This window comes from Sphingomonas aracearum (assembly GCF_003345355.1).
GTDB classification, from domain to species: domain Bacteria; phylum Pseudomonadota; class Alphaproteobacteria; order Sphingomonadales; family Sphingomonadaceae; genus Sphingomonas; species Sphingomonas aracearum.
In genome coordinates this window covers 1,000,388-1,225,797 of the sequence record NZ_QQNB01000001.1, presented here as the reverse complement: position 1 = coordinate 1,225,797, position 225,410 = coordinate 1,000,388, and the positions used below count along the sequence as shown (strand labels likewise).

Below are 225,410 nucleotides of genomic sequence, written 5' to 3'. Positions count from 1 at the left end.
GTGAGCCACAGCCGCTCGGCCAGCAGCAGCCCGACCGCGGCGAGAACCACCAGCGTCAGCACGGTGGAGCTGCCGAGGGCGGTGATGTCGAGCATGGCCCAGTGCAGCCATTCCGGGCCGATCGGATGGGCGCCCGGTCCCGGCAGGCGCAGCGCGGCGAGGACGCGGCGGTCGAAGCTGAACGCGGATTGCCCCGCCAGCGCGCCGATCCCGAGCACCAGGCCCAGTCCAGCCGCCGCGACGCCGGCGGCAAGCAGCGGGCCTGGCGCACGCGAGGAGGCGGGTTCGGCGGCGGGCAGTTCGGGATGCATGACCGATCCTACCGCGCGCCCGGCCCGCGGCAAGGCCTTCGCGTGGCGGTCGGCCGCAGTCCGGCGGATCCGTCAGGAAGAGAGTGGTGAGCCCGCCGGGGCTCGAACCCGGGACCTACAGATTAAAAGTCCGTTGCTCTACCAACTGAGCTACGGGCTCGCCCAAGCGCCGCCGATTAGGCGCGTGCCGGACGCCGGTCAACCGCGCGGAGCCGATGCGCCAGCTGGCGCACGGTCCGGCCGGTCAGCGGATCGCGCCAGTGCGGGGCGATGTGCAGCAGCGGCTCCAGCACGAAACCACGCTCGCGAAAGGCCGGATGCGGCACGCACAGGCCCGGTGCGGCAAAGGCTCCCCCGGACCAGAACACGATATCCAGATCGATCACCCGTGCGCCCCACCGCCGTCCGGCACGCCGGCCGAAATCGCGCTCGATCCGCTTCAGCCGGGCGAGCAAAGCGGGGGGCTCCTCGTCCGTGTCGATCAGCGCCGCGGTGTTGACGAAGCGGCGCGTCGACGGGCCGAGCGGCGCCGACGGCAGCAGGGGAGCGACGGCCACGGGCCGGAGCGCGGCAAGGGCGGCCCGCACCTCCGCCTGCGGGCCGCCATGCCGCCCGCGGCGGTTGCTGCCGATCGCGACTGCGTACAGGGCCATGCGGCTAGACGGTCACTCGCGCCAATCGCGGCGAAAGCGCCTGCAGCAGCAGAAACGCCAGCAGGTATGCCCCGCCCGCCACCGCGAAGATCAGCGAATAGCTGCCGGTCGTCTCCAGCACCTGGCCGACGAACTTGGCCATCAGCATGCCGCCGATCGCGCCCACCGTGCCGCCGATGCCGATCACGGAGCCGACCGCCCCGCGCGGGAACAGGTCGGACGGGATCGTGTAGAGATTGGCGGAGAACGCCTGGTGCGCCGCCGTCGCCAGTCCCACCACCGCCACCGCCAGCCACAGGCTGGAGATATATTGCGCGGTCACGATCGGCATCGCCAGCAGCGCGCAGGCGAACAGCACCGTCTTGCGCGCGGCGTTCGCCGACCAGCCGCGCTTCATCAGCCGCGACGAGGCCCAGCCGCCGGCGATGCTGCCGACGTCCGAGATCACGTAGATGGCGACGAGCGGCGGCCCGAAATTCTTGAGATCGAGGCCATAGGTCTTGCCCAGGAAGTCGGGCGTCCAGAACAGGAACAGCCACCAGACCGGATCGATGAGGAAGCGGCTGAAGGCATAGCCCCAGGTTTCCTTGCAGCGCATGATCCGTCCCAGGCCGACCTTGCCGACGGGATCGGCGGGATCGCTCTCGATATAGGCGAGTTCCGCGGCGGAAACCTTGGTCGATTCGCGCGGGCGCCGGTACAGCGCGATCCAGGCGACCAGCCAGACGAGGCTCGCCGCGCCGGTGACGACGAACGTCATGCGCCAGCCATAGGCGATGGTCAGCGCCGGGACGACCAGAGGGGTGATGATCGCGCCGACATTCGAGCCGGCGTTGAACACGCCGGTGGCGAACGCGCGCTCCCTGGCGGGAAACCACTCGGTCACCGACTTGATGCCGCTGGGGAAATTGCCGCTTTCGCCGATGCCCAGGATGAAGCGGGCGACCGAGAACTGGAACGCGCTGTTCACGAATCCGCACAAGGTATGGCCGAGGGTCCATACGACGAACGCGATCGAATAGCCGATCCGGGCGCCCACCGCGTCCACCAGCCGGCCGAAGGTGAGATAACCCAGCGCATAGGCGCACTGGAACCAGAAGACGATGTCGGCATAGGTCGTTTCCGACCAGCCGAGCTCCTTGGAGATCGTGGGCTTCAGCACCCCGATCATCTGCCGGTCGACATAGTTGATCGCGGTGGCCGCGAACAGCAGCGAGCAGATCATCCACCGGTATCGCCCCACCGCGGATACCGCGGGCGCGGCCACCGGTTCGGCGGCGATCGCGTCTTTCAGATCCTGCGTGGCCATGCGCTTGCCTCTTCCTTGTGTCTGGCCTCTTGCCGGGCCCTTGTGGTGCGATTGTTATTCGGCGGTGAAGACCTGCGGCCAGTTTCCGTCCGCCGCCGCCTGTGCCGATGCCTCCACCGCCGCCAGCAAGGGTGCGTCCTCGAGCAGGGCAGGGGGCAGGCCGATCCCCGCTTCCGCCAGTCGGCGCACGATCTCGCGCGGCGAGCCCTGCGCGAGGCGCGCCAACGCCTCGCCGTGCGGATCGGCGATGGCGGTGCCTGTCCGCGTGCGCTGCGCCAGGAACGCCACCCAGCAGCCGAGCGCCGCCGCCGCCCGCGCGGGCATCCGCCCGGCCGCACGGTTCGCGGCCAGCGTGTCGCCCAGGCGATAGGGCAGCTTCTGCGAGCCGTCGATCGCGATCTGGTCGAGCCGGTGGACGATCACCGGATTGCGGAAGCGCTGCAGCACCGCCGCGCGATAGGCATCGAGGTCCAGCCCGGCGACCGGCGGTAGCATCGGCTGCACTTCCTCGCGCAGCATCGCTTCCACAAAGGCGGCAAGCGCGGGATCGCCCATCGCCTCGGCGACGCTGGCATGGCCGCGCAGCAGCCCGGCATAGGCCAGGGTGGAATGCGCGCCGTTGAGGATGCGCAGCTTGGCCTTCTCATATCCCGCGACATCGGCGGTGAGGGTCGCCCCGGCCGAGGCGAGATCGGGGCCGAGCGGCACGCCCACATCCTCGATCACCCATTGCGTGAAGGCCTCACGCTGCACGGCGGCACGATCCTCCAGCCCGAGTTCGGCGGCAACCGCCGCGTACAGCGCATCGTCGGCGGCCGGCGTGATGGAATCGACCATGGTGCAGGGCACGCGCACCTCGCCGTGGATCCAGTCGGCCAGATCGGTGTCGCGCGCGCGGGCGAACGCGACCAAAGCGGCGTGCAGCTTGCGGCCGTTGCTGGCGAGATTGTCGCACGGCATCGGCACGAACGGCGCGAGCCTCGCCCCGCGCCGGGCGGCGAGCCCTGCGACCAGCCAGCCGATCAGGCTGCGTGGCACGTCCGTTCCGGCGAGGTCGTGGGCGATGTCGGGATGCGCCAGGTCCAGCGTGCCGTCCGGGGCCAGGCAATAGCCCTTCTCGGTCACGGTGGAGGTGACCAGCCGCACCGCCGGGTCGGCCAGCAACGCCTGCACCGCCGGCGCCTCATCGGGTGCCAGGAAGCGCCGGTGCGCGCCGATCACGCGCATCGACGATTCCGTGTCGCGCACCGCCAGCGTGTAGAGCCCGTCCTGCCCGGCGAGCGCCGCCACCGTGCCACGGCTGCGCAGGGAGACGGCGGCGATGCCCCAGCGCGGATCGTGCGCGAGCAGCGTGTCGACATAGGCGGCCTGATGCGCGCGGTGGAATGCGCCGGGGCCGAAATGCACGATGCCGATCTGCGGCTCCGGTCGCTGGCGGGGCGCGGGGATCGCCTCCGGCACCTGGCCCAGGGTGGCGCGCGACAATCGGTTCACAGCGTCACTCCGCGCTTCCAGATGGCGATCTCGCGCTCGTCGTTGCGCTCGGCCGCGGTTTCCTCGCCGCTGGCGATGGCAGCGATGCGGGCGAGCAGCGCCTCGGCGGTGGCGTCGAGCCCGTCCTCCAGCGCGCGGCCGGCATCGAAGTCGATCCAGCCGGGCTTGCGTGCCGCCAGGTCGCTGTTGGAAGCGATCTTCACCGTGGGCACGGGAAAGCCGAGCGGCGTGCCGCGGCCGGTGGTGAACAGGATCGCGGTCGCCCCCGCCGCGGCCAGCGCGGTGGAGGAAACCGCGTCGTTGCCCGGCGCCTCCAGCAGGGTGAGGCCGGGCCGGCTCACCTGCCCGCCGTAACCGATCACGTCGGTGACGGTCGCCTGTCCGCCCTTCTGCACCGCGCCGAGCGACTTTTCCTCCAGCGTGGTGATGCCGCCCGCGACATTGCCGGGCGAGGGGTTCTCCGACACCGGCTGGCCGTGGTCCAGGAAGTAGCGCTTGAAGCCGTTGACCAGCCCGACCACGCGCGCGAAAACCTGCTCGTCGGCGGCGCGGTTCATCAGGATCTGCTCGGCGCCGAACACTTCGGGGATCTCGGTGAGCAGCACGCTTCCGCCGGCGCCGGCGACGCGGTCGCTCATGCGGCCGACCAGCGGGTTCGCGGTGAGGCCGGAAAGGCCATCCGAGCCGCCGCATTTCACGCCCAGCACCAGCCGGTCGAGCCCGACCTCCTCCCGCCTTGCCTGCGACGCGATCCCGACCAGCTCGGCAACCAGCCTTTCCCCCTCCGCCTGCTCGTCGCCGGCGAGCTGGGTGACGAGCGTGCGCACGAACGGACGCCGCGCTTCCGGCAGCGCGGCGAGGATCCCGGAAAGCTGGTTCTCCTCGCAGCCGAGCCCGACGATCAGCACGCCGCCGGCGTTCGGATGATCGGCCAGCGCCGTCAGGATCGCGCGGGTGCCGCCCAGGTCGTCGCCGAGCTGCGAGCAGCCATGGGGATGGGTGAAGGCGTGCACGCCGTCGATCCGGCCGGCATGGCTGGCGGCAGCCGCCGCGGCGATGCGCTGCGCGGTGCGCGCGACGCAGCCCACCGTCGGCAGCACCCAGATCTCGTTGCGCGTGCCTACCCGCCCGTCCGGCCGGACATAGCCGCGAAAGGTGGTTGCGCCTGTCGAGGGAGGAGCAAGGGGCGCGGACGGTCGGAAGGCATAGTCCAGCGTGCCCGCCAGGGCGGTGCCCAGATTGGCGGAATGGACGTGTTCCCCTTCGCCGATCGCGCGCTGTGCCCGTCCGATCGGGAAGCCGAACTTCACGACCTCCTGCCCCGCCTCGATCCGGCCCAGGGCGATCTTGTGACCGCGCGGCACGGCCTCGCGCGCGACCACGGACGCGTCGCCAGCCTCCACCGGCTCGCCCGCGGCGCAATCCTGCAGCAGTGTCGCGACATTGTCGCCCGCGCTCACGCGTACCGCCCGCGCCACCATCTCTCTCCCGTGGGTAACCGGTTTCCTTATGAACTGCGGGCGCGCACAGGGCAAGCTTTGCGGTTGCCGCCCGCCGGGCTACAGCATCGGCATGGAGCGCAGCGGCGGACAGGCGACGATCAACGACGTGGCGCGGCTCGCCGGCGTTTCCAAGAAAACCGTCAGCCGGGTCATCAACCGGTCCGCGCTGCTCGGCGAGGAGACGCGCCGCCGCGTCGAACAGGTGATCGCCGAGCTTGGTTATGTTCCCAACCCGCAGGCGCGCGCGCTGGCCCTGCGCCGCAACTTCCTGATCGCGCTGGTGCACGACAATCCCAACGCGCAAACCGTGATGAACGTGCAGCAAGGCCTGCTGGAAGGCGTCGCCGGCTCCGAATTCGAGCTGGTGGTGCGGCCGGTGCGCCGCGGATCGCCGACGATGCTGGACGACCTGCGCGCCTTTATCGAGCGGCAGCGGCCGTTCGGCGTGCTGCTGATGCCGCCGGTGGGCGATCTCCCGCCGGTGGTGGACCTCTGCCGGGCGCTGGGATGCCGCCATGTGCGGATGAGCGCGGTGGCCGGCGACCCGGCGAGCACCGTCGCCTCCAACGATCGGGAGGCCGTGCGCCACGCCGTGTCCTACCTGGTCGAGCAGGGGCATCGCCGCATCGGCCATGTCGCGGGGCCGGACGGCTTCCTCTCCGCAGCCGAGCGCCGGGCGGGGTTCGAGGAGGCCGTCGCCGCGGCGGAACTGGCGCTCCCGCGCTCGTGGATCGCGCAGGGCAGTTATACCTTCGAATCCGGGCAGGAAGCCGGCGAGAGGCTGCTCGACCTGTCGCCGCGTCCCACCGCGATCTTCTGCGCCAATGACGAAATGGCCGCCGGCCTCGTTCATGCCGCCCGCGCGCGCGGACTGGACGTGCCGCGCGACCTGTCGGTGATCGGCTTCGACGACACGCCGATCGCCGCGCATCTGTGGCCGCCGCTCACCACCGTGCGCTGGCCGAGCATCTCCATGGCGCGGACCGCCGCGCTGAAGCTGATCGGCGGGGAGCAGGAGGTGGAGGAGCCGAGCCGCTTTCTTTCCACGCTGATCCGCCGGGCCTCGGTTGCGCCGCCACCCGCCGATTGAGGCTGTGCGGGCGGTTGCAAGTAATGCTGACACCGGTTACCAGTTGGTCGATCGCCAATCGGCGGCCTTGATGAAGGGAGGATGGAATGGCCCGTCCGTTGACGCTGGATCCCGATCGCCTGTTTCCGGCGGACGAGCATAGCCGCTCGATCGCGCGCGACCTGTACCGCGAGATCGCCGACCTGCCGATCGTCAGCCCCCATGGCCACACCGATCCGGCCTGGTTCGCGACGGATGCGAACTGGACCAACGCCACCGAGCTCCTGCTGGCGCCGGACCATTACCTCTATCGCATGCTCTACAGCCAGGGTGTGAGCCTGGATGCGCTGCGCGTGCCGCACAAGGGGGGCGTGCCGGCGACCGACCCGCGGGCGGCCTGGGCGTTGTTCGCCGCCAACTATCACCTGTTCCGCGGCACGCCGTCGCGCCTGTGGCTCGACCACGCCTTTGCCGAAGTATTCGGGATGGCGGTTCGCCTGGAGGCGGACACGGCCGACCTTTATTACGATACGATCGCGGAGAAGCTGGCGAGCGACGCCTTCCGCCCGCGCGCGCTGTTCGACCGCTTCCGCATCGACTTCCTCGCCACCACCGAGGGCGCGCAGGACGATCTGGCGCACCATGCCGCGATCCGTCGCTCCGGCTGGGGCGGGCGCGTCGTCACCACCTATCGCCCGGACGGCGTGATCGACGTGGAGCACGAGCAGTTCGCCGGCGCGCTGGCGGCTTTCGGGGAGCTGACCGGCGAGGACGTGCACGGCTGGCAGGGCTATCTTGCCGCGCATCGCAACCGCCGCGCGTTCTTCCGCTCGATGGGTGCAACGGCGACCGACCACGGCCATCCGACGGCGGCCACCGCCAACCTTTCACCCGCGGAGTGCGAGGCGCTGTTCGGTCGCATCGTAGGCGGAAGCTGGACGCCCGCGGATGCCGAGCTGTTCCGCGCGCAGATGCTCACCGAAATGGCGAAGATGAGCCGCGACGACGGCATGGTGATGCAGATCCATCCCGGTTCCGTGCGCAACCACAATGCCGGCCTGTTCGCCAGCCACGGGCGCGACAAGGGCGCCGACATTCCCGGCCGCACCGACTATGTTCACGCGCTCAGGCCGATGCTCGACGTGGTCGGCACCGAGACGGACCTGGCGATCATCCTCTTCACGCTGGACGAATCGACCTATGCCCGCGAGCTGGCCCCGCTGGCCGGCCATTACCCCTGCCTGAAGCTGGGGCCGTCCTGGTGGTTCCATGACTCACCCGAAGGCATGCGCCGCTTTCGCGAGATGACGACGGAAACCGCCGGCTTCTACAACACGGTGGGCTTCAACGACGACACCCGCGCCTTTCTGTCGATCCCCGCGCGGCACGATGTCGCGCGGCGCGTCGACTGCGCCTTTCTCGCCCGCCTGGTCGCCGAGGGGCGACTGGAGGATTGGGAAGCCGCCGAGCTGGCCACGGATCTCACCTCCACCCTCGTCCGGCGCGCCTACCGGGTTGACCAATCGGCCCCGGCAGCGCAGGCAACCTGATATCTGAAACGGAGTTTCACATGTTCGAACGCACCTACTACGCGACCCATCCCGACATGATGGAGTGCGTCTCCAACGACGAGCTGCGCGACCGCTACCTGATCCAGGACCTGTTCCGCGATGGCGAGTGCGTGCTGAACTACACGCATGCCGAGCGCTTCGTGATCGGCGGCGTCGCGGTGGCCGGCGGTGCGGTGAAGCTGCCCGACCAGACCGAGCCGGCGTCCGCCGCCGGGCACCCCTTCCTGGAGCGCCGCGAGCTGGCCGTCGTCAATGTCGGCAAGGTGGAAGGCACCGTCACCGTCGACGGCGAGACCTTCACGCTGGGCAACAAGGACTGCCTGTACGTGACGATGGGCGCCAGGGACGTGGCATTCGCCGGCGAGGGCGCGCGTTTCTACCTGGCGTCCTGCCCGGCGCACAAGGCGTTCGCGACCAAGCTGATCTCCACCAAGGACGCGACCGCGCTGGAGCGCGGCAGCCTGGCCGAATCGAACGAGCGCACGATCTTCCAGATGGTGATCCCGGGCATCTGCGACTCCGCGCAGCTGGTGATGGGGCTGACGGTGCTGAAGGAAGGCTCGGTGTGGAACACCATGCCGCCGCACATCCACGAGCGCCGCAGCGAGGTCTATTTCTACTTCGAGCTCGACAATCTCGACACCGACCGTGTGATGCACTTCATGGGCGAGGGCGAGGCCACCCGCCACATCGTGATGCAGAACGAGGAAGCGGTGATCTCCCCGCCCTGGTCGATCCACATGGGCGCGGGCACGAAGTCCTATGCCTTCATCTGGGCGATGGCCGGCGAGAACCAGGATTATACCGACATGCACGTGCTGGATATCTGCCAGCTGGCGTAAGGCCGAACTGCTCCCCTCCCTGCAAAGGGAGGGGCTGGGGGTGGGTGGAGTGCTCGCGCTGCGGAAGCCGCGGGTTCGATCGCCGCCGTACCGCCCGGACAGGACCCACCCCCGACCCCTCCCTTCCAGGGAGGGGAGTTAGCGAGTGAAGCATGACCACCCCCTTCGATCTCACCGGGCGCCGCGCCCTCGTCACCGGCGCGAACACCGGCATCGGCCAGGCGATCGCCGTCGCCCTTGCCGGGGCAGGCGCCGACGTCGCGGTGGCGGGCCGCTCCGAGCCCGCCGAAACCAGGACGCTGGTCGAAGCGACCGGCCGCAAGTTCGTGTCGATCAAGGCCGATCTGTCGAGCACCGCGCCGGTCGAGGAGGTGGTTGCCACCACCGTGGCCGAGCTGGGCGGCATCGACATCCTGGTCAACAATGCCGGCATCATCCGCCGCGCGGACTCGGTGGAGTTCTCCGAGGCGGACTGGGATGCGGTGATGGACACCAACCTGAAGACCCTGTTCTTCCTGACCCAGGCGGCGGCGAAGCACATGCTGGCGCAGGGGCGCGGCAAGGTGGTGAACATCGCCTCCCTGTTGTCCTTCCAAGGCGGCATCCGTGTGCCGAGCTACACCGCCGCGAAGCACGGCGTGTCGGGCATCACCAAGATCCTGGCCAACGAATGGGCGGCCAAGGGCGTCAACGTGAACGCCATCGCGCCGGGCTATATCGAAACCAACAACACCGAGGCGCTGCGCGCGGACGCAGACCGCAGCAAGGCGATTCTCGATCGCATCCCCGCGGGCCGGTGGGGCGATCCGAAGGACATCGCCGGCACCGCGGTGTTCCTGGCGTCCCCGGCGGCGGATTACATCCATGGCGTGACGCTGCCGGTGGATGGCGGCTGGCTGGCGCGCTGACGAAGAAAGTTCCTCCCCATCTTGGATGGGGAAGGGACCAGCCATAGGCTGGTGGAGGGGCGTTGCCACGGCCGTCCCGCTTGCGGCATTGCCCCTCCACCCCCGCGCCGAGGCGCGGCGGTCCCCCTCCCCGGCATCGCCGCGGAGGATCAAGAAGGGGAAACACGATGCCCAAGTTCCTGGCGTTCGGCGAAATCATGCTGCGGCTCTCGCCGCCGGGGCGCGAGCTGCTCCTGCAGACGCCCAAGCTGGACGTGTGGGTTGCCGGGGCAGAGGCGAACGTCGCGACACAGCTCGCACGGCTGGGCCACGCCGTGGGTTTCGCCACGCGCGTGCCGGACAATGACCTGGGCCGCGCGGCGGTCACCACCTTGCGCGGGCATGGCGTGGACACGTCGGCGATCCAGCTCGCCGGCGAGCGGATGGGGCTCTATTTCGTCACCTCCGGCGCCGGGATGCGCGCAACGGAAGTGATCTACGACCGCGCCCACTCCGCCTTCGCCGAGGCTCCGGTGGAGGCATGGGACTGGGACACGCTGCTGAGCGGTGTCGACCGGCTCCACCTGTCGGGCATCACGCCGGCGCTCGGCCCGGTGCCCGCTCGCAGCGCCCTGGCGGCGGTGGAGGCGGCGTCCGCGCGCGGGATCGCGGTTTCGTTCGACGGCAACTGGCGCGGCAAGCTGTGGGAACGCTGGGACAGCGATCCGCGCGGCATCCTGTCGGGCATCGTCGCCCATGCCGACCTGATGTTCGGCAACCACCAGGATGTCGCCCTGCTGCTCGGCCGCACCTTTTCCAGCGACGGCGAGGAACGGCGGCGCGAAGCGGCGGAGGCGGCGTTCGCGGCCTTTCCGAAGCTTCAGGTCATGGCCTCCACCGCGCGCCATGTGGAGCATGTCGACCTGCACCGCCTGTCCGCCCGCGTCGAGACGCGCGAAGCGGTCGCGCAGACGGCGGAGGTGGAGATCGCCGGCATTGTCGACCGGATCGGCGGCGGCGACGCCTTTGCCGCGGGCGTGCTGCATGCGCTGCGTTCGGGCGGCGGCATCGAGGATGCGGCGCGCACCGGCCTGGCGGTGACGGTGCTCAAGCACTCGCTGCCGGGCGATGCGGCGCTGTTCCGGCAGGCGGACATCGATGCCTATCTGGCCGGCGGGCTGGACGTGCGGCGCTGAGGCCGTTGTCGAGGCGCACCGGTATCGTAGACGAGAAGGCGGGAGCCGCGGTTGCGGACGCCGCGATTGCGGCCCTGGGCTCCCGCCTTCGCGGGAGCACGAGCGGGCGCTGTTGTTCGCCGTGGAGGCGCGGACTCAGTCCAGAAACGTCGAGCTCAGGAACAGCAGCAGCTTGACGTCGATCGCCATGCCCTCGGCGCGGCGCGCCTCGATATAGGCGGGGATCTCGGCCAGCAGCACGTGGTGGACGGTGATGCCCTCGCCCTCCACCCCGCCGCCATCGCCGGTCCGGGTGAGGCCATGGGCGCGGACCAGCGTGAAGCCCTCGCTGACCATCCCGGGCGAGGCGTGAAAGAAGCCGAGCTGCTCGATCCGCTCCGCGCGGTAGCCGGTTTCCTCCTCCAGTTCGCGCGCCGCGGAGGCTTCGACGCTTTCGCCCTCCGTCTCGTCGCCGACCAGCCCCGCCGGCAGCTCCAGCGTACGCCGGCCCAGCGGCACGCGGAACTGGTCGATCAGGATCAGCTGGCCCTGGTGGATGGCGATGATCGCCGCCGCCTGGATGCCGCGCGTGCGGCCGGCATATTCCCAGGTGCCCTGCTTCAGGACCTTGAGATACTTGCCTTCCCACACGGGTTCGGGCGTGTCGGTCATAATTCTATCAGCCTGTCCGGAAGTTCGTTGCGGTCGTCGTCGGCGCGCGGGAAATGCTCGGCCAGGACCAGCCCGATCTGGCGTACCGCCTCGGCCATGCCGGCACCCGGCCGGCCCTGCTTCACCTCGGCGACCAGCGCCGCCATCGCTGCGCCCCAGATTTCCGGCGCGACCTTGGAGTGGATGCTCTCGTCCGCGATCAGCTCGGCGCGATGCTCGTCCAGGCTGAGGTAGAGGAGCACGCCCGTGCCGCCCACCGTGCGCTTTTCCGCAGCGGTGCGGAACAGGTCCAGCGCGCGGGCGCGAACGCGGCGCGCCTTGGTGGCGCGCGGGGTGAGCGCAAGGCGCAAGGGCAGGGCGTTGAGCAGCAGGCGCACCAGGAGCCAGGCCAGCGCGGACAGCACCAGCGCGACGGTGAACAGCGCGCGCAGGTCATAGCCCTCCGCCCATTCGTCGTGGAGCGGCGCCAGCGCGGCCTCCGCAATGCCCGGCCACACCGACAGCAAGGCGAGCACGAAGAGGCTGGCGAGCAGGCCGTAATGCGCGGCAACGTCGTGGTATCTGTCGGACCGTCGCGCGACCACGGTGACGATCTCGCCCGCGGTGGTCAGTTCCGCTTCCGCCACCGCGGCGGTGACGCGGGCATGGTCCTCGGCCGACAGGCGCATCACCAGTCCCCCGAGGCGCCGCCGCCTCCAAACGAGCCGCCACCGCCGCCGGTGAAACCGCCGCCGCCCCAGCCGCCGTCGCTGCCGCCGCCCCAGCCGCCACCGCCGCCACTGCCCCAGCCACCGCCGTGCGAGGCGTTGCGGCCGATCTCGTTGGCGACGGACCAGAGGATCACCTGGCTCAAGCCGCTGCCGCCATCGCCGCGATAGCGCCGCCCGCCGCCGCTGCCGCGCCGCGCAAGGCCGAGCACGAGGAACAGGAAGACCATGCCGAAGAACACCAGGCCGAGCGGGATGCCGCCACCGCTCGCGCCCTGGCGGGATCGCTGGTGCGTCTTGTTGAACTCGGCGACCGCCGCGTCGGTGCGGGCCTTGGCCTCGTCCGGCGAGGCGCGCAGCTGCTGGATCAGCGCGTCCGTGCCGGCAGTGAGCGCGCCGGGAACGTCGTTGTTTTGTTTCAGCCGGGGCAGCATCTGCTGGCGGATGACCACGCTGGTCAGCGCGTCGGTGAGGATCGGTTCGAGCCCGTAGCCGACCTCGATCCGCGGCCCGCGCTGGCCGGCCGGGTTGTTGGGCGCGACGAACAGGATCGCGCCGTTGTTCACGTCCTTCAGGCCTACGCCCCAGGCGCGGCCGAGCTTGTAGCCATATTCGTCCAGCGGATAGCCTTGCGTGTCCCGGATGGTGGCGACCACGAGCTGGCGGTTGGTGTCCTTCTGCAAGGCTTCGAGCTTGGCAGTGAGGTCCGCCCTGGTGGCCTCCGGCAGCACGCCGGCGTCGTCCACGACCAGGCCGGTGAACTTGGGAAAGGTCTGCGCCGCGGCCGGGCCGGCGAGGAGAAACAGGGCGGCAAGCGCGCTGAGGAAAGCGGCCAGCCACTCGCGCACCGTCCCCGGCAGAAACCTGTGCGGAACCGTGGATGCCGGAACGGGTCCGGCATGACGGGTGGAGCGAACGGCGGTCTTCCGGTCCTCCGCCGACTGCGACCGGACCCCAGCTTTCGCCGGGGAGGGGAGCGTCATCGGGTCAGCCCCCGAAATCCACCTTGGGCGCGGTGTCGGCGCCGGGCGTCGTCGCCTGGAACGGCACCATCGGCTTGGCGCCATAGAAGATCTTGGCGCCGATCGCGTTGGGGAAGGTGCGGATCTGCGTGTTATAGGCCTGCACGGCGCTGTTGTAATCGTTGCGGGCGATCGTGATGCGGTTCTCGGTGCCTTCCAGCTGGCTCATCAGCGTAGTGTAGTTGCCCTGGCTCTTCAGCTCCGGATAGGCTTCCTGCAGCCGCTGGAGCGACAGGGTGACCGCGTTCTGCGCGCGCTGGAACTCGGCGACCTTCGCCGGATCGGTGAGCTGCTCGCCCGTCACCTGGATGCGGTTCGCGCCGGCCCGCGCCTGGGTCACCTCGACCAGGATCGACTTCTCCTGTGCGCCCGCCGCCTTCACCGTGGAGACGAGATTGGGGATGAGGTCCGCGCGGCGCTGATACTGGTTCTGGACGTCGGCCCAGCGCGCCTTGGCATTTTCCTCGGCCGTGGGGATGCTGTTGATGCCGCAGCCGGTCAGGGTGGCGGCAAGCGCAACGACAACGACGGGGCGGAACGACGACATGTGCTCGGGTCTCCGAATGGCCTGTGTCATCCATATAGGACGGTTGCGGGCCCTAGCGAAGAGGCAATCGTGAGGATAACCTGGATCAGCAACAGGAGGACACGAAAGCGATGCTGAAGGAGTTCAAGGCGTTCATCATGCGCGGCAACGTGCTGGACCTGGCCGTGGCCGTGATCATCGGCGCGGCGTTCGGCAAGATCGTGACCTCGCTGACCGACGACGTGCTGATGCCGATCATCGGCAAGATCTTCGGCGGGCTCGATTTTTCCAGCTATTTCGTGGCGCTGGGGCCGGTGCCGGCGAACTATGGCGGCTCGCTGACCGATTATGCCGCGCTGAAGAAGGCGGGCGTGCCGCTGCTTGGCTACGGCGCGTTCGTCACGCAGCTGGTCAACTTCCTGATCGTCGCCTTCATCATCTTCATGATCCTGCGCGCGGTGAACAAGGCCGCGGCCTTGATCGAGCGCGAGGCGGCGCGGCTGCGGCGCGAGGAGGAAGCGGCGGTGCCGCCGGCGCCAGAACCGGTGGAGATCGCCCTGCTGCGTGAGATCCGCGACGAGCTGAAGGCCCGTCCTCGGGCCTGAAGGTCAGGCGACCGCCAGTTCCTCGGCGGTGGCGTCCGCCAGGCTGGTGCCGTCGAGGATGCGTGCGGTTTCGTCGCGCACGCGCATCATCGCGTGGCGGATCGCGCAATCCGCCTCGCTCTTGCAATCGCCGCACGGGCGATAGGCGGTGCGGCTGACGCAGGGAACGAGCGCGAGCGGCCCCTCGATCACGCGGATGATCTCGCCCAGCGAGATGAGGTGCGTCGGCCGGGCCAGGCGATAGCCACCCGATTTGCCGCGGGTGGAGTTCAGGAACCCGGCCTCGCGCAGGTCGGCGAGGATCAGCTCCAGGAACTTGCGGGGCACGTTGGCTTCCTGCGCGATGCGGTTCATCGGCACCGGCGCCGTGGCGGCGGGCTGCTCGGCAAGGAAAAGCATGGCGCGAAGCGCGTACCGGGAACGCTGGGTCAACATGATCGGGCCGCCCTGGACTTGATTTGTGGCAAGCGAAAGGCCGTTCGGCGATTTCGCTGCGGGGTCTTCCCGACAAAGGCGAGAGCGCCTATATCGGTTCCGCCGGTTCGCCGGCTATGACGATAAACCATGGCGTAGAATAGATGCAGCGGACCCGGGGGCGGTACCCGGCGGCTCCACCATCCGAGCTGAGGCGCTCGGCGCCACGCTTCACGCGTGGGGACGATGCCTCAGCTTCCATGATGGGGCCGAACTAGGATCGACGTGTATTGAAAGGCGCCGTCTTTCGTTCGGAATGGGACCACCGTGACGGCCCATCACACAAGTGCCAACGATAACGAAGCACTCGCGATTGCGGCGTAACTGAGGGCCTCACGGCCTAAGGTTACTCCAAGATAGCGCGGTTCGGACCCCACCGGGCAACAGAAGGGGATTCCAGCGGCACGGGGAGCGCCGGGCAACAGAAGCTCCCCACCTCTTCTCTCCTTCCTGGGAACGCGAGGCGGAACCTTGCACGTCGGCAACGGGGAGGCGCGTGCGGGCTTGCGGCCGGCGCCCATCGCCGCCGGGGTCCAGAGGAGCTGGCGCTCTCACACGACGGGAAATACCCCAGCCCTTGGCAACGGTGCTTCGGCAGCGTACCCGTTCTTCCAAACAGATGGAGGATGCCCCGGATGGCCGACACGATCATCGCCAAGCAGCTGCGTACCGAAGTGACGGAGGACGGCAGCTTGCGGCTGTCGCTGGCGGAGCAGGAGCTGTCGCCTCCCACTGGCGACGGCATCGTGGTGGAGATCGCCGCGACCCCGATCAATCCGTCCGACCTCGGCCTGCTGCTGGGTCCGGTCGATCCGGCCGACGCGCGGCAGGAGGGCGATGCGCTGGTTTTCCCGATCCCGCCGCAGCGGATGGGCGCGCTTGCCGCGCGGACCGGCCAGTCCATGCCAGTGGGCAATGAGGGCGCGGGCGTCGTGGTGCAGGCCGGGCCGGAGGCGCAGGCGCTGCTCGGCAAGACCGTCGCGCTGGCCGGGGGCTCGATGTACGCCACCCACCGCGCGGCGCGCGCGCGCGAGGCCATGGTGCTGCCGGACGGTGTTTCCGCCGAACAGGGCGCGTCGGCCACGGTGAACCCGATGACCGCGCTCGGCATGGTCGAGGTGATGCGGGCGGAAGGCCACAAGGCGCTGGTGCATACCGCCGCGGCCTCCAACCTCGGGCAGATGCTCAACCGCATCTGCCTGGCCGACGGCGTGCCGCTGGTGAACATCGTGCGTTCGGCCGAGCAGGTGCGCCTGCTCAAGGACCAGGGCGCCGCCCATGTGCTGGACAGCACCGCGGAAGGCTTCGGCCGCGCGCTGGTGGAGGCGCTGGCGGCAACCGGCGCGACGCTGGCGTTCGATGCGGTGGGCGGCGGGCCGCTCGCCGGGCGCATCCTCGGCGCCATGGAGCAGGCGGCGAGCGCCGGACAGGCGTTCAGCCGTTATGGCTCCACCGCGCACAAGCAGGTCTATATCTATGGCCGGCTCGACCTCCGGCCCACCGAACTGGCCGCCAATGCCGGCTTCGCCTGGAGCGTGAGCGGCTTCCTGCTGACCCCGTTCCTCGCCGCCGACCCGGCGCGGGCGCAGCGCATGCGCGAGCGGGTGATGGCGGAGCTGACCACCACCTTCGCCAGCGGCTATACCGAGACGATCGGGCTCACCGATGCGCTGCGCCCCGAGGTGCTGCAACGCTATGCGCGGCGGGCCACGGGCGAGAAGTTCCTGATCGATCCGCGGCGATAAGGGCGCTCGGTTCCCCCGCGAAGGCCGGGGTCCAGTTGCGGAAGCCGAAGTGACGGGCGCGCCGTTCCTTCCAGCGGCGTTCGCCGACCGGGACCCGGCCCTGGCGGGGGAGCAGACAGCGTTGTGGTTCCCTGAACCGCCGCTGCCTTACCCCGTCGGCCCGTCATTATCCTCCTGCCGGGCCGGCTCCGCATCCCTGTCGCGCTTGATGAAGCTGATCTTGCCCTGCGGCTCCAGGATCGCCCAGGCGACATCGCGCATCGAGCCGATGCCCGCGAGCCGCATTTCCGACTCCACCTCGCTGCGCGTCATGCGGTCGCGGCGGAGATTGTCTTCGAGCAAGCGGCCATCGCGGATGATGACGCGGGGGCTGCCCTGCAATCCCTTCTGCAGGCGCGGGAAGAGGTAGGCGAGCCAGCCGAGCGCGACGCTCCAGAAAGCAAAGGTGCAGATCGCCAGCATCGCGCCGGTGACGCTGAAATCGTTGTGCGTGATGCCCTGCTGGATGAGGTCGCCGATCACCACCAGGCTGACCACCTCGAACGGCGTCATCTGCCCCAGCTCGCGCTTGCCGAGCAGCCGCAGCACCACGAACACGACCGCGAACATCGCCGTGGCGCGCAGCACGATGTCCATCAGGGCAGGACCTTCATCGTGACCGGCAGCGAGACGAGCTCCGCCTTGTCGTCCAGCACGGCGATCGTGCCCGAGGTGCCGCCGAACAGGGGCGGGTTGATCTGGCCGTCGATCTTCACGTCCAGGCTCTCGCCGGCTTTCAGCGGGCCATAGTCGAAGGCGAAGCGGCCGTTCTCGAACTTCTCCTCGCTGGCTTGCGGCACCTGCGAGTTGACGGTGATGTCGCGCCACAGCGACGGCGGCAGTGCAAGCACCAGCCTGGCGATGTCGCGCCTCGCCGTCACCGTGACCCGCGTTTCGAAGAACACGCCGTTGCGCAAGGTGCGGGGCGTGGCGACGGTGAGCGTTGCCGCAGCCGCTTGCGCGGTGCGCACCGGAGAGCGCCCGCCGCCGAAGGTGCCGAGCAGGGCCGCCAGCAGCAATCCCCCGAACACCAGCAGCGAGACGATGCTGGCATGGCGGCGCAGCACCGGGTCGCGCGCGGCATGATCGTCGCCGATTCCGTCGGGAAAGCCGGGCGCGTCCGCCAAGCCTCAGCCCCGCAGGTCGGCCAGCGCCGCCGGCTCGTGGATCGGGCAGCCGTTGAAGCGGCCGCGATAGTCGGCAGACATCCTGTAGGGATCGCGCCGCGCCCGGTTCACGCCGCCGAGCGGCTGGTGCGCCAGGAGCCCATGCCAGGGCATGAAGCTGAGCTTGTCCTCGAGCAGGTCGCTCGCCGGATCCTCCCAGGCGATCTGCGGAGGAACGGTGAGCGTGGCCACGGTGCGGAAGGGGCTTTCCTTCTCGTCCCAGATCACCGCGGCATCCTCCACCGGCATCCTCTCGAGATCGGTGCACAATTGCACGCGCAGCTCCCAGGTGCCGCCTTGCTCGACCATCAGCTCGTTCACGGCTGTGCGGATCGCATCGGGGCGGCCCGAGGCATTGATCGTCTCGTTTGCATAGTCCTTGATGCCGGACACGGGCACCAGCTGGAACTTGGCGAGGTAATCGCCGTAGCGGTAGGGCGTCTGGCTGTAATAGGTCGCGCCCAGCGGATGGACGGGCTTCGCGCCGCCCAGCGTGGTCAAGGTCGACGACGAGCCGCCCACCGCCTCCAGCGCCGCCTCCGCGCCGCGCAGAAAGGCGGACAGCACCTTCTTGGCGCCTTCCGCCTTGTCGGTGGTGCTGGCGAGCAGCTTGAGGTTGCCGAGGAACTGCCTGGGCGTGGAAGCGGCAAAGGCCGGCCCGTTGACCAGGATCAGGTCCTGCGTGGTATCGCCTTCCGAACCCGGCAGGCGCTCGCCCTCCACGCCCAGGATCTTCAGCGCGATGCCGCGGGGCAGCGAGATCGAATCGTCCAGGATGTCGCCGGCATTGGTGGACAGGCGGAGGATCGCCTCGAACTCGCCGGCACGCGCGAACAGGCCCTGCGCCAGCTCCGGCGGCAGACCGTCGTGCACCCGGAACGTGCCCGAGGCGAGGCCGTGCCCCTTTGCGTGCACCGAGCGGACGGCATGGCCGTAATCCCGGGAGGTGATGTCCAGGATCTTCCTGAACTGCTCCTCCAGTTGGCGGATCGTCTCCGCCTCGTCCGCCTCCGGCTGTTCGACGGATGGCGAGAAACGAACCGGATGGGACATAAGCTCTCCTGGTTGATCTGCGTCAGTGCCCAGCGTGAACCATTCGGCGGCTTGCCCGTTCCGTGACTGCCGGGAAGAACGTTCAGATCGAAGGGGATGGCACGTGGCCAAGCAGGAAGCGGACAACCCGCAGATCAAGCCCTATTGGGGCCCGGCGGGCGGCTGGGGTTCGGTGAACTCGCTGGCCGACATCCTGCCGCGCGAGCGGGTCAATCCCGAGGTCGCGCGCGAGCTGGTCCGCCAGAACAAGCCCGACGGCTTCATGTGCGTGTCCTGCGCGTGGGCCAAGCCCAAGGACCATCATCCGTTCGAGTTCTGCGAGGAAGGCGGCAAGGCCACTGCGTGGGAGCTGACGACCCTGCGCACCACGCCCGAGTTCTTCCAAAAGCACACGCTGGCCGAGCTGCGCGAGTGGAAGGACTACGATCTCGAACAGCAGGGCCGGCTGACGCATCCGCTGCGCTACGATGCGGCGACCGACAAATATGTCGCCTGTTCGTGGGACGAGGCGTTCGATGCGATCGCCGCCGAGCTGAAGCCGCTCGATCCCAAGTCCGTCGTCTTCTACGCTTCCGGCCGGGCCAGCCTGGAGGCGAGCTACATGTATGCCCTGATGGCGCGGATGTACGGCTCGCAGAACCTGCCCGACAGCTCCAACATGTGCCATGAGTCGACGTCGGTCGGGCTCAAGGAAGCGATCGGCGTGCCGGTGGGCACCACGCAGCTCGTCGACTTCGAGCTGTGCGACGCGATCTTCTTCTTCGGCCAGAATGTCGGCTCCAACTCGCCCCGCATGCTGCACGACCTGCGCGACTGCCGGAAGCGCGGGGTGGAGATCATCACCTTCAACCCGCTGAAGGAACGCGGGCTCGAGCGCTTCACCGATCCGCAGAACCCGATCGAGATGGCGACGCTGGGCGAAACGCGCATCTCCACCCAGTATCACCAGGTGAAGGCGGGCGGCGACATCGCCGCGATGATGGGGATCGCCAAGTTCGTGATCCAATGGGATGACGAGGCGGCGGCGCGCGGCGACAAGCGCGTGCTCGACACCGGCTTCCTGGACCAGCACACGCAGGGGGCCGAGGAGTTCATCGAGGCGGTGCGCCGGACGGAATGGGCGGATATCGAGCGCGAGTCCGGCCTCAAGAAGAAGGCGATCGAGGCGGCCGCCACCGTCTATGCGCGATCGGACGCGGTGCTCGGCATCTACGGCATGGGCCTGACCCAGCATGTGAAGGGCGTGGAGAACGTCCGCATGCTGGTGAACCTGCTGCTCCTTCGCGGCAATATCGGCAAGCCGGGCGCGGGGCCGACGCCGGTGCGCGGCCATTCCAACGTGCAGGGCCAGCGCACCGTCGGCATCACCGAGAAGACGGAACTGGCGCCGATCGACAAGTATCGCGAGCTCTACCATTTCGAGCCGCCGGCGGAGAAGGGCCTCAACACGGTGGAGGCCTGCCACGGCGTGATCGACGGATCGGTGAAGGCATTCATCGGGCTGGGGGGCAACTTCCTGCGCGCGGTGCCGGAAACGGCGGCGATGGAAGAGGCCTGGCCGCGGCTGGAGCTGTCGGTGCAGATCGCCACCAAGCTCAACCGCAATCACCTGTTCCCCGGCCGCGTGACGTACCTGCTGCCGTGCCTCGGCCGCATCGAGGAGGACCGGCAGGCGAGCGGCCCGCAGGCGGTGTCGATGGAGGATTCGACCAGCTGCATCCACGGCTCGCGCGGCAAGGCGGCGCCGGCGAGCCCGCACCTCTTGTCCGAGCCGGCGATCGTCGGCGCGCTGGCCAGGCGGCTGCTGCCGGCCAACCCGCATGTCGACTGGGATGCCTGGGTCGCCGACTATTCCCTGGTCCGCGATGCGATCGAGCGGACCTATCCGGAATATTTCAAGGACTTCAACCAGCGGCTGTTCCAGCCGGGCGGCTTCTGGAAGGGCAACAAGGCCGCCGGGCGCGTCTGGGAGACGAAGAGCAAGAAGGCCGAGTTCCTGGTGCCGAGCGACTTGTCCGCGGCCGGCTTCGAGGATGCGCCCGGCCGCTTCCGGTTGATGACGCTGCGCTCGAACGACCAGTTCAACACCACCATCTACGGCTATCACGACCGTTTCCGCGGGGTGAAGGGCACGCGCGACGTGCTGTTCATGCACAAGGCGGACATGGCCGAGCAGGGGCTCGCCGAAGGCCAGATCGTGGCCCTGGAAGGCGACGCGCAGGACGGCAAGCTGCGCCGGCGGGAAGGGCTGATCGTCACCCCCTACGACATCCCGCGCGGATGTCTCGGCGCCTATTACCCCGAATGCAACGTGCTGATCGCCGTGGACCACCATGCCGAGGAAAGCTTCGTGCCGGCCGCCAAGAGCGTGCCGGTGCGGATCGTGGCATAGCGACCCATCCTCGTCGTCGTGCCGGACTTGTTCCGGTAACCACGGTCCGACAGGAGCAGTGCATGGCAGAGCATGCGGACGGGTGGACCCCGGAACAGGTCCGGGGTGACGCAGGGAGTGCCGGTACGTTTGCCGCTCCCTTTGATCGGGTTGCGGCGGATGGGGTCACGGGTGCCGTGACCCGTCCGCTCGCCATCGAAGCGCCCGTGGCGCTGGAGTTCAACGGCATCGGCTATGCCGTATTGATGGCGACGCCGACCGACCTCGGCGATCTCGCCTATGGCTTCGCGCTGTCCGAACGGCTGATCGATGACGCGGGCGACATCGCGGAGGTGGACGCGCACCGCACCGCACGCGGCACGGTGCTGCGGGTGACGCTGCGTCCCGGCCTTGCCGCGCGGGTGGCCGATCGGGTGCGACATCGCGTGTCCGACTCCTCCTGCGGCCTGTGCGGGATCGAGAATCTGGAACAGGCGCTGCGCCCGCTGCCGCGGATCGCGGCACCCTGGCAGGGCGACCGGGCGGCGGTGTTCCACGCGCTGGAGCGGTTCCGCGAGCACCAGCCGCTCCATCGCACAACCGGCGCGGTGCACGGCGCGGCCCTGTGCGACGCCGAGGGCGGCATCCGCCTGGTGCGGGAGGATGTCGGCCGCCACAACGCCTTCGACAAGCTGATCGGCGCCATGCTGCGCTTGGACACGGCCTGGGAGGGCGGGTTCGCCTTGCTCAGCTCGCGCTGTTCCTACGAACTGGTCGAGAAAGCGGTGCTGGCCGGGTGCCCCATGCTGGCGACGATTTCCGCTCCCACCAGCCTGGCCGTGGAGCGCGCGGCGGCGGCGGGGCTGCCGCTGACGGTGCTGGCGCGGCCCGATGCCGTGCTGGCCACGCGGTGAGCGCGGACGCTCCCGCCGCCCCGATCCTGGGCGCGATCCTGGCCGGGGGCGAGGCGCGTCGTTTCGGTGGGGACAAGGCCGCGGCGATGTTGGAAGGCAGGCCGCTGATCGAGCATGTCGCGGACGCGCTGGCGCCGCATGTGGCAAAGGTGGTGGTGGTCGGCCGCCCCTGGCCGGGGCTCCCGGCGATCGACGATCCGCCGGGTGTGCGCCAGGGGCCGCTGGGCGGACTGCTGGCCGCGCTGCGCCACGCGCGGGACCATGGGTACCGCGCCGTGCTGAGCGCGCCGTGCGATACCCCGCGCCTTTCCCCGCACTTGCTGGCGCAGGTGGCGGGCACGTCCTGCGCCTGGGTGCGCCCGCTGCCGGTGCTGGGCCTGTGGCCGGCGGCGCTGGCCGATCGGCTGGGCGAGCATCTGCGGGTCGACACCCGGCTGTCGATGCGCGGCTGGGCAACCGCAATCGGCGCGGCGGCGATCGACTGGGAGGAGGGGATCGCCAACGTGAACCGGCCGGCCGATCTCCACCTGTTGCAACCGGCAACCGGGCAAGTGCACGAAGGAAGCCCGCCCAAGGAAATATGCAGGTGAACGGGAGGCAAGACGTGCTACTCGGCCCGACCATGATCGGCGATGCCTTCCGCTCCCGGCTGCGGCGTGCCTGCGCTGCGACGGTTCCGCTCCTGCTGTCCGGTTGCGTCGGCACCGGCGTGCTCAACCCGCACGGGCCGATCGCCGGCCAGAACCGGACCATCCTGTTCAACTCGCTGGCGATCATGCTGGCGATCGTCGTGCCCACGATCCTCGCCACCCTGGTCTTCGCCTGGTGGTATCGCGCCGGCAACGACAAGGCGACCTACCGGCCGGAGTTCACGTTTTCCGGCCGTATCGAGCTGCTCGTCTGGTCAATCCCGATCCTCACCATCCTGTTCCTGGGCGGCGTGATCTGGGTGGGCAGCCACCAGCTGGACCCTGCCCGCCCGATCGAATCGAACCAGAAGGCGCTGGAGGTGGAGGTCGTCTCCACCGACTGGAAATGGCTGTTCATCTATCCCGAACAGGGCATCGCCACGGTGAACCGGCTGGTGGTGCCGGTCGGCCGGCCGGTGCATTTCCGTCTGACCTCGTCCAGCGTCATGAACGTGTTCTTCGTGCCGCAGCTCGTCAGCCAGATCTACACCATGAACGGGATGGCGACCCAGCTGAACATGCGCGCGGACACGCCCGGCCGCTATTACAGCACGTCCGCCCATTATAGCGGCGACGGCTTTTCCGACATGAACTTCGCCACCGATGCGGTGCCCGCGGCACAGTTCGAGGGCTGGGTGGCGCAGGCCCGGGCGCGCGGGCGCCTGCTGGACAGGCCCGCCTACGAGAAGTTCGCGCAGCAGAGCCAGAAGGTGCCGCCGGGCTTCTGGGGCCAGGTGCAGCCGGGCCTGTTCGACGCGGTGGTGCGTCAGGAAATCAAGCCTGCGGCCGGCCCGCAGGAAGGGCGTGGCGGGCCCAGGGTCTCGCCCGGAGACGAGAGCTGATGTTCGGCAAGCTGAGCCTTGATGCCATTCCCTTCAGCCAGCCGATCCCGCTGGTCGCGGCGGCCGTCATCGGCGTGCTGCTGCTGGGCGTGCTGGCCTGGATCACCAAAAAGGGGCACTGGCCGTATCTGTGGCACGAGTGGATCACCAGCGTGGACCACAAGCGCATCGGCGTGATGTACATCCTGCTGGCGCTGGTGATGCTGATCCGCGGCTTTTCCGACGCGATCCTGATGCGCACGCAGCAGGCGATGGCGGTCAACGCGCCCGGCTACCTCCCCCCCGAACATTACGACCAGATCTTCTCGGCGCACGGCGCGATCATGATCTTCTTCGGCGCGATGCCGTTCGTCATCGGCCTGATGAACTTCGTGGTGCCGTTGCAGCTGGGCGTGCGCGACGTGGCGTTTCCCACGCTCAACTCGACCAGTTTCTGGCTGACGGCGAGCGGCGCGCTGCTGGTCAACGTGTCGCTGGTGATCGGCGAGTTCGCGCGCACTGGTTGGCTGCCCTATGCACCCTTGTCGGAGAAGGTCTATTCGCCCGGCGTCGGCGTCGATTACTATCTGTGGGCGATCCAGATTTCCGGCATCGGCACGCTGATGAGCGGGATCAACCTGGTGACGACCATCCTCAAGGTGCGGGCGCCGGGCATGAGCTATCTGCGCATGCCGATGTTCTGCTGGACGTCGCTGGCGTCCAACCTGCTGATCGTGGCCGCCTTCCCGATCCTGACCGCGACGCTCGCGATGCTGACGCTCGACCGGTACATGGGCTTTCATTTCTTCACCAACGACGCGGGCGGCAACCCCATGCTGTTCGTGAACCTGATCTGGGCCTGGGGCCACCCGGAGGTGTACATCCTGGTGCTGCCGGCGTTCGGCGTGTTCAGCGAGGTGATCTCCACCTTCTCCTCCAAGCCGCTGTTCGGCTACCGCTCGATGGTGGCCGCGACCCTGTTCATCACGCTGGTGAGCTTCACCGTGTGGCTGCACCACTTCTTCACCATGGGAGCGGGCGCCAACGTCAACGCCGCATTCGGCATCGCCACCTCGATCATCGCGGTGGGCACCGGGGTGAAGGTCTATAACTGGCTGTTCACCATGTACGGCGGAAAGGTCCGCTTCACCACGCCGATGCTGTGGTCGATCGCGTTCATGGTGACGTTCGTGGTCGGCGGCATGACGGGCGTGCTGCTCGCGGTGCCGCCGGCCGACTTCATGCTGCACAATTCGCTGTTCCTTGTGGCGCACTTTCACAACGTGATCATCGGCGGCGTGCTGTTCGGCGCCTTTGCCGGCATGACCTTCTGGTTCCCCAAGGCATTCGGCTTCCGCCTGCACGAGGGCTGGGGCCATGTCGCCTTCTGGCTGAGCCTGGCCGGCTTCCTGATCGTGTTCACGCCGATGTACTGGCTGGGCCTGGAGGGCATGACCCGGCGCCTGCAGCACGTGAACGTCGCCGGCTGGGCGCCCTTCCTGTGGATCATGCTGTTCGGTGTCGGCATCATGGGGCTGGGCGTGCTGGCGCAGATCATGCAGCTGCTGGTCTCGATCCGCGACCGCGACCAGCTGCGCGACGAGACCGGCGACCCCTGGGACGGTCGCAGCCTGGAATGGGCGACCACCTCTCCGCCACCAAGCTTCAACTTCGCCGTGCTGCCCGACGTGCGCGGCGAGGAAGCCTATTGGACGATCAAGCAACGCGCGATCGAGGCGCAGGGCCTGGTCGAGGAGCCCGAATACGAGCCGATCGAGATGCCGCGCAACTCCGCCACCGGCGTGGTCACCGCCTTTTTCGCCAGCTTCACCGGCTTTGCGCTGATCTGGGAGATCTGGTGGCTGGTCGGCGTCGGCCTGCTGGCGGCTTATGGCACGTTCGTCTGGTTCGCCTGGCGCAAGGAGGACGAGTACGAGATCCCGGTGGAGGAAGTCGCCGCCTATGACCGGGAGCGCCGCAAGGTGCGCGCGGCCTGGCTGCTCCGCGAGCAGGGCGCACGCGCAGGGGAGCAGCCGGCATGAGCGGCGCGGCGGCACAGCATCGCGGTGGCGGGCAGGGCGGGCAGGGGAAAGGCGGCGATCCCTATCGCCTCGGCCATGGTGGCGGACACGGCCATGGCGAGGCGACCGGGCGCGGCGATGGCGGCCCCGCCTCCAAGCGGATCACCACCGGCTACGGCTTCTGGATCTTCCTCCTTTCCGACATCATCATGTTCTCCGGCTTCTTCGCCGCCTATGCGGTGCTGCGCGGGGAAACGGCGGGCGGGCCGGGTGGCGCGGAGCTGTTCGAGCTGCCGCGCGTGGCGATCGAGACGGGGCTGCTGCTCCTGTCCAGCTTCACCTGCGGCCTGGGCGCGGTGGCGACGGAGCGGCGCAACCTGGCCTGGACGCAGATCTGGTTGCTGGTCACGGGCCTGCTCGGCTTCATCTTCCTGGTGCTGGAGGTGCAGGAGTTCGCGCAGATGATCGGCGAAGGCGCCGGTCCGGCGCGCAGCGCGTTCCTGTCCGCCTTTTTCGCGCTCGTCGGCTGCCATGGCCTGCATGTGGGCGTCGGCATCCTGTGGTGCGGCACCATGATGGCGCAGCTGTGGAGCCGCGGCTTTCTGCCGGCGATCCAGCGCAGGCTGATGTGCTTCAACCTGTTCTGGCACGCGCTGGACATCATCTGGGTGGCATTGTTCACGATCGTGTATCTGATGGGAGCGGGCCGGTGAGCGAAGGCAAGCTGGAGCGGGGCGAACGGGGCGAGCGGCACGATTCGGCCCCCGGCGACGAGGCCGCAAGCGGACAGGAGTTCGGCGGCGGCGTCACCGGCTATGTGGTCGGACTGCTACTGGCGCTCGCGCTGACCGCCGGCAGTTTCTACATGGTGAGCACGGACCTGGTCTGGGGACCGGCGATCCCGGCGGCGCTGATCGTGCTGGCGGTGGCGCAGATGGGCATCCACCTGGTCTTCTTTCTCCACATCACCACCGGGCCGGACAACACCAACAACGTGCTCGCGCTCGCGTTCGGCGTGCTGATCGTGCTGCTGGTGGTGTTCGGATCGATGTGGATCATGGATCACCTGTCGCACCAGCTGATGCCGATGGGCGAGATGATGAAGCGCATGCGCTAAGGCCGGTCGGCCCGCGGGTGCAGACCCGCGGGCGATCAGCGGAAATTGTCGGCGTAGGCCTGCAGCTTCAGCTTGCGCTCCGGCGCCTCATGCACGGTGAAGGCCAGGCCCTCGCGCTCGGCATAGGCGATCGCGGCTTCCCTGGTCGGGAAGGACAGGCGGATCTGCTCGCGCACATCCTCCGATCCGGCCCAGCCGGTCAGCGGATCGGCATGCTTGGCGTGCTCCGGGGCGAACTCCAGCTGCCACCGATTGGTGTTGGCGCGGCCGGACTGCGTGGAATTCTTCGGGCGCTGATAGATGCGGGCGGTAGGCATGGTGACTCCTGAACTCGCCAGGTCCTTATCGCGATCCCTTGGCGCGCGCATCCGCATTTTTCGTCCGCAGCGTGGGCGCGGCCGCGGCGGGATCGTCGGGCCAGGGGTGGCGGGGGTAGCGCCCGCGCATCTCCTTGGCGACGGCGGCCCAGCTGCCCGCCCAGAAGCCGGGCAGGTCGCGCGTGGTCTGGATCGGGCGGCCGGCGGGCGAGGTGAGGCTGAGCACCAGCGGCACGCCGGCCACGCGCGGATGCTCGGCCAGGCCGAACAGCGCCTGGGGGCGCAATTCCACCGTGGGGCCGGCCTCCGCGGCATAGTCGATCGCGTGGCTGCTGCCGGCGGGCGCGGTGAAGCGTTCGGGCGCGAGACTGTCGACGAGGCGCGCGCCTTCCCAGCCGAGCAGGTCCCGCAACGCCGCCGTGAGCGCGCCGGGGTCGATCGCATCGAGACGGCGCTTGCCCGCCGCAAGGGGCGGCAGCCAGTCGTCCAGTCGCTCCAGCAGCATCGCATCGGCGAGCGGCGGGACGCGTGCATCGATCGCCGCGGCATAGGCGGCGCGGCGACGCAGAACAAAGGCGCCCTCGCTCCACGGCAGGAGCGCGGGGCCATGCGCCCGAACGCCCTCCAGCAGCGCGGCCGACAGGAGTTCCGGCGCGGCGTTCGGGTCGGGGCCGCCGGACAGCCGGAGCGCGCCCAGCCGGCGCTCGCGCTGCGGCTGCACGGCGCCGGTCGCCGGATCGAAGATCGCGGTGGTGCGCACCTCGATCTGTTCCGCGAACAGCGCCTCGATCGTCGCCACGTCGATCGGCGCGGCCGATAGGATGCGCGCGCCGGCGGCCGATCCTTGCGTTTCGCCCACCGCCAGCCATTCGTGCCGGGCCAGCGAGGAGGCGGGATCGAGCCGAAAGCCACGACCGCCGACCGACGCCCAGTTCTCGCCCGATGCATCGCGCCGGCGCGCCACCCGGTCCGGAAAGGCCAGCGCCAGGCACAGGCCGGCGGCATCCTCGCGCCGTGTCTCGGCGGCGGACAGCACCAGTTTCGCCCAGCGCTCGGCCAGGCGGCGCGCGTTGTCCGCCTTCTGCCCCCGCTCGCCCCGCCAGCGCCGCAGGCGCGTTTCGAGGTCGGGATCGGTGCCGCCCACGCCGCGCTCGCCGATCAGCACGGCAACCTCGGCGGCGGTGCGCGCCAGGCCCCGCTCGGACGCGCGCAACAGCATGTGGGCGAGGCGCGGCGGCAGCGGGAGGCGGGCGATCGCCTCGCCATGCCGCGTCGGCCGGCCATCGGGGGCCAGCGCCTCCAGCCGCCCGAGCCGATCCCGCGCCTCGGCGATCGCGGCGGCGGGCGGGGGATCGAGCCAGCGCAGCGTGCGCGGGTCGGCGACGCCCCACAGCGCGCAATCGAGCACCAATGCCGACAGGTCGGCCTCCAGGATCTCCGGCGGGTCATAGCGGGGCAGGCCGGCGGTGGCGGCTTCCTCCCACAGGCGATAGGCGATCCCCGGCGCCTGACGGCCTGCGCGGCCGGCGCGTTGCGTCACCGCCGCCTGGCTGGCGCGTTCGGTGACGAGGCGGGTCATGCCGGCGGCGCGATCGTAGCGCGGGCGGCGGGCGAGGCCGGAATCGACCACCACGCGGATGCCGTCCAGCGTGAGGCTGGTTTCGGCAATGGAGGTGGCGAGCACGAGCTTGCGACGGCCCTCGCGGTCGGCGGCGATCGCGGCGCGCTGCGCGGCGGGGTCGAGGCTGCCGTGCAGGCGGTGGAGCACCACCTCCGGCGGGAGCCCGGCCAGCCGCTCGGCCGTGCGCTCGATCTCGGCGACACCGGGCAGGAAGGCGAGCACGCCGCCGTCCGTCTCGGCCAGCGCGCGGCGGATTGCGGCGGCCATCTCGTCCTCCATCCGCGCTTCCGCCCGGCGGCCGAGATGGCGCAGCTCCAGCGGGAAGCTGCGCCCGGCGCTTTCCACCACGGGCGCGCCGTCCATCAGCGCGGCGAAACGCTCGCCGTCCAGCGTCGCGGACATGGCGACGATCCGCAGGTCGGGGCGGAAGCCCGCCTGTGCGTCCAGCGCCAGGGCCAGGCCGAAATCGCTGTCGAGGCTGCGTTCGTGCACCTCGTCGAACAGCACGGCGGAAACGCCCTCCAGCTGCGGATCGGACTGGATACGCGACACGAAGATGCCTTCGGTCACCACCGTGACCCGCGTCGCGGCGGAGCGGCGCGTGTCCATGCGGGTGGCGTACCCGAACGTGCCGCCCGGCTTCTCGCCCGCCAGCGTCGCCATCCGCTCGGCCGCGGCACGCGCGGCAAGACGGCGCGGGGAGAGGAGCAGGATCTCGCCCATGCACCACGGCTCGGCGAGAAGGGCCGGCGCCACGGCGGTGGTCTTGCCCGCGCCCGGTGGCGCGACCAGCACCGCGTTGCTCCCTGTGCGCAGGTGCGCGAGGAGGACCGGCAGGACGGCATGGATAGGCAGATCGGCAGGCATGGGCGCACCGTCCTAGTATCACACGCGGGAGCGATGCTAGGTGCGGAGCCGATTTCCCGTCACGAGACCGCCCGCCCATGCCTCCCCACGTTCACGGCCATGCCCACGTTCACGGCCATGCGCACGATCATGGTTCCGGGCACTCGCATGGTCATGCGCACGGTCATGGTCATGGCCATCATCACGGCCTGGCCGACCACAACCGGGCGTTTGCAATCGGCATCACGCTGAACCTGCTGTTCGTCGCGGTGGAGGCCGGATTCGGGTTTTTCGCGCATTCGGTGGCGCTGCTGGCCGATGCAGGGCACAATCTGTCGGATGTGCTCGGCCTGGTGATCGCCTGGGGGGCGGCGGCGCTGGCGCGGGTGGGGCCGTCACGGCGCTTCACCTACGGTTTGAAGGGCTCGACCATCCTGGCGGCCCTGCTGAACGCGCTGCTGTTGCTGGTGGCCCTGGGCGCGATCTTGCTGGAGGCGGTGCAGCGGTTCGGCGATCCGGCGCCGGTCGCCGGCGGCACGGTGTCCGCCGTCGCCGCGGTGGGGATTGCGGTGAACGGCGTCACCGCGTGGCTGTTCGCGCGCGGCGCGCAAGGCGACATCAACATCCGCGGCGCGTTCCTGCACATGGCGGCGGACGCCTTGGTGTCGCTGGGCGTGGTGGTGGCAGGGCTCGCGATCTTGTGGACCGGCGCGGGCTGGATCGATCCCGTGGTGTCGATCGTGATCGCGGCCTTGATCTTCTGGCAGACCTGGGGGCTGCTGCGCGAGTCGGTGGAGATGTCGCTGGGCGCGGTGCCGCGGCGGATCGACATCGATGCGGTGGAGGTCGCCCTGGCCGGCCTGAGCGGGGTGGCGGGCGTGCACCACCTGCATATCTGGCCCATGTCCACCACCGACACGGTGCTCACCGCGCATCTGGTGATCCCGGCCGGCCACCCCGGCGATGCCTTTCTGGACGCGGCACAGGCGATGCTGCACGACCGCTTCGGCATCGGCCATGCCACCTTCCAGGTGGAGATCGCGCCGGGCCATTAGGCCCGGGCAGACCTAGTAAGCGCGGCCGATCGCGAACTCGACGGCTTCGATCATCGCGTCCTTGGCCTTGCCGCCCGCGAACAGGCCCAGCGCGTCGATCGCGCGCTGGCCGTAATGGCGGGCGCGGGCGAGCGTGTCCTCCACCGCCCGGGCGCCGCGGATCAGCGACACGGCCTGCGCGAAATCGGCGTCGGACGTGCGGTGGCCGTGGATCGCGGCCTGCCAGAAGCGGCGATCCTCCTCCGATCCGCGGGCAAAGGCGAGGATGACCGGCAGCGTCATCTTGCCCTCGCGGAAGTCGTCGCCGGCGTCCTTGCCCATCGTGTCGGCGTCCGAGACATAGTCGATCGCGTCGTCGACGAGCTGGAAGGCGATGCCGAGATTGCGGCCATAGGCGTCCAGCGCCGCCTCCTCCGCCTCGGGCCGCTCGGCCACCACCGCGGCGATGCGGCAGGCGGCGGCGAACAAGGCGGCGGTCTTCGCGCCGATGATGTCGAGGTAGCGCTGTTCGCCGATGTCCAGGCGGCGCGCGGCGGTGAGCTGGTTCACCTCGCCCTCCGCGATGATCGCGGAGGCCGAGGACAGGATCTTCAGCACCTTCAAGCTGCCGTCCTCCACCATCAGCTCGAAAGAGCGCGAGAACAGGAAGTCGCCGACCAGCACGCTCGCCGGATTGCCCCAGATGAGGTTGGCGGTGCGCTTGCCGCGGCGCAGGTCCGACCCGTCCACCACATCGTCGTGGAGCAGAGTTGCGGTGTGGATGAACTCCACCGCGGCGGCGAGGCGGTGGTGGCGGTTTCCGGGATAGCCGAGCAGCTTGGCGCTCGCGAGCGTCAGCATCGGGCGCATCCGCTTGCCGCCGCCCGCGATCAGGTGACCGGCCAGCTCCGGGATCAGCGGAATCTCGCTCTGCATGCGATCCAGAATCACCGCGTTCACGAGGTTCATGTCCTGCGCCACGAGCTGCACCATCGGCTCGAGCGAGGGTTGCGGTCGATTGTCGAGGCGGTGGATGGTGGCGCTCATGTCGCGCAAGGCTGTGGCGGGCCATGGCCGTAAAGGCAACCCCGCGGGGTTGCACCGGCGCCGCGCCGTCCGCAAAAGGCCGGGCGACCCGACACCAGCCAAAGGCGCCGCGCCCGATGACCGACGACACGCTTGCCCGTTATCGCCAGAGCATCGACAATATCGATGCCGCCCTGGTCTTCCTGCTGGCCGAACGGTTCAAGGTCACCCAGGCGGTGGGCCGCTACAAGGCGGAGGCGCAGCTGCCCCCGGCCGACCCGGCGCGCGAAGAACGGCAGATCGCGCGGCTGCGCGAGCTGGCGGCCCAGGCGGACCTCGACCCCGATTTCTCCGAAGCGTTCCTGCGCTTCATCATCGACGAGGTGATCCGCCACCACGAACGGGCGCGGTGATCCTCAGGTCCGCTTGGGCGTGCGCGTGGCGGGCCCGTTCAATCGATCGAGGTTGATCGGCTGCGCGAACTGAAGGCCGGCGCGCCCATCCTTGGCCCAGCGCAGCCTGGCGTCGAACAGCTGGTTCTCCACCACCTCGATCTGCACGTTGATCTCGCGCACATCCTCGTTCCCGTCGAACTCGATGCCGTCGATCATCGCGCCCGTGCTGGAGATGTTGCGGATGCGCACCTCGCCGCGCATGTCCGCCAGCTCAAGGCGGGCGGTGCGCAGCATGGTGACGCGCGGCGCACGGCTGTTCTTGAAACCGATCGGCTGCGCGCGGCCTCCGCTGCTCGCCAGTTGCGCGGCGACTTCGCCGGTGCTCGCCGGGCGGCCATAGACATAGCCCTGGATGTGGCTGCACCCCAGGCTGCGGATCAGCGCGATCTCGTCCTGGATCTCGACGCCCTCCGCGGTGGTTTCCATGCCCAGGGTGTCGGCCAGCGTGACGATCGCCTTGATGATCGCGGCGTTGCGCGTGTCCGGCATGGTGGCGCCGCGCACAAAGCTCTGGTCGATCTTGATCTTGTCGAACGGCGCCTTCTTCAGATAGCCGAGCGACGAATAGCCGGTGCCGAAATCGTCCAGCGCGAGGCGCACGCCCAGCCCCTTCAGGCTCTGGAACATGCGGTCGGAGGCATTGTTCTCCTGCAGGAAGATGCCTTCGGTCAGCTCGATCTCCAGCCGCTGCGGCGCGATGCCGGAGCGGGAAAGGGCGGAGGCGATCACCGTGGGCAAAGCGGGGTTGGCGAACTGGATCGGCGATACGTTCACCGCCACCCGCACCTCGCGCGGCCACGAGGCGGCGTCGGCGCAGGCGGTGCGCATCACCCACTCGCCGATCGATTCGATCAGTCCGCATTCCTCGGCGACGGGGATGAACTCGGCCGGGGAGATCGGCCCGCGCACCGGATGGGTCCAGCGCACCAGCGCTTCATAGCCGACGATGCACTCGTCGCGGGTGGAGACGACCGGCTGGTAGGCGACGTGGAGCTGGCCTTGTGCGAGCGCGACACGCAGGTCGTCCTCCATCTGGCGGCGGCTCTTGGCCCCGTGCAGCAGTTCCTCGCGATAGAAGCGGTGGATGCCGCGGCCGTCCGCCTTGGCCGCATAGAGCGCAAGGTCGGCCGAGCGGATCAGGCTTTCCGACTCGCCGCCATCGTCCGGCGAGAGCGCGATGCCGATGGAACACCCGATCGACAGCGACGATCCGGAGATGAAATAAGGCTGGGACAGCGAAGCGATGATCGTGCGCGCCAGCTCGGCAAGGCAATCGCGGTTGGCGCCATCGGGCAGCACGACCTCGAACTCGTCGCCGCCCAGCCGGCCAACGAGGCCGGCCTCGCCCACGGCGCGCTGCAGGCGCTGTGCGACCTGCTGGAGCAGCACGTCGCCGGTCTGGTGCCCCATGGTATCGTTGACCTGCTTGAACCGGTCGAGGTCGAGAAGGAACAGGGCGGTGGGGCGGGCGGCGGCGTTCGGGCTGGACAGGATCTGGTCCAGCGACAGGCGCATCCGCTGGCGGTTGGCAAGCCCGGTCAGGCCGTCGAACAGGGCCAGCCGCGTGATCTCCGCATCGGAGCGCCGCCGCTCGGTCAGGTCGCTGCCGAAGCCCATGAACCCGCCGAAACGGCCCAGCGCGTCGATCTGCGGCCGGCCGGAGATCGACCACCAGCGCTCCGCATCGCCCGCCGCCGCCCGCACCGAGTAGTTGGCGAAGGACGTGCGCGAGGTCAGGTGAAAGCCGAGCGTGCGTTCCGTGTCCGGCGAATCGCTGTCCAGCTGGAACACGGACGTGAGCGGGTTGCCGACCGCCTCCAGCCCCGCTTCCTCCAGCACCTTGGCGACCTTTGGCGACAGATAGCAGAGCCGCCCCTCGCGATCGGTCTGCCAGAACCAGCCCGGGCCGTTGTTCTCGAACTCGCGCACCAGCCGGAGCGCGCGCGCTGCTTCCTCGTCGACGACTTCTGGCTGGGGTTTGGCGAAGCGCGAAAGGATCGGCATAACCGTTGCGTCTAGTCAACGAAGGTTGCCAAATCGTCTTCGCCCCGCCCCTCGCCACCGCTCCACAACCACCGGCTGCGCCGGCCGATTGGATCGATTATGGAACAATCACCCGGTCCCTGCACCCGCTGCGCGCTTTTGCATCCGGCCTTGCCGCGCTAGCCATCATCTCCGCGCGGCGGGGGCTTGCGCAAAAGGGGGAGAACATATGTCCATGGATGCGAACGAGCGCGTCGGCGCCACGCGGCGCGCCTCCATTCTCATGAGGATGGAGGCCTTTTACCTGCACGCGCTGCGCCTGTCGCTGCTGCTCCTGGCAACGGTGATGCTCGCCGCGGTGGCGTGGTTCGGCATCGCCGGGCTGTACCGGCTGACCCGCGACGCGGCATCGGTGCAGCCGGCCGCGGTGATGGTGACGGCGGAGGAAGTGGCGGATCTGCCTGCGGCCGCCGCTCCGCAGGCAAAGCCCCGTTCCGATCCGGCGGCGGAGGCTCGCGTCTACTACAAGGGCTTCGTTGATCGCTATCATGCGCTCTACACCCGCCGCTTCGCGCCGTTCAGGCAAAGCGACGATCCGGCGCTGACCCGGGCCGCCTTCGACGAGCGGTTCGTGGGAACGGACCAGCGAATGGCCCAGATCGGCGAGGGCCTGCTGGACTTCGCGGAGGACAAAAGCGAACTGGAGCAGCTTCTGTCCACCATGACGCAGGTGGCGGACCTGCCGCGCACCGCGGAACGCCTGCGCGCCTACAAGGCGGCGAGCAAGCGGCTGGTGAAGCGAACGGTTCGCGGCACCCGAACCGAGCGCTATTGCAGCTATTACGGTTACTACATCAACGCGTGCATCGATTATTCCACCCGTGAGGTTCCCTATTCCAGGCAGGTGACGGAGATGGTGTTGCCCAAGGGCGTAACCGCTCCGCCCCAGCTGTTCGGCGCCTATCAGAACCGCGCACTGGAACTCACCCAGTCGCGTCGACGCGAGGCCGCAGAGAAGGCGGAAGCGCAAAAGGCCGAAATCCTGGCCGACAATGCGCGGGGATCGGCCAATATCTGGCTGGCCATCCAGATCGTCGGCGGGTTCCTGGCGCTCATGTTCCTGTTCCTGCTGATCGCCATCGAGCGGCACCAGCGGGTGCTGGCCACACGCGCCGCCGGACCGGAAGCGTCCGACGTCTGACGCGCTGGCCGGGCACCCGGGCGCTTGTAACCCCGGCGCGGCTATGGGATCGGACGCAACATGAAGATGTTGCGTTGGCTGGGCGCCGGGCTGCTGTTTCTCGCCGTGCTGCTGTGCCTGGCAGTTACGATCGTGCCCGCGTTTCTCGACCGGGTCTACTATCGCGGACCCGCCTCGGCGCATTTCGATGCGGCGCGCTTCTTCAACCCGGATGGGGATGCGGACACGTTCCGCATGCCGGGCAATCGCAGCCGCTCGGGCTTTCTCGTCCGCTATCTCACCGGCAACGACGATCGCCCGCGCTGGCCCGCTCAGGTGGCGGTGACCCCCGCCAGGCCGCCGGCACGGGTTGCCGGGGATCGCATGGTGGCGACCTGGATCGGCCACGCGACCGTGCTCGTGCAGACGCGAGGGCTCAACATCCTGACCGATCCGGTGTGGAGCGAGCATGCCGGACCGTTCGGCATCGGGCCGGGTCGGGTGGCGCCGCCGGGCGTCCGCTTCGAGGACCTGCCGAAGATCGACGTCGTGCTCGTCAGCCACGACCATTACGACCACATGGACCTTTCCACGCTGAAGCAACTGTGGGCGCGGGATCGCCCGCGGATCGTCACCAGCCTGGGCAACGACACGATCCTGCGCTCGGCCGGCATCGAGGCCATCGCGGCGGACTGGGGCGGGCGGGTGAAGATCGGGCGGGACGCCACGGTGGTCGTCACCCGCAACCACCATTGGGGCAGCCGCTGGTTCGCCGACCGCAACCGCGCGCTCTGGTCCAGCTTCACCGTGCAGCTGCCGGGCGGCAATCTGTTCTTCGCCGGCGACACCGGCATGGGCGATGGCGAATGGCCGGTGGAGGCAGCGCGGCTCGGCCCGGTCCGCCTGGCATTGCTGCCGATCGGCGCGTTCCGCTTCGGGGAGGGGCAGATGGGCGCGGGCAGCCATATCGGGCCGGTCGATGCGGTCGAGGTGTATCGCCGGTTGCAGGCGCACAGCGCGATCGCGATCCATTGGGGCACGTTCCGCTTGTCCTATGAGGGCTACAACACGCCGCCGCGCCTGCTGGAAGCGGCAATGGCCTGTACCGGGCAGCGCGGGTTCGCCGGGGTGCCGATCGGGCGCCCGGTGACGATCCCGCGCTACGCCACCCCGTTCTCCTCCCCGCCGGTGACGCGCGATGCCTTGCTGCGGTGCCTGGACACGCCGGCCGTGCGAGCGCTGCGGTGATCCGCTGGCTTGCCGCATTGCTGCTGCTGGCCATGGCCATGCCGGCCTTCGCGCAGGCGCCGGTGCCGCCCCCCTGCCGGCGCGTGGGCGACGTGCCCTCGCTCGCCATCGCGCCGGATGCGGCGGCGCGGATGGCGCAGATCGGGCTCGACCGCGCCGCCATCTTCGCGCGCATGCAGGAAACGAGCATTCCGGAAACCATGGGCTGCTGGGGCCTGCCGGCCGGCAATTTCGACAGCCAGCTGATCTCGGTCGGCATGGCGCAGTGGAATTACGGCACGGGCAGCCTTCAGCCTCTGCTCGTGCGCTGGACGCAGGGCTTCGGCAGCCGCGGGCGCTACCGGCGGGCGCGCCGCGCGCTGGCGCCGACCTATGGCAAGCTGCTGTTCTCGAAGGATTGCCTCGCCGTGCCCGTGCGCGAGAAATGCCGCGCCGGTATCCTGGCGGCGCAAGGGCCGGACGGTCGCAACAATCCGGTGCTCCATGCCGAGCTGACTGCCCTGTTCGAGGACGACCGCATGCTGCAGGTGCTGCTCGACACCTACCTCCAGCTGCTCGACCTCGTGCGCCTCGATCTGCAGCGCGTGTTTCCGGCCGGGCCATGGACGTTGCGCAAGGTGCGCTGGGCGCTCGACACCCGCGTGCAGCAGGGCGGCCTGCCCGCCGACGAGGATGTCGCGCGGCTGCGGCGCAAGCTGGCGGGCCTGCCCGAGGCGGAGCGCCCGGCACGGTTGCGGGCGATCCTTGACTGGTATGGTGCGCTCGCCCGCACGGTCGACCAGGACGGGATCGCGCGCGATGCGGACTGGAACGTCGCGGCCTGGACCTGCCTCCTCGACCACGGGCGGATCGATCCCGAGCAGTACGAGCTCCTCAGCCTCACCTTCCTGCGCAGCCGCACCGCGATCGGCAACAGCGGGCGGTGGCAGGCGCTGACGTTCGAGCGTCGGGCCAAGATCATCCTCGGCGTGGGGTCGGTCAGCGGGGTGCAGGACGGGGCGTGCGTTCCCGGGGAGGCCAGTGCGGCTGGCGCGAGCCTCTAGGCGTCAGCCCCGTACCTTGGCCAGCAGCGCGGCCGCGGCGGCGGTTTCCGCCTCCTGCTTGGACGTGCCGGTGCCGGTCGCCTCGGCGAAGCTGCCGATGGCGGCGCGAATGGTGAAGCGCGGCGCATGGTCGGGTCCGGAGCGGTCGACGATGTCGTAGGCGGGCGCGCGGCGGCGATTGGCGGCGGTCCATTCCAGCAGCGCCGACTTGGGATGCTGCGGCGCCTTCACCTGCCGCCGCGGCCGGTCGCCCCAGACCCGGCGGACAAAGGCGCGCGCCCCGTCCAGCCCATGTTCGCGGAACAATGCGCCGATCAGCGATTCCATCACGTCGCCCAGCACGTTGTCGCTGTCCGCCGCGCCATCGTCGCGCGCCTGCTTGCCGAGGCGCAGATGGGCGGGCACGCCCAGCTCGCGCGCCACATCGGCGCAGGTGGCGCCGGACACGAGGGCATGGAGGCGCTTGGAAAGGTTGCCTTCCGGGTCCTCGGGGAACAGCTCCACCAGCCACTCGGCGACCACCAGCCCCAGCACGCGGTCGCCCAGGAACTCCAGCCGCTCGTAATTATCCCCGGCAAGGCTGCCATGGGTCAGCGCACGTTCGTAGAGCGCCGGGTCGCCCGAATCCGTGCCCAGGATCGTCCGCAGCCAGCCGGAAACGTCCTCGCTCAAAAGCCTTCCCCGATGCGGCTCCACCGCGCCGCGCTCACCCAGGTCCAGGGCAGCAGCCACTGCGCCGAGCCATCGGTGGACCAGAAGCTGACCACTGCCTTGCCTTCGAGGTTCTCCAGCGGAACCATGCCGATGCCGCCGCCTTCCATGGCGGGAAAGCGGCTGTCCTCCGAATTGTCGCGATTGTCGCCCATCAGGAACACGCGGCCGGCGGGAACGGTGAACACGCCGGTATCGTCGGCGATGGTCTGCCCGCGATCGAGCACCCGGTAGCTGCGCCCGCCCGGCAGCGTTTCGCGGTACTGGCGATAACGGCAGATCGGCCGGCCTCCCGCATCGCTGTCCTGATACTCCGCGCCGCACCGCTGCGCGTCATAGTTGGCCGACAACGGCAGCGTGAAATCGCCCACCCGCACCTTGGGCACGGGCGTGCCGTTCAGGATCACCTGACCGCCGCGCATCTGGATCGTGTCGCCCGGCAGGCCGATCACGCGCTTGATATAGTCCTGGCGCGCGGAGGGCGGCGCCTTGAACACCACCACGTCGCCCCGCGCGGGCAACCGGCCGAAGATGCGGCCGGGGATCAGCGGCACGCTCCACGGCAGCGAATGGCGCGAATAGCCGTAATTCCACTTCGAGATGAACAGATAGTCCCCGATCAGCAACCGGGGCAGCATCGACTCGCTGGGAATCGAGAAGGGCGAGAACACGAAGCTGCGGAACACGAAAACGATGATCGCGAGCTTCAGCAGGAAGACCAGGGTGTCCCTGGGCTCCGATCTCTTCGCCGGCGTGCCCGGCTGGCCGGAGGTGGGGGCGGGTGCGGTGTCTGCGTCGGCCATCGTGGTTGCCGGTTTGCGCGGAGGGGCGGGCAGGCGTCAAGCTGGCGCATGCAGGCCCGTGTCGCTAAGCGGGGCGCCTGACCAGGAGGACGCGCATGACCGACGCCGATTGGACCGCCATCGAGGCGCTGCCGACCACTCCCCTTGCCGATCTGTTTGCCGCCGATCCGGACCGCGTGTCGCGCTTCTCGGCCGATGTGGCGGGCATCCATTTCGACTGGTCCAAGACACACCTGACGGCGCAAGCGCTGGCGGCCTTCGAGGCGCTCGCCCGGTCGCGCGATCTTGCCGGGCGGCGCGAGGCACTGTTCGCGGGCGAGCCGGTGAACATCACCGAGAACCGCGCCGTCACCCACACCGCCGAGCGCGGCGAGGGCAGCGACGACGATGTGGCGGAGGCGCGCATCCTTCACGCCCGCATGCGCGCGCTTATCGACGCAATCGAGGCCGGCGCGCTGGGCGAGATCCGGCATGTGCTCCATATCGGCATCGGCGGATCGGCGCTGGGACCCGACCTGCTGATCGACGCGCTTGGCCGCGAGGAGCGCCGCTACGACGTGGCGATCGTCTCCAACGTCGATGGCCAGGCGCTGGAGGAGGCGTTCGCCGCCTTCGAGCCCGACGCGACATTGCTGGTGATCGCGTCCAAGACCTTCACCACCACCGAGACGATGCTGAACGCGCAAAGCGTGCTGCAATGGATGCAGGAAGCGGGCGTGGAGGACATCTACGGCCGCGTCGTGGCGCTCACCGCCGATCCCGACCGCGCGGTGGAATGGGGCGTGGACGAGACGCGCATCCTGCCCCTGGCGCAGAGCGTCGGCGGGCGTTATTCGCTGTGGTCGTCGATCGGCTTCCCGGCGGCGCTGGCGCTCGGCTGGGAGCAGTTCGAGGAGCTGCTGGAAGGCGCGGCCGAGATGGACCGGCACTTCCGCCTGACCGGCCTGCGCGAGAACGCGCCGGTGCTCGCCGCCTTTGCCGACCTCTATTATACGCAAGCGCGCCGCGCCGAGACCCGCGCCGTGTTCGCCTATGACGAGCGGCTGCGCCTGCTGCCGAGCTACCTCCAGCAGCTCGAGATGGAGTCCAACGGCAAGGGTGCCACGCTGGACGGCGTGGCCGTAGCGCGGCCAACCGCGGCGATCACCTGGGGCGGGGTCGGCACGGACGGGCAGCATGCGGTGTTCCAGCTGCTCCACCAGGGCACCCATCTGGTCCCGGTCGAGTTCCTGGCGGTGATCGAGGCCGGGGACACGCTGGCGCCGGACCATCACCAGGCGTTGCTGCTCAACTGCTTCGCGCAGGGCGCGGCGCTGATGGCGGGGCGCCGGTCGGACGACGGCGCGCGCAGCTATCCCGGCGATCGGCCGTCCTCGACGGTGCTGATCGACGATCTGGACGCCCGTTCGCTGGGCGCGCTGATCGCCTTTTACGAGCACCGCACTTTCGTGAACGGCGTGCTGCTGGGCATCAATCCGTTCGACCAGTTCGGCGTCGAGCTGGGCAAGGAGATGGCCAGGGCGGCGGGGCAGGGCGCCGCCGCCTTTGACCCCTCCACCAATGATCTGATCGCACGGGCATTCGGCGAAAGCTGACCTATATCGGCGCTTTGGGTTCCCTGGAGTTGAGCATGTCCGACCAATCCTTCGACTACGACCTTTTCGTTATCGGTGCGGGCTCGGGCGGCACGCGGGCGGCGCGGGTGGCGGGCGCGTACGGGGCGAAAGTCGCCATTGCGGAGGAATATCGGGTCGGCGGCACCTGCGTGATCCGGGGCTGCGTGCCCAAGAAGCTGCTCGTCTATGGCGCGCATTTCGCCGAGGACCTGGCCGATGCGCGCCGGTTCGGCTGGAACGTGCCGGAATGCGATTTCGACTGGAAGACGCTGACGAGCAACGTGTTCGAGGAGGTCGACCGGATCAACGGCGCTTATACCAACACGCTCCAGTCCAACGGCGTGGAGATCCTCCACGAGCGCGCCGAGATCACCGGGCCGCACGACATCCGGCTGGCTAGCGGGCGGCAGGTGACCGCCCGGTACATCCTCGTGGCGGTGGGGGCGCGCCCCTCCATCCCGACCTGCCCCGGCCACGAGCATGGCATCACCTCCAACGAGGCGTTCCACCTGCCGGCGGTGCCCAAGCGCATCCTGATCGCCGGCGCCGGCTATATCGCCAACGAGTTCGCCGGCATCTTCCACCAGCTCGGCGCGCACGTCACGCTGATCAACCGCACCGACCAGATCCTGCGCGGTTATGACGAGACGATCCGCGACCGCCTGTTGCAGATCTCCATCACCAAGGGGCTGGAGTTCCGCTTCAACGCCGAGTTCCAGGGCATCGAGAAGCTGGAGGACGGCTGCCTCAAGGTCTCGATGAGCAATCACGAGCCCGCGATCGTCGATTGCGTGATGTTCGCGACCGGCCGCGAGCCGAAGACGCAGAATCTGGGGCTCGAAAGCGCCGGGGTGGAGCTGGACGACAAGGGCGCGATCAAGGTGGACGAGGACAGCCGCTCCTCCTGCCCCAGCATCTTTGCGGTGGGCGACGTGACCAACCGCGTGCAGCTGACGCCCATCGCGATCCGCGAAGGGCAGGCGTTCGCCGACACCTTCTTCGGCAACAAGCCATGGCGGGTGGATTACGAGAACATCCCCGCCGCCGTGTTCAGCCACCCGCCGATGGCCGGCGTCGGCCTGACGGAGAGCCAGGCCAAGCAGAAGGTCGGCTCGGTCAAGGTCTACACCTCCGACTTCCGGCCGATGAAGAACGTGCTGGCCGGCCGCAACGAGCGCGCGCTCTACAAGATGGTGTGCAACGGCATGACCGGCCAGGTGCTGGGCGTGCACATGATCGGCCCGGATGCGCCGGAGATCCTGCAGGCCGCCGCCGTTGCGGTGAAGGCCGGACTGACCAAGGACGCCTGGGACCAGACGGTCGCGCTGCACCCGACCATGGCGGAAGAGCTGGTGCTTATGAAGTAGGGCAGGGCGCTCGGAACGGCGAACCGCTGTCCCGAGCCCTGTGGTGCCCCCGCGCAGGCGGGGGCCTAGAGCCACGAGCGGTAACGCCGGCGGCTCCGGGTTCCCACCTTCGCGGGAACAACTCGCCGGCAGACCACCAACAGAAAGGCCGCCGTCCCTTTCGGAACGGCGGTCCTTTTTGTCTGCTCCGAGGGAGCGGCGGGCGATCAGAAGGTGAAGCGCGCGCCGAGGCGGATGAGGTACAGCGAGTTGGTGGTGCTCAGCACCGTCTCGTTCGGGTTCTGGAACGTCGAGTAGCGATACTTGGCGCAACCGCCCGCCGGGTTGCCCGCCGGATTTGTTGTTGTCGCTGCTGCACCGATGTTGCCGCCCAGCACAGCGCCGGCCGCGTTGAGGCACGTCACGTTCACGGTCGATGCGGTGTACGGGAAGCCCAGCTGGCGCAGGCCACCCCAATCGCTGTTCAGCAGGTTCGGCAGGTTCTCGATATCGCCAAACAGCGTGATCCGCGACTTGCCGAGGAAGGTCGGGATTTCCTGCTCCAGGTGCAAGTCGATGCGGGTGAAGGCACGGCTGCGGGCGATGTTCTTCGGCGCGATCCGACCGCGATAGTTCTTCAGCGCGGTGTTGTTGATCAGGCCTTCCAGCGAGTTGCGCGTCGCGTCGTCGGCATAGGTTACCAACGGATCGCTGGCGCCGGTCGGTACGTACAGCAGGTAGCGATTGTTGTTGCCGGTCGTACCGAACACCGGGGAGCGGGTGCCGTTGCCGTTGTCCTGCATCGTGAAGCTATAATGGCGTCCCGCGCGGGTTTCGCCGAACAGCTGGATCACGGTGCGATAGTCACGGTAGAAAGCGTGATCGAAGCCGACACCGTACTTCCAGGCCCACTTGGTCTCGTCCGACGAGGTGCCGTAGGTGGCGAAGTTCGGATCCGCCGCCGACTGCTGGCCGTACAGCGAACTCGGCGTCGAGGCCGTGGCCGGGCTCACGTCCTTCACGTCCTGGAACGTGTAGCTACCGCTCAGCGACAGGCCGAAGTCGAACGTCTTGTCGAAGCGGCCGACCGCCACGAAGCCACGACCGCGGTTCTCGTTGTAGAACTGGAAGTCGTTGTTCGAGTCCGACGCGCCGAGCTTGGAGGCGTAGCGCGGACGACCGTCCGGCAGGCGACCGACGACCACCGAGCGGATGTCGGTGAAGGCCGGTGCCGACAGCGTGTCGGTGTACAGGAAGTCACCGCCGATGTTGATGCCATAGACGTTGGCATCGGCCGAGAAGGTTGCCTTCATCACCGACGGCAGACGGATATCCTGCGCCAGCGACGCAGTCGGTGCGGCGGCGAGCGACCCGGTGTTGTTCACCAGGTAGTTGACGACTGCCGGCGACAAGGTCGCACCCGTAACGCCGTTCAGCGCCGCGGTGCAGACACCGGCATTCGCACCCGTGAACGCGCCCGTGCAGGTCGCGGTCGAGCCGTCAGCTGCGGCCGTGTTGCGGATGATGCCATAGTTGTTGGTCGACGAGTTCAGCGCGTTGGACAGCACGCCGGTGTTCGAGAAGCTGTTCGACAGGTAGATGTTCGGCGAACCGCCGCCGAAGATGCCCACGCCGCCGCGCAGCTTGAGCCAGTCGCGCGCCTGCCAGTCCGCGCTGATGCGCGGCTGGAAGTTGTCCAGACCCTTGTAGGTCTTGGTGTTGGTGAAGCCGTTGCGGGCGAGGAACGCCGTGTTCAGCGCCGGCGTGTCGCGCATGCCGAACAGGTCGTAGCGCGCGCCATAGGTCAGCGTCAGGCGATCGGTGATGCGCCAGTCGTCCTGCAGGCCGAAGGTGTACTGGCCGTACTTGAAGTCGGCCGCCACGGTGCTGAGGTCGCCCTGCGTCGGGACCTGCAGGTTGTAGCCGCTGGCATTGCCGGCCTGGAAGTCGGCGATCGAGTCGAAGTAATAGTTGCCCGCGCTGTTCTGCAGGAACAGGTTGTAGGATCGGCTCTCGTTATATTCGACGAGCAGCTTCACCTCGTGGCCGCCCGCGGTGTAGCGCGTCAGCAGCGAGCCGCCCCAGGTATCGAAGAACAGCTGGTTGGACTGGCGGCTGTTGTCCGGGCCGAACGCCACGATCGGGGTGGTGCCGCACGACGTCTGCTGGTTGTTGGCAGCGGTCGTCACCGATGTGGGATCGGTGCAGACGCGGATCTGCGGGAAGCCGGTGCCCAGCAGCGAATCCTGCCCGCGGCGGGTCCACTGGTACAGACCACGCGCTTCGGTGGACAGGTTGTCCGTCCAGTCGGAGTTCAGCTGAACGATGCCGGAGCGAACCAGGTTGGAGCTGGTATAGTAGTTCGAAGCGAGGCCGATCACCGGACCCGACGCGTTCGCGCTGGTGCCGTTGGCGACCGTGGAGGTTTCGAAGGCGTTGATGTAGGAAATCGACAGACGCTGGCCATCCATGATGTTCCAGTCGATCTTGCCGACGATCTTCTCGTCCTTCTGGTTGTTCACCGTGACGAAGTCACCGGTGGTGTAGCCGTAGCGCGAGCTCGCAATGCCCTGCACGTTCGACAGAACGCCGGCATTGTAGCCCGGGATCTGGTTCAGCGAGGCGACGGACAGCGGGCGCGGGTCGGTGTTGCGCTCGGCCGACACCATGACGAACAGCTTGTCCTTGATGATCGGACCGGCAAGCGTGGCGCCGTAGGTTTCCGACTTGTACTTCGGCAGCGTGAGGCGGCCGGCGGCGCTGTCGCCGATGCGGTCGCCCTGCAGGCCATCGGTGGACTGCGAATAGAAACCGGTGCCGAAATATTCGTTGGTGCCCGAACGCATCACCGTGTCGATCACGCCGCCGGCGAAATTGCCCTGGCGGATGTCGAAGGGCGCGATCGAGACGGAGAACTGCGAGATCGCGTCGAACGGGATCGGGCCGCGGCCGGTCGGGTTCACGTCCGGGTTCAGACCGAAGCTGTCGCCGATCTGCACGCCGTTGATGGTGAAGCGGTTGAAGCGCGGGTTGACGCCCGCGAAGGTCACGGCGCGGCTGTTCGACAGGTCCAGCGTGGCGAACGGGCTGCGGCGCTCGAGGTCGCGGATGTCGCGGTTGACCGAGGCGACCTTTGAAATGTCGCGCTGGGTGAGCAGCGTCTGCGGGCCGTCGGAAGTGACGCCGGCGCCCTGGATCGAGGAGGCGGTGACGACGATGTCGCCGGTGGTGGTGGCCAGCGTGATCGGCAGGTCGAACGCCTGCGCCACCACGGTGTAGATGTCGGTGACCTGGGTGGTGCCCTGCGTGGCGTTTACGTCAACGCTGTAGGGGCCGCCCGGCTGCAGGCCGCTGACGAGGAAGCGACCCTCATTGTCGGTCGAGGAGTTGTTCGTCGCGCCCGTGGCGGTGTTGCGGACGGTGATCGTCGCGCCGGCAACTGGAGCGCCGGCATCGTCGGTCACCGTGCCACGGATCTGAGAAGTGGTTTCCTGGGCGTGTGCCGCAACGGGCACGACAAGCGCGGCCGCGGCCGCACCGAGCAGAAACTGGTGTCGCATCGAGCTGATTTCCCCTTAACCGACGATTCGGTCGTACGCGGCGTCTGTTCCGCCGTTGCCGAGCCCTCTGGGGGTGGAATATTTCTGTTTGGTGACAGTACGGCTTGGTTCCGGTGACTTGCAAAAAACCTCATGCTGCGTTGCAAAAAGGCATCACCTTTCAAGGCTGTCCGTCATCCTGCTGCGGCGACAATCTCCGCCCAGGTCGCCTCGTCGATCACGCGCACGCCCAGATCGGCGGCCTTTTTCAGCTTGGAGCCGGCGTTCGCCCCCGCCACCACCAGCCCGGTCTTGGCCGACACCGATCCTGCCACCCGCGCGCCCAGCGCTTCGGCCTGCGCTTTGGCCTCGTCGCGGCTCAGCGTTTCCAGCTTGCCGGTGAACACCACGGTGAGGCCGGACACTTCCGACGCGCGAGTTTCGATCCGGTAAGGCGGTGGGGTCACCTGCGCGAGAAGGTCGTCCCACGCGGTGACGTTGTGCGGCTCGTGGAAGAAGTCGCCCAGTGCGCCGATCACCGCGGCGCCCACCCCCTCGATCAGCGCGAAGCGGCCCAGCGCCTCCTCCGATCCGGCGCGGGCAGCCTCCGCGGCCTCGCGCAGCGCGGGCAGGGTGACGAACATGCCGAGCAGATCGCGCGCGGTGACGCTGCCGACATGACGGATGCCGAGGCCGAAGAGCAGGCGCGCGGCGTCCGGCGCGCGCCGCGCCTCGATCGCGCCGAGCAGCGCATCCACCGACGTCTCCTTCCAGCCCTTCAGCGCGAGGAGTTCGTCGCGATGCTCTTTCAGGCGGAACAGGTCGGCAGGCTCCTTCACCCAGCCGAACTCGATGAACAGCTTCAGGCGCTCCTCGCCGAGCGAGTCGACGTCCAGCGCGCCGCGGCTGACGAAATGCTTCAGCCGCTCCAATCGCTGCGCCGGGCAGATCAGGCCGCCGGTGCAGCGCACGTCCACCTCGCCCGGCTCGGCCACCGCTTCGCTGCCGCAGATCGGGCAATGATCGGGAAAGGCGAAGGCCGGCCGGTCCTCGCCGCCGGTGAGGTTCTCGACGATCTGCGGGATCACGTCGCCCGCGCGCTGCAGCACCACGCGGTCGCCCGGCCGCACGCCGAGCCGGGCGATCTCGTCGGCATTGTGCAGCGTCGCATTGGTCACGACCACCCCGCCGACGGTGACCGGCGCGAGCCGCGCCACCGGCGTCAGCTTGCCGGTGCGGCCGACCTGGATGTCGATGGCGTTGAGCGTGGTTTCGGCGCGCTGGGCGGGGAATTTGTGCGCGATCGCCCAGCGCGGCGCGCGCCCGACAAAGCCGAGCCGCGCCTGCCAGTCGAGCCGGTCGAGCTTGTAGACGACCCCGTCGATGTCGAAGGGCAGGTCCGCCCGCTGCTGCTCGATCCGTCGATACTGGTCCAGTGCCTCGGCGATGCCGGGGCAGGAGCGGAACAGGTCCGACACCGGGAAAGCCCAGCCGCGCAGGAGGGCGACCATCTCCGTCTGCGTGGCGCCGGGCAGGTCGCTTGCCTCGCCCCATCCCCAGGCAAGGAAGCGCAGCGGGCGCGACGCGGTGACGCCGGCATCCTTCTGCCGGAGCGAGCCGGCGGCGGCGTTGCGGGGATTGGCGAACTGGCGCGCCTTGGCGGGGTCGTCCGCCTCCGCCAGCAGGCGGGCGTTGAGCGCGGCGAACGCGGCCTTTTCCATATAGACCTCGCCGCGCACCTCGAACACCGGCGGCGCGCCGGCGGGCAGGGTGACGGGAATGTCGGCGATGGTGCGGACATTGGCGGTGACGTCCTCGCCCACCTGCCCGTCGCCGCGGGTCAGCGCGCGGACGAGCTGCCCCCCTTCGTAGCGGAGTGAGCAGGACAGGCCGTCGATCTTGGGCTCGGCGGTGAGCGCCACCGGCTCGTCCTCGCCCAGCGCCAGGAAGCGGCGGACACGCCCCAGGAACTCGGCCACGTCCGCCTCGTCGAACGCGTTGTCGAGGCTGAACATCGGCCGCGCATGGGCGACCTTGGCCAGGTGCGCGGCCGGCGCGGCGCCGACCTGACGCGACGGGGAGTCGGTGCGCACCAGCTGCGGAAAGGCCGCTTCCAGCGCCGCATTGCGGCGAACCAGCGCGTCATACTCCGCATCGCTGATCTCGGGCGCGTCCTCCGTATGGTAGAGGCGGTTGTGGCGCGCGATCTCCGCCGCCAGCCGCTCCAGCTCGGCCGCCGCCTCGTCCGGCGTGGAAGGCAGGTCGCTCACAGCCACCAGCCCGGCCAGAGGAGCAGGATCGCCGCCGACCAGCCGAGCACGATGGCCACGCCGCGCGGATCGAACGCGCTCATCGCCTCGATGGAGGCGCGAAGATTGCGCCAGCCCACCCACAAGGCGGCGAGCGACCATGCTTCGGTCCAGCCCCAATGTGGATCGCCGCGAAACGGGGTGGCCAGCGCGAGCAGCGCCACCGCCACGAGGGAAAGGAAGGAGGCAACCGTCAGCACGGCGCCGGCCGGCATCATCCACAGGTGGAGCCGCGCCTCCGCGCGTTGCGCCCTATCCATGAGCGGCAGCCATTAGGCGGATTCGAGCAGGCGATCGGCCTGCGCGCGCGCTTCGGGAGTGATGGTGGCGCCGGACAGCATGCGGGCGATCTCCTCCCGCCGCGCGTCCTCGTCAAGCGCGGTGACGCCGGTGCGGGTGACGGTGCCGTCGCTCGACTTGGCGATGAGGAGGTGAGCCGCGCCGCGCGCCGCCACCTGCGGGCTGTGCGTCACCACCAGCAGCTGCGTACGCCGCGCCAGCCGGGCGAGGCGATCGCCGATCGCCGAGGCGACCGCGCCGCCGACCCCGCGATCGATCTCGTCGAAGATCATGGTCGCCGCGCCGCCTTCCTCCGCCAGCGCGACCTTGAGCGCCAGGATGAAGCGCGAGAGTTCGCCGCCCGACGCGATCTTCATCAGCGGCGCGAACGGGGCGCCGGGGTTGGTGGCGATCTCGAACTCCACCCGGTCGAGCCCCGTCGGCGACGCCTGGTCCGTTCCGAGCGGCGCCACCACGGTGCGGAAGCGGGCGGCATCCAGCTTCAATGGCGCCAGTTCGCCGGCAACCGCCGCGTCGAGCCGGACGGCGGCGGCATGGCGCTGCACGGTGAGCGCCTCGGCGGCCTTGTTGAATGCTCCGCGCGCCGTGGCGAGCCTGGCTTCCAGCGCGGCCATGCCTTCCTCGCCCGCCTCCAGCTGGGCGAGCCGCTCTTCAAGCTCGGCGGCGAGCGCAGCGAGATCGTCCGGCTGCACCCGGTGCTTGCGCGCCATGCCGCGCAGGTCGAAAAGACGCGCCTCGTCATCCTCGAGGGCGGAGGGATCGAACCACAGGTCGGTCTTCGCCTCGCGCAGCTTGTCCTCCGCCACGGCGCCCTCGATCACCGCGCGGTCCACCGCGGCGAGCGCTTCGGCCAGCGCAGCATGGTCCGGCGCGATGCGTTCCAGCACCCGCGCGGCCTGTCGCAGTTGCGCGAGCCCGCCGGTGGAGCCTTCGAGATAGTCGCTAGCGGCGGTCAGATCCTCCGCCGCCTTCGCCGCGCGCTGCATGGAGCGGCGCCGTTCCGCGAGCGTCTCCTCCTCGCCCGGCTCCGGCGCGAGCGCGCGCAGTTCGGCGACCGCATGTTCCAGCCATTCGCGGTCGCGCGCCGCAGTGTCGATCGCCGCACGCTGCGCCGCCAGCGCCCCCTCCGCCTCGCGCCAGGCATGATAGGCCTGGGCAGCGGGGCCGGCATCGATGCGCCCGAACGTGTCGAGCAGGGCGCGGTGCCCGCGGGGGTTGAGCAGGCCGCGCTCGTCATGCTGGCCGTGGATCTCGACCAGCAGGGCGCCCAGCTCGCGCAGGAAGCCGGCGGAAGCGGGTTGGTCGTTCACGAAGCCGCGGCTGCCGCCATCAGCCTTGACGAGGCGGCGCACCATCAGCGGCTCGCCCGGCTCGATCTCCAGCCCGTTCTGCGCCAGCAGCGAGGCGATCGGCCCTTCGGCATGCGGCATGTCGAACGTGGCGCTGACCACCGCTTGGGCGGCGCCGGAGCGCACCAGCCCCGCGTCTCCCCGCGCGCCCAGCGCCAGCCCCAGCGCATCGAGCAGGATCGACTTGCCGGCGCCCGTCTCGCCGGTCAGCACGCCAAGGCCGTCGCCGAACTCCAGGTCCAGCGCCTCGATCAGCACCACATCACGAATGGAAAGCGCGGTCAGCATCGGTCCGCCGCCCTTATCGCAGAATATCGTGTTCCGGTATCGTTCTTTTGATCGGCTCAGCTGTTGGGGCTGGCGGAGCCCGGCGCCTGGCGACCGGCATCCTGGGCGGGGATCGCGGAGGAGCCCGGTGCGATCTTCTGCCCGGGAACGAGCGGGGAGGGCGGTGCGTCGCTCTTGGGATGCTCCTGAACGAGCTTGTAGGCGCGCTCGTACCAGTCGCTGCCGCGGTAATTGACGCCCAGCACCGCCGCGGCCTTCTGCGCCTCGTCATGCACGCCCAGCGCGAGGTACGTCTCGGTCAGCCGCATCAGCGCCTCGGGCGCGTGCGTGGTGGTCTGGTAATCGTCCACCACCTTGCGGAAGCGCAGGGTCGCCGCGAGCCACTGGCCGCGGGATTCGTAGAAGCGGCCGATCTCCATTTCCTTGCCCGCGAGGTGATCGCGCACGAGGTCGATCTTCAGCCGCGCGTCGGCCGCATAGCGGGTGTTGGGATAGCGGCGCATCAGCTCGCCCAGCGCATCCAGCGCCTGCTGCGTGATCTTCTGGTCGCGGGTGACGTCGCTGATCTGCTCGTAATAGCTCAGCGCAACGAGGTAATAGGCGTAAGCGGCATCGCGGTTGCCCGGGTGCACCGCCAGGAAGCGCTGCGCGTTCTCGATCGCCTTGGTGTAATCGTGATCGAGATAATAGCTGAACGCGCTCATCACCTGCGCGCGGCGGGCCCAGACGGAATAGGGATGCTGCCGCTCCACCTCGTCGAACAGCTGCGCCGCTTCCTTGTAGCGGCCCTGGTCCAGCCGCTTCTTGGCCGCGGAATAGAGCGTGCCGACGTCACGCGCCACATAGGGGATGTCCGTGCGCCCGCGACTGGTGGAGCACGCCGCCATCGGCAGCGCCGCGGCAGCGAGAAGCAGGAAGGTGGTGGCACGCAGCACGGGCGAGCGGAACGGGGCAATGGCCATAGGCCCGCAGCCATAGCCCAGCGGCTGCGGCACGAACAACGATTTTCGCGTGAACGGATGTTCAGCTGGGGCGTTGGCGCGGCTATACCGTTTCGATCTCGAAACACCCCCTGCACCGGAGGACCGAATGCCCGCCACCCTGCTCGCGACCCGCCGCGTCGAAAAGCCCTGGGGCCGGCACCAGCTGTTCCCCGGCTTTGCCGATCCCGCGCCCGGCGGCGAGCCGATCGGGGAGGTGTGGTTCCAGTCGCCGCACCCGGAACAGGACGCGCTGCTCATCAAATACCTGTTCACCAGCCAGAAGCTGTCGGTGCAGGACCACCCCTCGGACGAGGAGGCGCACAAGCGGGGCCTGCCGCGCGGCAAGGACGAATGCTGGACGATCCTGGCGGCCGAGCCGGACTCCACGATCGCGATCGGCCCGCTGAAGGAAATGACCGCCGACGAGCTGCGCGAAAGCGCGATGGACGGCTCGATCGAGCAGAAGCTGGACTGGAAGCCGGTAAAGGCGGGCGACTTCTACTACGCGCCCAGCGGCACCGTGCACGCGATCGGCGGCGGGCTGACGCTGATCGAGGTGCAGCAGAACAGCGACACCACCTACCGCCTCTACGATTACGGCAGCGATCGCGAACTGCACCTAAAGGACGGCGTCGATGTCGCTCACCTGACCCCCTATCTGGCGCCGGCCCGGCCGGGCGTGGTGGAGCCGGGCCGGAGGATCGAGGTGGAAGGCCCGAAGTTCGTGCTGGAGCGGTGGAGCGGCGGCGACCGCGACATCGCGCTGCCCGAAGGCGTCACCGGCTGGCTGGTGCCGATCCGGGGCGAGGGCGCGGTGGCCGGCGTCGCCTGGAAGGCGGGGGAGTGCGTGACGGTGACCGGCACGGAGCACCTCCATGCCTCGGCCGATGCCGACCTCCTCTTCGCCTATCCGGGCACGCGGCGGATCTGAGCGCAAGAAGCGCTTAACCCCGGCGGGGTAGAGCCGGCGGCGTGCTTCGCGTGCTCACCCTCGCCACCCTGTTTCCGGACGCCACGCGGCCGAACTTCGGCATCTTTGTCGAACGGCAGACGCGCGGGCTGGCGGCGCACCCCGGGGTCGAGGTGCAGGTGGTCGCACCGATCGGGCTTCCCGCCTGGCCGTTCTGCACGCTGAAGCGGTTCCGCGCCTTTTCCGAGGTGCCGGACCACGAGGAATGGCGCGGGCTGTCCGTCCATCGTCCACGCTTCCTGACGGTGCCGGGCGCGGGCGGCCGCTTCCACGTCGGGGCGCTGGTCCATCGGTTGCGGCCGCTGCTGGCCGAGATCCGCAGCCGCTTTCCGTTCGATGTGATCGATGCGGAGTTCTTCTTTCCCGATGGCCCCGCCGCCGTCGCGCTGGGGGCGGAACTGGGCGTGCCGGTGTCGGTCAAGGCGCGCGGCGCCGATATTCACAAATGGGGGCACGAGCCCGGCGTCGGCGTGCAGGTGCGGGGGGCGGGGCGGCGGGCCGATGGCCTGCTCGCCGTGTCCGGGGCCATGCGCGAGGACATGGCGGCGATCGGCCTGCCGCGCGAGCGCATCCGGGTGCACCAGACCGGCGTGGACCAGGACATCTTCGTGCCGCAGGACCGCGCGGCGGCCAAACGGGCATGGGACGTTTCGGGGCCGCTGGTGGTTTCGGTCGGCGCGCTGATCGCGCGCAAGGGGCATCAGGTGGTGATCGAGGCGGTGGCGCGGCTACCGGGCGTGTCGCTGCTGATTGCGGGACAAGGCGAGGAGCGGGCGGCGCTGGAGGCGCTGATCGACCGGCTGGGCGTGGGCGACCGTGTGCGTCTGCTCGGGCCGGTGCGACACGGCGATCTGCCGGCGCTGTTCGCCGCGGCGGACGTGATGGCGCTCGCTTCCGCATCGGAGGGGCTCGCCAATGCCTGGGTCGAGGCGCTGGCATGCGGCACGCCGATCGTCATCACGGAGGCCGGCGGCGCGCGCGAGGTGCTGACCGATCCGGCGTACGGGCGCATTGCCGAGCGTTCGGCGGATGGCTTTGCGCGCGCGATTGCGGAACTGCTCTCCAACCCGTCCCCGCAGGAAGCGGTGCGCCGGGGCGCTGCGCGCTTCACCTGGGCCGCGAACACCGCGGCGTTGGTCGAGCATCTGTCGGCACTGGTCGAGGCGCGACGCTCGCGCTGCGACGCAGGGAACGCTCAGCTGTGCGGATAAAGCGCGGCGCCGATCCAGCGGCCTTCGGCGCGTAGCACGCCCCAGGCGCGGGCGGCGGCACGGCTGTCCATCGCCTCCACGCCGATGCCCTGGCCTTCCAGCTCCTGCACCAGCGCGGGGGCAGGGCGGACCAGCCGCGGGCCGGTGCCGATCAGCAGGAACTCCGGCGCGGGATCGAGCGCCAGCAGCGATGCCAGGTCCGCTGTCGTCAGCGCGTCGAGCGGAGGCGGCGTCCAGCCGTCGGCACGCTCGGGCGTCATCAGCAGCGCGTGGTAGACTCCGTCGTCGATCCGGAACCCGGCGGGGCTGAGGCCGGATATCACCAGCCCCTGGCCGGGTGTCCGGTCCATGCGCATCAGGGAAGATCCCGCGCCGGCCGTGCGCCCTTCGCCTCGGCCGCGGCGATCTCCTTGGCCGGATCGGCGCGCAGCCCCAGCGTGATGAGCAGGGAGGACGACACGTAGATCGACGAATAGGTGCCCACCACGATGCCCAGGATCATCGCCGCGGTGAATCCGCGCAGCACATGGCCGCCCAGCACCAGCAGCGCGGCCAGCGCCAGCAGGATGGTGAGCGAGGTCATCACAGTGCGCGGCAGCGTTTCGTTCACCGACAGGTTGATGATCTCGCGCATGTCCATCTTGCGATAGCGGCGCATGTTCTCGCGGATGCGGTCGTCGATCACGATCTTGTCGTTGATCGAATAGCCGATGATGGTGAGCCCGGCGGCGATGATGTTGATGTCCACGTCGAACTGGGTCAGCGCGAAGAAGCCCAGCGTCATCAGCAGGTCGTGCACGATCGCCACCACGGTGGAGACGCCGAACTGCCATTCGAAGCGGAAGATCGCGAACAGGCCGATGCCCAGGATCGCGAACAGCACGGCCAGGCCGCCCTTCCACTTCAGCTCGTCCGAAACCTTGCCGGAAACGGTGGAGTAACGGCTGAACGTGGCGCCCGGGAACTGCTGGCCGAGCGCGGTCTCCACCTTGCGGACCACGGCGTTGGTGGCGCCCTCGTCGCCGCCTTCCTGTGCGGGCAGGCGGATGGCGACGGTGTGGTTGTCGCCGACCAGCTGGAGGTTCGCCTCGCCGACGCCGAGCCCGTCGACCACCGAGCGGACCTTGTCCAGCGGCGGGGTGGAAGGGAACTTCTCCTCGATCATCAGGCCGCCGCGGAAGTCCACGCCGAGGTTGAGCCCGTGCCAGGCGGTGAGCCCGATCGCGATCAGGCTGAGCGCCAGCGTCAGCCCGAACGCCCAGCCGCGCAGGCGGACGAAGTCGAAATTGGTGTTGTCGGGAACGATCTTGAGCAGTTTCATGGTTCTTCTTCCGCTCAGATGTTGATCGTCTGCGGGCGGTTCTTGCGTACCCACAGCACCACCAGCATGCGCGTGAAGGTGACGGCGGTGAACACGGACGTGGCGATGCCGATCAGCAGGACAACGGCAAAACCCTTCACCGGCCCCGATCCGAACACGAACATGATGATGCCGGAAATGGCATGCGTCACGTTCGCCTCAAAGATCGTCCGGCTGGCCTCCTTGTAGCCGAGCTCCACCGACTGCAGCACGCTGCGCCCGCGGCGGCGCTCCTCGCGGATGCGCTCGTTGATGAGCACGTTGGCGTCCACCGCGGTGCCGATGGTCAGCACGAAGCCGGCAATGCCCGGCAGCGTCAGCGTGCCGTTGAGCACCGCCAGCACGCCCAGGATCACGAACACGTTGATGACCACGGCGATGTTCGCATAGGCGCCGAAGCGGCCATAGGTGACGAACATGAACGCCACCACCAGCGCCACCGCGACGGCGGAGGCGAGGATGCCCGAGCGGATCGAGTCGGCGCCAAGCTCCGGACCGACGGTGGATTCCTCCACCACCTTCAGCGGCACGTCGAGCTTGCCCGAGCGCAGGGCGATGGCCAGCTCGTTGGCGCTTTCCACGGTGAAGCTGCCGCGGATCATCGCCTTGCCGCCGAGGATCGGCTCGTCGATCGACGGCGCGGAAATCACCTCGTTGTCGAGGATCATCGCGAACTGCTTGCCGGCATTGGCCTGCGTCACCACCGCGAACTTGCGCCCGCCCTGGCTGTTGAAGGTGATGTCGACGATTGGCGCATTGGTCTGCGGCTCGAAGCTCTGCTGCGCATCCACCACGTCCGAGCCCTGGATGATCGCCGAGCGCTTCACCGCGATGAACGGAATGCCCTGCGGATTGCCCGGATATTTCAGCACCTGGCTGCCGATGGGCGCCTGCCCCTTCACCAGCTGCGCCGGATCGGCGGTGGGGTCGACCAGCTTGAACTCCAGCTTGGCGGTCTTGCCCAGCAGGGTCTTCAGCGCCTGGGGGTCCTGCAGGCCGGGCACCTGCACGACGATGCGGTTGGTGCCCTGGCGGATGATCGTCGGCTCGCGCGTGCCCAGCGCGTCGATGCGCTTGCGCACCACTTCGGTGGCGGTTTCCATCGCCACGTCCAGCGCCTGTTGGAGACCGGCCTGGGTCGGCTTGACGATGAAGCGGCTGGTGTCGACGACGCTGATGTCCCACTGGCGCTGGCCGGTCATCCCCGCGCCGGAGCCGGTGATCGCCAGCAACCGCTCGCGCGCGGCGTCCACCTGGGTGGGGTCGCGCAGCAGGAAGCTCAGCTGGCCGCCGCGGGTGGAGATGTCGCCGATCTCGATGCGCGGCTGGTTGCGCCGCATCTCGGCCTGCACCTGGTCGCGCATCGTTTCCAGCCGGGAGCCGGCGAGGTCGTCGGTGTCCGCTTCCAGCAGCAGGTAGCTGCCGCCGGCAAGATCGAGGCCGAGATTGATGCGCGGCGCCTTCACCGGCCAGCGCTCCGTGATCCGCTCGGGCAGGAAGCTGGGAATGGCCAGCGCCATCAAGGCGGCAAGCACGACGAAGATCGAGACGACCTTCCAGCGCGGGAAATCAAGCATTGCGCGCTCAGTCGTTGGCAGGCTTGGTGCCGCCGGCCGGCTGCACCTCGGTCAACGTCGCCTTGACCACGCGCACGCGGGTGTTGGGCGCGATCTCCACCTCGACGGTGGCGTCCTCCACCTTGGTGACCTTGCCCAGGATGCCGCCGGCGGTGACCACCGAATCGTTCTTCTTCACGTTGGACACGGCCGTCTGCAACGAGCGCATGCGGCGCTGCTGCGGGCGGATCATCAGGAAGTAGAAGGCGACAAAGACGAGCAGCAGCGGCCCGAAATTGAGCAGCAGGCCGGCGATGCCGCCATTGGCCGGCGCGCCGGCGGAGCTTGCGGAGGCGAGAATGGCGAACATGGTGTCCTGGAGAAAAGGTGGCGCGCGGGATCTTGGCGTCCCGGTCGTTCAAGCCGGGGGCGCTACCATCCTTGCCGCGCGCGTGCAACGTTTGGCGCCCCGCACCGGCTCTGGCGGGTTGCATCCGGCGCGCGGCGGGCGTAGAGCCGCGCCCTCGGTCGGGGCGTAGCGCAGCCTGGTAGCGCATCACACTGGGGGTGTGGGGGTCGCAGGTTCGAATCCTGTCGCCCCGACCAATCTACATCCGGCGGGTGAACCGCCGTAGCGGGCGGGCTTTCACCGCCGCTCCTTCTCCTCCCGGCGCGCGGCCGTCACCACGATGATCGTGCGGTCGATTCGGCCGCGATAGTCCGGTGCCGTGGATCGATGCCCGTCGCGCCCGGCGAGGTCGACCGGCCTCAGTCGAGCAGCCAGCGGAAGGCATGCCGGAGCTTTGTCGCACCGTCGCCTTCGAAGAGGCCGCCATGGGCGAAGAGCACCCGCTCCGGCTCCAGCGCAACGATCTTCGCGATGGCCGCTCGCGCCTGGTCCCCGCCCAGTCGCACCGGCAGGCGGAGGTAGCGGGCGGTGGTGCCGCGCGTGGCGGCGGCGGCCTGCATCAACAATCGCGCCAGCGGCGGCAGCCTGGCGGGATCGAGATTTTCGATCAGGTCGACCAGCACGAGCGTGCGGGTCTGCCGGTGAAAGAACCAGGCCTCGTTGAAGCCCGCCCCGGCGGCAACGACGCCCTGGTCGAGCGTGTCGGCCCATTCGGCGGGCGGCGTGTCGCCCAGCTCGGCATCGATGCGCACGTCGGATGCGCGAACCTGGGCGCGGTCCCGCAAGCCGGGCGCGGCCCAGCTGGTCGCCTCGGGAAAGGCGCGCTGCCAGTCGGCGAGGAACGTCCAATGGGCGATGTTGGGCGCCACCAAATGGCGCACCGGCCCGAGCGCCGCCACCGACTTGGCCAGCCCAGGCGACCAGGGCGTGGGAGAGTGCAGGAGCAGGTCGCCGCTTGCCAGCCGGAAGATCGTCATCCGGATCGGCAACTCCAGCCCCATGGCGTTCATCGGGCCGCTGTCGACGATCCAGATCCCCTCGGCAAAGGGCTTGGGGACGTCCAGCGGCGGGTAGGTCGCGCGGAGACGGCCCGCCGGATCGTCCTGGTCGCGCCCGCCGCGCGACAGCGCCCAGAGGCCGGCCGCGGCCGCGGCGGCACCCGCCAGGATCAGCCCGTTCGTTCGTGCGCGCATGACGTCTCCTCCCGCTGCCCTGAACCTTCCGCACTGCATCCCGTTCCGGGAGGGATGAACAGCCTTGCGAATGCGCAGGCCGGTCCGGCGGCGCGCTGCATGCATGCGCTCAGTAGGTGACGGTCACGACCACCGTATCCGAATAGGTCGCCGGTTCCGGGGTGAGTTGGGCCGGAACGCGCCCATAGACGGTGAACTGCTGCGTGCTTCCGGTGCCCGTGCCGGTGGCCGCCTGCGTGGAGCCCGCCCAAGCGGCGGTACGCGCGGCGTCCCGGAACAGCTGGTAGGAGATCAGGCTTCCGGAAGGCGCCTTCATCCGCCGCGTTCCGCCGGCGTCGGGGTTGCGGCCGGCATCCAGCTGGATCGAATAGCCGGTCTGGCTGGTGCACGTAACCGCAAGCTGGCTCTGCGCGGTGACCGGCGAGCGGAGGATGCCGGTCGCGGGGAAGGTCAACGCACCGGCCGTGATCGTGCAGCCCTTGGCCGGATCGGCGCCGACGGTGAAGGTCGGCCGGATCGTGGCGGTGCCGACGAAGCCGGTGCAGGTGGAGCTCGCACCGAGCAGCGCCGTCGCATAGGTGAACATCGTCGCGTTCCCGGTGAAGCTCGACCGATAGGAACCGGGCGCTGCGCTCGCCTGCCCGCCGAACAGGCGGGCATAAAGCGTCCGGGTCGCGGTGGCCGAGCCGGACAGCAGCGGCGACAGGATGATCGCGGGCACCGTGCCCAGGGTGGCATTGTCCACCGAACCCCAGGCCTGGGTCCGGGCGGCATCCTGGTACAGCTGGTAGCGCAGGGTTCCCGACGGCCCGGTGAGGAGGCGGGCGGACGCGTCCGCGCCCCCGCTGCCCGCCTCGATGCCGGGACAAAGCTTGACCGCGTTGAGCAGCGGGATGTTCGTGCAGGTCACGGCCACGGTCGCCGTGACGTCGGTGGCGGCGCTTGCCAGAAGCGAGGGCGCGCCGAAATCCACGCTGGAGATCGTCGCCGAGCAGGTTTGCGCGCTCGCAGGCCGAGGAAAGAGAAAGAGAGCCGCGGCCAGGGCGACAAGGATCAGCGCCATCTTCTTCATGGCGCCGTCCCCGCGATCGGCGCGCAGGTTGCCGTGATCCGCACCTGCTCTCCCTTTCGGGGAGAGAAGGGGAAGCTGGCGCGGCACCGGCCACCCGCCGGATCGGTGACGATCACCTCGTTTCGCGCCCGGAGGCTGCCGAGGAACGCCGCGCCGTCATAGCCGACCACGTCGTCCGGCTGGCCCTCGCGCGACACGACGGAGCCCAGCTCGAGCGGCGCGCCGGACGGACCGAGCAATTGCACGAGAGCCATGTCCGAACGCTCCGACACGCCGAACTTCACCGCCACCGGCACACGGGAGAAGGCCGCCGCCTCGGCATGCGTGCTCTCGATGCGGGCATCCACCGGCAGCGAGGTGGGGTCGATCGAGATCGAGCTGCTTTCGAACGGCGCGAGATCCGGCACCAGCAGCCGGCCCGAGCGCCCGGTGGTGCCCACCAGCCTGTTCTCCCGATAGACCTGCACGCCGGCGGCGCCTGCATCGACCACGGCGAAGGATTGATCGAGCCGGCGGCTGGCATGCAGCCCGCCGCCCACCCAGGCGACCGATCCTTCCGCCTGGAAGGTGCCGGACGCAGTGCCGCCGGCGTACAGCGCGGTCGCTTCGAAGGACGCGAAGGTGGTGGAATGGCGCACGATCGCATGCGCTTCCCGCTCGCTGCCGTCCGTCGCCCGGAGGGACCAGCCCCAGCTGCCCGGCTCATGCGCGCCCTGACGCGACAGCTCGGCATAGCCCGACACCCGGCCGTTCGACAGCGTGCCGCCAACCGTGGCCGTGGTGCGTCCGCCCAGCGGCATGCTGGCCCCGACGAACAGGCCGAACGATCCGCCTGCCTCCAGATTGGCGATGGCGCTGGCGAACAGGGACAACGGCCCGGCACTGGCGGTGGCGGACAGATTTCCCAGGCGATAGCGTTCGCCGCTCGCGGTTCTGGAGTTCACCAAGCTCATGCCTACGGAAGCGCTGCTCCGCGGGATCGGCACCGACAGCGAGAACTGGTCCACCTCGCGCGGGGCGCCGAAGATGCGGCGGTCCACCGCGAAAACGGGTCCGAAGGATGCCGTGCGGGAGGCCAGATCCTCGTAGCGCCCCACCGTGCGCATCGATCGCAGCAGCACGGCAACCCCGGGCCGGCGCGTTTCCAGTCCCACGTCGATCAGGCCGCCGCCATGGCCGCCCGCCCGGCTCACCGCGCCGGCGACCGAGACCAGCGCCACGTCCGCGACGTTCACCGCGCTTCCGCCGCCCAGCAGCGCCAGTCCGGCGCCGGCTTCCACATGCCCCTGCACCGTTACCCGATCGGAAAGCCCGCGGCGCATCGATCCGGAGACGATCATCCGCCGGTCGTAATCGTTCGACCGGAGAGCATAGCTGCGCCGGGCAAAGCCGAGCTCCGCGCTGAAATCGGTCAGCCCGCGGGCGAGCAGTTGCGGCGAAGCGTAGAAGGCGGTCGTGGATACCGTTTCACGGCCGAGCGCGTCGCGCACCACCACCGTTGCCTGTCCGGCGCCCTGGATGATGGGCGGGTGAGCGATCGAATAGGGGCCGCTGGGCACGTCGGCCAAGAGCGTCTTCACCCCGTCGATGTACAGATCGAGCATGGACGGTGTTGCCGCACTGCCCGACAGGCGCGGCACGGGTGTGGTCACCAGATCGGGGCGCACCCCGAACGTGCGCTGAAGCTGCAGCCCGGCCATCCGGATCGGCCGGCTCCACGCAAGTCCGCCATTGATCACGTCGCCCGCGCGAAAGGTCAGCAGCCGCCCCGCATCCTCGTAGGAATAGGTGGAGGAAAGGCGCGTGGTGCGCAGCCCGCCGCCCTCTGCGACGGCGATGGCGGTGTTCTCCACCAGCCCGAACCCGCCGAACACACGCAGCCCCAGGGCGCCGGATACGCCGCCGAACCGCGCGCCTCCCGGCCCGTTGTCGGCGCTCGCGAAGAAAGTGTAGTCGATCACCGCGCCGAGCGGCGGACGGCTGGGCGCGAGCCGCTGCGCCGCCCCGCCCTGCCGGCCGTCGATCACCGTCGGCCGGTCCAGGGTCGGTCCCGCGACCAGCCTCATGATCTGCGCGGCTTCGTCATAGGAATAGCGAAGACCCGGAATGCGGTTCAAGGGCACCTCGCTCTCGGTTGTGCCTTCCGGCAGCGTGACGCCCACCGTCTGCAGTTCGATCGCGGGCGAGGTGAAGGTGCCGTCCGCGCGCCGGTTGAAGGAGGCGACATACCCGGTCGGCGCGCCGTTCAGGTAGACTTCGAGCTGCAGCGCCTGGGGCGTGGCGTCCGGATCCACCGCGACCCCCACCGACACCGTGCCGCGCTGCTGCGCCTGCGCGGCCAGGGGGAGCCAGCAGGCGGCGGCAAGGAAACCGAAGGCAAGTTCATCCCGCCGACTGCGCACCAAGAGGAAGCTCCAGGCGCCCGCCATCCGACGCGGCAGTGATCCTCAGGGCGGCGCCGGCAGGCACCGCCTCGCGTGTTTCCAGCGGCACCCGCAGTTCGGAGCCCGCCAGCACATAGCCTACCAGGCCGCGGCGCGACGCGATCTGCCTGCCATTTGCCTCCACCTGGAGGTCGGCGATCCGGAAACGCCGGTTGCCGCTGTTGCGCCCGACCAGCACCGGCCCGGCCGCGGACCGCTCGATCTTCCACGCCACCTTCGGCGCACGCCTGGGCAGGTCGGAGAAGAAGACCGGGATCGATTGGCGCACCACCAGCTTGACCGTTCCGGGACGGGAGTCGGCCGGATCGGGCACTTCGTCCACCAGAACGCGGTAGGACTCCTCGCCCACCGGCGCCGCCTTTGCCGTGCGCACCACGCGGACGAGATATTGCTGATCGGGCGACAGGGTGGCGAAGGGCGGGCTGGCGACCACGTCGCTGGTGGGCTCCAGCGCATCCACGCCGTTGCGCGTCGACCATTTCATCACCCGCACCTGCACGCGCACCGCCTTCTTCTCGGCATTGGCCAGCGTGAGGGACGTCGTTCGTGCGCCCGGCAGGGGATCGAGAACGACCGGTGCGACCCGGATGTCCGATGCCCAGGCCGCGCCCGGCGCGATCAGCGCCGCCGCGGCGAGCAGTGTTGCAAGCTTCATGGAACCCCTTTCGGTTCAGAAGGTCACCGTCACCTGGACGGTGTCGGTGTAGCTGCCGGCGGCCGGGGTCGTCTGTGCGGGCACCAGGCCGTAGACCTGCACCGTCTGCACGGCGCCGTTGCCCGTTCCCGCCAGCGTGTTGGTGCCCGCCGTGTTGCCCCAGATCTGGGTGCGCGCGGCATCGCGGAACAGCTGATAGGTGACCGTCGCCCCGGCGCCGGACGTCATGCGCCGCGCGTCCACGGTGGCGCCGGTGCCGGCCCCGGCATTGAGGCCGATGTTATAGGGCGTGGTGTTGGTGCACTGGACGCCGATGTTGCTGGTGGACGTGATCGCCGCCTGGATCACGCCCGTGTTGCCAAACGCCAGATCGGACGCGGAGGTCAGCCGGCACTCCGCCTGGATGGTCAAGGTGACCTGGAACTGGGTGGTCTGCTGCGCGAACGCCGGTGCCGAACCGAACAGGCCGGCCAACACCGCCACACCTGCCGTTACCACGAGATATCTGGTCATGGTGCGAGTTTCTCCTTTTCTCGCAGCCACAAAGCTCGACCGGGGACGTGCGCTGCGGCGATTCCGAAAACGGAATCGATTTTGCGCTTTCCCCATCAGGTTGCGCGGTGATGGCCGAAGCAGCGTCCTTCTGAGCCGAACGGGCCATGTCGGCGGGCGGGGGCCGCGCGCTCGGCGACAGAAGCGGTCTAGCGCCGCAATCCCTGCGCCAGCAATCTCGCGACCGCATCGGCCAGCGCTTCCGGCGGCTCGTCCTCGCCCCACACGCCGTAGCGCAGCCCCAGGAACACGTTCATGCCCATGATCGCCCAGGCCTCCACCTCCCCGGTCCCGTCGCGCACCTCTCCGCGCACGGCGGCGGCGGCGAGGCGCTGGGCGATGCGCTCGGCGGTGGTCGTATAGTGACGTCGGAAACTGTCGGGATCGACGAACTCGGCCTCGTCGATGATGCGGTAGATTTCCTTGTGCCCGCGAACGAAGCGCAGGAACTCGAGCAGGCCCGCCCGCTCGGCGGCGATCTGGTCCGGCGCCTCGCGGATCGCGGGCGCGACATGTTCGCGAACCCGCTCCGACATGTCGGAAACGAGCGCGCGGAACACCGCGTCCTTGCTGTCGAAATAGGTATAGAAGCTGCCCAGCGCGACGCCGGCGCGCCGGGTGATGCCGCTGATGGAGGCCTCATGGAAGCCGCGCTCGCCGAACTCCGCGGCGGCGGCATCGAGCAACGCGCGCATGGTGCGGCGTCCGCGCTCGGTGCGGGGCGCCTTGCCCTGGCCTTGCGCGCCATCCTGCGCCGGCGCCGTTGCATTCGCGCCACGCTGCGCCACCGTTCTGCCCCCTCCACAAAGTCAAGTTGAAACCTGGTTCACCTTTCAGTAAACTGGTGCACAAGGGCGCACAAGCCGGGTTCAACCGGAAGAGGCGCCCAGGAGAGGGAGGCATTTTTGGCTCGAATCGTTTCCACGCGCGCGCTCGTTCTGGCTGGCGCCGCCACCATCGCTTTCACCCTGCCTGCGGCCGCGCAGCAGACGGTGCCGCCCACGGCGGAGGCGACCACGCAACCGGCGGCCAGCGATGGCGACCAGGCGACCACCCCCGAGGATCAGGGCGCGACCGGCGATGTGGTGGTCACCGCCCGCCGCCGTGCCGAGCGATTGCAGGACGTGCCGATCGCCGTCACCGCGCTGACGGCAGAGACGCTGGAGCGGCAGGGCGCGATCGACCTGACCGACCTGCAGAACGTATCGCCCAATATCACGCTGAAGGCGGCGCGCGGGACCAACTCCACGTTGGCGGCCTTTATCCGCGGCGTGGGTCAGCAGGATCCGGTGCCGGGCTTCGAGGCCGGCATCGGCATCTACCTCGACGATGTGTACCTCAACCGCCCGCAGGCCGCCGTGCTCGACATCTACGATGTGGACCGGATCGAGGTGCTGCGCGGGCCGCAGGGCACGCTGTACGGGCGCAACACGATCGGCGGCGCGGTGAAATATGTGACGCGCCGCCTGTCCGATACGCCCGAGCTGAACGTGCGCGCCAGCTACGGCAGCTACAACCAGGCCGATGGCGTGGTCAGCGCCTCCACGCCGATCGGCTCCATGCTGCGCATCGGCGTGGCCGGCGCCCGGCTGAGCCGCGAAGGGTTCGGCGAGAACCGTTTCCTGGGCATCGACAATTACAACAAGGACATCTGGGCCGCGCGCGGGACGGTGGAGTTCGAGAGCCCCGACAAGCGGCTGTTCGTCCGGCTGACCGGCGACTACACGCACGACCAGTCCAATGCGCGCAACGGATACCGCCTGTTCGCCGGTCTGCTCACCGGATCGCCGGTGCTGTCCAGCGTGTTCGACACCAATGCAGGGCTCGCCAACCCGCGCAACGACATCAAGGCGGGCGGCGGCTCGATGTCCGTCTCGGCGGACCTGACGAACCACCTGACGTTCCGCTCGATCAGCGCCTATCGCGAGGACCGCAGCTACACGCCGATCGACTTCGACGCGACCGCCTCGGTCGATGTCGATGTGCCGGCGGTGTATCGCAACAACCAGACCAGCCAGGAATTCCAGTTCCTCTACAAGTCCGAGAAGCTGAACGGGCTGGTCGGCTATTACTACCTCGGCGCCAAGGCGAGCACCGGCTTCGACGTGCTGCTGTTCACCACGGCGCCCGGTTTCAACGCCTATACCGCGGGCGACGTGCGCACGGAGACCTCGTCCGTGTTCGCCGACTTTACCTATGATTTCACGCCGGCCGTCAGCCTTTCGCTGGGCGGGCGCTATACCTGGGACCAGCGCAAGGCGTTTGTGTTCAAGGCGAACTATGTCGGGCTGTCTTCCGAGTTCGGCGGCACGCCCGTGCCGTTCCTCGGCACGCCGCCCTTGACCAACTTCCGCGGAGAGGCGAACTTCAAGCGCTTCACGCCGCGCGCCTCGCTGAACGTGAAGCCGAGCGCGGACATGCTGCTGTATGCCTCGTATTCCGAGGGCTTCAAGGGCGGCGGCTTCGATCCGCGCGGGTCCGCCAACATCGCGCCGGCCAGCAACCCGGCGGCGGGGCAGACCTATCAGGACCGGTACGACTTCCTGTCGTTCGATCCGGAAACGGTGAAGAGCTACGAACTGGGCTGGAAGGGCTCGGCGTTCGATCGCCGGCTCACCTGGGCGCTGGACGGCTTCTACTCCGACTATAGCGACGTTCAGGTGCCCGGCTCGGTGGGGTGCCTGTCCAGCGGCGTGCAGAGCTTCTGCGGCATCACCACCAACGCGGCGAAGGCGAAGATCAAGGGCGTGGAACTGGAAACCACCGCGATCCTGGCGCGCGACTTTGCGGGGATCGGTTCGTCGGTCGGGTTCCAGGGCGCGCTGGGCTATCTCGATGCGAAGTACAACCGCTTCATCGGGCCGACCGGCGTGGACGTGGCCGACTATCGTGTGTTCCAGAACACGCCGGAGTGGACCTTGACCGGCACGCTGAACGCGACGCTGCCGGTGGGCGACGGATCGGTGAACGCCAATGCGACGGCGGCCTATCGCAGCCTGACGCACCAGTTCGAGGTCGCCAGCCCGTTCCTGGACCAGCCGGGCTATACGCTGATCGACGCCAACCTGACCTATGCGTTCGGCGAGGGCGGGCGCTATTCGATCGGCCTGCACGGCAAGAACCTCACCGACCGGCACTACAAGATCGGCGGCTACCAGTATCTTGCGGCCAATGCAGCCACCGGGCAGATCATCCGCACCCCCACGGGCGCTCTCACGCCGACCCTGGGGCGCGAGGGCGTGGCCACCGCCTTCTACGGCAATCCGCGGCAGATGTTCGTGACGCTGGGCGCGAAGTTCTGAACGGAGGACCGGTCTACGCTGTTCGCGGGAGGCCCGGACCGGGCGCCTGCGTTCAGCGTGGCTGGTGCTGCCAGATAGCTGTAGAGCAGTTCAAGTGGTCAGGCCAATCCGCCGACCCGCTCAGGTGCCCACGCGCGGTCCGACGCCTTTGACGCCCTCGTTCAGGGTCACGCGCGCCACCTACCAGCCGGTCGCGGTCACCGCCGGTGCCAACACCGCCGAGGCGGGGCGCAGCATCGACGACAACGAGCTGACGCACTGGGCCAGCGACGGCGTGCCGGCCAATGCCTGGATCGAATACCGGTTCGACAGCCCGGTGGCGCTGAACGCGCTCGACCTGAAGCTCGTGGGCTGGCGTTCGCGCGCCTACAGCCTCAGCATCACGCTGGACGGGCGCGAGGTGTGGCGCGGCGAGACCGAGCGATCGCTGGGCTATGCGCATGTCACCTTCCCCGCCGCGCGCGGGCAGGTGCTGCGCATCCGCCAGGTGGCGGCGGTCGCCGATGTGGATGCCTTCGGCAAGGTGGTGGAGCTCAGCAGTGCGCGACAGTCCGGAGACACCGGCGCGGACCAGGTTGCCCCCGGCTGGCGGCTGGCCATCGTGGAAGCCGATTTCCACGGGGCTGCTCCTCCCGCGCGCTGATCTCGGCTGGCTGCGGGCCGAAATGTCCGTGGCGGTAACGCCTGGGCCGGGTTGCTGCATGAAATGGCCGTGTCGGCTCGACAAGTCCCCCGCGGGAGCCGATATGCCGCGCGTCCGTTTCCCGCCGTGCCGGCGGCGATGATCCGGACGGGAAGGGGGCGGTTGTGGACGAGGGCAAGGCGCAGGACGCGAAAACCGGCATCGACGGGCTGGACGATGTGCTGGCCGGGGGGCTGGAGCGCCACCGCACCTATCTGGTGGAAGGAAGCCCGGGCACCGGCAAGACCACCATCGCCCTGCAATTCCTGCTGGCCGGCGCCGCCGCGGGCGAACGGTGCCTGTACATCACCCTCGCCGAAACCGAGGACGAGTTGCGCGCAACCGCCGTTTCGCACGGCTGGGCGCTGGACGGCATCCATCTGTACGAGCTGGTGCCGCCGGAAAGCCTGCTGGACGAGGAGCAGCAGCAAAGCCTGCTTTACTCCTCCGATCTGGAACTCGGCGAGACCACCCGGCGTATCTTCGAGATGTTCGAGCGGGTGCAGCCGGAGCGCGTCGTGCTGGACAGCCTGTCCGAGATCCGTCTCCTTGCGCAAAGCTCGCTGCGCTATCGCCGCCAGATCCTGGCGCTGAAGCATTATTTCGCCAGGAGCGGCGCCACCGTGCTGATGCTGGACGACCTTACCACGGACGTGAACGACAAGACGGTTCACTCGGTGGCGCACGGCGTGATCCGGCTGGACGAGTTCGCGCCCGATTACGGCGCGCAGCGGCGGCGGGTCCGCGTTATCAAGTATCGCGGCCGGCATTTCCGCGGCGGGCACCATGACATGGCCATCCAGCATGGCGGCGTTTGCGTGTTTCCGCGGCTGGTATCGGCGGAGCATCGCGGCGATTTCGACCGCGGCGTGCTGGCCACCGGCTCGGCCAAGCTGAACGCCTTGCTGGGCGGCGGCGTGGAACGCGGCTCCAGTTTGCTGGTGCTGGGACCGGCGGGCACGGGCAAGTCGATCCTGTGCCTGACCTTCATCAAGACCGCGGTGGAGCGGGGCGAGCATGCGGCGATGTTCGTGTTCGACGAGGAGATCGGCCTCCTCATGCGGCGTGCAGAAGCGCTGGGCATCGATCTCCAGGCGATGATGGATGCGGGACGGTTGACGCTGGAACAGGTGGATGCGGCGGAGCTCACACCGGGCGAATTCTCGCACCGCGTCCGCGCCTGCGTGGAGGAGCATGGCGCGCGCACGGTGGTGATCGACAGCCTGAACGGCTATCAGGCGGCGATGCCGGGAGAGCATGAGCTGGTGCTGCACATGCACGAGCTGCTGCAGTTCCTGAACCGGCAGGGCGCCACCACCTTCCTGACCGTTGCGCAGCACGGCCTGGTGGGCGACATGCGCGCGCCGGTGGATGTCACCTACCTGGCCGACACGGTGGTGCTGTTGCGCTATTTCGAGGCGCGCGGCCGTGTGCGCCGGGCGATGTCGGTGGTGAAGAAGCGGACGGGCCCGCACGAGGACACGATCCGCGAATATCAGATCGGCAGCCGCGGGGTCACGCTGGGCGAGCCGCTGATCGGGTTCCAGGGCATCCTGCGCGGCGTGCCGGAGCTTCTCGGCGCTGCCGAGCTGTTGGACCAACGGGACGCGTGAGGCGCACCACCGTCTCGGAACGCGCCCTGGTGCTGGCGCCGCGCGGGCGGGACGCCGGCATCGCGGCGGCGATGCTCGGCGAGGCCGGGATCGAGGCGGCGATCTGCGCCTCGCTGGCGGCGGCGATCGGGGAGCTGGACCATGGCGCGGCCTTCCTGCTGGTCACCGAGGAGGCGATCGCGACAAGCGATCTGCACCCCTTGTCGGTCTGGCTGGCCGAGCAGGAGGAATGGTCCGACCTGCCGGTGATCCTGCTGACGAGCCGCGGCGGCGGGCTGGAGCGCAATCCGGCGGCGGCGCGGCACCTGGAGGTGCTGGGCAACGTCACCTTCCTGGAGCGCCCGTTCCATCCGACCACGCTGGTCAGCCTGGCGCGATCGGCGTTGCGCGGGCGGCGACGGCAATATGAGGCGCGGGCCCGGCTGTTGGCGCTGCGCGACAGCGAAGAACGCTATCGCACCCTGTTTGATTCGATGGACGAGGGCTTCTGCATCATCGACTTCCTCGATGGGCCGCACGGTCCGTTGAGCGATTATGTGCATGTGCAGGCCAATCCGGCCTATTCCGCCAATGCCGGGGTGCCCGACATCGTCGGCAAGCGGCTGCGCGAGTTCGTGTCGCCGTCGGAGGCGGATGCCTGGGCCGCGATCTACCGCGGCGTCCTGTTGACCGGCGAGCCGATCCGTTTCGAGCGCGAGCTGGCGGAAACGGCACGGTATCTGGAGCTTTCCGCCTTTCGCATCGAAACGCAGGGCAAGCGCCAGGTGGCCGTGCTGTTCAAGGACGCAACCGCCCGCCGGTGCGCGGAGAATGCCCTGCGCGAGCTGAACGAGACGCTGGAGCGGCGGGTGGAAGACGCCGTTGCCGAGCGCGAGCTGGCCGCGGCGCAACTGCACGAAGCGCAGAAGCTGGAAACGCTGGGCCAGCTGACCGGCGGCGTGGCGCACGACATCAACAACCTGCTGACCCCGATCACCGGCGCGCTCGACCTGCTGTCGCGGCGCTACCTTGGCACGGACGAGCGCGCTGCGCGCCTCGTCGGCGGGGCGTTGCAGTCGGCGGAGCGCGCCCGGGTGCTGGTGAGCCGGCTGCTCGGCTTTGCGCGTCGCCAGGCGCTGGAAACGCGGCCGGTGGACGTGCTGACGCTGGTGGAGGGGATGCGCGATCTCGTCGCCAGCTCGGTGGGCGCGGCGGTGGCGGTGGAGATACGCATCGAGCCCGACCTGCCCGCGGTGATCGCCGACCCCAATCAGCTCGAGCTCGCGCTGCTGAACCTGTGCGTGAACGCGCGCGATGCGATGCCGTCTGGCGGACGGCTGACCATTTCGGCGGCGCGCGGCGGCGCCGGCGAGCGCGGCGCGGTTCCGGCGGGCGCGGAGGAGCATGTGCGCCTGTCGGTCGCGGACACGGGCACCGGCATGGACGAGGCGACGCTGGCCCGGGCCATCGAGCCGTTCTATTCCACCAAGGAAGTGGGCAAGGGCACCGGGCTTGGCCTGTCCATGGTGCACGGCCTGGCGGCGCAGCTGGGCGGCGCCTTCGTGCTGACGAGCGCTCCCGGCGAGGGAACGTGCGCGGACCTGTACCTGAGGGTCGCGCAGGAGGAGGCGGCGCCGGCACCGTCGGCGGGCACCACCGATGCGACCCGGCTGCCGCCCAGCACCATCCTGCTGGTGGATGATGAGGAACTGGTGCGCACGGGCACGGCGGACATGCTGCGCGATCTCGGCCATGTCGTGCACGAGGCGGAGAACGGCGCCGACGCGCTGGCCAAGCTGACGGGCGGCATCGGCGCTGACGCGATCGTCACCGATTACATGATGCCCGGCATCAGCGGTGCGGAGCTGGCGGAGCGTGCCCGCAAGTTGCAGCCCGGCCTGCCGGTGCTGGTCATCACCGGCTATGCGGGCGGCAATCTCGACATCGGCCTGCCGCAGCTTGCCAAGCCGTTCCGCCAGGCCGATCTCGCCAGCGCGCTGGAAAAGGTGGTGACCGGAACCAGCGGCAGGACCGAGCGACCCGCCGGCGACCCGCCCGCCTGACGGCGGTCAGGCGGCGTCCTTGGCCCGGCGCCGCGCCGCGAACTCCTCGGCGGTGCCTGCGCGCACGAAGGGGTTGGTGGCGCGCTCGGCGCCGATGGTGGTGGGGAGGGTCGGCTCGCCGCGCGCGCGAAGGGCATCGACCTCCACCATGCGCCGCCGCACCGCTTCGTTGCCGGGCTCGACGGTGCTCGCGAACCGTCCGTTCGACTGGGTATATTCGTGCGCGCCATAGACCAGGGTTTCGTCCGGCAGCGTGGACAGGCGCTGCATGTTGGCGAACATCTGTTCCGGCGTGCCCTCGAACAGCCGGCCGCAGCCCATCGCGAACAGCGTGTCGCCGGTAAAGGCGAGGGCGTCGCCTTTCAGGAGCAGCGTGATGTGACCGGCGGTGTGCCCCGGTGTTTCCCACACCTGCGCAACGTGGTCGCCGAGGTGCAGCGTGTCGCCTTCGGCAACGAGCAGGTCGAGCGTGGGGATCTTCGCCGCCTCCGCCGCGGGGCCGGTGACGGTGGCGCCCGTTTGCGCCTTGATCGCGGCGATGCCGGCGGTGTGATCGGGATGCCAGTGCGTGACCCAGACCTGGCCGATCGTCCAGCCGCGCTCCGCCGCCGCGGCCAGCGCCGGGGCCGCTTCGCCCGGATCGACCACCGCGGTCTCCCCGGATGCGGGATCGTGGACGAGCCAGATGTAATTGTCGGACAGGGCGGGAACGGCAAGCACGACGAGGTCAGTCACGAACATTCTCCTTCAAGCGCGGCGGTGGCGGCGGCGCCCAGTTGCTCCGTCAGCGCGCGGGCCGTGGTGGGACGGGCGAGGGCCGCCGACTGGCCGGCCCAGAGCGGCGAATAGTCGCCGCGCCCCTCCGCTTCCGCCGCCGCCCGCAACGGCGCCAGCAGGGTGGAGGCATGCGGAAAGGGCGGTGCCTCCGCGCGCACGGGGCCGAGCGCCCGGGTGAGTGCGTTGGGCAGGCCGCGCGCCAGGCCGCCCGAGAACAGGTTGGTGAGCACCGTGGCTTCGGCGGCCGGGCTGGCCAGGGCGTCGCGATACGCCTCGGCTATCCGTGCTTCGGGGGTGCGCAGATAGGCGGTGCCGACCTGCACCGCGGCGGCGCCGAGGGCAAGGGCGGCACGCACGCCGCGCGCGTCGGCGATGCCGCCGGCGGCGATCACCGGCAGGCCGCAGGCGTCGGCGATCTGCGGGACGAGGGCGAACAGGCCGACGGGATCATGGCCGTGATCGAACAGCCCGGCATGTCCGCCCGCCTCGAAACCCTGCGCGATGATCGCGTCCACCCCGGCATCGGCGAGCCGGCGTGCCTCGGCGAGGTTGGTGGCATTGCCGAGAACCCGCGCGCCGCTGGCCCGCACCCGATCGAGCAAAGCGGGATCGGGCAGGCCGAAATGAAAGGAGACGAGTTCGGGGCGCACCCGCTCGACGGCGGCGCAGGCGGCGGCGTCGAACGGGCGGCGCAGCGGCGCTGCGGACGCGGGAGGGGCGACCCCCTCGCGATCGTAGAAGGGCTGAAGCAGGGCGCGCCAGGCGCTGTCGTCCGGAGGGTCGGGCATCCGGTGCGCGAAGAAGTTCAGGTTCAGCACGCCCGGCCCCGCCGCGCGCACTTCCGCGGCCTGCGCCTCGATCGCGTCGGCCGCCAGCATCGCGCAGGGCAGCGAGCCGACCGCGCCGCCGGCCCGCGCGGCGATCGCCAGCGCGGGTCCGCCGGCGCCCGCCATGGGCGCCTGGATCAGCGGATGGCGACTGCCGAGCCAGCCGGGGCCATGCGGCATTACCAGGTGCCGGTGTTCGGCATAGAGGCCCAGGGCTCCGCGGGTTCGAGGACACCGTCCTGCAGCAGCTCGATCGAGATGCCGTCCGGCGTCTTGACGAACGCCATGTGACCGTCGCGCGGCGGGCGGTGCACGATCAGGCCGGCGTCGAGGATGCGCTGGCAGGTCTCGTAGATATTGTCCACGCGGTAAGCGAGGTGGCCGAAATTGCGCCCGCCGGTATAGGTTTCGGGTGCGCTGCCGTCCTCGGCCGGCCAGTTGTAGGTGAGCTCGACCTCCGCATTCGCGCGCTCGCCGGGCGCGTTCATGTCCTCGGGGGTGGCAAGGAAGATCAGGGTGAAGCGACCCTGCTCGTTCTCCATCCGGCGCACCTCCTGGAGGCCGAGCAGCTCGAAAAAGGCGATGGTCGCGTCCGGATCGGTGACGCGGATCATGGTGTGGAGATATTTCATGCGGGCGCTCCAAGGGGGATGGAGCGCAGATAGGGCCGGGCGGTCGAGGTTGCTAGCGGCCGCCGCCCAGCCCGGGGCCGACATCGGCGCTCGGCAGGAAGCGCGGGGCGACGCGGGCATGCGCCGCCTGTTCAAAGGCAAAGCCGGCGCGCAGCAGGTCGCCATCGGCGAACGGGCGGCCGATAAAGGACAGGCCGACTGGAAGGCCGCGGGCAAGCCCCATCGGCACGGTGAGGTGCGGATAGCCGGACACCGCCGGCAGCTCGCTGGCGGACGGGCCCTGGAACTGGTCGCCATATACCGGATCGCTGAGCCACGGCATGCCGTAGGTGGGCGTGACGAGGGTGACCGCCTTCGCCTTTTCCAGCATGCCGTCCAGCGCGGCGCGCGCGATCTGCCGGGAGGCGGCACGCGCATCGAGATAGGCGGCGTCGGTGAGCGGCGGGCGCGCCTCGGCCGCCTCGAACGTTTCCTGCGCGAAGAACGGCATCTCCGCCTCGGCATGGGCCTTGTTGAAGGCGATCACGTCGGCCAGCGTGCGGACCTTCACCGCCGCCGGCGTGGTGGCGAGATACGCGGCGAGATCGGCCTTCAGCTCGGTTTGGAGCACCGCGGTCTCGAGAGCGCCGAGATTGGGCAGAGACGGGGCCTCGACCGGGACCAGCACCGCGCCGGCGCGCTTCAGCACGGCCAGCGCGGCGTCGAACCGCTCGGCAAGCGCGGCGGGCATTTCGGGGCGGAGCACGGCGACGCGCACGCCCTTCAGCGCGGCGGGCGAGAGATTGGCGGCGTAGTCGCGGCGGTAACGGTCGGCACCCGCCGTCTCCGCGTCGGCGGGGTCGCTGCCGACCATGGCGGAGAAGAGCAGCGCAGTGTCGCGCACATTGGTCGCCATCGGGCCGGGCGTGTCCTGGCTGTGGCTGATCGGCACCACATGGGTGCGGCTGACCAGGCCCATCGTGGGTTTCAACCCGACCAGGCCGTTCATGGCGGATGGGCACACCACCGAGCCATCGGTTTCCGTGCCGATCGCCAGCGGCGCATAGCCGGCCGCGACGCCGACGCCGGAGCCGCTGGAGGAGCCGCAGGCGCTGCGATCGAGCGCATAGGGGTTGCGGACGAGGCCGGCCACCGCGGACCAGCCGCTCATCGCCTTGTCCGAGCGGATGTTGGCCCATTCCGACAGATTGGCCTTGGCGAGGATCACCGCGCCGGCCGCGCGCAGCCGCGCGATCACCGGCGCGTCGCGGCGGGTGACGTTGGCGGCGAGCGCGAGACTGCCGGCGGTGGTGGGCAGCGGATCGGCGGTTTCGATATTGTCCTTCACCAGCACGGGCACGCCGTCGAGCGGGCCGAGGCTGCGTCCGGCCTTGCGGCGCGCGTCGGCGGCGGCGGCCTGGGCGAGCGCATCGGGGTTCACGGCGATCACCGCGCGCAGGGTAGGGCCCTGGCGGTCCATCGCGGCGATGCGGGCAAGCGCGGCGCGGGTGGCGGCGACGCTGGTGATCGTGCCGGCCGCCATCTGCGCCTGCAGATCGGCAGCGGACGGAACGGGTGCCTCGATCCGGTTCTGCGCCGCCACCGGCTGGGACAGGGCGGCGACGGTGATCAGCAGCGACAAGGCAAGGCGACGCATGGCGGCAAGGGCTCCCCGGTTGAACGCCGCAGCAAAGCACAGCCGGAGCGGCGCGGCCAGCCGGCATGTCGCGCAGGGGCGGAAGGCAGAGCCGATGACGGAAACATGCCTGTCGCCAATGTCTTGGCAAAGGCGTAGAACGGGGTGTCGCCGTCGCCATGGCTTGCGAGCAGGAGGGCGACGAGAGCTGGAATGCTCCCGCTTGCAGAGCGTGAGGGCCTGCCATGAGCGACACCAGGCTGACTTTCCCCCTGCGCGCCGCGCGAGCGCGGCCGCTTCTGCCCCTTGCGCCGGGGAGGGGATGATGGCGCAGATGCACCTTGCCGCGGGCGCACGGCACGCGGCCGCTGCCGATGTGAACCGGATCGGCGCGGAGGACCTGCGCTGGGCGCTCAGGAGCGGGTGGGAGGACTTCCTCGCCAAGCGCGGCGACCTGTTGTTCGTGCCGTTCCTCTATCCGCTGATCGGGCTGATCGTGGCGGCGGCGGCGTTGAACAGCGCGCTGTTGCCGCTGCTGTTCCCGATGGCCGCCGGGCTCTCGATCTTCGGGCCGGTGGCGGCCGCCGGCTTCTACGAGATCGCGCGCCGCCGTGAGCAGGGCGACGAGGCGGGCTGGGCGCACTTCCTGGACCCGCTGGCGCCGGACCGGCGGGCGGGGCTCGTCTCGATCACCGGCTTGCTGGGCGTGTTGTTCCTGGCGTGGCTGCTGGTGGCGTGGGTCCTGTACCAGCTGACGCTCGGGCGGCTGGAGCCGGTCGGCATCGGCGGCTTCGTGCGCGCGCTGCTGTTCACGCCGGAAGGCTGGACGCTGATCGTCGCCGGCAATGCCGCCGGGGCGGTGATCGCGGCGGTGACGCTGATGCTGACGGTGGTGTCGGTGCCGATGGTGGTGGACCGGCCCGTCGTAGCCGGCGATGCGGTGCGGACCTCCTTCGCGCGGTGCAGGCCAATCCGGGGGCGATGGCGCGCTGCGGCCTGATCGTGGCCGCATTGCTGGTGGCGGGATCGATCCCGCTGTTCGTCGGGCTGGCGGCCGTCCTGCCGGTGCTCGGCTATGCCACCTGGCACCTCTACACGCGGGTGGTGCAGCGCTGACCGCCAACGTCCGGCGGAAAAGGCGGGGAGCGGAAATGAAAAGAGGTTGCCAGGCAGCCTCCCGGCGCCTGACAACCCCCTAACATGGTCAGCGGCCGGAGAGCTCCAGCCCGGAGGACCATGCGGACCGCCTGGGTCTGCCGCCTTGCCGCGTTGGTGGGAGAGAAGTCTCCCCGCGGGTCGGCGAGCGTTCCTTAGCGGTGCGTCCCCCGAACGAACTGAACCGACCCCATTGCTGAACCATGAGACATCGGATCACCTCCTTTCGCTTGTTGAAAACGATCGTACCCGGCCTGGGTACGAGGGGAATGTGAGTCATCCCGCGCCCGGATGCAAGCCCTGTCTGCGCCAAATCGAAACGGCGCGGCCGCTGTGCGCGGTCAGCCGCGGCAATCCTCCACCACCCGGCCGATCTCGGCCCAGTTCGGCACCACCAGCGGCGCGGCCCCGGCGACCTCGACCACGATCCGCCCGCGGCTGAACGCCATCGCATCGAGCAGCGGATCGCGCGGGAGCAGGGCGGCGGCGACATAGGGCGGTTCGCCCCCGGTGGGCGCGGCCTGCAGGGTGCGGGTGAGCGACGTGGTGCGGATCACCAGCGCGGCGGGCGCCGCGCCGGGGCGCGACAGGAACATCTGGCCGCGCTGCCGGTCGCAGCGCAGGGTGAGCAGCGCATCGCGGTTCGGCGGCCCGAACAGCGCGAGGGAGCCGCGCGCATCCTGGCGATAGACCCAGTCGCCCGGCGTGTAGGGCCGGTCGCGCCAGTCCTGCGCCGCCGGCGCGGGGGCGGGACGCGGCCGGGGCGAAGCCGGCTGCGGCAGCGGCGTGCGCCCTCCGGGTGCCGGCGGCGTGGCGGGCGGAACGCAGGCGGCGACCAGGGCGCCAAGGGCGAGAACGGGCAGGAAGCGCTTCATCGCCCGGGCTTATGGGGGATGGTGGCGGGCGGCTCAACCGCGTGTCGGCAGCGTCACCGGGGCGACCGGTCGCATTTTGATGGAGATTTTCTCCGCCGAAGGCTGTAGCGAACCAATCCGGTTACGGCCGTCAGGGCCGAGCGAAAGGGGGGCGAGGATGAACGGCACGCGGCTGAAGGCGATCCTGGGCGGCTCGGCGGGCAATCTCGTCGAATGGTACGACTTCTACGCTTATGCCGCGCTGACGCTGTATTTCGCGCCGGAGTTCTTTCCGAAGAGCGATCCCACCGCGCAGCTGCTGAGCGCGGCGGCGATCTATGCCGTGGGGTTCCTCATGCGGCCGATCGGCGCCTATGTGATGGGCGTCTATGGCGACCGGCACGGGCGCAAGGCGGGGCTCGCCTTGTCCGTGGGGCTGATGTTCGCCGGATCGCTGCTGATCGCGGTGGCGCCCACCTACCGCCAGGCGGGCGCGCTCGCCCCGGCGCTGCTGCTGGTCGCCCGGCTGCTGCAGGGCCTGTCGGTGGGCGGCGAATACGGCACCAGCGCGACCTACCTGTCGGAGATGGCGAGCGCCGAGCATCGCGGCTTCTGGTCGAGCTTTCAATATGTCACGCTGATCGGCGGGCAGCTGGGCGCGCTGGGCGTGGTGCTGGTGTTGCAGGCGGTGCTGGACGAGGCGGCGTTGCAGGCATGGGGCTGGCGGGTGCCGTTCGCGATCGGGGCGGGGCTGGCGCTGGTCGTGTACCTGCTGCGCCGGCGGTTGGCGGAAACCGCGTCGTTCGAGGCGATGAGCGTGGAGGAGCGGCGGCAGTCGGGCGCGCTGCGGCTGCTGAACGAGCATCCGCGCGCCTTCTGGCTGGTGGCGATCATCAGCGCGGGCGGCGGCCTCGGCTTCTACGCCTATACCACGTACATGCAGAAGTTCCTGGTCAACACGGCGGGGTTCGACCGGGCAACCGCGACGCGGGTGATGACGGCGGCCTTGTTCCTCTACATGTGCGCGCAGCCGGTGTTCGGCGCGGTGTCCGACCGGGTGGGGCGGCGGCCGATGCTGCTGCTGTTCGGGATCGGCGGCGCGCTGGCTTCCGTGCCGGCGTTCACGGCATTGGCGGAGGTGCGCTCGCCGGCGGCGGCGTTCGCGATCGTGGTCTGCTTGCTGCTGCTGCTGTCGGGCTACACCGCGATCAGCGCGCTGGTGAAGGCGGAGCTGTTCCCCGCATCGATCCGCACGCTGGGCGTGGCCTTGCCCTATGCGCTGGGCAATGCGCTGTTCGGGGGCACGGCGGAGTTCGTGGCGTTGTGGTTCAAGCGTGCGGGGGCGGAAGCGGCGTTCTTCTGGTACGTGGCGGCGGCGCTGGCGGTGACCAGCGTGGCGTTCTGGATGCTGCCGGAGACGAAGCGCACCAGCCTGATCGCAGACTAGGAACCGCGGTGCCTTTCGGAAAGTTGTGCCCGCGAAACGAGAGGACACGTTCATGTCGAGCAGCGACACGCCCACCCAGCTTCTGATCCAGTCCAACAAGGCGGACACCATGAAGGTCCGCAGCCGGGACGGCGATGCGATCGGCTATGTCTACAGCTACATGATCAACAAGCGCACGGGCGAGGCGCTGTATGCCGTGCTGACGATCGGTGGCTTTCTGGGCATGGGCAAGGCCTATTACCCGCTGCCGTTCCAGCTGCTGTCCTATGACGCGGCGAACGACAGCTACCAGGTGACGATCGACCGCCGCGTGCTGGAAGGCGGGCCGAGCTGGGCGAACAACGCGCCCTTGTTCGACCAGGCCTATGCCGACCGGGTGGCGAGCTATTACGACGTCGCGCGCGAGGATCTGTCGCTCGGCGGTCCCGCCCCCGCTGCCCTCTAGCTTCATCTGACGTTAAGGCTCGCGGGCACAGCGGGCGGTTACCGACTACGTAAAGGAGAGGATAGTGAAACTGAGTCGTCTCGGTTTGGCTCTGGCGGGAGCAACAATCGTCGCCGCGCCGCTCAACGCGCAGGTTTCCGCCAACACGGCGGTGGGCCGCTGGCAGACGGAAACACGCGGCGGCATCGTCGAGATCGCGCGCTGCGGGCCGTCGCTGTGCGGCAGGCTCGTCGCCTCGGAGCATCTGCGCACCAACCCCGACCTGAGGGACGTCAACAATTCGGACAAGTCGCTGCGGAACCGGCAGCTGAAGGGGCTGCAGATCCTCAGCGGCTTCACCCAGGACGGCAACGTCTGGGACGGCGGCAAGATCTACAATGCCGAGGACGGCAAGACCTACAAGGCGCGGATCACGCCCGCCGGGCCCAACGAACTGAAGCTGCGTGGCTGCGTGTTCGTGCCGTTCTGCAAGACCCAGACCTGGAAGCGCGTGCGCTGAAGCACACCTTCTCCGATTTCCTGTTCAACGAAAGAAAACCATGATGTCGCACCGCAAGAATGCCCTGCTCGCCGCTTCGGCGATCGCCGCCTCCATCGCCTTTGCCGGCGCTGCCCATGCCCAGGCCTTCTACCTTCAGGAACAGTCCGCGCGCGGCGCGGGGCGCGCCTTTTCCGGTGAAGCGGCCGATACCGGCCCGCAGTCGCTGTGGTGGAACCCCGCCTCGATCGCCGACCTGCCGAACGCCGAGGTGGCGCTGAACGTTTCCACCATCCTGCCCAAGGGCGACGTGCGCGACAACGGCACCGTGATCCGCCGTCCGGGCCAGGCGTTCACCTCCGTGGGCGGCAACTCCTCGTCCAGCGATCCGATCAACAACGGCGTGCTGCCGTCGGGCGCGATCGCGATCCCCTTCGGCCGGGTTGCCTTCGGCCTGGCCGTGACCTCGCCGTACAGCTTCACCACGAACTACGACGCGGACAGCTGGGCGCGGTACAGCGCGGACAAGACCAAGCTGCGCACGGTGGACATCCAGCCCTCCGTCGCGGTGGCGGTGACCGACTGGCTGCGCGTGGGCGGCGGCGCGAACATCGAATACACCGATGCGTACCTGTCGAACGCCCTGCCCAACATCTCGCCGGTAGCGGCGGACGGCAGCCAGGTACTCAAGGGCGACGGCTGGGATGTGGGCTGGACCGCCGGCGTGCAGCTGCACAACGACTGGGCGACCGTCGGCATCAGCTACAAGTCCGACATCAAGCACACGCTGAAGGGCGACCTGGAGATTGCCGGGCTGACCGGCGCGCTGGCGGGGCAGAACCGGCAGCTGTCCGACGTGAAGGCGACGTTTTACACGCCGGCGCAGATCATCGTCGGCGGCCGTTTCCGCGCAACGGATGCGCTGACGCTGAACACGCAGTTCGTGCGCTACACCTGGAGCAAGTTCGACGCGATCCGCCTGGGCACGCCGGTCAACACCGCGATCCCCGAGGGCTATCGCGACATCTGGAGCTATGCGGCGGGCGTGGACTATGCCGTGTCGCCGAAGCTGACGCTGCGCACCGGCGTGCAGCGCACCAACACGCCGACCGAGGACGGGGAGCGCGATGCGCGCGTGCCGGACTCCAACCGCTGGAACTTCGCGGCGGGTGCGTCCTTCCAGGCGACGCCGCGGCTCGGGTTCGACCTGGCGGCGAACTATATCGACTTCAAGGACGAGTCGATCGACCGGGTGACGGCGGCCTATGCCGGCACCGTCGCGCAGACGCCGATCGTGACCAACGGGCGGCTGGAGAATGCGCACGCGCTGGTGTTCTCGCTGGGCGGGCGTTTCTCGTTCTGAGGTGATGTAGCCGAGCGTCACCCCGGGTCAGGGCCGGGGTGACGTACGCGTGAAAGTCTCCGGCTCACCTCATCTGGCTCCCCGGCGAAGGCCGGGGTCCAGTTGCGGGACGTCGGTGATGTGCGTTGCGCCCTACGCCAGGCTTTCCCAACTGGGCCCCGGCCTTCGCCGGGGAACAGGCTATGGACAGCAGGTCTATCCCCGCCGCGAGCCGCCGCCGAACTTGCGCTGCGTCTTGCCGAAGCGGGTCTTGCGGGTGCCGGGCTTGCCCTCGTTGGAGCGGCCCATCAGCGGCGCCTTTTGCTGTTCCACCGGCAGTCCGAGCTCTTCCTGTTCCAGGCTGCGGATCTCGTCGCGCAGGCGGCCGGCTTCCTCGAACTCGAGGTCCGCGGCGGCCTTGCGCATCTTCTTCTCGAGCTCCTCGATATACGCGCGCAGGTTGTGGCCGACCATGTGCGGCCGCTCGTCATCGATCTCGACGGTGACCTGATCCTTGGACGCGACATGAGCGATGATGTCGCCGATGTTGCGGCGGATCGTGGTGGGCGTGATGCCGTGTTCGCGGTTGTACGCTTCCTGCTTCTCGCGGCGGCGCGCGGTTTCGTTCATCGCCCGCTCCATGGAGCCGGTGATGCGATCGGCGTAGAGGATCACGCGACCCTCCACGTTGCGCGCGGCGCGGCCGATCGTCTGGATCAGCGAGGTTTCCGAGCGCAGGAAGCCTTCCTTGTCGGCGTCGAGAATTGCGACGAGCCCGCATTCGGGAATGTCGAGCCCCTCGCGCAGCAGGTTGATGCCGATCAGCACGTCATAGACGCCCAGGCGCAGGTCGCGGATCAGCTCGATACGCTCCAGCGTCTCCACGTCCGAGTGCATGTAGCGGACCTTGATGCCCGCCTCGTGCATATATTCGGTAAGGTCCTCCGCCATGCGCTTGGTCAGCGTGGTGACGAGGGTGCGATAGCCCATCTCCGTCGTCTTCTTGCACTCGACGATGAGGTCCTGGACCTGCTCCTCGACCGGCTTGATCTCGACCGGCGGGTCGATCAGGCCGGTGGGGCGGATGACCTGTTCGGCGAAGACGCCGCTGGCCTGCTCCATCTCCCATGCGCCGGGCGTCGCCGAGACGCAGACGGTCTGCGGGCGCATCGCGTCCCATTCGTTGAAGCGCAGCGGCCGGTTGTCGATCGCCGAGGGCAGGCGGAAGCCATATTCCGCCAGCGTGATCTTGCGGCGGTGATCGCCGCGCGACATGCCGTTGATCTGGCCGATCGTCTGGTGGCTTTCGTCCACGAACAGCAGCGCATTCTCCGGCAGGTATTCGAACAAGGTGGGCGGCGGCTCGCCGGGCAGGCGGCCGGTGAGAAAGCGGCTGTAATTCTCGATGCCGTTGCACGATCCGGTGGCGGCGATCATTTCGAGGTCGAAGTTGGTGCGCTGCTCCAGCCGCTGGCGCTCCAGCAGCTTGCCCTCGATCTCCAGCTCCTTGAGCCGCTCGGTGAGTTCGTGGCGGATCGCCTCCGTCGCCTGCTTCATCGTCGGGCCGGGGGTGACGTAATGCGAGTTGGCGTAGATGCGCACCGAGTTCAGCGAGGCGATCTTCTTGCCGGTGAGCGGATCGAACTCGACGATGTCCTCGATGTCGTCGCCGAAGAACGAGATGCGCCAGGCGGCATCCTCGTAGTGCGAGGGAAACACTTCGAGATTGTCGCCCTTCACGCGAAAGTTGCCGCGCTGAAAGGCGGCATCGTTGCGCTTGTACTGCAAGGCGACGAGCTTGCGCACGATCTCGCGCTGGTCGGCGACCTGGCCTTTTTTCAGGTCGAAGATCATGGCGGAATAGGTTTCCACCGAGCCGATGCCGTAGAGGCACGAGACGGAGGCGACGATGATCACATCGTCCCGCTCCAGCAGCGAACGCGTGGCCGAATGGCGCATGCGATCGATCGACTCGTTGATCGAGCTTTCCTTCTCGATATACGTGTCGGAGCGCGGGACATAGGCTTCGGGCTGGTAATAGTCGTAATAGCTGACGAAATACTCGACCGCGTTCTCGGGAAAGAACGACTTGAACTCGCCGTAGAGCTGCGCGGCGAGGATCTTGTTGGGGGCGAGGATCAACGCCGGGCGCTGCAAGGTCTCGATGACCTTGGCCATGGTGAAGGTCTTGCCGGAGCCGGTCACGCCGAGCAGCACCTGGTCCTTTTCGCCGGCGAGTGCGGCCTCGGTCAGTTCCTTGATCGCGCCCGGCTGGTCGCCGGAGGCCTGATATTCGCTGACGAGCTTGAACGTGCGGCCGCCTTCCGCCTTTTCAGGGCGGTTGGGGCGATGGGGGACGAAGGCGGGGCCGGTCTCGGGCTCGGCAAGGCTGGTGCGGATCTGGATCGCCATGAGGCACGATATGGGCGCGCACGGTGCCCGCTGCAACGAAGCGGGAACACTGGCGCGGACGGCGCGGACGATTTACGGCAGGCGCGACATGAGCGAAGAACACACACAGCATTGCGGCCTGATCGCCGTGCTCGGCGCGCCGAATGCGGGCAAATCCACCCTGGTCAACGCGCTGGTCGGGCAGAAGGTGGCGATCGTCAGCCCCAAGGCGCAGACCACGCGGGTGCGGCTGCTGGGCGTGGCGCTGGAGGGCGACACGCAGCTGCTGCTGGTCGACACGCCGGGCATCTTCGAGCCGAAGCGCCGCTTCGACCGGGCGATGGTCGCCTCCGCCTGGGGCGGGGCGGAAGGCGCGGACCTTCTGGCGCTGGTGGTGGATGCCAAAAGCGGGCTCGGCCCCAAGGTGACCGACATCGCCGAGGCGATCGCCGCGCGGCCCGAGCCCAAATACCTGATCCTCAACAAGGTGGACCTGGCGGACAAGGCCAAGCTGCTGGTCCATGCCGAGAAGCTGAACGGGCTGGTCGCCTTCGACGAGACGTTCTTCGTCAGCGCCTCGACCGGGGATGGCCTGCCCGAGCTGAAGCGCGCGCTGGCGGGGCGGATGCCCGAGGGGCCGTGGCATTATCCGGAGGATCAGGTGTCCGACGCGACCGAGCGCAGCCTCGCGGCGGAAGTGACGCGCGAGCAGCTCTACCTCCAGCTGCATGCCGAGCTGCCTTATGCCAGCGCGGTGGAGACGGAGAAGTACGAGGAGCGGAGCGACGGCTCGGTGGAGATCCACCAGCAGATCCTGGTCGAGCGGCCGACGCAGCGCGCCATCGTGCTGGGCAAGGGCGGCGCGCGGATCAAGGAGATCGGCGCGCGGGCACGGGCGGAGCTGTCGGCGCTGATGGAGCGGCCGGTGCACCTCTACCTCCATGTGAAGGTGCGCGAGGACTGGGCGGAAAGCCGCGAGGTGTATCGCGACCTGGGGCTCGACTGGGTGGAATGAGGCATATCCGTGCTCCCGCGCAGGCGGGAGCACGGATATTCAGCTCCGCAGCACCAGATAGTTCATCCGCGCGCCCGCGATCGGCTGGGCGGGATCGTCCTGCCAGGCGCTGGCCTCCACATTGGCGACGCGGGTGCCGAGCCGGGTGACGGTGCCGCGCGCGCGCGTGGGCTTGTCGCGACCGCCGCGCATGAAATCCACGGTGACGTTGATCGGCTTGACGCCCGCATCCGCCTCGCCGGCGAGCTCGTGGACAAGGGCCATATAGGCGGCCATTTCCAGCAGGCCGCTGATCGCGCCGCCATGCAGAAAGCCGGGCCGGCCGACCACCGGATCGCCGAACGGCATCAGCAGCACCGGCGCGCCCTCGGCATCCGGCTCCAGCGTCAGCCCGAGCAGATCGGCATAAGGCGGCAGCCCGCTCACCGGTGATAGCCTCCGGGCGCCATGAAGGTGCCGGCAACATGGGCGATCGGATCGTCCGGATCGCCGTGATGCGCCACACCCCGAACAAAGGCCACGGAATGCGTCACGCGGTAGCATTCCCCGCGCCCGACCAGCGTCTCGCCCGGGGTGGCGGGCCGGAGATAATCGACGCGCAGGTCCAGCGTGGCATGGGCGGTGAAGCCCGCGCGGTTCCACACGGCGATGCTGGCGGCCATGTCCATCATCGTCAGGATCGGGCCGGAGGCGATCACGCCGCTTTCGGGATCGCCCACCAGCTGCGCGGCATAAGGCAGGTCCAGCTCGCACCAGTCGGGCCCATGCGCGCGATAGCCGATGCCGATCGCCGCGCCATGGCCGAAGCGCGCGCCTTCGCCGTTGAAGAAGCGGGCGGGGTCGAAGGCGAAGGCCATGGCGAAGCGGTGGCGCAACGCAGCCGGCTTGGCAAGGTTACACGCTTGTAACTTGGGCGCGCCCGGCTCGCGGCCTAGTCCCGGCTGCGGCCATCGCGGCCGGGGAGCGTAGCATGACCATCGACATCGCCGACCTGCCGGACCTGGCCACACCGATCGCCGCCCCCGGCGCGATCCGCATGGGGGAGATCGCAGTGGACGAACTGTTCGACTTCACCGTCAGCATCGTCGTCATCGCCACCGGCGGCGCATGACCCTGCCGGACGAGCGGGCGCTGGCCGGATTGGGCGAGCGCTCGCGCCGGGCGGCGCTTGCCTGGCGCGGGAGTGAACCATGGAGACGCGCTGCCGATTGCTTCGCACAGGCGAGGACGGCGGAGGAGGTCGCGGCGGCGGCGACCGCCTTGTTTGCCGACCGGGGCTGGCTGGGGCAGATGATAGCGCCGCTGGTGGAGGCGCTTGCCGCCGATCCGTGGTTCGAGCCGCCGCTGCGCGTGCGTCGCGACGGCGCCCGGATCGGCGCGGTGCTGTTCGAGGGGGAGACCGCCGCCATCACCGCCAGCGTGCTGCGCGGCGGTGCGGCGCCTGCCGCCAGCGTGGTGGTGCCCGGGCGGATGGCGGTGGTCCATCATGTCGCGGGCCGCGCGCGATTGCGGCTGTGGCGGGTCAAGGGCGACCGGGTGGTGGAGCAGCCTGGCCGGGAGGTGCAGGCCGGCGACACGCTGGTGCTCGACGGGCGCACGACCGGGCACCAGCACGAACCCGTCGGCGGCGATCTGGTGACGGTGACCTGCACCACCGAACTGGAGGCAGGTCCGCTTGTTCGCGAGTACCGCCGCGGCGATGGCGCCCTCTTGCGCACCGCGACACGGGACGATCGTGCGGCGCGGGCGCAACTGCTGCTGGCGTTCCTGCGCGCGGACGGGCGACGGGAGGCGGGCGACTGTTTCGCGGCGGCGAGCCGCGACCCGGCGTGGTTCCTGCGCTGGGACGCGATGCGCGAATGGCTCGCGCTGGATGCCGCGGCGGCCTTGCCGAGGCTGGCGGAGATGGCCCGGACCGATCCCCATGGCGACGTGCGGGCGGTGGCGGCGGCCACGCTGGCGCGGCTTGCCGTGCGGGAGGCGGCCTGATGCCGCTGGTGCTGGACGGCGGCGATGGCGGGAGCATCGGGCTGGACGACCTGGTCGAGGCGCTCGACGCGAACGCCTTCGATGTGCGCGACGAGGCGAGCTTCGCTGCGCTGGCGCCGTGGCTTGCGCGGCTGGGGCGCAACCCGGACTTCCTCGCCGAACTGGTGGTGGCGGAGTTGAAGGAACGCTGCGATGCGCAGGCGAGGACGAGCACCTACGGCGGACAGGTCTTCCTGCTGCGCCCGCCCAACGGCCGCTACCTGCTGCGCGCGGCATTCTGGCCGGCGCGTGCCGATCCGGCGCTTCGCAGCAGCGGGCCGGCGGCGTTCTTCTACAACATGCCGCACGACCACAACTTCCCGTTCCTGACCTATGGCTATGTCGGGCCGGGCTATCACTCCGATTACTACACCTACGACCCTCAGGCGGTGAGCGGTGTGCCGGGCAGTCCGGCGGGGCTGCGCTTCGTGGAGCGGGCGCGGTTGGAGCCGGGGCGGGTGATGCTGTATCGCCCGGGGCACGACGTGCATGTGCAATTGCCGCCGGACAGCTTTTCCGTGTCGCTGAACATCCTGGGGCAGGATCCCGCGCAGGTGTGGCAGGACCAGTACCGCTTCGACGTGCGCCGCGACGTGATCGCCGGGGGGCTGACCTGCGCGCCGTCAGAGGCGTTGATCGCGCTCGCGGTGCATGCCGGCAACGGCCGCGACCTGGCCGAGGATTTTGCCCGCTCGCACCCGCACCCGCGCATGCGCGCCACCGCGTTCGCGGCGCTGGCAGGCGTGGACGGGCCGGGGGTGTGGGAGCGGGCGGCCGGGGACGGGCATCGCTTCGTGTCGGGCACCGCGCGGGCCGCGCTGGAGCGGTTGGCTCCGGAACGGAGCGGGTCGGCCGGCTGACGCCGCCTTTGCCGCTACTTCGAATGCATGTGGCGGGTGCGGGGGCACAGCGAGGATCAGGCATTGCTCGCCGCACTGGCCGCGCGCGGCATCGCCCTGGCGCGCGAGGGCTCGTGCGACGCGGCGCTGGTGGACGAGCCGGTCGGCGGTTTGGCGGAGCCGCGCCTCATGCTGGTGCGCGGCGGCGAGGAAGCGGTGGCGGCGATGCTGGACGCCGGGCTGGAGGATGCGGTGACGAGCGACGCCAGCCCGACGCTGATCGCCGCGCGGCTGGCGGCGTTGCTGCGGCGCCCGCGCGGCGCAGAGTTGCGGGTCGGCTCGCTGGTGATCGCGCGGGCCGAGCGGCGGGTGTGGCGGGAGGGCAGGGCCGTTCCGCTGCTGCCGCGCGAATATGCGCTGCTCCTGCACCTGGCCGAGCGCGCCGGCGAGCCGGTGCCGCGCGCGGCGCTGTTGCAGGCGGTGTGGGGGCTTCGCTTCGATCCGGGCACCAATGTGGTGGCGGTGCATGTGTCGCGGCTGCGCGCGCGGATCGACCGGGGCTTTGCCGCGCCGATGGTGCAGACGGTGCCTGGGCGCGGCTACCGGCTTGTCGCGGGCGCGGCCGCCCCTTAGCATCGCGCCGGACAAAGGAGAGGTGCCATGGAGCGCGTGTCGATCAGCGTGGCGGACCAGATCGCCGATGTGCGGCTGACCCGGGCGGACAAGATGAATGCCATCGACCCGGCGATGTTCGAGGCGATCGGCGCGGCGATCGACGACCTGGCGGGGCGGACCGACGTGCGCTGTGTTGTGCTGTCCGGCGAGGGGCGCGGATTCTGCGCGGGGCTGGACATGGCGAGCATGGCGGCGGGCGGCTCCGGCCTGTCGGCGAACGGGCGCAACGCCGACGGCGCGATCCTGCCGCAGCATGTGACCTGGGGCTGGCACCAGCTGCCGATGCCGGTGATCGCGGCGGTGCACGGCGTGGCGTTCGGCGGCGGGTTCCAGATCATGTCGGGCGCCGACATCCGCATCGTCGCGCCGGACACGCGCTTTGCCATTCGCGAGACGCATTGGGGGCTGGTGCCGGACATGGCGGGCTTTCCGCTGTGGCGCGGGCTGGTGCGCGACGACGTGCTGCGCGAGCTGGTCTACACCGCGCGCGAGTTCGGGGCGGACGAGGCGCTGGCGCATGGCTTCGTGACCCGCATTGCCGACGATCCGCATGCCGCCGCGATGGACCTCGCGCGCACGATCGCCGGGCGCAGCCCGCACGCGATCCGCGGCGCCAAGCGACTGCTCAACATGGCGCACGATGCCGATCCGCGCGCCATGCTGGAGGCGGAAACGGCCGAGCAGGTGAAGGTGATCGGCCAGCCCAACATGATGGAACAGGTCGCCGCGAACATGGCCAAGCGCCCGCCGGTGTTCGTGGACTGAGGAACCGGCTTGACGCTCCCCGGAGGAAACCGTTCATGACCGAAGCGGATAGACTGGCATGATGCTCGCTGCGCTTGCGCTGCTCGCCGCCACGCCGGTGGCGGAGGAACCGATCGCCGCACCGGGGCCGAACGGCCCGCTCTCCGGCACGCTGACGGGCGCGGGGAACGGGCGGCCGGTGGTGCTGATCGTGCCCGGCTCCGGCCCGACCGATCGCGACGGCAACAACCCGCTGGGGGTGAAAGCCCGGTCCTACACGCTGCTGGCCGAGGCGCTCGCCGCGAAGGGCGTCGCCAGCGTCCGGATCGACAAGCGCGGGCTGTTCGCGTCGCGCGGGGCGGTGGCGGACCCGAACAAGGTGACGATCGCCGACTATGCCGTGGATGTGCATGCGTGGGTGACGGCGATCCGCGGGCGGACGGGCGCGCGCTGCGTCTGGGTGCTGGGGCACAGCGAGGGCGGGCTGGTGGCGCTGGCGGCCGCGCAGGCGCCGGAAGGCATGTGCGGGCTGGTGCTGGTGGCGACCGCCGGGCGGCCGCTGGGTCAGGTGATGCGCGAGCAGTTCCGCGCCAATCCGGCGAACGCGCCGCTGCTCGCTGATGCGGAAGGAGCGATCACCGCATTGGAGGCGGGGCGCGACGTGGATGTGTCGCGCTTTCACCCGGCGCTCCAGCGGGTGTTCGCGCCGGCGGTGCAAGGGTATCTGAAGGACATGCTGGTGCGCGATCCGGCGAAGCTGATCGCCGCCACCAGGCTTCCGGTGCTGATCCTGCAGGGCGACACCGATCTGCAGGTCACGGCCGCCGATGCGCGGGCGCTGGCAGTGGCGCAGCCGGCGGCGACGCTGGCGCTGCTGCCGGGGGTGAACCATGTGCTGAAGGTCGCGCCCGCCGATCGCGCCGGGAACATGGCGACGTACGCCGATCCGGCGCTGCCGCTCGCGCCCGGGGTGGCGAGCGCCGTGGCCGATTTTGCCCGGGCGAAGCGCTGACCCGGCAAGCGGAAGAAACGGGATCGCGGGCCGGGCCCGGGGTGACGGCGGGTCAGAGCACCACTTTTTCCGGCTTGCTCTCCTGGATCGCGGCGAGGACCATGCGTTCCCAGACCGCCGGGTCGCCGGCGGCGGCCATGGTGCGGTCCGGCTCGCGCAGGGTGCGCAGCACGGCGAGCGCATCGGACAGGTGATCGCGCCAGACCTGGTCGACATGGGCGCCCGCCGATTCCTCGGTGCCTTCCGCATTGGCGCTGATCCGTTGCGCGGCGAGCACGCGGGCGATGCGTTCGGCGACGGGGGTGGTGGAAATGTCCATGGGCGTCCTCCTTTGGCAGGGATAACCGCCGAGCGCGGCGACAGGTCCGTGCAATCGCGCCGCCGCCGCTTTGCAGTTGACGCTGCGGTGCAGCATCGCCAGCTCTCGCCGATGCACGGCACCTTCAAGCCCGCCGCCCCCGTGGGCCTCGTCCATCTCGCCCTGGCGGTCGGCGGGTTCGCCATCGGCACCACCGAATTCGCGACCATGAGCCTGTTGCCCGATTTCGCGCGCTCGCTCCGCATCGATGCGCCGACCGCCGGGCACGTCATCAGCGCCTATGCCCTGGGCGTGGTGGTGGGCGCGCCGTTGCTGGCGGTGCTGGCGGCCAGGTTGCCGCGGCGCACGCTGCTGATCGGGCTGATGCTGCTCTTCGCGATCGGCAATGCGCTGTCCGGGCTGGCGCCGAGCTATGGCTGGATGCTGGCGTTCCGCTTTCTCGCCGGACTGCCGCATGGGGCGTATTTCGGGATCGCCTCGCTGGTCGCGGCGTCGCTGGTACCGGTGGAAAAGCGCACGCAGGCGGTCGCGCGCGTGCTGCTGGGGCTGACGGTGGCGACGATCGTCGGCGTGCCGCTGGCCAATCTGATGGGGCAGGTGCTGGGCTGGCGCTGGTGCTTTGCGGTGGTGGCGGCGTTGGCGCTGCTGACGGCGGGGCTGGTGTGGCTGTATGCGCCGAGGGAGGGCGCGCCGAGCGATGCTAGTCCGCTGAAGGAGCTCTCCGCGCTGGGGCGGGCGCAGGTGTGGCTGACGCTGGCGGTGGGCGCGATCGGCTTTGGCGGGCTGTTCGCGGTCTATACCTATCTGGCCGACACGATGGTGGCGGTGACGCATGTGAGCCCGCGACTGGTGCCGCTGGCGCTGATGGCGTTTGGCATCGGCATGACGGCGGGCAACCTCGTCGTGCCGCGCTTTGCCGACCGCGCGCTCTTGCCGAGTGCGGCGGCGATCCTGGTGTGGAGCATCGTCGCGCTGGCGCTGTGGCCGCTGGCGGCGCAGCAGTTCGGGACGGCGCTGGTGGCAATGGTGGCGATCGGCTTTGGCGGCTCGCTGGCGACGGTGTTGCAGACGCGGCTGATGGACGTGGCGGGCGATGCACAGGGGCTGGCGGCGGCGCTGAACCACTCGGCGTTCAACGTCGCCAATGCGCTGGGGCCGTGGCTGGGCGGCCTGGCGATCGCGGCGGGCTATGGCTGGACGTCGACGGGGTGGGTCGGCGCGGGGCTGGCCGCGGGCGGGCTGGCGATGCTGGGGGTTTCGGTGGCGGTGGGGCGGCGGAGAAAGCTATTGAACAGAACTCGGAATGAGCCGGGCTAAGCTCCGCATGAAGGTACGAGTTGCGAGAAGGACCTCCTTCGCCTCTTCTTCTGTGTAAGTCCTCTTGGGATGCATAGTGCCATTCCGCCAAGCTTGCTTGACATGGTAGAGGTTCGCGTGGCTTTCAGACCAGGCGTCCCTCTCAGCACCTTTTGGCATAACTTCAATTTTTCCATGCATCTCGCTAAGAAGCTTACCCCACTCTTTATCTACGTTATCGATTCCTAAGGTAAGGGAAAGGTGCTGGACCGCTACTTCCAAAGCGCGCATTAAATGGAAAACTGAAGCAGTAAAGCGACCGACCGCCAAGCATTTTCCTGCTTCGCCTATGTCGTCAGCCGATGCAGGGATCCTGTCATCTACCTCTATTCCAAAAATAGGCTCCGAGGAGCTATAATAGTCTGCCAAGCCCTTCGGAAGGCAGTACATATTGATGGATACAACTTCATCCTGGAACCTGCTGCGCACGTCAGCATTGATTGCTCCGAGCTCTTTATACGTGATAGGAGTCTTGCGAGCTCTTAATTTGTCGACAGCCCGACTTGCCGCGATTCCTGTAAGAGGTACTCCCATTGCATCCGCAGAGTCTCGAAGTTCTGCAAACGATGACGCGATGTTAAGCCTAATTTTGTTATCCATGTTCTGGCTAAGATCTTTTCTCTCATCACCTGAGGCGCCCCATTCTTTGATCAGAACTTCGATCCGCTCTAAGTGTGCGGAAGCACTCAAAATTGCTAATGCGCTGATGCTCCGCACGACTTATGGCTCCTCCTACCTCCTGTGAGGTTAAACTAATTCGGTGGGCAGGCAAGGTGGCGCACGGGCCCTCTGATTCGCCTTAAACCAACCAGATCGGCGCTAGGGGACTTGTGGGCGTCAGACCTTTCAGGGCTGGAACGCCAGTTACGCTGACGCGCCGGACGAGCGGGCACCGCCACCGCCACCGCCACCACCGCCGCCACGCCCACCACGCCGCGGACCACGGCCGCGGGGGGCGTTGGGGTTCGCCGGGCGCGCCTCGTGCGTCGCGCGGGGGCGCGGCGGCTGGCGGCGCTGTTGCTGCTGGCGGTCGGGGCGGGGGGCCGGGTCGGCGCCGATCGCCTTGACGCGCTGCGCCTTGAGCTCGTTGGCCTTGGTCATGAAATCCGCGGGGAGCGGCACGACGGGGACCTTCTGGCGCGTCAGCTTCTCGATGTCGCGCAGATAGGGGCGCTCGTCCTCGGCGCAGAAGGCGATGGCGATGCCGCTGTTGCCGGCGCGCGCGGTGCGGCCGATGCGGTGGACATACTGCTCCGGCACGTTGGGCAGCTCGAAGTTCACGACATGGCTGACGCCCGAGACGTCGATGCCGCGCGCGGCGATGTCGGTGGCGACGAGGATCGGCACGTCACCCGACTTGAACGCGGCGAGCGCGCGCTCGCGCTGCGGCTGGCTCTTGTTGCCGTGGATCGCGTTGGCGGCGATGCCGTTGCCGGCGAGCAGCTTCACCACGCGGTCCGCGCCATGCTTGGTGCGGGTGAAGACGAGCGCACGGTCGATCGCCTGATCCTGCAGCACGAGGGTGAGCAGCGCCTGCTTCTCCGTCTGGTTGACGAAGGTGACCTGCTGCGTCACGCGCTCCGCGGTGGTGGCGACGGGGGTGACCTTGACGGTGACCGGGTCCTTGAGGAACTGGTCGGCGAGGCTGCGGATTGCCTCGGGCATGGTGGCCGAGAAGAACAGCGTCTGGCGCACGCGGGGAAGCGCCTTCACGATGCGGCGCAGCGCGTGGATGAAGCCGAGGTCCATCATCTGGTCCGCTTCGTCGAGCACCAGCACTTCGAGCATGGCGAGGCTGACGAAGCGCTGCTCCATCAGGTCGATCAGGCGGCCGGGCGTGGCGACGAGGATGTCCACGCCGCGCGCCACGTCGTTGCGGTTCTTGTTGATGGAGGTGCCGCCGAACACGGTGGCGACGGTCAGCTTCGAATTCTTGCCATAGGCCTTGGCGCTTTCGGCGATCTGGCTGGCGAGCTCGCGGGTGGGGGCGAGGACGAGCATGCGGCAGTGGGTGGGCAGCACGCGCTTGTCGCTGGCGACGAGGCGCTGGATCGAGGGAAGCACGAACGCGGCGGTCTTGCCGGTGCCGGTCTGCGCGATGCCGAGCAGGTCGCGGCCCTCGAGAACCTGCGGGATCGACTGGAGCTGGATCGGGGTGGGGGTGGTGTAGCCCTTGGATTCGAGCGCGCGGACGAGCGGCTCGGACAGGCCGAGATGGGCAAAGGACATGGGATAGGTTCCAACTGTGCCGGGCACGCGCGTCACGACGCGCGATGCAAGCGGGGGAGAATGACACCCCGCGTGAAAAGGGAAGCCCGTGAACAACGATCGGGACGGAGCCTCGACGGCGGAGTAACCGCTCGTCGATCACGCTGCAAAGACGCCTCGATGGCCGGCGATATGTGCGCGTGCCGTCCGAAAGTCAACTGGGCCGTGTTGCCGCAGGGCAACATACGACCGAGGTCGGGCAAGGCGCGCGAAATGCCGTGCAACCAATCCGCAACCGACTTGTTGATCTGCATCAAGGAGTAACCCTGCCCGTGTGCCACGTGCTGATCATCGAAGACGACGCGCTGATCGCGCTCGATCTCCAGGGAATGCTGGAGGCGGCGGGCGCGCTGAGCTTCTCCTTCGCCGACAGCGAGGCGGAGGCGATCGCGGAAGCGCGGGCCAGGCGGCCGGACGTGATCGCGTCCGACGTGATGCTGCGCGAAGGATCGGGGCCGGGCGCGGTGCAGGCGATCCATGCCGAGTACGGGCCGCTGCCGGTCTTCTACGTGACCGGCACGCCCGAAGCCTGCCAGCCATGCGAGCCGCCGGTGCATATCGTGCCCAAGCCCGCCACGCAGGAGGCGATCCGTGCGGCGTTCACGCAGGTGCGCGGGGGCTGCTGAAGCCGGGCTGGCGCCGGTGCGCGCAACGGCCGGCGACGTAGGTGGCCGCGACCGCGCGGTCGTCGCCCAGGATCTGCAGCGCGAACAGCCGCTCCGCCAGCGAACGGCCGGCGGTGCGCCGGGCGAGGAGCGGCGTGGCCGCGGGGTCCAGCACCACGAAGTCGGCTTCCTGGCCGGGGAGAAGGCCCCCGATTTCGCGCTCGATGCCGAGCAGGCGCGCCCCGCCGGCGGTGGCCAGATGCAGCGCGCGGAACGGATCGAGCGGGTGGCCGCGGAGCTGCGCCACCTTGTAGGCGTCGGCCGCGGCGGCGAGCAGCGACAGGCTGGTCCCCGCGCCGACATCGCTGCCCAGGCCCAGCTTCACGCCATGCGCGTCGGCCGCGGCGAGATCGAACAGGCCCGATCCCAGGAACAGGTTGGAGCCGGGGCAATGCGCCACGCCCGCCCCGGCCGCGCCGAGCCGGGACCAGGCGCGACCCGACAGGTGTACGCCGTGCGCGAACACCGATCGCGGGCCGACCAGCCCGAAGCGGTCATAGACGTGAAGGTAATCCGCCGCGTCCGGAAAGCGCGCGGCGACGGCGGCGAGCTCGACCGTGTTTTCCGCCAGATGGGTGTGGAGCAGCACATCCGGATGCCCGGCGAGCAGGGCCGCGGCGCTGGCCAGTTGCGCATCGGACGAGGTGAGGGCGAAGCGGGGCGTCACCGCATAGCCGAGCCGCCCGCGCCCGCGCCAGCGCGCGATCAGCGCCTCGCTGTCGCTGCGGCCGGTTTCGGGCGTGTCGCGGAGGAAGTCGGGGCCGAGATCCATCAGCACCTTGCCGGCGATCAGGCGCATGTTGCGCGCCAGCGCGGCCTCGAACAGCGCATCGACCGAAGCGGCGTGGACGGTGCCGAAGACGAGCGCGGAGGTGGTGCCGTGACGCAGCAGCTCGTCCAGGAAGAAGGCGGCGACGCCATCGGCATGGGCGCGCGACGCGAAGGCCGCCTCGGCGGGGAAGACGTGGCGCTCGAGCCAGGTGAGCAGCTGGTCGCCGTGCGCGGCGATGCAGTCGATCTGCGGGAAGTGGACGTGCGCGTCGACGAAGCCGGGGACGATCAGGCCGGGCAGCGGCACGACGGGCAGGTCGGCGAAGCGGCTGCCGATCGCCGCCCAGTCATCGCAGGCGAGCACGCGGCCCCCTTCCACCACCAGCAGCGCGTCCGGCAGGTGGCGGATCGCTTCGGCGCCATGAAGGGAGGGGTCACGGGAGACGGAAAGGAGTTCGCCGCGAAAGGCGTGGCGCTGATGGGGCAGGGGCTGGGGCTCCGGGTCGATGCGCCCCGGTGTATCGCGGCGAGGGGCCGACGCAAATACGCGATGCGGCATTTTGTTGGAGATTTATCTAACCATAACGGTTATGTGCGGGCTTCAACGAGGGGGCACACATGATCGAACGGCTGATCGAAGAAGTGATGGAGCGCGAAGGCGGGTACGTGAACCATCCGGCGGACCGCGGCGGCGCGACGCGGTGGGGAATCACGGAGGCGGTGGCGCGCGCGCAGGGCTATCGCGGGGCGATGCAGGCGCTGCCGCGCGAGACGGCGGCGGCAATCTACCGCCGGCTCTACTGGCGCGATCCCGGCTTCGCCGCGGTGGCGGAGCGCGCATCCGCGCTGGGGGCCGAGCTGTTCGACACCGGCGTGAACATGGGGCCGGGGGTGGCGACCGGCTTTCTCCAGCGCGCGCTCAACGCGCTCAACCGCGGGGCGCGCGATTACCCGGACCTGGTGATGGACGGGCGGATCGGGCCGGCGACGCTGGCCGCGCTGGACGGCTTCCTGCGCAGCCGCGGGGCGGGGGCGGAAACCGTGCTGGTGAAGGCGATGGAGGCGTTGCAGGGCGAGCGCTACCTCGCGCTGGCGGAAGCGCGGCCGGCGAACGAGGCGTTCCTGTATGGCTGGCTGGCCAACCGGCTGGCCCCGCAGCCGGCGTGAGGGAGGGCGGAATGGACCTTCCCGGCACCCTGGCGGGGCCGCTGGGCAGCGTGCTCGACCGCGTGATCCCCGACCCGGCGGCGCGCGACGCGGCCAAGCTGAAGCTGGCCGAACTGGAGCGCGCGCGCGAGCTGGAGGAAGTGAAGGCGCAGCTCTCCGCGGTGCTGGCGGCATCGTCGCCGGCGGATCCATGGACGAGCCGCGCGCGGCCGGGCTTCCTTTACGTGATGTATGCGCTGCTGTTGTGGTCGATCCCGATGGGCCTGATCGCGGCGGTGCGCCCGGCGGCGGCGGAGGCGATCGCGCGAGGGATGACGGCGTACCTCAACGGCATCCCCGAGCCGCTCTACGCGCTCTTCGGGACCGGGTATGTGGGGTATACGGTGGCGCGGAGCTGGGGGAAGGCGAAGGGGGTGGAGCGGTGAGGGGATGAGCGGGCCGGGGCCTCGGGCGTTCCGCTACTCCGGCGCCAGATTATCTGTTGCGAATTCAACCTTCCTTTGGGTAAGTCGTTATATTAAGTACCGGTCAGGCAGACGGACAGTGACCGAGGAAGGAGGCTGCAATGGCGACTGAATTCCGCACTCCTGTCGAGGAGCATCAGACGCTTACGGCGAAGCCGCGGCGGGACGTGGACCGCAAGGCTCTGCGCGCGAGCATCAACGCTCGCTACGAGAATACGCTTCGGTATCTTGGAAGATGAGCCGATTTGGCTGACGTCGGAAGACGTAGCAGAGATTCATGACGAGCAGCTAGAGCTTCATGGTGGCCTGCCGGGTTACAAGGACCCGGGGCTGGTGGAGAGTGCCGTCAACAATCCCATCATGTCGTACATGTATGGCGAGCAGCGGGATATTCTCGCGCTCGCCATACGACTTTGCTTTGCCATCGTGAAAAATCACGGCTTCAACGATGGCAACAAGCGTACTGCCGCGTTCGCCATGATCGAGTTCCTGGCGATCAATGGATATGACCTGTTCGTGCCCGACGACGAGCCGGAGACGCCTTTGCTGGGCCAGTGGGTCGAGCGCCTGGCGGCGGGTGCCTATGACGAGTACCAGATGTACGATCGTCTGGAGCATTTCCTCCAGCTTGCCGACTGAGCCTTGGACGCCGCCATCGTGTTTGCCTTCACGGGCGCGCGAGCAGGTCGGCGCACGACGAAAAAGCCGACTGGACGATCCAAGGGCGGTCGGATGCTCTCAGCCGAGCGGGATCGTCGCATCTTCCGGCGCACGCCACCGCCGCTTGCCCGCAACCGGGACGGGCATCCGCGCGGAGATCTGAACGCAGGCACGAGGGCCGGGTCACGAACGCCGGTTCTCCAAAACGAAACCGCCGCCCGGGCATCCCCGGACGGCGGTTTCTTAGTTCAGCGCTCCCGCCCGAGGATCACTCCTCGTTGAGGTACTCGCCGGCGTCGGCGTCGGTGCCGTGGCCGGAGGGGACCACGGAGGCCAGCGGATCGTCGCCGGTGCCGGTGTCGTCGCGGACCGAGCGGGCGGCTTCGGCGGCGCGCAGTTCATCGGCCGAGGTCGGGGCGACCAGGGCTTCCTGCAGGCGGCGCTGCTGCGCACGGAGCGCCACGTCGCGGCTGGTGGCCGCGATGCGCATGCGGTTCATGCCCGCACCGGTGCCCGCCGGGATCAGGCGACCCACGATGACGTTCTCCTTGAGGCCCGTCAGCGTGTCCTTCTTGCCCTGCACCGAGGCTTCGGTGAGGACGCGGGTGGTCTCCTGGAACGAGGCGGCCGAGATGAAGCTGCGGGTCTGCAGCGACGCCTTGGTGATGCCCAGCAGGATCGGCTTGCCAGTCGCCCGGGCCTGGTTCGGGGCCAGCTTGTCGTTGGCCTCGTCCAGCTCGTCACGATCGACCTGCTCGCCCTTCAGCAGCGTGGTGTCGCCGCCGTCGGTGATCTCGACCTTTTGCAGCATCTGGCGAACGATCGTCTCGATGTGCTTGTCGTTGATCTTCACGCCCTGCAGTCGATAGACTTCCTGGATCTCGCTGACGAGATACTCGGCCAGCGGCTCCACGCCCATCGTCTCCAGGATGTCGTGCGGATCGGGCGAGCCGCCGATCAGGTTGTCGCCACGCTTGACGTAGTCGCCTTCCTGAACGTCGATCACCTTCGACTTGGGCACCAGATACTCGACCACGTCGCCGCCGTCCTCGGGCTGGATGCCGATCTTGCGCTTGGCCTTGTAGTCCTTGCCGAACACGACGCGGCCCGAGACCTTGGCGATGATCGCCGCTTCCTTCGGAACACGCGCCTCGAACAGCTCCGCCACGCGCGGCAGACCGCCGGTGATGTCGCGGGTCTTGGCCGACTCGCGGGCAACACGGGCGACGACGTCGCCGGCCTGCACGGTGGAATTGTCCTCCACCGACAAGACGGCACCCGGCGCCAGCATGTAGCGCGCGGTTTCGCCCGAACCCTCGTCGAGCAGGGTGATGCGCGGACGCAGATCCTCCTTCGACTTGGTGGTGGCGCGGAACTCGATCACCACGCGCTGGGCGATGCCGGTGGCCTCGTCCGTCACCTCGGTGAGCGTCTTGTTCTCGACGAGATCCTGGTACTTCACGGTGCCGCCCGTCTCGGTGATGACCGGCATGGTGAACGGATCCCATTCCGCCATGCGATCGCCCTTGGAGACGATGTGGCCGTCGTCGAACATGACATACGCGCCGTACGGGATGCGATCCACGGAGAGCTCGCGCCCGTCCATGTCGACGATCGCGATCTCGCCCGAGCGGGAGAGCACCACGCGGCGGCCGCGGGTGTCCTCGATCACGCGCAGGTCACGGAACTGCACGGTGCCGTCCGCCGGAGCCTCGAGGTTCGAGGTCTCGTTGAGCTGCGCCGCGCCGCCGATGTGGAAGGTGCGCATGGTGAGCTGCGTGCCCGGCTCGCCGATCGACTGCGCCGCGATCACGCCGACCGCTTCGCCGATGTTCACCGGCGTGCCGCGCGCGAGATCACGCCCGTAGCACTTGGAGCACACGCCGATCTTGGTCTCGCAGACCAGCGGCGAGCGGATCTTCATGCCCTGGATGCCGAGCTTCTCGATCTGCGCGACCATCGGCTCGTCCAGCAGCGTGCCCAGCGGGATCGCCACCTTGCCGGTCTTCGGATCGACCACGTCCTCGGCTGTGGTGCGGCCCAGGATGCGCTCGCCCAGCGAGGCGATGGTGGAGCCGCCCTGCACGATCGCCTTCATCTCCAGCGCACGCTCGGTGCCGCAGTCGATCTCGGACACCACGCAATCCTGCGACACGTCGACCAGACGGCGGGTCAGATACCCCGAGTTCGCCGTCTTGAGCGCGGTGTCGGCAAGACCCTTGCGGGCGCCGTGCGTCGAGTTGAAATATTCAAGGACGGTCAGGCCTTCCTTGAAGTTCGAGATGATCGGCGTTTCGATGATCTCGCCCGACGGCTTGGCCATGAGGCCGCGCATGCCGGCGAGCTGCTTGATCTGCGCCTGCGAACCGCGGGCACCGGAGTGGGCCATCATGTAGATCGAGTTGATCGGCTTCTCGCGGCCGGCCATGGGGCCGTCCTCGAAGCGGCGGACCATCTTGATCTCGTCCATCATCGAGTTCGCCACCTGGTCGCCGCAACGGCTCCAGGCGTCGATCACCTTGTTGTACTTCTCCTGCTGCGTGATCAGGCCGTCCTGATACTGCTGCTCGAAGTCCTTCACCTGCTCGCGCGTCTCGTCGACCAGACGATCCTTGTCCGGCGCGACGAGCATGTCGTCCTTGCCGAACGAGATGCCGGCCTTGAACGCGTGACGGAAGCCCAGCGCCATGATCGCGTCGGCGAACAGCACCGTCTCCTTCTGGCCGGTGTGGCGATAGACCTCGTCGATCACGTCGCCCACGTCCTTCTTGGTGAGCAGGCGGTTGACCGTCTCGAACGGCACCTTGGACGACTTGGGCAGCGTCTCGCCGAGCAGCATGCGGCCCGGCGTGGTCTCCACGCGCTTCATGTACTGCTGGCCGTTCTCGTCGGTCTGCGGCACGCGGCTGACGATCTTGGTGTGCAGGGTGACGGCGCCGGCTTCCAGCGCCTGGTGCACCTCGGCCATGCCCGACAGGAGCATGCCCTCGCCCGGCTCGCCGGTCTTCTCCATCGACAGATAGTAGAGACCCAGCACCATGTCCTGCGACGGCACGATGATCGGCTTGCCGTTGGCGGGCGAGAGGATGTTGTTGGTGGACATCATCAGCACGCGCGCTTCCAGCTGGGCTTCCAGCGAGAGCGGGACGTGCACGGCCATCTGGTCGCCGTCGAAGTCGGCGTTGAACGCGGAGCAGACGAGCGGGTGGAGCTGGATCGCCTTGCCCTCGATCAGCACCGGCTCGAACGCCTGGATGCCGAGGCGGTGGAGCGTCGGTGCGCGGTTCAGCATCACCGGATGCTCGCGGATCACCTCGTCCAGGATGTCCCAGACTTCCTTGCGCTCCTTCTCCACCCACTTCTTGGCCTGCTTCAGGGTCATGGACAGACCCTTGGCGTCGAGGCGCGCGTAGATGAACGGCTTGAACAGCTCGAGCGCCATCTTCTTGGGCAGGCCGCACTGGTGCAGCTTGAGCTCCGGCCCGGTGACGATCACCGAACGGCCCGAATAGTCGACGCGCTTGCCGAGCAGGTTCTGGCGGAAGCGGCCCTGCTTGCCCTTGAGCATGTCGGACAGCGACTTCAACGGACGCTTGTTGGCGCCGGTGATCGTGCGGCCACGACGGCCGTTGTCGAAGAGGGCGTCGACCGCTTCCTGCAGCATGCGCTTTTCGTTGCGGACGATGATGTCCGGCGCGCGCAGCTCCATCAGCCGCTTCAGGCGGTTGTTGCGGTTGATGACGCGGCGATACAGGTCGTTGAGATCGGAGGTCGCAAAGCGGCCGCCGTCCAGCGGCACCAGCGGGCGCAGCTCGGGCGGGATGACCGGCACGACTTCGAGGATCATCCATTCCGGACGGTTGCCCGACTCCAGGAAGGACTCGACGACCTTCAGGCGCTTGATGATCTTCTTGGGCTTCAGCTCCGACTTGGTCGTCGCCAGCTCTTCGAGCAGATCGCGCTTCTCGCCCTCGAGATCGAGGCTTTCGAGCATGATGCGCACGGCCTCGGCGCCGATGCCGGCCGAGAACGCGTCCTCACCATATTCATCCTGCGCGTCGAGCAGCTCGTCCTCGGTGAGGAGCTGATACTTTTCGAGCGGGGTCAGGCCCGGCTCGATCACGATATACGCCTCGAAATAGAGGACGCGCTCCAGCTGCTTGAGCTGCATGTCGAGCAGGAGGCCGATGCGGCTCGGCAGCGACTTCAGGAACCAGATGTGCGCGACGGGGGCGGCGAGCTCGATATGCCCCATCCGCTCGCGGCGCACCTTCGAGACGGTGACCTCGACGCCGCACTTCTCGCAGACGATGCCCTTGTACTTCATGCGCTTGTACTTGCCGCACAGGCACTCGTAATCCTTGATCGGACCGAAGATGCGCGCGCAGAACAGGCCGTCACGCTCGGGCTTGAACGTGCGATAGTTGATCGTTTCGGGCTTCTTGATCTCGCCGAACGACCAGGAGCGGATCTTGTCCGGGGACGCAATGCCGATCTGGATCTGGTCAAAGGTCTCGGCCTTGGCGACCGGGTTCGCGAAATTGGTCAGTTCGTTCATGTCATGTCCTCGGGTTCGAGGGAAAACTCAGAAACCTGCCGTTCGTCTCGAGTGGGATCGAGCTTGTCGAGAGCCCGTATCGAGAGACTGGGGAGGGCGCTCCCCACGATCTCTCGACACGCCTTCTCGACTGCGCTCGAAGGCTACTCGAGACGAACGGCGTGTTTGTTACTCCGCCGCCTCGGCCAGGCCGTCGCCGTCTTCCTCGGCATTGGCGAGATCGACGTTGAGGCCCAGCGAGCGCATTTCCTTGACGAGCACGTTGAAGCTCTCCGGGATGCCGGCCTCGAACGTGTCGTCGCCCTTGACGATCGCCTCGTAGACCTTGGTGCGGCCGACCACGTCGTCGGACTTCACCGTCAGCATCTCCTGCAAGGTGTAGGCAGCGCCGTACGCCTGCAGGGCCCAGACCTCCATCTCGCCGAAGCGCTGGCCACCGAACTGCGCCTTGCCGCCCAGCGGCTGCTGGGTGACGAGCGAGTACGGCCCGATCGAACGCGCGTGGATCTTGTCGTCCACTAGGTGGTGCAGCTTGAGCATGTAGATGATGCCCACCGTCACCTTGCGGTCGAACCGGTCGCCGGTGCGGCCGTCGAACAGGTCCGACTGGCCCGACGGGTCGAGGCCCGCCAGCTCCAGCATCTCCGACACGTCCTTCTCGCGCGCGCCGTCGAACACGGGGGTGCCCATGGGCACGCCGGTGCGCACGTTCTGGATCAGCTCCACGATCTGCTCCGGCTTCCGCGCGTCGATCTCGTCGGCATAATGGTCGCCGTAGATCGCCTTCAGCCGCTCCTTCACCGCATCGGGCATTTCGCCCGCCTGCGCGTCCGGATTGGCCTCGCGCCACTCTTCGAGCGCGGAGGCCACCTGCATGCCGAGGTTGCGCGCCGCCCAGCCGAGATGCGTCTCGAAGATCTGGCCGACGTTCATGCGGCTCGGCACGCCCAGCGGGTTCAGCACGAGATCGACCGGCGTACCGTCGGCCAGGAACGGCATGTCCTCCTGCGGCAGGATGCGGGAGATCACGCCCTTGTTGCCGTGACGGCCGGCCATCTTGTCGCCCGGCTGCAGCTTGCGCTTCACCGCCACGAACACCTTGACCATCTTGAGCACGCCCGGCGGCAGCTCGTCGCCGCGCTCCAGCTTCTCGCGCCGATCCTCGAACTTCTCGCGGATCAGCTTGGCCGCCTCGTCATACTGCGCCTTGACCGCCTCCAGATCGCTCTGGGTCTTGTCGTCGGCGACGGCGAACTTCCACCATTCGTGACGATCGACGGACTCGAGCATCTCGGTGTCGATAACCGCGCCCTTCTTGAGGCCCTTCGGCACCGCCGTGGCGGTCTGGCCGAGCAGCATCTCGCGCAGGCGGGACCAGGTCGCACGGTTGAGGATCAGGCGCTCGTCGTCCGAGTCCTTCTTCAGCCGCTCGATCTCCTCGCGCTCGATCGCCAGCGCGCGCTCGTCCTTGTCGATACCGTGACGATTGAAGACGCGCACGTCCACGATCGTGCCGGCAACGCCCGGCGGCAGGCGCAAGGACGTGTCGCGCACGTCCGAGGCCTTTTCGCCGAAGATGGCGCGGAGGAGCTTTTCCTCCGGCGTCATCGGCGACTCGCCCTTCGGCGTGATCTTGCCGACCAGGATGTCGCCCGGCTCGACCTCGGCACCGACATAGACAATGCCCGCCTCGTCGAGGTTGCGCAGCGCTTCCTCGCCGACGTTCGGGATGTCGCGGGTGATGTCCTCCGGCCCGAGCTTGGTGTCGCGGGCCATCACCTCGAACTCGTCGATATGGATCGACGTGAACACGTCGTCCTTCACGATCCGTTCGGAGATGAGGATGGAGTCCTCGTAGTTGTAGCCGTTCCACGGCATGAACGCGACGAGCGCGTTGCGGCCGAGCGCCAACTCGCCGAACTCGGTCGAGGGGCCATCGGCGATGACGTCGCCGGCCGACACCACGTCGCCCACCTTCACCAGCGGGCGCTGGTTGATGCAGGTCGACTGGTTCGAACGCTCGAACTTCATCAGCGTGTAGATGTCCACGCCCGACTTGCCCGCGTCGATCTCGCCGGTTGCGCGCACCACGATGCGGCTGGCGTCCACCTGATCGACGATGCCGGCGCGCTTGGCCGAGATCGCGGCGCCCGAATCGCGCGCCACCGTCTCTTCCATGCCGGTGCCGACGAACGGCGCCTCGGCCTTGACCAGCGGCACGGCCTGACGCTGCATGTTCGAGCCCATCAGCGCGCGGTTCGCGTCATCGTTCTCCAGGAACGGGATGAGCGAGGCGGCGACGGAGACGAGCTGCTTGGGCGACACGTCCATCAGCGTGATCGTCTCGGGCAGCGCCATCAGGAACTCGCCGGCCTGACGGGCCGAGACGAGATCCTCGGTGAACCGGCCTTCGCCGTCCACCTCGGCCGATGCCTGCGCGACGGTGTGCTTCTGCTCCTCCATGGCGGAGAGGTACACGACCTCGTCCGTCACCTGGCCGGCATTCACCTTGCGGTACGGCGTCTCGATGAAGCCGTACTTGTTGACGCGGGCGAAGGTCGACAGCGAGTTGATGAGGCCGATGTTCGGGCCTTCCGGCGTTTCGATCGGGCAGATGCGGCCGTAATGCGTCGGGTGAACGTCGCGAACCTCGAAGCCCGCACGCTCACGCGTGAGGCCGCCCGGCCCGAGCGCCGAGACGCGACGCTTGTGCGTCACTTCGGAGAGCGGGTTGGTCTGGTCCATGAACTGCGACAGCTGCGACGAGCCGAAGAACTCGCGCACCGCGGCGACCGCCGGCTTCGCGTTGATGAGGTCGTTCGGCATGACGGTGGACACGTCCACCGAGCTCATGCGCTCCTTCACCGCGCGCTCCATGCGCAGCAGGCCGACGCGGTACTGGTTCTCCAGAAGCTCGCCCACCGAGCGCACCCGGCGGTTGCCGAGATTGTCGATGTCGTCGATCTCGCCCTTGCCGTCCTTCAGGTCGACCAGCGTCTTCACGACCGCCAGGATGTCCTCGGTGCGCAAGGTCGTCACGGTGTCCTCGGCGTCGAGGTCGAGGCGCATGTTGAGCTTCACGCGGCCCACCGCCGACAGGTCGTAGCGGTCCGGATCGAAGAACAGGCCGGCGAACAGCGACTCCGCGGTTTCCAGCGTCGGCGGCTCGCCGGGACGCATCACGCGGTAGATGTCCGACAGCGCCTGCTCGCGCTCCTCGGCCTTGTCCGCCTTCAGCGTGTTGCGGATCCACGGACCGGTCGAGACATGGTCGATGTCGAGCAGCTCGACCCGGTCGATGCCGGCCTGGTCCAGCTTCTCCAGGTTCTCCTGGCCGATCTCGTCACCGGCCTCGACATAGATCTCGCCGGTCTGCTCGTTGATGAGGTCGTAGGCCGAATAGCGGCCGAAGATTTCCTCGGTCGGGATCAGCAGGTCGGTGAGGCCGTCCTTGGCCGCCTTGTTGGCCGCGCGCGGGCTGATCTTCTGGCCGGCGGGGAACACCACCTCGCCCGACTTCGCATCGACGATGTCGAACGACGGCTTCTGGCCGCGCCAGTTCTCGGCCGCGAACGGGATCTGCCAGCCGCCAGAGCCGCGCACATAGGTGATGCGGTTGTAGAAGTGATTGAGGATTTCCTCGGAGTTGAGGCCCAGCGCATACAGCAACGCCGTGACCGGCAGCTTGCGCTTGCGGTCGATACGGACGTTGACGATGTCCTTGGCGTCGAACTCGAAGTCCAGCCAGCTGCCGCGGTACGGGATCACGCGGGCGGCGAAGAGATACTTGCCCGACGCGTGCGTCTTGCCGCGGTCATGGTCGAACAGCACGCCCGGCGAGCGGTGCATCTGGCTGACGATCACGCGCTCGGTGCCGTTGATGAAGAACGTGCCGTTCTCCGTCATCAGCGGCATGTCGCCCATGTAGACGTCCTGCTCCTTGATATCGAGCACGGAGCGGGCTTCCGTATCGGGATCCACCTCGAACACGATGAGGCGCAGCGTGACGCGCATCGGCGCGGCATAGGTGATGCCCCGCTGGCGGCATTCCTCGACGTCGAACTTCGGCGGCTCCAGCTCGTAGTTCACGAAGTCCAGCTCGGCGGTGCCGGCGAAGTCGCGGATCGGGAACACGCTGCGCAGCGTCTTCTCCAGGCCCGAAACATAGCCGATCGAGGGATCGGAGCGCAGGAACTGCTCGTAGCTCTCGCGCTGCACCTCGATCAGGTTCGGCATCTGCACCACTTCGTGGATGTCGCCGAACACCTTGCGGATGCGCCGCTTGGCGGTGCTGCCGCCCTTTGTCGAGCGGCCGGTGCCTGCGTCGATCGCCTTGGTTGCCATGGGGGTAAGTGCCTCTCAGCAGTAGAAACCTTGTCCGGAAACCTCCGGGCGGGGCACGCCAGAGACACCAAAAGGCCGCTCGTCACCCATGCGGGTTACGGCAGCTTCGGCGTCCTTGTGGAACCAGGGCCTTCCATCCGATCGACACGCTGCGCGACGGCGCGTCCTTTCCCGAAAGCTCTGGTGGAGGCGGGGATATAGAAAGCCGGGCGGCGCTTGTCAAACCCGGTCGATTTGTGGCGCGGTTTGCGGCAACAGGCGGGGCGATGAGACATCGTGTGATTCCTGCGGCCGCGTTGCTGGCCGCCCCCATGCTCGCCGGCCCGGCGGCCGCGCAGAACCAGTCGGCGCCGGTGATCGTGCCGATCCCGGAGAATTTCAGCCTGCCCGGCCAGGCCGCGCCCGCGCCGGGGCCGACGGCAACTCCAACGCCGGCGCCGGTTCTGTCGTCGAGCCCCACGCCGCGCGCCACGCCGACGCCGCGGGCAAGCGCCACGCCGTCGCCGCGGCCGACCTCCACGCCGTCGCCGACGCCGTCGCCGACGCAAACGCCGCGCGCAGCGGCGAGCGCCACGCCGACGCCGGTGCCGCAGGAGGCGCCTGCCCCGATGGAGAGCGTAACCCCGCTGCCAGCACCGTTGCCCGGCATCCCGGTGGAGGTGCAGGACGCGGAGCCCGGCACTGGCTGGGGCGGTATGGCCCTGGGCGGGGGCCTGATCGTGCTGCTGCTCGCCGGGGGCTGGTGGTGGTTGCGGCGGCGGCGGACCGGCGCGGAGACGGCGGGCGACGACTTCGCTGCCGCTCCGATCGCCCCGGCGGAGGCGGAGGCATCCCCGCCGCCGGTCGCAGAGGACGCGCTGGAGCTGGTGGAGCGTGCGCCCGCCCCGGCACCGCAGCGCCTGGAGCGCCGCGCCCCCGCCGCGCCGGCACCGCGGCTTGCCTTCGAGTTCAGGCCGCGCCGCGCCGGGACGAACCTCACCAGCGCCGCCGTGGATTACCACATCGTCGTGCGCAACGCGGGCGAGGGCGGTGCGGAACGGGTGCAGGTGGATATCCGGCTGCTCACCGCCAACCGGGTGCAGGACGCGCAGCTCGCCGCCCTGTTCGGCGCCGCGCTGGAGCGCGTGTCGGTGGCGCCGTTCGACCTCGGGGCGGGCGGGGAGGCGGTGCTGGACGGCATGGCGCTGCTGCCCCGCGAGGCGGTGTCCGCGATCGGTTCGGCGGAGCGGCCCATGTTCGTGCCGCTGATCGCGCTCAACATCGCCTATGTCGCCGGCGGCGCGGACGCGCGCGCCGCGGCCGTGTGGGTGATCGGCCGCGACCGGGGCGAAGAACAGAAGCTCGGCGCCTTCCGGCTGGACGAGGTGCGGATGTACGAAGGGGTGGTGGCGCGGGAATATCCGGTGCCGCGATAGGGCTATTCTCCTCCTGAGGAAGGGGAGGGGCCAGTGGTGGAGGGGCGTCGCGGCGCGCGGTGCCGGTTCGCTTGAACCCACATACGGGTGCTGGCTGCGGAGGCGCCCCTCCACCAGCCTTGCGGCTGGCCCCCTCCCCAAGCCAGGTAGGATCGGAGCAAAAGAAAAGGGGCGGCGCCGGTGATGGCGTCGCCCCTTTCTTCAAGCGGCCGTCATGGGAGCAAGTCCCATGACGTCGGACAGTGCCCTGGCACTGCCGGCCGGCCTTGTGCGTCGTCGGGCTGGCGTGCCAGCCCGGCGCGCACTGCGGCTTACTTGACCTCGACGGTCGCGCCGGCTTCTTCCAGCTGCTTCTTGATCTTCTCGGCCTCGTCCTTGGACACGCCTTCCTTGACGGCCTTCGGCGCGCCCTCGACGAGGGCCTTGGCTTCGGTCAGGCCGAGCGAGGTGATCGCGCGGACTTCCTTGATGACGTTGATCTTCTTGCCACCGTCGCCGGTGAGGATCACGTCGAACTCGGTCTTCTCTTCAGCGGCGGGAGCAGCGGCACCGGCGCCACCAGCGGCAGGAGCCGCAACGGCAGCGGCGGCGGACACGCCCCACTTCTCTTCGAGCAGCTTCGAGAGCTCGGCGGCCTCGAGGACGGTCAGTTCGCTCAGCTGGTCAACCAGCGCGTTCAGGTCTGCCATGTGTACTTCCTTCGTGTGTAAATCGAGGCTTAGCCCCGGTGTTCGTCAAAAGATGCGTCCAAGCGCCCGACAAAGGTCAGGCAGCTTCCTTCTCGGCATAGGCCGACAGCACGCGCGCGATCTGCGCCGCGGGAGCCTGGGTGATGGTCGCGAGCTTCGTGGCGGGTGCCACGATGAGGCCCACGATCTTCGCCCGGAGTTCATCCAGCGAGGGCAGGGTGGCGAGCGCGTTCACGCCGGCAACGTCGAGAGAAGTCGCGCCCATCGCGCCGCCGACGATCTCGAACTTGTCGGTCGTCTTGGCGAAGTCCACGGCCACCTTGGCAGCCGCGACCGGATCGATGGAAGTGGCGAGACCGACCGGCCCGGTGAGCATGTCGCCCAGCGAGGTATAGTCGGTGCCGTCGAGCGCGATCTTGGCAAGCTTGTTCTTCGAGACCTTGTAGGTCGCGCCGGCGTCCCGCATCGCGTTGCGCAGCCGGGTCGACTGGGCAACGGTCATGCCGAGGTTGCGGGTGACGACCACCACGCCGACCTGGGCGAAATTAGCGTTCAGCTCGGCAACGGCCTCGGCCTTTTGAGCACGATCCATGCCATTCTCCACGTTCTGAGCCCGCCGCGAACGGCAGGCCCGGTTGCGATCCGGCACGTGCGAAATACCCGTGCCGGGTGTCCAGTGAAGGGGAAGGGCATGCCACGAGGAAGCGCGGCAGGACCGGTTGCGGTGAAAACCGCAAGCGATCGGATGATTCCTGTCCCCGTCTAGGCAGGGCATTAAGGACGGGCAAATCCCGGCCACCTGCTGTCTCGGACGGATGCCGGCACGCGGCGAACCGCTCCGGCAAGCGCGGGGCTGTAGCGGAATCGGAGGTGGAGTCAAGGCGCTCCGCCGGTTTCAGAAAAGCTTCATCATCCTGTCATCCCCGCGACACGGGTCCGCAACCGTAGTGTCGCTCGCAGGGATCATTGCGGCTCGGGAGCGCGGGAGGCCGCAACGGCCGTCGCCATTCGGGGGAACAGCACCAATGACGGACATCACCATGTACGATGATGGCGACATCGACACCAACCGGTCGAACAACTCGCCGCATCTCAACGACCTGATCGCCAGCCGCTATTCGCGCCGGCAGACGCTGCGCGGCGGCGTTTCCGCGGCGGCGACGGCAGTGTTCGGCAGCTCGCTGCTGGCGGCCTGCGGCGACGATTCGGATGACAACACGCCGCCGGTGGCGTCGGTCACCGTGGGCGGCACCACGGCGGCAAGCTCCGGCCAGCCGGTCACGCTGAACGCGTCGGTCAACGGCAATGCCGGCGGCGGCACCTGGACGCAGACCAGCGGCCCGACCGTCACCCTGACCAGCACGACGCCCGGCGTCGTCACCTTCACCGCGCCGGCGGTCAGCACCGCCACTGCGCTGGTGTTCACCTATACCAGCAACGGGGATGTGGGCACTGGCAACGCCTCGACCACCGTCAACGTCAGCCCGGCCGTGCTCGCCTTCACCGCCGTCGCCAAGAACCTGGCCGACGTGGTGACCGTGCCGACCGGCTACAACGTCACCGTGCTGTATCGCCTCGGCGATCCGATCGCGCAGGGCGTCGCCGCCTTTGCCAACAACGGCAGCGACACCAATTTCGCGCAGCGCGCCGGCGACCATCACGACGGCATGAGCTATTTCGGCCTCGCCGCCAGCGCCAACACGCCGGACCCGTCCAGCAGCACGCGCGGTCTCCTCGTGCTCAACCACGAGAACATCAACCAGAGCTATCTGCACCCCAACGGCCCCACCGGCGGCAGCACTGCCCGCCCGGAAGCGGAAGCGCTCAAGGAGATCGAGTGCCACGGCGTCTCGGTGATCGAGATCACGCGCACCAACGGCACCTGGGCGTACAACCCGACTTCCGCGCTCAACCGCCGCTTCACGCCGAACACGCCGATGACCTTCAACGGCCCGGTGCGCGGCAATGCACAGCTGCGCACCGTCTACTCGCCCGCCGGCACCGACGGCCGCGGCACGATCAACAACTGCGCCAACGGCACCATGCCGTGGAACACCTACCTGACGAACGAAGAAAACTGGGTAGGCTATTTCCGTCGCAACACCGGTGATGCCGCGGTGCGCACCGCGAACGGCTTGGCCAAGCAGAACGTCTCGCTCGCCCGCTACGGCCGCTCCGAAGTTGCGCTCACGGGAACTTCGGGAAGCCCGGGTGGCAATTACTTCTGGACCACCGTGACGCCGAGCAACGCCACCGACACCCGCTTCGCCAAGTGGAACATCACCGCCTCCGCCACCGGCGCGGCCGACGGCACGCAGGATTTCCGCAACGAGATCTTCCAGTATGGCTGGGTGGTCGAGATCGACCCGTTCGATCCCGCCTCCACCCCGCGCAAGCGCACCGCGCTGGGCCGCATGAACCATGAAGGCTGCCAGAACGGCCGCATGGTCGCCGGCGTCCGCCCGGCCTTCTACATGGGCGACGACGCGCAGAACGAATATATCTACAAGTTCGTGTCGAACACGCCGTGGGTCGCCGCCGATGCGACGCGCACCGATCGCCTGGCCGTGGGCGACAAGTATCTCGACGCGGGCACGCTCTACGTGGCGAAGCTGAATGCCGACGGCTCGGGCCAGTGGCTGCCGCTGGTGTTCGGCCAGAACGGCCTGACGTCCGGCAGCAGCGTCTATCCGTTCGCCGATCAGGCCGACGTGCTCATCAACGCGCGCCTCGCCGCCGACATCCTGGGCGCGACCCGCATGGACCGCCCGGAATGGACCGCGGTGAACCCGGTGACCGGCGAGATGTACTGCACGCTGACCAACAACAGCTCGCGCACGCCGGCCACCACCGACGCGCCGAACCCGCGTGCGTACACCGATCCCAAGCTGCCGCAGGGCGACGTCGTCAACGCCGATCCGCCCACGAGCTCGCAGGCCACCCGCGGCAACGCCAACGGCCACATCATCCGCCTGCGCGAGACCGGCGACACCACGGAGGCGACCGCCTTCACCTGGGACATCTATGCCTTCGGTTCGGGCTCCGACCTGGATGCGACCAACATCAACATCTCGGGCCTGACCGCCGACAACGACTTCTCGTCGCCGGACGGCCTGTGGTTCGGCCTGCCGAGCAACACCACCGGCCAGGCCACGCCGCTGATGTGGATCGAGACGGACGACGGCGCCTATACCGACGTGACGAACTGCATGCTGCTCGCCTCCATCCCGGGCACGGTGGGAGACGGCGGCACGCGCACCATCAACAACACCCTGACCACCCCGGCCAACACCACCACGCGCAGCACGGTGCAGACCCGTGTCGGCGCGGCGCCGGGCGCCAAGCTGAAGCGCTTCCTGGTCGGCCCGAAGGAATGCGAGATCACCGGCATCCATTCGACGCCGGACGGCCGCTCGCTGTTCGTGAACATCCAGCACCCCGGTGAAAATGGCGGTCCGGCCAACATCACCAGCAGCTGGCCCTACACCCAGACGGGCGCCACCACCGGCTCCAACCGGCCGCGCTCGGCGACCATCGTCATCACGCGCACGGACGGCGGCATCGTCGGCGTCTGAGCTGCTTGATCTTCGTCACGGAGCAGGGCCGGGGAGCGATCCCCGGTCCTGTTTCGTTGGGGGCGGATGCGCTGGTTCTCCTTTCCCCGTCCTGCCGGACCCTTTCCGCCATTCACCGGCCCGCAAGCGCGCCGGCGTTCGAGTAGGCGGCGGCGTGGACCCCCGCACGGGCCTGTCCTGCGCTTCGTCGGAGGGGCCGGGGTGGCGTTCGGAGTCGCGGCGCTGTTGGCCACGCCAGCCGCCGCGCAGACGATCCCGCTCGGTGCCAATCTCGAGCGCTTCGCCTACCCGCCGGAGCTTCGCTGGTTCGAAGCCGACGGCCTGCGCATGGCCTATCTCGACTTTGCACCGCAGGGCCGCGCCAACGGCCGCACCCTGGTGCTGCTGCACGGCAAGAATTTCTGCGCGGTGACCTGGGAGGAAACGGCGCGGGCGCTGGCCGCGCGCGGCTACCGGGTGATCGCGCCCGACCAGGTCGGGTTCTGCAAGTCGTCCAAGCCGGCGGGCTTCCAGTACAGCTTCGCCGCGCTGGCGAGCCTCACCCGGCAGCTGCTGCACCAGGCGGGGGCCGGGCCGGTGACCCTGATCGGCCATTCCACCGGCGGCGTGCTGGCGATCCGCTATGCGCTGCTCTGGCCGGCGGAGGTGCGGAGCCTCGCACTGGTCAACCCGCTCGGCCTCAACGACACGCTGGCCGAAGGCGTGCCCTATGCCGGTCTCGCGCAGCTCCGCGCCGAGGAGGCGAAGACCAGTGCGGCGACGATCAGGGGCTATCAGCTGAAGAACTATTATCACGGGGCCTGGCGCCCGGCCTACGACCGCTGGGTGCAGATGCTCGCCGGGCAATATGCGGGCGGGGATGGCGGCGTGGTGCGCGAGGCGCAGGCGCGGCTGTCGGAGATGATCGAGACGCAGCCGGTCGCCGCCGAGCTGGCGCGGGTGCGACAGCCTGTGACGCTGCTGATCGGGCAGGAGGACAAAACGGCGTTCCGCGGCAACACCGCAGCGGCAGGGGCGCACGTGCGCGCCGTGCCGGAGGCGGCGGAGAGCGCGGCGCGGGCGTTCCGCCAAGGGCGGCTGGTGCGGCTCGCCGGACTCGGCCACGCGCCGCAGGTCGAGGACCCCGCGCGCTTTGGGGCGGCATTGATCGAGGCAGTGGAGGAACGGCGATGAGCGACACGAACGAGAGCGGGGCGGCGATCGGCATTCGCCGCGCGGCGGAGATGGCGGCGTTGTTCATGATCGGCGACGGGCTGCTGGGAATCACGCAACCCGAACGGCATGTCGGCCTGTGGCGGTCCGAGGTGAAGGCCGTGGACGCGCTGGTGAAGCCGTTCGGCGGCCGGCCGGGGCGGCGGCGGGCTTATGGGCTGGTGCAGCTGGGGGCGGGGCTGCTGCTGGCGTCGCGGTTGCGGCGGTAGGCTCGGTCAGCAGAGCCGGACAGGTCAGTAGCCGGCGCAGGTGCGCAACAGGTGTGCACCCATCATTTCGGTGCGGCCTGCCGGATACTGCTCCCCTGAACCTGCCAGCTGCGCTTGTCGGGCGTGGTCACGAACACGGGCATGCGCAGATGGTAGGAGGCAAGGACGTGCAATTCGGTGGGCACCGGGTCGAGAAGGTGATTGACCATGAACCCGACCGGCTTTGCCCCTGCCGGTAGCTGCGGCACCGTCAGGTTGAGGCAGCTCACGCTGTACGGGCGGGACGCGAGCACTTTTCCGTCCGGACCCACGATGACGCGATAGTTTCCGCCCATCGGATAGGTTTTCGCATCCTGCTGCGCCGACAGGAGGTAGACCGCGACGGGGCCGTCGTCGCGCGACGGCAGGACGACGGTGTTGAAGGGCACCGGAGTGCATGGCTTGTACGAGCGCTCGCGGGCTCGGTCCGCCGCCACCTCTCGTGCCCGCGCGAGCCTCACCTGCGCCGCCGTCAGCGCCACGGGCGTGGCCAGCAATTCCTTGCGCACGACCTTGCCTTCCCGCACCTCGGCCACGAAAAAGGCCTGGGCGGCGGCGGCGGACCCGCGATAATAGGTGACCCGCAACGTCTGGGCATCCGATGGCTCGACGACATAGCCGCCGATGCCGGTCAATCGATCCTTGGGAACGGTGTCCGTCAACGCGTCCGAGCTGACCCAGGCCGCGCGATCGAAGGTGTAGAGCAAGCGGCCGAGACTGGCGGATTGGGCGATACGCTGCTCGTCGGAAGGCGCGTTCGTCGCGGAAGGGGCCGGGGCGGGAGGCCTGGCGTCGGCCTGCTGCGTGGCTGTGGCCAGGATCAATGCGACGATTGCCGAAACCATGGTGCTCCCCCTGCAAGTCGCAAGAGGCTTAACGAGCGGCGCTGCCTTGGCAAGTCGCCACGCTGGCGACGACATCTTCGCGTTCGCGGCGGCGAACTGCGCGGAGCTTTGGATCAGGTGTGCAAAAAGGCCGGAGGATCGCTCCCCCGGCCTCTTGTGCTTGGCGGCCGTCACGGGGCTGAACCCCGTGACGTCAGACGCGGCCCCGAGCCGCGCTGGCCGGCCTCGGTCCGCGCCCTCGCTTCGCGCGGGCGCGGAGCCGTTAGGCTCCGGCGACCTCGGCGGTGTCCACCTTGATGCCGGCGCCCATCGTGGACGACACGGCGACCTTGCGGACATACTTGCCCTTGGCGCCCGACGGCTTGGCCTTGACCACCGCGTCGACCAGCGCGTCGAAGTTCGCGCGCAGGTCCTCGGCGCCGAAGCTCGCCTTGCCGATGCCGGCGTGGATGATGCCCGCCTTCTCGACGCGATATTCGATCTGGCCGCCCTTGGCCGCCTTCACCGCCTCGGCGACATTCATCGTCACGGTGCCGAGCTTGGGGTTCGGCATCAGGCCCTTGGGACCCAGCACCTTGCCCAGCCGACCGACGACGCCCATCATGTCCGGCGTCGCGATGCAGCGGTCGAAATCGATCGTGCCGCCCTGGATCGTCTCCATCAGGTCCTCGGCACCGACCACGTCGGCACCCGCCGCGCGGGCCTCGTCGGCCTTGGCGCCCTTGGCGAACACGCCCACGCGCACCGTCTTGCCGGTGCCCTTGGGCAGGGTGACGACGCCGCGGACCATCTGGTCGGCGTGGCGTGGATCGACGCCCAGGTTCAGCGCAACCTCGATGGTCTCGTCGAACTTGGAGGTCGCGTTCGCCTTGGCAAGGCTGATCGCCTCCGACACGCCGTACAGCTTCTCGCGGTCAACCGCGGTGGCGAGGTTCTTCTGCTTCTTGGTCAGCTTGGCCATCGGATCAGCCCTCCACAACCTGGAGGCCCATCGCGCGAGCGGAGCCTTCGATGATCTTCGTTGCCGCGTCGATGTCGTTGGCGTTCAGGTCCTTCATCTTGACCTGCGCGATTTCCGACAGCTGCGAGCGCTTGATGGTTCCGGCCGAGGTCTTGCCCGGCTCCTTGGAACCCGACTTCAGGTTCACCGCCTTCTTGATGAGGAAGGTGGCCGGCGGCGTCTTCGTCTCGAACGAGAACGAACGGTCGGCATAGACGGTGATGACGGTGGGGATGGGCGAGCCCTTCTCCAGGTCGCCGGTCGACGCGTTGAACGCCTTGCAGAATTCCATGATGTTCACGCCGCGCTGACCCAGAGCAGGGCCGATCGGCGGCGACGGGTTGGCGGCGCCCGCGGGCACCTGCAGCTTGATATAGCCTGTGATCTTCTTTGCCATTGCAACTCACTCTGTTGCGGCCATACCCGGCTAAGGGCACAACCGGTTCAAGTTTAGCGGTTCGGACGAACCCGAGGGTTCTCCCGCGTCTTTCCATCGTTTCGGGCGTTGGAAGCCGGCGCGCATAGCCGATGAGCGCGCGGGAGGCAAGAACATGCGGGCGTGGGTGGGAACCGGGGTGATGTGCGCGCTTGCGCTGGCGCTGCCGGCGCATGCGCAGGAAGGGCATGGAACGATCACGGTGGAGCCGCTGCCGGCCGCCGCCGCCCCGCCGGACACGCGGGAGGCCTTTGCCGAGGCGGTGTCGGCCGCGCTGCTGGAAAACGGCTTCCTGGCGCTGCCGCACGGGCAGGGCAGGTATGTCGCGCGGATGACCTTGATCCGGACGCCCAGGGGCATCGTCACCGGCCCGGTCGGCAGGAGCGGGCCGACGGCGGCGCTGGGGAACTGGGGCGGCGGCGTGCAGGTGGCGTTGCCCACCGGCAAGAAGGCGCTGCGCACGCTGTTCGTCACCGAACTGGTGATCGAGATTTCCCCGCGCGGCAGTACCCGGAATGTATGGCGCGGCGAGGCCGTGTCGGTGAAGGCGGAAGGCAGTGCCGGCGACACACCGGGCGTGCTGGCGCCGGGGCTCGCGCGCGCGGCGCTGCGGGCGTATCCGCGCGTGATGCAGCAGCCGGTGGCGGTGCCGTGAGGGCGAGACCGCTCTCGCCTCCGTCCGTTCGTCCCGAGCGAAGTCGAAGAACAGACTGGCGAGCCGCCGCGGCAAAGCCGCGTCGTCGGTCGGGTCGCATGGGCGACCGGCCGGCCGGTTTCGCTTTGCGCTCGCGTCGCTTCGCTTGCGAAGTAAGCCGAAGGCTTACTTCGAGCGCTCGACCTGCTCGAAATCCAGCTCGACCGGCGTCGCGCGACCGAAGATGGACACGGAGACCTTCACCTTCGACTTGTCGAAGTCCAGCTCCTCCACCAGGCCGTTGAAGCTGGCGAACGGACCGTCCAGCACCTTGACCGAGTCGCCGATCTCGTAATCGACCTTGACCTTGGTCTTGGGCGCCGCGGCGGTTTCCTCCTTGGACTGGAGCATGCGCGCGGCCTCCGCCTCGCTGATCGCCTGCGGCTTGCCCATCGCGCCCAGGAAGCCGGTCACCTTGGGCGTGTTCTTGACGAGGTGGTAGACGTCGTCGTTCATGCTCAGCTTGGCGAGCACATAGCCCGGCATGAACTTGCGCTCGACCGAGATCTTCTTGCCGCGGCGCGCCTCGGTCACGGTCTCGGTGGGCACCTCGATCTGCTCGACGAGCTGCTCCAGGCCCAGGCGGGTCGCCTCCGCCATGATCGCGTCGCGGACCTTGCCCTCGAAGCCGGAATAAGCGTGAATGATGTACCAGCGCGCCATTGTCTTCGCGTCTCTCTTTTACTTGGCCAGCGACAGCAGGAACTGGACGAGCGCCTCGAACGCCGAATCGACCAGCAGGAAGAACAGCGCCAGGATGGTGGTCATGATGGTGACCATCACCGCCGTCATCCAGGTTTCCTTCCAGGTCGGCCACACGACCTTCTTGGTTTCGGCCTGTACCTGACGGATGAACTCGGTCGGGGTCGTCTTCGCCACGTTGCTCGCCTTCACGAATGGTCGCCAACTACCGGGCACGGGTCCGCTGCCCGCTCTGCGAAGCGGCTCAACCCATTCTCGATGTCGGATTGGCGCCGGAGATAGCGGGAGCGGCGGCGCATTGCAAGCCGGGTGCCGGGGGCACGGCCGCAGGCGGCGGAACGTGGCCGCCGGCAACTCGTTTCAGAAGCGTGCCGAAGCCGGTGCGGCGACGCCGGCGCTTCCATCGAGGAGACAATCATGAGCCATGAGCCACCCGTCCCGCAGGGCAACCAGTCGCCCTTTCCGTTGAAGGAAGCGCCGCACGCCAAGTCCCCGGCTCCCGTGAAGGTCGAGAGCAAGGGCGCTGGCAAGGGCGCGGCCGGGGACAAGCGGACCTTCGGCGTGGTGCTCGGCGTGGCGGCGCTGGTGGCCGCCGGTGCAGGCGTCGCCGCGTTGCTGAGCGCCCGCGGCCGCGAAAGCGCCGGGCGGGGCGCACGCGGCGGTCGCAAGGGCAATGCTGCGAAAGGGACCGCGAAAGCCTCCGGCGGGCGCAAGTCGGCGGCAGACGGGAAGGGATCGGCGCCGCTGCCCCGCGCAAGCGCAAGGCGGCGCGGTCGGACAATCCGGCGGTGCGCGGCGCGCGGGATGCGGCGCATATCGCCCTGTCACAGGCGCACGAGGTGGCGTACTGGACCAAGAAGTTCGGCGTCGACCGGGCACAGTTGCAGGCCGCCATCGACCAGGTCGGCCACGGCACGCGCGCGGTGAAGGCCTATTTCGCGGCCGCCGCGAAGAACTGATCTGGCGGAAAGTGGCAGGGGAGCTCGGACTCGAACCGAGGGCCTTCGGTTTTGGAGACCGACGCTCTAACCAACTGAGCTACACCCCTGTGCGGCCGCGGGCTTTAGCGTGACGCGCGCCCGCCGGCAAGCGGGAACACGCGCCGGTGCGTCACGCGGCCTGCGCCGAGCGGCGGGCATGGCTGGCCACCGTGCGCGCTTCCTCCACCGGCAGCGGGCGGCCGAAATAATAGCCCTGCACCTTGCTGCAGCCCAGTTCTTGGATCAGGCCGAGCTCGGCCTCCGTTTCCACGCCCTCGGCGGTGGTGGCCATGCCGAGCGACTGGGCCAGCGCGACCACCGCGCGAATGATCGCAATGCATTCCTTCACGCCCCTGGACGCGCCCTGCACGAAGCTGCGGTCGATCTTGATGGAGGAAAAGCGGGTGCGCGAGAGGTACCCGAGGGAGGAATAGCCGGTGCCGAAATCGTCGAGGCTGAGCCGCACGCCGAGGTCGAGGATCTTCTCCAGCACCGTGAGCGCGCCCGTTCCCTCGCGCAGGAACACGCTTTCGGTGACTTCCAGCTCCAGCCGGCTGGCGGGCAGCCCGCTCTGCGCCAGCGCCTGCGCCACCACCGTCACGAAATTGGGCGAATGCAGCTGTTCCGGCGAGACGTTCACCGCCACGCGCACCGGCATGTCCCAGCGCGCCGCCTCCTTGCAGGCGGTGCGCAGCACCCATTCGCCGATCGGCGCGATCAGCCGCGCTTCCTCCGCCAGCGGCACGAACTTGGCCGGCGAGATCGCGCCATGCTCCGGATGCGTCCAGCGCAGCAGCGCCTCGAAACCGCTCAGCGAGCCTGTCGTGGTTTCTACCACCGGCTGGTAGTTCAGGTGCAACTCGCCTTTGGCCAAGGCCTGGCGCAGCGCCATTTCCAGCACGCGGCGCTCCTCCGCCTGGACGTGGAGCTGCGGCTCATAGGCATGGAACACGCCGCCGCCGGCATCCTTGGAACGGTACAGCGCCAGGTCGGCCGAGCGGATCAGCGCGTCGGACGTGCGCCCGTCGCGCGGCCCCACCGCCACGCCGACCGAGGCGCCGATATACAGCGTGTGCTGGTCAAGCTCGTACGGGCGCGAAAGCTGGTCGATGATCGACTGTGCCAGCCGCTGCACCTGCATCGTGTCGCTGGCGTCGCGCATGACCACGGCGAACTCGTCCCCGCCCAGGCGCCCGATCGTCTCGTTGTCCGTAACGAGCTGCTGCAGGCGTTCGGAGACGCGCGACAGCAGGCGGTCGCCGATCGGGTGGCCCAGCGTGTCGTTCACCGCCTTGAAGCGATCGAGGTCGATCATCATGAACCCGCAGCGCGAGCCCCATTTATCGGCCTCCGACATCGCCTGCGCCAGCGCCTCGTTGATGTAGAGCCGGTTGGGCAGGCCGGTGAGCGTGTCGAACCGGGCCATGCGGTTGATCTTGTCGGCGGACTTGCGCTGCTCCGTCACGTCGGAGCCCACGCCGCGAAAGCCGATAAACGCGCCGCGATCGTCGTGTCGCGGGCTGGCCGCGATCTCCCACCAGCGCTCCTCGCCGTCCACGATCACCGGGAGGCGCAGGTCGCGAAACGCTTCGCGTGTCTTCAGCTTCTCGGCCAGCAGGCGGAGCCCGGCGGAGAAATTGCCCGCTTCCCAGGTCGGCCCGGCCAGCACCTGAAGAAACGGCATGTTGTTGATCGTGACCAGATCCAGCCCCACCGCGCGGGCGAAGCGCGCGGAGGCGCGCACCACGCGGCGATTCGCATCGGTTTCCCACAGCCAGTCGGCTTCGTGCTCCTCGAACTCGCGCAACAGCAGGCTCACCGTTTCGTCGCGCTCCGCCAGCGCGATCTCCTGGATGCGGCCGACCACCAGCGCGCGGGCGCGGGTGAACGTGCCGATCATCAGAAAGCCGGTCATCAGCAAGGCGGCCGCGGCGACAACGGGGCCGGCGACGAACACCAGCATCGTCGCGGCCGACAGCCCGAGCACGAGCATGAAGCTGAGCGTCGCCAGCGGCAGCGCCGCCGTCGCCACCCCGGAGGCGAGCATCAGCGTGGTGAGCACCATCCACAGGCCGAACCCGACGCCCGGCCCCGCCGCCGCCCCGAACGCCAGTGGCGGCACCGACCAGATGGCGCCAAGCCCGATCCCTTCCAGCACGGTGTCGCGGATCTGGCGAACGCTGGCGGTGCGTTCCGTGCCGGTGCGCGCCTCCAACCGGCGGAAGGTGACGGCGGCAGCGACGGCCGCCACCGTGGCGCCCCAGGCCGCCAGCGCCCATAGCGGCGCGCTGCCGGCGAGAATCATGACGACCAGCGCCGCGCCGATCACGTTGGCGGCCATCAGGAACAGGGCGAGCTGCCCGCCCGCCTGCAACTGCGCCGCGCGGATCGGCCCCCAATCCGTCGCGTCCTTAGGGTCGTAGAGGCCGAGCAGGGCACGCGCGTCGACACGCGGGCGGGCGAACTGGGAGGAGGGCTGGGAGCTCACCGTGCCACTCTAGCGCGGGCCAGGTTGACGGAACGTTGAAGCCGGAGGTCGTTCAGCGTGCGGCGAGCACCGTTTCGGGGCCAGTTGCCGAGCGACGTTCCTTCAGCCGCTCCACCAGCGCGAGCGCCCGGGGCCGAAGGCAGGCGGTGACCGGCGCGGCGGCGCCGGAGAACTCCGCGCCGCACTGCCGCGTCGCCTCGCACACCAGCCCGTCCACTTCCGTATCGCCGCTCGACCGCTTCACCGAGCAGTGCTTCACGCTGCCGTCCGTCCGCACGGCATAGGTCCAGCGCACCTGGGTGAGCTTGCGGGCGAGCACGACGATGTCGTCGGAAGGGGTGGCGGGATCGGCCGGCACCGCGGCCTGCGCGGCGGCGAGCGCAAGAAGCGCCGCGATCATCGCGTCACCGGGGCGGACATTTCGGCCGAAAACAGGGCCATGGCGTCTCTCCTGTCCGAGCGCCTGGAGGCGCTTCTCGAAGGGGAGGCTATCACGTGGGTGCGGTCGTGCAAGCGGGAAGACGTTGCGCCCGCGTTCCGGCTGCCTACATCGCGGCCATGAGCAACGACATGACTTGGCACGGAACGACGATCCTGTCCGTGCGCAGAAACGGCCGCGTCATCATCGCCGGCGACGGGCAGGTTTCCATGGGCCAGACGGTGATGAAGCCCAATGCCCGCAAGGTCCGGCGGCTGGGGGACGGCTCGGTGATCGGCGGGTTCGCCGGTGCGACCGCGGATGCCTTCACCCTGTTCGAGCGGCTGGAGCGCAAGCTGGAGGCGCATCAGGGGCAGCTGCTGCGTGCCGCGGTGGAACTGGCCAAGGACTGGCGCACCGACAAGTATCTGCGCAACCTGGAGGCGATGATGATCGTCGCCGACAAGGACGTGACCCTGATCCTGACCGGCAATGGCGACGTGCTGGAGCCCGAGGCCGGGATCGCGGCAATCGGTTCGGGCGGGAACTATGCGCTCGCCGCGGCCCGCGCGCTGGCCGATTACGAGGCCGATGCCGAGACGATCTGCCGCAAGGCCATGGCGATCGCGGCGGAGGTATGCGTCTACACCAACGATCGGCTGACGATCGAGGGGCTGGACGCGGCCTGAGCCTGCCTCCTCCCGACCGCTCCTTTTCAGAGAAGAACATGAACGACCAACTGACCCCCAAGGCGATCGTCCAGGCGCTGGACGCGCACATCATCGGCCAGACCGATGCCAAGAAGGCGGTGGCCGTCGCCCTGCGCAACCGGTGGCGGCGGCAGCGGCTCGGCGCGGACCTGCGCGACGAGGTGACGCCCAAGAACATCCTGATGATCGGGCCGACCGGCTGCGGCAAGACCGAGATCAGCCGGCGCCTCGCCAAGCTGGCCGACGCGCCGTTCGTGAAGGTGGAGGCGACCAAGTTCACCGAGGTCGGCTATGTCGGGCGCGACGTGGAGCAGATCGCGCGCGACCTCGTGGAGGAAGCGATCCGGCTGGAAAAGGAGCGCCGCCGCGCCGCGGTGAAGGACAAGGCGGAGGAGGCGGCGATGAACCGCCTGCTCGATGCGCTGACCGGCAAGGACTCGAGCCAGGCCACGCGCGAGGCGTTCCGCCAGCGCTTCCGCGACGGGCATCTGGACGGCACCGAGATCGAGATCGAGATCGAGGTGGAGGCCGCGCCCTCCATGCCGTTCGAGATTCCCGGCGGCGCGCCGCAGATGATCAACCTGTCGGAAATGATGGGCAAGGCGTTCGGCGGCGCGCAGCAGCTGAAGCGGCGCAAGCTCACCGTGCCGGCGGCCTGGGCCAAGCTGGTCGAGGAGGAAGCCGACAAGCGGCTCGACCAGGAGGATGTCGCGCGCGTGGCGCTGGCCGATGCCGAGGCGAACGGCATCGTGTTCCTGGACGAGATCGACAAGATCGCGGTGTCCGACGTGCGCGGCGGCTCCGTCAGCCGTGAGGGCGTGCAGCGCGACCTGCTGCCGCTGATCGAGGGCACCACGGTGGCGACCAAATACGGGCCGATGAAGACGGACCATGTGCTGTTCATCGCCTCCGGCGCGTTCCACGTGGCCAAGCCGAGCGACCTGTTGCCCGAACTGCAGGGCCGGTTGCCGATCCGCGTCGAGCTGAAGGGGCTGACGGAGGAGGACTTCGTTTCCATCCTGTCCGACACCAAGGCCTCGCTGCCGGCGCAGTATCAGGCGCTGATCGCCACCGAGGGCGTGACGGTGGACTTCACCGGCGAGGGCATCCGCGCGGTGGCGCGGCTCGCCGCGCAGGTGAACGGCGAGATCGAGAATATTGGCGCCCGCCGCTTGCAGACGGTGATGGAGAAGCTGCTGGAGGAAATCAGCTTCGAGGCGGAGGACCGGCGCGGCGAGACCCTGGTGGTCGATGCGGCCTATGTCGACAAGCAGCTGGCCGGCGTGGTGCGCAACACCGACCTGTCGCGCTACGTGCTCTGATCGGAGCCTCGGGCTGGGGCTCCCGTACCCCCGCGAACACGGGAGTCCGGAGCCACGAGCGGCGACGCCTGTGGCTCTGGGTTCCCGCCAGCGCGGGGACACGGCCGGGCTGACGGGATCGAGGCTATGCCGGGCGCTCGTAGGGGGTGAACGCACCGAAGCTGCACGTCGCGCTGGGCAGGTGGCTGTCGCGCGTGAAGACGTAGAACTTGTCGCCGCTGCACAGATAGCGATCGCGCGACGGCCGCACCACGAGGCGGCTGCGCACGTTGAGCGGCGAGCAGGTGCGCTGCGGCGCCACCTGCCAGGTGCGGTTCTGCGACTGGCGGTAGAGGATGCTGGTTGGCCCGAGGATCTCGGGTGACAGGACGTTGGTGGCAGGAATGCAGTTGACCGGCTGGCCGGGCGTCAGGCCCGCCAGCGGATCGTCGGCGGCGGCCGTTGCGAGCAGGGGCAGAAGAGCAAGAAGCGCCTTCATTTGCGATACTCCGTGAAATCACCCAGCGAGCACACGCCCGTGGGCAGGCGGCTGACGGCATGGATCGTGCGAGCACTGTCACCCCGGCACAACTGACCGGCAGTCTGCACCGTAACCAACGTATCGCCCCCTGCAAGGGCCTCGCAGCCCGGCGCCCGCGTCACATATTTCAGGCGCGGGCTGACGACATAGACGATGGCGTCGCCATAGCCGCGCGTCTGGTTGGTGCGGGTGTAGGGAAGGCAGCTGCGCGCCTCGCCGCGGGTCAGCCCGGCCAGCTCGCGCGACAGCCGCTCCTCGGCGGATGCGGCGCGTTGCCGGTCGCGCGCGACATCCGCGGCGGTGGCGGCACAGCCGGACAGGAGGGGCGCGGAAAGGGCCAGGGCGGCAAGCAGGATACGCATGCCGCCCAAACGCGCGAACCGGCGGTTGGTGGCAGCGGCCGCTAGCCCAGCTTGTCCTGCGTGCGCGTGTCGAAATCGCCGGCGTCGTGGCGCTCGTGGAGCTGCTCCGCCGGATCGCCGAACAGGCGGTTGACCATGCGCCCGCGCTGCACCGCCGGCCGCGCCGCGACCTGCTCGGCCCAGCGGCGCACGTTGGTGTATTCCTGCACGGACAGGAAGGTCGCCGCATTGTAGAGCTGGCCCAGGACGAGCTGCCCGTACCAGGGCCAGATCGCCATGTCGGCAATGGTGTACTGAGCACCGGCGACGAACTCGTGATCGGCCAGTTGCCGGTCGAGCACGTCGAGCTGGCGCTTGGTTTCCATGGCGTAGCGGTCGATCGCATATTCGATCTTCACCGGCGCATAGGCGTAGAAATGGCCGAAGCCGCCGCCGACAAAGGGCGCGGAGCCCATCTGCCAGAACAGCCAGGACAGGCATTCCGCCCGCGCTGCGGGATCGGTCGGCAGGAAGGCGCCGAACTTCTCCGCCAGATAGACCAGGATCGCGCCCGACTCGAACACGCGCGTCGGCGGGCTGGTGCCGCGGTCGAGCAGGGCGGGAATCTTGCTGTTCGGGTTGATGGAGACGAAGCCCGACCCGAACTGTTCGCCCTCGCCGATGCGGATCGGCCAGGCATCATATTCGGCGCCCTCGTGCCCGGCGGCGAGCAGCTCCTCGAGCAGGATGGTGACCTTCACCCCGTTGGGCGTCGCGAGCGAATGGAGCTGGAACGGGTGGCGCCCGACCGGCAGATCCCTGTCGTGGGTGGCGCCCGCGACCGGCCGGTTGATGTTGGCAAAGGCGCCGCCATTGCCTTCCTTGGGGGTCCAGACCTCGGGCGGCTGGTAATCGGCGGACTGGCTCACGCGCATTCTCCTGCTGGGATCGCACGGGCAGATAGGGACGCCGCGCCGTTACGGAAGGGGAACGTTGGCGGCGGTCAGCGATTATGATGCCGGACTCAAGCAGGCTTGTCGGGGTACAAACGTGGCATCAACGTTGAAGCATTCCGCCGTGTCGCTGCGGCCCGATCCCTCACGCACGGTGATCCGACCGTTCGTGCCCGGCGACCCCGCCGCCTTTGCCTCCGAAACGCCGCGCGTCCGCCGCATCGCCGAACGCGTGCGCTCGCTGTCCGAGGCGCAGTCGCGATCGCAGCTCGACGCGGTGATCGCCGGCCTTTCCGAACGTCACCGCAATGTCGAGGCGCTGCTGAAGCGACGATACGAGGAAGTGCTGCCGCTGCTGGGAGACGGGACCACGTCGGACAGCTGCGCCATGCTGATCGGCGCCTATCTATGCGAGGAATATTCGTTCGAGGCCGCGGCCCTGTTCAATCCGAGCATCGTCGCGCATATCGACCAGAGCGGGCTGCCCGAGGGGCGCATCCGCTTCGCCATGTCCCTGCGCGGGATCGGCGAGGGGCATGTTTCCTCCGTTACCTTCCGCTCGGGCACCTGGGGGCCGACGGGCGAGGTGGAGATCGATCCGCTGAGCGACCGCGCCGTGCCGCCGCAGGTGCTCGCGCTGGACGACGACGACAAGGAGGATTCCTTCTGGCTGGTGTGCGACGACAGCCAGGAACTGTCCGAAACCGTGCTGTTCCCCGTGGCGCCCAGCCAGAAGCAGGGCATCGAGGACGTGCGCCTCGTCAACTTCACGGAAGAGGACGGCAGCGTCCGGTATCTCGGCACCTACACCGCGTTTAGCGGCTCGGCGACGCGGTCCGAGCTGTTGCAGGCGGAAAGCTTCAACCGATTCCTCATGCGCTCCATGCACGGGGTGATCGCCGAAACGAAGGGCACGGCCCTGTTTCCGCGCCGCGTGAACGGCCAGTACACGATGCTCGGGCGCCAGGACAACGAGAGCATCTGGCTGCTCCAGTCGGACAGCCTCACCGAATGGAACGATGCCGCCAAGCTGGTGTCGCCGCGCTTCCCTTGGGAGTTCATCCAGATGGGTAATTGCGGATCGCCGATCGAGATCGACGAGGGCTGGCTGGTGCTCACCCATGGCGTGGGCATGGTGCGCAATTATTGTCTCGGCGCCTGCCTGCTGGACAAGGCGGACCCCAGCAAGGTGCTGGCGCGCACGCCGAAGCCGATCCTGCGGCCAAGCCCGGAGGAGCGCGCCGGCTATGTGCCCAATGTCGTCTATAGCTGCGGCGGGCTGGTGTTCGAGGACGTGCTGCTCCTGCCTTACGGCGTGGCGGACAATTTCACGTCCTTTGCGACCATTCCCGTCGCCGATCTCCTCGCCCTGATGGAATGAACATGGCGGCCGAGGACCAGAAGCGGGCCGCGGCAGGAGCGGCGGTGGCCGAGGTGGCTGACGGCATGGTGGTGGGCCTTGGCACCGGCAGCACGGCCGCGTTCGCGATCGAGGCGTTGGGCAGGCGGGTGCGTGACGGCCTGGCGATCACTGCCGTCGCCACCTCCGAGCGGACCGCGGCGGCGGCGGCGGCGGCGGGCATCCGCGTGATCGACATGGGGGAGGTCGCCGCTCTGGACCTTGCCATCGACGGGGTGGACGAGATCGACCCCTGGTGCCACGCGATCAAAGGTGCCGGCGGCGCGATGCTGCGCGAAAAGGTGATCGCGGCGGCGGCGCGCCGGATGGTGGCGATCGCCGATGCGTCCAAGCCGGTGGAGCAACTGGGCGCGCGTCCGGTGCCGCTGGAGGTGCTGCCGCTGGCGCGCGCGTTTGTCGCCCGGGCGATCGCGGAGCTGGGCGGCGCGGCCGTGCTGCGCACGGATGCCGCCGGTGCGCCGATCGCGACGGACGGAGGCAACCCGATCCTCGATGCTTCGTTCGGACCCATTGAGGACGCGGCGGCATTGGCCGCCGCTCTTTCGGCCGTTCCGGGGATACTCGGGCATGGCTTGTTCGTAAGCGAGATCGATGCCGTTTATGTCGCCGGGACCAGCGGCGTGGAGTGCCGGACACGGAAGTTGCCGAGCCGAAACGAACATGCGAGTTGACGCGCCATTCGATCATCAGCCGCCGATTCCGGCGGCGCATTGACGGGAACCATCATGACCGACGCTTCCGCGACCGTTACCCCGAGCCAGGGCTTTCACGAGGACGGCTCGCCCGAGCGGTTGGCGATCGACACGATCCGCACGCTGTCCATGGACGCGGTGCAGAAGGCGAACAGCGGGCATCCCGGCACGCCCATGGCGCTGGCGCCGATCGCCTACACGCTGTGGCGCGATTACCTGCGCTACGATCCGGAAACGCCGGACTGGCCCAACCGCGACCGCTTCGTGCTGTCGGTGGGCCATGCCAGCATGCTGCTCTACTCGGTGCTGCACCTGGCGGGCGTGGTGGAGATCGGCGCGGACGGCCAGAAGACGGGCAAGCCGGCCGTGAGCCTGGACGATATCAGGCAGTTCCGCCAGCTCGACTCCAAGACGCCGGGCCATCCCGAATACCGCATGACGACGGGCGTGGAGACCACCACCGGGCCGCTGGGCCAGGGCTGCGGCAATTCCGTGGGCATGGCGATCGCCGAGCGGGCGCTGGCGGCGAAGTACAACCGTCCGGGCTTCAACCTGTTCGACCATGACGTCTATGTGCTGAGCGGCGACGGCGACATGATGGAAGGCGTGTCGGGCGAGGCGGCGTCGGTCGCCGGCCACCTGAAGCTGTCCAACCTGTGCTGGGTGTATGACAGCAACCACATCACCATCGAGGGCGGCACCGATCTCGCCTTCGACGAGGACGTGGGCAAGCGCTTCGAGGCCTATGGCTGGCAGGTGATCCACGTCGACGACGCCAACGACACCGCTGCGTTCGCGAAGGCGCTGGATGCGTTCAAAGCCTGCACCGACCGGCCGACCTTCATTCAGGTGCATTCGGTGATCGGCTGGGGCAGCCCCAAGGCCGGCAGCGAGAAGGCGCATGGCGAGGCGTTGGGCGAGGATGCCGTGCGCGCCACGAAGAAGGCCTATGGCTGGCCCGAGGACGCGCAGTTCCTGGTGCCCGACGGCGTGAAGGAGGCCTTCACCGCCGCGGTGGCCGATCGCGGCAAGCCCGCGCGCGAGGAATGGGAAGCGCTGTTCGAGCGCTACCGGCAGGAGTTCCCGGCCGAGGCGCAGCAGATCGACGATCTGCGCCATGGCAAGATCGCCGATGGCTGGCAGGAGGCGGTGCCCAGCTTCCCGGCCGACGCCAAGGGACTGGCGAGCCGTGATTCCGGCGGCAAGGTGCTGAACGCACTGGCGCCGAAGATCCCGGCGCTGATGGGCGGCGCGGCGGACCTCTCGCCATCCACCAAGACCGACATCAAGGGCCTGCCCTCGTTCGAGCCGAACAACTATGCCGGCCAGAACATGCATTTCGGCGTGCGCGAACATGCGATGGGCTCGATCGCCAACGGCATGGCGCTGTCCTATCTGCGCTCCTACACCGCCACCTTCCTGGTGTTCGCCGATTACATGCGCGCGCCGATCCGGCTGGCGGCGATCATGGAGCTGCCGGTGGTCTTCGTGTTCACCCACGACAGCATCGGCGTGGGCGAGGACGGGCCGACGCACCAGCCGATTGAGCATCTCGCCACGCTGCGCGCGATCCCCGGCCTGGACACGATCCGTCCGGGCGATGCGAACGAGGTGGCGCAGGCCTGGAAGGTCGCGCTGACGCACACGCATGAGCCAAGCGTGCTCGTCTTCTCGCGCCAGGCGATCGCGACGCTGGACCGAGAGAAATATGCGTCGGCCGAGGAACTGGAAAAGGGCGCCTATGTGCTGGGCGGGGCCGAGGAGCCGGAGGTGATCCTGATCGGCACCGGCTCCGAACTGCCGATGGTGGTGGCCGCGCACGAGAAGCTGACGGCCGAGGGCGTGAAGTCGCGCGTGGTCTCGATGCCGAGCTGGTACCTCTTCGAGAAGCAGGACCAGGCGTACCGCGAAAGCGTGTTCCCGCCGGCCGTGACGGCGCGCGTCGCGGTGGAGCAGGGCGGGTCGATGGGCTGGGACCGCTACGTCACCAGCGGCGGCGCGACCATCACCATGTCCACCTTCGGCGCCTCCGCACCGATCGCCAAGTTGCAGGAAAAATACGGTTTCACCGTCGACAATGTCGTCAAGGTCGCCCGTGAGGTGATGGAGAAGGCCAAGTGAGCGATCTTCTGAAGCAGCTGGGCGAGGCCGGCACCGCGGTGTGGCTGGATTTCGTCGACCGCAAGTACCTGAAGGAAGGCGGGCTGAAGAAGCTGGTCGCCGAGGACGGCCTGACCGGCGTCACCTCCAACCCGTCGATTTTCGAGAAGGCGATGGGCGCCGGCGACACCTATGACGCGGGCTTCTCCGAGTTCCTGGGCAAGGCGGACGCCAGCGTGCAGGATACCTACGAGGCACAGGCGATCCTCGACATCCAGTCGGCGGCCGACGACCTGCGGCCGGTCTACGACCGGCTCGGCGGCAAGGACGGCTATGTCAGCCTGGAGGTGTCGCCCTATCTCGCCGACGGCACGGAAGAGACGATCGAGGAAGCGCGCCGCCTGTGGAAGGCGGTCGATCGGCCGAACCTGATGGTCAAGGTGCCCGGCACCAAGGCGGGCGGTCCGGCGATCCGCCAGCTGATCGAGGACGGGATCAACATCAACGTCACGCTGCTCTTCTCGCAGGAAGCGTACCAGGCGGTGGCGCTGGCCTTTGTCGAAGGGCTGGAAGCGCGGGTGAAGAAGGGCGAGGCGGTGGATGGCATCGCCAGCGTCGCCAGCTTCTTCGTCAGCCGCATCGATGCGCAGATCGACAAGAAGATCGACACCCGCGTTGCGGACGGCGATCCGGAAGCGGACGCGCTGAAGGCGCTGCGGGGCAAGGTGGCGATCGCCAACGCGAAGGCGGCCTATGCTTGGTATGAGGAACTGGTCGCGTCCGACCGCTGGCAGAAGCTGAAGGCCGCGGGCGCCATGCCGCAGCGGCTGCTCTGGGCGTCCACCGGCGTGAAGGACAAGGCCTATCCGGACACGCTCTATGTCGACACGCTGATCGGGCCTGACACGGTGAACACCATGCCGCCCGCCACGATGGACGCGTTTCGCGAGCGCGGCACCGTGAAGCAGACGCTGACGGAGAATGTGGACGAGGCCCGCCACGTGCTGGCCGAGGCCGACCGGCTCGGGCTGGATCTGCCCGGCATCACCGACAAGCTGGTGCTGGACGGCGTGAAGTCGTTCGCCGACGCGGCCGATGCGCTGCTGGGCGGGGTCGCGGGCAAGCGGGTGAAGCTGCTCGGCGATCGCCTGAACGCGGCCGAGGAAGTGCTTCCGGAGGCCCTGGCCGAAGCGGTGAAGGCGCGGCTGGAAACGGCGCGCAGCGAAGCTTGGTCGCGCCGCCTGTGGAAGGCGGACGCCTCGTTGTGGACCGGCAAGGACGAGGGCAAGTGGCTCGGCTGGATCGCGGCGGCGCGCGGCGATCAGGTGGCAGGGCAGGGGCTCGAGGCCTTTGCCGGTGAGGCGAGGCGCTTCAAGCATGCGGTGCTGCTCGGCATGGGCGGATCGAGCCTCGGGCCGGAAGTGCTGTCGCTGATTCTCGGCTCGGGCGAGGGCTCGCCCAGGCTGCACGTCCTCGACACCACCGATCCGGACCAGATCGCCAAGGTCGCGGGCCCGATCGATCCGAAGGAGACGCTGTTCATCGTCTCCTCCAAGTCCGGCTCGACCATGGAGCCGGAGCTGCTGCGCGCATATTTCTGGGATGCCTCGGGCGGGCAGGGCGCGAACTTCGTTGCGGTGACCGATCCCGGCTCCAAGCTGGAGGCGACCGCGCGCAAGGACGGCTATGCGCACCTGTTCCACGGCGACCCGCAGATCGGCGGCCGCTATTCGGTGTTGTCCGTGTTCGGCATGGTGCCGGCGGCGGCGATCGGCATCGACACGCACGCCTTTTTCGAGGCGACCGCGCCCATGGTCTTCTCATGCGGCGGCGACGTGCCGCCGGCCGAGAATCCCGGTTTCCGCCTGGGGGCGATCCTCGGCGAGGCGGCGCTTGCCGGCCGCAACAAGCTGACGATCCTCACGTCGCCGCAGCTGGCGCCGCTGGGCAGCTGGCTGGAGCAGCTGATCGCTGAATCGACCGGCAAGCAGGGGCGCGGCATCGTGCCGGTCGACCTGGAGCCGCTGGGTGCGCCCGAGGATTATGGCACCGACCGCGTGTTCGCCTGGTTCGGGCTCGCGAGCGAGGAGGAGCCGGATGGGCTGGAGGCGCTGGCGGAGGCCGGGCACCCGATCGTCCGCATCACCCTGGCCCGGCCCGAGCTGATCGGCCAGGAATTCTTCCGCTGGGAGATCGCCACGGCGGTGGCCGGCGCGGTGATCGGCATCGATCCGTTCGACCAGCCCGACGTGGAGGACGCCAAGGTCGCCACGCGCAAGCTCGTCGACGCTTATGAGCAGGCCGGCAGCCTGGAGGACGAGACCCCGATCGCGCACAATGCGGATTTCGCGCTGTTCGCGCCGGGCAATGCGGAGTTCGCTTCCGCCGACCCGGTGGAGCTGCTGCGCCTGCACTTCGCCAGCCTTTCGCCCGGCGACTATGCCGGCTTTCTCGCCTATCTCGAGCGGAACGAGGCGCATTCCGGTGACATGACCGACATGCGGCTGGCGGTGCGCGAGGCGTACCAGGTGGCGACGGTGGCCGGCTTCGGGCCGCGGTTCCTCCATTCCACCGGCCAGGCGTACAAGGGCGGGCCGGCGGTGGGCGACTTCCTGGTCGTCACCCGCGACCCCGATCCGGACCTGTCGGTGCCCGGCCATCGCGCCAGCTTCGGCACGGTGCAGATCGCCCAGGCGCGCGGCGACACCGACGTGCTGGCGGCGCGCGGCCAGCGGGTGATGCGGGTTCATCTGAAAAAGGGTGGTCGCGGCCTGCCGGCGCTGGTCGAGGCGGTCGCCGCCGCCGTGCAGGGCTGATCCTCGGTTCTCCAAGGGAGTTTTCCAATGCGTCTTGCAATGATCGGCCTCGGCCGGATGGGGGCGGGCATTTCCCGCCGGCTGATGCAGCACGGCCACGAAATCGTCGGCTATGATCGCAGCGCCGAAACGGTGCAGAAGCTGGCGGAGGACGGCGCCACCGCCGCGTCCTCGCTGGAGGATGTGGTCGCCAGGCTGGAAGCGCCGCGCATCCTGTGGGTGATGCTGCCCGCAGGTGCTCCGACCGAGGACACGATCGCGGAACTCGCCGGGCACCTGTCGCCCGGCGACATCATCATCGATGGCGGCAACACCTTCTACAAGGACGACATCCGCCGCGCGAAGGAGCTGGCCGACAAGCAGATCCGCTATGTGGACGTCGGCACGTCCGGCGGCGTCTGGGGGTTGGAACGCGGCTTCTGCATGATGATCGGCGGGGACAAGGACACGGTGGACCTGCTCGACCCGATCTTCGACGCGCTGGCGCCCGGATACGGCACCGTCGCGCGGACGCCGAGCCGCGACACGCTCGATCCGCGGGCGGAGAAGGGCTATATGCATGCGGGCCCCGCCGGTGCCGGGCACTTCGTGAAGATGGTGCACAACGGCATCGAATATGGCCTGATGCAGGCCTATGCCGAAGGCTTCGACGTGCTGAAGGGCAAGTCGTCGGACAAGCTCAACGAGGACCAGCGCTTCGATATCAGCCTGCCCGATGTCGCCGAGGTATGGCGGCGCGGCAGCGTGATCTCCTCCTGGCTGCTGGACCTGTGCGCCATCGGCCTGGCCAAGGATCACATGCTCGAAGGCTATAGCGGCCATGTCGCCGACAGCGGCGAGGGCAAGTGGACGATCGAGGCGGCGATGGAGGAGGCGGTGCCCGCCAACGTGCTGACCGCCGCGCTCTACGCCCGCTATCGCAGCCGCGTGGACACGACGTTCGGCGACAAGCTGCTGTCGGCGATGCGCTTCGGCTTCGGCGGGCATGTCGAGACGGCGCAGTGACGGGCCCCGTCCAGCTGCTGATCTCCGACATCGACGGCACGCTGGTCCGCGACGACAAGTCGTTGTCGGACGGCGTGGTGGCGGCGGTGCGCCGGGTGGTGGAGGCGGGTGTGCCCGTTTCCCTCATCAGCGCGCGGCCGCCCAGCGGCATGCAGTGGATCGCCGAGAAGCTGGGCATCGACGGGCCGTTCGGCGCCTTCAACGGCGGCACGCTGTTCGAGGCGGACGGGACGATCGTGTCGGCCGAGCGGCTGGGCGAGCGCGTGGCGCAGGCTGCGCTGGACCTGCTCGACCGGCCCGAGGTCACGCGCTGGCTGTTCGCGGACGGCCGCTGGTATGCCGAGGCGACGGACAATCCGCACAATGCGCGCGAGATCCAGTCGGCGAACCAGGAGCCGGTGGTCGGCGCCGAGTGGAAGGAACTGCTGGGCAAGGCGGACAAGATCGTCGGCGTATGCGACGACCATGACCTGCTGGCCGCGCTGGAGCAGCAGGTGGCCGATGCGCTGGGGCGCGAGGCCACCGTGGCGCGGTCGCAGCCTTATTATCTCGACATCACCGCCCCCCAGGCCAACAAGGGAGACGGGATCGCGCGTCTGGCGGCGACCTATGGCGTGCCGCTGGAGGCGGTGGCGGTGCTGGGCGACCAGCGCAACGACCTGCCCATGTTCGCCCGTGCCGGCCTGTCGGTGGCGATGGGCCAGGCGCCGGACGAAGTGCGGGCCGCGGCGACGCATGTGGCAAGGTCGAACGAGGAAGACGGCGTGGCCGACGCGATCGACCGCTTCGTGTTGGTCGCGGCGGAGGGCTGAGGGCCCATCGCTCGCCGCGCGCTGGCAAGGCGAAGGGGAACTGACCTGTCAGTCGTCCGGCGACCGAACCGAGCCGTCCGGCAGCGCGCGGTCACGTTATCCAACTGCCCCGGCACTGCGCTGCCCAGCCGCCTCGCCCTTGCCGCACCACGCAGATCAGGCCGTAGGCGAAGGTGCCTTCTTCGCGAAACGAAACCTCTACCATGGCGAGCTTCCGGTTGGCCGAGAAGATCGGGCTTGTGAAGGTGACGAAGGTGGCATGTCCCTCGTCATCGACGGCGGGCCCGGGATCGCCCTTCCACGCACAGGCCGGCCTGAAATGGGGGAAGTCGGACTGCGCCTGACGCGCCGTCAACCCGGCGAACTCTGCGGCCGACAGGGCCAGCTTCGCGCGGTACTCCGGCACGAACTCGTCGAGGCGCAGCACGCGCGTATCGGATCGGACATCTCGCGGATAGATCGGCGTTTGGCCTTTGCTGGCGGCAGTATAAGCGGCTTGCAGCACGGCACAGGTGCGTGGCGCCGATGCGAAATGGGTCGTCACCAGGTGCAACGGCGTTTGCAAGGGGGCGATTGCCGCGGCCAGCAACATCGGGATCGAAGTGAGGTGCATCAGCCAATCTCCGGAGGCAGGGGGCGGCGGGTCCGGCATCTTCCACCGATCGCCGGACGATGCGCGAGCCGGAGTTTGCCGGATCCGGCGGGTGCGAGATGGCGCGGTCGCTTGCCGCCGTTCACCGCATTCCCCGCGATCGATCAGGCGATTGGCCGGTCCGGAAAGGCGCGGTGCCACCAACGGCGGCCGAGATGGTGCCACAACAAAGCGAGCAGCAGCAGCAGAATGGCCGGCGGCCCGAGATAGGCGAGCAGGCCGAGCACGGTCGCCAGTGTCCAGGTAAGCGAGAGATAGCCGGCTTCGGCCGCTTCCTCGAGCCGCGCCGCCAGGCCCGTGCCGGTACCCGCGCGATAGGTGAAGGTGATCGGCGTGGTCGTGACGCTTGCCTTGTTGTCGGCCACGCCCTGCGCAGCGGCGCGCGCGGCATCGACCAGCGCAGCGCGGCGGGCAACGAGGTCGCGGCGCAGGCCGGCCGGTACGGTGGGCTGGGCGAGTTGCCGATCGACTTCCGCGAGATCGGCCCGCGCGTCCGCCGTGCTGCGCTGCGCTGCGCCGCTTCGGCTTGCGGGGCCGTGTCCGTGCCGAGGATCTCGGCGCCGGTCAGCGTGCCGCCTGCCTGCTCGACCTGCTGCACGCAGTTCCGGCCGAAGCGCCGGGCGATCGGCGCCGCCACGCGCACGTCCAGGCCAGCGGAGACCTGGCCCGAGCCATCGAGACGATAGCGCATGCCGGTGATGCGGCAGCGCTCCGCGCCGAGCCGTTCGCAGGCTTGGGCCTGCGCTTCCTGCGCATCGGCGATGCGGGGGGAGGGCAGCCGGAAGTCGTAGCGGTAGGAGAAGGCGACGCCGCTGGCCGCGCTGGCCGTCTCGCCGGGGCCGGCGCCATCCGGTGCTTTGCCGCAAGCCGCCAGCACCACGCACGCAAGTGCTACGCGAATTCCCCGCATGACCCTCTCCCGAGCAGATGAGTAATCCTACTCGGGAGATGGGATTTGGCAAGCGGCGGTGAGAAGGCTCAGCCCGCGATCAACCGCGTCGCGCCGTAGCAGAGCGCGCCGACGATGCCGGCGGCGGGCAGGGTGATGAACCAGGCGGTGACGATGCTGGACGCCACGTTCCAGCGGACGGCGGACATGCGGCGCGCCGCGCCCACGCCGACGATCGCGCCGGTGATGGTGTGGGTCGACGAGATCGGAATACCGCCGACATTGGCGATGAACAACGTGATCGCGCCGCCGGTTTCGGCGCAGAAGCCCTGTTGCGGCGTAAGCTTGGTGATCTTCGAGCCCATGGTGTGGACGATCTTCCACCCGCCCGACAGCGTGCCGAGCGCGATCGCCGCCTGGCAGGAGATCACCACCCAGAACGGCACGTGGAACTCGCCGCCCAGCAGCCCCTGCGAATAGAGCAGCACGGCGATGATCCCCATCGTCTTCTGCGCGTCGTTGCCGCCATGCCCCAGCGAATAGGCGGCGGCCGAGATCAGCTGCAGCTTGCGGAAGCGCCGGTCGACGGCGATCGGGGTTAGCTTCAGCGAGGTCCAGGCGACGAACAGGACGAGCAACAGCGCGAACACCATGCCGGTGAGCGGGGCGACGAAGATGCCGGCCACCGTCTTCAGCACGCCCGACCAGACGATCCCGTCGAACCCCGCCTTGGCAAGCCCGGCGCCGAGCAGCCCGCCGATCAGCGCATGGCTGGACGAGGAGGGGATGCCGAGCACCCAGGTGAGCACGTTCCAGAAGATCGCGCCGATCAGCGCGCCGAAGATCACCGCGGCGTCGATCACCTGCGCATCGACGATGCCCTTGCCCACCGTCTGCGCGACATGGAGGCCGAACACGGCAAAAGCGATGAAGTTGAAGAACGCCGCCCACAGAACCGCATGATGCGGCTTCAGCACGCGGGTGGCGACCACCGTGGCGATCGAGTTCGCCGCATCGTGCAGGCCGTTCAGGAAGTCGAACAGCAGCGCGATGCCGATCAGTCCGATCAGCAGGGGATAGGAGAGTTCCATGGTGCGGCCGCCTCAGGCGTGGTCGATCACGAGACCCTGGATCTCGTTGGCCACGTCCTCGAACCGGTCGGCCACCTGTTCCAGATGGCGGTAGATTTCGCGGCCGACGATGAACTCCATCGGCTGCTCGCGATTGGCGGCGAACAAGGCCTTCAGGCCCTCCTCGTTGAGGCGATCGGCGTCGCCTTCCAGGCTGACCAGCCGCTCGGTCAGCTCGTTGAGCCGGGCTGCGTTGGCATTGAGGGAGCGCAGCAGCGGGATCGCCTCGGCGGTTACCCGCGCGCATTCCACGATGATCCCGGCCATGTCGCGCATCTGCGGCTCGAACCCCGTCACGCCGTACAGGGTGACGGTGCCGGCGGTCTTGTTCATCTGGTCGATGGCGTCGTCCATCACGCCGATCAGGCCGGTAATGGCGGAGCGATCGAACGGGGTGACGAACACGCGGCGCACGTCCTGCAGCACGTCGCGGGTGATGTCGTCCGCTTCATGCTCGCGCGCGACGATCTCGGCGACATGGCGCTCCACCTGCTCGCCGTGCAGCAGGCGCGCAAGCGCGTCGGCACCGGCCACCAGGGTTGCGGCATGCGCCTCGAACAGGTCGAAGAAGCGGCCCTGCTTGGGCATAAGCGACTGGAACCAGCCGAGCATCGGAAAACGTCTCCCCAGGCCGGCGCGGAAGGCCGGCAACACGCGTTGCACGAGCGCCGATGGCGCAGCCGGCGGCCGAAAGCCAGCGATGAGTTGTTGCAGTTCCGTTTCAGCCACGAGGCCGGCGGCCTCCTCCGGCGTGAACCAGCGGCGCGTGCGTTCGTGGCGCTCGGGCCAGTTGTCGAGCAGTTCCACCACGTTGAGCGGGAAGACCGACACGTCCATCGGCACGGTTCGCCCGGTGCGCCGGCGCTTCGCATAGGAGTAGCGGCCGATCGCCACGGGGCAGGGGATGCCGCGCACGCCGGCCTCCTCCCAGGCTTCCTGCGCGGCGGCCTCATGGGGCGAGAGCCCGCGAATCGGATTGCCCTTGGGCAGGATCCACCGGCCCGTGTCGCGCGAGGTGATGAGCAGGACCTGCAGGCTCGCCTCCGCCTCCGCCTCCGCACCCGCACGGTAGGGGAGCGCCCCGATCTGCTGCCGCACCTTCATCCCGCGATCGTAAGGGCGGGACGGGCGACGTCAATCACATGGGGAAAGTCGGCAAGGAGCAGAAAGCGGGATCAGCGCCCGACCAGCACCTCGCCCGCATAGTCCACGATTTCGCCTACGGCCCGCGGGGCCGCGCGGAGCCCGCGCAGCGCGAGGACGGTCCCGGCATAAAGCGCATAGCCGGCGAGGAAGGGTACCATCACGACGCCCGCCACAGGCACGGCGATCGCGCCAACGGTGCGGCGCACGATGGCCGAGGGCGGCGCCTTGGCGCGGGTGATCGGGGCCATGTACATCGCTGTTCTCCCTTGTGCCGACTCGTTCTGCCAGCGAATGGTTAACGGGCAGTTCTCCTGCGTGCGTAACGATCGCAAAGTCGTTTGAAATTTTATTCCAAGCGGTCCATGATCGTGCGGAGCCGGAAAGAGCGGCACGAAGTGGAGAGAGCATGCCGGGCGACCGCACCAACCTGCCGCGACTGGCGCTGCACGTACCCGAGCCGCAGTTCCGGCCGGGCGATGCGGTGGACTTCGCCGGGGTCGAGATCCCGGCGGCGGGCGCCGCGCGACGGCCGGACACGGCGGAGGCCGCCGGCGAGTTCCGCGACCTGGCCTATACCCTGGTGCGCGTGCTGGACGAGAACGGCCGGGCGACCGGTCCGTGGGATCCGAAGCTGTCCCCCGAGACGTTGCGTCGCATGCTCCGCAGCATGGCGCTGACCCGCGCCTTCGACGAACGCATGTTCCGTGCGCAGCGGCAGGGCAAGACAAGCTTCTACATGAAATGCACCGGCGAGGAAGCGGTGGCGATCGGCGCGGCCTTTGCGCTGGATCGCGACGACATGTGCTTCCCGTCATACCGACAGCAGGGGCTGTTGATCGCGCGCGACTGCCCGCTGGTCGACATGATGAACCAGATCTATTCGAACACGGGCGACAAGCTGCAGGGCAAGCAGCTTCCGATCATGTATTCGGAAAAGCGCTTCGGCTTCTTCTCGATCTCCGGCAACCTCACCACCCAATATCCGCAGGCGGTGGGCTGGGCGATGGCGAGCGCCGCGCAGGCCGACACCCGCATCGCCGCCACCTGGTGCGGCGAGGGCTCCACGGCGGAGGGCGACTTCCACTCGGCGCTGACCTTCGCCACCGTCTACCGCGCGCCGGTGATCTTCAACGTCGTCAACAACCAGTGGGCGATTTCGAGCTTTTCCGGGTTCGCCGGGGCGGAAGCGACGACGTTCGCGGCGCGCGCAGTGGGCTATGGCATGGCGGGGCTCCGGGTGGACGGCAACGACATCCTGGCGGTGTATGCCGCCACCGCCTGGGCCGCGGAGCGGGCGCGGACCAACCAGGGACCGACGCTCATCGAGCATTTCACCTATCGCGTGGAGGGCCACTCGACCTCCGACGACCCCTCGCAATACCGTTCCGCCGGAGAGCCGACCGCCTGGCCGCTGGGCGATCCGATCCAGCGCCTGAAGGATCATCTGATCGGCATGGGCGAATGGGACGAGGAGCGCCACGCGGCAATGGACCGCGAACTGGCCGAGCAGGTGCGCGCGGCGCAGAAGGCTGCGGAGGGCAACGGCATTCTTGGCCATGGCCTGCACCAGCCGCTCGACACGCTGTTCGACGGCGTGTTCGAGGAAATGCCCTGGCACCTTCGGGAGCAGCGCCAGATGATGCTGGACGAGGAAACGGCGAGCGGTCGGCCGTGGGACCGGAAGTGACGGAGTGTCGGTGGTGAGCGAAGTGCAGGCGCAGGCGCTTGAAGGGGAGGCGGCGGAACAGTCCGGGGCCACCACGCGCATGAACATGATCCAGGCGATCAACTCCGCGCTGGACGTGGTGATGGATCGCGACGCCACCGTCACCGTGATGGGCGAGGATGTCGGCTATTTCGGCGGCGTGTTCCGCGCGACGGCGGGCCTCCAGGCGAAATACGGCAAGACCCGCGTGTTCGACACCCCGATCAGCGAGATCGGCATTGTCGGCGTGGCGGTGGGCATGGGCGCCTATGGCCTGCGCCCCGTGCCGGAAATCCAGTTCGCCGATTATATCTACCCGGCGCTCGACCAGCTCGTCAGCGAGGCGGCGCGGCTGCGCTATCGCTCGGCGGGCGAGTTCACCGCGCCGATCACCGTGCGCTCGCCGTTCGGCGGCGGCATTTTCGGCGGGCAGACGCACTCGCAGTCGCCCGAAGGCATCTTCACGCACGTGTCCGGCATCAAGACGGTGACCCCGTCCACGCCCTACGATGCCAAGGGGCTGCTGATCGCGGCGATCGAGGACAATGACCCGGTGCTCTTCTTCGAGCCCAAGCGAATCTACAACGGCCCGTTCAACGGCCATTGGGATCGCCCGGCGGAAAACTGGTCGAGGCATCCCGCCGGCGAGGTGCCGACCGGCTATTATCGCATCGAGCTGGGCAAGGCGAATGTCGTGCGCGCCGGCGAGGCGGTGACCATCCTGGCCTATGGCACCATGGTGCACGTCGCGCTGCAAACGGTGGCGGACATGGGCGTGGATGCCGAGGTGATCGACCTGCGCACGCTGGTGCCGCTCGACATCGAGACGATCGAGGCGTCGGTCAGGAAGACCGGCCGCTGCATGGTGGTGCACGAGGCGACGCGCACCGGCGGCTTCGGCGCGGAGCTGGCGGCCTTGGTGCAGGAGCGCTGCTTCTACCACCTGGAAGCGCCGGTGGAGCGCGTCACCGGCTTCGACACGCCCTACCCGCACAGCCTGGAATGGGCCTATTTCCCGGGTCCGGTGCGGATCGGACAGGCGCTCAAGAAGATTCTGAAGGACTGACACGCATGGCACGCTTTACCTTTCGCCTGCCGGACATCGGCGAAGGCATTTCCGAGGCGGAGATCGTCGCCTGGCACGTCGCCGTGGGCGCGCGCGTGGAGGAAGACCAGCAGATCGCCGACATGATGACCGACAAGGCCACGGTGGAGATGGAATCTCCCGTGTCGGGCACAGTCGTCGAGCTGGCCGGGGAGGTCGGCGACATGGTGCCGATCGGCTCGGCCTTGGTGGTGATCGAGACCGACGCGGCGGCCGGTGGCGAGCTGGAGAGCGCGCCGCTGGACGAGACGGACCGGCCGGAGGAAGCGGTCTCCTCCGCGCCGCAGGAGCCGGAAGAGGAACAGTTCGAGGCGGAAAACCCGGGGGTGGAAGAGGTGCAAGCCTCCTCTCCCCTTGTGGGAGAGGAAGGGGCCCGCTCGGCGCCGCCGAGTGGGAAGGTGAGCGGGAGTGAGGCGGGCGACGTGGCCCAAACGGCCCCTCACCCTTCCGCCGCCTCCGGCGGCTCCCTCCCTCTCCCACAAGGGGAGAGGGATCGGCTCGTCCTCGCCTCGCCCGCCGTTCGTGCTCGCGCGCGGGACCTCGGCGTCGATCTCGCCGACGTGAAGGTCGCGCCGGGCGAGCGCATCCGCCACGCCGATCTCGACGCGTTCCTGCGCTATGGCAGCGGGCAGGGCTACCATGCGCCGCACGCGAGCCGCACGCGCGCGGACGAGCAGGTGAAGGTGGTCGGCCTGCGCCGGCGCATTGCGGAGAACATGGCGGCGGCCAAGCGGCACATCCCGCACTTCACCTATGTCGAGGAAATCGACGTCACCAGGCTGGAGGAGCTGCGCGCCGATCTGAACGCGAACCGCGGAGAACGGCCGAAGCTGACCATGCTGCCGCTGCTGATCGTCGCGATCTGCCGCACGCTGCCCGACTTTCCGATGCTCAATGCGCGCTATGACGACGAGGCGAACGTCGTTGCCCGCTCGGGTGCGGTGCATCTGGGCATGGCGACGCAGACCGATGGCGGGCTGATGGTGCCGGTGATCCGCAACGCCGAAAGCCGCAACGTCTGGCAGCTGGCCACCGAGATCGGGCGGCTGGCGGAGGCGACGCGGACGGGCAAGGCGACGTCGGCCGAACTGTCGGGCTCGACCATCACGGTCACCTCGCTGGGGCCGCTGGGCGGGATCGCCACCACGCCGGTGATCAACCGGCCGGAAGTCGCCATCCTGGGGCCGAACCGCATCGTCGAGCGGCCGGCTTTCCACGGGGAGGACATCGTCCGCGCCAAGCTGATGAACTTCTCCATCAGCTGCGACCATCGCGTGGTCGACGGCTGGGACGCGGCAAGCTTCGTGCAGGCCCTGAAGCGCGTGCTGGAAACCCCGGTCCTCCTCTTCGCGGACTGAAGCCGGGCCGGGGCCCGGCTCCGTTCCGGTCGATCACTTCAGCTTGAAGGTGACGCCCTGCGCTTCCCAGTCGGCGCGGGTGAGGCACATCGTCTTGGGCGCGCCCTTCTCCACCTTGATGCCGGCGGACTCGGCCAGCATGCACAGCTTGGTTTCCGGCGTCTTGAAGGTGGTGGAGGGCAGCGTGATGACGCGCGTCTTGGCGAAAGCCGGCGCGGACAGGGCGAGGCCGGCGGACAGGAGAGCGGTGGCGGCGAGCTTGGAGACGGTCATGGTGGTGTTCCTCTGCTGAATTGCTGGCCGGTCTTCGCCGGCACCGGTCCAAGTGCATTAGCCGTGCCAAACACCTCGCAGTCGTAACATCAAGCACTTAGCTCGATTACACTTGTGAGCGACGCCATGTGTCGGGAGTTCTTCCCAAACGTCGGCGGGTTGCACGCGGACGCGGTCAACGGGGGCAGGGGATGCGAGCAACAAAATGACATTGACTGCCGAGGCAACCATTGCCAAGGCAGCGTCGTGGTCTATTATTGCGACTCGAACTTCGAGCCTGATTGCTCGATCGGCTATCTGGCCAAGCGGATCCACCAGCTCGGGTTGGGGGCGCTGGAGCCGATCTTTGCCGAGGAAGGCGTCACCGGCCCGCAATGGTCGGCGCTGGTGGCGATCCATTTCGGCCGCGGGCGAACCAGTGCCGCGCTGGCGCGCGAGATGTCGCACGACAAGGGCGCGATGACCCGGCTGATCGACACGATCGAGCAGAAGGGCTGGATCGAGCGCACGCGCGACACGAACGATCGGCGCATCATCAATCTCGCGCTCACGCCCGAGGGCCAGGCGGTGGCGATGCGCACGCGCGACCGCGTGATCGCGGCCTGGAACGCGTGGCTGGCCGACTGGGACCATGACGAGATCGAGCGGACCGTCGCGACGCTGCAGAAGCTGCGCGACCAGATGCTGAACGTGGTCGATCAGACCCAGTCGGTCGATCGGGGAGACTGAACAGGTGAGAAGGATATTCGTGACCGCGCTGCTGCTCGGCGGCTGTGCCGTGCCGGCGAGCCGGCCGGCGCTGGAGCCGGTCGCGCCGGCGCAGCTCGGCCTGGCCGTCGCGCCGACGCCGCTGATCGACGGCGAATGGTGGAAGAGCTTCAACGATCCGCAGCTCGATCGTGTGGTCGCGGATGCGCTGACCGGCAACCCGACGCTGGACGCCGCGCTGGCGCGCGTGCGTCAGGCGGAGGCGGTGCTGTCGTCGCGATCGGCCGACAACGGCCCGAGCGTGACGCTGGACGCGCAGGCGCAGGAAGCGCGCCTGTCGGGGCGCTACACCATTCCGCCGCCTTATGCCGGCACCGTCCGCTTCGTCGGCACGGCGGCGGCCAACCTCAACTGGAACCTCGATCTGTTCGGGCGCCAGCGCGCGGCGATCGAAGGCGCGCGGGCGGGCGCCCGGGCGGCGGTGCTGGACGTGACGGCGGCGCGGCTGGCGCTCGCCGGATCGGTGGCGCAGACCTATGTGGAGCTTGCCCGCGCCGAGACAGTGGCGGCGATCGCCCGGCGCACCATTGCCACGCGCGAGCGCTCGCTTCGCCTGGTGCAGGCGCGCGAACGCAACAAGCTGGGCACGCGGCTGGATACCACGGCGGCACAGACCATCCTGGCGCAGGCGCGCACCGCGCTGACGCGGGCCGAGGGGCAGCGCGCGGTGGCGGCGAACGCGCTGGCGGCGCTGGCCGGGCGCGGGCCGGACTATGCGGCGACGCTGGCGCCCGTGACGATGCGCTTCGACGCCGGCCTGCCGGTGCCCGCAGGCGTTCCGGCGGACCTGCTCTCGCGGCGGGCGGACATCGCCGCGGCGCTGGCGCGGATCGATGCGGCCGCCGCAGGGCGGCAGGTCGCGCGGCGCGCCTTTTATCCCAACATCAACCTGGCCGCGCTGGCCGGCTTTCAGGCGGTGGGCATCGGCAATCTGTTCAACCTCGATTCCGGCACGGTCGGCGCCGGACCCGCGCTGCACCTGCCGATCTTCGACAATGGCCGACTGAAAGCGGACCTGGCCGGCGCGACCGCGGCGCTGGACCTCGCCACCGCCGATTACAACGACCGCGTCGTCGGGGCGGTGCGCGAAGTGGCGGACGCCGTCGCCCTGGTCGGCAATTTGGGCGAGCAGCGCCAGCGCCAGCGCGACGTGCTGACCGGCCTGGCCGAAACCAACCGCCTGAACAACATTCGCGTGGCCAGCGGGCTGGAAAGCCGGCTGGGCCTGATCGACACCGATGTGCGCCAGCTCGATGCCGAGCTGGCCGATGCCAATCTCGCCGCCGACCAGGCGCGCCAGCGCGTGGCGCTGGTTCTCGCGCTCGGCGGCGGCTTTACCTCCGGAGCGCAGCAATGACCGACACCCAGGCCAACGACATGGCCGCCCCTGCGGCCGGCCGGAACGCCGTCGCCGTGGAGCGCGGCAATCCGCGTGCACGTCGCCGCTGGCTGGGCGTGCTGGCGGTGATCGTGGTGGTCGGTGCGATCGTCTGGGCGGTGTTCCACTTCCTGCTCGCCAGGCCGGAGGAGGAAACCGACGACGCCTATGTCGCCGGTGACGTGGTGGCGATCACCGCGCGCGATCCGGGGCAGGTGCTGGCGATCCATGCCGACAACACGCAGACGGTGAAGGCCGGCCAGCCGCTGATTGAGCTGGACGCGGCCACCGCCGACGTGAACCTCGCGGCTGCCTCGGCGGAACTCGCCCGTGCGGTGCGCGCCACCCGCGGCGACTTCACCCGCATCGGGCAGACCGATGCCACGGTCGTGCAGGCGCGCGCCGAGCTGGCGCGGGTGAGCGACGATTATCGCCGCCGCCGCGGGGCAGCGGCCGAGGGCGCGGTGTCCGGCGAGGAACTGAGCCACGCTGCCGATGCGGTAAAGGTCGCGCGGGCCAACCTGCAACTCGCGCAGGCGCAGGCGGCGCAGGCGCGCACCACCGTGCAGGGCACGGACGTGAACACCAACCCGGCGGTGCTGGCGGCGATCGCCAAGTACCGCCAGGCCTCGATCACCCGCGGGCACATGCGCATCGTCGCGCCGATCGACGGCGTGGTGGCGCAGCGCACGGTGCAGCTCGGCCAGCAGGTCGCGCCCGGCGCCCCGCTGATGGCGGTGGTGCCGCTGGAAAAGCTGTGGGTGGATGCGAACTTCCGCGAAACGCAGCTCAAGGACCTGCGCATCGGCCAGCCGGCGACGATCACCGCGGACGTCTATGGCGGCGATATCGTCTATCATGGCCGGGTGATCGGCGTCGGCGCGGGTTCGGGCAGCGCGTTTGCCCTGCTGCCGGCGCAGAATGCCAGCGGCAACTGGATCAAGGTGGTGCAGCGCGTGCCCGTGCGCATCCAGCTGCGCAGTGACGAGCTGCGCGCCAACCCCTTGCGCATCGGCCTGTCGGTGACGGCGACGGTGGATACGGCGAACACCGGCGGCCAGCGTGTCGGCGCGCCTGCCCGCGCTGCCTATCAGGGCCAGGCGACGGACGCGAACAACCCCGAGATCGAGGCGCGCATCCGCCAGATCATCGCGGCGAACCGCTGATGGCCGGGGCCGCCGCCATGGCCCCGCCGCCGCCGCTGGAGGGCGGCAAGCGCGCGATCGTCGCGCTGGCGCTGGCGATGGGCACGTTCATGATGGTGCTCGACTCCACCATCGCCAACGTGTCCCTGCCGACGATCGCGGGCAATCTGGGCGTGTCCAGCGACAACTCCACCTGGGTCATCACCGCCTTTGCCGTGGCTAACGGCATCGGCGTGCCGCTCACCGGCTTCCTGATGGGGCGGTTCGGGGTGGTGAAGACCTTCTGTTCGGCGGTGATCCTGTTCACGCTCGCCTCGTTTCTGTGCGGCATCGCCTGGGATCTGCCGTCGCTGATCTTCTTTCGCGTGCTGCAGGGCGCGTTCTCCGGTCCGATGATGCCGGGCAGCCAGGCGCTGCTGATCTCGATCTTCCCGCCGGACAAGCGCTCCACCGCGCTGGGCGTCTGGTCGATGACGACCCTGGTGGGGCCGATCGCCGGCCCGTTGCTGGGCGGGTACATCTCTGACAATTACCATTGGAGCTGGATCTTCCTCATCAACGTGCCGGTGGGCCTGCTGGTGGGGTTCGTCGCCTGGAACGGCCTGAAGGATCGCGAGACGCCGACGCGCAAGCTGCCGATCGACACGATGGGGCTGGCGCTGCTGGTCGTCTGGGTCGGCGCGCTCCAGATCATGCTGGACCTCGGCAAGAACGACGACTGGTTCAATTCCACCCGCATCGTCGTGTGCACGCTGATCGCGGTCGTCGGCTTCATCGCCTGGGTGATCTGGGAGCTGACCGACGAGCATCCGGTGGTCGATCTGTCGCTGTTCAGGCATCGCAACTTCGCGATCGGCAACATCGCGTTCTCGCTTGGCTATGCGGTGTTCTTCGCCAACATCCTGCTGCTGACGCTCTGGTTGCAGACGCAGCTCGGCTATACCGCGACCTGGTCCGGCCTGGTGGCGGCGCCGGGCGGGGCGGTGGCGGTGGTGCTGACGCCGTTCGTGGCGCGGGCGGCGGGCAAGGTCGATGCGCGGTTGCTGGCCAGCGTGGCGTTCGTCTGCTTCTTCGGCTCCTATTTCCTGCGCTCGGAGCTGACCACGTCGGCGAGCCTGTGGAACCTGATCCTGCCGCAGATGGTGCAGGGGATCGCGATGAGCACCTTCTTCCTGTCCATGGTGACGATCGCGCTGGACGGCATCCCGCCGGAGAAGATCCCGTCGGCCACCGGCATCTCCAACTTCGCGCGCATCGTGGCGGGCTCCTTCGCCGCCTCGATCATCACCACGATGTGGGACCGGCGCGAGACCATGCACCAGCAGCACCTCGCCGAGGCGGTGGGCCAGGGCATGCCGTTCCAGATGGCGCGCGAGGGCCTGATGCGGATGGGGCTGAGCGACACGCAGGCGGCAGGCGCGATCACCCGCCAGCTGGTCGGCCAGGCCTATCTGCTCGCCTCCACCGACCTGTTCCGCGTTTCCGCGATCCTGTGCGCGGTGCTGTTGGTCGGCGTGTGGTTCACCCGGCGCCCGAGCGGCGGCGGCGCGGCGCACGCGGCGGCGGATTGAGCGCCATCCCAGGCAAGGGAAGGGGCGGCCCGCTTGTGCGAGCCGCCCCTTCTTCGTCGGTGATGAGGTGAGCTGGATGCGGGATCGTGTTCTCCGGATCGCGCAGCCATGGTCTCGCCCTTGGCTCTGGGCCCCCGCCTTCGCGAGGGCACAGGTGGCGTCGACCTAGAACTTCACCTCGACGTTGAAGGTGTAGGAGCGACCGCGCGGGTCCGCCACGCGCGGGTCCCACGAACTGCCGGCGCCGGTGTTGGAGTCATAGGTGACGGCAAAGGGCGGATCGGTGTTGAACAGGTTGCGCACGCCCAACGTGAACTTGAAGCCTTCGATGCCGTTGAACGCCAGGGCGGCGTTGTAGATGATGTAATCGTCCACCTTGTAGTTGAAGTCCGGCCGGGAAACCGTGCCGTTCAGGATGCCGGGCAGCACCTGATTGTCATAACCCGACCGGAAGAGCTGCGTCAGCGACAGGGTGAAATCGTCGTTGCTGTAGTTGATGAACGCATTGTGCTTCCAGCGCAGGCCGAGATCACCGGCGAAGGTGAACGCCCCGATCAGGCTGGGACCATAAGCGGAGGTGGGCGTCAGCTTCTCGCGCTTCTTGAGCAGGTAGGTGCCGTCGAGGCCGGCAGAGAATACGCCCCCGGCGCCCTCGATCCCGCCGCGCAGCGCGACTTCCAGGCCCTGCGTGCGGCGCGAACCCGCGTTGATCCAGCGGTCGTCGATCGCCACCACGTTGTTCGAGCCGTCGCGGATGAAGCGGTCGGTGAACAGCGAGGCGTTGTCGATCAGCTGGCGCAGCGTGAGCAGCTGGATGGTGTCGTCGACGTTGATCATCCACCAGTCAACCGAGGCGCTGAACCGCGGCGCCGGCTGGAACACCACGCCGGCGCTCGCCTGCTTGGCCTTTTCCGGGCCGAGCTGCGAATTGCCGCCGGTCACGATGATCGGCGTGATCGCCACGCAGGCCGGATCGGTGGCGTTGGGCACGCCGCCCGGGCAACGCGTGGGATCGGCAAGGTCCTTGCCGGCATAGGGGCTTTCGGTGGCGCCGTTGAAGATCTGGTTGAAGGTGGGCACGCGGAAGCCGGTGTTGTACGAACCGCGGAACATCAGCGGTTCCCATGGCCGGAACTTGACCGATACCTTCGGATTCACCGTGGTGCCGAAGCCGGTATAATCGTCCGCGCGCACCGCGCCGGTCACTTCCAGGCCGGTGACGATCGGGAACAGCACCTCGGCATAGGCCGCCTTCACCGTGCGGTTCTTGGGCGTCAGCGCATTCACGTTGTCGAACGCGGCGAGCAGGATGACCGGCTGGGTCGCGGCGGCCGCGGGCGAGCCGTTGAACGAATAGGTCTCGCGGCGGTAATCGATGCCCAAGGCCGCCTGCACGTCGCCGCCCCACATGTGGAACAAGGGGCCGCTGATCGAATAATCGAGCTGCTTCACCTCGTACTTGCCGCCGTACAGCGTCTCGCCATAGGCCGAGACCTGCCCGAGGGCGGCGCGCGCCGCATCGGTCTGCGTGATCGAGAACGGGTTCAGGATGCCGGCGTTGAGCAGGCCGATGATGCCGGGGACCGTCGCGCCGGTGGCGATGGGCGCATTCGGATCGGGCGCGCCGTTGGTCAGCGTGCCGCGGTAGTAATAGCCGGTGCCGAGGTTGGAAGCCGATTCCGATCGCGCATAGGAGGCGCCCGCGCGATAGTCCCAGCGGCCGGCGATCGGGCCTTCGGCGGCCAGCGCGACCCGCAGCGTCTTGGTTTCCGTGTTGTACTCGCGCGGGCCGCAGACGATGCAGCGCCAGCGATAGGAGATCGGCTTGCCGTAATTCGCCGCCAGCGCCGGGAATTGCGTGAGCAGCTGGCTGTAGATGGCGTTGTAGGTCGCCGCGGTCGTTGGATTGAGCGGGTAGGCGAGCGGCTGGGTGGTGGTGTTGGGCGAGATCTGCGCCTCGGAGAAGCTCTTGGCCGACTTCGCATCCGAGCCGGTCACCTCCACCGACAGATCATGCTGGCCGAGGATGCGCGCGACGCCCCGACCGTAATAGGTCAGCGTCCTCAGCGGCTGCTGGAGCACCGCGACGCGGCCCGTGTCATAGGCGCAGGCATAGCGCGCGCCCGGCGTGTTCCAGAGCTGTTCGTCATAGGCAAAGCTTCCGTCCACCGTGCCGCATCCGGCGCCGCCCGGCAGGTCCAGCGTGTTGACGCCGCCGTCGGCGCGCACCGTTGTGCCGGGGAAGACGAGGCCGGGCAGGATGTTGGTGCCGCTGGTGCCGCCCAGCAGCGTTCCGCCCGGGAAATAGAGCGCGCTCGGGTTCAGCGGGAAGATCGTCGCGATCGGCGTACCGCGCGTGTCGGCGGAAAGGCCGCGGTTTGGCTGGTTGGCGTTGACGAAGTCGCGCTGGCTGCCGCGCAGGATGTCGTTCCAGCTATAGGCAACCGCGCCCATCACGTTGAAGCCGTTCTTGTCGAGATCGCCATAGCCGGCGATCCCCGACACGCGCTTGATCTCGCCGCCGCCCTGCTCGGTGGTGTCGGTAAAGCCCTGGAGGCCGAAGCCCTTGTAGTCCTTGCGGGTGATGAAGTTGATGACGCCGCCGATCGCGTCCGTGCCGTAGATCGCCGAGGCGCCGTCCTTCAGCACTTCAACGCGCTCGATGGCGGCGAACGGGATCTGGTTCACGTCCACTGCAGAGCCCGAAAGGCCGTGCGCGGCAACGCGGCGGCCGTTCAGCAGGACCAGCGTGGCGGCGGAGCCCTGACCACGAAGGTTGGCCGCCGACAGGCCGTTGGTGCCGCGTTGCGCGCCGGACGTCACGTCCGCGTTCGAAGCAAGGTTGTCCGCGCCCGATCCGTTGGTGGACAGGAACTGAATCAGCTGTTCGGGACTGGAGATGCCGTTGCGTTCCAGCTCCTGGTTGGTGATGATCTGGAGCGGCAATGCGGAGTTGTTCGGGTCCTGCTTGATGCGCGAACCGGTGACCAGGATCTCGCGACCGGTATCGGCGTCTTGCGTGCCGCCGCCGGCGGTGCCGGCGTCCTGGATCGGTGTGGCGGCGCCCGTCGGTGTTTCGGCCGGCGGCGTTTCCTGGCCCGGCAGGGTCTGGGCAAAGGCCGGCGTGGCGATCGCCAGCGCGGCAAACGCCGTGCCGCCGGTCAGCATGGTACGAAGCGTGAAAGCGCGCATGTTGTTGAAATCCCCCGAACCCGCGCCTCCCAGCGCGTCGTTTCCGGCCGACATTAAGAAACAGATTTGTTGCACTGCGCTATAGTTTTTGTGTCAGTGGTCATAACCTGCCGACAAGATTGCCGCAGCGGCGTGGCCGTGTTGCAACAGCGCAGGGGTTGACGGAGGTACGGCACAGGCCCGAGCCTCCGGGGTGAGGAGACGTGGGTGACGGCAGTACCGATCGAGGCAAGGGAGGAGGCCGCCGCCATCCAGCGGGAGGGACCGGGGCGCGACCGGCGCGCCATGGCCCTTTATCTGCTGCTCGGCTTCTCCGCCGGCCTTCCGTTCTACATGTTCTCCACCGTGCTCACGCTCCGGCTGCAGGCGCATGGGGTGGCGCTGGCGGTGCTCGGCTTCTTTGCCTGGGTGCAGCTGCTGCCGACGTTCAAGTTCTTGTGGGCGCCGCTGCTGGACCGGTTCGACGTTCCCGGCTTTGGCCGTTTCTGGGGCAAGCGGCGCGGGTGGATCCTGCTGGCGCAGCTCGGCATCTTCACGGCGATGGTCGCCATGGCGCTGACCGCATCGGATGCGAGCCTGGCGGTGACCGCCCTGTTCGCCGTGCTGCTCGCCTTCTGGACGACCACGCTGGAGATCGCCGCCGATGCCTGGCGCATCGAGCTGGCGCCCACGGCGGAGGCGCAGGGGCCGCTCGCCGCGGCGAACCTGTGGGGCTATCGCACCGCCATGGTGGCGGCGGGCAGCGGCGCGCTGCTGATCGCGGACCAGCCGGAATGGAGCTGGACCGGCGCCTATCTGGCGATCGCGGCGGCGGCCTTTCTGCCTTTTCCGATCCTCGCGCTCGGACGGCCGGCGCAAGGGCATGGCGGTGGGCGCGGCACGGCGCTGGTCACCGGGCTGATCGCCAGCGTGGCGATCCTGCTGGCGGCAACGGCGGTCACGGCGGCGGTCGGCTGGGCTCTGCTTGCGGTGGCGGCGGGGGTGGGCGTCACCGCGCAGACCAACGTGCTGACGCCGGTGCTGGTCCTGGCCATGCTGCCGTTCGTGGCCATGGCGGCGGGGCTGCCGTGGATCGTCCGCCTGGGGCCGGGCGCGCCGGCGCGGCGATCGGCGGCGGTCGGGCCCTATGTGGATTTCTTCTGGCGCTATGCGTTCGGCGCGCTGCTGCTGCTCGCCTTTGTTTCCGTCTACCGCATGGGCGACGTGCTGGCGCTGAACCTGTCCAAGCCGATGATCAAGGGGCTGGGCTACAGCCTGTCGCAGATTGGCCGGGCCGACAGCGTGGTGGCGCTGGTTTCCAGCATGGTGGGCGTGGGACTGGGCGGGTGGATGGCCGCGAAATGGCCGATGAGCCTTGCGCTGGCGGTCGGCGCGGTGTTCGCTGCGCTCGGCAATTTCGGCTTCGTCTGGCTTGCCCATCAGCCGACGGGCGAGGGCCTGCTCTATGTCGCCACGGCGGCGGACCAGTTCGGCAACGGCATGGCGGGCGCGGTGTTCGTGGTGTATCTCTCGCTGCTGGTGAACCCGCGCTACCCGGGGGCGCAATATGCGTTCCTGTCGGGCTTCGCGTTCCTGCTGCCGCGGCTGCTGTCGGGGGCGGGCGGATCGCTGGTGGAGCGGATCGGCTATGACAATTTCTTCCTGATCTCCGGCGCGGTGAGCCTGGCGGCCATTCCGTTCCTTCCGCTGGTCGCGCGCGTGCAGGCGAGGGCCGACGATGGACATTGACGCGGCCTTCGCCCCCGCCGCCGCGGCCGTGTTCGACGGCCGCATCCCGGGCGCGACGCTGGGCGTGGTGTGCGCGAACGGCGATCGCTGGGTCCGCCATGCCGGGCTCGCGGCGCGGGTGCCGGAAGAGGAAGCGCTGACCCTCGACCATTGGTTCGACCTGGCCTCCGTCTCCAAGGTGATCGCCACCACGACGATGGTCCTGACGCTCGCTGACCAGGGCCGGCTGGATCTCGACGCGCCGCTCACCACCGCCATCCCGGACCTGCGCCAATATGACGTGGCGGGCGCGGCCGAGCGGCGGCTGACGTTCCGCGACTGCCTGGCGCACCGCACCTTTCTGCCGGCGGTGGAGCCGATCTACACCTATGGCGACGATCCGGCGCGGCTGCGCGCGTTCGTGCTCCAGCGCGAATGGCGGCAAGGGCCGCCGGTCTATTCGGACATAAACTTCCTCTACCTGGGCATCGCGATCGAGCGGATCACGGGGCGGCCGCTCGGCGACTGGCCGCTGGGCGAGGGCCTGTCCTACGGCCCGCCACCCGGACCCGCCGTCGCCACCGAATTCGATCCCTGGCGCGGGCGCGTGATGAAGGGCGAGGTGCATGACGAGAATTGCTGGGCAATGGGCGGGCAGACCGGCCATGCCGGGTTGTTCGGCACGGTGGACGGCGTGCTGGGGTTCGCGCGACGGCTGATGGCGGGGGAGATCGGCTCGCCGGCGATGCGCGAGGCGATCCGCACGCCGCAATACGAGCATCGCACCTGCGGCTGGGAAGTGCGCTTTCCCGGCTGGTCGGGTGGGCAGAGCTGTTCCGCCGACACGATCGGCCATACCGGCTTCACCGGCACGGGCCTCTGGATCGACTGGGAAAGGGAGATCGCCTGGACCTTGCTGACCAACCGGGTGCACCCGAGCCGCCATTTCAACAGCGGCATCTTCGACCTGCGGCCCGCAACGGGCGATTCGGTGATCGCAGCATGGGACAGTCGCGAGGAAAAACAGAGCTGAACAAAGGCTTGCCAAACGGGTCCGCTGCGGTACCATCCCGACAAGAACAAAAGGGAGAGCGAGTCGTGAAGATCAGCACGGCCTTTTTCATCGGCGCGGCGTTGCTGGTGGTGGACGCAGCGGCCAGTCATGCCGGAATGCCCTCCGCGGCCGATCCGGCGCCCGCGGTCACGCTGGCGGCGCGCTAGCCGCCATCCTTCGGAGCAGGGGCGTGCGCGTCAGTGGCGTTCGCCGCTCAGCACGCTTCCCGCGTTATTTCCGGTGCGGTGGGCGAGGTCCGGCAGGTCCCGGAGTTCGTTGTTGAGCTGGCGGCGGATCAGTACGCCTTCCCAGATCACGATCGCCGCCGCCACGATCACCAGCGCCAGCCCCAGGCTGGCGGAGGCGACGCCCGCCACGGCGATCGCCGGCACATGCGGCACCAGCACGTCCAGCCCCCCGATCAGCAGCGACAGGATCAGCAGGATCGCCGCGCACAGGCCGACCAGCGTCGCGGCTTCCATCAGCCGGCAGCGGCGATGATAGGCGGTCACCTGGTCCATCAGGTTCTCGCCCCGGTCCCGCCCATGCTCGTTGGAGCGGTAGTCGCCCACCGCCTCGCGGTAGCGGTTGACGGCCCCGTCATAGCGTTGCTGGAGGAACCCCATGAAGATCCACGAGGCGAAGACGATGGAGGCGTTCGGCCCGATCGCCTTGAGGAAGTCCGCCAATTGCATCATGTCCGTGGACCCTCGGCTGACGGGAAACCGGCGGCAGAACGCAGCGGCCCTATCGAATGGTCCATGGCCAAGGCGCTGAAGCCCGGAAATCCGGTTGAAATGGATCAACGGGTTCCGTCCGGTGCCCGTCAGTTCGCGGCGGCGACCTTCAGCAAGGCCTTGTACATGACGGCGGCGGCGCCCGCATCCTGCGGCACGTCGTTGGCATAGAAGGCGAAGGTCAGCGTGCGCCCGCTGGCCCCCACCAGATAGCCGGCCAGCGCGTTGGTGGCGTTGAGGGTGCCGGTCTTGGCGAAGATCCTGCCGTCGAGCGCGGTGCCGCGAAAGGCGCGGGCCAGCGTGCCGTCCTGCCCGCCGACCGGCAGGCTGGCCCGCCACTCGGCGCCCCATGGCTGCGCGGCCACCCAGCGGAGAAAGGTCACGGCGCCGCGCGGGCTGATCCGGTTGTAGCTGGACATACCGGACCCGTCCGAAAAGTCATAGGCCCAGCGCGGCACGCCGGCGCGCGCCAGCATCGCGCCCACCTGCGCCTGTCCGTCCGCGATCGATCCGCTGCCGTCGCGCGCGCCGACCAGGCGCAGCAGCAGTTCGGCATGGAGGTTCTGGCTCGTCTTGTTGATGGTCACCACGTCCGCGGCGAGCGGCCCGGGCGTCAGCGTCGCGAGCGCCGGCTCGGCGGGCGGGCGGGCTGCGGGCGCGCCCTCGCGCATCGCGGGATCGTCGGCGGGCGTCAGGGGACGGTGGCGCGCGGTGATCGCGCCGGTCACCCGCACGCCGCGCGCGCGCAGCAGTTGCGCAAACCGCCACGCCGCGTGATATGCCGGATCGTCGATCCCCATCCGCAGGCGCTGCGGCTCGGCGCCGGCCGCGATCGTGCCGGTCAGCCGCACCACGCGGCTGTTCGGCGCACGATCGTAACTGAGCGCGTTTTTCGCCCCCGCAACGGTCAGCACGCGGTTGTCGACCGTGTAATAGCCGTCGCTCGCCACAGCCGGCATGGTGCCCGCCGCGCCCGGCGTGACGGTCAGCACCGCTTCGTTGTTGTCCAGCGTCAGCGCGGACACGCCCGTTCCCGAGCGGGTCGGGATGTTGTTCCAGCTCATGCCCGGGCTCCAGCGCTGGTCGGGAAAGGCGCTGTCGTCCCCCGCCACGTCGCCGACGATGCGGGTTCGCGCGGCCACCGCATCGGCCAGCGTGGAAAGGCAATCGGCCGCGCAGTCGGGCGCGCTCGACAGGCGGGCGTCGCCCCCGCCGACCAGCACCACGCCCGGTGCGCCGCGGCCGTCCGGCTCCAGCCGCACCGAGGCCCCGGTGCCGGCGGGCGCCTGCATGTCGAGCGTCGCATAGGCCGCCGCGGTGGTGAACATCTTGGTGTTGGAGGCGGGAATGAACCGCTCGTCCGGGTTGACCTCGGCAATGGTGCGCCCGCCATCGTCCACCACCATCAGCCCGAACCGGGTGCCCGGCCCCGCCGCGGCGAGGATCGCCGCCACATCGCCTTGCGCGGTCGCCTGGGCCAATACGGGCGCGGAAAGAAGGGCGGCGGCAAGAACAAGGAGGCGCATGCCGTGCAGCGTACGCCCGCGAACCGCACGGGCAAGCCGGTCCGGGTCATTCAACTGGCGGGGAAGGGCATAACCATCGGCCATGCGGCGATTTCCCGGGGTGCTTGCCGCGCCGGTTTGGGGCACTAAGCCCCGGCGATGTGCGGATGCGAGCAATGACCTGGATACGCGCGGCGATCGCCGCAGCGAGCGCCCTGGCGGCAGTGGCAGGCGCGGCGACGCGTCCCGACGGGCCGGTCTTCATCCAGGGCGCGCGCGTGTTCGACGGCACCGGCGCGCCGGCGCAGGTGGCCAACGTGCTGGTGCGGGGCGATCGCATCGTCGCGGTGGGGCCGGAGGTGAAGGCCCCTTGGGGCGCCCGCGTGGTCCGTGCCCGCGGCCGGACGCTGATCCCCGGCCTGCATGACCTCCATACGCACCTGCGCTCGCCCGGCTACAACGCCCCGGAGGATCTCGGCCGCGCCTATGCCGGCTATCTCGCCAATGGCGTGACGACGGTGAACGATTATTCGGTGTCGGGCGAGATGCTCGGCCCGATCCGCGAGATGACCGATCCGGGCTTTGCCGGGCCGGGGCGCCTGTATGCCCCGCACCTGCAGCTGGCCGTGCGGCTCGGCGTGCCGGGGGGGCACGGCACCGAGTTCGGCTGGGGCAACTTCTTCACGCTGGAGGCGAACACGCCGCGTTCCGCGCACCTGATGATGCGCCGCGCGCTGCCTTACCGCCCGGACGTCATCAAGGTGTTCACCGACGGCTGGCGCTATGGCCGGGACGCCGACCTCAACAGCATGGACGAGCCGACGCTCGCCGCCATCGTGCAGGACGCGCACAGGGCCGGCCTGCCGGTCATCACCCATACGGTGACGCTGGAAGGCGCCAAGATCGCCGCGCGCGCGGGGGTGGACGCGGTGGGGCATGGCGTGGGCGATGCCCCCATCGACGACGAGCTGATCGCGCTGATGCGCACGCACCACATGGCCTATATCGCCACCCTGGTCGTCTACGAGCCGCAACAGGACCGCACGTTCACGCGCGGCGAGTGGCAGGCTTTCAATCCCGCGGTGCAGGCGCGCGAGCAGCGGCGGATGGATGACGCGCCCGACCCGATCCTGCCCTATGATGCGAAGCGCTGGCAGATCATGCGCGACAACATCGCGCGGCTGAAGGCCGCCGGCATCCGCATCGGCGTGGGCACCGATGCGGGGATCGGCGGCGTCTATCACGGCCCCTCCACCTTGCGCGAGATCACCTGGCTGACGAAGCTCGGCCTGACGCCGGCGGAGGCGCTGGCATCGGCCACGTCGGTCAGCGCCGACATCCTCGGCCAGGCGAAGGACCATGGCCGCATCGCGGTGGGCCAGCGCGCCGATCTGGTGCTGGTGGACGGCGATCCCGATCGCGACATCGAGGCCTTGTGGAAAGTGCGCCAGGTGTTCGTCGCCGGGCGCGAGGTGCCGCTGGACCGGCTGCGCGCGATGATCGCGTCGGAGGACATGACCGCGCTGCCGCTGCACCGCATGGCCGGGCCGATCGACACGGTGCAGCGGGCGGACGGCCGCACCGATCTCGATACGCTGCCGGTGGAGAGCACGGAGGCAGGGGTCGACCACAGCCACCTGCAAACGGTGCGCGAGGCCGCGCCCCCGCCGCCGCGCATCTTCCTGGCCGCCACCATGGGCTCCGCGCCGCAGCCCTTTGCGCAGCTGATCCTGCCGCTCACACGGGGTGCGATCCAGCTGGCCGATGCGCGCGGCTTCACCGGCATCGCCTTTCGCGCGCGCGGTGCGGGCACCTATCGGCTGCTGCTGGACAGCTACGGCCTGCAACCCGACCGCGGCTTCTCCGCCGAGTTCACCGCCGGGGAAGCGGCGCAGGAGATCCGCCTGCCGTTCGAGGGCTTCCGCAGCGGGGATGCAAGCGCGGAGTTGCGGCTCGACCGCCTGCGCGCCGTCATGTTCCGCCTGTCCGGTGAGCGCGGTGGCAAGGCGTGGCTCGAGCTGGGCGACGTGCGTTTCTACTGAAGGCGGGCGCCTCCGCGCGGTTGCCGGGCGGGCCGATCGCGATCATAGTTCGTCCATGTCGGGCAAGAGATCGATAGCACCGGCCCTCGCTGCCATGGCGCTTTCCGCGGGGGCGAGCGCGCAGGACGCAGTGCCGGAGGCGCCCTCTTCCATGGTGCTGAGCGGGCGCTGCCAATATTCCGATCGTGTTGCGCGCTTTCGGCACGAAACCGCGCTCATCCTGTGCGACACGGTATCGATCAGCCGGGAGCAAGGCGCGGCGACGATCGACTTCGCGCAACGCAGCTGGGGATCCATGGCCCGCTTCAGCGGCGACATGGCGGGCGACCGGATGACGGTCAGCCGCGTGACGCTGCGGAACGGCGCCTCCTTTGCGGCGACGGGGACATGCGAGACCTTTCGCACCAACCGGGCGCTGTCCACCGTCAGCTGCCTCGCGCGGGCCGGATCGCGGAGCTGGGCGGCGAACTTCCTTCGTTCGCGTCTCTAGGCGCGCCTGCCGGCCGTCAGGCGTCGGCGCGCGCGCGGTAGGCTGGTTCGTCCAGCTCCCCCTCCCATCGCGCCACGGTGGTCGCCACGGCGAGGTTCGCGCTGGCGCTGGGCACGGTGCGGGTCATGTCCAGCAGCCGGTCGAAGGGGAGGACGAAGCCGACCACCAGCGCCGTCTGTTCGGGAGCGACGCCGACGGCGGAGAGCACCGCCGCCAGCATGAACAGCGAGGCCGAGGGCACCGGCGCGGTGCCGAAGGCGGCCAGCGCCCCGGTGAGGAGAACCGTGCCGTAGACGGCGGGCGTCAGCGGCACGGCGAACGCCTGCAGCGCGAACATGCTGAGCAGGCCGACATACATGGCGGTGCCGTCCTTGCCGATGCTCGCGCCCAGCGGCAGCACGGTGGAGAAGACCGGCCGCCCGAGGCCGAGATTCTTCTCCGACACGCGCATCGCCACCGGCAATGTCGCCGAGCTGGACGCGGTGGAGAAGGCGACCACCAGCGCATCCACGATGCCGCGGAAGAACGGCAGCACCGGCAATCGGGCAAGCAGGCGCAGCATCAGGCTGTGCACCACCACGATCTGGATCAGCGAGCCGATCACCACGGCAAGGGCGAGCCAGCCGACATGGACAAACACCGCCGCGCCGTTCGCCGCCACCGCGTTGGCGATCAGCGCGAACACGCCGAGCGGGGTCGCTTCCATGACCAGCGCGACCATCTTCAGCAGTACCGCCGACAAGGCCTGTAGCCCGCGCGAGAACGGCGCCCCCGCCTCGCCCGCCAGCACGGTGGCCACCCCCAGCAGGATGGCGACGAAGATCAGCGCCAGCATGTCGCCCTTTGCCAGCGCCTCCACGATGTTGAGCGGCACGATGCCGATCAACTGGTCATAGGGCGTCACGGGCGTGCCGAGCGCATGGGGCGCCGCGGTGCCGAGCGGGGCGCCGATGCCGGGCCGGACGAGGCCTGCCACCAGCATGCCCACCGATACGGCGATCGCGGTGGTGGCGGCGAACAGCCCGACCGTGCGCCCGCCCAGGCTGCCGAGCCGCTTGGGATCGGCGAGAGCGGTGATGCCGCTGGCGATGGTGACGAGCACGATGGGCGCGACCAGCATGCGGATCGCGCGCACGAACAGATCGCCCAGGAACTGGACGTGCGGCGTGGCGCCCGGCGCGACGAGCGCGAAGAGCAGGCCGAGGAAGAGCGCGCCGAGCACCCGCTGCCACAGCGGAATGGCGAACCAGCGGGTCATGCTGTCTCTTCTCCCCTCCCTGGAAGGGATCGGCGGGGGGAGGGTCGGCCTGCGAGAAAACGATGGTGGCTGCCCCCGGTCGCCCCACTCCCGACCCCTTCCTTCCAGGGAGGGGAGCAAAGACGCCGCAAGGTCACTTGCCGCACGAACCCGGCGTCGGCGTGTGCGGCAGCGCGCGGCCGGCGGCGGTGCCCGTCAGCGCGCCGTTGTCCACCGCCACCCGTCCGTTGACGAGCACGGTGCGTACGCCCGTCGCGAGCTGCTCCGGCGCCTCATAGGTCGCCCGCGGTGCATAGGTTGCGGGATCGAACACCACCATGTCGGCGAACGCGCCGGCTTTCAGGTGCCCGCGCCCTTCCAGATGAAACCAGTCGGCCGGCAGCGCCGAGCTGCGCTCGATGAAGTCGCGCAGCGAGATCACATGGTCCTCCACCACGTACTTGCGATATTTGCGGGCAAAGGTGCCGAACACGCGCGGATGGCCGGTGGAGGCGTCCGACCCTGTCATCACCCAGGGCTGCTGCATGAAGGCGGCGATGTCGGCTTCCGACTGGTTGAAGCTGGCGACCGCGGGATCGTGCTCGCGGATCACGGCGATCGCCGCGTCGATCGGCGGCTTGCCGAGCGCCTGCGCGACCTCCGACAGGCGCTTGCCCTTGTGTCGACCCTCCACGATCAGCAGCGTGGCCGCGCCGCCGCGCTTTCGCATGCCCTCCGCCATGTCGACGTGGAGTCGGGCGGCGAGCGCCGGATCGTCGAACCGCTTCAGCAGCGCCGGGCGCCCGCCGTCCTGCGCCCAAAGGGGCACCAGGCTGGCGACCAGGCTCGTGCCGCTGGCGGACCAGGGATATTGGTCGGCGGTGACGTCCTGCCCGGCGGCGCGCGCGGCGTTCACCTTGGCGATGATCGCCGGGGCCTGGCCCTGCACATCGACGCCCAGCGCCTTGATGTGGCTGATATGCGAGGGCAGGTGGCCCTCGCGCCCGATGCGGATCGCCTCGTCGATCGCCGCGCCGAGGCCCACCGTGTAGGAGGATTCGTCGCGGATATGGCTGTCGTAATAGCCACCGCGCTTGCCCGCCTCCGCCGCCAGCGCGATCACTTCCTCCGTCTTGGAGAAGCTCTGCGGCGCGTAGAACAGTCCGGTGGACAGGCCCATCGCCCCGCCGCACATCGCCGCCGCGACCAGCGCCTTCTCGCGGTCGAGCTCGGCGGGCGTAGGGTCGCGCTTCTCCGCCCCGACCACCGCGCCGCGCACGCTGCCGAAGCCGACATAGGTGGCGTAGTTGATGCCCACCGGCTTCTCGGCAGCGGCGCCCAGCACCTTCGCGCTGTCCAGTTCGCCGCCGCCGTCATTGCCGATAAAGGCGGTGGTCACGCCCTGCATCAGGAAGGCGGGGACCAGCCGCGCCTCGGCCTTCGTGCTGGCAAGCTGCGCGCCGACATGGGTGTGCGGGTCGATGAAGCCCGGCGCCACCACCATGCCGCGCGCGTCAATCGTCCGTCCGGCCTTCACCGAGGCGGTGCCGACATAGGTGATGCGGTCCCCCGACACCGCCACCGTGCCGGTGAACGGCGCGTCGGCGCCGGTGTAGATCGTCCCCCCGGTGATCGCGAGATCGGCGCTGGCCGGCGGCGCGGGCGCGCGTGGGCCCGTGGAGCAGCCAGCCAGGCCGAGCAGCAGCGCCAGCGATCGTTTGTTCATGCGTTACCCCAGAAGCCGCGATCGGGCGGGGTGAGCCATCCGCCCCGGTCCCGCACGCCGCCGGGCCGATCCTCCCGGAGCCAGACCGGCCCGTCAAGATCGGCATGGTCGCTGAGCCGGGCGACGTGCAGCGCCGGCGCGATCGACAGCGAGGAGCAGACCATGCAGCCGGTCATCAGGCCCAGCCCCCGTGCCCGCGCCGCCGCCGCCAGGTCCAGCGCGGCGGTGAGCCCGCCGGCCTTGTCGAGCTTGACGTTCACCGCCTGGTAGCGACGGGCGACCTGCTCCAGATCGTCGGCCACATGCACGCTTTCGTCGGCGCAGATCGGCACGGCGGGCGTGAAGCCCTCCAGCCACGCATCTTCGCCGGCCGGCACGGGCTGTTCAAGCAGTGCCACGTTCATCTCGACCAGCAGCGGCTGCAACTCGCGCACCAGAGACTCGGTCCAGCTTTCGTTGGGATCGACGATCAGTGAGGCCGCGGGCGCACCGCGGCGCACCGCGCGCAATTGCGCTTCCGGGTCGATCGCATCCACCTTCACCTTGAGGAGCGGCGCGCCGGCGATCTCGCGCGCGGCGGCCTCCATCGCCTCGGGCGTGTCGATCACCACCGTGAGCGCGCTGGCCAGCCGCTCCGGCTCGGGCGCGTCCAGCAGGGCGGCGACCGTCCGCCCGCCGCGCTGCGCGTCCCAGTCCCACAAGGCGCAGTCGATCGCGTTACGAGCCGCACCGGGCGGCAGCAGCGACAGCAGCGCCTGCCGGTCCGCACCCGCCTCGATCACCGGCCGGATGCCTTCGATCTGCGCCAGCGTGCTGTCGATGCTTTCGCCATAACGCGGGTAGGGCACGCCCTCGCCGCGCCCGGTGGCCCCGTCGCCGTTGACGGTCACCGTCACCACGTCCGCCGCCACCTTCACCCCGCGCGAGATGCGGAACGGGCGGCTCAGTGCGAAGCGGTCATGCTGCGCCGAAAGGGTGCGGGTCATGCCAAATGGTCGAGAATGCCATCGACCCCCATCCGCAGGGGATCGGTGCAGGGCAGGCCAAGCTCGTCCGCGGTCCGGCCGCACAGGTCGGCGGCCGCCTGCGCTTCCAGCCTGGAGGTGTTCAGGCATACGCCGACGAACCGCACGTCGGGGCTGGTGAGCTTCGCCACCTGAAGGTTCATGTCGATCGTCTCGCGCAAGCCCGGCAGGGCGCGGCCGGGAATGCCGCGCATGTGCGCGCGGCCGGGCTCGTGGCACAGCACCAGCGCCTGCGCCTGCGCGCCGTGCAGCAGCCCGGTGGAGACGCCGGCAAAGCTCGGGTGGAACAAGGAGCCCTGGCCCTCGATCACGTCCCAGCCGTGGTCGGAGCGCGCGGGCGCCAGCTGCTCGATCGCGCCGGAGATGAAGTCGGCGATCACCGCGTCCACCGGCACGCCCGCGCCCGCGATCAGGATGCCGGTCTGCCCGGTCGCGCGGAAATCGGCGGCGAGCCCGCGCGCGCGCAGGCCCTCCGCCAGCGCGATGGTGGCGTACATCTTGCCCACCGAACAGTCGGTGCCGACGGTCAGCAGGCGGTTGCCCGGACGCGGGTTGCCGGTGCCCACGGGCAGGTGCGCCGGCGGATCGCGCACGTCGAACAATTGCAGCCCGCGTTCGCGCGCGAGATCGGCGAGCCGCGGCACGTCGCGCAGCCGCTGGTGCAGGCCGGAGGCGACGTTCATGCCCGCTTCCAGTGCCGCGACTGCGTCCGCCACCAGGTCCGCGCCCATCGTGCCGCCGCCATTGGCGATGCCGAGCACCATCGTTTTCGCGCCCCGGGCGGCGGCATCCGCCATGGAAAGCCGGGGCAGATCGAGCGTCAGCGGGCAGTCGTCGTGGCGGAACTCGCCCACGCAATCGTCGCGGCGGAAGGTGGCGAGCCCGCGCGAGGTCTTGATGCCGATGAAGTCCGCGCTGTGGCCGAGATAGAGGAGGTAAGGGCTTGGGATCATTCGGGCAGGCCTATCATTCGTCGGGCAAGCATCCGCATGAAGCTGCGGACGGCGGGCATAAACGCGCGTTATGGCGCCCGATCACGACTCGTCGATTACGGCGGCCAGTGCCTTGAGGAAGTCGTTGGCGAGCGCCGTGGGTGGGCGGTTCAGCAGATACATGGCATGCACGTCGAAGGTGATGCGCGGCTTCAGGGGACGGATCGAGAGGCCGGGCGCCATCGCGGCCTGCGCGGTGAAGCTGTCCACCACCGTCAGGCCCACGCCCTGCCGCACGAGCGCGGTGGCGATGTAGAAGGTGCGCGCGGAGACCACCTCGTCCAGCACCACCTCGCGCCGTTCCAGCTCCTGCGTGAACAAGGTGCCGATCGGGCCGCTGGACGCCAGGCTGATGAACGGCCGCTCCTGCAATGCCGACAGTTCGAGCCGCGGCGGGGCATCGGGCATGTCCTCTTCGCGATAGAGCACCACCAGCTCGCCTTCGCCCAGCCATTGGTGGCCCAGCGGGGTGGACGGCGGCACCTCGAATGCAACCGCCACGTCCGTCTCGCGCTCGTAGAGCTTGCGCAGGAGGTCGTCGTGGTGGACGGTCTGGAGATCGAACTTCACGTTGCTGTGGTTCTTCAGGAAACCGGCCACCGCGCTCGGCAAGGCGCCCAAGGCAAGGCTGGGCAGCGCGGAAATGCGCAGGGTGGCGCCGCCGCCGCGCCGCAGGTTGCGGCTCGCCTCGCGCAGCGCATAGACGCGGTCCTGGATTTCGCGCACCTCCTCGAACAGCGCATGCGCGTCGTCGGTGGCGACCAGCCGGCCGTTGGTCCGCTGGAACAGCGGATAGCCGAGCAGCGATTCGGCGTGGCGGAGCGTCTTGGAGACGGACGGCTGGGAGATGTTGAGCGCGCGGGCGGCGGCACTGACCGATCCGTTGACGTAAACGGCGTGGAAGATTTCGATATGGCGCAGGTTCATGGGCGAGACAGCGCCTCCTCGATGGCGGTGAACGCGCTGTGCGCTCCGGTAGCGTCGGGAATATCGGTGGCGAGATAGGCGACGCCGGTGCCGCGCTCGCGATCGATCCACAGGCCGGATTTCAGCGCATAGGCGTCCCCGGCATGGCCGATGCGCCGCCGGCCATCGCCGACCGGATCGTCACGGCAGCCGGGCGCTTTCGTCGCCGTGAAGGTGACCGCCAGGCCGTAGCTGCAGTAGAACCCGTTCACCGTCTCGCCATTGCTGCCGTCGAAGGTCCACAGCGGCGTTTCCAGCACGCGGATCGAGGCGGGGGAGAGCAGGCGGGTGCCGCCCACCCGGCCACCGTTCAGCAGCATCTGCCCGATCCGCGCCAGGCCGCGCGCCGAGATGCGCAAACCGCCCTGCGGCGCGAAGAGCGCGCCGTTGCGGCCCGCCACCCAGCGCGAGAGGTCGCAGCTTCCATCCGTTGCGGGCGTGACGGGGCACGGCGTCCGGCGGTTGTCGGATGCGTCCTTCGCCGGCTTGCCGTCGCGGTAGAGGGTGAGCGCGCGGGCGGCGGTTCGGTCCGAACAGCTCGCCCAGTTGTAGCAGGCGTCGAGACCAAGCGGCTTCAGCACCAGCCGCTCCATCAGCCGATCGAACCGCTCGCCCGTCGCCCGCTCCATCACCGCGGCGACCACGGGGAAATTCATATTGATGTAGCGAAAGAACGTGGCCGGAGCATGGGCGCGGTCCCAGGCCTTGGGATCGGCGAGCACCTTTGCCATGTCGGCATCGAGCGGCAGGACATAGTCCACGCCATCCGTCAGGCTGGAGCGATGCGACAGCAGCAGGCGCAGCGTGATCGGCGCGTCCGGAAAGGCCGGGTTGCGCAGCCGCCAGCCCAGCAACGTCGAGACATCGGCGTCGAGATCGAGCCGGTGCTGCTCGACGAGGCGGAGCACGCCGATAGCGGTGACGAGCTTCGAGATCGAGGCGACCCGTGCGGGATCGTCCGGGGTGGCCGCCCGGCCGGTGGCATCGGCGATGCCCTTGGCACGCGACGAAGTCTCTCCCCGGCGGTTGAAGGTGACGCGCACCTGTGCGGCAGGTTGCGCGATCGTGGCGACGGCAAGGGCCAGGAGCATGTGCAAGGCTAGCGCGGGGCGGGGCAGGGGGCAACCGCACACCTGGAGCCGTCATGCCGGACCTGTTCCGGCAACCACCGTGCTGCAATCCCGGATGCTTCCTGGCTTGCGGCACCGTGGACCCCGGAACACGTCCGTGGTCACGTTGGAGCCCCCGGCTCACCCCGCCTGCAACTGCTCCCAGGCGATCTGCTGCAATGCGCTTGTCTGCTGTTCCGACAGGCCGAGATCGTCCGCCGCCTTTTCCTGCGGCCCTAGGCTGCGCGGATCCACCCCCGCGATGCGCCCGAACACGACAAGCGCTTCGAGATAATAGCCGGCGACGCTCGCATGATAATGGTCGTAGGCCCAGGGATCGAGCTGGCCATAGGTGATGCCGTCATACGGGTTGGGATCGAACACCGCCTTGGCGAAAGCGCGGTTCCAGGCCTCGCCCACCGGCAGCACGCCGCGCACCGCCGGCACCGCGGCGCGCACCCGGTTCATGCCCGCGCGCAGGTCCGCCGCCATCTGCGTGATGCGCTTGCCGTACCAGTCGCCCTTGGGCTGCCAAGTGGCATCCGCCCGGCTCCAGGTGGCCATCAGCTGGATGTTCACGGTCGGGTTCGCGCTGGTGAACAGCTGCGCCAGCAGCGGCGTGGAGCGGAGCGTGTCGCGCGGGTCGCCGGGACGCTCGCGGTCCAGCGTCGAATATTCCTGCAGCACCACCGCGTCCCAGCGCCCGCCCAGCTTCTGCCGACGCTCGGCATAATGAAAGCCGAGCGACTTGCCGCCCTGCGTCTCCAGGCTGACCTGCCAGTTTTGCCCGGCCTCCTCCGTGAAGCGCTTGAACAACGCCGGCACACCGCCATAGCCGTCGCCGTTGAGGTCGGTGACGGTGTTCGCCCGGTAGTTGCGCACCGCCGAATGCGCGCCCTGCGTGAAGCTGTTGCCCACGAACAGGATGGTGCGCGGCGCGCCGGTGACGGGGGGCGCCGCCCGCTCCTGCGCCGCCGCGGGGACGGCAGCGAAGGCGAGCGAGGCGGTGAGAAGCGAACGCAGGAACATGCTTTTCCTCATCAGAAGGTCTTGCCGATCGTCAGATACCAGTAGCGGCCATACGGCACGTAGAGCGAGCCCAGATAACCGTCGGCGGTGATCGGTGGTTGCTTGTCGAAGATGTTGCGCGCGCCGATGCGCACCCGCGTGCCGTTCATGAAGCCATAGTCGCTCCTGAACCGGTATTGCGCGTAGAGGTTGAACGTCGTCTGGCCGTCCACCGTGTAGGGGTTGCCGTTCGTGTCCAGGAAGTTGGTGTCGTACACCGTGTCCACGAAATTAGCGAAGCCACCGACCTGCACATTGTCGAGGCTCCAGGTCAGCGAGCCGGTGATCCGCCATTTCGGCCGTCCGCGATCCTGCAGCAGGTCGCGCGCATCGGTGAGCGGGGTTGCCGCGTTGATCTGATCGGCGGCGCGTGCATCGAACAGCGCCTGCACCGCGGGCGGCGTGTCGCGGCTGAACTTGGTGAGCCGCGCGCCGTTGATCGCCAGGTCGAACTTACCGAAGTCCGTTCGCACGTTGTAGAGCAGCGCAAGGTCGAGGCCCTGCACCGTCTGCGGCAGGAGATTGGTGAACTGGTCGCGGATCTGCAGCACCGCACCGGCGGGTGCGAGGCCGGTGCCGGTGAACAGCGGCGTGTCGTCCGCCGTCGGTGCGGCGCGGATCACGTTCGGATTGGACGAACCCTGCTGGCGAAGCAGATAATCGAGCACCAGCGCGTTCTGCGGACCGAACTGGCCGACGATGCCCACCTGCTGGATGGACCAGAAATCGCCCGTCAGGGTGAGGCGGCCGTACTTGCTGCGATTCCACAGGTTCGGCTCCAGCACCAGCCCAGCGGTCCAGTTGGTGCTGTTCTCCGGCTTCAGGTCCTCGTTGCCGGAGATGAAGATGGAGTAGCTGACGGTGCGGCTGCACGCGCTGAAAGTCGCGATCCGGCCGGCGCGCAGGTCCGCCTCGCAGCGCAGGAAATCGGTGTTCGAGCCGAGGCGCGAATATTGCACGGTGCGCGTCTGCTCCAGATTGGGCGCGCGGAATCCCTTGGAATAGGACCCGCGCAACCGCACGCCCTCCACCAGATCCCAGGCGGCGGCGACCTTGGGTTTGAAGACCGACCCGAAGTCGCTGTAATGCTCGTACCGGCCGGCCAGCTGCACATCCACCCGGCGCACCAGCGGCACGTTCATGTCCGGCGCGATCACCGGGATCGCCAGCTCGCCGAACGCGGACAGCACGGTGCGCTCGCCCCTGGTGGACGGGGTGGGGCTGACGGCGGCGACGTTGGACAGGTTGGTCTCGCCGGTGACGAGATCGGTGAAGGTGTTGGTGCCGTTGAGGTTGTCGTCGCGGCGATCCGACTGCGTCTCGCGCCGGCCCTCGATGCCCATGGCGATGCCGAGGTCGCCGCCGGGCAGCGCCAGCAGGCTGGCGTTGGAGAGCTTGAAATCGGCCAATGCCAGCGTGGTCTTCGACTGGCGGCGCAGGCGGAACTGGAAGCTGTCGATCGTGGTCTGGCTGGCCGGCGAGCAGTCGCCCACCGAGGGCGTCGCCGAACATCCGCCGCTGAACGGATTGTACGCCTCGGGCGTGGAGAGCGCGAGATTGCGTTGCAGCGCGGTCATGTTGATCGCGTTGCTGTCGTCGGTGGACTGCGCCTCGGAATAAAGCAGCGCGCTGTCGAAATCGAACGAACCGATCTTGCCGCGCGCGCCGCCGAGGAAGCGCGACTGCCAGTTGGTCACGTCCACCTTCTGCAGCCCCGCATCGACGAAGCGGTAGGTCGACAGGCGCACCGGCAGGCCGGCCGCCGGCACGTTGGTGAGGCCGGCGATGCGGTTCGGATTGGCGGCGCCGCTGGCGAAGGTGACGGGGCCGAACGGGTTCCAATAGTTGCTGGCGGGGATCACGATCGCGTTGAGGTTGATCGTGGCCGGCTGCAAGCGGTGCGTGTCGGCGCGGTAATAGCCAAGCTCGGTATAGAGCGTCAGGCTGTCCGACACGTCGTAATGCGCGGTCAGGAAGCTGTTGTAGCGGTTGAACGAGGGGGTGACGGTGGTGCCGGTGCGCGTGTCGTAGCGCTCGTTGCGCAAGGTGGTCCCGGTCGCGCGCGTGCCGCTGCCATAGCAGACGTTGCTGTTCACCACGACCAGGCAGCCGGGATTTGCGGCCGATTGCGTGTGGAACGCGCCGGCCGAGGAGGTGAGCGCCTGGTTGCCCGGGCTGCGGCGGATCGTGCCGGGACCGCCGACCACGGCAAGGTTCGCCCACGGGCTCTGTGTCGCGCGGCCGTCGGCGGTCAGGTTGCCGGCAAAGGCGGGGTCGCCGTCGAAATAGGACAGGAGGTTGTCGGTCGCCGTATAGGGCTGGTCCGAGGCGAGCTGCGCGGTGCGCCGGGTGTAATCGAGATAGACCGACACGTTGCCGCGCCCTTCGGCGAAGTTGCTGCCGTAGGTGCCGGTGAACTGCAGTTCCTTGCGGTGCGTGCCCTCCGCAAAGCCATAGCGATAGTCGAGGCTGCCGCCGTCGAAGTCGCTCTTGGTGACGGTGTTGACCACACCGGCCACCGCATCCGCGCCGTAGATCGCCGCGCCGCCGTCGCGCAGCACTTCCAGCCGCTCGATCCCGGCGACGGGCAGCGCGTTGGAATTGTAGCCGAGCACCGGCACGTTGCCGTCGCCGGCCTGGCTCGTCGGATGCTGCACCAGGCGGCGGCCGTTGAGCAGCACCAATGTGTTGCCTACCCCTAAGTTGCGCAGGTTGATCGAGTTGACGTCGCCGCGCGCCGCGTTGCTGGTCTGCGCGTTGTTCGCCTCGTTGAAGGTCACGTCGCCCATTTGCGGGATCGCGCGGATCAGCTCGTCTCCGGACAGCGCGCCGGTGGCGTCGATCTGGTTGGCATCCACCACCGTGACCGGCAGCGCGGCGGTGACGGAGCTGCCCTTGATCTGCGAGCCGACGACGACGATGTCCTCGCCCGCCGGCTTCTGCTGAGTGGTCTCGGTATCCGGCTCCTGCGTCGATGCGGCCAGGCCGGGCACCGCCTCGGAGGGCGTCGGTGCCGGCGTGGTCTGGGCAAAGGCGGCCGGCGCCCACGCGCCGAGCGCGGCGCTAGCGAGCAGGCCCGAGCGGGCGATCCTTTTCGTCATGATACTCTCCCTGTGTGTGTGCCCCGCCATTGTTGGCGGTGGTGTTCCTGGTGCCGAGCGCAGCAGCCAGTGCCGCCCGGTCGAGTTTGCCTTCCCAGCGCGCGACCACGATCGAGGCGACCGCATTGCCGATGAAGTTGGTGAGGCTGCGGCACTCGCTCATGAAGCGGTCCACGCCGAGGATCAGCGCCATGCCCGCGACCGGCACCGACGGCACGATCGACAGCGTCGCGGCCAGCGTGATGAAGCCGGCCCCGGTGACGCCCGCGGCGCCCTTCGAGCTGAGCATCGCCACGCCGACCAGCAGCAGCTGCTCGCCGATCGACAGGTGCACGCCGGTCGCCTGCGCGATGAACAGGGCGGCCAGCGTCATGTAGATGTTGGTGCCGTCGAGGTTGAACGAATAGCCGGTCGGCACGACGAGGCCGACCACGCCCTTGTCGCAGCCTGCCGCCTCCATCTTGGAGATCAGCGCCGGCAGCGCCGCCTCCGACGAGGAGGTGCCGAGCACCAGCAGCAGCTCCGCCTTGAGATACGCGATCAGCCGCAGGATGGAGAAGCCGTGCAGTCGCGCCACCGTGCCGAGCACAACAAGAACGAACAGGATCGACGTGGCGTAGAAGGTGAGCACCAGCCCGCCGAGATTGACCAAACTGCCCGCGCCGTACTTGCCGACGGTAAAGGCGATCGCGCCGAACGCCCCGACCGGCGCCGCTTTCATCAGGATGCCGACCAGCTTGAAGACCACCAGCGTGATCCGCTCGAGCAGGTCGAGGATCGGTGCGGCCGGCTCACCGACGAGGCTCAGCGAAATGCCGAACAGGATCGCCACCAGCAGCACCTGCAGGATGTTGTCCTGCGCCAGTGCGGACACGAGGGTGGTGGGGATCATGCCGAGCAGAAAGCCGACCACGCTCGTCTCGTGCGCCTTGTGCGCGTAATCGGCGACGGCTCCGGCATCCAAGGTGGCGGGATCGACGTTCATCCCCGCGCCGGGCTGCACCACGTTGGCCACGATCAGGCCGACGATCAGCGCCAGCGTGGAGAAGAACAGGAAGTAACCGAACGCCTTGGCGGCGACGCGGCCCACGGTGGCGAGTTCGCGCATGCCGGCGATGCCGGTAACGAGCGTGAGGAAGATCACCGGCGCGATCACCATCTTCACCAGCTTGATGAACCCGTCGCCCAGCGGCTTCAGGTTCTCGCCGAGCACCGGATCGAAATGGCCGAGAGCCGCGCCGAGCACGATCGCGCACAGCACCTGGAAATACAGGTGGCGGTAGAACGGGAGCGGACGGGTGTCCGCCGGGGGCTGCTGTACGATCATGGTCCTCTCTCGGCGCGTGGGGAACGGCGCCCGGCCTCTTGGCGGGCCTTGAGGCTCTATCCTAATCTGCGACAATCGCCGCGCACCTTTTGCGGATCGGCGGCCTAAGTTGTTGAGGAGCTTCATGTTTGCGCGACAAGGCCGTGGTCCGGCCCTGCCCGGCATGTGTGAATTTCCGCACACGAACATCGCCGATGTGCGATAAGCCGCCCGCGTGAACCGCCGCTCCGTTCTCCTCCTCTGTGTCGCTGCGCTGCTGTTGATCGCCGCCGCGGCTGCGACGTGGCGCTGGGCGGAAGCGCGGGCGGAGGCGAGCGCGTCCGCAGCGGCCAACAGTGCCGCCGCCGCCCATGTCGGGCTGCTCGCCAGCGAGCTTCAGAAGTTCCGCCTGCTGCCTCTGGTGCTGGTGGAGTACCCGGACGTCGCCGCCGCGCTGGCGGGCGGGGATGCCGCGGCGGGCCGGCGGCTCGACGGGACGCTGGAACTGCTCGCCCGGCGCACCGATGCGTCGGCGCTCTACGCCATCGATGCGCGCGGGCGGACCGCGGCGGCGAGCAACTGGCGATTGCCGACCAGTTTCGTCGGGCAGGACTATGGCTTCCGCCCCTATTTCCGCGAGGCGATGCGGCGCGGCGCGTCCGAGTTGTTCGCGCTCGGCACGGTGAGCGGGCGACCCGGCCTTTATCTCGCGCGCCGGGTGGACCGGGGCGGCCGGGCGCTCGGCGTGGTGGTGGTGAAGGTCGAGTTCGATGCGGTGGAGCGCGCCTGGGCGCGGGCGCCGGGCATCAGCTTCGTCACCGACCGGCATGGCGTGGTGCTGGTGACCAGCCGGCCCGACTGGCGTTTCCGCGCGACCGGCGCGCTCGATGCGAAGACCATCGCCGATGCGCGCGCGACGTTGCAGTTCGGCGCTGCGCCGCCGCGGCCGCTGCCGCTGGCCTTTGCCCCTGGCCAGGCGCGCGACGGACGGGTGCGCTTTCGCGTGGCGAGCGTGGCGGCCCCGCTCGTCGGATCGCATCTGATCCACCTGGCGCCGCTGGGACCGCCGCTGGCGGCGGCGCGCACGCAGGCGCTGCTATGGGCCACGATGTCGTTGCTGCTGGTCGGCGGGGCGGCGGGGCTGGCCATGCGCGCGGCGGAGACGCGTCGAATGCAGCACGCGGCCCGCGCGGCGCTGGAGGAGGAAGTCGCCCGGCGGACGGCCGAACTCCGCGATGCCAATGCGGCGCTGATCGTGGAATCGCAGGAGCGCGCCGAGGCCGAGCGCCGCTTTCGGACGGCGCGGGAGGAGCTGGCCCAGGCGAACCGGCTCGGCACGCTGGGCCAGATCAGCGCCGGGGTGGCGCACGAGATCAACCAGCCGGTCGCCGCGATCCGCACCTTTGCCGAAAACGGCGAAACCTTTCTCGACCGCGACAGGCCGGAGCGGACGCGCGAGAACCTCGGCCATATCGTTCAGCTCACGGTTCGCATCGCCGCAATCACCGCCGAACTGCGCGCGTTTGCCCGCCGCCGCACTCCGGCCGGCGGAGACTCCCCGCTGAACGCGGTGATCGACGGCATGCGCCTCCTGCTCGGCGAACAGGCCGCCGCGGTTCTGCGGGTCGAGTTGCCCGACGACCTGCGCACCGCCCGCGTGCGCGGCGACCGCATCCGCCTGGAACAGGTGCTGGTGAACCTGGTCACCAACGCGCTGGACGCGGTGGAGGGCGTACCGGACGCCTCGGTCAGGATCGCGGCAAGCGCCGAAGGGGAGACGATCCGCGTCGCGGTGACGGACAACGGCCCGGGCGTGGCGGCGGAGGTGCGCGAAACCCTGTTCACGCCCTTCGCCACCGCCCGGCCGGGCGGCCTGGGGCTGGGGCTGGCCATCGCGCGCGACATCGCCCGCGAGTTCGGCGGGGACCTCCACCTCGCGCCGGGCGGCGGCGGCGCGAGCTTCCTTCTCACCTTGAGGCGCGCATGACCGGAACCTTGCTGTTCGTCGAGGACGACGACGCCCTGCGCACGGCGACGGTGCAGTTGCTGGAACTGGCCGGCTTCGACGTGACCGCCTTTGCCGATGCGGAAAGTGCGCTGGCGGCAGTGACGCCGGACTTTGCCGGCGCGGTGGTCACCGACATTCGCATGGCGCGGATGGACGGGCTGGAACTCGCCGCCGCCATCCGCGGGGTGGATGCCGAGATCCCGGTGATCCTGGTGACCGGGCACGGCGACGTGCCGATGGCGGTGGCCGCCCTGCGCGATGGCGCGTTCGATTTCCTGGCCAAGCCGTTCGCCGCCGACCATCTCGTCGCCTCGCTGACCCGTGCGGTGGAACGGCGACGGCTGGTGCTGGACAACCGAGCCTTGCGCGCGGCGATGGCGGCGGCCGAGGCGGACAGTCCGCTGATCGGCGCGAGCCCGGCCATGGTCCGGCTGCGCGCCAGCATCCGCCAGCTTGCCGGGGCGGACCTCGACGTGCTGGTGGAGGGGGAGACGGGGACGGGCAAGGAACTGGTGTCCGTCCTTCTCCACCGGCAGGGGCCACGCCGGGCGCGCCCGTTCGTGGCGGTGAACTGCGCCGCGCTGCCCGAGGGGCTCGCCGAGATCGAGCTGTTCGGCCACGCCGCCGACAGCGTGCCGCATTCGCGGCTGGCGCGCGACGGCCGCATCGTCGCGTCGAGCGGGGGTACGCTGCTGCTGGACGAAGTGGATTCCATGCCGCTGGCGATGCAGGCGCGACTGTTGCGCGTGCTGGAGGAGCGGGAAGTCCAGCCGATCGGCGCCGACCGTCCGCAGCCGGTGAACCTGCGCGTGGTGGCGACCAGCAAGAGCGACCTGTCGGCCCTGGTCGAGCAGGGTCGCTTCCGCGCCGACCTGCTGTACCGCCTGAGCACGGTGCGGCTGCGCGTGCCGCCGGTGCGGGAGCGGGGAGACGACGTGCTGCTGCTGTTCGCCGCCTTTGTCGCGGAGGCACGGGCCGAGCTCGGCCGCGAGGTGCGCTTGCCGGATGGCGCCGCCGATCGCCTGCGCACGCATGACTGGCCCGGCAATGTGCGCGAACTGCGCAACCATGCCTTTGCGGTGGTGCTGGGCATGGAGGGGGCGACGCAGGGCGAGGCCGCGCCGCTGCCGCCGCTTGCCGCCCGCGTCGCCGCGTTCGAGGCAGGCGCGATCGAGGAGGCGCTGCGCCGCACCGGCGGACAGGTGACCCGCGCGATCGACCTGCTCGGGCTGCCGCGCAAGACCTTCTACGACAAGGTCAACCGGCTGGGCATCGACGTCGCCAGCTTTCGGCGCTGAGCGCCGGCGCGGCGAACGCGCTATTTCGCGTAGAACTGCGCCAGCGCGCGGGTGGCGCTTTCCGCTGCGGCGCCCTTGCCGACGGCCGCGATGCCCCAGGCGGCGCGTGCGCCGGCCTCGTCACCGCTCGCCGCAGCGATGTTGCCTTTCTCAAGCTGCACCTCGGGCGCTTCCTTGGTGCGCGACTCCGCCTCGGCAATGTCCTTTCTGGCGCGGGGCAGGTCGCCCGCCCGGCGGGCCAGCGTGGCGGACAGCAGCCAGGCGAGCGGATCCTCCGGCACGACGGCCAGCGCCGCGTCGAGATCGCGACGCGCGCCGTCGAGGTCGCCTGTCGCATAGAGGACGCGCGCCCGGTCGAGATGCGCCTCGCCCAGTTGCAGGCCGGTCAGCGTGCCCGCCGAGAGCGCCGAATTCAGCGCCGCCGACGCCTTGTCATTGGCGCCGCCCGCCAGCCAGGCGTTGCCGGCCTGCGCCCAATATTGCGCCGCGCGCTTGTCCTTCGCGACCTCCGCGGCGCGCGCGGCTGCCTCGAACTCGACGGCGGCGGCGGACCAGCCGCCTTCCGTCGCATAGGCCATGCCCAGGCACTGGTGCGCGAACCAGCCGCCGTTCGCCAACTGCCACTTGCCGGCCTCGCTGCGTGCCGCGACCGGATTGGTGGTGGCCAGATCGATGCAGCGCTCATAGCGCGCTTCGGTGGCGGCATCGCTGGGGGTTGCGGCGGCCTGGAGGAGGGCGAGGGCAAGCAACATCATAGACGGGCGATCACATCCTCCACCGCGGCGAGGAGCAGCGCGATGTCGGCGTCGCGCGAAAGGCGGTGGTCGCCGTCCTTGATGAAGGTCGCCTGCACGTCCGCTGAACGGATCAGCTCGGCCAGCCGCAGCGTGCGCTGATACGGCACATCCTTGTCGGCCATGCCCTGGAGCAGGCGCACCGGCCGGTCGATCGCAATCGGCCCGAACATCACCCGGGAGGCCTCGCCCGATTGCCAGAAGCCGCTGGTGAAGACGGTGGGCTGATCGGAATAGGGCGACGCGCGCTCGATCCGGCCCTCCTGCAACAGCTTCATCTTCTCGTCCATGGAGAAGCCCCAGTCGGTGAAATCGGGCGCCGGCGCGATGCCGACGAGCCCGGCGACCAGTTCCGGCCGATCGCGCGCGACGAGCAGCATCAGCCAGCCGCCCATGGACGAGCCGACCAGCACGGCCGGGCCCTCCACCACCTGTTCCAGCAGTTCCACCACGTCCTCGCGCCAGCCCGCCAGCGTCTGGTCCTCGAACGCGCCGTCCGACTGGCCGCAGCCGCCATAATCGAAGCGCAGAAAGGCACGGCCGGTGCGCCTCGCCCAATCCTCCAGGGCCAGCGCCTTCGCACCGGTCATGTCGGAGGCATAGCCGGGCAGGAACACCACGGTGGGCCCGGTGCCGGGCGTGTGATGAAAGGCGAGGGCAGGACGGGGGGCAGGACGGGGGACGGTCATGACAACGGGACTAGCCGGGCCGCCGGCGGGTGTCACGGGCAAGCGGACACCCGGGCCACGCGGCAGGAACGAGGAGGACCCGCCCCTGCCGCCCGGTCGTCAGATCGTCTGCGGCTTCTCGCCGATCTGCTCGGCCTGCGCCGCGCTGTCGGGGCGTGCCGACCCGAGCACGGGCTCCTCGCCCATCGGCTGGTTGCGGAACACGGTGAACTCGCCGCGGCCGTCCATGGTCGGCCCGCCGGTCCAGCGGCCTTCCGGATACTGGCCGTCGAGCGAGGTCACGAAGAAGTCGTAATTATGCTCCTGGTGCTCCTGGCTCTGCGGGAAGGAGTTGGGGATCGGCAGGCCTTCGGTGCCGCCCATGTCCTCGATCGCCGCCAGCCACTGCTGCTGGTGCATCGTGTCGCGCGCGATCATGAAGTGCAGCATGTCCTTCATGCCTTGGTCGTCCGTCGCATTGTAGAGGCGCGTCGCCAGCACGCGGCCGGTGCTCTCCGCCGCCACGTTGCAATACATGTCGGCCGCCGCGTTGCCGCTGGCATAGATGTGGCTCATGTTGAACGGCACGCCGTCCGAATCAATCGGCATCGCCGCCAGGCCGGCCGACAGCAGGTTCTTGTGGATCAGGCCTTCGATGGAGGCCTTGGCGCTGCCGCCGCCCATCACCGCGCCGACAATGCCGTCCGCCGCGCCGGCTTCCTGTGCGGAGGCAGGCGCCGTCTCGAGGTTCAGCGCCACGGCGGTGGCGAGCATCTCGATATGGCCGATCTCCTCCGTCGCGGTGTGCAGCAGCATGTCGCGATACTTGGTGGTCGGCGCGCGATTGCCCCAGGCCTGGAAGAAATACTGCATGCAGACGCGGATCTCGCCTTCCACGCCGCCGATCGCCTGCTGCAGCATGCGGGCGAACTGCGGGTTCGGCGTCGTTACCTTGACCGGATATTGCAGCCGTTTGTCGTGGTAATACATGATTTTTCTCCCGGGTGCTGAAGCGCGCGCCCCGTCGAAAGACGCGTCACTGCCAGCAACAGACCGGGGCTGCGCAAGTTTGTTACCCATCCGAACCGGACCGGGCCGTTGCGCCGGAACGAGGCATATCGGCGACGAGCTGAATTCCCCTACATTGCTGTAGTAATGCGCTTTATTGCTTCAGGTTAAGCAGCTGGTCGACCCACGTCGGCACCAGCGTGGCCGCCGGTCCGTGCCGCGCCTCCTCGAACCACGCGCTGCCCGCGGAGGGCTCCAGGTTCAGCTCCAGCGTACGGGCGCCCGCTCGCCCCGCCACCTGCACGAAACCGGCGGCGGGATAGACCGCGCCGGAAGTGCCGATGGAGACGAACAGGTCGGCGCGGGCAAGGGCGCGCTCGATCCGGTCCATGGCATAGGGCATCTCGCCGAAGAACACGATGTCCGGCCGCAATGCGGGCGTACCGCATTCCTCGCAGATCGAGCCGGGCGGCAGATCGCCGCGCCACGGCCGGCGATCCCCGCACTGCGCGCACAGGGCGGAGCGCAGCTCGCCGTGCATGTGCAGCAGCCGCCGGGCGCCCGCGCGCTCGTGCAGGTCGTCCACGTTCTGCGTGACGACGAGCAACTCGCCCGGCCACGCGCGATCGAGCCGCGCCAGCGCCTCGTGCGCCGGATTGGGCGCCACGCCCGCCAGCGCGGCCCGGCGCAGGTCGTAGAAACGGTGCACCAGCGCCGGATCCCTCGCCAGCGCCTCCGGCGTGCATACGTCCTCGACCCGATGTCTTTTTCTAACGCCGTCTTCGTCGCCGTATTCCCAGTAGGAGACCGCGCCGTGTGTGCGAAAAGTCGGAATGCCAGACTCGGCAGAGACGCCCGCGCCAGTCAGGACCACGATGTTATGCATGTCAGTCATTTCTCCTGCTTACCCATTGGCGCGGATACGAGCGAATGGGCTGACGTGGGGGAGGAACGCTAATCGAGTAACGCGCATGAAGTGCATCTCCGATAAAGGCTTCGAGATCATGGGCGAGCACGATAGAAGCTGCGGGGATAACTATGCACATGAGCCATGCCCGATCTGCCGGGGTGAAGAACTCGACCCGGACTTTCTCGCTCGCATCGAGCAGGCAGGCGCGCAGCCGAGAATGACGATGACCTTTGACGAGGCGATGGAGTGGCTGCGCGCTCGTTGATCAGGCGGCGAGCGCCATCTGCTGTTTTACCCGATGGACGGTCGCGACACCGACCTTGAGCTTCTTGGCCGTGGCGTTGATGCTGACGCCCTTGGTGAGGGAGCGCTTGATGCGCTCGACCTTCTCGGCGTCGAGGGGCGGTCGGCCTGACCGTTTCGTGGATCGCGCCAACCCTGCCATGATCCTCTGCCGCAGAATGCTGCGCTCAAGCTCCGCGAATACCGCCGATCCCTGCCAACCATCACCACCACGGAACGTGGGGGTGGCTTCGCCGTTCAAGATGCGGGCGATGGCGGTCTTGGCTTTCCCTTCGGCGTAGAGCGTGAAGATTCGCTCCAGCACAGCCACCTTCTCCGGGACGGGCTCGAAAAACCGGCGACACTGCGAGAGCGCCAGCCATCCGGGACAGGTAGCCGACACATGCACCTTGCGCTTCACGGAGCCGAGCAATGAGTCATGTTCAAGGAACTTACCTACGGTGGGCGTGAAATCATCGGCGAGCATGGTAAGCTCGTAGGTGTCGCTCCCGCGCTTTGTCTTGACAGTGATATCTACCCCGCGATCGACGGGGTTGCTCAACGACTGGAGGTGATCGACGGCGATGATTGTGCCGGGGCGTTCGCTGCGCACCTCCATGCCGTCGCGGATCGCTGCCCACGCCCCGCGTAGCAGCACCGACTTGCGAGCGCTCTCCGTGTTCGCCCGCTCCGTGTCGTCAAGAAGCGCCCGTAGCTGGTCGGCTTGGTTGCGGATGGACGCTTGGTCCACGAGCATCTTGTTGTCGGCGAGGGCGATCGTGAGCCCCGCGTTGGTGACCCGGAAAAACCACTCCAGCACTTCACCGGGCTTCTTCCGGCTCAAGCGATCAAGCTGCTCGCACAGCAAAACCGTGTCATGGGCGCCTTCACGGCACACCCGATCGGTAAACTGCCCGAGAGCACCAGCCGGAGCCATGTTGTGCCCCTTGAACCCGGACACGCCTTCATCGCGCAACCACTCGGCTTCAGGCGGAAGCGACCAACCCTTCTCGTCCGCATAGGCGCGGATGGTTGCGGTCTGCCGGGGAATAGTGGACCCGGAACCCTGCTTCTCTCGCGACCAACGGAGATACGGCACAATACGCATCGAGCTTCCCTTCGGAAGCCGACGTATTATCGTTAGAAAAAAGCATCAATCCTCGACCCGGTGCCCTTCCCAAAGCCCACCGGGTCCGCGAAAGGTGGCGATGCCGGACTCGGCCGAGATGCCGGCGCCGGTGAGGATCACGATCGAGCGCGGTGCCGTCATCGGCCGCGCGCCTCAGTCGAAGCCGCGATGCAGGAAGCGCTCGGCCAGCGCGCAGTGCAGCGCCACGCCGCGCGCCATCACCGCCTCGTCCACCACCATCCGCGTGTTGTGCAGCGGCGGGTTGGCGCCCGGGTCGCTGCCTTCGGGCGCGGCGCCGAGAAAGGTCATCGCGCCGGGGATCTCGCGCAGCACGTAGGAGAAGTCCTCCGCGCCCATCATCGGCTGCGCCATCTCCTGCCACGGCGCGCCCAGCGCCTCCGCCTCCTCGCGCGCCAGCGTCACGGCGCGCGCATCGTTGACGGTTACCGGATAGCCCGGCTCGACGCCCGGCTCCGCCGTCGCGCCATGGGCAAGGGCGATGTGCGTGGCGATGCGGGCGAACGCCTCGTGCATCTGGCCCCGCGTCCGCTCGGACAGGGCGCGCAGCGTACCCAGCATCTCCACCTCGCCCGGGATGACGTTGTGCGCGCTGCCGGCCGCGATCTTCGCGATCGTCAGCACGGCGGGATCGGTGACCGGCACCTGGCGGGCGATATAGGTCTGCAGCGCCGTGACGATCTCGCAGGCGACCGGCACCGGATCGAGGCAGTCGTGCGGCATCGCGCCATGTCCGCCGCGCCCCCGCACCGTGCAGCGGATCGTGTCGGCCGAGGCCATCAGCGGGCCGGGACGGCTCCAGAAGGTGCCGGCGGGCAGGTTGGGCCACAGGTGCAGCGCGAACGCCGCCTCCGGCCGCGCGATGTCGAGCAGGCCGTCCTCCATCATGTAGCGGGCGCCGTGATAGCCTTCCTCGCCGGGCTGGAAGAGGAAGACGATCGTGCCGGGCAGCTCCTCGCGCTGGGCGGAAAGGGCGCGTGCGGCACCGACCAGCATCGCGGTGTGCGCATCATGGCCGCAGGCGTGCATCGCGTTCGCCACCTCGCTGGCGAAGGAAAGGCCGGTCTCCTCCTGCATCGGCAAGGCGTCATGGTCGCCGCGCAACAGCACCGTTCGGCCATTGTCGCGGCCGCCCCGGAGGATCGCCACCAGCCCGGTGGTGGAGCGGCCCTCGCGGATCTCGAGCGGCAGGCCGGCCAGCGCCGCACGGATCTTGTCGGCGGTGCGCGGACAGTGGAGGCCGATCTCCGGATCGCGGTGAATGGCGCGGCGCAGCCCGACGATGTCGGGCAGCCCCGCCTCGGCGGCGGCGCTCCAGTCGATGCGGGACGGTTGGTTCATGGCGGAAACTCCTCTCCGCCATCCTAGTCCCGCTCAGCGCCCCTTGAACAGCCCGCCGAGCACGCCGCGCACGAGCCCGCCGACGACGCCGCCGCCCCGCGCGGAGCCGAACACCGCCTTGGTCACCTCGTTCGCCACGGCCCGCCCGGCGGCGGAGGAGGCGGAGCGCGTGGCGGACTGCACGGCCCGGTTCCAGGGCGAGTTCGCCGCCTCGCGCGCTGCCTGGCGATCGAGCCGGGCCTGGCGATCGGCCTCCCGCTGGGCCGCCAGCCGCTCGCGCTCGGCATCCTTGGCGGCGCGCGCGTCGGCCTTGGCCTGCGCGGCGGCCTGCTTGTCCGCCGCTTCCTTCGCCTGCGCTTCGGCCGCGGCGGCGGCGGCCTCGTGCGACTTGGCGGCGAGCAGTTCCTCGGCGGAGGCGCGGTCGACCGCCGTGTCGTACTTGTCGCCGATCGCGTCCGTGGCGATCAGCGTCGCGCGCTCCTGCGGCGTTACCGGGCCGACGCGGCTGGCGGGCGGCTTCACCAGCACGCGCGCGACGGGGGAGGGCGCGCCGTCCGGCTGGAGCAGCGAGACGAGCGCTTCGCCCACCTTCAGCTCGGTGATCGCGGTTTCGACGTCCACGCCGGGGTTCGCGCGAAAGGTCGTCGCCGCCGACCGCACCGCCGCCTGGTCGCGCGGGGTGAAGGCGCGCAGGGCGTGCTGCACGCGATTGCCGAGCTGCGCCGCCACCGCGTCGGGCACGTCGATCGGATTCTGGGTGATGAAATAGACGCCGACGCCCTTGGAACGGATCAGGCGCACGACCTGCTCGATCTTTTCCAGCAGCGCCCTGGGCGCGTTGTCGAACAGCAGGTGCGCCTCGTCGAAGAAGAAGCACAGCACCGGCTTGTCCGGATCGCCGACCTCGGGAAGGGACTCGAACAGCTCGGACAGCAGCCACAGCAGGAAGGTGGAATAGAGCTTGGGCGCGGCCATCAGCTTGTCGGCCGCCAGCACGTTGACGAGGCCGCGGCCCGTGTCGTCCGTGCCCAGCAGATCGGCGGTGGCGAGCGCGGGTTCGCCGAAGAAATGATCCGCGCCCTGTCCGCGCAGTTGCAGCAGCGCGCGCTGGATGGCGCCGACACTGGCCTTGGAGACGTTGCCGAACTGCCTGGTCAGCTCGTCCGCGCGGTTGGCGCACTCGGCAAGCATCGCCTGCAGGTCGTCCAGGTCGAGGAGCAGCAGCCCTTCCCGATCGGCGACATGGAAGGCGATGGTCAGCACGCCTTCCTGCACCTCGTTGAGGTCGAGCAGACGGGCGAGCAGCAGCGGCCCCATCTCCGACACGGTGGTGCGGATCGGGTGACCCTGTTGCCCGAACAGGTCCCAGAACTGCACGGGCGTCGCGGCATAGGACCAGTCGGTCATGCCGATCTCCGCGGCGCGGGCGGCGAATGTCTCGTGGGCCCTCGACGCGGGCGAGCCGGCCATGGCGAGGCCGGCCAGATCGCCCTTCACATCGGCAACGAAGCACGGCACGCCCGCGCCCGAGAAGCCTTCGATGATCCCCTGCACGGTGACGGTCTTGCCGGTACCGGTGGCGCCGGCGATCAGGCCGTGGCGATTGGCGCGCTTGAGGTTCAGGACCTGCGGAGCGGCACCACCCGCCTCCGCGCCGATGAAGATGCCTGCTTCTGTCATGCTTGCTCCGTCGCTCCCGAGGCCATCCTAGGCCGACGCATCGCCCTCGTCATCCCGGCCGCACAGCAAAGGGGCCACCCCGGCATGCACCGGGATGGCCCCTCAACTGTTTCAGCCGGGTCGCTTACTTCAGGCGAACGCCGATCAGCCGCTCGCCCTGGATGCCCTTGCGCTGGAAGCTCAGCACCACGCTGCCCGCGCCGGCGGCCTTGGCGCGCTGCACCGCGCCCGCGAGCGTTGCCGGCGTGGTGACGCGCACGCCGCCTTCCGCGGTGCGGATGCCGGTGATCACGTCGCCGGGCTGGAAGCCCTTCTGCGCCATGTCGCTGGACTGGTCGATGTCGGTGATGACCACGCCGGTGGTGCCGGTCTCCAGGCCGAGCTGCCGCGCGATCTGCGGGGTCAGCGTGCGCACGGTGATGCCGAGCGCATTGGGGCCGGCCTGCGCGCCGGGCGTGCCGTCGGGGCCGACCGCGCCGTCGTCGTCACCGTCCTCGCCGCTGAGCAGCGATTCCTCGGACGGGCGGGTGCCCACCGTTGCGTTGATCGACAGCGGCCTGCCGTCGCGCAGCACGTCCAGCGTCGCGCGGCTGCCGGGTGCCAGGTTGGCGACCAGGTAGGACAGGCTCTGGTCCGGGGTCACGTCCTTGCCGTTGACCTTCAGCACCACGTCGCCCGAGCGGATGCCGGCGCGCGCGGCGGCCTCGTTCGGCTCGACCCGGGCGATGATCTCGCCGCGGTTCTTCGGCAGCTTGAGCGCGGTGGCGATGTCGTCGCTGATCGGCTGGATGCCGACACCGAGATAGCCGCGCTTGATCGCGGTGCCCGAACGCAGCTGGTCGATGATCGGCTTGGCCTCTTCCGCCGGAATGGCGAAGCCGATGCCGACATTGCCGCCGGTCGGCGACAGGATCTGCGAGTTGATGCCGATCACGTTGCCGTTCAGGTCGAACATCGGGCCGCCCGAATTGCCCTGGTTGATCGAGGCGTCGGTCTGGATGAAGCGATCGAACGCGCCGCCCTGGCCGGTGGTGCGGTGCAGCGCCGAGATGATGCCCGCGGTCACGGTGGAGCCGATGCCGAACGGGTTGCCGATCGCCACGATCCAGTCGCCCACGCGCGCGTTGCGGCTGTCGCCGAACTTCACGAAGGGCAGGCCGGTCGCCTGGATCTTCAGCAAGGCGAGGTCGGACGCCGGATCGCGGCCGATCAGCTTGGCGGTATATTCCTTGCGGTCCGGCATGGTGACGGTGATCGATTCCACCGTGGCACCGCGCGCACCGGCCGAGATGACGTGGTTGTTGGTCACCACATAGCCGTCTGCCGAGATGATGAAGCCGGAGCCCAGCGACTGCGCCTCGCGGGTCACCGGCGCGCCGCCGCCCTGGTCGGGGGGGGCGAGGCCGAACAGGCTGAACGGGTTGAACTGCTGCTGTTGCTGCGTCACCCGCTGCTTGGTGGAGATGTTGACCACCGCCGGCTGGAGCCTTGCCACCATGTCGGCAAAGCTCATCGGCGCGCCGGCCTTGGGCGCGGCGGCCTGGATCGCGCCGGGCTCGTTTTGCGCGGTCTGCGCAGCGGCGGTCGGCTGGAAGGTCATGGCGGCGGCGGCACCGCCGAGCAGAAGAGCACCGGTAATCGTGTAGGCGTAGCGCACTGTGTGGAGTTCCTCTCGTCTGCCGTGTTTCAGCAGGATGGCACCAATTGGTTCCGCCATGCTGAACGAGGATTGAATATGAACGATCCGACAGTCGGGCCGATTACTTACCGGCCGCCCTGGAACTGGCGGAGATAGCCGTTGTTCGGGCTCAGCACGAGCGAGGTGGAGCCGCGGGTGGAAGGATCGCCGTCCGCGCCGAACGTGTGGCGATAGGACTGCATGGCGCGGTAGAAGTCGTAGAAGTCCGCATCCTTGGTGAAGCTCTGCGCATAGACCTGCGCGGCGCGGGCCTCGGCATCGGCCTGGATGATCTGCGCTTCCTTCTGGCCCTGCGCGCGGATCGTTGCCGCTTCCTGCTGCCGGGCCGAGCGCATCTGCGCCAGCGCGCTGTCCAGCGGGCTGCCGTCGGGCAGGTCGGCATGCTTGATGCGCACGTCCACGATCTCCACGCCATACTGGCTGGCGCGGCGCTGCAGGCCGGCCTGGATGTTGTCCATCAGCTGCGTGCGCTCCGGGCTCAGCAGTTCGGAGAACTGGCGGCGGCCGAGCTCGTTGCGCAACGCGGAGCTGAACAGCGGGCGCAGCTGGTCCGCCACGCGCTGTTCGGACCCGGCGGTGACGACCATGCGCAGCGGATCGGTGATGCGGAAGCGGGCGAAAGCATCCACCTCCAGCCGGCGCTGATCGGTGGAAAGCACCGGCTGGTTTTCGAGGTCGATGTCCAGCACGCGCTTGTCGACCATCACCAGGCGATCGACGAACGGAATGCGCATAACGATGCCGGCGCCGGTGCGGCCGAACTGCTCGCCGCGACGCCAGGCGTTGACCGTACCGGCCGGCTCCTCGAAGCGGAGGATCACCGCCTGGTGGTTCTCGTCCACGATCTTGAAGGTGCTGGCTACCAGGATGACGAGGAACAGCAGCGCGATGCCGAGCGTCACCGGGTTGCGGAGAAGGGCGCGGTTCACTGGGCGCCTCCCGCCTGCGGGGCAGGGGCGGCGGGCTGCACCGCCTGCGGCTCGGGCGCGGCCATTTCAGGGTCCGGCAGGCGCCGGTTGCCGCGCAGGGGCAGGTACGGCACCACGCCGGGCGCTTCCACGATGGTCTTGTCGCTCTTGGCCAACACCTGTTCCATTGTCTCGTAATACATGCGCCGGCGCGTCACTTCGGGCGCCAGGCGATACTGCTCATAAACCTTGTCGAACGCCGCCGCCTCGCCCTGCGCCTTGGCGATCACCTGCTGCGCATAGCCGCGCGAGCGGTTGATCGCGCCGCGCGCGTCCTGCTGCGCCGCGGTCACGTCCTTGAACGCGTCCACCACCTGCTCGGGCGGGCCGGCCTGCTTGATCGCGACGCCCAGGATGTTGACGCCCGAATTGTAGCTGTCGAGGATCTGCTGCAGCTCTTCCTGAACGCGGCTCTGGATCACGTTCTGGCCGGAGCCGATCACTTCGTTCAGCTCGGACGTGGCGATCACCGAACGCATCGCGCTCTCGGCCGCCGCGCGCACTGTCTGGCGCGGGTCCTTGATCTGGAACACGAATTCCTGCGGAATCTTGATGTTCCAGCTGACCGAATAGCTGAGGTCGACGATGTTCTGGTCGCCGGTCAGCATCTGCGTGCCGCCGGTGCCGCCGCCTTCGGGGAAGTCCTCGGTGTTGGTGCGCTGCACGTCCACCTTGGTCACGCTGGCGATCGGCGCGGGAAGGGTGAGGCGGATGCCGGGGTCCAGCGTGCCGGCATATTTGCCGAACCACGTCACCACGCCGCGCTGCGACGGGCTGATCGGATGAAAGCTGGTGTACAGCACCCATACGCCGACGATCAGCGCCAGGCCGATCGTCCACAAGGTCCGCGCGTTGCCGCCGCCCGGCAGGTTGAGGCGGCCACCGCCGCCGCCGTTGCCGCCCGGGCCGCCGCCGCCGGGGCGCGCGCGCTTCAGGAACTCGTCGAGCGCGGTGGGCTTGGCGCGTCCGCCGCCGGGGGGCGGCGCCCAGGGATTGCGCGGACCCTCGCCCGAGCCGCCGCCGCCATTGCCGGACCCGCCGCTACCCCAGGGGCCCTTGTTGTCCGCGTTGAGGATGGAAATGCGCTGAAGCCAGCGAGGCAGGGTGGTCATGATGACCTTTATAAGAAAGCGCGCGCGGAAAAACAGTGGCAAGGCATCGCTTCGGCCCTATCTCCCGCCCCATGATCGACCAGCCTGCCCTGCGCGCCGTTCTTGACCCCATTGCCGGCCCGCGCGCGACCGTGCGCGTGGATGGCGACCGCGCGAGCATCATTCTCGACGTCACCGCCCTGGCGGCGGGCGAACGCGATGCGCTGGAAACGCGCGTGCGGGAGGCGGCGAGACACGTTGCTCCGAACATCCGCATCCTGCTCACCAGCGAGCGGGTGAGCCAGGCGGTGATCGCGGTGGCCAGCGGCAAGGGCGGGGTGGGCAAGTCCACCGTGGCGGCCAACCTGGCGATCGCGCTCGCCGCGCTGGGGCGCCGCGTCGGCCTGGTGGACGCCGACATCTATGGCCCCTCGCAGCCGCGTCTCATGGGCGTGGAGGGCACCAAGCCGAACGCGCACGAAAAGCAGCTGCTGCCCGTGCCGACGCCCTACGGCGTGCCGCTGCTCTCCATGGGTCAGCTGGTGCCGCCGGATCAGGCCATCGCCTGGCGCGGACCGATGGCGGCCGGCGCCCTCACGCAGCTGGTGGAGGGCGACTGGCGGTTGCAGGACACCCTGGTGCTCGACCTGCCGCCCGGCACCGGCGACGTGCAGCTCACCATGGTGCAGAAGCATCGCCCGGCCGGGGCGGTGATCGTCTCCACGCCGCAGGATCTCGCGCTGATTGATGCGCGGCGTGCGATCGACCTGTTCCGCAAGGCGAACGTGCCGATCGTGGGCCTGATCGAGAACATGGCGGGCTATCATTGCCCGCATTGCGGGGAATGGTCCGATCCGTTCGGCAACGGCGGCGCGGAGGCGGCGGCGCGCGAACTCGACATCCCGTTCCTCGGCCGCGTGCCGCTGGACATCGCCATCCGCACCGCTTCCGATGCAGGCCGGCCGCCGGCCGCCGGGAACGGCGCGGCAGGGGGTGCGTTCCATGCAATCGCCGCCGAGGTGGCGCGCTGGTTGGAGACAGGACGTGCCGCTCACCCGTGACGAGGACATCAAGGCGCTGCTCGAAGAGGTGCGCACGATCGCACTGGTCGGCATCTCCGACCGGCCGGAGCGCCCGTCCAACTTCGTGATGAAGGCGCTGCAGGACCATGGCTATCGCGTGATCCCGGTGAACCCGCAGATCACCGGCGAGCACGTCCATGGTGAATATGTCTTTCGGGATCTATCCCAAGTGGGTGTGCCCATCGACATGGTTGACATCTTCCGGCGTTCGGCGGACGCTGGCGCCGCGGTGGATGAGGCCATCGCGGCGGGTGCCAAGTCGGTGTGGATGCAGGTGGGCGTCGTCGATCAGGCGGCGGCTGCCCGCGCGGAGGCTGCCGGGCTGAAGGTCGTGATGGACCGTTGCCCCAAGGTCGAACTGCCCCGGCTGGGCGTGTCGCCAGTCACTGCTGCGCCCTGACGCTCGCGGCCGCGCCGTGACCGGACCGGGGCTGGCAACCGGTTTGGGAGCGGAGCGATGCTGGTTGGCGTGCTTACACTGGGGGTCCTGACCACCGCGACCATGGTGGGGATCGCGGCCCAGCCGTCTGCGGTGCGGGCAAGGCCGATGATGCTGGTGCAGCCCGCCATGCCGACCACCGCGCCTCTCACCGCCGTTGTCGACCTGCATGTCGCCCGCGCGCCGCGCGGCAAGGCGGCGGACGACCTGTTCATGACCTCGGAGGACCCGCTGATCGCCAGCAAGCGCCGCGCCTTTGCCGAGAACGGGCGCAACTGCCACGTTATCGGCGGGCAGCGCTGCCTGTCCCGTCCGCGCGCCCTGCTGACGCTGCGCTAGGGCCGGGGCGGTGCTGCCGATCCTGTTGCTGCAGGCCGTTGCCACCGGCAACGTGCCCGCGGACCTGCGCGCAAAGACATCGGCGGCGATCCCGTGCCGCACCACCACCGACAAGGGCGAGGTTGTCGTCTGCGCCTTGCGCACGGCGGACCGGTACCGCCTCACCTTCGTCCAGCACGAGGACGGCGACCCGAAGCACGAGGCCGCCTTTGCCGAGCGCGAGCGGCTGCTTGCCCGCACCACCAACTGCCAGGAAAAGCGGGTGCTCGCTTATGAGTGCGGCATGGCCGGCGTCAGCGCCAAGGCGACTTTCGGCAGCAGCGGCACGGAGCTTCGCACACTCGCGCCCTGATCCCGCGCTCACTCGCCGAGAATGTGCATCCACATCGGCTGGCCGATCACGCTTTGCGAACCGCGCAGCTTCTCCAGCGCCTGCGCCACCGCGCGCTCCGGCCCCTCATGGGTGACGATCGCCACCAGGGCATGGCCGTCCGCTGACACGCCGCGCTGGATCAGGCTTTCGATCGACACGCCGGCGTCGCGCATCGCCGCCGCGATCTCCGCGAGCACGCCCACGCGATCGGCCACGGTGAAGCGGACATAGGCCTTGCCGCGCCGCTCGCCCGCATCCGCCGCATGGGGCTCCACCAGCGCCGCGGCCGGCATGGCATAAGCCGGCCCGAACTCGCCGCGCGCGATGTCGATCAGGTCGGCCACCACCGCGCTGGCGGTCGGTCCGTCGCCGGCGCCCGCGCCCTGGAACAGCAGCCGGCCGACGAAATTACCCTCCGCCACCACCGCGTTGGTCGCGCCCGTCACATGCGCCAGCGGATGGCCGACCGGCACCAGATGCGGGTGCACACGCTGGAACAGGCCGCTGGCCGCTTCTTCCGCCATGCCCAGCAGGCGCACGCGATAGCCGAGCGCCGCGGCCTCCGCGATGTCGGCGGCGATGACCTGGCGGATGCCGCTGGTCGCCACCTCGCCGAAGCCGGGGCGGGTGCCGAAGGCGATGCTGGCGAGGATCGACAGCTTGTGCGCGGCATCCACGCCGTCGATGTCGAACGTCGGGTCCGCCTCCGCATAGCCCAGCGCCTGCGCCTCGCTCAGCACGTCGGCGAAGTCGCGGCCCTCCGCTTCCATCTTGGACAGGATGAAATTGCAGGTGCCGTTGAGGATGCCGTAGACCCGCCCGATCGCGTTCGCCGCAGCGCCTTCGCGCAGGCCCTTGATGACCGGCACGCCGCCGGCCACCGCCGCCTCGAACTTCAGCGCAACTCCTGCCTGCTCCGCCGCCTGCGCCAGCTCCAGGCCGTGATGCGCGATCATCGCCTTGTTGGCGGTGACGAAGCTCTTGCCCCCGGCCAGCGTGGCGCGCGCCAGCGTGAGGGCGGGGCCGTCCGATCCGCCGACCAGTTCCACCACCACGTCGGCATTGCCGGCGCGCGCGAGTGCGGCGGTGTCGTCCACCCATTCGAAGCGGGTGAGGTCGACCCCGCGATCCTTGGTCCGGTCGCGCGCGGAAACCGCCACCACCTCGATCTCCCGCCCCGCGCGCCTGGCGATCAGCTCGCGATTGGCGTCCAGCAGGCGGATCACGCCGCCGCCCACCGTGCCCAGGCCGGCAAGAGCAATCCGAAGCGGTGTCGTCACGGGCGGTGCCTCCGTTTTCGCCACCTTGCGGCGGATCGTTGTTTCACAAGCGCGGGCGCGCCGTTGCGATCGTATCGCTAGCGGAAGGGTGGTTGCCGGAACAAGCCTTCTCTCACGATCGACTGCCGCCCGGCCGTCAGGCCCGCCACCTCCCCTTCCTGAGTAGCCGCGGCAATTGGGAGGGTGCCCGCAAGTGCCCGAAAGTGCCCGCGAAAACATGCGATTATCGCTCATGGGCGAGCGTTTCGAAGACCTTGGCGACCGGACGATCTACCAGTTCATCGAATCCATGTACCGGCCGGACCTGCAGGCCGGGGCTGCCCGATCCTGGACCCCGCCCTCCCGCCGCCCGACCTTGAAGATGCCAGCGTGGTTGAAGGTCGTCGCTGCGGCGGGCGCGCTGGCGATCACGCTGCTGCCCCGCTCCGCCCCGATCGACATGCCGCTGCGCGCCACCGACGGGTCGACGAGGGTGGAGGTGCCGATCGGCCCGCCCGCCCGTCCCGTGCCGCTCCCGCCGGCTTCGGCAGTTCCACCAACGGGCCAGCTCCTTCCTCAACAGGCCAAGGCACCGCCACGGCTGCGTTCGGGGGTCGTCAAGCGGCGCTGGCTCCCGCGCCGTGCTGGCGCATGGAGGCGAGCGCGCGTGCGCGCGCCGGCGCTGCGCAGGGCCGCTCTCCGCCGCGCGGTGCTCAAGAGGGCGCTGGTTCAGCCGCGGCCGGCCGTGTTCGCGCCGCCGCTGTCCCGTGCCACCGGCTTCGCGGCGCCGCCGCCCCGGCGCGAGCGCCCGATTCCGACAACAGAAAACAGCGCAGGGGAGGAAATCAATGATCCGGCTAATTCGCGGAAACGGCCCGACGAGAGCCACAAGGAAGGGCTGGACGCGATCCGCACGCTGCGCCAGCGCTGACCGTCTGCTCGCCACCGTGATTCCGCTTGCGCTGCTGGCCTCGCTGATCGCCGCACCCTCCGCGCATGCCGAAGCACAGAGCGGGCCCGCGGACGCGGCTGATCCCACGCGAAACTCCACGCAAAGGAATCCTGCGGTGCTGGCCGACCGCCCCGACGCCGCAAGCTCCGGGGCGACGACGGAACTCACAATGGGCGTGGCGGCGTGGGAAGGCGATTTCGGCGCACCCTCGCGCAGCGACATCACAGCGGTGCTGGTCAATCTGCGCCAGCGGGTCGGGCCGGTGCGAATCGACGCAACCCTGCCGTGGATGCGCGTGGTCAGCTCCTCCACGATCTTCACGGGCATCGACGGCACGCCCCTGGTCGTCGCCCCCGCCATTCCCATGGGCCGCCGGGAGCGGAAGGGGGTCGGCGATCTGACGCTGGGCGCGTCCTGGCTCGCGCTCAGGGAGGCACAGGCGGGACTGAACATCGACGTGTCGGCCCGCGCCAAGCTCCCCACCGCCGGCGACTCCACCCAGCTTTCCACCGGCAAGACGGACTACGCCTTCGGGATCGAGGCATCCAGGACGATGGGGGCGATCACGCCGGTGGTGCGCGCCAAGTACCGCATCTTCGGCGATCCGCCCGGCTGGCGCATCCGCGACGGCTTCGCCACCTCGCTGGGCGCCGCTGCCGCCCTGTTCGAGGAGACGGTGATGCTGATCTCCTACGACTTCGCCGAGCGGACCAGCCGCTTCATCAAGCCGTCGCACGAGATCGTCGCGGCCACCTCCGCCCCGATCGGCCGCCACTTCCGCCTGACCGCCTATGGCAGCGCCGGGCTGTCGTCCGGGGCCGCGGCGTTCTCGGGCGGCACTTCGCTGACGCTCCGGTTCTGAGGCGGCCGCCGGAACTGGCGGTCAGTTTCCGGCGGCGTCGCCGTTCACTTAACGAGCCCGATCTCGACCAGCCGCTCGTGCAGGTAATCATGGGCGGTGATCGGCGCCGGGTAGCGGTTCGGCGTGTCGGCGGTGATCGTGCCCGGCAGCGTCTCGATCACGAAATCGGGCGCGGGATGAAGGAAAAAGAGCATGGAGTAGCGCGAATGGCCGCGGCGCTCCGGCGGCGGGTTGACCACCCGGTGCGTGGTGGAGGGCAGGACGTGGTTGGTCAGCCGCTGCAGCATGTCGCCGACATTGACCACCATTGCCCCCTCCGGCGGCTTGATCGCAAGCCACTGGCCGGTGTCGCGGTCGAGCAGTTCGAGCCCGGCCTCGTCCGCGCCGAGCAGCAGGGTGATGAGGTTGATGTCCTCGTGCGCGCCGGCCCGCACGCCCTCGGCGTCGGCGGGGATCGGCGGGTAGTGGAGGAGGCGCAGCACCGAATTGCCGTCGGTCACCGCCCGGTCGAACCAGTTCGCCTCCAGCCCCAGGTGCAGCGCGATGGCCGACAACAGCCGGTCGCCGGCGCGGTCGAAGGCGGTGAACAGCTCCAGGAACGTGTCGCGGAAACCTTCCGGGCGGCTCGGCCAGATGTTCGGCGCCATCCGGTCGGCAAGGCGGTGCCCGGCCGGCAGCTCGCGGCCGATATGCCAGAATTCCTTGAGGTCCACCGCGCTCGCGCCCTTGGCGATCTCCGTCTTGAACGGCGTGTAGCCGCGCGCACCGCCGCCGCCGGGCACGTGATACTGGCGCTTTTCCTCCTCCGGCAGTCGGAACAGCTCGGCGGTTTCGGCCCAGGCGCGATCGATCAGCTCCTGCGGAATGCCGTGATCGGCGACGATGGCGAAGCCGAACCGCTGGAACGAGGCACCGAACGCCGCGGCGAAGCCTTGCGGATCGCGCGCCTGATCGGCCAGCGACAGGGTGGGAACTTGGGCGGAGGGGGTATCGAGCATGGCAGGCAGTTCCTTGCGGTTCTTGCGTGCTGCATAGTCCCGCCCGGACGGCTAGCCAATCAGGATCGTGCCGCGCGCCTTGTCCTCGCCCGTGGGGGCCAGCTCCATGCGGAACGGCTTGTTGTCGTCGGTGGTGCCGATCAGGTCGTTCTCCTGGGGCGTGACCTTGTAGCCGGCATGGTTCAGCCGCTCCTGAAACCAGCCGAGCACCTTCTGCGGCGCGGCCGGGCTGCTGAAGGAAACGCGCACGCGACCATCGCCCTTGTCACCGCCGTTCCCCCGCGATTGCACGTCGATGCCGGTGATCCGGGAACCCGGATACAGGTGCACGCCGTTCATGTCGAAATCCTCGGCATCCATGTCGAGCTTCGGCAGTTTCAGCTTTCCGGAGAAGACCGGCGAGCTGATCGCCACTTCCCCCTGGTTGCTCACCGTCGCGACGAAGCCGTTGTCCGCGCCGGCATCGGCATTGATGCTCAGCGTGGTGCCGGTGCCGCTCCGGTCACAGGCGGCAAGCAGCAGGGCAGGGGCGAGGAGCAACAGGCGCATCGGGATGTCTCCAGCTGTATTATCCATATGGTACGCTGCCTGTCGCCGGGGTCAAGAAGGGGTGACGGGGCATGCTGCATCTGCGAAAGGCACCGCCATGCACGGACAAGCAGCCCCCGCCACACAGGACTCGGCCCCGCTCGGCTTCAAGGAATTCGTGGCGCTCATCGCCTGCCTCATGGCGCTGACCGCGCTCGGCATCGACTCCATGCTCCCGGCCCTGCCGGCGATCGGTGCGGCGCTGGACGTGGCGGAGGAGAACCGGCGACAGTTCATCATCACCGCCTTTCTGATCGGCTTCGGCGTCGCACAGCTCGCCTGGGGGCCGCTGGCCGACCGGTTCGGGCGCAAGCCGGTGCTCACCGGCGCCATGGTCGCCTATGTCTTGGCGAACCTCCTGGCGACGATCTCCGGCAGCTTCGTGCTGCTGCTCGGCGCGCGGGTGCTCGGCGGGGCGGCGGTGGCGGCGGCGCGCGTGGTGACGGTGGCGCTGGTGCGCGACTGCTATTCCGGCCGCGCCATGGCCCGGGTGATGAGCCTGGCGTTCATCGTGTTCATGGCCGCGCCGGTGCTCGCCCCCATGGTCGGGCTTGCGCTGTTGCAGGTGGGATCGTGGCGGCTGATCTTCGGCTTCATCGCCGCCGCCAGTGCGGCGGTGCTCGTCTGGTTCGTGTGGCGCATGCCCGAGACGCTGGCCGTCGCGCGGCGCCAGCCGCTGTCGCCCGAGCGGCTGCTGGCCGGCTATCGCCTGACGATCACCGATCGCTGGTCGCTCGGCTATACCGTGGCGGCGATGCTGCTGCTGGGCGGGCTCTACGGCTTCATCAATTCCGTGCAGCAGATCATGTTCGACGTGTTCCACCGCCCCGACCTGCTGATCCCGTTCTTCGCCTGTGTGGGCGGGGCGATGGCATGCGTGAACCTCCTCAACTCGCGGCTGGTGATGCGGCTGGGCACGCGGATGATCTCGCATGCCGCCCTGCTTGGCCTGATCGCGGTGGCCGCGCTGCACCTCGCGATCGCCTGGAGCGGGGTGGAAAACCTGTGGAGCTTCGTCGTCCTGCAGGCGCTGATGATGGGCTGTTTCGGCCTCGCCAACTCCAACTTCTCGGCCATGGCGATGGAGAACATGGGCGGGATCGCGGGCACGGCCTCCAGCGTGCAGGGCTTTGCCACGGTGACGGTGGGCGCGCTGATCGGGGCGGTGATCGGGCAGAGCTTCGACGGCTCCACGGTGCCGCTCTACCTCGGCTTCACGAGCGTGGGCGTGCTGGCGCTGGTGGTCGTGCTGATCGCTGAGCGCGGGCGGCTGTTCCACGGTCACCAGGCCTGACGGAACCGCCGGCGTTCACCGCCGTTCGATCCCGCGAGAAGGCGTCGCCCCGTGGCGGCGCCGACAGGAGACAGGCGATGGGCGGACACCAGATCGACGGCCAGGGTTCCGGGGACGACGGCTATGACGAGGACGGCTATGACGAGAGCCAGCGCGCCGAGATCCTCGAGGCGACGCGCGACGGGCCGACCGACGGCACGATCCTGACCGACATCGACCCCGATGTCGAGGATGCGGCGGACGACGAGGACGAGCAGCTCGACGAGCTCGAGATGACGGACGACGAGGTCGGCGAGGAAGACGACACCCTCACCGACGAGGATGAGGATGCCGAGGACGATCTCCAAGACGATTTCGACGAGGACGACCTGGACGAGGAGGATCTGGAAGACGGCGACGACGCTGCGCTTCGTCCCTGACGCTGCCGGCGGCGCGGTTGGTCGCAACCGCGCCCGTCATCGCGGTTGACGCACCTTTCGCCCTCCCGCAGCGTCGTCGCGGGAGGAGCAGCATGCCGGAACGAGCGACTGGGCGGGGCGTGGAGGGCAGCGCCGGACACGCCGTCGATCTGCGTGTGGATGCCTATATCGAGCGGCAGGCGGACTTCGCCCGACCCATCCTGATCGAGCTACGCACGCGCCTCCATGCCGCGCTGCCCGGCCTTGCCGAGACGATCAAATGGGGCATGCCGTTCTTCGTCCATCGCGGGCGGCCGCTGGCCAGCATGGCCGGGTTCAGGGCCCATGCCAGCTTCGGCTTCTGGCGGCGGGACGCCTTGAGCACCGGACGCGAAGGCGAGGCAATGGGCCAGTTCGGACGGTTGCGGAGCGTTGCCGACCTGCCGCCGCGCGACCGCTTCGCCGAAATGGTCCGAACCGCGGCCGCCTTGTCGGAAGCAGGCGCCCCGGCACGGTCGAGAGCGCCTCGCGAAGAGATCGATCTGCCCGCGGACCTTGCCGGGGCGCTGGCCGCTGATCCGGCCGCCGCCGCCTTCTTTCAGGCGTTCCCGCCCGGCGCACGGCGCGACTACGCCGAATGGGTCGCCGGCGCGAAGCGACCGGAAACCCGCGCCCGCCGCCTTGCCGACGCGATGCGGTGGATCGGCGAGAACAAGCGCCGCAACTGGAAGCACGAGCGCTCCGGATAGTCGGCGGGGCGGAACGCCGGCCGGCGTGGCGCGTTGCGTTCGCCCCTTTCCTGTCAGACCGAAGGCTGTTGCCCGTGCGTATTCCCGTTCTTGTCGCGCTGGCGCTTGTCGCCGGATGCTCCAACGAGCCGACGGCCCGGAACAATGCGGAGGTCGACATCAACGATGCCGCTGCCGACGCGCAGAACAGCATCGCCTCCTATGCCGCCGCGGCAAACCGACAATCACCGGGGCCGAGCCCGTCCGCCACGCCGACCGCCGCGGTTCCGAACGACAATGCCCCGAGCGCTGGGTCCGAGCCGCTGGCACCGCCCGAGCCCGGTCGTCCGGGCGGCTTGCCGGACGATCGCACGCCGGTGTCCGAGGCGTCGTTCACGCCTGACAGCGCCCAGGGGGCCGCGGATGTCGTGCAGACCTATTATGCCCTGATCGAGGCGGGCAAGTATGCTGCCGCCTACCGGTTGTGGGATCCCCGCGCGCAGCAGGCCCCGGCAAGCGCACGCGCCTTCGCTGCCAGCTTCGGCCGGTTCAGCGAATATCACGCCAATGTCGGGGCGCCGGGGCGGATCGACGCCGGTGCGGGCCAGCGGTTCGTCACCGTTCCGGTGCAGCCCTATGCCCGGCTCAAGGAAAGCGGCGCGCCCTTCTACCAGATCGGCACGGTGACGCTGCACCGGACGGCCGATGTCGACGGCGCCAGCGCGGATCAGCGCCGCTGGCGGATCTCCGCGATCGAGGTGAAGGACGTTACGAAGGCAGCTGGTCGCCCGTAGAGCCGCCCTGCGCCTCCGCGGCATCGGCAGCGGCGATCATGGCCGCGGCGGACGCGCGAGCAGCGGCCGGTGTCAGCGAAATGGCGAGCCCGTCGGGGCCGTCCAGGAGGACCACGCCGCTTTCCGCAACGGCATGGGTAGGGGTGTCGTACACGCGTTCACCGGGCATTCCATCGCTCCTCGTGCGGCGCTATGAACGTTGCGTGGGGCGGCACGTTCCGTCCGCCTGGGGAGGGGCGCATGAGCATCGCATTGTTTTTGCGGACCCATCCGCTGCCGGCCCTGGAACAGGCGGACCGCGACGCGCTGGAAGCGGCGATGGGGCCGGCACAGGAGGTTGCGCCCCGCCAGATCATCGTGCGCGAGAACGTGCCCCTGCACAGCTGCACCCTGCTGCTCAGCGGGTTCGTCCAGCGCTACAAGGATGCCGCCAATGGCAACCGCCAGAGCTTGGGCATCCACATCCCCGGCGACTTCGTGGACCTTCATTCCTATCCGCTCGGCCGGCTTGAACATTCGATCGCCACGATCACGCCGGTGCGCATCGCCAGCGTGCGCCACGAACAGGTGCGGGCGCTGACCGCGCGCACCACCGTGCTGACCCAGTTGCTGTGGCGCGCGACGCTGGTCGATGCGGCGATCAATCGCGAGTGGCTGCTAGGCATCGGCGTGCGCCCGGCGGCACAGCGCGTCGCCCATCTCCTGTGCGAGATGTACGTGCGGCTGGAGCGTATCGGCATGACCCGCGGCCTGCGCTTCGACCTGCCCTTGACGCAGACCGACATTGCCGAGGCGACCGGCCTTACGCCCGTGCACACCAATCGCATGCTGCGCCAGCTGCGCGAGGAAGGGCTCGCCGAGTTCCGGCAGGGCATGGTGCAGATCCCCGACTGGCCCGCGCTCAAGCGCTTTGCCGAGTTCGACACGGCATATCTGTTCCTCGACTGACGGCTTCCCATATCCTGCCCATGGCGGGACGGGTGAAGCGCAAGAACGGGCTGGCGGCCGCCAAAGCCTTGCGCGAGGCGGCGATCGCACCGGAGCGGTGCGCCTTGTGCGACCGTCCGCTCGGCACGCGCACCGAGTGGCACCATCCCGTGCCGCGCAGCCAGGGCGGGCGCGAGACGGTGCCGGTGCATCCGATCTGCCACCGGACGATCCATGCGACCTTCTCCAACCATGAACTGGCGCGCACCTTCCCGGATCTGGACGCGGTGCGTGCACATCCGGAGATCGGCCGCTTCCTGCGCTGGGTGTCGGACAAGCCCGCCGACTTCCACGCGCCCACCCGGCGCCGCGCCTCCTGAAAGCTGCCTTGCCGCTGCCGCAAAGTTGCTCGGGTTCGTTCATCCCTTCGACAGGAAGTGTGACAGTTTCGCAACATTCGCGGAAATCCGCGACTTTTTACCATGCTGCGGCGCAACGATCCGGCGTTCGGCCGGTTTCACGCACAACTCGGTCGGCCGGCGCTTGCAGCGCCCGTGAGAGCCCTCGGGTCGCGAAAGAACATGAAGAAGGATCTGTTGATGCGTACTCTGCCCATCATGGCGGCCGCGATGGCCGCGCTCGTTTCCGTTCCCGCCATGGCGCAGGACGTTCCCGCCGATGCATCGGCAACCACCACCGAGCAGGCGCCGGACGGCTCCAAGGCGTTCGGCATCGAGCCGTATGTCGGCATCATGGGCGGCTGGGAGAGCTTCGACAGCGAGCCGAGCGACGCGGGCTTCCCGCGCGGCTTCCGCAACAACGAGCTGAACGGCTCGCTGGTCGAGGGCGTGGTCGGCGTTAACGTGCCGCTGGGCCCGGTGTTCGTCGGCGTGGAAGGCAATGTCGCCAAGGGCCTGTCGGGTGACATCGACTGGCAGTACGGCGCCGCTGGCCGCTTCGGCTTCCGCGCCGGCGAGAGCGGCCTGCTGTACGGCAAGGTCGGCTATGGCTGGACCAACTTCGCCGACAATCGCGTGATCTCGAACCGCGACTATCACGAGATGACCTACGGCGTCGGCTTCGAGGTCGGCCCGAAGTCGATCGGCCTGGGCGGCATCACCGGCGAGAGCGGCATCCGCCTGCGCGGCGAAGTGCAGACCCGCGGCGACGCGCACAGCTTCCGTCCGACGCTGGGCCTCGTCACCCACTTCTGATCGGGGCGACCCGGGCAGGGCGGCGGGTTGCCACTCGCCGCCCACCAGCGCCCGATCTGCCTTGCGTGCATGCGGCCCGGCGTATCGGGGCCGTCGAAAGGGAGGGCGCGGTGCTTCGGCTCCGCGCCCATTTTCATGCGCGCGCCCGGCGCCTGGCTTGTTCCGGATGGGGCAGGCGATGATCGGCCGGGCGGTGTCGGTGCGGGCGGTGCAGGCCTCGGCTCCCGCGAACGTACCACCACCGCCGCCGGCGGAGGCCGGGCGCCTGGGCCGGCAACTCGCGGGGCTCGGCCCACCGGCCACCCTGCTGCCGAGAATGGAGCGGGAGGAAACGGAGCAGATGGTCCGCGATCCGCCGGCCTTTCGCTGGCGGAGCAGACGGCGCTGCGGCAGATTGCGGCGCGAGCCGCGGCGGCCCTGAAGGGCGGCGCCTTTGCGCGGCTGCTGTCGGTGGAGGAACTACGCGCGCTGGTCGCCTTCGAGCAAACCCCCGTCGCCCGCCGTCGCCCGGCCGTTCTGCCCTAGGTCGTCGCCGAGGCGGGGACGCTCGGCGCGTTCTGCGCCCGGGCCGGCAAGGGCTGCGCCAGGCAAGCGCTATTGCGCGCCCATGGCGTTGGCGAGCACGGCCAGATCGGCGGCGTTCACCGCCTCGCCGGTGGCATCGCTTTCCGCCGCAACCGAGCCGTTCGCCGCAGCTTTGTTCTGCGGCTTGTCCGGCATGTTGCTGGCCACGTCATAGGCGGTCCACAAGATTCCCGCCGCCCAGATCAAGGCGGCCCAGCGGCTGCGGAAGAGGCGGGAGAAGGGCATGGCCCTGCCTTAGAGCCGCAGGGCTAACGAGCGGTGCATGCGGCGGCTCGGGGCTGCCTGCCCGCATCCGCTCCAGCGCTAATCGGGGAGGGAAGGCCGACGCGGGAGCAAGTCCCGCGTCGTCGGACGGCGCCCGGGCGCCGCCGGCCGGCCGCGCCGCCTGAAGGCTCGGGCGTAGCTTGCGCTACGCCCTTGCGGGCGCGGCTTACTCCGCCGCGACGCCAGCCCGCGAGAACATGTCGCCGCCCTGGTCCGCATCCTCGTTCGCCACCAGCGCCGGCGCCTTGGCCTTCTGGCGCTTGTCGAACGAGTCCCACACGTCGTTCCACTGGCCCTTGGTCGCGGCCTTGGAATATTCCGTCGCGCGCTGTTCGAAGAAGTTGGCGTGCTCCACCCCGTTCAGCAGCGGGGTGAGCCAGGGCAGGGGATGCTCGTCGATCATGTAGATCGGCTTCAGGCCCAGCTGCCCCAGCCGCCAGTCGGCGATGTAGCGGATGTACTTTTTGATGTCGCGCGGCTTCATGCCTTCCACCGGGCCCATCTCGAAGGCGAGATCGATGAACGCATCCTCCAGCCGGATCGTCGTCTGGCACTGGTCGGCGATGTCGTCCTTCACCGTCTTGCTGAGGCACTGACGCTCCTTCACGAAGGCGTGGAACAGGTGGATGATCCCCTCGCAGTGCAGGCTTTCGTCGCGCACCGACCAGGAAACGATCTGCCCCATGCCCTTCATCTTGTTGAAGCGCGGGAAGTTCATCAGCATGGCGAAGCTGGCGAACAGCTGCACGCCTTCGGTGAAGCCGCCGAACATCGCCAGCGTACGCGCGATATCCTCGTCGGTGTCGACGCCGAAATTCTGGAGATAGTCGTGCTTGTCCTTCAGCTCGGCATATTCGAGGAAGGCGCCATATTCGCTCTCCGGCATGCCGATCGTGTCGAGCAGATGGCTGTAGGCGGCGATGTGCACCGTCTCCATGTTGCTGAATGCCGTCAGCATCATCTTCACCTCGGTGGGCTTGAACACCCGGCCGTATTTCTCGTGGTAGCAGTCCTGCACCTCCACGTCCGCCTGCGTGAAGAAGCGGAAGATCTGCGTCAGCAGATTGCGCTCGTGATCCGAGAGCTTCTGCGCCCAATCGCGGCAATCCTCGCCCAGCGGCACTTCCTCCGGCAGCCAGTGCAGCTGCTGCTGGCGCTTCCAGAAGTCATAGGCCCAGGGATATTCGAACGGCTTGTACTGCTTGCGGGCTTCGAGAAGGGACATGGGGTTACTCCGACAAAACCGAGGAAAGATAGATAAGCGCGCCAGAGACGCAGGAAAGCAGGCCCTGCAGCCGCAGCGAGCGGAGCGACGAGAAGCGGGGATTGCGCAGCCGCAGCACCGCGGCCACCCGCCGGTTCACGGCAAGGGTCGCCTGCGGATAGACGATGTCGAGCAGCCCGGATGCGAAGGCCGGGCCGCCGCACACTGCCAGAAGCGCGCTCATCCCTCCGCGCTCCATTGCCACATCGCCAGCGCGCTCATGCCGAGCGCCAGGCCCAGCGCCAGCGCCATGATGCCGACCATGCGGAAGGCGTAGACCTTGGCCGGCCCGCTCGGGCGCAGGAGGCTGAGCAGCAGCCCGACGCCGAGCACGGCGAACACCGCGGCGACGGCGAGCATGACGAGCACCTGCCGGGTCATGCGGCAACCATCGTGGCAGGGAGACGTTCAGATGCCGCAACCGTAACGAAGGAGCCCATCGCATGGCCGGTTTTGAAGATATCCAGGAGCATATGGAAGTGATCGGCGCCGACGGCGTGCATGTCGGCACCGTCGACCGCATCGAGGGTGATCGCATCAAGCTGACCAAGAAGGATTCCGGCGTCGAGCTCGACGACGGACAGACCAGCGACCATGCCGGGCACCACCATTATATCTCCAAGGGCCTCGTCGCCGATGTCGAGGGCGACAAGGTCCGCCTGTCCGCCAACGCCGACGTCGCCGTGACTTTCGAGGAAGAAGGCGGGGAGTGAAGTGCGGACGGCCCTGGATTGCGGAGCGATCCGGGGACTCGTCGCGGCGGGCAGCGGAGCCGCGGAGCGGTTCCGACTGACGGCGCGGCCATAGCCCTCTCCCGCTGGGAGAGGGAGGGAGGCGCGAAGCGCCGGAAGGGTGAGGGCAGTGTCGTTCATGCGGCGCTGCCCTTTCTCGTGCCTTGTAACGTCGTTGCAACCGCCTGAAGGACGCCTTCGAGATTGTGCATCACGTCCTCGTTCGAAAAGCGCAGAACACGGAAGCCCTCGCCCGCAAGGAAGGCGCTTCGCGACTCATCTTGAAGCTCCTTCCGCACATGCGTGTCGCCATCGACCTCGATGATTAGCTGCTCCGAGAAGCACAGGATGTCGGCGTAGAATGGGCCGACCGGTGCTTGATGCCGCCATTTCAGATAGCCGAGGCTCTCACGCAAACCCCGCAGTAGACGACGCTCGGGTTCCGGCGCTTCCTGCCGGAGCTGCCGTGCGCGCGGAACTGTGCCAACCGGCTGTTTCGCGTAAAGGCGCATCTGCCCTCACCCTTCCGCCGCTCCGCGGCTCCCTCCCTCTCCCGAGGGGAGAGGGAACTTGGCCCGACGCCACGCCGTCAGACATCGTCGGCTATGCCGAAGCTGCTGTCCGCCGTGGCGTCGCCGCCCTTGCCTTGGCAAAGGCCGGTCACCCGCGCCTCACTGGCAGGCGAGGCACTCATCATAGTCCGTCGTCTCGCCGATGGCGAATACCGGCGTCTGGATGGTGTTGTCCGCCTCCACGCCGCCCTGGCCTTCCTGGCCGGCGAAGCCTGCGCGCTGCACCGACTTGGAGCGCAGATAGTAGAGCGACTTGATGCCCAGCTCCCACGCGCGGAAATGCAGCATCAGCAGATCCCACTTCTCCACGTCCGCCGGGATGAACAGGTTCAGCGACTGCGACTGGTCGATGAACGGCGTGCGGTCGGCGGCAAGCTCGATCAGCCAGCGCTGGTCGATCTCGAAGCTGGTCTTGTAGCAGTCCTTCTCCTCGCCGGAGAGGAAATCGAGATGCTGCACCGACCCGCCCCGCTCCAGGATCGAGTTCCACACCGCATCGGTGTTCTTCGACTTCTCGTTGAGCAGCTTCTCCAGATACGGGTTCTTCACCGCAAAGCTGCCCGACAGCGTCTTGTGCGTGTAGATGTTGGCCGGGATCGGCTCGATGCACGCGCTGGTGCCGCCGCAGATGATCGAGATCGAGGCGGTGGGCGCAATCGCCATCTTGCAGCTGAAACGCTCCATCACGCCCATGTCGGCGGCGTCCGGGCAAGGCCCGCGCTCGACGGCCAGCTGCATGCTCGCCTCGTCGGCCTGCGCCTTGATGTGGCGGAACATGCGCAGGTTCCACGACTTGGCCATGGCGCCCTCGAACGGCAGCCCGCGCGCCTGGAGGAAGGAGTGGAAGCCCATCACGCCCAGGCCGACCGAGCGCTCGCGCGCGGCGGAATAGGCGGCCTTCTCCATGCCCGGCTCGGCGCGATCGATATAATCCTGCAGCACGTTGTCGAGGAAACGCATGACGTCCTCCACAAAGCCCTTCTCGTCCTTCCACTCGTCCCAGGTCTCGAGGTTGAGCGAGGACAGGCAGCACACGGCCGTGCGATCGTTGCCCAGGTGATCCTTGCCGGTCGGCAGCGTGATCTCGGAACACAGGTTCGAGGTGGAGACCTTGAGGCCGAGATCGCGATGGTGCTTCGGCATGGTCGAGTTCACGTGGTCGGCGAACACGATATACGGCTCGCCGGTCTGCAGCCGGGTCTCGACCAGCTTCTGGAACAGGGAGCGCGCGTCCACCGTCTGGCGGACCGAGCCGTCCTTCGGGCTCTTCAGCTGCCATTCCGCACCGTCGCGCACCGCGTGCATGAAGGCGTCCGGAATCAACACGCCATGGTGCAGGTTCAGCGCCTTGCGGTTGAAGTCGCCCGACGGCTTGCGGATCTCCAGGAACTCCTCGATCTCCGGGTGCGAGATGTCGAGATAGCAGGCAGCCGAGCCGCGGCGCAGGCTGCCCTGGCTGATCGCCAGCGTCAGCGAGTCCATCACGCGCACGAACGGGATGATGCCGCTGGTCTTGCCGTTGAGGCCGACGGGCTCGCCGATGCCGCGCACATTGCCCCAATAGGTGCCGATGCCGCCGCCGCGGCTCGCCAGCCAGACATTCTCGTTCCAGGTGTCGACAATGCCGTTCAGGCTGTCGGGAACGGAGTTCAGGAAGCAGGAAATGGGCAGGCCACGGCCGGTGCCGCCGTTGGAAAGCACCGGGGTCGCCGGCATGAACCACAGCTGCGAGATCGCATCATACAGGCGCTGGGCGTGCGCCTGGTCGTCGGCATAGGCGGAGGCCACGCGCACGAACAGGTCCTGGAAGCTTTCGCCCGGCAGCAGGTAGCGGTCGCGCAGGGTTTCCTTGCCGAAATCGGTGAGCAGCGCGTCGCGGGAATGGTCCACCTCCAGCGAGAACAGGCGCGGCTTGGCGCCCTTGCCGCTGGCGGCGGGTGCGGCGGCGGCGGTGTTCGCCGGCGCTTCGGTCGCCTCGATGGCCATGGTGTCGCTCACCTCCCGGGTGTCCCTGAAATCCATCACGATGCCCTTTTTCAGCGTTCTACCGGTGTTCCCGGTCCGTTCGAATCGGGGCGAGGCCCCAGAATATCAGTTCGCGAGGCGAAAAGGAGAACGAAATCAGCCTGCCCGCGCGTTGCGGGGTGCAGGAAACGTCTGCCTGCAAGATAAGGTTGCAACCCTCGATCTACCAGCGATTGCGCTCGCCCCCGAACTCAACCCCTACAAATTGTGCCATTCGGACGCGCTGCGCAAGTCGTTAATTGCCGTCAGGCACACCTCCGGGTCGTTGTGCGGTGTCCGTTGCAACCCCTCGTTCGGCCGCGACGCGCGGACTTCCGCTGCCTCCGCCAAACGCAAGAGAACACGCGCGGAACGTGAAAAATTTTACCGCGCCGTCCCGCCCGTCCACCAGCGATTGCGGTCCGGCGACGGCGCTTCTAAACGGGGCGGCGATGCTCACGCTGCCCAACCTTCTGACGCTGTCCCGCATCGTCGCGGTGCCGCTGCTCGTATGGTTCCTGTGGTGGCCGCAATGGGAGGCCGGCTATGCGCTGGCCTTTGCGCTCTACTGCCTGATGGGCGTGACCGATTATTTCGACGGCTATCTCGCCCGTGCGCAGGGGGCGGTGTCGAAGCTGGGGATCTTTCTCGATCCCATCGCCGACAAGATCATGGTGGCGGCGGTGATCCTGATGCTGGTCGGCACCCGGTTCGAAGACCGCGCGATCATCACCGGCGTGCACCTGGTCGCTGCGCTGGTGATCCTGCTGCGCGAGATCGCCGTGTCGGGCCTGCGCGAGTTTCTCGGCGGCATCCAGGTTTCGGTGCCCGTCTCCCGCCTCGCCAAGTGGAAGACGACGTTCCAGCTGGTCGCGCTGGGCGGGTTGATCCTGGCAGGGGCGCTGCCCGCCTGGGCGTGGCTGAAGACGCTGGGGCTGACCACATTGTGGGCGGCGGCGGTGCTCACGCTGGTCACCGGCTGGGATTACCTGCGCATCGGCCTCAGGCACATGGACTGAGGCATGGCGGTCGAGATGCTCTATTTCGCCTGGGTGCGCGAGCGGGTGGGCACCGGATCGGAGCTGGTGGACGTGCCGGGCGAGATCGACACGGTGGCCGCGTTGCTCGACTGGCTGGCACGGCGCAGCGAGCGCCACGCCGCCGCCTTTGCCGATCGCGGCCGGTTGCGGGCGGCGATCGACCAGCATTTCGTGCCGCTCGACACGCCGCTCGGCCGTGCGCGAGAGGTGGCGATCTTCCCGCCGGTGACCGGGGGATGATCACCGTCTCGCCTGCGCCGATCGACGTCGCCGCCGAACTGGATGCACTGGAGGCCGGCGTGGGCGCGGTGGCGAGCTTCACCGGCCTGGTGCGCGGCGACGACGGGGTGACGGAGCTGGAACTCGAACACTATCCCGGCGCGACCGAGTCCGCGCTGGAGCAGCTGGCGGCGGAGGCGGAAGCGCGCTGGAACCTGTCGGCGGTGCGCATCGTCCACCGGGTCGGGCCGATGACGCCGGGCGAGCGGATCGTGTTCGTCGGCACCGCATCGGCGCATCGCGGCGCGGCGCTGGAGGCCTGCGCCTTCCTGATCGATCGCCTGAAGACGGATGCGCCGTTCTGGAAGCGCGAGACCCGCGGCGGGACGACGACCTGGGTGGAACCGCGGGGCACCGACGATCTTGCCGCGGCTCGCTGGCGACGATAGCGCCGCTGTTCTCCGGCTTCGCCATCCGCCGCCCCGGCGTGTGACCGGAGCGGCGGACGATGCTCAGCCGAGCTTGGGCAGGATCACGCCGTTGACGACGTGGATCACGCCATTGGTTTCCTTGACGTCCGGCTTGCTGATATAGGCCTTGTTGCCGCCGGCACCGGTCAGCTCGATCACGCCGTTGACCTCCTTGGCAGTCAGCGGCGTGCCTTCCAGCGTAGTCAGCGTCGCGGTGCCGCCGCCGGCCGCGATCTGCGCCTTCAGCTTCTCGGCGGTGATTTCACCGGGGACGACCTGATATTGCAGGATCTTCTGCAGGAAGGGCGCATTTTCCGGCTTCTTCAGCTGATCGAGATTGGCCGCGCCGAAATTGGTGAACGCCTCGTCGCTGGGCGCGAAGACCGTATACGGGCCCGGCTGGCCGAGCGTGCCGGCGAACTGCGCCTGGGTGATCAGCGCCGCGAGAGTAGCGTTGGTGCCGGTGGTGGGGATCGCCTCGGCGATGCTGGCGGTCGGCGCGGGCGCGGCGACCGGTTGCGGCGCCGGTGCCGGCTCCTCGGCGGGCTGCGGCATGGGCGTGCGGCCGGCGGCGATCTGCTGCGGCTGGTCCTTCTTCTTGTCCTTGTCCTTGGCGGCAAGCGGCGCCACGGCGATCAGCGCACTGGTGCCAAGGGCCGTCAGACGGAACAGGGTGTTCATAGGCAGGTGCCTCCGTTGCGAATGGATATTCACAAAGTTGTCATGCTGCGGCGCGATGTAAAGTGTCGATTGGTGGCTTTCGTCGCAAACTTTGTATCGCCTGTCGTATGACTTAGCACTGCCCAGGCGCTAGTGCGCTGCGGCGAGAACGCCGGCGAGCAAGCGAAAGTCCTTTTCTCGCGGCGAGGCGGGGCGCCAGGCAAGCGCAATGCGGCGCGCGGGATTGTCCGCCGCCAGCGGTCGCGCGGCCAGGCCGGTATGGTCGAGAATGCCGGCCCGGATCGCCATTTCCGGCAGCATGGTCACGCCCAGTCCGTTGTCCGCCATCTGCACGATCGTGTGCAGCGACGTGCCCAGCATCGTCGCCTCGGCGCGCAGCTCCGGGCGGTTGCAGGCGGCCAGGGCATGGTCCTTCAGGCAATGCCCGTCCTCCAGCAGCAGCAGACGCGTCTCGTCGATCTCGTCGGCAGGCATCGCCAGATCGATGGAGCCCAGCTCGGCCGCCGGCCCCGCGACGAAGAGCCGATCGTCGAACAGCGGCTCGAAACTGATCTCGCCGCAGGAAAAGGGCAGGGCGAGCAGCACGCAGTCGGTGCGCCCGTTCTGCAGGTTCTCGCATGCCGCCGCGCTCGGCTCCTCGCGCAGGAACAGGCGGAGGTCCGGATAATCGCGGCGCAGCTTCGGCAGGATGCGCGGGAGCAGGAAGGGCGCGATCGTCGGGATCACGCTCATCCGCATCTCGCCGGACAGCGGGCGGCCCGCGGCGCGCGCCAGGTCGCCCAGCTCCTCCGCCTCGCGCAGCACCTTGCGCGCCTTTGCGGTGATGCTGTCGCCCAGCGGCGTGAAGCGCACCACCCGCCGCGTCCGCTCCACCAGGGTGACGCCGATCAGCGTTTCCAGCTCGCGGATGCCCGCCGAAAGGGTGGATTGCGTGACGAAACAGGCGTCCGCCGCCCGGCCGAAATGGCCATGGTCATGCAGCGCGACGAGATACTGGAGCTGCTTGAGCGTCGGAAGATAGGTGGCGGGCAGGGCGGCAACTCCTCGCAGGCGGGCTCCCGCATCACGCGAGAGCCCGCTCCTTAGCGTCTAGGCGGCCACCGCTTCCAGTTCCTCTTCCGGCAGGCGGATGAGGTAGTCGAAGGCGGACAGCGCCGCGGTGGACCCGGAGCCCATCGCCACCACGATCTGCTTGTACGGCTCGGTGGTGGCGTCGCCCGCGGCGAAGATGCCGGGGCGCGAGGTTTCGCCGCGATGATCGACCTCGATCTCGCCGCGCGGGGTCAGCGCGACGGCATCGCGCAGCCATTCGGTGTTCGGCACCAGCCCGATCTGGACGAAGATGCCTTCCAGCGCGATTTCATGCAGATCGTCGGTGTTGCGGTTCTTGTAGGTCAGGCCCACCACCTGCTCGCCATTGCCGCGCACCTCGGTGGTGAGCGCCGAGGTGATGACCTGCACGTTGGGCAGCGTCGCCAGCTTGCGCTGGAGCACCGCGTCGGCGCGCAGGTCGCTGTCGAACTCGATCAGCGTGACGTGCGCGACGATGCCGGCAAGGTCGATCGCCGCCTCCACGCCGGAGTTGCCGCCGCCGATCACCGCCACGCGCTTGCCCTTGAACAGCGGGCCGTCGCAGTGCGGGCAATAGGCCACGCCCTTGTTGCGGTACTCGTCCTCGCCCGGAACGTTCATCGTCCGCCAGCGCGCGCCGGTGGAAAGGATCAGCGTCCGCGCCTTGAGGCTGGCGCCGCTCGCCAGCACGACTTCGTGCAGGCCGCCCTCGTGGCGCGCCGGGATCAGCTTCTCGGCACGCTGCAGGTTCATGATGTCGACCTCATATTCGCGCACGTGGCGCTCGAGATCGGCGGCGAGCTTCGGCCCCTCGGTGTGCGGCACGGAGATCAGGTTCTCGATGGCGGCGGTGTCGAGCACCTGGCCGCCGAACCGCTCGGCAAGGATACCGGTGCGGATGCCCTTGCGCGCGGTGTAGATCGCGGCGGAGGCACCGGCCGGGCCGCCGCCGACGACGAGGACGTCGAACGGATCCTTGGCCGCGATCTTCTTCGCCGCGCGTGCTTCCGCGGCGGTGTCGAGCCTGGCGACGATCTGCTCCAGCTCCATGCGACCCTGGCCGAACGGCTCGCCGTTGAGGAAGATCGTGGGAACGGCCATCACCTTGCGGGCGTCCACCTCTTCCTTGAACAGGCCGCCATCGATCGCGGTGTGCGTGATGCCGGGGTTGAGCACCGCCATCAGGTTCAGCGCCTGCACCACGTCCGGGCAGTTCTGGCACGACAGCGAGAAATAGGTTTCGAAGGCGAAGCTGCCGTCCAGGTCGCGGACCTGCTGGAGCAGCTCCGGCGCGGCCTTGGACGGGTGGCCGCCGACCTGGAGCAGGGCCAGCACCAGCGAGGTGAATTCATGGCCCATCGGCAGGCCGGCGAAGCGCACGGCCGTGTCGGTGCCCACCCGGCGGATGAGGAAGCTGGGCGTGCGCGCGTCCTGGCCCTCGGCCACCGAGACCTGGCCGGAAAGCGCCGCGATCTCGTCGATCAGCTCGCGCATCTGCTGCGACTTCGGGCTGTCGTCCAGGCTGGCGACGAGTTCGATGGGCTCGCGGATGTTGACCAGATAGGCCTTGAGCTGCTGCGTCAGATTGGCGTCGAGCATGGATACCGTCCTCTTGGTCACCCCGGCCTCATGCCGGGGTCCACTGTGCCGCCGGAGCAAAGCCCGCGGCTCCGTCCCGCGCTGACCACGAGCCGGCTTGCGGCCGGCGAAGTGGCCCCCGGCACGAGGCCGGGATGACGGGGAGAAACAAAAACCCGGAGCGAAGCGCGTGCCTCGCCCCGGGCCTTGGGACCTCAGGGGGCTGAGGTAACGCTTAGATCTTGCCGACGAGGTCGAGCGAAGGAGCCAGCGTCTCCTCCCCCTCTTCCCACTTGGCGGGGCAGACCTCGCCCGGGTGCGCGGCGATGTACTGCGCGGCCTTGATCTTGCGCAGCAGCTCCTGCGCATTGCGGCCGACGCCCTCCGAGGTGACCTCGATCAGCTGGATCACGCCGTCCGGATCGACCACGAACGTGCCGCGATCGGCCAGGCCCTGGCCTTCGCGCAGGATCTGGAAGTTGTTGGAGATGACGTGGTTCTGGTCGCCCAGCATGTAATAGTTGATCTTGCCGATCGCGGGCGAGGTGTCGTGCCAGGCCTTGTGGCTGAAGTGCGTGTCGGTGGACACGGAATAGACCTCGACGCCCATCTTCTGGAGGGTCGGGTACGCGTCAGCGAGGTCTTCCAGCTCGGTCGGGCAGACGAAGGTGAAATCGGCCGGGTAGAAGAAGAACACCGCCCACTTGCCGCGGGTGTCGGCGTCCGTGATCGGCACGAACTTGCCTTCCTTGTAGGCGGTCGTGGCGAAGGGGAGCACCGTGGTTCCGATGAGCGACATGCGTTTCTCCGTGTGTCGGTGGGTAATGAATTGCTGCACCGCAGATAGGGATGCTGCAGCGCAGGGCAAATTGATAGATTGTCCTGCACTGATCGCTTTTGTCGATCAATTCCAATCGATGCGCCGGAGCGTACTCATTGCGCAACCGCCTGGTAGACGGTCCAGGCGCTCGTCAGGGAAAGCAGCACGCCGACGATCGCCATCAGCGGACGGGCAGGAACACGCTTCGCGAGCAAGCCACCGAGCGGCGCCGCGGCGATGCCGCCGATCAGCAGCCCCACCGTGGCCAGGGTGAAGGCCTTCCAGCCCATCGCAAGGAAGAAGGTCAGGGAAACGGTGCTCGTCAGGAAGAACTCGGCGGTGTTCACGGTGCCGATCGTCTGGCGCGGCTCCGTTCCCTGGATCAGCAGGTTGCTGGTCACCACCGGCCCCCAGCCGCCGCCGCCGGCCGCATCCAGGAAGCCGCCGACCAGGCCGAGCGGGGCGATCACCCGCGGCTCGCGCCGCTCGACCTCGCCGCGCCAGGCGCGAAACAGGAGGTACAGGCCGATGCACGCAAGATACGCCATGACGAACGGCTTGGCGACGCCCGCATCCACGCTGGACAGGACATAGGCGCCGAGAACCCCGCCGATCACGCCGGGGATCATCAGGCGCAGGAACAGCTGCCAATTCACGTTGCGATGCAGCACATGGCTGATGCCGGACGCGGCGGTGGTGAACGTCTCCACCGCATGCACGCTCGCCGAGGCGACAACGGGGGGAACGCCCAGCACGCTGACGAGAATGGTGGAATTGATGAGGCCGAATGCCATGCCCAGCGCCCCGTCGACGATCTGGGCGGCGAACCCGACGGCAATGAACGGCAGGATCGCGGACCAGTCGACAGCGGCAAGATCGGGCATGCGTTGAGCGCTCCGCGCAAGGAAGATGTGCCGACGGTGCCGTCACAAGCGATATCCTACAAGCAAGATGGGGTTTGGTTCCGGCAAGTTGCCGCGGTGCGCGGGTTTAATTCGCGCGGTGAAATGCCTAGATGCCGGGCTTGAGGAAGAAGAGGGCAACCGGATGGAGCGCATGATCGCCTATCTCGATTCGATCAAGGCGCGCGATCCGGCGCCGCGCAGCCGCGCGGAAATTCTGCTCTACCCCGGTGTCTGGGCGCTTGCTTTCCACCGTATCGCGCACCGGCTGTACCGCGCCCGCCTGTTCTTCCTTGCCCGCCTCATCAACCACGTGGCGCGCGCCTGGACCGCGATCGACATCCATCCGGGCGCGACCATCGGCCGCAATTTCTTCATCGACCATGGCTTCGTGGTGATCGGCGAAACGGCGGAGATCGGCGACAACGTCACCATCTACCAATGCGTGACGCTGGGCGGGACGAGCCCGGACAATGGCGCCCCCGGCAAGCGCCACCCGACCATCCTCGACGGGGCGATCATCGGCTCGGGCGCGCAGGTGCTCGGCCCGATCGTCGTCGGGCAGGGCGCGCGGGTCGGCGCCAATGCGGTGGTCACGCGCGACGTGCCGACCGGCGCGGTGATGGTGGGCATTCCTGCCCGCCCGACGGTGGTGGAAGGCGGAGCGATGCCGCGTCCTGCCTTTGTCCCCTACGGCACGCCGTGTAGCGAGCAGTTCGATCCGCAGACGCAGAAGTTCGAGGTCATGCGGTGCGAGATCGAGACGCTGCGGCGCCGGCTCGACATGCTGCTGGCCGAGCGCGGTGAAGAAGAGCGCGATCGCGCCTGATGGGCATCGTCACCCCCTTTCCGCTTGCTGCTGGCCGGCCGAGCCAGGTCGGCTTCGACCGGGCGGAGCTGACGCGCATCCTCGACCTGTATGGCCGCATGGTGGCGGCCGGGCACTGGCGCGATTACGCGATGGACCTGGGCAAGGACGCGGCCGTCTTCGCCGCCTTCCGCCGCGCGGCCGAACGACCCGAGTTCCGCATCGAGAAACGCCCGGCGCTGCGGGCGCGGCAAGGCATGTGGGCGCTGATTGGCGAGCATGGCGCGGTGCTGAAGCGGGGCCATGACCTTGGCCCCGTCCTCGCGCCGGTCGAGCGCCGGCTGCTCAAGATCGTCGAATAGGGAAGGGGCTCCGCCCGGGAGCCCCTCCATTCAGGCGTGCGACAATGTCGCGACCGGGGGCAGCCGGTGCGCCAGCCCGCCGAGCACGCCCACCACCTGCCGCCTCATGGTCTGCCAGAAGGCGGAAAGCGTCAGCAGCGCCGATCCGATGACCAGGCCGGTCAGTGCCCAGGCCAGCTCCACGGCACCCGTGGTATGGAACAGTGCGTACAGCGCGTACAGCACGTAGGCGAGGCTGGACACCAGCAGCGCCCGCCGGTCCACCGCCAGCGCGACAAAGGCAAACGCGACGTACAGCACCAGCACGACCGCGGCGATGCCCGGCCCTATCTCCCCGTTGAAGATGCCGAGCATCTGGAACAAGGCATGCGCGATCATCGGCGCGGCAGCGAGATGGAGCCAGAACGCGACATCCGAGCGGCGGGTGCGGCGCTCGCGGTCGCTCATGTCCCAGCGCATGGCGAAGGCGAACATCGCCAGCCCCGCGAGCAGCACCAGCGGGAAGATCGCCTCGCGCGCGGCGGGGATCAGCGCCGTCACCAGCCCCAGCACCACGCCGACCACCGCGACCGCGCCGGCGGCCACCGTGATCGGCACCATGAAGCGACGCCAGTGCAGCCAGGCGGCGCCGGCGGTGATGGCGGCGACGCCGGCGGCCAGCGCCGCGGCGATCTGCCGCTGTGCATCGGTATCCGGCTGGTTGCGGACAAAACCCAGCGCCTCGTGGTTGAGGACGATCAGCGACACCAGCGCCGACCCGACGCCGGCCACGAACGCGAGCAGCAGCAGGATCGACGGCAACGCCATCCGGCGGCGTCCGGTGAAATACTCGGCCAGTCCCCAGGCGACGGCGGCGACCGCAACGCCGCCCAGCGGCGCCCACAGGCTCTGGCCGATCCACGCCACCGCCGCGAGCACCAGCGCGATGGCGATGGACACGAAGATGTCGTTGAAGCCGGTGAGCAGGCGAAAGGACTCCTCGTCCACCGCCGGTGTGGCGCGACTGGTCGCCACGAAGCTGCGCAACCCGGCCGCCGCATCCGGGCTCAATGCCCCTGCGGCGACCGCGCCATCGATGTCCGTCTCGCTGTACATGAAACAGCACTCCCCTGTTGGAGGGGGGAGTGTGTCACGGGTGTGTTAGATCGTCAACACAGCAAGGTTGCCGTGCTTACTGGCCCTGCAGCTTGCGCAGGATGCTCATCGACTGCTCGCCGCCCGCCTGCGGCACCATCTCGCCGGTGCGATCAGTGATCTCCGCCCAGTGCGCCGCAATGCCTTCGGGCGACAGCTCGTCGCCGGTCAGCAGCTTGCCCTGGGTGAGGGTGACGTATGCCGCCTGGAAGACCCCGGCGCCGGCGCCGATGATGGCGTTGGTCGGCGCATCCTCGCTGACCAGGTAGAGCGCCGCGGGGGCGACCTTTTCCGGCGAGAAGGCGTCAAACGCCTCCTTGGGGAACAGGTCCTCGGTCATGCGCGTGCCGGCGGTGGGGGCCAGCGTGTTGACCTTGATGTTGTACTTCGCACCCTCGAGGTACAGCGTCTTGGTGAGGCCGGCGAGGCCGAGCTTGGCCGCGCCATAGTTCGCCTGGCCGAAATTGCCGTACAGGCCGCTGGAGGATGCGGTCATCAGGATGCGGCCATAAGCCTGCTCGCGCATGATTTCCCATACCGCCTTGGCGCAATTGGCCGAGCCGTTGAGATGCACGTCGATCACGAACTTGAAGTCGGCCGGCTCCATCTTCACGAAGGTCTTGTCGCGCAGCACGCCGGCATTGTTGATGAGGATGTGAACGCCGCCCCACTTCTCCTTGGCGCGCGCGACCATTTCCACCATCTGCTCGTATTCGGTGACGCTGCCACCGTTGGACATGGCTTCGCCGCCGGCCGCCTCGATCTCCTCGACCACCTTCAGCGCGGCGTCGGAATGGCCGGTGCCGTCGCGGCTGCCGCCGAGGTCGTTGACCACCACCTTGGCGCCGCGCCTGGCGAGTTCCAGCGCGTAAGCGCGGCCGAGACCGCCGCCGGCACCGGTGACGATGGCAACGCGATTGTCGAAGCGGATGGACATGAGAGCTCCTCGCAGAATCGAAAGAGCGCCCTCCTTATGGAGAGCGCTCTCGCGACGCAACACGTAGGCTTTTGACGCTACGGTATGCTGATCGGGCTTAGCGGCGACGCGCGCGGCGGGCACCCGGCTCGATGCAATCGTCGGTCTGGCCGCGCTTGCAGACGGGCGGATTCGTCACGGCGGCCGGCGGCGGCGTGGTGTTCATCGGACCCATCACGATCTGGCCACCGGTCGGCGCAGCGCCCATCGGCGGCTGACCCATGGTGCCCTGGCCCATGGGCGGCTGCATGGAGCCATCGGCCGGCGCGTTGGTGGTCTGCGTCGACTGGTCGGTCGGCGGGGTCTGCTGCATTGTCGAGGGATCGGCGGGAGCGGCCTGGTCGGTCGACTGGCTCGGGCTGTTCGTGATGGTCGAATTCGAGCCAACCGACGACGAAACCTGCGCCATGACGGGAGCAGCGATCAGAGCGGCCGCGCCCAAGAGAAAGAGCTTCATGAGGAATCCTCCTGGATTTGATCGCGACCGTAACGATCGCTGGGAGGTCCAACGCCCTTTTGCGCAAATGGGTCCGACTCTTTTGCGCTACTCGCCAGAATCCAGCGCATAGCCCGCGGAACGCACCGTGCGGATGATGTCGGGGCGATCGCCGATGTTGATCGCCTTGCGCAGCCGGCGGATATGCACGTCCACCGTGCGGCTCTCGATGTCGCTGTCATGCCCCCACACGCTGTCGAGCAGCCGCTCGCGCGAGAAGACGTGGCCGGGATGTTCGAGGAAGTGCTTCAGGAGGCGGAACTCGGTCGGCCCCAGCGGGATCACCTCGCCGTTGCGGCGCACCTTGTGGCCCACCGTGTCCATCTCGACATCGGCATAGCTCATCGTCTCGCCCGCCAGCGCGGGGCGAACGCGGCGCAACACCGCACCCACGCGGGCCACCAGCTCGCGTGGGGAGAACGGCTTGGTGACGTAATCGTCCGCGCCCGTCTCCAGCCCGCGGATGCGGTCCTCTTCCTCGCCACGCGCGGTGAGCATGATGATCGGCACGTTCTGCGTCTCGCCCATGCGACGCAGGCGACGGCAGACCTCGATGCCGGACAGCCCCTCGATCATCCAGTCGAGCAGGACGATGTCGGGGGTCTGTTCCTTGGCGAGCAGCAGTGCCTCCTCGCCATCGGCGGTGCGCACCACCTCGAAATCCTCGCGGCGGAAATGGAACTCGACGAGCTCGGCGAGCGCGGCATCGTCCTCCACCAACAGCATGCGGGCCTGGGCCATGTGCGTTTATCCCCCTGGTTTACTGAACGGGTGAGTGGCCGCGGTCGCGCTCGGCCATGTGGGCGCCGGTTGCGGCGAAATGGACCATCTCGGCGACGTTGACGGCATGATCGCCGACGCGCTCGAGATTCTTGGCGATGAACAGCACGTGCGCCATCTGGCCGATGGTCTTCGGGTTCTCCATCATGTGCGTGACGAGGATCCGGAACAGCGAGTTGTAGAAATCGTCCAGCGCGCGGTCGCTGGCGGCCACCCGGGTGGCGCCCTCCGCATCGCGCGCGGCAAAGGCGTCCAGCGCATCGCGCACCATGTTCACCGCCAGGGTCGCCATCGCCGGCAGCACGGACAGCGGCTCCACCTCGCTGTGCCATTCGATGGACGGCACGCGCTTGGCGATGTTCTTGGCATAGTCGCCGATCCGCTCCACCACGCCGGCGATCTTCAGGGCCGCGACGACCTCGCGCAGGTCGTCGGCCATGGGCGCGCGCAGGGCGATGATGCGCACGGCCAGCGCCTCCACCTGGATCTGCAGCGCGTCGATCGCCTTGTCGCCGGCGACGATCTCGGCCGCGCCTTCCAGATCCTGGCGGCGCAGCGTTTCCATCGCACGGGCGATCGCCTGTTCGGCGAGCCCGCCCATCTGCGCGATCAGCCCGCGCAGCTGGCCGATGTCGTGGTCGAACGCTTTGACGGTATGTTCCATCATCTAATCCGCTCTCAGCCGTACCGGCCGGTGATATAGTCCTTGGTGCGTTCCTCGCGCGGACTGGTGAACAGCTGCGCGGTGTCGCCATGTTCCACCAATTGCCCCATGTGGAAGAAGGCGGTCACCTGCGACACGCGGGCGGCCTGCTGCATGTTGTGGGTGACGATGGCGATGGCATAGCGGCCGCGCAGCTCGTGGATCAGCTCCTCGATGCGCGCGGTGGCGATCGGGTCGAGCGCGGAGCACGGCTCGTCCATCAGGATCACTTCCGGGTCGACCGCGATGGCGCGGGCGATGCACAAACGCTGCTGCTGGCCGCCCGACAGGGCCGTGCCGGAATCCTTCAGCCGGTCCTTCACCTCGTTCCACAGGCCGGCGCGGGTCAGCGCCTGCTCGACCACCGCGTCCAACGCCTCGCGCGAGCGCGCCAGCCCGTGGATGCGCGCGCCATAGGCCACGTTCTCGTAGATGGACTTGGGGAAGGGGTTCGGCTTCTGGAACACCATGCCCACCCGCGCGCGCAGTTCCACCACGTCCATGCCGGACGCGTAGATGTCGTCGCCGTCCAGCCGGATCTCGCCCTCCACCCGCGCGCCGGCGATGGTGTCGTTCATGCGGTTGAGGGTGCGAAGGAAGGTCGACTTGCCGCAGCCGGACGGGCCGATAAAGGCCGTAACGCGGTCCTGGTCGATGTTCAGCGACACGTCACGGATCGCCTGGTTGTCGCCGTAAAAGACGCTCACGCCTTTTGCTTCGATCTTGGAGCGGTTGGGAAGGGTCACCAGCGGGTCTCGAGACGGTTGCGCAGGTAAACGGCCAGGCCGTTCATCGCGAGGAGAACGAAGAGGAGGACGAGGATCGCGGCGCTGGTCTTCTCCACGAAGCCGCGGTTCACCTCGTCGGACCACAGGAAAATCTGCACCGGCAGCGCCGTCGCCGGATCGGTCAATCGATCGGGCGGCGCGGCGACAAAGGCGCGCATGCCGATCATCAGCAACGGCGCCGTCTCGCCCAGCGCGCGCGCCATGCCGATGATGGTACCCGTCAGGATGCCCGGTAATGCGAGCGGCAGGACGTGGTGGAACACCACCTGCACCGGCGAGGCGCCCACCGCCAGCGCGGCGTCGCGGATGGAAGGGGGCACGCCCTTGATCGCGTTGCGACCGGCGATCACGATCACCGGCATGGTCATCAGCGCCAGCGTCAGCCCGCCGACCAGCGGCGCGGAACGCGGCAGGCCGAGCGTGTTCAGGAACAGCGCCAGGCCGAGCAGCCCGAAGATGATCGACGGAACGGCGGCGAGATTGTTGATCGATACCTCGATCAGATCCGTCCAGCGGTTTCGCGGCGCATATTCCTCCAGGTAGAGTGCGGCCAGCACGCCGACCGGAAAGGCCAGCCCCAGGGTCACCGCCATGGTCAGCAGCGAGCCCTTCAGCGCGCCCCAGACCCCCACTGCCGCCGCGTCGGTGGAATCGGCGGCGGAGAACAGGGCCGCATTGAAATGAGACGAGATCGCCGAGCGGCGCGCAAGGCTGGCGACCTCGGCTTCCGCTTCGGGCGTGCCGCGGCCCTTGAAGGCGATGTCGATGCCGGAGGCTGCCGGTACCTGGATCACCGCGCGACGCGCGAGCAGCGACGGATCGCGGCGCACGGCATTCCGCACGCTGATCCAGGCGGCATCGGACAGGAGGCGCGCGCCGTGCGGTCCGAAAGCGGCAATGGCGGCATGGTCCGTCAACCCCTCGAACCCGGCGCCGGCGAGGCTCGCTGCGCCCTCGCGCCCTTCCAGCTGCCCGGGATCGAGGGGCAGGCCCGCCGCAGCGAAGTCCACCGGCAGGGCGATCTGCGTGCGGGTGAAGCCGCGCAGGCCGCCCGAAACCATGGTGGCGAGCAGGAACAGCAGGAAGCCTGCCGAGATCAGCACGGCCGCCGCCCCGGCCAGGCGGAAGCGACGCTCCGCCGCATGGCGCTGCCGCAACCGGCGCCGGCGCTCGTCCGCGGGCACGGCGCTATTCATAGGCTTCCCGATACCGCTTCACCACGCCCAGCGCGATTATGTTGAGGAGCAGGGTGATGAGAAACAGGGTGAGCCCGAGCGCAAAGGCGGCCAGCGTCTTGGCGCTGTCGAACTCCGCCTCCCCGGTCAGCAGGTCGACGATCTGCTTGGTCACGGTGGTGGCGGGTGCGAAGGGGTTGAGCGTGAGGGTGGCGATGCCCGATGCCGCCATCACCACGATCATCGTCTCGCCGATGGCGCGGCTGACGGCGAGCAGGATGCCGCCGACCACGCCGGGCAGCGCGGCGGGCACGATCACGCGCGTCACCGTCTCGGACAGGGTCGCGCCCACCGCCAGGCTGCCGTCGCGCATCCCAGCAGGCACGGCGGCCAGCGAATCGTCGGCGATCGAGGACACGAACGGAATGATCATCATGCCCATGACGAGCCCCGCCGCCAGCGCGCTTTCCGAGGAAGCGGATTCGATGCCGATCGCCACGCCGAGCTGGCGTACGGCCGGCGCCACGGTGAGCGCCGCGAAATAGCCGTAGACGACGGTGGGGACGCCGGCGAGCACCTCGATCACCGGCTTTACCCAGCGGCGGGTGCGCGGCGCGGCATATTGGGTGAGATAGATCGCGCTCATCAGGCCCAGCGGCACGGCTACCGCCGTGGCGATCACCGCGCCGATGAAGAACGTGCCCCAGAACAGCGGCACGGCGCCCAGCGTGCCGCCCGGATCGGCCGGATCGATCACCTGCGGGCTCCAGTGCGTGCCCGTCAGGAAGTCGCCCACGGGCACCAGCTGGAAGAAGCGCCAGCTTTCCAGGACCAGGCTGAGGAAGATGCCGGCAGTGGTGAGGATCGCGATCAGCGACGCGGCAAGCAGCAGCGCCATCACGCCGCGCTCCACATGGCGCCGCGCGCGCAGGCCCGGCCGCACGCGCAGCCACGCCGCCGCGCCGCTGCCAAACGCCAGCAGCAGCGCGATCCCGGCGGCAAGCGCATCGTAATGGCCCTGCGCCTCGTCATAGGCCGGGGCGAGGCGGGCGGCGAGCGGGTGAAAGGCGGCGCCCAGGCCATGGTCGGAAAGGCTGCGCGCTTCCGAAAGGATCGAGGCGCGCTCGAACCCGGACGGGGGCAGTTGCGCGGCGGCAGGGCTGGCCAGCACGCGGTCGGTCACCAGCGCCGGCGAGATCGTGGTCCACAGCGCCACGAACAGCAGTGCCGGCGCCAGCGTGCACAGCGCAACAAAGGTGGCATGGTGCCCCGGCAGGGCGGGCGAGCGCTGTCCCGGGCGTGTGGCAAAGGCCGCCGCGCGGGTGCGCGCCGCCAGCCAGCCGATCAGCGCCAGGCCCAGGATCAGCAGGAGAAGCGTCGGCGCGCTCATCGCAGGGTCGCCGGATCGAGCGGAGTCTGGCGGGCGATCACCGCCGCCGATCGCGCGCGCACGTCGGCGGGCGCCACGATCAGCCCGCGGCGGACCAGCGGACCGTCCGGGCCCCAGGCGCGGGCGTAGGCGGCAAGAAAGGCGGCCAGCCCCGGCACCGCCTCGAGGTGCGCCTTCTTCACGTAGATGTAGAGCGGGCGCGAGCCGGGGTATCGCCCGTCGGCAATCGCGTCGTAGCTCGGTATCACGCCGTCCAGCGGCAGGCCGCGGACCGCCCCCTCATTCTCTTCCAGGAACGAATAGCCGAACACGCCGATCGCCTGCGGATTGGCCTGCAGCTTCTGGATGATGAGGTTGTCGTTCTCCCCCATGTCGACATAGGCGCCGTCCTCCCGGATGCGGGTGCAGCGGGCCTTGTGCGCATCGGGGCTGGTCGTCGCGAGCTGCCGAGCCGAGGCGTCCGCTTCCTCGCAGCCGCGCGTCAGGATCAGCTCGGCCATCGCGTCGCGGGTGCCGCTGGTGGCGGGCGGACCATAGACCTGGATCGGCACGGACGGCAGCGCGGGATTCACGTCCCGCCACGTGCGCGCGGTGTTCGGCCGGCCGCCCGGCGCCGCGGCCAGCGCGCGGTAAAGGTCGGCGGGCGTGAGCGCGAGGCGCGGGCCGTTCATCGCCTCGCCGAAGGCGATCCCGTCCAGGCCGACCTCGACCTCCAGCAACGCCGCCGCACCGTTCGCCCGGCAGGTGCGGTATTCGCTCGCCTTGATCCGGCGGGAAGCGTCGGCGATGTCCGGATGCGCCGCGCCGATGCCGGCACAGAACAGCTTCATGCCGGCGCCGGTGCCGGTGGACTCGATCACCGGGGTGCGCGCGTCGGGCGTTGCCGCCACGAACGCCTCCGCCACCATCGCGGTGAATGGGTAGACGGTGGAGGAGCCCACCGCGCGAATCTGCGCGCGCGCGCCCGTGCCGCCGCTGGCCTGATCGTGGCAGGCCGACGTCGCGAGCAGCGCGAGCGCGGAAAAGGCGAGGGAGCGGAACATCGGGCCTTGTTGTGAGTCGTGGCTATAGAGTCCCGACGCGCGCCCTGTGTGACACTCCAGTTACGCTTTCGTGACAGCGCTCCCGTGTGGCGGCAACAGCACGGTGATGGTGGTGCCGGTGCCCACCACGCTGGTGATGTCCAGGCGGCCGCGATGGCGCTCCACGATGTGCTTGACGATGGCCAGGCCCAGGCCCGTGCCCCCCGCCGCCCGGCTGCGCCCGGCATCCACGCGGTAGAAGCGTTCGGTCAGGCGCGGCAGGTGAGCCGGGGCGATGCCGTCGCTTTCGTCGCTGACCGACAGGCGCACCATGCGGCCGTCGCGGCCGAGGCGCACCGTCACCGGCGTCCCCGGCCGGCCGTACTTCAGGGCATTGCCGATGACGTTGTGCAGCAATTGCGAAAGCTGCGCCCGGTCGCCGGTAACGGGGGGCACGTCGTCGGCCAGCGCCGTCACGATGTCGCCGCCACGCCCGTCCGCCGCGCGGGCGAGTTCGGCATGCACATCGTTGGTCAGGTCCAGCAGGTCCACGGGCGTGTCCGGTAGGCGATATTTCTCCGCCTCGATCCGGCTGAGCGAGATGAGGTCCTCCACCAGCCGCTGCATGCGGCGTGCCTCATCGAACATCACCTTCAGGAACCGGCGGCGCAGGGCAGGCTCGTCGCCGGCCTCGTCTTCCAGCGTCTCGATATAGCCCAGGATCGAGGCCAGCGGCGTGCGCAGTTCGTGGCTGGCATTGGCGACGAAATCCACGCGCATCCGCTCGGCGGCATAGCTTCCCGTCTGGTCGACAAGGTGCACGATCTTCTGCCCGCCCGCGGCCGTGGAGATCTTCATCTGCCAGCGCTGGTCTAGCGCCCCCAGGCCGACCAGATCGACGGTTCCGTCGAACGGCTCGCCCGTGGCGAGCCGCTCCGCCGCGCCCGGGTGACGGATGGCGAGGCGCACGTCCTCGCCCACGATATGCTGGCCCAGCAGCGCGCAGGCGGACTGGTTGGCGTGCTGCACCCGCCCGTTGGCGACGATCAGCATCGGCTGCCCCACCGCTTCGATCAGTTCGTCCATGCCGATCGGCGCGGCCGGCGCCCCGGCCAGCATGCCCGGCAGTTCCTCGCGGGAAACCGGTGCGCCGATGCCGAGCAGCACGGCCGCCACGCCTCCCACCAGGGTGATCAGCGACGCCGCCCAGTCCTGCGTCACCATCGCCACCGCCCCCGCGGCCACGGCAACCAGGACAAGGGCGGAGAAGGTGCGCTGGGTGGCGGCGGGCAGCATGGCGGCCCGCTGTACCGAAACGTGCCACGCGTCGCCAGCGTGCGCTTGCCTCCCGGAAACGATTGTGAAAGGGCTTGGGACTATGGCGGACGAGATGAGCGACCAGGCCCCTTCGCCGGAAGGCACCACCCGCCGCCGTGCGCTGATGCTGGGCGCGGTGGGCGCCAGCGCGGTGCTGTCGATCCGCCCGGCCCTGGCGCAAACCAACGCCTCCGTGCTGACCTGCCAGGTTCCCGTGCCCGATCCCGGTCGCGCGGGCAGCTATATCGCGGCGGACGGCAAGGTGGTCGCCGCCGGCACGCCGGGCGCGTTTGCGCCGCCCGCACGCGCCTATACCGGCGAGGAAGTGCGCAGCGCGATCTCGGGCGGACGCCTGCCCGGCACGTACAGCGACGAGCAGAACCGCGCGTATATCAGCTACATCCGCAACCTGCAGTCCGGCACCAGCGGCTTCACCTGTTTCGCATCGTTGCAGATGCCGCGCGGCTGAACGCCGTGACGCGCTTCCGCGCCGGTCCGCGGGCGGATCTTCTGGTCGCGCCGTTGGACGCGTTCACCGCCTTGTATCACCGCCCGTCGGGCATCACCCACCTGCTGTCCACGCCTGCCCCGGAGCTGCTCGACACGATGGGCGAGGGCGAATGGACGGTGGCGGAGCTCGCCGCGGCGCTGGCCGCCCGCTTCGATCTGGAACGCGACGACGCCGCCTTGACGGCGCGGCTGGAGGAGCTGGTGGACGCAGGGCTGGTGGAGCGCTGGTGAGGCACGCACATGCCCTGCGCATCGGCCCGGTGGGCTTTCGCATCGGTTCCGACCGGCCGGAGCCCATCCGCGCGCTGCGCGCGCTCTACCGCGACTATCCGGCGCCGGACGATGGCGTGCCGGACTTCACCGTCCGTCTCTTCGCGCCGGGTCCCCTGCGTCGCTTTCTGCGCCCGTCGGTGATGATCGGCGGGGATTTCATGATCCCGGACGCGGCGCCGCTGCCGCTGGCGCAGGGGCTGCTCGCGGCGGAGATGGCGATGAACCTGCAGATGGCGCTGGGCCAGCGCCGCTACCTGCTGCTCCATGCCTCGGCGGTGGAGCGGGAAGGGCGGGCCTTGCTGATGACCGGGATTTCCGGCGCGGGCAAGTCGACGCTTGGGGCGCTGCTTTCCGCGCGGGGCTGGCGCCTCATGGGCGACGAGTTCGCGCTTGTCGATCCGGCAAGCGGACGGGTGCACGCCTTTCCGCGGCTCGTCAGCCTGAAGAACGAGGCGATCGCCGAGGTGGAGCGCGCGGTGCCGGATGGCCGCTTCGGCCCGTTGCTGAAGGACACGCCCAAGGGCGACATCCGCCATCTGGTGCCCGACGCGCGCGCCCTTGCGGCGATGCGCGAGCCGGCGATCCCGGCGCTGTTGCTGTTCCCCCGCTTCGGCTTCGAGCCGGCGCAGCGGGTGCTGGCGCGCAGCGAGGTGTTCGTGCGGCTGACCCAGGCGTCGACCAATTATGTGGCGCTGGGCGAACCCGGCTTCGTCGCCGCCCGGCGCCTGGCGGAGGAGGTTCCGGCGCGGGCCATCGATTACCCCGATACCGCCTCGGCGCTGGCGCAGGTGGAAGCCTTGTGGGCGGCCCTGTGAGCCGCCCCTTGAGCCGCCTCGTGAGCGATGGCCGGCTGCTCGCGGGCGCGTTGCGCGATCCGGCCAGCGTGGCGGCCCTGGACGGTGACGGGTGGACGGCGCTGCTGGCGATGGCCCGCGCGGAACAGCTGATCGGCACGCTGGCGAAGCGGCTTTCCGGCCAGCCGATGCCGCAAGCGGCGGCGCGCGTGCTGGCCGATGCCGCCGCCTCCATCGCGCAGAACCGGCGTCAGGCGCTGTGGGAGGCGGAAATGGCCCGCCGGGCACTCGCTGCAACCGGGGTGCCGGTTGTGCTGCTGAAGGGCACCGCCTTCCTGGCCGGCGGCCTCCGGGCAGGGGAAGGGCGGTCGTGCGGCGATCTCGACATCCTCGTGCCGCGCGACGCCCTGCCGCAGGTGGAGGAGGCACTGCTCGCCGCCGGCTGGTCCTGGTTGAAGCCGGACCCGTATGACGACGCCTATTACCGCCGGTGGATGCACGAACTGCCGCCGCTGATCCATCGCGAGCGGGACCGGATGATCGACGTGCACCACACGATCCTGCCGCTGACGGCGCGGCCCTCGCCGGATGCCGAGGGGCTGCTGGCGGACAGTGTCGCCCTGCCTGACGGGCTGCGCATGCTGTCGCCCGCCGACATGCTGGTCCACGCCGCGGCGCATCTGTTCGCGGATGGCGACCTGGCCGGCGGCCTGCGCAACCTGTGGGACGTGCATTGCCTCGTCCACCAGTTCGGGACTGACGGGCTGGCGGAGAGAGCCTGCCGGCACGGGCTGCAGCGTGAGGTCGATCGTGCGCTGCGCCTCGCAGGGGCGCTATATGGCGGCGAAGGCAGATCGCTGCGCGGGGCGGACCGGCTTTACCTGCGCCGGCTCCTCGCGCGCGATGGCTGGGGGCGGGAAACGCGTCCGCTCACCCGTCTTGGTTTCTACGTTCGCTCGCACTGGCTGCGCATGCCGCCGCTCATGCTGGCGCGTCACCTCTGGACCAAGTGGCGCCGCCCCTGAGCCGGCGGGCCAGCGCGACCAGCAGCAGGGTCGCGCCGATCGCCAGCGTGTCGGCGATCCAGTCCCGGATGTCGCAATCGCGATGCAGGACCGGCATCGACTGCACCAGTTCGATCAGTGCGGCGAGAAAGCTCAATCGCTCGGCCAACCGCATCAGCGGCGTGCGGGAATAGCCAAGGGCGCTCAGCGCGGCGAGCACGGCGAAGGCGGCCATGTGCTGCACCTTGTCGCCATAAGGATCCAGCGGCGTGTGCGGCGGCTTGGGCAGGGTCGCCATCACGCACGCGCCGATCAGCGCCGCCCAGAAAGCGAGTTGGAACAGGCGTTGCCGCGTCATAGTTTCTCCAACGCCGGCAACAGCTCGGCAAAGCTGTCGATCAGGGCGTCTGCGCCCAGCGCTTCCGCGGGACGGTCCCGGTAGCCAAACGAGACCGCCACCGCCGGCAGCGCTGCCGCGCGCGCCGCCGCCATGTCGTAGATCGAATCGCCGACGAATGCCGCCCGTCCGCCGCCCAGCCGCTCGACCATGGCGGTCAGCGGGGCGGAGTCCGGCTTCTGGCGCTCCACCTCGTCCCCGCCGATCACCGTGTCGACCAGGTCCAGAAGGTCGACCGCCTCGAGCAATCGGCGGGACAGGCGGCCGATCTTGTTCGTGACGACGGCAAGCCGGACGCCTTCGGCCCGCAACGCCCGAAGCGCCTCGCCCGCGCCCGGAAAGGGGCGGGAAGCATCGGCGATGTGCGCCTCGTAGAAGGACAGCAGCTCCGGCAGGAGCCGTTCCAGCAGCAGCTCGTCCGCGCCGCCGGTCTTCGCCAGCGCCAGCTCGAGCATGTGCCGCGTGCCGCCGCCCACCAGGCCGCGCACGGTGTCCTCGTCCAGCGGCGCGCGTCCCGCCTGCGCCAGCACATGGTTCACGGCGCCGGCAAGGTCCGGCACGGTATCGACCAGCGTGCCGTCGAGGTCGAAGCCGACGATGGAGAAAGGCGGGGCGCGCATCGCCGCGCACAGACAGCATCGGTATGGCAATGGCAAGATTATCGTGTCACTAGCGCGGGCCATGCAGACGCCGTCTCCCGTCGCCGCCGTGATCCTTGCCGCCGGCAAGGGCACCCGCATGAAGTCCGACCTGCACAAGGTGCTGCATCCGATCGCGGGGCGGCCGATGTTGCTTCACCTGATCGACGCGGTGAGCGCGCTGGAGCCGGCGCGCACGGTGGTGGTGACCGGCGCCGGGCGGGAGCAGGTGGAGGCGGCGGTGGCGCCGGTGGGCGCGGCCACCGCGCTGCAGGCCGAGCAGCTCGGCACCGGCCATGCCGTTCTCCAGGCGAAGGCCGCACTGGCGGATTTCGACGGCGACGTGCTGGTCCTTTACGGCGACGTGCCGCTGGTGCGGCCCGAAACCATGCGCCGCATGCTGGAGGCCCTGCACGAAGACGGCACGCCCAGCGCGGTGGTGCTCGGCTTCCGCCCGGCCGACCCCGCCGCCTATGGCCGGATCGTCGCCGGATCGGACGGCCGCATCGCCAAGATGGTGGAGTTCAAGGACGCAACCCCCGAGGAGCGCGCCGTGGACCTCTGCAATTCCGGCCTGATGGCGGTGCGCGCCGCGGACCTGTGGCGCCTTCTGGAGCAGGTCGGCAACGACAATGCGGCCGGCGAATATTACCTGCCGGACATCGTCCTGCTCGCGATCGCCGAGGGGCGCTGGGCCAGGGTGATCGAGACGGAGGCGGACGAGGTCGCCGGGGTCAACAGCCGGGCCGAACGGGCGATGGTGGAGGAGGTCTGGCAGCAGCGTCGTCGCGCCGAGGCGATGGCCGCCGGGGCGACCCTGATCGCGCCGCACACCGTGTGGTTCGCGCACGACACGCGGATCGGGCGCGACGTGACGATTGAACCCAACGTGTTCTTCGGGCCCGGCGTGACGATCGGCAACAAGGTGGCGATCCGCGCCTTCAGCCATGTTGAGGGCGCAACGGTGGGCGAGGGGGCGACCGTCGGGCCGTTCGCGCGGCTGCGTCCCGGCGCGGTGCTGGCGCCCGAAAGCCATGTCGGCAATTTCGTGGAGCTGAAAAACGCGACGCTGGGCGCGGGCGCCAAGGCGAACCACCTGACCTATCTGGGCGATGCCAGCATCGGCGCGGGCGCGAACATCGGCGCGGGCACCATCACCTGCAATTATGACGGTTTTTTCAAGCACCGGACATCGATCGGTCAGGGCGCTTTTGTTGGAAGCAACAGCGCGCTGGTGGCTCCGGTCACGATCGGCGACGGTGCCATCGTCGCCGCCGGATCGGTCGTCACCCGCGACGTGCAAGGCGACGCGTTGGTGCTGGTCCGCCCTGAGTCGGTGATCAAGCCCGGCTGGGCGGCACGGTTTCGGGCACACATGCAGGCGAAGAAGGCGGAAAAGAAATGAAGCTGACCATTGCTGTTTCCCTCGCCCTGGCGGGCCTCGCGCCGCAAGGCGTCGCCGCGCAGAGCGCGACCCTGACCCCGGCGCAAGCCGTCGCGGCGGCTGCTGCGCCGGGTGCCGGGCCGGTGAGCGGCACGTTCGAGTTTCAGGTCGGCTCCACCGGGGCAAGCGGCTACGACGTTTATCTGAACTCCGATGCCGACTATCACGCGGCGACGAACCTCACCGTGGTGCTCCATGCCGAGGCGGTGAACGCGCTGACGAAGCAGCTCGGCGGGCATCCCGCGGACATGCTGACGGGCAAGCGCATCCGCGTGACCGGCGCCGCCCAGCGCGTCGCCTTCCCCCGCCGGGATGGCACGCAGACCTTTCAGACGCGGATCGAAGTCGCCACCGCCGACCAGATCCGCATTCTCCAGTGATCGGACGCAAAGCACATGTGTGGAATTGTTGGCATCGTCGGCGCGACGCCGGTGGCGGATCGGCTGCTCGATGGCCTCAAGCGGCTGGAATATCGCGGCTATGACTCGGCGGGCATCGCCACCGCGGTGGACGGCCGGATCGAGCGTCGGCGCGCGTCGGGCAAGCTGATCCACCTCGCGGAGGTGCTGCAGGGCGATCCGCTGCCCGGATCGACCGGCATCGCGCACACGCGCTGGGCGACGCATGGCGGCCCCACCACCAACAACGCGCACCCGCATGCGACGGGCGAAGTGGCGCTGGTGCACAACGGCATCATCGAGAACTTCAAGCCGCTGCGCGACGAACTCACCGCACGCGGCCGCACGCTGGAAAGCGAAACCGATACCGAGGTCGTCGCGCATCTCGTCAGCGAGAAGGTGGAAGCGGGCATGGCGCCGGCCGATGCCGTGCGCGAGGTGCTGCCCCGCCTGCACGGCGCTTTTGCGCTCGCGATCCTGTTCCGCCAGCATCCGGACCTGCTGGTCGGCGCGCGGCTCGGCTCGCCGCTGGTCGTCGGTTACGGCGATGGCGAAACCTATCTCGGTTCCGACGCGCTGGCGCTCGCCGCCTTGACGCAGCGCATCGCCTATCTCGAGGAAGGCGACTGGGTGGTCATCACCCGCGAGGGCGCGCAGATCTTCGACCGCGAGAACAATCCCGTCGAGCGCCCCGTGACGATCTCCGGCGTGACGGGCGAGCTCGTCTCCAAGGGCAATCATCGCCACTACATGCTCAAGGAGATCTACGAGCAGCCGATCGTCGTCGCCCAGACCTTGCGTTCGTACCTCCAGCGGATGGAGGAGCGGGTCACGCTGCCGATCCCGGACTTCGACCTGTCGGCGATCCGCCGCGTGACGATCGTGGCGTGCGGCACCAGCTTTTATGCCGGCATGGTCGCGAAATACTGGTTCGAGCAGTTCGCGCGCGTGCCCGTCGATCTCGATGTCGCCAGTGAGTTCCGCTACCGCGCCCCGGTGATGGAGGAGGGCGGTCTGATGATCGTCATCAGCCAGTCGGGCGAAACCGCCGACACGCTGGCGGCCCTGCGCCACGCCAAGTCCGAAGGGCAGAAGATCGCCGCCGTCGTCAACGTGCCGACGAGCACCATGGCGCGCGAGGCGGACCTGCTGCTGCCGACGCATGCCGGGCCGGAGATCGGCGTGGCCTCCACCAAGGCCTTTACCTGCCAGCTCGCCGTGCTCGCCG

The 225,410-nt window shown here is 69.0% G+C and carries 216 protein-coding genes, 3 tRNA genes, 1 other RNA gene and 1 pseudogene (2 of these 221 running past the window's edge); 103 read left to right on the top strand and 118 right to left on the bottom strand.

Features of this window, described 5'->3' with window-relative positions:
* The 6 genes from DVW87_RS05930 to DVW87_RS05905 all read right to left on the bottom strand — a co-directional run.
* A protein-coding gene (locus tag DVW87_RS05930; protein ID WP_114686759.1) for a phosphatase PAP2 family protein crosses the window boundary here: on the bottom strand, positions 1–311 show its 5' end (the start). The gene continues 382 nt to the left of window position 1, outside the view; 311 of the gene's 693 nt are visible here — the first part of the coding sequence; it begins with the start codon at positions 309–311; the stop codon falls past the left edge of the window.
* An 84-nt stretch (positions 312–395) separates the two neighbouring features.
* Positions 396–471 (bottom strand) — tRNA-Lys (locus DVW87_RS05925).
* 16 nt (positions 472–487) lie between these two features.
* Positions 488–964: a 2-amino-4-hydroxy-6-hydroxymethyldihydropteridine diphosphokinase gene (folK, locus tag DVW87_RS05920; RefSeq protein WP_114686758.1), complete on the bottom strand. Its 477-nt coding sequence runs from the start codon at positions 962–964 to the stop codon at positions 488–490.
* A gap of 4 nt (positions 965–968) precedes the next feature.
* Entirely contained in the window at positions 969–2,273 is a 1,305-nt protein-coding gene (locus DVW87_RS05915) for an MFS transporter (protein ID WP_114686757.1), read from the bottom strand.
* Between the two features lie 54 nt (positions 2,274–2,327).
* Positions 2,328–3,767, bottom strand: a complete 1,440-nt coding sequence (locus DVW87_RS05910) for a mannitol dehydrogenase family protein (RefSeq protein WP_114686756.1) — start codon at positions 3,765–3,767, stop codon at positions 2,328–2,330.
* Positions 3,764–5,248, bottom strand: a complete 1,485-nt coding sequence (locus DVW87_RS05905; RefSeq protein WP_114686755.1) for a UxaA family hydrolase — start codon at positions 5,246–5,248, stop codon at positions 3,764–3,766. The genes DVW87_RS05910 and DVW87_RS05905 overlap by 4 nt, the downstream gene beginning before the upstream one ends.
* 91 nt (positions 5,249–5,339) lie before the next feature.
* Between DVW87_RS05905 and DVW87_RS05900 the strand changes: the two genes are divergently transcribed.
* The 5 genes from DVW87_RS05900 to DVW87_RS05880 all read left to right on the top strand — a co-directional run bounded on the left by DVW87_RS05900 (position 5,340) and on the right by DVW87_RS05880 (position 10,834).
* Positions 5,340–6,359 carry a LacI family DNA-binding transcriptional regulator gene (locus tag DVW87_RS05900; protein WP_114687102.1) on the top strand — a complete coding sequence of 340 codons (1,020 nt, stop codon included), beginning with the start codon at positions 5,340–5,342 and terminating at the stop codon, positions 6,357–6,359.
* 86 nt (positions 6,360–6,445) lie between these two features.
* Entirely contained in the window at positions 6,446–7,888 is a 1,443-nt protein-coding gene (gene uxaC, locus DVW87_RS05895) for a glucuronate isomerase (RefSeq protein ID WP_114686754.1), read from the top strand.
* 20 nt (positions 7,889–7,908) lie between these two features.
* Entirely contained in the window at positions 7,909–8,751 is an 843-nt protein-coding gene (kduI, locus tag DVW87_RS05890) for a 5-dehydro-4-deoxy-D-glucuronate isomerase (RefSeq protein WP_114686753.1), read from the top strand.
* A 152-nt stretch (positions 8,752–8,903) separates the two neighbouring features.
* On the top strand, positions 8,904–9,659 hold the full coding sequence (gene kduD / locus DVW87_RS05885; protein ID WP_114686752.1) for a 2-dehydro-3-deoxy-D-gluconate 5-dehydrogenase KduD: 756 nt from the start codon (positions 8,904–8,906) through the stop codon (positions 9,657–9,659).
* Between the two features lie 167 nt (positions 9,660–9,826).
* Positions 9,827–10,834, top strand: a complete 1,008-nt coding sequence (locus DVW87_RS05880; RefSeq protein WP_114686751.1) for a sugar kinase — start codon at positions 9,827–9,829, stop codon at positions 10,832–10,834.
* A 135-nt stretch (positions 10,835–10,969) separates the two neighbouring features.
* On the opposite strand, the gene DVW87_RS05875 is transcribed toward DVW87_RS05880, so the two are convergent.
* The 4 genes from DVW87_RS05875 to DVW87_RS05860 are packed head-to-tail and all read right to left on the bottom strand — an operon-like array spanning position 10,970 to position 13,761.
* The gene (locus tag DVW87_RS05875) at positions 10,970–11,485 is read right to left on the bottom strand and encodes an NUDIX hydrolase (protein WP_114686750.1); all 516 of its coding nucleotides are present in this window, start codon (positions 11,483–11,485) and stop codon (positions 10,970–10,972) included.
* Complete coding sequence (locus DVW87_RS05870) at positions 11,482–12,153, bottom strand: TPM domain-containing protein (protein WP_114686749.1); 672 nt, start codon at positions 12,151–12,153, stop codon at positions 11,482–11,484. The genes DVW87_RS05875 and DVW87_RS05870 overlap by 4 nt, the downstream gene beginning before the upstream one ends.
* The gene (locus tag DVW87_RS05865) at positions 12,153–13,175 is read right to left on the bottom strand and encodes a TPM domain-containing protein (protein ID WP_114686748.1); all 1,023 of its coding nucleotides are present in this window, start codon (positions 13,173–13,175) and stop codon (positions 12,153–12,155) included. The genes DVW87_RS05870 and DVW87_RS05865 overlap by 1 nt, the downstream gene beginning before the upstream one ends.
* 4 nt (positions 13,176–13,179) lie before the next feature.
* Positions 13,180–13,761 (bottom strand): LemA family protein, encoded by a 582-nt coding sequence (locus DVW87_RS05860; RefSeq protein ID WP_114686747.1) that lies wholly within the window; start codon positions 13,759–13,761, stop codon positions 13,180–13,182.
* A gap of 110 nt (positions 13,762–13,871) precedes the next feature.
* Between DVW87_RS05860 and mscL the strand changes: the two genes are divergently transcribed.
* On the top strand, positions 13,872–14,345 hold the full coding sequence (gene mscL / locus DVW87_RS05855; protein WP_114686746.1) for a large conductance mechanosensitive channel protein MscL: 474 nt from the start codon (positions 13,872–13,874) through the stop codon (positions 14,343–14,345).
* 3 nt (positions 14,346–14,348) lie between these two features.
* Here mscL and DVW87_RS05850 read toward each other — a convergent pair whose 3' ends face one another.
* Entirely contained in the window at positions 14,349–14,780 is a 432-nt protein-coding gene (locus DVW87_RS05850) for an RrF2 family transcriptional regulator (RefSeq protein WP_114687101.1), read from the bottom strand.
* Positions 14,781–14,842: 62 nt separating this feature from the next.
* Here DVW87_RS05850 and ssrA point away from each other — a divergent pair.
* Both ssrA and DVW87_RS05840 read left to right on the top strand, forming a co-directional pair.
* Positions 14,843–15,218: a transfer-messenger RNA gene (gene ssrA / locus DVW87_RS05845) on the top strand.
* 236 nt (positions 15,219–15,454) lie between these two features.
* Entirely contained in the window at positions 15,455–16,564 is a 1,110-nt protein-coding gene (locus DVW87_RS05840) for an MDR/zinc-dependent alcohol dehydrogenase-like family protein (RefSeq protein ID WP_114686745.1), read from the top strand.
* Positions 16,565–16,711: 147 nt separating this feature from the next.
* Here DVW87_RS05840 and DVW87_RS05835 read toward each other — a convergent pair whose 3' ends face one another.
* The 3 genes from DVW87_RS05835 to DVW87_RS05825 are packed head-to-tail and all read right to left on the bottom strand — an operon-like array spanning position 16,712 to position 18,822.
* On the bottom strand, positions 16,712–17,200 hold the full coding sequence (locus DVW87_RS05835) for a DUF421 domain-containing protein (protein WP_114686744.1): 489 nt from the start codon (positions 17,198–17,200) through the stop codon (positions 16,712–16,714).
* Positions 17,200–17,730, bottom strand: a complete 531-nt coding sequence (locus DVW87_RS05830; RefSeq protein WP_114686743.1) for a hypothetical protein — start codon at positions 17,728–17,730, stop codon at positions 17,200–17,202. The genes DVW87_RS05835 and DVW87_RS05830 overlap by 1 nt, the downstream gene beginning before the upstream one ends.
* Before the next feature lie 3 nt (positions 17,731–17,733).
* Positions 17,734–18,822, bottom strand: a complete 1,089-nt coding sequence (locus DVW87_RS05825; protein WP_114686742.1) for a catalase family protein — start codon at positions 18,820–18,822, stop codon at positions 17,734–17,736.
* Between the two features lie 103 nt (positions 18,823–18,925).
* Here DVW87_RS05825 and DVW87_RS05820 point away from each other — a divergent pair, with 103 nt between their 5' ends.
* From DVW87_RS05820 to cyoD, 7 genes are all read left to right on the top strand, one after another.
* Positions 18,926–21,214, top strand: coding sequence for an FdhF/YdeP family oxidoreductase (locus DVW87_RS05820; RefSeq protein WP_114686741.1), 2,289 nt, complete (start codon positions 18,926–18,928; stop codon positions 21,212–21,214).
* Positions 21,215–21,390: 176 nt separating this feature from the next.
* Positions 21,391–22,107 carry a formate dehydrogenase accessory sulfurtransferase FdhD gene (fdhD, locus tag DVW87_RS05815; RefSeq protein WP_239017775.1) on the top strand — a complete coding sequence of 239 codons (717 nt, stop codon included), beginning with the start codon at positions 21,391–21,393 and terminating at the stop codon, positions 22,105–22,107.
* Entirely contained in the window at positions 22,104–22,697 is a 594-nt protein-coding gene (gene mobA, locus DVW87_RS05810) for a molybdenum cofactor guanylyltransferase (RefSeq protein WP_181814728.1), read from the top strand. The genes fdhD and mobA overlap by 4 nt, the downstream gene beginning before the upstream one ends.
* Positions 22,694–23,638 carry a ubiquinol oxidase subunit II gene (gene cyoA, locus DVW87_RS05805; protein WP_239017774.1) on the top strand — a complete coding sequence of 315 codons (945 nt, stop codon included), beginning with the start codon at positions 22,694–22,696 and terminating at the stop codon, positions 23,636–23,638. Before mobA ends, cyoA begins: the two co-directional genes overlap by 4 nt.
* Positions 23,638–25,659 (top strand): cbb3-type cytochrome c oxidase subunit I, encoded by a 2,022-nt coding sequence (locus DVW87_RS05800; protein WP_114686738.1) that lies wholly within the window; start codon positions 23,638–23,640, stop codon positions 25,657–25,659. The genes cyoA and DVW87_RS05800 overlap by 1 nt, the downstream gene beginning before the upstream one ends.
* Positions 25,656–26,351, top strand: coding sequence for a cytochrome o ubiquinol oxidase subunit III (cyoC, locus tag DVW87_RS05795; RefSeq protein ID WP_114686737.1), 696 nt, complete (start codon positions 25,656–25,658; stop codon positions 26,349–26,351). The genes DVW87_RS05800 and cyoC overlap by 4 nt, the downstream gene beginning before the upstream one ends.
* Positions 26,348–26,755 (top strand): cytochrome o ubiquinol oxidase subunit IV, encoded by a 408-nt coding sequence (cyoD, locus tag DVW87_RS05790; protein ID WP_239017773.1) that lies wholly within the window; start codon positions 26,348–26,350, stop codon positions 26,753–26,755. The genes cyoC and cyoD overlap by 4 nt, the downstream gene beginning before the upstream one ends.
* A gap of 35 nt (positions 26,756–26,790) precedes the next feature.
* Here cyoD and DVW87_RS05785 read toward each other — a convergent pair whose 3' ends face one another.
* Complete coding sequence (locus tag DVW87_RS05785) at positions 26,791–27,072, bottom strand: ETC complex I subunit (RefSeq protein ID WP_114686736.1); 282 nt, start codon at positions 27,070–27,072, stop codon at positions 26,791–26,793.
* 25 nt (positions 27,073–27,097) lie between these two features.
* Positions 27,098–29,560 carry an ATP-dependent helicase HrpB gene (gene hrpB / locus DVW87_RS05780; RefSeq protein ID WP_114686735.1) on the bottom strand — a complete coding sequence of 821 codons (2,463 nt, stop codon included), beginning with the start codon at positions 29,558–29,560 and terminating at the stop codon, positions 27,098–27,100.
* Between the two features lie 77 nt (positions 29,561–29,637).
* Between hrpB and DVW87_RS05775 the strand changes: the two genes are divergently transcribed.
* Positions 29,638–30,594 (top strand): cation diffusion facilitator family transporter, encoded by a 957-nt coding sequence (locus DVW87_RS05775; RefSeq protein WP_114686734.1) that lies wholly within the window; start codon positions 29,638–29,640, stop codon positions 30,592–30,594.
* Between the two features lie 12 nt (positions 30,595–30,606).
* Here DVW87_RS05775 and DVW87_RS05770 read toward each other — a convergent pair whose 3' ends face one another.
* Entirely contained in the window at positions 30,607–31,620 is a 1,014-nt protein-coding gene (locus DVW87_RS05770; protein WP_114686733.1) for a polyprenyl synthetase family protein, read from the bottom strand.
* A 116-nt stretch (positions 31,621–31,736) separates the two neighbouring features.
* On the opposite strand from DVW87_RS05770, the gene DVW87_RS05765 reads away from it, so the two are divergent.
* Positions 31,737–32,012: a chorismate mutase gene (locus tag DVW87_RS05765; protein WP_114686732.1), complete on the top strand. Its 276-nt coding sequence runs from the start codon at positions 31,737–31,739 to the stop codon at positions 32,010–32,012.
* A gap of 3 nt (positions 32,013–32,015) precedes the next feature.
* Here the strand turns inward: DVW87_RS05765 and DVW87_RS05760 are convergent, their stop codons facing one another.
* Complete coding sequence (locus DVW87_RS05760) at positions 32,016–34,058, bottom strand: putative bifunctional diguanylate cyclase/phosphodiesterase (RefSeq protein ID WP_114686731.1); 2,043 nt, start codon at positions 34,056–34,058, stop codon at positions 32,016–32,018.
* A 208-nt stretch (positions 34,059–34,266) separates the two neighbouring features.
* Here DVW87_RS05760 and DVW87_RS05755 point away from each other — a divergent pair, with 208 nt between their 5' ends.
* The 3 genes from DVW87_RS05755 (at position 34,267) to DVW87_RS05745 (ending at position 37,508) form a co-directional block, all read left to right on the top strand.
* A complete protein-coding gene (locus DVW87_RS05755) occupies positions 34,267–35,238 on the top strand; it encodes a hypothetical protein (protein WP_147276222.1) in 972 nt (323 codons plus the stop codon).
* A gap of 66 nt (positions 35,239–35,304) precedes the next feature.
* A complete protein-coding gene (locus DVW87_RS05750) occupies positions 35,305–36,465 on the top strand; it encodes an MBL fold metallo-hydrolase (RefSeq protein ID WP_114687098.1) in 1,161 nt (386 codons plus the stop codon).
* On the top strand, positions 36,462–37,508 hold the full coding sequence (locus DVW87_RS05745; RefSeq protein WP_181814765.1) for a hypothetical protein: 1,047 nt from the start codon (positions 36,462–36,464) through the stop codon (positions 37,506–37,508). Before DVW87_RS05750 ends, DVW87_RS05745 begins: the two co-directional genes overlap by 4 nt.
* A 3-nt stretch (positions 37,509–37,511) precedes the next feature.
* Here DVW87_RS05745 and rnc read toward each other — a convergent pair whose 3' ends face one another.
* A complete protein-coding gene (rnc, locus tag DVW87_RS05740) occupies positions 37,512–38,180 on the bottom strand; it encodes a ribonuclease III (RefSeq protein WP_239017772.1) in 669 nt (222 codons plus the stop codon).
* On the bottom strand, positions 38,177–39,022 hold the full coding sequence (gene lepB / locus DVW87_RS05735) for a signal peptidase I (protein ID WP_114686728.1): 846 nt from the start codon (positions 39,020–39,022) through the stop codon (positions 38,177–38,179). Before lepB ends, rnc begins: the two co-directional genes overlap by 4 nt.
* A 95-nt stretch (positions 39,023–39,117) precedes the next feature.
* Here lepB and pgi point away from each other — a divergent pair, with 95 nt between their 5' ends.
* Positions 39,118–40,617, top strand: a complete 1,500-nt coding sequence (gene pgi / locus DVW87_RS05730) for a glucose-6-phosphate isomerase (protein ID WP_114686727.1) — start codon at positions 39,118–39,120, stop codon at positions 40,615–40,617.
* 35 nt (positions 40,618–40,652) lie between these two features.
* Positions 40,653–42,005, top strand: coding sequence for a glutathione-disulfide reductase (gene gor, locus DVW87_RS05725; RefSeq protein WP_114686726.1), 1,353 nt, complete (start codon positions 40,653–40,655; stop codon positions 42,003–42,005).
* 206 nt (positions 42,006–42,211) lie between these two features.
* Here the strand turns inward: gor and DVW87_RS05720 are convergent, their stop codons facing one another.
* From DVW87_RS05720 to DVW87_RS05705, 5 genes are all read right to left on the bottom strand, one after another.
* Positions 42,212–45,544 (bottom strand): TonB-dependent receptor, encoded by a 3,333-nt coding sequence (locus DVW87_RS05720; RefSeq protein WP_114686725.1) that lies wholly within the window; start codon positions 45,542–45,544, stop codon positions 42,212–42,214.
* Positions 45,545–45,717: 173 nt separating this feature from the next.
* On the bottom strand, positions 45,718–47,793 hold the full coding sequence (gene ligA, locus DVW87_RS05715) for an NAD-dependent DNA ligase LigA (protein ID WP_239017771.1): 2,076 nt from the start codon (positions 47,791–47,793) through the stop codon (positions 45,718–45,720).
* Positions 47,790–48,092 (bottom strand): hypothetical protein, encoded by a 303-nt coding sequence (locus DVW87_RS18285; protein ID WP_239017770.1) that lies wholly within the window; start codon positions 48,090–48,092, stop codon positions 47,790–47,792. Before DVW87_RS18285 ends, ligA begins: the two co-directional genes overlap by 4 nt.
* Before the next feature lie 12 nt (positions 48,093–48,104).
* Complete coding sequence (gene recN / locus DVW87_RS05710; protein ID WP_114686723.1) at positions 48,105–49,769, bottom strand: DNA repair protein RecN; 1,665 nt, start codon at positions 49,767–49,769, stop codon at positions 48,105–48,107.
* A gap of 56 nt (positions 49,770–49,825) precedes the next feature.
* Complete coding sequence (locus tag DVW87_RS05705) at positions 49,826–50,731, bottom strand: outer membrane protein assembly factor BamD (protein WP_114686722.1); 906 nt, start codon at positions 50,729–50,731, stop codon at positions 49,826–49,828.
* Positions 50,732–50,858: 127 nt separating this feature from the next.
* On the opposite strand from DVW87_RS05705, the gene DVW87_RS05700 reads away from it, so the two are divergent.
* Both DVW87_RS05700 and DVW87_RS05695 read left to right on the top strand, forming a co-directional pair.
* The gene (locus DVW87_RS05700) at positions 50,859–51,683 is read left to right on the top strand and encodes a class I mannose-6-phosphate isomerase (protein WP_114686721.1); all 825 of its coding nucleotides are present in this window, start codon (positions 50,859–50,861) and stop codon (positions 51,681–51,683) included.
* Between the two features lie 41 nt (positions 51,684–51,724).
* Positions 51,725–52,933, top strand: coding sequence for a glycosyltransferase (locus tag DVW87_RS05695; RefSeq protein ID WP_114686720.1), 1,209 nt, complete (start codon positions 51,725–51,727; stop codon positions 52,931–52,933).
* Here the strand turns inward: DVW87_RS05695 and DVW87_RS05690 are convergent.
* Genes DVW87_RS05690 through yajC form a run of 4 tightly spaced genes read right to left on the bottom strand, consistent with a single transcriptional unit; the run spans position 52,918 to position 56,219 of the window.
* Entirely contained in the window at positions 52,918–53,289 is a 372-nt protein-coding gene (locus tag DVW87_RS05690) for an Mth938-like domain-containing protein (protein WP_114686719.1), read from the bottom strand. The two genes, DVW87_RS05695 and DVW87_RS05690, sit on opposite strands and share 16 nt — an antisense overlap.
* Positions 53,289–54,254 (bottom strand): protein translocase subunit SecF, encoded by a 966-nt coding sequence (secF, locus tag DVW87_RS05685; RefSeq protein WP_114686718.1) that lies wholly within the window; start codon positions 54,252–54,254, stop codon positions 53,289–53,291. Before secF ends, DVW87_RS05690 begins: the two co-directional genes overlap by 1 nt.
* 14 nt (positions 54,255–54,268) lie before the next feature.
* Positions 54,269–55,870 (bottom strand): protein translocase subunit SecD, encoded by a 1,602-nt coding sequence (secD, locus tag DVW87_RS05680; protein WP_114686717.1) that lies wholly within the window; start codon positions 55,868–55,870, stop codon positions 54,269–54,271.
* Positions 55,871–55,877: 7 nt separating this feature from the next.
* Positions 55,878–56,219, bottom strand: coding sequence for a preprotein translocase subunit YajC (gene yajC, locus DVW87_RS05675; RefSeq protein ID WP_114686716.1), 342 nt, complete (start codon positions 56,217–56,219; stop codon positions 55,878–55,880).
* Between the two features lie 159 nt (positions 56,220–56,378).
* Here yajC and DVW87_RS05670 point away from each other — a divergent pair.
* Positions 56,379–56,455: transfer RNA gene (locus DVW87_RS05670), tRNA-Pro, on the top strand.
* A gap of 162 nt (positions 56,456–56,617) precedes the next feature.
* On the opposite strand, the gene DVW87_RS05665 is transcribed toward DVW87_RS05670, so the two are convergent.
* The 6 genes from DVW87_RS05665 to DVW87_RS05640 all read right to left on the bottom strand — a co-directional run bounded on the left by DVW87_RS05665 (position 56,618) and on the right by DVW87_RS05640 (position 62,962).
* On the bottom strand, positions 56,618–57,451 hold the full coding sequence (locus DVW87_RS05665) for a DUF4336 domain-containing protein (protein ID WP_114686715.1): 834 nt from the start codon (positions 57,449–57,451) through the stop codon (positions 56,618–56,620).
* A gap of 109 nt (positions 57,452–57,560) precedes the next feature.
* The gene (locus DVW87_RS05660; RefSeq protein ID WP_114686714.1) at positions 57,561–58,523 is read right to left on the bottom strand and encodes a Csu type fimbrial protein; all 963 of its coding nucleotides are present in this window, start codon (positions 58,521–58,523) and stop codon (positions 57,561–57,563) included.
* A complete protein-coding gene (locus tag DVW87_RS05655; RefSeq protein WP_114686713.1) occupies positions 58,520–60,952 on the bottom strand; it encodes a fimbria/pilus outer membrane usher protein in 2,433 nt (810 codons plus the stop codon). The genes DVW87_RS05660 and DVW87_RS05655 overlap by 4 nt, the downstream gene beginning before the upstream one ends.
* A complete protein-coding gene (locus DVW87_RS05650; protein ID WP_114686712.1) occupies positions 60,906–61,622 on the bottom strand; it encodes a fimbrial biogenesis chaperone in 717 nt (238 codons plus the stop codon). Before DVW87_RS05650 ends, DVW87_RS05655 begins: the two co-directional genes overlap by 47 nt.
* A gap of 15 nt (positions 61,623–61,637) precedes the next feature.
* Entirely contained in the window at positions 61,638–62,135 is a 498-nt protein-coding gene (locus DVW87_RS05645) for a Csu type fimbrial protein (RefSeq protein ID WP_114686711.1), read from the bottom strand.
* Between the two features lie 188 nt (positions 62,136–62,323).
* Complete coding sequence (locus DVW87_RS05640) at positions 62,324–62,962, bottom strand: TetR/AcrR family transcriptional regulator (RefSeq protein WP_239017769.1); 639 nt, start codon at positions 62,960–62,962, stop codon at positions 62,324–62,326.
* 117 nt (positions 62,963–63,079) lie between these two features.
* On the opposite strand from DVW87_RS05640, the gene DVW87_RS05635 reads away from it, so the two are divergent.
* The 4 genes from DVW87_RS05635 (at position 63,080) to DVW87_RS05620 (ending at position 69,813) form a co-directional block, all read left to right on the top strand.
* Positions 63,080–65,476 (top strand): TonB-dependent receptor, encoded by a 2,397-nt coding sequence (locus DVW87_RS05635; RefSeq protein ID WP_239017768.1) that lies wholly within the window; start codon positions 63,080–63,082, stop codon positions 65,474–65,476.
* Between the two features lie 124 nt (positions 65,477–65,600).
* Positions 65,601–66,119 carry a hypothetical protein gene (locus DVW87_RS05630; RefSeq protein WP_114686710.1) on the top strand — a complete coding sequence of 173 codons (519 nt, stop codon included), beginning with the start codon at positions 65,601–65,603 and terminating at the stop codon, positions 66,117–66,119.
* Positions 66,120–66,283: 164 nt separating this feature from the next.
* On the top strand, positions 66,284–67,771 hold the full coding sequence (locus DVW87_RS05625) for an ATPase domain-containing protein (RefSeq protein WP_239017767.1): 1,488 nt from the start codon (positions 66,284–66,286) through the stop codon (positions 67,769–67,771).
* Positions 67,768–69,813, top strand: a complete 2,046-nt coding sequence (locus DVW87_RS05620) for a hybrid sensor histidine kinase/response regulator (RefSeq protein ID WP_239017766.1) — start codon at positions 67,768–67,770, stop codon at positions 69,811–69,813. Before DVW87_RS05625 ends, DVW87_RS05620 begins: the two co-directional genes overlap by 4 nt.
* Positions 69,814–69,819: 6 nt before the next feature.
* Here DVW87_RS05620 and gloB read toward each other — a convergent pair whose 3' ends face one another.
* From gloB to DVW87_RS05600, 4 genes are read right to left on the bottom strand one after another with little or no spacing between them, the layout of a single operon-like run.
* On the bottom strand, positions 69,820–70,548 hold the full coding sequence (gene gloB, locus DVW87_RS05615; RefSeq protein WP_239017765.1) for a hydroxyacylglutathione hydrolase: 729 nt from the start codon (positions 70,546–70,548) through the stop codon (positions 69,820–69,822).
* The gene (locus DVW87_RS05610; protein WP_114686708.1) at positions 70,545–71,597 is read right to left on the bottom strand and encodes an NAD(P)H-dependent flavin oxidoreductase; all 1,053 of its coding nucleotides are present in this window, start codon (positions 71,595–71,597) and stop codon (positions 70,545–70,547) included. The genes gloB and DVW87_RS05610 overlap by 4 nt, the downstream gene beginning before the upstream one ends.
* Positions 71,597–72,049 (bottom strand): VOC family protein, encoded by a 453-nt coding sequence (locus DVW87_RS05605; protein ID WP_114686707.1) that lies wholly within the window; start codon positions 72,047–72,049, stop codon positions 71,597–71,599. The genes DVW87_RS05610 and DVW87_RS05605 overlap by 1 nt, the downstream gene beginning before the upstream one ends.
* Before the next feature lie 52 nt (positions 72,050–72,101).
* The gene (locus DVW87_RS05600; RefSeq protein ID WP_114686706.1) at positions 72,102–73,685 is read right to left on the bottom strand and encodes an amidase; all 1,584 of its coding nucleotides are present in this window, start codon (positions 73,683–73,685) and stop codon (positions 72,102–72,104) included.
* A gap of 304 nt (positions 73,686–73,989) precedes the next feature.
* Between DVW87_RS05600 and DVW87_RS05595 the strand changes: the two genes are divergently transcribed.
* The gene (locus DVW87_RS05595) at positions 73,990–74,664 is read left to right on the top strand and encodes a DUF2189 domain-containing protein (protein WP_239017764.1); all 675 of its coding nucleotides are present in this window, start codon (positions 73,990–73,992) and stop codon (positions 74,662–74,664) included.
* The gene (locus tag DVW87_RS18475) at positions 74,646–74,780 is read left to right on the top strand and encodes a hypothetical protein (protein ID WP_275402073.1); all 135 of its coding nucleotides are present in this window, start codon (positions 74,646–74,648) and stop codon (positions 74,778–74,780) included. The genes DVW87_RS05595 and DVW87_RS18475 overlap by 19 nt, the downstream gene beginning before the upstream one ends.
* Positions 74,781–75,160: 380 nt before the next feature.
* On the opposite strand, the gene DVW87_RS05590 is transcribed toward DVW87_RS18475, so the two are convergent.
* On the bottom strand, positions 75,161–75,694 hold the full coding sequence (locus DVW87_RS05590) for a hypothetical protein (protein ID WP_114686705.1): 534 nt from the start codon (positions 75,692–75,694) through the stop codon (positions 75,161–75,163).
* Between the two features lie 157 nt (positions 75,695–75,851).
* Here DVW87_RS05590 and DVW87_RS05585 point away from each other — a divergent pair, with 157 nt between their 5' ends.
* The 4 genes from DVW87_RS05585 (at position 75,852) to DVW87_RS05570 (ending at position 79,406) form a co-directional block, all read left to right on the top strand.
* Entirely contained in the window at positions 75,852–77,120 is a 1,269-nt protein-coding gene (locus tag DVW87_RS05585) for an MFS transporter (protein ID WP_114686704.1), read from the top strand.
* Between the two features lie 52 nt (positions 77,121–77,172).
* A complete protein-coding gene (locus DVW87_RS05580; RefSeq protein WP_114686703.1) occupies positions 77,173–77,565 on the top strand; it encodes a PRC-barrel domain-containing protein in 393 nt (130 codons plus the stop codon).
* 64 nt (positions 77,566–77,629) lie between these two features.
* Entirely contained in the window at positions 77,630–78,064 is a 435-nt protein-coding gene (locus DVW87_RS05575) for a DUF2147 domain-containing protein (protein ID WP_420822317.1), read from the top strand.
* 43 nt (positions 78,065–78,107) lie between these two features.
* Positions 78,108–79,406 (top strand): OmpP1/FadL family transporter, encoded by a 1,299-nt coding sequence (locus DVW87_RS05570; RefSeq protein ID WP_114687091.1) that lies wholly within the window; start codon positions 78,108–78,110, stop codon positions 79,404–79,406.
* Between the two features lie 195 nt (positions 79,407–79,601).
* Here DVW87_RS05570 and uvrB read toward each other — a convergent pair whose 3' ends face one another.
* Complete coding sequence (gene uvrB / locus DVW87_RS05565) at positions 79,602–81,797, bottom strand: excinuclease ABC subunit UvrB (protein WP_114686702.1); 2,196 nt, start codon at positions 81,795–81,797, stop codon at positions 79,602–79,604.
* A gap of 88 nt (positions 81,798–81,885) precedes the next feature.
* Here uvrB and era point away from each other — a divergent pair, with 88 nt between their 5' ends.
* Entirely contained in the window at positions 81,886–82,791 is a 906-nt protein-coding gene (gene era / locus DVW87_RS05560) for a GTPase Era (RefSeq protein ID WP_114687090.1), read from the top strand.
* Between the two features lie 39 nt (positions 82,792–82,830).
* Here the strand turns inward: era and DVW87_RS05555 are convergent, their stop codons facing one another.
* Together DVW87_RS05555 and DVW87_RS05550 are read right to left on the bottom strand one after the other, a co-directional pair.
* Positions 82,831–83,217, bottom strand: a complete 387-nt coding sequence (locus tag DVW87_RS05555; RefSeq protein WP_181814764.1) for a PaaI family thioesterase — start codon at positions 83,215–83,217, stop codon at positions 82,831–82,833.
* Positions 83,214–83,648 (bottom strand): PaaI family thioesterase, encoded by a 435-nt coding sequence (locus DVW87_RS05550; protein WP_114686701.1) that lies wholly within the window; start codon positions 83,646–83,648, stop codon positions 83,214–83,216. Before DVW87_RS05550 ends, DVW87_RS05555 begins: the two co-directional genes overlap by 4 nt.
* Positions 83,649–83,761: 113 nt before the next feature.
* On the opposite strand from DVW87_RS05550, the gene DVW87_RS18025 reads away from it, so the two are divergent.
* From DVW87_RS18025 to DVW87_RS05525, 6 genes are read left to right on the top strand one after another with little or no spacing between them, the layout of a single operon-like run.
* Positions 83,762–83,902: a hypothetical protein gene (locus DVW87_RS18025; protein ID WP_181814727.1), complete on the top strand. Its 141-nt coding sequence runs from the start codon at positions 83,762–83,764 to the stop codon at positions 83,900–83,902.
* Entirely contained in the window at positions 83,899–84,780 is an 882-nt protein-coding gene (locus DVW87_RS05545; RefSeq protein WP_114686700.1) for a hypothetical protein, read from the top strand. The genes DVW87_RS18025 and DVW87_RS05545 overlap by 4 nt, the downstream gene beginning before the upstream one ends.
* On the top strand, positions 84,780–85,679 hold the full coding sequence (locus DVW87_RS05540) for a transposase (RefSeq protein ID WP_114686699.1): 900 nt from the start codon (positions 84,780–84,782) through the stop codon (positions 85,677–85,679). The genes DVW87_RS05545 and DVW87_RS05540 overlap by 1 nt, the downstream gene beginning before the upstream one ends.
* 27 nt (positions 85,680–85,706) lie before the next feature.
* The gene (locus tag DVW87_RS05535) at positions 85,707–86,291 is read left to right on the top strand and encodes a winged helix-turn-helix domain-containing protein (RefSeq protein ID WP_114686698.1); all 585 of its coding nucleotides are present in this window, start codon (positions 85,707–85,709) and stop codon (positions 86,289–86,291) included.
* A 27-nt stretch (positions 86,292–86,318) separates the two neighbouring features.
* Positions 86,319–87,098, top strand: a complete 780-nt coding sequence (locus DVW87_RS05530) for a crotonase/enoyl-CoA hydratase family protein (RefSeq protein WP_114686697.1) — start codon at positions 86,319–86,321, stop codon at positions 87,096–87,098.
* 58 nt (positions 87,099–87,156) lie between these two features.
* A complete protein-coding gene (locus DVW87_RS05525) occupies positions 87,157–88,089 on the top strand; it encodes an alpha/beta hydrolase (protein WP_114686696.1) in 933 nt (310 codons plus the stop codon).
* 52 nt (positions 88,090–88,141) lie between these two features.
* Here the strand turns inward: DVW87_RS05525 and DVW87_RS05520 are convergent, their stop codons facing one another.
* A complete protein-coding gene (locus DVW87_RS05520; protein ID WP_114686695.1) occupies positions 88,142–88,408 on the bottom strand; it encodes a hypothetical protein in 267 nt (88 codons plus the stop codon).
* 111 nt (positions 88,409–88,519) lie between these two features.
* On the opposite strand from DVW87_RS05520, the gene DVW87_RS05515 reads away from it, so the two are divergent.
* On the top strand, positions 88,520–89,725 hold the full coding sequence (locus DVW87_RS05515; protein ID WP_114687088.1) for an MFS transporter: 1,206 nt from the start codon (positions 88,520–88,522) through the stop codon (positions 89,723–89,725).
* Here the strand turns inward: DVW87_RS05515 and DVW87_RS17760 are convergent.
* Positions 89,693–90,481 carry a hypothetical protein gene (locus DVW87_RS17760; protein ID WP_147276221.1) on the bottom strand — a complete coding sequence of 263 codons (789 nt, stop codon included), beginning with the start codon at positions 90,479–90,481 and terminating at the stop codon, positions 89,693–89,695. The genes DVW87_RS05515 and DVW87_RS17760 overlap by 33 nt on opposite strands.
* Positions 90,482–90,628: 147 nt before the next feature.
* Positions 90,629–91,993 carry a DEAD/DEAH box helicase gene (locus DVW87_RS05510; RefSeq protein ID WP_114686694.1) on the bottom strand — a complete coding sequence of 455 codons (1,365 nt, stop codon included), beginning with the start codon at positions 91,991–91,993 and terminating at the stop codon, positions 90,629–90,631.
* Between the two features lie 320 nt (positions 91,994–92,313).
* Between DVW87_RS05510 and DVW87_RS05505 the strand changes: the two genes are divergently transcribed.
* Entirely contained in the window at positions 92,314–92,658 is a 345-nt protein-coding gene (locus DVW87_RS05505) for a response regulator (protein ID WP_239017763.1), read from the top strand.
* Here the strand turns inward: DVW87_RS05505 and guaD are convergent.
* On the bottom strand, positions 92,633–94,027 hold the full coding sequence (gene guaD / locus DVW87_RS05500) for a guanine deaminase (RefSeq protein WP_114686692.1): 1,395 nt from the start codon (positions 94,025–94,027) through the stop codon (positions 92,633–92,635). The genes DVW87_RS05505 and guaD overlap by 26 nt on opposite strands.
* Positions 94,028–94,086: 59 nt before the next feature.
* Here guaD and DVW87_RS05495 point away from each other — a divergent pair, with 59 nt between their 5' ends.
* From DVW87_RS05495 to DVW87_RS05485, 4 genes are all read left to right on the top strand, one after another.
* Positions 94,087–94,635, top strand: coding sequence for a glycoside hydrolase family 108 protein (locus DVW87_RS05495; RefSeq protein ID WP_114686691.1), 549 nt, complete (start codon positions 94,087–94,089; stop codon positions 94,633–94,635).
* Between the two features lie 11 nt (positions 94,636–94,646).
* On the top strand, positions 94,647–95,060 hold the full coding sequence (locus DVW87_RS05490; RefSeq protein ID WP_114686690.1) for a 3TM-type holin: 414 nt from the start codon (positions 94,647–94,649) through the stop codon (positions 95,058–95,060).
* 140 nt (positions 95,061–95,200) lie between these two features.
* Positions 95,201–95,338, top strand: a complete 138-nt coding sequence (locus tag DVW87_RS18020; protein ID WP_181814726.1) for a hypothetical protein — start codon at positions 95,201–95,203, stop codon at positions 95,336–95,338.
* Positions 95,328–95,738 carry a type II toxin-antitoxin system death-on-curing family toxin gene (locus DVW87_RS05485; RefSeq protein ID WP_181814725.1) on the top strand — a complete coding sequence of 137 codons (411 nt, stop codon included), beginning with the start codon at positions 95,328–95,330 and terminating at the stop codon, positions 95,736–95,738. The genes DVW87_RS18020 and DVW87_RS05485 overlap by 11 nt, the downstream gene beginning before the upstream one ends.
* Before the next feature lie 289 nt (positions 95,739–96,027).
* On the opposite strand, the gene rpoC is transcribed toward DVW87_RS05485, so the two are convergent.
* Positions 96,028–100,317: a DNA-directed RNA polymerase subunit beta' gene (gene rpoC / locus DVW87_RS05480; protein ID WP_114686688.1), complete on the bottom strand. Its 4,290-nt coding sequence runs from the start codon at positions 100,315–100,317 to the stop codon at positions 96,028–96,030.
* A gap of 168 nt (positions 100,318–100,485) precedes the next feature.
* Complete coding sequence (rpoB, locus tag DVW87_RS05475; protein ID WP_114686687.1) at positions 100,486–104,661, bottom strand: DNA-directed RNA polymerase subunit beta; 4,176 nt, start codon at positions 104,659–104,661, stop codon at positions 100,486–100,488.
* Between the two features lie 266 nt (positions 104,662–104,927).
* Between rpoB and DVW87_RS05470 the strand changes: the two genes are divergently transcribed.
* Positions 104,928–106,076 carry a hypothetical protein gene (locus tag DVW87_RS05470; protein WP_147276220.1) on the top strand — a complete coding sequence of 383 codons (1,149 nt, stop codon included), beginning with the start codon at positions 104,928–104,930 and terminating at the stop codon, positions 106,074–106,076.
* A 311-nt stretch (positions 106,077–106,387) separates the two neighbouring features.
* On the opposite strand, the gene rplL is transcribed toward DVW87_RS05470, so the two are convergent.
* Together rplL and rplJ are read right to left on the bottom strand one after the other, a co-directional pair.
* Positions 106,388–106,765 carry a 50S ribosomal protein L7/L12 gene (gene rplL / locus DVW87_RS05465; protein ID WP_114686685.1) on the bottom strand — a complete coding sequence of 126 codons (378 nt, stop codon included), beginning with the start codon at positions 106,763–106,765 and terminating at the stop codon, positions 106,388–106,390.
* 76 nt (positions 106,766–106,841) lie between these two features.
* Positions 106,842–107,357, bottom strand: a complete 516-nt coding sequence (gene rplJ, locus DVW87_RS05460; RefSeq protein ID WP_114686684.1) for a 50S ribosomal protein L10 — start codon at positions 107,355–107,357, stop codon at positions 106,842–106,844.
* Positions 107,358–107,790: 433 nt separating this feature from the next.
* Here rplJ and DVW87_RS05455 point away from each other — a divergent pair, with 433 nt between their 5' ends.
* The 3 genes from DVW87_RS05455 to DVW87_RS05445 all read left to right on the top strand — a co-directional run bounded on the left by DVW87_RS05455 (position 107,791) and on the right by DVW87_RS05445 (position 111,761).
* Positions 107,791–110,340, top strand: coding sequence for a PhoX family protein (locus tag DVW87_RS05455; protein WP_114686683.1), 2,550 nt, complete (start codon positions 107,791–107,793; stop codon positions 110,338–110,340).
* Positions 110,341–110,541: 201 nt separating this feature from the next.
* Positions 110,542–111,513: an alpha/beta fold hydrolase gene (locus DVW87_RS05450; RefSeq protein ID WP_239017762.1), complete on the top strand. Its 972-nt coding sequence runs from the start codon at positions 110,542–110,544 to the stop codon at positions 111,511–111,513.
* Positions 111,510–111,761 (top strand): hypothetical protein, encoded by a 252-nt coding sequence (locus DVW87_RS05445; protein WP_114686681.1) that lies wholly within the window; start codon positions 111,510–111,512, stop codon positions 111,759–111,761. Before DVW87_RS05450 ends, DVW87_RS05445 begins: the two co-directional genes overlap by 4 nt.
* A gap of 62 nt (positions 111,762–111,823) precedes the next feature.
* On the opposite strand, the gene DVW87_RS05440 is transcribed toward DVW87_RS05445, so the two are convergent.
* From DVW87_RS05440 to rplK, 3 genes are all read right to left on the bottom strand, one after another.
* The gene (locus DVW87_RS05440; RefSeq protein ID WP_147276219.1) at positions 111,824–112,624 is read right to left on the bottom strand and encodes a hypothetical protein; all 801 of its coding nucleotides are present in this window, start codon (positions 112,622–112,624) and stop codon (positions 111,824–111,826) included.
* A gap of 283 nt (positions 112,625–112,907) precedes the next feature.
* Positions 112,908–113,606: a 50S ribosomal protein L1 gene (gene rplA, locus DVW87_RS05435; protein WP_114686679.1), complete on the bottom strand. Its 699-nt coding sequence runs from the start codon at positions 113,604–113,606 to the stop codon at positions 112,908–112,910.
* Between the two features lie 4 nt (positions 113,607–113,610).
* Entirely contained in the window at positions 113,611–114,042 is a 432-nt protein-coding gene (gene rplK, locus DVW87_RS05430) for a 50S ribosomal protein L11 (protein ID WP_114686678.1), read from the bottom strand.
* Between the two features lie 154 nt (positions 114,043–114,196).
* Between rplK and DVW87_RS05425 the strand changes: the two genes are divergently transcribed.
* Positions 114,197–114,736 (top strand): hypothetical protein, encoded by a 540-nt coding sequence (locus DVW87_RS05425; RefSeq protein WP_147276218.1) that lies wholly within the window; start codon positions 114,197–114,199, stop codon positions 114,734–114,736.
* 165 nt (positions 114,737–114,901) lie between these two features.
* Here the strand turns inward: DVW87_RS05425 and nusG are convergent, their stop codons facing one another.
* The gene (nusG, locus tag DVW87_RS05420; protein ID WP_114686676.1) at positions 114,902–115,438 is read right to left on the bottom strand and encodes a transcription termination/antitermination protein NusG; all 537 of its coding nucleotides are present in this window, start codon (positions 115,436–115,438) and stop codon (positions 114,902–114,904) included.
* Between the two features lie 18 nt (positions 115,439–115,456).
* Positions 115,457–115,654, bottom strand: a complete 198-nt coding sequence (secE, locus tag DVW87_RS05415; RefSeq protein ID WP_114687087.1) for a preprotein translocase subunit SecE — start codon at positions 115,652–115,654, stop codon at positions 115,457–115,459.
* Positions 115,655–116,265: 611 nt separating this feature from the next.
* Between secE and DVW87_RS05410 the strand changes: the two genes are divergently transcribed.
* Positions 116,266–116,436 (top strand): DUF3606 domain-containing protein, encoded by a 171-nt coding sequence (locus tag DVW87_RS05410; RefSeq protein WP_220149786.1) that lies wholly within the window; start codon positions 116,266–116,268, stop codon positions 116,434–116,436.
* 12 nt (positions 116,437–116,448) lie between these two features.
* On the opposite strand, the gene DVW87_RS05405 is transcribed toward DVW87_RS05410, so the two are convergent.
* From DVW87_RS05405 to DVW87_RS05395, 3 genes are all read right to left on the bottom strand, one after another.
* A tRNA-Trp gene (locus DVW87_RS05405) sits at positions 116,449–116,525 on the bottom strand.
* Between the two features lie 62 nt (positions 116,526–116,587).
* Complete coding sequence (locus tag DVW87_RS05400; RefSeq protein ID WP_114686674.1) at positions 116,588–118,945, bottom strand: putative bifunctional diguanylate cyclase/phosphodiesterase; 2,358 nt, start codon at positions 118,943–118,945, stop codon at positions 116,588–116,590.
* Between the two features lie 52 nt (positions 118,946–118,997).
* Positions 118,998–119,345, bottom strand: a complete 348-nt coding sequence (locus tag DVW87_RS05395) for a hypothetical protein (protein ID WP_114686673.1) — start codon at positions 119,343–119,345, stop codon at positions 118,998–119,000.
* Positions 119,346–119,503: 158 nt separating this feature from the next.
* Between DVW87_RS05395 and hslV the strand changes: the two genes are divergently transcribed.
* On the top strand, positions 119,504–120,052 hold the full coding sequence (gene hslV / locus DVW87_RS05390) for an ATP-dependent protease subunit HslV (protein ID WP_114686672.1): 549 nt from the start codon (positions 119,504–119,506) through the stop codon (positions 120,050–120,052).
* Positions 120,053–120,090: 38 nt separating this feature from the next.
* Complete coding sequence (gene hslU / locus DVW87_RS05385) at positions 120,091–121,395, top strand: ATP-dependent protease ATPase subunit HslU (RefSeq protein WP_114686671.1); 1,305 nt, start codon at positions 120,091–120,093, stop codon at positions 121,393–121,395.
* Between the two features lie 124 nt (positions 121,396–121,519).
* Here the strand turns inward: hslU and DVW87_RS05380 are convergent, their stop codons facing one another.
* From DVW87_RS05380 to yghU, 3 genes are read right to left on the bottom strand one after another with little or no spacing between them, the layout of a single operon-like run.
* Positions 121,520–121,873, bottom strand: a complete 354-nt coding sequence (locus DVW87_RS05380) for a hypothetical protein (protein WP_114686670.1) — start codon at positions 121,871–121,873, stop codon at positions 121,520–121,522.
* Complete coding sequence (locus DVW87_RS05375; protein ID WP_114686669.1) at positions 121,870–122,277, bottom strand: hypothetical protein; 408 nt, start codon at positions 122,275–122,277, stop codon at positions 121,870–121,872. The genes DVW87_RS05380 and DVW87_RS05375 overlap by 4 nt, the downstream gene beginning before the upstream one ends.
* A gap of 41 nt (positions 122,278–122,318) precedes the next feature.
* Positions 122,319–123,185 (bottom strand): glutathione-dependent disulfide-bond oxidoreductase, encoded by an 867-nt coding sequence (yghU, locus tag DVW87_RS05370; protein WP_114687086.1) that lies wholly within the window; start codon positions 123,183–123,185, stop codon positions 122,319–122,321.
* A 121-nt stretch (positions 123,186–123,306) separates the two neighbouring features.
* On the opposite strand from yghU, the gene DVW87_RS05365 reads away from it, so the two are divergent.
* Genes DVW87_RS05365 through DVW87_RS05340 form a run of 6 tightly spaced genes read left to right on the top strand, consistent with a single transcriptional unit; the run spans position 123,307 to position 132,054 of the window.
* Entirely contained in the window at positions 123,307–124,590 is a 1,284-nt protein-coding gene (locus DVW87_RS05365) for a glycoside hydrolase family 130 protein (RefSeq protein ID WP_114686668.1), read from the top strand.
* A 2-nt stretch (positions 124,591–124,592) separates the two neighbouring features.
* Complete coding sequence (rpiA, locus tag DVW87_RS05360; protein WP_239017761.1) at positions 124,593–125,300, top strand: ribose-5-phosphate isomerase RpiA; 708 nt, start codon at positions 124,593–124,595, stop codon at positions 125,298–125,300.
* 54 nt (positions 125,301–125,354) lie between these two features.
* The gene (tkt, locus tag DVW87_RS05355) at positions 125,355–127,442 is read left to right on the top strand and encodes a transketolase (RefSeq protein WP_114686666.1); all 2,088 of its coding nucleotides are present in this window, start codon (positions 125,355–125,357) and stop codon (positions 127,440–127,442) included.
* Positions 127,439–130,237, top strand: a complete 2,799-nt coding sequence (locus DVW87_RS05350; RefSeq protein ID WP_114686665.1) for a bifunctional transaldolase/phosoglucose isomerase — start codon at positions 127,439–127,441, stop codon at positions 130,235–130,237. The genes tkt and DVW87_RS05350 overlap by 4 nt, the downstream gene beginning before the upstream one ends.
* 27 nt (positions 130,238–130,264) lie before the next feature.
* Positions 130,265–131,242: a phosphogluconate dehydrogenase (NAD(+)-dependent, decarboxylating) gene (gnd, locus tag DVW87_RS05345; protein WP_114686664.1), complete on the top strand. Its 978-nt coding sequence runs from the start codon at positions 130,265–130,267 to the stop codon at positions 131,240–131,242.
* Positions 131,239–132,054: a Cof-type HAD-IIB family hydrolase gene (locus tag DVW87_RS05340; RefSeq protein WP_114686663.1), complete on the top strand. Its 816-nt coding sequence runs from the start codon at positions 131,239–131,241 to the stop codon at positions 132,052–132,054. The genes gnd and DVW87_RS05340 overlap by 4 nt, the downstream gene beginning before the upstream one ends.
* 91 nt (positions 132,055–132,145) lie before the next feature.
* Here DVW87_RS05340 and DVW87_RS05335 read toward each other — a convergent pair whose 3' ends face one another.
* The 5 genes from DVW87_RS05335 to DVW87_RS05315 form a co-directional block, all read right to left on the bottom strand.
* Entirely contained in the window at positions 132,146–132,667 is a 522-nt protein-coding gene (locus DVW87_RS05335; protein WP_114686662.1) for a hypothetical protein, read from the bottom strand.
* Between the two features lie 143 nt (positions 132,668–132,810).
* Positions 132,811–133,071: a hypothetical protein gene (locus DVW87_RS05330; protein ID WP_114686661.1), complete on the bottom strand. Its 261-nt coding sequence runs from the start codon at positions 133,069–133,071 to the stop codon at positions 132,811–132,813.
* A gap of 613 nt (positions 133,072–133,684) precedes the next feature.
* Entirely contained in the window at positions 133,685–134,686 is a 1,002-nt protein-coding gene (locus DVW87_RS05325; RefSeq protein WP_114686660.1) for an inorganic phosphate transporter, read from the bottom strand.
* A 12-nt stretch (positions 134,687–134,698) separates the two neighbouring features.
* Positions 134,699–135,829 carry a DUF47 family protein gene (locus tag DVW87_RS05320; protein ID WP_114686659.1) on the bottom strand — a complete coding sequence of 377 codons (1,131 nt, stop codon included), beginning with the start codon at positions 135,827–135,829 and terminating at the stop codon, positions 134,699–134,701.
* Between the two features lie 71 nt (positions 135,830–135,900).
* Positions 135,901–136,125, bottom strand: a complete 225-nt coding sequence (locus DVW87_RS05315; RefSeq protein WP_114686658.1) for a hypothetical protein — start codon at positions 136,123–136,125, stop codon at positions 135,901–135,903.
* A 152-nt stretch (positions 136,126–136,277) separates the two neighbouring features.
* Between DVW87_RS05315 and DVW87_RS05310 the strand changes: the two genes are divergently transcribed.
* From DVW87_RS05310 to DVW87_RS05300, 3 genes are all read left to right on the top strand, one after another.
* Positions 136,278–137,558, top strand: coding sequence for a 3-methyl-2-oxobutanoate dehydrogenase (2-methylpropanoyl-transferring) subunit alpha (locus DVW87_RS05310; protein WP_114686657.1), 1,281 nt, complete (start codon positions 136,278–136,280; stop codon positions 137,556–137,558).
* A 79-nt stretch (positions 137,559–137,637) separates the two neighbouring features.
* Positions 137,638–138,642, top strand: a complete 1,005-nt coding sequence (locus DVW87_RS05305; RefSeq protein ID WP_114687085.1) for an alpha-ketoacid dehydrogenase subunit beta — start codon at positions 137,638–137,640, stop codon at positions 138,640–138,642.
* 5 nt (positions 138,643–138,647) lie between these two features.
* Positions 138,648–140,039 carry a dihydrolipoamide acetyltransferase family protein gene (locus DVW87_RS05300; protein ID WP_114686656.1) on the top strand — a complete coding sequence of 464 codons (1,392 nt, stop codon included), beginning with the start codon at positions 138,648–138,650 and terminating at the stop codon, positions 140,037–140,039.
* 33 nt (positions 140,040–140,072) lie between these two features.
* Here DVW87_RS05300 and DVW87_RS05295 read toward each other — a convergent pair whose 3' ends face one another.
* Positions 140,073–140,312: a hypothetical protein gene (locus tag DVW87_RS05295; RefSeq protein ID WP_114686655.1), complete on the bottom strand. Its 240-nt coding sequence runs from the start codon at positions 140,310–140,312 to the stop codon at positions 140,073–140,075.
* 246 nt (positions 140,313–140,558) lie between these two features.
* Here DVW87_RS05295 and DVW87_RS05290 point away from each other — a divergent pair, with 246 nt between their 5' ends.
* The 4 genes from DVW87_RS05290 to DVW87_RS05275 are packed head-to-tail and all read left to right on the top strand — an operon-like array spanning position 140,559 to position 145,174.
* Positions 140,559–141,041 (top strand): MarR family winged helix-turn-helix transcriptional regulator, encoded by a 483-nt coding sequence (locus tag DVW87_RS05290; protein ID WP_239017760.1) that lies wholly within the window; start codon positions 140,559–140,561, stop codon positions 141,039–141,041.
* A gap of 19 nt (positions 141,042–141,060) precedes the next feature.
* Positions 141,061–142,437, top strand: a complete 1,377-nt coding sequence (locus tag DVW87_RS05285) for an efflux transporter outer membrane subunit (protein WP_239017759.1) — start codon at positions 141,061–141,063, stop codon at positions 142,435–142,437.
* 20 nt (positions 142,438–142,457) lie between these two features.
* Positions 142,458–143,624, top strand: coding sequence for an efflux RND transporter periplasmic adaptor subunit (locus tag DVW87_RS05280; protein WP_420822325.1), 1,167 nt, complete (start codon positions 142,458–142,460; stop codon positions 143,622–143,624).
* The gene (locus DVW87_RS05275) at positions 143,624–145,174 is read left to right on the top strand and encodes a DHA2 family efflux MFS transporter permease subunit (RefSeq protein ID WP_114686651.1); all 1,551 of its coding nucleotides are present in this window, start codon (positions 143,624–143,626) and stop codon (positions 145,172–145,174) included. The genes DVW87_RS05280 and DVW87_RS05275 overlap by 1 nt, the downstream gene beginning before the upstream one ends.
* A 165-nt stretch (positions 145,175–145,339) precedes the next feature.
* Here DVW87_RS05275 and DVW87_RS05270 read toward each other — a convergent pair whose 3' ends face one another.
* The gene (locus tag DVW87_RS05270) at positions 145,340–148,366 is read right to left on the bottom strand and encodes a TonB-dependent receptor domain-containing protein (RefSeq protein WP_147276217.1); all 3,027 of its coding nucleotides are present in this window, start codon (positions 148,364–148,366) and stop codon (positions 145,340–145,342) included.
* Positions 148,367–148,573: 207 nt separating this feature from the next.
* On the opposite strand from DVW87_RS05270, the gene DVW87_RS05265 reads away from it, so the two are divergent.
* The 3 genes from DVW87_RS05265 (at position 148,574) to DVW87_RS18470 (ending at position 151,294) form a co-directional block, all read left to right on the top strand.
* Positions 148,574–150,094 (top strand): MFS transporter, encoded by a 1,521-nt coding sequence (locus DVW87_RS05265; protein WP_239017758.1) that lies wholly within the window; start codon positions 148,574–148,576, stop codon positions 150,092–150,094.
* Positions 150,084–151,106: a serine hydrolase domain-containing protein gene (locus DVW87_RS05260; RefSeq protein ID WP_114686648.1), complete on the top strand. Its 1,023-nt coding sequence runs from the start codon at positions 150,084–150,086 to the stop codon at positions 151,104–151,106. Before DVW87_RS05265 ends, DVW87_RS05260 begins: the two co-directional genes overlap by 11 nt.
* A gap of 65 nt (positions 151,107–151,171) precedes the next feature.
* A complete protein-coding gene (locus DVW87_RS18470; protein ID WP_275402072.1) occupies positions 151,172–151,294 on the top strand; it encodes a hypothetical protein in 123 nt (40 codons plus the stop codon).
* A gap of 30 nt (positions 151,295–151,324) precedes the next feature.
* Here DVW87_RS18470 and DVW87_RS05255 read toward each other — a convergent pair whose 3' ends face one another.
* Positions 151,325–151,825 carry a DUF2721 domain-containing protein gene (locus DVW87_RS05255; RefSeq protein ID WP_114686647.1) on the bottom strand — a complete coding sequence of 167 codons (501 nt, stop codon included), beginning with the start codon at positions 151,823–151,825 and terminating at the stop codon, positions 151,325–151,327.
* 128 nt (positions 151,826–151,953) lie between these two features.
* A complete protein-coding gene (gene dacB / locus DVW87_RS05250) occupies positions 151,954–153,474 on the bottom strand; it encodes a D-alanyl-D-alanine carboxypeptidase/D-alanyl-D-alanine endopeptidase (RefSeq protein WP_239017757.1) in 1,521 nt (506 codons plus the stop codon).
* 71 nt (positions 153,475–153,545) lie between these two features.
* Between dacB and DVW87_RS05245 the strand changes: the two genes are divergently transcribed.
* A complete protein-coding gene (locus DVW87_RS05245) occupies positions 153,546–155,411 on the top strand; it encodes an amidohydrolase family protein (RefSeq protein ID WP_181814723.1) in 1,866 nt (621 codons plus the stop codon).
* A gap of 55 nt (positions 155,412–155,466) precedes the next feature.
* Positions 155,467–155,901 carry a hypothetical protein gene (locus DVW87_RS05240; RefSeq protein WP_181814722.1) on the top strand — a complete coding sequence of 145 codons (435 nt, stop codon included), beginning with the start codon at positions 155,467–155,469 and terminating at the stop codon, positions 155,899–155,901.
* 16 nt (positions 155,902–155,917) lie between these two features.
* Here the strand turns inward: DVW87_RS05240 and DVW87_RS05235 are convergent, their stop codons facing one another.
* The 9 genes from DVW87_RS05235 to DVW87_RS05195 form a co-directional block, all read right to left on the bottom strand.
* Positions 155,918–157,159 carry a dicarboxylate/amino acid:cation symporter gene (locus DVW87_RS05235; RefSeq protein WP_114686643.1) on the bottom strand — a complete coding sequence of 414 codons (1,242 nt, stop codon included), beginning with the start codon at positions 157,157–157,159 and terminating at the stop codon, positions 155,918–155,920.
* A gap of 133 nt (positions 157,160–157,292) precedes the next feature.
* Positions 157,293–158,864, bottom strand: a complete 1,572-nt coding sequence (locus DVW87_RS05230; protein ID WP_114686642.1) for an N-acyl-D-amino-acid deacylase family protein — start codon at positions 158,862–158,864, stop codon at positions 157,293–157,295.
* Positions 158,861–159,850, bottom strand: a complete 990-nt coding sequence (gene dgcA, locus DVW87_RS05225) for an N-acetyl-D-Glu racemase DgcA (protein WP_114686641.1) — start codon at positions 159,848–159,850, stop codon at positions 158,861–158,863. Before dgcA ends, DVW87_RS05230 begins: the two co-directional genes overlap by 4 nt.
* Positions 159,847–160,842: an N-acetyltransferase DgcN gene (dgcN, locus tag DVW87_RS05220; RefSeq protein WP_114686640.1), complete on the bottom strand. Its 996-nt coding sequence runs from the start codon at positions 160,840–160,842 to the stop codon at positions 159,847–159,849. Before dgcN ends, dgcA begins: the two co-directional genes overlap by 4 nt.
* 81 nt (positions 160,843–160,923) lie before the next feature.
* Entirely contained in the window at positions 160,924–161,808 is an 885-nt protein-coding gene (locus tag DVW87_RS05215; protein ID WP_114686639.1) for a LysR family transcriptional regulator, read from the bottom strand.
* Positions 161,805–162,938, bottom strand: a complete 1,134-nt coding sequence (locus DVW87_RS05210; RefSeq protein WP_114686638.1) for a serine hydrolase domain-containing protein — start codon at positions 162,936–162,938, stop codon at positions 161,805–161,807. The genes DVW87_RS05215 and DVW87_RS05210 overlap by 4 nt, the downstream gene beginning before the upstream one ends.
* A 159-nt stretch (positions 162,939–163,097) precedes the next feature.
* The gene (locus DVW87_RS05205; RefSeq protein ID WP_114686637.1) at positions 163,098–163,985 is read right to left on the bottom strand and encodes a PEP-CTERM sorting domain-containing protein; all 888 of its coding nucleotides are present in this window, start codon (positions 163,983–163,985) and stop codon (positions 163,098–163,100) included.
* Positions 163,986–163,996: 11 nt separating this feature from the next.
* Positions 163,997–167,125, bottom strand: a complete 3,129-nt coding sequence (locus DVW87_RS05200; protein WP_114686636.1) for a TonB-dependent receptor domain-containing protein — start codon at positions 167,123–167,125, stop codon at positions 163,997–163,999.
* Positions 167,088–168,452: a dicarboxylate/amino acid:cation symporter gene (locus DVW87_RS05195; RefSeq protein ID WP_114686635.1), complete on the bottom strand. Its 1,365-nt coding sequence runs from the start codon at positions 168,450–168,452 to the stop codon at positions 167,088–167,090. Before DVW87_RS05195 ends, DVW87_RS05200 begins: the two co-directional genes overlap by 38 nt.
* 214 nt (positions 168,453–168,666) lie before the next feature.
* Between DVW87_RS05195 and DVW87_RS05190 the strand changes: the two genes are divergently transcribed.
* Together DVW87_RS05190 and DVW87_RS05185 are read left to right on the top strand one after the other, a co-directional pair.
* Entirely contained in the window at positions 168,667–170,418 is a 1,752-nt protein-coding gene (locus DVW87_RS05190; RefSeq protein WP_114686634.1) for a sensor histidine kinase, read from the top strand.
* Positions 170,415–171,737, top strand: a complete 1,323-nt coding sequence (locus DVW87_RS05185; RefSeq protein WP_114686633.1) for a sigma-54-dependent transcriptional regulator — start codon at positions 170,415–170,417, stop codon at positions 171,735–171,737. The genes DVW87_RS05190 and DVW87_RS05185 overlap by 4 nt, the downstream gene beginning before the upstream one ends.
* Before the next feature lie 20 nt (positions 171,738–171,757).
* Here DVW87_RS05185 and DVW87_RS05180 read toward each other — a convergent pair whose 3' ends face one another.
* The 4 genes from DVW87_RS05180 to DVW87_RS05165 form a co-directional block, all read right to left on the bottom strand.
* On the bottom strand, positions 171,758–172,492 hold the full coding sequence (locus DVW87_RS05180) for a tetratricopeptide repeat protein (RefSeq protein ID WP_114686632.1): 735 nt from the start codon (positions 172,490–172,492) through the stop codon (positions 171,758–171,760).
* On the bottom strand, positions 172,489–173,220 hold the full coding sequence (locus DVW87_RS05175; RefSeq protein WP_114686631.1) for an alpha/beta hydrolase: 732 nt from the start codon (positions 173,218–173,220) through the stop codon (positions 172,489–172,491). Before DVW87_RS05175 ends, DVW87_RS05180 begins: the two co-directional genes overlap by 4 nt.
* 99 nt (positions 173,221–173,319) lie before the next feature.
* Complete coding sequence (locus DVW87_RS05170; RefSeq protein WP_114686630.1) at positions 173,320–174,189, bottom strand: manganese catalase family protein; 870 nt, start codon at positions 174,187–174,189, stop codon at positions 173,320–173,322.
* Between the two features lie 172 nt (positions 174,190–174,361).
* On the bottom strand, positions 174,362–175,102 hold the full coding sequence (locus tag DVW87_RS05165) for an NAD-dependent deacylase (protein WP_114686629.1): 741 nt from the start codon (positions 175,100–175,102) through the stop codon (positions 174,362–174,364).
* A gap of 76 nt (positions 175,103–175,178) precedes the next feature.
* Between DVW87_RS05165 and DVW87_RS05160 the strand changes: the two genes are divergently transcribed.
* The gene (locus DVW87_RS05160) at positions 175,179–175,382 is read left to right on the top strand and encodes a hypothetical protein (RefSeq protein WP_114686628.1); all 204 of its coding nucleotides are present in this window, start codon (positions 175,179–175,181) and stop codon (positions 175,380–175,382) included.
* Here DVW87_RS05160 and DVW87_RS05155 read toward each other — a convergent pair whose 3' ends face one another.
* The 7 genes and pseudogenes from DVW87_RS05155 to hflK all read right to left on the bottom strand — a co-directional run bounded on the left by DVW87_RS05155 (position 175,383) and on the right by hflK (position 183,346).
* The gene (locus tag DVW87_RS05155; RefSeq protein WP_114686627.1) at positions 175,383–176,507 is read right to left on the bottom strand and encodes a recombinase family protein; all 1,125 of its coding nucleotides are present in this window, start codon (positions 176,505–176,507) and stop codon (positions 175,383–175,385) included. It abuts the gene before it with no gap.
* A 48-nt stretch (positions 176,508–176,555) separates the two neighbouring features.
* Positions 176,556–176,669 (bottom strand): annotated as a pseudogene (locus DVW87_RS05150) (Sir2 family NAD-dependent protein deacetylase); the annotation flags it as partial.
* A 12-nt stretch (positions 176,670–176,681) separates the two neighbouring features.
* Complete coding sequence (locus DVW87_RS05145) at positions 176,682–177,887, bottom strand: M20 metallopeptidase family protein (protein ID WP_114686626.1); 1,206 nt, start codon at positions 177,885–177,887, stop codon at positions 176,682–176,684.
* Positions 177,888–177,920: 33 nt separating this feature from the next.
* Entirely contained in the window at positions 177,921–179,567 is a 1,647-nt protein-coding gene (locus DVW87_RS05140) for a helicase HerA-like domain-containing protein (RefSeq protein ID WP_114686625.1), read from the bottom strand.
* 124 nt (positions 179,568–179,691) lie between these two features.
* Complete coding sequence (locus DVW87_RS05135) at positions 179,692–181,224, bottom strand: Do family serine endopeptidase (protein WP_114686624.1); 1,533 nt, start codon at positions 181,222–181,224, stop codon at positions 179,692–179,694.
* A gap of 107 nt (positions 181,225–181,331) precedes the next feature.
* A complete protein-coding gene (gene hflC, locus DVW87_RS05130) occupies positions 181,332–182,195 on the bottom strand; it encodes a protease modulator HflC (RefSeq protein ID WP_114686623.1) in 864 nt (287 codons plus the stop codon).
* The gene (hflK, locus tag DVW87_RS05125) at positions 182,192–183,346 is read right to left on the bottom strand and encodes a protease modulator HflK (protein WP_114686622.1); all 1,155 of its coding nucleotides are present in this window, start codon (positions 183,344–183,346) and stop codon (positions 182,192–182,194) included. The genes hflC and hflK overlap by 4 nt, the downstream gene beginning before the upstream one ends.
* Positions 183,347–183,417: 71 nt before the next feature.
* Here hflK and DVW87_RS05120 point away from each other — a divergent pair, with 71 nt between their 5' ends.
* Genes DVW87_RS05120 through DVW87_RS05105 form a run of 4 tightly spaced genes read left to right on the top strand, consistent with a single transcriptional unit; the run spans position 183,418 to position 185,537 of the window.
* Positions 183,418–184,386 carry an Mrp/NBP35 family ATP-binding protein gene (locus DVW87_RS05120; protein WP_114686621.1) on the top strand — a complete coding sequence of 323 codons (969 nt, stop codon included), beginning with the start codon at positions 183,418–183,420 and terminating at the stop codon, positions 184,384–184,386.
* Positions 184,370–184,807 carry a CoA-binding protein gene (locus DVW87_RS05115; protein ID WP_114686620.1) on the top strand — a complete coding sequence of 146 codons (438 nt, stop codon included), beginning with the start codon at positions 184,370–184,372 and terminating at the stop codon, positions 184,805–184,807. The genes DVW87_RS05120 and DVW87_RS05115 overlap by 17 nt, the downstream gene beginning before the upstream one ends.
* A gap of 57 nt (positions 184,808–184,864) precedes the next feature.
* Complete coding sequence (locus DVW87_RS05110) at positions 184,865–185,185, top strand: hypothetical protein (RefSeq protein ID WP_114686619.1); 321 nt, start codon at positions 184,865–184,867, stop codon at positions 185,183–185,185.
* A 10-nt stretch (positions 185,186–185,195) separates the two neighbouring features.
* Complete coding sequence (locus tag DVW87_RS05105; RefSeq protein ID WP_114686618.1) at positions 185,196–185,537, top strand: hypothetical protein; 342 nt, start codon at positions 185,196–185,198, stop codon at positions 185,535–185,537.
* Between the two features lie 8 nt (positions 185,538–185,545).
* Here the strand turns inward: DVW87_RS05105 and DVW87_RS05100 are convergent, their stop codons facing one another.
* Positions 185,546–186,838, bottom strand: a complete 1,293-nt coding sequence (locus tag DVW87_RS05100; protein WP_114686617.1) for a homoserine dehydrogenase — start codon at positions 186,836–186,838, stop codon at positions 185,546–185,548.
* Positions 186,839–187,031: 193 nt separating this feature from the next.
* On the opposite strand from DVW87_RS05100, the gene DVW87_RS05095 reads away from it, so the two are divergent.
* Entirely contained in the window at positions 187,032–187,748 is a 717-nt protein-coding gene (locus tag DVW87_RS05095; protein ID WP_147276215.1) for a hypothetical protein, read from the top strand.
* Positions 187,749–187,884: 136 nt separating this feature from the next.
* Positions 187,885–188,631 carry a hypothetical protein gene (locus DVW87_RS05090; RefSeq protein WP_147276214.1) on the top strand — a complete coding sequence of 249 codons (747 nt, stop codon included), beginning with the start codon at positions 187,885–187,887 and terminating at the stop codon, positions 188,629–188,631.
* A gap of 44 nt (positions 188,632–188,675) precedes the next feature.
* Here DVW87_RS05090 and DVW87_RS05085 read toward each other — a convergent pair whose 3' ends face one another.
* The gene (locus DVW87_RS05085; protein ID WP_114686614.1) at positions 188,676–189,629 is read right to left on the bottom strand and encodes an isopenicillin N synthase family dioxygenase; all 954 of its coding nucleotides are present in this window, start codon (positions 189,627–189,629) and stop codon (positions 188,676–188,678) included.
* 51 nt (positions 189,630–189,680) lie between these two features.
* On the bottom strand, positions 189,681–190,178 hold the full coding sequence (locus DVW87_RS05080) for a hypothetical protein (protein ID WP_114686613.1): 498 nt from the start codon (positions 190,176–190,178) through the stop codon (positions 189,681–189,683).
* 97 nt (positions 190,179–190,275) lie between these two features.
* On the opposite strand from DVW87_RS05080, the gene DVW87_RS05075 reads away from it, so the two are divergent.
* The 4 genes from DVW87_RS05075 (at position 190,276) to DVW87_RS05060 (ending at position 193,431) form a co-directional block, all read left to right on the top strand.
* Positions 190,276–191,511, top strand: a complete 1,236-nt coding sequence (locus DVW87_RS05075) for a multidrug effflux MFS transporter (protein ID WP_114686612.1) — start codon at positions 190,276–190,278, stop codon at positions 191,509–191,511.
* A 77-nt stretch (positions 191,512–191,588) separates the two neighbouring features.
* Positions 191,589–191,930 carry a DNA primase gene (locus tag DVW87_RS05070; RefSeq protein ID WP_114686611.1) on the top strand — a complete coding sequence of 114 codons (342 nt, stop codon included), beginning with the start codon at positions 191,589–191,591 and terminating at the stop codon, positions 191,928–191,930.
* A 92-nt stretch (positions 191,931–192,022) separates the two neighbouring features.
* The gene (locus DVW87_RS05065) at positions 192,023–192,658 is read left to right on the top strand and encodes an iron chaperone (protein ID WP_114686610.1); all 636 of its coding nucleotides are present in this window, start codon (positions 192,023–192,025) and stop codon (positions 192,656–192,658) included.
* Between the two features lie 74 nt (positions 192,659–192,732).
* On the top strand, positions 192,733–193,431 hold the full coding sequence (locus tag DVW87_RS05060; RefSeq protein ID WP_239017756.1) for a hypothetical protein: 699 nt from the start codon (positions 192,733–192,735) through the stop codon (positions 193,429–193,431).
* On the opposite strand, the gene DVW87_RS05055 is transcribed toward DVW87_RS05060, so the two are convergent.
* The gene (locus tag DVW87_RS05055; protein ID WP_114686608.1) at positions 193,406–193,600 is read right to left on the bottom strand and encodes a hypothetical protein; all 195 of its coding nucleotides are present in this window, start codon (positions 193,598–193,600) and stop codon (positions 193,406–193,408) included. The two genes, DVW87_RS05060 and DVW87_RS05055, sit on opposite strands and share 26 nt — an antisense overlap.
* A 71-nt stretch (positions 193,601–193,671) precedes the next feature.
* On the opposite strand from DVW87_RS05055, the gene DVW87_RS05050 reads away from it, so the two are divergent.
* From DVW87_RS05050 to DVW87_RS05040, 3 genes are all read left to right on the top strand, one after another.
* Positions 193,672–194,379: a Crp/Fnr family transcriptional regulator gene (locus DVW87_RS05050; RefSeq protein WP_114686607.1), complete on the top strand. Its 708-nt coding sequence runs from the start codon at positions 193,672–193,674 to the stop codon at positions 194,377–194,379.
* Between the two features lie 20 nt (positions 194,380–194,399).
* Positions 194,400–194,738: an HNH endonuclease gene (locus DVW87_RS05045; protein ID WP_239017755.1), complete on the top strand. Its 339-nt coding sequence runs from the start codon at positions 194,400–194,402 to the stop codon at positions 194,736–194,738.
* Between the two features lie 219 nt (positions 194,739–194,957).
* On the top strand, positions 194,958–195,572 hold the full coding sequence (locus DVW87_RS05040; RefSeq protein ID WP_114687083.1) for an opacity protein: 615 nt from the start codon (positions 194,958–194,960) through the stop codon (positions 195,570–195,572).
* A 594-nt stretch (positions 195,573–196,166) separates the two neighbouring features.
* On the opposite strand, the gene DVW87_RS05035 is transcribed toward DVW87_RS05040, so the two are convergent.
* The 4 genes from DVW87_RS05035 to DVW87_RS05020 all read right to left on the bottom strand — a co-directional run bounded on the left by DVW87_RS05035 (position 196,167) and on the right by DVW87_RS05020 (position 198,066).
* On the bottom strand, positions 196,167–196,382 hold the full coding sequence (locus DVW87_RS05035; protein ID WP_114686606.1) for a hypothetical protein: 216 nt from the start codon (positions 196,380–196,382) through the stop codon (positions 196,167–196,169).
* Between the two features lie 205 nt (positions 196,383–196,587).
* Positions 196,588–197,646, bottom strand: coding sequence for a ribonucleotide-diphosphate reductase subunit beta (locus tag DVW87_RS05030; protein ID WP_114686605.1), 1,059 nt, complete (start codon positions 197,644–197,646; stop codon positions 196,588–196,590).
* A gap of 4 nt (positions 197,647–197,650) precedes the next feature.
* Positions 197,651–197,869 carry a hypothetical protein gene (locus DVW87_RS05025; RefSeq protein ID WP_114686604.1) on the bottom strand — a complete coding sequence of 73 codons (219 nt, stop codon included), beginning with the start codon at positions 197,867–197,869 and terminating at the stop codon, positions 197,651–197,653.
* Complete coding sequence (locus tag DVW87_RS05020; RefSeq protein WP_114686603.1) at positions 197,866–198,066, bottom strand: hypothetical protein; 201 nt, start codon at positions 198,064–198,066, stop codon at positions 197,866–197,868. Before DVW87_RS05020 ends, DVW87_RS05025 begins: the two co-directional genes overlap by 4 nt.
* A gap of 62 nt (positions 198,067–198,128) precedes the next feature.
* Between DVW87_RS05020 and DVW87_RS05015 the strand changes: the two genes are divergently transcribed.
* Complete coding sequence (locus tag DVW87_RS05015) at positions 198,129–198,398, top strand: DUF2171 domain-containing protein (RefSeq protein ID WP_114686602.1); 270 nt, start codon at positions 198,129–198,131, stop codon at positions 198,396–198,398.
* Between the two features lie 155 nt (positions 198,399–198,553).
* On the opposite strand, the gene DVW87_RS05010 is transcribed toward DVW87_RS05015, so the two are convergent.
* Positions 198,554–198,928 (bottom strand): endonuclease domain-containing protein, encoded by a 375-nt coding sequence (locus tag DVW87_RS05010; protein ID WP_114686601.1) that lies wholly within the window; start codon positions 198,926–198,928, stop codon positions 198,554–198,556.
* 159 nt (positions 198,929–199,087) lie between these two features.
* A complete protein-coding gene (locus DVW87_RS05005) occupies positions 199,088–201,010 on the bottom strand; it encodes a ribonucleoside-diphosphate reductase subunit alpha (RefSeq protein WP_114686600.1) in 1,923 nt (640 codons plus the stop codon).
* Positions 201,011–201,444: 434 nt separating this feature from the next.
* Between DVW87_RS05005 and pgsA the strand changes: the two genes are divergently transcribed.
* From pgsA to DVW87_RS04990, 3 genes are read left to right on the top strand one after another with little or no spacing between them, the layout of a single operon-like run.
* On the top strand, positions 201,445–202,011 hold the full coding sequence (gene pgsA, locus DVW87_RS05000) for a CDP-diacylglycerol--glycerol-3-phosphate 3-phosphatidyltransferase (protein ID WP_114686599.1): 567 nt from the start codon (positions 201,445–201,447) through the stop codon (positions 202,009–202,011).
* Between the two features lie 3 nt (positions 202,012–202,014).
* Positions 202,015–202,272, top strand: coding sequence for a molybdopterin converting factor subunit 1 (moaD, locus tag DVW87_RS04995; RefSeq protein WP_114686598.1), 258 nt, complete (start codon positions 202,015–202,017; stop codon positions 202,270–202,272).
* Positions 202,269–202,700, top strand: coding sequence for a molybdenum cofactor biosynthesis protein MoaE (locus tag DVW87_RS04990; protein ID WP_114686597.1), 432 nt, complete (start codon positions 202,269–202,271; stop codon positions 202,698–202,700). Before moaD ends, DVW87_RS04990 begins: the two co-directional genes overlap by 4 nt.
* Before the next feature lie 63 nt (positions 202,701–202,763).
* Here the strand turns inward: DVW87_RS04990 and DVW87_RS04985 are convergent, their stop codons facing one another.
* From DVW87_RS04985 to DVW87_RS04965, 5 genes are all read right to left on the bottom strand, one after another.
* Positions 202,764–203,402, bottom strand: a complete 639-nt coding sequence (locus tag DVW87_RS04985) for a fasciclin domain-containing protein (protein ID WP_114686596.1) — start codon at positions 203,400–203,402, stop codon at positions 202,764–202,766.
* Between the two features lie 129 nt (positions 203,403–203,531).
* The gene (locus DVW87_RS04980; RefSeq protein ID WP_114686595.1) at positions 203,532–204,434 is read right to left on the bottom strand and encodes a hydrogen peroxide-inducible genes activator; all 903 of its coding nucleotides are present in this window, start codon (positions 204,432–204,434) and stop codon (positions 203,532–203,534) included.
* Positions 204,435–204,491: 57 nt separating this feature from the next.
* Positions 204,492–206,072, bottom strand: a complete 1,581-nt coding sequence (gene ahpF, locus DVW87_RS04975; RefSeq protein ID WP_114686594.1) for an alkyl hydroperoxide reductase subunit F — start codon at positions 206,070–206,072, stop codon at positions 204,492–204,494.
* Between the two features lie 214 nt (positions 206,073–206,286).
* The gene (ahpC, locus tag DVW87_RS04970) at positions 206,287–206,850 is read right to left on the bottom strand and encodes an alkyl hydroperoxide reductase subunit C (RefSeq protein WP_114686593.1); all 564 of its coding nucleotides are present in this window, start codon (positions 206,848–206,850) and stop codon (positions 206,287–206,289) included.
* Between the two features lie 134 nt (positions 206,851–206,984).
* Complete coding sequence (locus DVW87_RS04965) at positions 206,985–207,755, bottom strand: sulfite exporter TauE/SafE family protein (RefSeq protein ID WP_114686592.1); 771 nt, start codon at positions 207,753–207,755, stop codon at positions 206,985–206,987.
* A 163-nt stretch (positions 207,756–207,918) separates the two neighbouring features.
* Between DVW87_RS04965 and epsC the strand changes: the two genes are divergently transcribed.
* Positions 207,919–208,602, top strand: coding sequence for a serine O-acetyltransferase EpsC (gene epsC / locus DVW87_RS04960; protein ID WP_114686591.1), 684 nt, complete (start codon positions 207,919–207,921; stop codon positions 208,600–208,602).
* On the top strand, positions 208,602–208,943 hold the full coding sequence (locus tag DVW87_RS04955) for a DUF2794 domain-containing protein (RefSeq protein WP_114686590.1): 342 nt from the start codon (positions 208,602–208,604) through the stop codon (positions 208,941–208,943). Before epsC ends, DVW87_RS04955 begins: the two co-directional genes overlap by 1 nt.
* Before the next feature lie 30 nt (positions 208,944–208,973).
* On the opposite strand, the gene DVW87_RS04950 is transcribed toward DVW87_RS04955, so the two are convergent.
* From DVW87_RS04950 to DVW87_RS04905, 10 genes are all read right to left on the bottom strand, one after another.
* A complete protein-coding gene (locus DVW87_RS04950) occupies positions 208,974–210,038 on the bottom strand; it encodes a hypothetical protein (RefSeq protein WP_114686589.1) in 1,065 nt (354 codons plus the stop codon).
* Positions 210,039–210,114: 76 nt separating this feature from the next.
* Positions 210,115–211,014, bottom strand: coding sequence for an SDR family NAD(P)-dependent oxidoreductase (locus DVW87_RS04945; RefSeq protein ID WP_114686588.1), 900 nt, complete (start codon positions 211,012–211,014; stop codon positions 210,115–210,117).
* Positions 211,015–211,111: 97 nt separating this feature from the next.
* Positions 211,112–211,510 carry a hypothetical protein gene (locus tag DVW87_RS04940; RefSeq protein WP_114686587.1) on the bottom strand — a complete coding sequence of 133 codons (399 nt, stop codon included), beginning with the start codon at positions 211,508–211,510 and terminating at the stop codon, positions 211,112–211,114.
* An 87-nt stretch (positions 211,511–211,597) separates the two neighbouring features.
* Positions 211,598–212,290, bottom strand: coding sequence for a phosphate regulon transcriptional regulator PhoB (gene phoB / locus DVW87_RS04935; protein ID WP_114686586.1), 693 nt, complete (start codon positions 212,288–212,290; stop codon positions 211,598–211,600).
* A gap of 19 nt (positions 212,291–212,309) precedes the next feature.
* Positions 212,310–212,996 carry a phosphate signaling complex protein PhoU gene (gene phoU / locus DVW87_RS04930; protein ID WP_181814721.1) on the bottom strand — a complete coding sequence of 229 codons (687 nt, stop codon included), beginning with the start codon at positions 212,994–212,996 and terminating at the stop codon, positions 212,310–212,312.
* Between the two features lie 11 nt (positions 212,997–213,007).
* Positions 213,008–213,781, bottom strand: coding sequence for a phosphate ABC transporter ATP-binding protein PstB (gene pstB / locus DVW87_RS04925; RefSeq protein ID WP_420822324.1), 774 nt, complete (start codon positions 213,779–213,781; stop codon positions 213,008–213,010).
* Positions 213,775–215,016 (bottom strand): phosphate ABC transporter permease PstA, encoded by a 1,242-nt coding sequence (gene pstA / locus DVW87_RS04920; RefSeq protein WP_114686584.1) that lies wholly within the window; start codon positions 215,014–215,016, stop codon positions 213,775–213,777. The genes pstB and pstA overlap by 7 nt, the downstream gene beginning before the upstream one ends.
* Positions 215,009–216,385: a phosphate ABC transporter permease subunit PstC gene (gene pstC, locus DVW87_RS04915; protein ID WP_114686583.1), complete on the bottom strand. Its 1,377-nt coding sequence runs from the start codon at positions 216,383–216,385 to the stop codon at positions 215,009–215,011. Before pstC ends, pstA begins: the two co-directional genes overlap by 8 nt.
* Positions 216,382–217,428, bottom strand: a complete 1,047-nt coding sequence (locus tag DVW87_RS04910) for a substrate-binding domain-containing protein (protein WP_114686582.1) — start codon at positions 217,426–217,428, stop codon at positions 216,382–216,384. Before DVW87_RS04910 ends, pstC begins: the two co-directional genes overlap by 4 nt.
* 60 nt (positions 217,429–217,488) lie before the next feature.
* Complete coding sequence (locus DVW87_RS04905) at positions 217,489–218,703, bottom strand: ATP-binding protein (protein WP_114686581.1); 1,215 nt, start codon at positions 218,701–218,703, stop codon at positions 217,489–217,491.
* Between the two features lie 94 nt (positions 218,704–218,797).
* On the opposite strand from DVW87_RS04905, the gene DVW87_RS04900 reads away from it, so the two are divergent.
* The 4 genes from DVW87_RS04900 to DVW87_RS04885 are packed head-to-tail and all read left to right on the top strand — an operon-like array spanning position 218,798 to position 221,326.
* Positions 218,798–219,193, top strand: a complete 396-nt coding sequence (locus DVW87_RS04900; protein WP_114687081.1) for a hypothetical protein — start codon at positions 218,798–218,800, stop codon at positions 219,191–219,193.
* A 5-nt stretch (positions 219,194–219,198) separates the two neighbouring features.
* Positions 219,199–219,465 (top strand): HPr-rel-A system PqqD family peptide chaperone, encoded by a 267-nt coding sequence (locus DVW87_RS04895; protein ID WP_239017753.1) that lies wholly within the window; start codon positions 219,199–219,201, stop codon positions 219,463–219,465.
* The gene (locus tag DVW87_RS04890; protein ID WP_114686580.1) at positions 219,462–220,322 is read left to right on the top strand and encodes an HprK-related kinase A; all 861 of its coding nucleotides are present in this window, start codon (positions 219,462–219,464) and stop codon (positions 220,320–220,322) included. Before DVW87_RS04895 ends, DVW87_RS04890 begins: the two co-directional genes overlap by 4 nt.
* A 20-nt stretch (positions 220,323–220,342) precedes the next feature.
* Positions 220,343–221,326, top strand: coding sequence for a nucleotidyltransferase domain-containing protein (locus DVW87_RS04885; RefSeq protein ID WP_114687079.1), 984 nt, complete (start codon positions 220,343–220,345; stop codon positions 221,324–221,326).
* Here DVW87_RS04885 and DVW87_RS04880 read toward each other — a convergent pair.
* Positions 221,283–221,663: a VanZ family protein gene (locus tag DVW87_RS04880; RefSeq protein WP_114686579.1), complete on the bottom strand. Its 381-nt coding sequence runs from the start codon at positions 221,661–221,663 to the stop codon at positions 221,283–221,285. The two genes, DVW87_RS04885 and DVW87_RS04880, sit on opposite strands and share 44 nt — an antisense overlap.
* Entirely contained in the window at positions 221,660–222,322 is a 663-nt protein-coding gene (gene gph / locus DVW87_RS04875; protein ID WP_114686578.1) for a phosphoglycolate phosphatase, read from the bottom strand. Before gph ends, DVW87_RS04880 begins: the two co-directional genes overlap by 4 nt.
* A 61-nt stretch (positions 222,323–222,383) precedes the next feature.
* Here gph and glmU point away from each other — a divergent pair, with 61 nt between their 5' ends.
* The 3 genes in view from glmU to glmS are tightly spaced (at most 15 nt apart) and all read left to right on the top strand, a layout consistent with a single transcriptional unit that may run on beyond the window.
* The gene (glmU, locus tag DVW87_RS04870; protein ID WP_114686577.1) at positions 222,384–223,745 is read left to right on the top strand and encodes a bifunctional UDP-N-acetylglucosamine diphosphorylase/glucosamine-1-phosphate N-acetyltransferase GlmU; all 1,362 of its coding nucleotides are present in this window, start codon (positions 222,384–222,386) and stop codon (positions 223,743–223,745) included.
* Positions 223,742–224,164, top strand: a complete 423-nt coding sequence (locus DVW87_RS04865; protein ID WP_114686576.1) for a hypothetical protein — start codon at positions 223,742–223,744, stop codon at positions 224,162–224,164. The genes glmU and DVW87_RS04865 overlap by 4 nt, the downstream gene beginning before the upstream one ends.
* A gap of 15 nt (positions 224,165–224,179) precedes the next feature.
* Positions 224,180–225,410, top strand: the 5' portion of a protein-coding gene (gene glmS / locus DVW87_RS04860) for a glutamine--fructose-6-phosphate transaminase (isomerizing) (RefSeq protein WP_114686575.1). Its footprint extends 593 nt past the window's final position; 1,231 of the gene's 1,824 nt are visible here — the first part of the coding sequence; its start codon is at positions 224,180–224,182; its stop codon lies beyond the right edge, outside the window.

Coding starts and splice junctions, on each gene's coding strand:
- DVW87_RS04950 (WP_114686589.1), bottom strand. CDS start 210,038: ATGTACAGCGAGACGGACATCGATGGCGCGGTCGCCGCAGGGGCATTG.
- DVW87_RS05665 (WP_114686715.1), bottom strand. CDS start 57,451: ATGCGCGCACGAACGAACGGGCTGATCCTGGCGGGTGCCGCCGCGGCC.
- DVW87_RS05800 (WP_114686738.1), top strand. CDS start 23,638: ATGTTCGGCAAGCTGAGCCTTGATGCCATTCCCTTCAGCCAGCCGATC.
- kduI (WP_114686753.1), top strand. CDS start 7,909: ATGTTCGAACGCACCTACTACGCGACCCATCCCGACATGATGGAGTGC.
- DVW87_RS05720 (WP_114686725.1), bottom strand. CDS start 45,544: ATGCGACACCAGTTTCTGCTCGGTGCGGCCGCGGCCGCGCTTGTCGTG.
- phoU (WP_181814721.1), bottom strand. CDS start 212,996: ATGATGGAACATACCGTCAAAGCGTTCGACCACGACATCGGCCAGCTG.
- DVW87_RS04880 (WP_114686579.1), bottom strand. CDS start 221,663: ATGACGCGGCAACGCCTGTTCCAACTCGCTTTCTGGGCGGCGCTGATC.
- DVW87_RS05875 (WP_114686750.1), bottom strand. CDS start 11,485: ATGACCGACACGCCCGAACCCGTGTGGGAAGGCAAGTATCTCAAGGTC.
- DVW87_RS05035 (WP_114686606.1), bottom strand. CDS start 196,382: ATGCCCTTCTCCCGCCTCTTCCGCAGCCGCTGGGCCGCCTTGATCTGG.
- DVW87_RS05280 (WP_420822325.1), top strand. CDS start 142,458: ATGGCCGCCCCTGCGGCCGGCCGGAACGCCGTCGCCGTGGAGCGCGGC.
- DVW87_RS05260 (WP_114686648.1), top strand. CDS start 150,084: ATGGACATTGACGCGGCCTTCGCCCCCGCCGCCGCGGCCGTGTTCGAC.
- dgcN (WP_114686640.1), bottom strand. CDS start 160,842: ATGATCCCAAGCCCTTACCTCCTCTATCTCGGCCACAGCGCGGACTTC.
- mscL (WP_114686746.1), top strand. CDS start 13,872: ATGCTGAAGGAGTTCAAGGCGTTCATCATGCGCGGCAACGTGCTGGAC.
- DVW87_RS18020 (WP_181814726.1), top strand. CDS start 95,201: ATGGCGACTGAATTCCGCACTCCTGTCGAGGAGCATCAGACGCTTACG.
- DVW87_RS05785 (WP_114686736.1), bottom strand. CDS start 27,072: ATGCCTACCGCCCGCATCTATCAGCGCCCGAAGAATTCCACGCAGTCC.
- DVW87_RS04965 (WP_114686592.1), bottom strand. CDS start 207,755: ATGCCCGATCTTGCCGCTGTCGACTGGTCCGCGATCCTGCCGTTCATT.
- DVW87_RS05025 (WP_114686604.1), bottom strand. CDS start 197,869: ATGAGCGCGCTTCTGGCAGTGTGCGGCGGCCCGGCCTTCGCATCCGGG.
- tkt (WP_114686666.1), top strand. CDS start 125,355: ATGACCGACGCTTCCGCGACCGTTACCCCGAGCCAGGGCTTTCACGAG.
- DVW87_RS05655 (WP_114686713.1), bottom strand. CDS start 60,952: ATGGCGGGCGCCTGGAGCTTCCTCTTGGTGCGCAGTCGGCGGGATGAA.
- cyoC (WP_114686737.1), top strand. CDS start 25,656: ATGAGCGGCGCGGCGGCACAGCATCGCGGTGGCGGGCAGGGCGGGCAG.
- DVW87_RS05005 (WP_114686600.1), bottom strand. CDS start 201,010: ATGGATTTCAGGGACACCCGGGAGGTGAGCGACACCATGGCCATCGAG.
- folK (WP_114686758.1), bottom strand. CDS start 964: ATGGCCCTGTACGCAGTCGCGATCGGCAGCAACCGCCGCGGGCGGCAT.
- guaD (WP_114686692.1), bottom strand. CDS start 94,027: ATGCCGCATCGCGTATTTGCGTCGGCCCCTCGCCGCGATACACCGGGG.
- DVW87_RS05905 (WP_114686755.1), bottom strand. CDS start 5,248: ATGGTGGCGCGGGCGGTACGCGTGAGCGCGGGCGACAATGTCGCGACA.
- DVW87_RS05235 (WP_114686643.1), bottom strand. CDS start 157,159: ATGACCCGCTGGTTCGCCATTCCGCTGTGGCAGCGGGTGCTCGGCGCG.
- DVW87_RS05900 (WP_114687102.1), top strand. CDS start 5,340: ATGGAGCGCAGCGGCGGACAGGCGACGATCAACGACGTGGCGCGGCTC.
- DVW87_RS05510 (WP_114686694.1), bottom strand. CDS start 91,993: ATGTCCTTTGCCCATCTCGGCCTGTCCGAGCCGCTCGTCCGCGCGCTC.
- rplK (WP_114686678.1), bottom strand. CDS start 114,042: ATGGCAAAGAAGATCACAGGCTATATCAAGCTGCAGGTGCCCGCGGGC.
- DVW87_RS05755 (WP_147276222.1), top strand. CDS start 34,267: ATGTCCATGGATGCGAACGAGCGCGTCGGCGCCACGCGGCGCGCCTCC.
- DVW87_RS04905 (WP_114686581.1), bottom strand. CDS start 218,703: ATGCTGCCCGCCGCCACCCAGCGCACCTTCTCCGCCCTTGTCCTGGTT.
- DVW87_RS05010 (WP_114686601.1), bottom strand. CDS start 198,928: ATGCGCCTTTACGCGAAACAGCCGGTTGGCACAGTTCCGCGCGCACGG.
- DVW87_RS05535 (WP_114686698.1), top strand. CDS start 85,707: ATGTGGCGGGTGCGGGGGCACAGCGAGGATCAGGCATTGCTCGCCGCA.
- DVW87_RS05040 (WP_114687083.1), top strand. CDS start 194,958: ATGCGTACTCTGCCCATCATGGCGGCCGCGATGGCCGCGCTCGTTTCC.
- DVW87_RS05295 (WP_114686655.1), bottom strand. CDS start 140,312: ATGACCGTCTCCAAGCTCGCCGCCACCGCTCTCCTGTCCGCCGGCCTC.
- DVW87_RS05380 (WP_114686670.1), bottom strand. CDS start 121,873: ATGAAGGCGCTTCTTGCTCTTCTGCCCCTGCTCGCAACGGCCGCCGCC.
- DVW87_RS05300 (WP_114686656.1), top strand. CDS start 138,648: ATGGCACGCTTTACCTTTCGCCTGCCGGACATCGGCGAAGGCATTTCC.
- DVW87_RS05750 (WP_114687098.1), top strand. CDS start 35,305: ATGTTGCGTTGGCTGGGCGCCGGGCTGCTGTTTCTCGCCGTGCTGCTG.
- uxaC (WP_114686754.1), top strand. CDS start 6,446: ATGGCCCGTCCGTTGACGCTGGATCCCGATCGCCTGTTTCCGGCGGAC.
- DVW87_RS18025 (WP_181814727.1), top strand. CDS start 83,762: ATGACCATCGACATCGCCGACCTGCCGGACCTGGCCACACCGATCGCC.
- DVW87_RS05175 (WP_114686631.1), bottom strand. CDS start 173,220: ATGACCGTCCCCCGTCCTGCCCCCCGTCCTGCCCTCGCCTTTCATCAC.
- DVW87_RS05180 (WP_114686632.1), bottom strand. CDS start 172,492: ATGATGTTGCTTGCCCTCGCCCTCCTCCAGGCCGCCGCAACCCCCAGC.
- DVW87_RS05600 (WP_114686706.1), bottom strand. CDS start 73,685: ATGCGTCGCCTTGCCTTGTCGCTGCTGATCACCGTCGCCGCCCTGTCC.
- gnd (WP_114686664.1), top strand. CDS start 130,265: ATGCGTCTTGCAATGATCGGCCTCGGCCGGATGGGGGCGGGCATTTCC.
- pgsA (WP_114686599.1), top strand. CDS start 201,445: ATGCTCACGCTGCCCAACCTTCTGACGCTGTCCCGCATCGTCGCGGTG.
- DVW87_RS05765 (WP_114686732.1), top strand. CDS start 31,737: ATGACCGACGACACGCTTGCCCGTTATCGCCAGAGCATCGACAATATC.
- DVW87_RS04910 (WP_114686582.1), bottom strand. CDS start 217,428: ATGTTCCGCTCCCTCGCCTTTTCCGCGCTCGCGCTGCTCGCGACGTCG.
- DVW87_RS05305 (WP_114687085.1), top strand. CDS start 137,638: ATGAACATGATCCAGGCGATCAACTCCGCGCTGGACGTGGTGATGGAT.
- DVW87_RS04900 (WP_114687081.1), top strand. CDS start 218,798: ATGAGCGACCAGGCCCCTTCGCCGGAAGGCACCACCCGCCGCCGTGCG.
- DVW87_RS05315 (WP_114686658.1), bottom strand. CDS start 136,125: ATGTACATGGCCCCGATCACCCGCGCCAAGGCGCCGCCCTCGGCCATC.
- DVW87_RS05015 (WP_114686602.1), top strand. CDS start 198,129: ATGGCCGGTTTTGAAGATATCCAGGAGCATATGGAAGTGATCGGCGCC.
- era (WP_114687090.1), top strand. CDS start 81,886: ATGAGCGAAGAACACACACAGCATTGCGGCCTGATCGCCGTGCTCGGC.
- DVW87_RS05530 (WP_114686697.1), top strand. CDS start 86,319: ATGGAGCGCGTGTCGATCAGCGTGGCGGACCAGATCGCCGATGTGCGG.
- DVW87_RS05065 (WP_114686610.1), top strand. CDS start 192,023: ATGCCGGAACGAGCGACTGGGCGGGGCGTGGAGGGCAGCGCCGGACAC.
- DVW87_RS05325 (WP_114686660.1), bottom strand. CDS start 134,686: ATGGAACTCTCCTATCCCCTGCTGATCGGACTGATCGGCATCGCGCTG.
- uvrB (WP_114686702.1), bottom strand. CDS start 81,797: ATGGCGATCCAGATCCGCACCAGCCTTGCCGAGCCCGAGACCGGCCCC.
- rpiA (WP_239017761.1), top strand. CDS start 124,593: ATGGCGGCCGAGGACCAGAAGCGGGCCGCGGCAGGAGCGGCGGTGGCC.
- DVW87_RS05590 (WP_114686705.1), bottom strand. CDS start 75,694: ATGAAGCGCTTCCTGCCCGTTCTCGCCCTTGGCGCCCTGGTCGCCGCC.
- DVW87_RS05775 (WP_114686734.1), top strand. CDS start 29,638: ATGCCTCCCCACGTTCACGGCCATGCCCACGTTCACGGCCATGCGCAC.
- DVW87_RS05850 (WP_114687101.1), bottom strand. CDS start 14,780: ATGTTGACCCAGCGTTCCCGGTACGCGCTTCGCGCCATGCTTTTCCTT.
- DVW87_RS05660 (WP_114686714.1), bottom strand. CDS start 58,523: ATGAAGAAGATGGCGCTGATCCTTGTCGCCCTGGCCGCGGCTCTCTTT.
- DVW87_RS05080 (WP_114686613.1), bottom strand. CDS start 190,178: ATGCGCCTGTTGCTCCTCGCCCCTGCCCTGCTGCTTGCCGCCTGTGAC.
- DVW87_RS05525 (WP_114686696.1), top strand. CDS start 87,157: ATGATGCTCGCTGCGCTTGCGCTGCTCGCCGCCACGCCGGTGGCGGAG.
- DVW87_RS05610 (WP_114686708.1), bottom strand. CDS start 71,597: ATGCCGCATGGCCCCGGCTGGCTCGGCAGTCGCCATCCGCTGATCCAG.
- DVW87_RS05210 (WP_114686638.1), bottom strand. CDS start 162,938: ATGCTCCTGGCCCTTGCCGTCGCCACGATCGCGCAACCTGCCGCACAG.
- DVW87_RS05275 (WP_114686651.1), top strand. CDS start 143,624: ATGGCCGGGGCCGCCGCCATGGCCCCGCCGCCGCCGCTGGAGGGCGGC.
- hslV (WP_114686672.1), top strand. CDS start 119,504: ATGAGCAACGACATGACTTGGCACGGAACGACGATCCTGTCCGTGCGC.
- nusG (WP_114686676.1), bottom strand. CDS start 115,438: ATGGCGCGCTGGTACATCATTCACGCTTATTCCGGCTTCGAGGGCAAG.
- DVW87_RS05070 (WP_114686611.1), top strand. CDS start 191,589: ATGGGCGGACACCAGATCGACGGCCAGGGTTCCGGGGACGACGGCTAT.
- DVW87_RS05650 (WP_114686712.1), bottom strand. CDS start 61,622: ATGAAGCTTGCAACACTGCTCGCCGCGGCGGCGCTGATCGCGCCGGGC.
- DVW87_RS05495 (WP_114686691.1), top strand. CDS start 94,087: ATGATCGAACGGCTGATCGAAGAAGTGATGGAGCGCGAAGGCGGGTAC.
- DVW87_RS05085 (WP_114686614.1), bottom strand. CDS start 189,629: ATGCTCGATACCCCCTCCGCCCAAGTTCCCACCCTGTCGCTGGCCGAT.
- DVW87_RS05550 (WP_114686701.1), bottom strand. CDS start 83,648: ATGGCCTTCGCCTTCGACCCCGCCCGCTTCTTCAACGGCGAAGGCGCG.
- rpoC (WP_114686688.1), bottom strand. CDS start 100,317: ATGAACGAACTGACCAATTTCGCGAACCCGGTCGCCAAGGCCGAGACC.
- DVW87_RS04940 (WP_114686587.1), bottom strand. CDS start 211,510: ATGAAGCTCTTTCTCTTGGGCGCGGCCGCTCTGATCGCTGCTCCCGTC.
- DVW87_RS05860 (WP_114686747.1), bottom strand. CDS start 13,761: ATGTCGTCGTTCCGCCCCGTCGTTGTCGTTGCGCTTGCCGCCACCCTG.
- DVW87_RS05425 (WP_147276218.1), top strand. CDS start 114,197: ATGCGGGCGTGGGTGGGAACCGGGGTGATGTGCGCGCTTGCGCTGGCG.
- DVW87_RS05200 (WP_114686636.1), bottom strand. CDS start 167,125: ATGACGAAAAGGATCGCCCGCTCGGGCCTGCTCGCTAGCGCCGCGCTC.
- hslU (WP_114686671.1), top strand. CDS start 120,091: ATGAACGACCAACTGACCCCCAAGGCGATCGTCCAGGCGCTGGACGCG.
- DVW87_RS05570 (WP_114687091.1), top strand. CDS start 78,108: ATGTCGCACCGCAAGAATGCCCTGCTCGCCGCTTCGGCGATCGCCGCC.
- DVW87_RS05700 (WP_114686721.1), top strand. CDS start 50,859: ATGCCCGCCACCCTGCTCGCGACCCGCCGCGTCGAAAAGCCCTGGGGC.
- DVW87_RS05690 (WP_114686719.1), bottom strand. CDS start 53,289: ATGCGCATGGACCGGACACCCGGCCAGGGGCTGGTGATATCCGGCCTC.
- DVW87_RS05195 (WP_114686635.1), bottom strand. CDS start 168,452: ATGATCGTACAGCAGCCCCCGGCGGACACCCGTCCGCTCCCGTTCTAC.
- DVW87_RS05055 (WP_114686608.1), bottom strand. CDS start 193,600: ATGCCCGGTGAACGCGTGTACGACACCCCTACCCATGCCGTTGCGGAA.
- DVW87_RS05870 (WP_114686749.1), bottom strand. CDS start 12,153: ATGCGCCTGTCGGCCGAGGACCATGCCCGCGTCACCGCCGCGGTGGCG.
- DVW87_RS04945 (WP_114686588.1), bottom strand. CDS start 211,014: ATGTCCATCCGCTTCGACAATCGCGTTGCCATCGTCACCGGTGCCGGC.
- DVW87_RS05835 (WP_114686744.1), bottom strand. CDS start 17,200: ATGGACATCGTGCTGCGCGCCACGGCGATGTTCGCGGTCGTGTTCGTG.
- pgi (WP_114686727.1), top strand. CDS start 39,118: ATGACCGACGCCGATTGGACCGCCATCGAGGCGCTGCCGACCACTCCC.
- DVW87_RS05030 (WP_114686605.1), bottom strand. CDS start 197,646: ATGTCCCTTCTCGAAGCCCGCAAGCAGTACAAGCCGTTCGAATATCCC.
- DVW87_RS05515 (WP_114687088.1), top strand. CDS start 88,520: ATGCACGGCACCTTCAAGCCCGCCGCCCCCGTGGGCCTCGTCCATCTC.
- DVW87_RS05705 (WP_114686722.1), bottom strand. CDS start 50,731: ATGGCCATTGCCCCGTTCCGCTCGCCCGTGCTGCGTGCCACCACCTTC.
- ahpF (WP_114686594.1), bottom strand. CDS start 206,072: ATGCTCGACGCCAATCTGACGCAGCAGCTCAAGGCCTATCTGGTCAAC.
- epsC (WP_114686591.1), top strand. CDS start 207,919: ATGGAGCGCATGATCGCCTATCTCGATTCGATCAAGGCGCGCGATCCG.
- DVW87_RS05165 (WP_114686629.1), bottom strand. CDS start 175,102: ATGACTGACATGCATAACATCGTGGTCCTGACTGGCGCGGGCGTCTCT.
- DVW87_RS05580 (WP_114686703.1), top strand. CDS start 77,173: ATGTCGAGCAGCGACACGCCCACCCAGCTTCTGATCCAGTCCAACAAG.
- DVW87_RS04955 (WP_114686590.1), top strand. CDS start 208,602: ATGGGCATCGTCACCCCCTTTCCGCTTGCTGCTGGCCGGCCGAGCCAG.
- DVW87_RS18475 (WP_275402073.1), top strand. CDS start 74,646: ATGGCGCGCTGCGGCCTGATCGTGGCCGCATTGCTGGTGGCGGGATCG.
- DVW87_RS05050 (WP_114686607.1), top strand. CDS start 193,672: ATGAGCATCGCATTGTTTTTGCGGACCCATCCGCTGCCGGCCCTGGAA.
- DVW87_RS05205 (WP_114686637.1), bottom strand. CDS start 163,985: ATGTTCCTGCGTTCGCTTCTCACCGCCTCGCTCGCCTTCGCTGCCGTC.
- DVW87_RS18285 (WP_239017770.1), bottom strand. CDS start 48,092: ATGGATAGGGCGCAACGCGCGGAGGCGCGGCTCCACCTGTGGATGATG.
- DVW87_RS05230 (WP_114686642.1), bottom strand. CDS start 158,864: ATGAACAAACGATCGCTGGCGCTGCTGCTCGGCCTGGCTGGCTGCTCC.
- secF (WP_114686718.1), bottom strand. CDS start 54,254: ATGAAACTGCTCAAGATCGTTCCCGACAACACCAATTTCGACTTCGTC.
- ahpC (WP_114686593.1), bottom strand. CDS start 206,850: ATGTCGCTCATCGGAACCACGGTGCTCCCCTTCGCCACGACCGCCTAC.
- rpoB (WP_114686687.1), bottom strand. CDS start 104,661: ATGGCAACCAAGGCGATCGACGCAGGCACCGGCCGCTCGACAAAGGGC.
- secD (WP_114686717.1), bottom strand. CDS start 55,870: ATGCTTGATTTCCCGCGCTGGAAGGTCGTCTCGATCTTCGTCGTGCTT.
- gph (WP_114686578.1), bottom strand. CDS start 222,322: ATGCGCGCCCCGCCTTTCTCCATCGTCGGCTTCGACCTCGACGGCACG.
- DVW87_RS05840 (WP_114686745.1), top strand. CDS start 15,455: ATGGCCGACACGATCATCGCCAAGCAGCTGCGTACCGAAGTGACGGAG.
- moaD (WP_114686598.1), top strand. CDS start 202,015: ATGGCGGTCGAGATGCTCTATTTCGCCTGGGTGCGCGAGCGGGTGGGC.
- DVW87_RS05020 (WP_114686603.1), bottom strand. CDS start 198,066: ATGACCCGGCAGGTGCTCGTCATGCTCGCCGTCGCCGCGGTGTTCGCC.
- kduD (WP_114686752.1), top strand. CDS start 8,904: ATGACCACCCCCTTCGATCTCACCGGGCGCCGCGCCCTCGTCACCGGC.
- DVW87_RS05170 (WP_114686630.1), bottom strand. CDS start 174,189: ATGTATTACCACGACAAACGGCTGCAATATCCGGTCAAGGTAACGACG.
- DVW87_RS05270 (WP_147276217.1), bottom strand. CDS start 148,366: ATGCGCGCTTTCACGCTTCGTACCATGCTGACCGGCGGCACGGCGTTT.
- DVW87_RS05595 (WP_239017764.1), top strand. CDS start 73,990: ATGGCGCAGATGCACCTTGCCGCGGGCGCACGGCACGCGGCCGCTGCC.
- DVW87_RS04985 (WP_114686596.1), bottom strand. CDS start 203,402: ATGAACACCCTGTTCCGTCTGACGGCCCTTGGCACCAGTGCGCTGATC.
- DVW87_RS05770 (WP_114686733.1), bottom strand. CDS start 31,620: ATGAGCGCCACCATCCACCGCCTCGACAATCGACCGCAACCCTCGCTC.
- dacB (WP_239017757.1), bottom strand. CDS start 153,474: ATGGCCGATGGTTATGCCCTTCCCCGCCAGTTGAATGACCCGGACCGG.
- DVW87_RS05160 (WP_114686628.1), top strand. CDS start 175,179: ATGAAGTGCATCTCCGATAAAGGCTTCGAGATCATGGGCGAGCACGAT.
- DVW87_RS05120 (WP_114686621.1), top strand. CDS start 183,418: ATGATCGACCAGCCTGCCCTGCGCGCCGTTCTTGACCCCATTGCCGGC.
- pstA (WP_114686584.1), bottom strand. CDS start 215,016: ATGAATAGCGCCGTGCCCGCGGACGAGCGCCGGCGCCGGTTGCGGCAG.
- DVW87_RS05880 (WP_114686751.1), top strand. CDS start 9,827: ATGCCCAAGTTCCTGGCGTTCGGCGAAATCATGCTGCGGCTCTCGCCG.
- gor (WP_114686726.1), top strand. CDS start 40,653: ATGTCCGACCAATCCTTCGACTACGACCTTTTCGTTATCGGTGCGGGC.
- hflK (WP_114686622.1), bottom strand. CDS start 183,346: ATGACCACCCTGCCTCGCTGGCTTCAGCGCATTTCCATCCTCAACGCG.
- glmU (WP_114686577.1), top strand. CDS start 222,384: ATGCAGACGCCGTCTCCCGTCGCCGCCGTGATCCTTGCCGCCGGCAAG.
- DVW87_RS05395 (WP_114686673.1), bottom strand. CDS start 119,345: ATGATCGCGGCGCTTCTTGCGCTCGCCGCCGCGCAGGCCGCGGTGCCG.
- yajC (WP_114686716.1), bottom strand. CDS start 56,219: ATGTTCGCCATTCTCGCCTCCGCAAGCTCCGCCGGCGCGCCGGCCAAT.
- rplJ (WP_114686684.1), bottom strand. CDS start 107,357: ATGGATCGTGCTCAAAAGGCCGAGGCCGTTGCCGAGCTGAACGCTAAT.
- DVW87_RS05585 (WP_114686704.1), top strand. CDS start 75,852: ATGAACGGCACGCGGCTGAAGGCGATCCTGGGCGGCTCGGCGGGCAAT.
- lepB (WP_114686728.1), bottom strand. CDS start 39,022: ATGGCCGACGCAGACACCGCACCCGCCCCCACCTCCGGCCAGCCGGGC.
- DVW87_RS05255 (WP_114686647.1), bottom strand. CDS start 151,825: ATGATGCAATTGGCGGACTTCCTCAAGGCGATCGGGCCGAACGCCTCC.
- DVW87_RS05110 (WP_114686619.1), top strand. CDS start 184,865: ATGCTGGTTGGCGTGCTTACACTGGGGGTCCTGACCACCGCGACCATG.
- DVW87_RS05310 (WP_114686657.1), top strand. CDS start 136,278: ATGCCGGGCGACCGCACCAACCTGCCGCGACTGGCGCTGCACGTACCC.
- DVW87_RS05490 (WP_114686690.1), top strand. CDS start 94,647: ATGGACCTTCCCGGCACCCTGGCGGGGCCGCTGGGCAGCGTGCTCGAC.
- DVW87_RS05145 (WP_114686626.1), bottom strand. CDS start 177,887: ATGAACCAACCGTCCCGCATCGACTGGAGCGCCGCCGCCGAGGCGGGG.
- DVW87_RS05540 (WP_114686699.1), top strand. CDS start 84,780: ATGCCGCTGGTGCTGGACGGCGGCGATGGCGGGAGCATCGGGCTGGAC.
- DVW87_RS05825 (WP_114686742.1), bottom strand. CDS start 18,822: ATGTCCCATCCGGTTCGTTTCTCGCCATCCGTCGAACAGCCGGAGGCG.
- DVW87_RS05075 (WP_114686612.1), top strand. CDS start 190,276: ATGCACGGACAAGCAGCCCCCGCCACACAGGACTCGGCCCCGCTCGGC.
- DVW87_RS05455 (WP_114686683.1), top strand. CDS start 107,791: ATGACGGACATCACCATGTACGATGATGGCGACATCGACACCAACCGG.
- DVW87_RS05865 (WP_114686748.1), bottom strand. CDS start 13,175: ATGACGCTCCCCTCCCCGGCGAAAGCTGGGGTCCGGTCGCAGTCGGCG.
- pstC (WP_114686583.1), bottom strand. CDS start 216,385: ATGAGCGCGCCGACGCTTCTCCTGCTGATCCTGGGCCTGGCGCTGATC.
- DVW87_RS05545 (WP_114686700.1), top strand. CDS start 83,899: ATGACCCTGCCGGACGAGCGGGCGCTGGCCGGATTGGGCGAGCGCTCG.
- phoB (WP_114686586.1), bottom strand. CDS start 212,290: ATGGCCCAGGCCCGCATGCTGTTGGTGGAGGACGATGCCGCGCTCGCC.
- DVW87_RS05375 (WP_114686669.1), bottom strand. CDS start 122,277: ATGCGTATCCTGCTTGCCGCCCTGGCCCTTTCCGCGCCCCTCCTGTCC.
- hrpB (WP_114686735.1), bottom strand. CDS start 29,560: ATGCCTGCCGATCTGCCTATCCATGCCGTCCTGCCGGTCCTCCTCGCG.
- DVW87_RS05445 (WP_114686681.1), top strand. CDS start 111,510: ATGAGCGACACGAACGAGAGCGGGGCGGCGATCGGCATTCGCCGCGCG.
- rplA (WP_114686679.1), bottom strand. CDS start 113,606: ATGGCCAAGCTGACCAAGAAGCAGAAGAACCTCGCCACCGCGGTTGAC.
- recN (WP_114686723.1), bottom strand. CDS start 49,769: ATGCTGACCGCGCTTTCCATTCGTGATGTGGTGCTGATCGAGGCGCTG.
- DVW87_RS04865 (WP_114686576.1), top strand. CDS start 223,742: ATGAAGCTGACCATTGCTGTTTCCCTCGCCCTGGCGGGCCTCGCGCCG.
- DVW87_RS05470 (WP_147276220.1), top strand. CDS start 104,928: ATGAGACATCGTGTGATTCCTGCGGCCGCGTTGCTGGCCGCCCCCATG.
- DVW87_RS05215 (WP_114686639.1), bottom strand. CDS start 161,808: ATGAACCTGCGCCATATCGAAATCTTCCACGCCGTTTACGTCAACGGA.
- rplL (WP_114686685.1), bottom strand. CDS start 106,765: ATGGCAGACCTGAACGCGCTGGTTGACCAGCTGAGCGAACTGACCGTC.
- DVW87_RS05185 (WP_114686633.1), top strand. CDS start 170,415: ATGACCGGAACCTTGCTGTTCGTCGAGGACGACGACGCCCTGCGCACG.
- DVW87_RS05915 (WP_114686757.1), bottom strand. CDS start 2,273: ATGGCCACGCAGGATCTGAAAGACGCGATCGCCGCCGAACCGGTGGCC.
- dgcA (WP_114686641.1), bottom strand. CDS start 159,850: ATGACCCGCACCCTTTCGGCGCAGCATGACCGCTTCGCACTGAGCCGC.
- DVW87_RS05335 (WP_114686662.1), bottom strand. CDS start 132,667: ATGCACCTCACTTCGATCCCGATGTTGCTGGCCGCGGCAATCGCCCCC.
- DVW87_RS04990 (WP_114686597.1), top strand. CDS start 202,269: ATGATCACCGTCTCGCCTGCGCCGATCGACGTCGCCGCCGAACTGGAT.
- DVW87_RS05760 (WP_114686731.1), bottom strand. CDS start 34,058: ATGCCGATCCTTTCGCGCTTCGCCAAACCCCAGCCAGAAGTCGTCGAC.
- DVW87_RS05155 (WP_114686627.1), bottom strand. CDS start 176,507: ATGCGTATTGTGCCGTATCTCCGTTGGTCGCGAGAGAAGCAGGGTTCC.
- DVW87_RS05140 (WP_114686625.1), bottom strand. CDS start 179,567: ATGACAGAAGCAGGCATCTTCATCGGCGCGGAGGCGGGTGGTGCCGCT.
- DVW87_RS05320 (WP_114686659.1), bottom strand. CDS start 135,829: ATGAAGGTGCGGCAGCAGATCGGGGCGCTCCCCTACCGTGCGGGTGCG.
- DVW87_RS05245 (WP_181814723.1), top strand. CDS start 153,546: ATGACCTGGATACGCGCGGCGATCGCCGCAGCGAGCGCCCTGGCGGCA.
- DVW87_RS05605 (WP_114686707.1), bottom strand. CDS start 72,049: ATGAAATATCTCCACACCATGATCCGCGTCACCGATCCGGACGCGACC.
- DVW87_RS05645 (WP_114686711.1), bottom strand. CDS start 62,135: ATGACCAGATATCTCGTGGTAACGGCAGGTGTGGCGGTGTTGGCCGGC.
- DVW87_RS05045 (WP_239017755.1), top strand. CDS start 194,400: ATGGCGGGACGGGTGAAGCGCAAGAACGGGCTGGCGGCCGCCAAAGCC.
- DVW87_RS05520 (WP_114686695.1), bottom strand. CDS start 88,408: ATGGACATTTCCACCACCCCCGTCGCCGAACGCATCGCCCGCGTGCTC.
- DVW87_RS05240 (WP_181814722.1), top strand. CDS start 155,467: ATGTCGGGCAAGAGATCGATAGCACCGGCCCTCGCTGCCATGGCGCTT.